At 38.9% G+C, this 230686-nt stretch carries 224 protein-coding genes, 2 tRNA genes, 1 pseudogene and 1 riboswitch (2 of these 228 only partly in view); of the genes and pseudogenes, 81 read left to right on the forward strand and 146 right to left on the reverse strand.

Annotated features, from left to right (window positions below; translation table 11 throughout):
- The 16 genes from atpD to ilvA all read left to right on the forward strand — a co-directional run.
- Positions 1-1081 carry the 3' portion of a F0F1 ATP synthase subunit beta gene (gene atpD, locus G7B20_RS06090; protein ID WP_079643312.1) on the forward strand. 422 nt of this gene lie to the left of the window's left edge, so only the last 1081 of its 1503 coding nucleotides appear in the window; its start codon lies off the left edge, out of view; the stop codon is at positions 1079-1081.
- A gap of 108 nt (positions 1082-1189) precedes the next feature.
- Positions 1190-1441, forward strand: coding sequence for an ATP synthase F1 subunit epsilon (gene atpC, locus G7B20_RS06095; protein ID WP_164109330.1), 252 nt, complete (start codon positions 1190-1192; stop codon positions 1439-1441).
- A gap of 340 nt (positions 1442-1781) precedes the next feature.
- Positions 1782-2672 (forward strand): branched-chain amino acid transaminase, encoded by an 891-nt coding sequence (locus tag G7B20_RS06100; protein ID WP_164109332.1) that lies wholly within the window; start codon positions 1782-1784, stop codon positions 2670-2672.
- Positions 2656-4356: a dihydroxy-acid dehydratase gene (gene ilvD, locus G7B20_RS06105; protein ID WP_164109334.1), complete on the forward strand. Its 1701-nt coding sequence runs from the start codon at positions 2656-2658 to the stop codon at positions 4354-4356. Before G7B20_RS06100 ends, ilvD begins: the two co-directional genes overlap by 17 nt.
- Before the next feature lie 70 nt (positions 4357-4426).
- The gene (gene ilvB / locus G7B20_RS06110) at positions 4427-6169 is read left to right on the forward strand and encodes a biosynthetic-type acetolactate synthase large subunit (RefSeq protein WP_164109336.1); all 1743 of its coding nucleotides are present in this window, start codon (positions 4427-4429) and stop codon (positions 6167-6169) included.
- Between the two features lies 1 nt (position 6170).
- Positions 6171-6761, forward strand: coding sequence for an acetolactate synthase small subunit (gene ilvN / locus G7B20_RS06115; RefSeq protein ID WP_164109338.1), 591 nt, complete (start codon positions 6171-6173; stop codon positions 6759-6761).
- A gap of 112 nt (positions 6762-6873) precedes the next feature.
- Positions 6874-7344, forward strand: a complete 471-nt coding sequence (locus G7B20_RS06120; RefSeq protein WP_164109341.1) for a DinB family protein — start codon at positions 6874-6876, stop codon at positions 7342-7344.
- Between the two features lie 39 nt (positions 7345-7383).
- Positions 7384-8865: a ketol-acid reductoisomerase gene (gene ilvC / locus G7B20_RS06125; RefSeq protein WP_164109343.1), complete on the forward strand. Its 1482-nt coding sequence runs from the start codon at positions 7384-7386 to the stop codon at positions 8863-8865.
- A gap of 110 nt (positions 8866-8975) precedes the next feature.
- Positions 8976-10373 (forward strand): 3-isopropylmalate dehydratase large subunit, encoded by a 1398-nt coding sequence (gene leuC / locus G7B20_RS06130; protein ID WP_164109345.1) that lies wholly within the window; start codon positions 8976-8978, stop codon positions 10371-10373.
- Between the two features lie 22 nt (positions 10374-10395).
- On the forward strand, positions 10396-11226 hold the full coding sequence (locus G7B20_RS06135) for a class I SAM-dependent methyltransferase (protein ID WP_164109347.1): 831 nt from the start codon (positions 10396-10398) through the stop codon (positions 11224-11226).
- On the forward strand, positions 11223-11822 hold the full coding sequence (leuD, locus tag G7B20_RS06140) for a 3-isopropylmalate dehydratase small subunit (protein WP_164109349.1): 600 nt from the start codon (positions 11223-11225) through the stop codon (positions 11820-11822). Before G7B20_RS06135 ends, leuD begins: the two co-directional genes overlap by 4 nt.
- A 7-nt stretch (positions 11823-11829) precedes the next feature.
- Positions 11830-13275: an ATP-binding cassette domain-containing protein gene (locus G7B20_RS06145; protein WP_164109352.1), complete on the forward strand. Its 1446-nt coding sequence runs from the start codon at positions 11830-11832 to the stop codon at positions 13273-13275.
- 21 nt (positions 13276-13296) lie between these two features.
- Positions 13297-14370, forward strand: coding sequence for a 3-isopropylmalate dehydrogenase (gene leuB, locus G7B20_RS06150; RefSeq protein ID WP_164109354.1), 1074 nt, complete (start codon positions 13297-13299; stop codon positions 14368-14370).
- Positions 14371-14467: 97 nt separating this feature from the next.
- Positions 14468-15622, forward strand: coding sequence for a 2-isopropylmalate synthase (locus G7B20_RS06155; RefSeq protein WP_164109356.1), 1155 nt, complete (start codon positions 14468-14470; stop codon positions 15620-15622).
- An 82-nt stretch (positions 15623-15704) separates the two neighbouring features.
- Positions 15705-16388: a hypothetical protein gene (locus G7B20_RS06160; protein ID WP_164109358.1), complete on the forward strand. Its 684-nt coding sequence runs from the start codon at positions 15705-15707 to the stop codon at positions 16386-16388.
- On the forward strand, positions 16378-17631 hold the full coding sequence (gene ilvA, locus G7B20_RS06165; RefSeq protein WP_164109361.1) for a threonine ammonia-lyase IlvA: 1254 nt from the start codon (positions 16378-16380) through the stop codon (positions 17629-17631). Before G7B20_RS06160 ends, ilvA begins: the two co-directional genes overlap by 11 nt.
- Before the next feature lie 39 nt (positions 17632-17670).
- On the opposite strand, the gene G7B20_RS06170 is transcribed toward ilvA, so the two are convergent.
- The gene (locus G7B20_RS06170) at positions 17671-20085 is read right to left on the reverse strand and encodes a prolyl oligopeptidase family serine peptidase (protein ID WP_164109363.1); all 2415 of its coding nucleotides are present in this window, start codon (positions 20083-20085) and stop codon (positions 17671-17673) included.
- Between the two features lie 414 nt (positions 20086-20499).
- Here G7B20_RS06170 and G7B20_RS06175 point away from each other — a divergent pair, with 414 nt between their 5' ends.
- From G7B20_RS06175 to G7B20_RS06195, 5 genes are all read left to right on the forward strand, one after another.
- The gene (locus G7B20_RS06175) at positions 20500-20736 is read left to right on the forward strand and encodes a glutaredoxin family protein (RefSeq protein ID WP_079643298.1); all 237 of its coding nucleotides are present in this window, start codon (positions 20500-20502) and stop codon (positions 20734-20736) included.
- Positions 20737-20763: 27 nt separating this feature from the next.
- Complete coding sequence (gene nrdI / locus G7B20_RS06180; RefSeq protein WP_205600181.1) at positions 20764-21171, forward strand: class Ib ribonucleoside-diphosphate reductase assembly flavoprotein NrdI; 408 nt, start codon at positions 20764-20766, stop codon at positions 21169-21171.
- Positions 21131-23236 (forward strand): class 1b ribonucleoside-diphosphate reductase subunit alpha, encoded by a 2106-nt coding sequence (gene nrdE, locus G7B20_RS06185; RefSeq protein WP_164109365.1) that lies wholly within the window; start codon positions 21131-21133, stop codon positions 23234-23236. Before nrdI ends, nrdE begins: the two co-directional genes overlap by 41 nt.
- A 128-nt stretch (positions 23237-23364) precedes the next feature.
- Positions 23365-24351: a class 1b ribonucleoside-diphosphate reductase subunit beta gene (nrdF, locus tag G7B20_RS06190; RefSeq protein ID WP_164109367.1), complete on the forward strand. Its 987-nt coding sequence runs from the start codon at positions 23365-23367 to the stop codon at positions 24349-24351.
- A 373-nt stretch (positions 24352-24724) separates the two neighbouring features.
- The gene (locus G7B20_RS06195) at positions 24725-26536 is read left to right on the forward strand and encodes a M60 family metallopeptidase (RefSeq protein ID WP_164109369.1); all 1812 of its coding nucleotides are present in this window, start codon (positions 24725-24727) and stop codon (positions 26534-26536) included.
- Between the two features lie 60 nt (positions 26537-26596).
- On the opposite strand, the gene G7B20_RS06200 is transcribed toward G7B20_RS06195, so the two are convergent.
- The 3 genes from G7B20_RS06200 to G7B20_RS06210 form a co-directional block, all read right to left on the reverse strand.
- Positions 26597-28312, reverse strand: a complete 1716-nt coding sequence (locus tag G7B20_RS06200; RefSeq protein ID WP_164109371.1) for a GMC oxidoreductase — start codon at positions 28310-28312, stop codon at positions 26597-26599.
- 6 nt (positions 28313-28318) lie between these two features.
- Positions 28319-28795: a gluconate 2-dehydrogenase subunit 3 family protein gene (locus tag G7B20_RS06205; RefSeq protein WP_164109373.1), complete on the reverse strand. Its 477-nt coding sequence runs from the start codon at positions 28793-28795 to the stop codon at positions 28319-28321.
- A 69-nt stretch (positions 28796-28864) separates the two neighbouring features.
- On the reverse strand, positions 28865-29533 hold the full coding sequence (locus G7B20_RS06210) for an HAD family hydrolase (RefSeq protein WP_164109376.1): 669 nt from the start codon (positions 29531-29533) through the stop codon (positions 28865-28867).
- 221 nt (positions 29534-29754) lie between these two features.
- Here G7B20_RS06210 and G7B20_RS06215 point away from each other — a divergent pair, with 221 nt between their 5' ends.
- The 4 genes from G7B20_RS06215 to G7B20_RS06230 are packed head-to-tail and all read left to right on the forward strand — an operon-like array spanning position 29755 to position 34098.
- Positions 29755-30366 (forward strand): fumarylacetoacetate hydrolase family protein, encoded by a 612-nt coding sequence (locus G7B20_RS06215; RefSeq protein WP_164109378.1) that lies wholly within the window; start codon positions 29755-29757, stop codon positions 30364-30366.
- Between the two features lie 4 nt (positions 30367-30370).
- A complete protein-coding gene (locus G7B20_RS06220; protein ID WP_164109380.1) occupies positions 30371-32098 on the forward strand; it encodes a M23 family metallopeptidase in 1728 nt (575 codons plus the stop codon).
- A 42-nt stretch (positions 32099-32140) separates the two neighbouring features.
- Positions 32141-32599, forward strand: a complete 459-nt coding sequence (gene bcp / locus G7B20_RS06225) for a thioredoxin-dependent thiol peroxidase (RefSeq protein ID WP_164109382.1) — start codon at positions 32141-32143, stop codon at positions 32597-32599.
- A gap of 29 nt (positions 32600-32628) precedes the next feature.
- Complete coding sequence (locus tag G7B20_RS06230; RefSeq protein ID WP_164109384.1) at positions 32629-34098, forward strand: glycine--tRNA ligase; 1470 nt, start codon at positions 32629-32631, stop codon at positions 34096-34098.
- A 93-nt stretch (positions 34099-34191) separates the two neighbouring features.
- Here G7B20_RS06230 and G7B20_RS06235 read toward each other — a convergent pair whose 3' ends face one another.
- The 34 genes from G7B20_RS06235 to rplC form a co-directional block, all read right to left on the reverse strand.
- On the reverse strand, positions 34192-35265 hold the full coding sequence (locus G7B20_RS06235; protein WP_164109386.1) for a M20 family metallo-hydrolase: 1074 nt from the start codon (positions 35263-35265) through the stop codon (positions 34192-34194).
- Positions 35258-36058: a pyrroline-5-carboxylate reductase gene (gene proC, locus G7B20_RS06240; RefSeq protein ID WP_164109388.1), complete on the reverse strand. Its 801-nt coding sequence runs from the start codon at positions 36056-36058 to the stop codon at positions 35258-35260. The genes G7B20_RS06235 and proC overlap by 8 nt, the downstream gene beginning before the upstream one ends.
- A 17-nt stretch (positions 36059-36075) precedes the next feature.
- Positions 36076-36873, reverse strand: coding sequence for an acetylglutamate kinase (gene argB, locus G7B20_RS06245; protein WP_164109390.1), 798 nt, complete (start codon positions 36871-36873; stop codon positions 36076-36078).
- A gap of 38 nt (positions 36874-36911) precedes the next feature.
- On the reverse strand, positions 36912-37883 hold the full coding sequence (locus tag G7B20_RS06250; protein WP_164109392.1) for an acetylornithine carbamoyltransferase: 972 nt from the start codon (positions 37881-37883) through the stop codon (positions 36912-36914).
- Between the two features lie 56 nt (positions 37884-37939).
- A complete protein-coding gene (locus tag G7B20_RS06255) occupies positions 37940-39073 on the reverse strand; it encodes an aspartate aminotransferase family protein (RefSeq protein WP_164109394.1) in 1134 nt (377 codons plus the stop codon).
- A 168-nt stretch (positions 39074-39241) separates the two neighbouring features.
- Positions 39242-39769: a 50S ribosomal protein L17 gene (gene rplQ / locus G7B20_RS06260; RefSeq protein ID WP_079643282.1), complete on the reverse strand. Its 528-nt coding sequence runs from the start codon at positions 39767-39769 to the stop codon at positions 39242-39244.
- A gap of 125 nt (positions 39770-39894) precedes the next feature.
- Entirely contained in the window at positions 39895-40887 is a 993-nt protein-coding gene (locus tag G7B20_RS06265) for a DNA-directed RNA polymerase subunit alpha (protein ID WP_079643281.1), read from the reverse strand.
- A gap of 88 nt (positions 40888-40975) precedes the next feature.
- Complete coding sequence (gene rpsD / locus G7B20_RS06270; RefSeq protein ID WP_164109396.1) at positions 40976-41584, reverse strand: 30S ribosomal protein S4; 609 nt, start codon at positions 41582-41584, stop codon at positions 40976-40978.
- A gap of 67 nt (positions 41585-41651) precedes the next feature.
- Positions 41652-42041: a 30S ribosomal protein S11 gene (gene rpsK, locus G7B20_RS06275; protein ID WP_079643279.1), complete on the reverse strand. Its 390-nt coding sequence runs from the start codon at positions 42039-42041 to the stop codon at positions 41652-41654.
- 10 nt (positions 42042-42051) lie between these two features.
- Positions 42052-42429, reverse strand: coding sequence for a 30S ribosomal protein S13 (gene rpsM, locus G7B20_RS06280; protein ID WP_021071233.1), 378 nt, complete (start codon positions 42427-42429; stop codon positions 42052-42054).
- Positions 42430-42458: 29 nt separating this feature from the next.
- On the reverse strand, positions 42459-42575 hold the full coding sequence (ykgO, locus tag G7B20_RS06285; RefSeq protein ID WP_021071232.1) for a type B 50S ribosomal protein L36: 117 nt from the start codon (positions 42573-42575) through the stop codon (positions 42459-42461).
- Positions 42576-42611: 36 nt separating this feature from the next.
- Positions 42612-42830: a translation initiation factor IF-1 gene (infA, locus tag G7B20_RS06290; RefSeq protein ID WP_079643278.1), complete on the reverse strand. Its 219-nt coding sequence runs from the start codon at positions 42828-42830 to the stop codon at positions 42612-42614.
- A 76-nt stretch (positions 42831-42906) separates the two neighbouring features.
- The gene (map, locus tag G7B20_RS06295; RefSeq protein ID WP_164109398.1) at positions 42907-43689 is read right to left on the reverse strand and encodes a type I methionyl aminopeptidase; all 783 of its coding nucleotides are present in this window, start codon (positions 43687-43689) and stop codon (positions 42907-42909) included.
- Positions 43690-43698: 9 nt separating this feature from the next.
- Positions 43699-45036, reverse strand: a complete 1338-nt coding sequence (gene secY / locus G7B20_RS06300) for a preprotein translocase subunit SecY (protein ID WP_164109400.1) — start codon at positions 45034-45036, stop codon at positions 43699-43701.
- Positions 45037-45039: 3 nt separating this feature from the next.
- Entirely contained in the window at positions 45040-45486 is a 447-nt protein-coding gene (gene rplO, locus G7B20_RS06305) for a 50S ribosomal protein L15 (RefSeq protein ID WP_133585688.1), read from the reverse strand.
- Between the two features lie 113 nt (positions 45487-45599).
- Positions 45600-45779, reverse strand: a complete 180-nt coding sequence (rpmD, locus tag G7B20_RS06310) for a 50S ribosomal protein L30 (RefSeq protein WP_021071227.1) — start codon at positions 45777-45779, stop codon at positions 45600-45602.
- Positions 45780-45784: 5 nt separating this feature from the next.
- Positions 45785-46303: a 30S ribosomal protein S5 gene (rpsE, locus tag G7B20_RS06315; RefSeq protein WP_079643273.1), complete on the reverse strand. Its 519-nt coding sequence runs from the start codon at positions 46301-46303 to the stop codon at positions 45785-45787.
- A gap of 12 nt (positions 46304-46315) precedes the next feature.
- On the reverse strand, positions 46316-46669 hold the full coding sequence (gene rplR / locus G7B20_RS06320; RefSeq protein ID WP_164109403.1) for a 50S ribosomal protein L18: 354 nt from the start codon (positions 46667-46669) through the stop codon (positions 46316-46318).
- A 5-nt stretch (positions 46670-46674) separates the two neighbouring features.
- Positions 46675-47229: a 50S ribosomal protein L6 gene (rplF, locus tag G7B20_RS06325; protein WP_164109404.1), complete on the reverse strand. Its 555-nt coding sequence runs from the start codon at positions 47227-47229 to the stop codon at positions 46675-46677.
- 23 nt (positions 47230-47252) lie between these two features.
- A complete protein-coding gene (gene rpsH, locus G7B20_RS06330; RefSeq protein ID WP_235049518.1) occupies positions 47253-47654 on the reverse strand; it encodes a 30S ribosomal protein S8 in 402 nt (133 codons plus the stop codon).
- Between the two features lie 141 nt (positions 47655-47795).
- Positions 47796-48065, reverse strand: coding sequence for a 30S ribosomal protein S14 (gene rpsN, locus G7B20_RS06335; RefSeq protein ID WP_079643270.1), 270 nt, complete (start codon positions 48063-48065; stop codon positions 47796-47798).
- Complete coding sequence (gene rplE, locus G7B20_RS06340) at positions 48058-48627, reverse strand: 50S ribosomal protein L5 (protein WP_164109406.1); 570 nt, start codon at positions 48625-48627, stop codon at positions 48058-48060. Before rplE ends, rpsN begins: the two co-directional genes overlap by 8 nt.
- Entirely contained in the window at positions 48627-48971 is a 345-nt protein-coding gene (gene rplX, locus G7B20_RS06345) for a 50S ribosomal protein L24 (RefSeq protein WP_164109408.1), read from the reverse strand. The genes rplE and rplX overlap by 1 nt, the downstream gene beginning before the upstream one ends.
- A gap of 2 nt (positions 48972-48973) precedes the next feature.
- A complete protein-coding gene (rplN, locus tag G7B20_RS06350; RefSeq protein ID WP_037498951.1) occupies positions 48974-49342 on the reverse strand; it encodes a 50S ribosomal protein L14 in 369 nt (122 codons plus the stop codon).
- A gap of 1 nt (position 49343) precedes the next feature.
- Entirely contained in the window at positions 49344-49598 is a 255-nt protein-coding gene (rpsQ, locus tag G7B20_RS06355; RefSeq protein ID WP_021071219.1) for a 30S ribosomal protein S17, read from the reverse strand.
- A 13-nt stretch (positions 49599-49611) separates the two neighbouring features.
- On the reverse strand, positions 49612-49830 hold the full coding sequence (rpmC, locus tag G7B20_RS06360; protein ID WP_021071218.1) for a 50S ribosomal protein L29: 219 nt from the start codon (positions 49828-49830) through the stop codon (positions 49612-49614).
- Positions 49831-49926: 96 nt separating this feature from the next.
- A complete protein-coding gene (rplP, locus tag G7B20_RS06365; RefSeq protein ID WP_079643267.1) occupies positions 49927-50349 on the reverse strand; it encodes a 50S ribosomal protein L16 in 423 nt (140 codons plus the stop codon).
- 57 nt (positions 50350-50406) lie between these two features.
- Positions 50407-51219 carry a 30S ribosomal protein S3 gene (gene rpsC / locus G7B20_RS06370; RefSeq protein WP_079643266.1) on the reverse strand — a complete coding sequence of 271 codons (813 nt, stop codon included), beginning with the start codon at positions 51217-51219 and terminating at the stop codon, positions 50407-50409.
- A gap of 12 nt (positions 51220-51231) precedes the next feature.
- Entirely contained in the window at positions 51232-51663 is a 432-nt protein-coding gene (rplV, locus tag G7B20_RS06375) for a 50S ribosomal protein L22 (protein ID WP_164109411.1), read from the reverse strand.
- Positions 51664-51669: 6 nt separating this feature from the next.
- Positions 51670-51936, reverse strand: a complete 267-nt coding sequence (rpsS, locus tag G7B20_RS06380; protein ID WP_021071214.1) for a 30S ribosomal protein S19 — start codon at positions 51934-51936, stop codon at positions 51670-51672.
- Positions 51936-52763, reverse strand: a complete 828-nt coding sequence (rplB, locus tag G7B20_RS06385) for a 50S ribosomal protein L2 (protein ID WP_079643264.1) — start codon at positions 52761-52763, stop codon at positions 51936-51938. Before rplB ends, rpsS begins: the two co-directional genes overlap by 1 nt.
- 6 nt (positions 52764-52769) lie before the next feature.
- Complete coding sequence (gene rplW, locus G7B20_RS06390) at positions 52770-53060, reverse strand: 50S ribosomal protein L23 (protein WP_164109413.1); 291 nt, start codon at positions 53058-53060, stop codon at positions 52770-52772.
- Between the two features lies 1 nt (position 53061).
- The gene (gene rplD / locus G7B20_RS06395; protein ID WP_079643262.1) at positions 53062-53691 is read right to left on the reverse strand and encodes a 50S ribosomal protein L4; all 630 of its coding nucleotides are present in this window, start codon (positions 53689-53691) and stop codon (positions 53062-53064) included.
- A 5-nt stretch (positions 53692-53696) separates the two neighbouring features.
- Positions 53697-54314: a 50S ribosomal protein L3 gene (gene rplC / locus G7B20_RS06400; RefSeq protein WP_079643261.1), complete on the reverse strand. Its 618-nt coding sequence runs from the start codon at positions 54312-54314 to the stop codon at positions 53697-53699.
- Positions 54315-54607: 293 nt separating this feature from the next.
- Here rplC and G7B20_RS06405 point away from each other — a divergent pair, with 293 nt between their 5' ends.
- Positions 54608-55516 (forward strand): DUF3078 domain-containing protein, encoded by a 909-nt coding sequence (locus G7B20_RS06405; protein ID WP_240465987.1) that lies wholly within the window; start codon positions 54608-54610, stop codon positions 55514-55516.
- A gap of 809 nt (positions 55517-56325) precedes the next feature.
- On the opposite strand, the gene G7B20_RS06410 is transcribed toward G7B20_RS06405, so the two are convergent.
- The 6 genes from G7B20_RS06410 to G7B20_RS06435 form a co-directional block, all read right to left on the reverse strand.
- Positions 56326-58518, reverse strand: coding sequence for a polysaccharide lyase 8 family protein (locus tag G7B20_RS06410; RefSeq protein ID WP_164109415.1), 2193 nt, complete (start codon positions 58516-58518; stop codon positions 56326-56328).
- 18 nt (positions 58519-58536) lie between these two features.
- Positions 58537-59793, reverse strand: coding sequence for a glycoside hydrolase family 88 protein (locus tag G7B20_RS06415; protein ID WP_164109417.1), 1257 nt, complete (start codon positions 59791-59793; stop codon positions 58537-58539).
- Between the two features lie 73 nt (positions 59794-59866).
- Positions 59867-61135 (reverse strand): DUF2264 domain-containing protein, encoded by a 1269-nt coding sequence (locus G7B20_RS06420; RefSeq protein WP_164109418.1) that lies wholly within the window; start codon positions 61133-61135, stop codon positions 59867-59869.
- A 31-nt stretch (positions 61136-61166) separates the two neighbouring features.
- Positions 61167-61472 (reverse strand): glycoside hydrolase family 88 protein, encoded by a 306-nt coding sequence (locus G7B20_RS06425; RefSeq protein ID WP_164109420.1) that lies wholly within the window; start codon positions 61470-61472, stop codon positions 61167-61169.
- A 137-nt stretch (positions 61473-61609) separates the two neighbouring features.
- Positions 61610-63289 (reverse strand): RagB/SusD family nutrient uptake outer membrane protein, encoded by a 1680-nt coding sequence (locus tag G7B20_RS06430; RefSeq protein ID WP_164109422.1) that lies wholly within the window; start codon positions 63287-63289, stop codon positions 61610-61612.
- Between the two features lie 13 nt (positions 63290-63302).
- Entirely contained in the window at positions 63303-66416 is a 3114-nt protein-coding gene (locus G7B20_RS06435; protein WP_164109423.1) for a SusC/RagA family TonB-linked outer membrane protein, read from the reverse strand.
- A 131-nt stretch (positions 66417-66547) separates the two neighbouring features.
- Here G7B20_RS06435 and G7B20_RS06440 point away from each other — a divergent pair, with 131 nt between their 5' ends.
- Positions 66548-70414, forward strand: a complete 3867-nt coding sequence (locus G7B20_RS06440; RefSeq protein ID WP_164109426.1) for a hybrid sensor histidine kinase/response regulator transcription factor — start codon at positions 66548-66550, stop codon at positions 70412-70414.
- Between the two features lie 12 nt (positions 70415-70426).
- Here the strand turns inward: G7B20_RS06440 and G7B20_RS06445 are convergent, their stop codons facing one another.
- From G7B20_RS06445 to G7B20_RS06495, 11 genes are all read right to left on the reverse strand, one after another.
- Positions 70427-71698, reverse strand: coding sequence for a DUF2264 domain-containing protein (locus G7B20_RS06445; protein WP_240452821.1), 1272 nt, complete (start codon positions 71696-71698; stop codon positions 70427-70429).
- Between the two features lie 67 nt (positions 71699-71765).
- Positions 71766-73907, reverse strand: a complete 2142-nt coding sequence (locus G7B20_RS06450) for a glycosyl hydrolase family 95 catalytic domain-containing protein (protein ID WP_164109427.1) — start codon at positions 73905-73907, stop codon at positions 71766-71768.
- A 6-nt stretch (positions 73908-73913) separates the two neighbouring features.
- The gene (locus tag G7B20_RS06455; protein ID WP_164109429.1) at positions 73914-75152 is read right to left on the reverse strand and encodes a glycoside hydrolase family 88 protein; all 1239 of its coding nucleotides are present in this window, start codon (positions 75150-75152) and stop codon (positions 73914-73916) included.
- A 137-nt stretch (positions 75153-75289) separates the two neighbouring features.
- Positions 75290-75649 (reverse strand): CoA-binding protein, encoded by a 360-nt coding sequence (locus tag G7B20_RS06460; RefSeq protein WP_164109431.1) that lies wholly within the window; start codon positions 75647-75649, stop codon positions 75290-75292.
- A gap of 141 nt (positions 75650-75790) precedes the next feature.
- Positions 75791-76810, reverse strand: coding sequence for a serine hydrolase domain-containing protein (locus G7B20_RS06465; RefSeq protein WP_317164270.1), 1020 nt, complete (start codon positions 76808-76810; stop codon positions 75791-75793).
- 326 nt (positions 76811-77136) lie between these two features.
- On the reverse strand, positions 77137-78756 hold the full coding sequence (locus G7B20_RS06470) for a pyruvate dehydrogenase complex dihydrolipoamide acetyltransferase (RefSeq protein ID WP_164109435.1): 1620 nt from the start codon (positions 78754-78756) through the stop codon (positions 77137-77139).
- 50 nt (positions 78757-78806) lie between these two features.
- Positions 78807-79802 (reverse strand): pyruvate dehydrogenase (acetyl-transferring) E1 component subunit alpha, encoded by a 996-nt coding sequence (gene pdhA, locus G7B20_RS06475; RefSeq protein ID WP_164109437.1) that lies wholly within the window; start codon positions 79800-79802, stop codon positions 78807-78809.
- 76 nt (positions 79803-79878) lie between these two features.
- Positions 79879-81264: a histidine--tRNA ligase gene (gene hisS, locus G7B20_RS06480; protein WP_164109440.1), complete on the reverse strand. Its 1386-nt coding sequence runs from the start codon at positions 81262-81264 to the stop codon at positions 79879-79881.
- Between the two features lie 51 nt (positions 81265-81315).
- Positions 81316-82053, reverse strand: coding sequence for a ribonuclease III (gene rnc, locus G7B20_RS06485; RefSeq protein ID WP_164109442.1), 738 nt, complete (start codon positions 82051-82053; stop codon positions 81316-81318).
- A gap of 173 nt (positions 82054-82226) precedes the next feature.
- Entirely contained in the window at positions 82227-83480 is a 1254-nt protein-coding gene (gene fabF, locus G7B20_RS06490; protein ID WP_164109444.1) for a beta-ketoacyl-ACP synthase II, read from the reverse strand.
- A 26-nt stretch (positions 83481-83506) separates the two neighbouring features.
- Entirely contained in the window at positions 83507-83743 is a 237-nt protein-coding gene (locus G7B20_RS06495; protein ID WP_079643602.1) for an acyl carrier protein, read from the reverse strand.
- Between the two features lie 265 nt (positions 83744-84008).
- Here G7B20_RS06495 and G7B20_RS06500 point away from each other — a divergent pair, with 265 nt between their 5' ends.
- On the forward strand, positions 84009-84509 hold the full coding sequence (locus G7B20_RS06500) for an IPExxxVDY family protein (protein WP_164109446.1): 501 nt from the start codon (positions 84009-84011) through the stop codon (positions 84507-84509).
- Between the two features lie 123 nt (positions 84510-84632).
- Positions 84633-86063: a pyruvate kinase gene (pyk, locus tag G7B20_RS06505; RefSeq protein ID WP_164109448.1), complete on the forward strand. Its 1431-nt coding sequence runs from the start codon at positions 84633-84635 to the stop codon at positions 86061-86063.
- Positions 86064-86136: 73 nt separating this feature from the next.
- Here the strand turns inward: pyk and G7B20_RS06510 are convergent, their stop codons facing one another.
- The gene (locus G7B20_RS06510) at positions 86137-86538 is read right to left on the reverse strand and encodes a hypothetical protein (protein ID WP_164109450.1); all 402 of its coding nucleotides are present in this window, start codon (positions 86536-86538) and stop codon (positions 86137-86139) included.
- 190 nt (positions 86539-86728) lie between these two features.
- Between G7B20_RS06510 and G7B20_RS06515 the strand changes: the two genes are divergently transcribed.
- From G7B20_RS06515 to G7B20_RS06540, 7 genes and pseudogenes are all read left to right on the forward strand, one after another.
- Positions 86729-88561 carry a sensor histidine kinase gene (locus G7B20_RS06515; protein ID WP_240452822.1) on the forward strand — a complete coding sequence of 611 codons (1833 nt, stop codon included), beginning with the start codon at positions 86729-86731 and terminating at the stop codon, positions 88559-88561.
- A 15-nt stretch (positions 88562-88576) separates the two neighbouring features.
- Positions 88577-89263 (forward strand): response regulator transcription factor, encoded by a 687-nt coding sequence (locus G7B20_RS06520; protein WP_164109453.1) that lies wholly within the window; start codon positions 88577-88579, stop codon positions 89261-89263.
- 84 nt (positions 89264-89347) lie between these two features.
- A riboswitch (SAM riboswitch) is annotated at positions 89348-89451 on the forward strand.
- Positions 89452-89523: 72 nt separating this feature from the next.
- Entirely contained in the window at positions 89524-91836 is a 2313-nt protein-coding gene (gene metE, locus G7B20_RS06525; RefSeq protein ID WP_164109456.1) for a 5-methyltetrahydropteroyltriglutamate--homocysteine S-methyltransferase, read from the forward strand.
- A 186-nt stretch (positions 91837-92022) separates the two neighbouring features.
- Positions 92023-92199 carry a hypothetical protein gene (locus G7B20_RS06530; RefSeq protein ID WP_164109458.1) on the forward strand — a complete coding sequence of 59 codons (177 nt, stop codon included), beginning with the start codon at positions 92023-92025 and terminating at the stop codon, positions 92197-92199.
- A 112-nt stretch (positions 92200-92311) separates the two neighbouring features.
- The gene (locus G7B20_RS19735) at positions 92312-92506 is read left to right on the forward strand and encodes a DUF4833 domain-containing protein (RefSeq protein WP_164110130.1); all 195 of its coding nucleotides are present in this window, start codon (positions 92312-92314) and stop codon (positions 92504-92506) included.
- 53 nt (positions 92507-92559) lie between these two features.
- Positions 92560-92733: pseudogene (locus G7B20_RS19740) on the forward strand (hypothetical protein); the annotation flags it as partial.
- 78 nt (positions 92734-92811) lie between these two features.
- Positions 92812-93234, forward strand: coding sequence for a 6-pyruvoyl trahydropterin synthase family protein (locus G7B20_RS06540; RefSeq protein WP_164109460.1), 423 nt, complete (start codon positions 92812-92814; stop codon positions 93232-93234).
- A gap of 2 nt (positions 93235-93236) precedes the next feature.
- On the opposite strand, the gene G7B20_RS06545 is transcribed toward G7B20_RS06540, so the two are convergent.
- The 5 genes from G7B20_RS06545 to G7B20_RS06565 all read right to left on the reverse strand — a co-directional run bounded on the left by G7B20_RS06545 (position 93237) and on the right by G7B20_RS06565 (position 97303).
- Entirely contained in the window at positions 93237-94004 is a 768-nt protein-coding gene (locus tag G7B20_RS06545; RefSeq protein ID WP_164109461.1) for an exodeoxyribonuclease III, read from the reverse strand.
- 39 nt (positions 94005-94043) lie between these two features.
- Positions 94044-94802, reverse strand: a complete 759-nt coding sequence (locus tag G7B20_RS06550) for a peptidylprolyl isomerase (RefSeq protein ID WP_240465988.1) — start codon at positions 94800-94802, stop codon at positions 94044-94046.
- 10 nt (positions 94803-94812) lie between these two features.
- Positions 94813-95160 carry a hypothetical protein gene (locus tag G7B20_RS06555; protein WP_164109463.1) on the reverse strand — a complete coding sequence of 116 codons (348 nt, stop codon included), beginning with the start codon at positions 95158-95160 and terminating at the stop codon, positions 94813-94815.
- 56 nt (positions 95161-95216) lie between these two features.
- Entirely contained in the window at positions 95217-95651 is a 435-nt protein-coding gene (locus tag G7B20_RS06560) for a low molecular weight protein-tyrosine-phosphatase (protein ID WP_164109465.1), read from the reverse strand.
- Between the two features lie 95 nt (positions 95652-95746).
- Positions 95747-97303 carry a Do family serine endopeptidase gene (locus tag G7B20_RS06565; RefSeq protein ID WP_164109467.1) on the reverse strand — a complete coding sequence of 519 codons (1557 nt, stop codon included), beginning with the start codon at positions 97301-97303 and terminating at the stop codon, positions 95747-95749.
- A gap of 208 nt (positions 97304-97511) precedes the next feature.
- Between G7B20_RS06565 and dapF the strand changes: the two genes are divergently transcribed.
- Entirely contained in the window at positions 97512-98300 is a 789-nt protein-coding gene (dapF, locus tag G7B20_RS06570; protein ID WP_164109469.1) for a diaminopimelate epimerase, read from the forward strand.
- An 84-nt stretch (positions 98301-98384) separates the two neighbouring features.
- A complete protein-coding gene (locus G7B20_RS06575) occupies positions 98385-101267 on the forward strand; it encodes a DEAD/DEAH box helicase (protein WP_164109472.1) in 2883 nt (960 codons plus the stop codon).
- A 33-nt stretch (positions 101268-101300) separates the two neighbouring features.
- Here the strand turns inward: G7B20_RS06575 and G7B20_RS06580 are convergent, their stop codons facing one another.
- From G7B20_RS06580 to G7B20_RS06610, 7 genes are read right to left on the reverse strand one after another with little or no spacing between them, the layout of a single operon-like run.
- Positions 101301-102608, reverse strand: coding sequence for a phenylacetate--CoA ligase family protein (locus G7B20_RS06580; RefSeq protein WP_164109474.1), 1308 nt, complete (start codon positions 102606-102608; stop codon positions 101301-101303).
- Entirely contained in the window at positions 102575-104239 is a 1665-nt protein-coding gene (locus G7B20_RS06585) for a C45 family autoproteolytic acyltransferase/hydolase (RefSeq protein WP_164109476.1), read from the reverse strand. The genes G7B20_RS06580 and G7B20_RS06585 overlap by 34 nt, the downstream gene beginning before the upstream one ends.
- On the reverse strand, positions 104232-105752 hold the full coding sequence (locus G7B20_RS06590; RefSeq protein WP_164109479.1) for a phytoene desaturase family protein: 1521 nt from the start codon (positions 105750-105752) through the stop codon (positions 104232-104234). The genes G7B20_RS06585 and G7B20_RS06590 overlap by 8 nt, the downstream gene beginning before the upstream one ends.
- Positions 105739-109413, reverse strand: a complete 3675-nt coding sequence (locus G7B20_RS06595; protein ID WP_164109481.1) for a 1-acyl-sn-glycerol-3-phosphate acyltransferase — start codon at positions 109411-109413, stop codon at positions 105739-105741. The genes G7B20_RS06590 and G7B20_RS06595 overlap by 14 nt, the downstream gene beginning before the upstream one ends.
- Positions 109410-110597 carry a DUF2062 domain-containing protein gene (locus tag G7B20_RS06600; protein WP_164109483.1) on the reverse strand — a complete coding sequence of 396 codons (1188 nt, stop codon included), beginning with the start codon at positions 110595-110597 and terminating at the stop codon, positions 109410-109412. The genes G7B20_RS06595 and G7B20_RS06600 overlap by 4 nt, the downstream gene beginning before the upstream one ends.
- Positions 110598-110605: 8 nt before the next feature.
- Complete coding sequence (locus G7B20_RS06605) at positions 110606-111097, reverse strand: hypothetical protein (RefSeq protein WP_164109485.1); 492 nt, start codon at positions 111095-111097, stop codon at positions 110606-110608.
- The gene (locus G7B20_RS06610) at positions 111098-111469 is read right to left on the reverse strand and encodes a 3-hydroxyacyl-ACP dehydratase (protein ID WP_164109486.1); all 372 of its coding nucleotides are present in this window, start codon (positions 111467-111469) and stop codon (positions 111098-111100) included.
- Between the two features lie 108 nt (positions 111470-111577).
- On the opposite strand from G7B20_RS06610, the gene G7B20_RS06615 reads away from it, so the two are divergent.
- Positions 111578-111940 (forward strand): BlaI/MecI/CopY family transcriptional regulator, encoded by a 363-nt coding sequence (locus tag G7B20_RS06615; protein WP_164109488.1) that lies wholly within the window; start codon positions 111578-111580, stop codon positions 111938-111940.
- Between the two features lies 1 nt (position 111941).
- On the forward strand, positions 111942-113612 hold the full coding sequence (locus G7B20_RS06620; protein ID WP_164109490.1) for a M56 family metallopeptidase: 1671 nt from the start codon (positions 111942-111944) through the stop codon (positions 113610-113612).
- Positions 113613-113690: 78 nt separating this feature from the next.
- Here G7B20_RS06620 and G7B20_RS06625 read toward each other — a convergent pair whose 3' ends face one another.
- The 21 genes from G7B20_RS06625 to hutH form a co-directional block, all read right to left on the reverse strand.
- Positions 113691-114323 carry a LolA family protein gene (locus G7B20_RS06625; RefSeq protein WP_164109492.1) on the reverse strand — a complete coding sequence of 211 codons (633 nt, stop codon included), beginning with the start codon at positions 114321-114323 and terminating at the stop codon, positions 113691-113693.
- Positions 114313-115089: a polysaccharide deacetylase family protein gene (locus tag G7B20_RS06630; RefSeq protein ID WP_164109494.1), complete on the reverse strand. Its 777-nt coding sequence runs from the start codon at positions 115087-115089 to the stop codon at positions 114313-114315. Before G7B20_RS06630 ends, G7B20_RS06625 begins: the two co-directional genes overlap by 11 nt.
- Positions 115090-115138: 49 nt before the next feature.
- Positions 115139-116197, reverse strand: coding sequence for a beta-ketoacyl synthase N-terminal-like domain-containing protein (locus tag G7B20_RS06635; protein ID WP_164109497.1), 1059 nt, complete (start codon positions 116195-116197; stop codon positions 115139-115141).
- A gap of 173 nt (positions 116198-116370) precedes the next feature.
- A complete protein-coding gene (locus tag G7B20_RS06640) occupies positions 116371-117567 on the reverse strand; it encodes a beta-ketoacyl-[acyl-carrier-protein] synthase family protein (protein WP_164109499.1) in 1197 nt (398 codons plus the stop codon).
- A 3-nt stretch (positions 117568-117570) separates the two neighbouring features.
- Positions 117571-117828, reverse strand: a complete 258-nt coding sequence (locus G7B20_RS06645; protein WP_164109500.1) for a phosphopantetheine-binding protein — start codon at positions 117826-117828, stop codon at positions 117571-117573.
- A 1-nt stretch (position 117829) separates the two neighbouring features.
- A complete protein-coding gene (locus tag G7B20_RS06650) occupies positions 117830-118435 on the reverse strand; it encodes a 3-oxoacyl-ACP synthase (protein ID WP_164109501.1) in 606 nt (201 codons plus the stop codon).
- Positions 118435-119520 (reverse strand): beta-ketoacyl-[acyl-carrier-protein] synthase family protein, encoded by a 1086-nt coding sequence (locus tag G7B20_RS06655; protein ID WP_205600183.1) that lies wholly within the window; start codon positions 119518-119520, stop codon positions 118435-118437. The genes G7B20_RS06650 and G7B20_RS06655 overlap by 1 nt, the downstream gene beginning before the upstream one ends.
- 11 nt (positions 119521-119531) lie before the next feature.
- Positions 119532-119978: an acyl-CoA thioesterase gene (locus G7B20_RS06660; protein WP_164109503.1), complete on the reverse strand. Its 447-nt coding sequence runs from the start codon at positions 119976-119978 to the stop codon at positions 119532-119534.
- Entirely contained in the window at positions 119953-121221 is a 1269-nt protein-coding gene (locus G7B20_RS06665; RefSeq protein WP_205600184.1) for an ABC transporter permease, read from the reverse strand. Before G7B20_RS06665 ends, G7B20_RS06660 begins: the two co-directional genes overlap by 26 nt.
- Positions 121222-121228: 7 nt before the next feature.
- Positions 121229-121978, reverse strand: a complete 750-nt coding sequence (locus G7B20_RS06670) for an ABC transporter ATP-binding protein (RefSeq protein ID WP_164109506.1) — start codon at positions 121976-121978, stop codon at positions 121229-121231.
- A gap of 5 nt (positions 121979-121983) precedes the next feature.
- A complete protein-coding gene (locus tag G7B20_RS06675) occupies positions 121984-122985 on the reverse strand; it encodes a BtrH N-terminal domain-containing protein (protein ID WP_164109508.1) in 1002 nt (333 codons plus the stop codon).
- Complete coding sequence (locus G7B20_RS06680; protein WP_164109511.1) at positions 122985-123389, reverse strand: hypothetical protein; 405 nt, start codon at positions 123387-123389, stop codon at positions 122985-122987. The genes G7B20_RS06675 and G7B20_RS06680 overlap by 1 nt, the downstream gene beginning before the upstream one ends.
- A gap of 232 nt (positions 123390-123621) precedes the next feature.
- Entirely contained in the window at positions 123622-124044 is a 423-nt protein-coding gene (locus G7B20_RS06685) for an ABC transporter permease (RefSeq protein WP_164109512.1), read from the reverse strand.
- Positions 124045-124084: 40 nt separating this feature from the next.
- Positions 124085-124513, reverse strand: coding sequence for a hypothetical protein (locus tag G7B20_RS06690; RefSeq protein ID WP_164109515.1), 429 nt, complete (start codon positions 124511-124513; stop codon positions 124085-124087).
- A complete protein-coding gene (locus tag G7B20_RS06695) occupies positions 124513-125646 on the reverse strand; it encodes a beta-ketoacyl-ACP synthase III (protein ID WP_164109517.1) in 1134 nt (377 codons plus the stop codon). Before G7B20_RS06695 ends, G7B20_RS06690 begins: the two co-directional genes overlap by 1 nt.
- A gap of 3 nt (positions 125647-125649) precedes the next feature.
- Entirely contained in the window at positions 125650-126555 is a 906-nt protein-coding gene (locus tag G7B20_RS06700; RefSeq protein ID WP_164109519.1) for a flavodoxin family protein, read from the reverse strand.
- Positions 126556-126559: 4 nt separating this feature from the next.
- Positions 126560-127453: a lipid A biosynthesis acyltransferase gene (locus tag G7B20_RS06705; protein ID WP_164109521.1), complete on the reverse strand. Its 894-nt coding sequence runs from the start codon at positions 127451-127453 to the stop codon at positions 126560-126562.
- 12 nt (positions 127454-127465) lie between these two features.
- Positions 127466-127714 (reverse strand): acyl carrier protein, encoded by a 249-nt coding sequence (locus G7B20_RS06710; RefSeq protein ID WP_164109523.1) that lies wholly within the window; start codon positions 127712-127714, stop codon positions 127466-127468.
- Entirely contained in the window at positions 127707-128933 is a 1227-nt protein-coding gene (locus G7B20_RS06715) for a beta-ketoacyl-[acyl-carrier-protein] synthase family protein (protein ID WP_164109525.1), read from the reverse strand. Before G7B20_RS06715 ends, G7B20_RS06710 begins: the two co-directional genes overlap by 8 nt.
- Positions 128934-128941: 8 nt before the next feature.
- Positions 128942-129673, reverse strand: coding sequence for a 3-oxoacyl-ACP reductase FabG (fabG, locus tag G7B20_RS06720; protein WP_164109526.1), 732 nt, complete (start codon positions 129671-129673; stop codon positions 128942-128944).
- A gap of 2 nt (positions 129674-129675) precedes the next feature.
- Complete coding sequence (gene hutH, locus G7B20_RS06725) at positions 129676-131199, reverse strand: histidine ammonia-lyase (RefSeq protein WP_164109528.1); 1524 nt, start codon at positions 131197-131199, stop codon at positions 129676-129678.
- Positions 131200-131381: 182 nt separating this feature from the next.
- Between hutH and G7B20_RS06730 the strand changes: the two genes are divergently transcribed.
- Complete coding sequence (locus G7B20_RS06730; protein WP_164109531.1) at positions 131382-132650, forward strand: NAD(P)/FAD-dependent oxidoreductase; 1269 nt, start codon at positions 131382-131384, stop codon at positions 132648-132650.
- Positions 132651-132677: 27 nt separating this feature from the next.
- On the opposite strand, the gene G7B20_RS06735 is transcribed toward G7B20_RS06730, so the two are convergent.
- Positions 132678-133526: a sugar phosphate isomerase/epimerase family protein gene (locus G7B20_RS06735; RefSeq protein ID WP_164109533.1), complete on the reverse strand. Its 849-nt coding sequence runs from the start codon at positions 133524-133526 to the stop codon at positions 132678-132680.
- 30 nt (positions 133527-133556) lie between these two features.
- Complete coding sequence (gene gltX / locus G7B20_RS06740; RefSeq protein WP_164109535.1) at positions 133557-135077, reverse strand: glutamate--tRNA ligase; 1521 nt, start codon at positions 135075-135077, stop codon at positions 133557-133559.
- A 126-nt stretch (positions 135078-135203) separates the two neighbouring features.
- Between gltX and G7B20_RS06745 the strand changes: the two genes are divergently transcribed.
- The 4 genes from G7B20_RS06745 (at position 135204) to G7B20_RS06760 (ending at position 138873) form a co-directional block, all read left to right on the forward strand.
- Positions 135204-136427, forward strand: a complete 1224-nt coding sequence (locus G7B20_RS06745; RefSeq protein ID WP_164109537.1) for a sensor histidine kinase — start codon at positions 135204-135206, stop codon at positions 136425-136427.
- Entirely contained in the window at positions 136408-136926 is a 519-nt protein-coding gene (locus tag G7B20_RS06750) for a DinB family protein (RefSeq protein WP_164109539.1), read from the forward strand. Before G7B20_RS06745 ends, G7B20_RS06750 begins: the two co-directional genes overlap by 20 nt.
- A gap of 5 nt (positions 136927-136931) precedes the next feature.
- Positions 136932-137363: a hotdog fold thioesterase gene (locus G7B20_RS06755; RefSeq protein WP_164109541.1), complete on the forward strand. Its 432-nt coding sequence runs from the start codon at positions 136932-136934 to the stop codon at positions 137361-137363.
- Between the two features lie 217 nt (positions 137364-137580).
- Positions 137581-138873 (forward strand): sugar MFS transporter, encoded by a 1293-nt coding sequence (locus tag G7B20_RS06760; protein WP_164109543.1) that lies wholly within the window; start codon positions 137581-137583, stop codon positions 138871-138873.
- Positions 138874-138927: 54 nt separating this feature from the next.
- Here G7B20_RS06760 and G7B20_RS06765 read toward each other — a convergent pair whose 3' ends face one another.
- From G7B20_RS06765 to G7B20_RS06795, 7 genes are all read right to left on the reverse strand, one after another.
- Positions 138928-139497 carry a 5-formyltetrahydrofolate cyclo-ligase gene (locus G7B20_RS06765; protein ID WP_164109545.1) on the reverse strand — a complete coding sequence of 190 codons (570 nt, stop codon included), beginning with the start codon at positions 139495-139497 and terminating at the stop codon, positions 138928-138930.
- Between the two features lie 85 nt (positions 139498-139582).
- Positions 139583-140143, reverse strand: a complete 561-nt coding sequence (efp, locus tag G7B20_RS06770; RefSeq protein ID WP_164109547.1) for an elongation factor P — start codon at positions 140141-140143, stop codon at positions 139583-139585.
- A gap of 85 nt (positions 140144-140228) precedes the next feature.
- Positions 140229-140849 (reverse strand): ABC transporter ATP-binding protein, encoded by a 621-nt coding sequence (locus G7B20_RS06775; protein WP_164109549.1) that lies wholly within the window; start codon positions 140847-140849, stop codon positions 140229-140231.
- 16 nt (positions 140850-140865) lie between these two features.
- A complete protein-coding gene (gene lpxA / locus G7B20_RS06780; RefSeq protein WP_164109551.1) occupies positions 140866-141660 on the reverse strand; it encodes an acyl-ACP--UDP-N-acetylglucosamine O-acyltransferase in 795 nt (264 codons plus the stop codon).
- Positions 141661-141677: 17 nt separating this feature from the next.
- Positions 141678-143069: a bifunctional UDP-3-O-[3-hydroxymyristoyl] N-acetylglucosamine deacetylase/3-hydroxyacyl-ACP dehydratase gene (locus tag G7B20_RS06785; RefSeq protein WP_205600192.1), complete on the reverse strand. Its 1392-nt coding sequence runs from the start codon at positions 143067-143069 to the stop codon at positions 141678-141680.
- Positions 143070-143095: 26 nt separating this feature from the next.
- Complete coding sequence (gene lpxD / locus G7B20_RS06790) at positions 143096-144127, reverse strand: UDP-3-O-(3-hydroxymyristoyl)glucosamine N-acyltransferase (protein WP_164109555.1); 1032 nt, start codon at positions 144125-144127, stop codon at positions 143096-143098.
- Positions 144128-144185: 58 nt separating this feature from the next.
- Positions 144186-145421, reverse strand: coding sequence for an HD domain-containing protein (locus tag G7B20_RS06795; protein ID WP_164109558.1), 1236 nt, complete (start codon positions 145419-145421; stop codon positions 144186-144188).
- Between the two features lie 254 nt (positions 145422-145675).
- Here G7B20_RS06795 and G7B20_RS06800 point away from each other — a divergent pair, with 254 nt between their 5' ends.
- The gene (locus G7B20_RS06800) at positions 145676-147229 is read left to right on the forward strand and encodes a PglZ domain-containing protein (RefSeq protein WP_164109561.1); all 1554 of its coding nucleotides are present in this window, start codon (positions 145676-145678) and stop codon (positions 147227-147229) included.
- 77 nt (positions 147230-147306) lie between these two features.
- Here the strand turns inward: G7B20_RS06800 and G7B20_RS06805 are convergent, their stop codons facing one another.
- From G7B20_RS06805 to G7B20_RS06815, 3 genes are all read right to left on the reverse strand, one after another.
- Positions 147307-147849, reverse strand: a complete 543-nt coding sequence (locus G7B20_RS06805) for a hypothetical protein (protein WP_164109564.1) — start codon at positions 147847-147849, stop codon at positions 147307-147309.
- Between the two features lie 538 nt (positions 147850-148387).
- Entirely contained in the window at positions 148388-149281 is an 894-nt protein-coding gene (locus tag G7B20_RS06810) for a hypothetical protein (RefSeq protein WP_164109568.1), read from the reverse strand.
- A 522-nt stretch (positions 149282-149803) separates the two neighbouring features.
- Positions 149804-151060: a tyrosine-type recombinase/integrase gene (locus G7B20_RS06815; RefSeq protein ID WP_164109570.1), complete on the reverse strand. Its 1257-nt coding sequence runs from the start codon at positions 151058-151060 to the stop codon at positions 149804-149806.
- A gap of 137 nt (positions 151061-151197) precedes the next feature.
- On the opposite strand from G7B20_RS06815, the gene tsaE reads away from it, so the two are divergent.
- The 5 genes from tsaE (at position 151198) to G7B20_RS06840 (ending at position 154900) form a co-directional block, all read left to right on the forward strand.
- Positions 151198-151614: a tRNA (adenosine(37)-N6)-threonylcarbamoyltransferase complex ATPase subunit type 1 TsaE gene (gene tsaE / locus G7B20_RS06820; protein ID WP_164109579.1), complete on the forward strand. Its 417-nt coding sequence runs from the start codon at positions 151198-151200 to the stop codon at positions 151612-151614.
- A gap of 69 nt (positions 151615-151683) precedes the next feature.
- On the forward strand, positions 151684-152220 hold the full coding sequence (locus G7B20_RS06825) for an RNA polymerase sigma factor (RefSeq protein ID WP_164109581.1): 537 nt from the start codon (positions 151684-151686) through the stop codon (positions 152218-152220).
- A 6-nt stretch (positions 152221-152226) separates the two neighbouring features.
- Entirely contained in the window at positions 152227-153003 is a 777-nt protein-coding gene (locus tag G7B20_RS06830; protein WP_164109583.1) for a hypothetical protein, read from the forward strand.
- On the forward strand, positions 153000-153800 hold the full coding sequence (locus G7B20_RS06835) for an outer membrane beta-barrel protein (RefSeq protein ID WP_164109585.1): 801 nt from the start codon (positions 153000-153002) through the stop codon (positions 153798-153800). Before G7B20_RS06830 ends, G7B20_RS06835 begins: the two co-directional genes overlap by 4 nt.
- Positions 153801-153856: 56 nt before the next feature.
- Entirely contained in the window at positions 153857-154900 is a 1044-nt protein-coding gene (locus tag G7B20_RS06840) for an ABC transporter ATP-binding protein (protein ID WP_164109587.1), read from the forward strand.
- On the opposite strand, the gene G7B20_RS06845 is transcribed toward G7B20_RS06840, so the two are convergent.
- Positions 154890-155744 (reverse strand): alpha/beta hydrolase, encoded by an 855-nt coding sequence (locus G7B20_RS06845; protein ID WP_240452825.1) that lies wholly within the window; start codon positions 155742-155744, stop codon positions 154890-154892. The genes G7B20_RS06840 and G7B20_RS06845 overlap by 11 nt on opposite strands.
- Before the next feature lie 58 nt (positions 155745-155802).
- Positions 155803-157014 (reverse strand): alanine dehydrogenase, encoded by a 1212-nt coding sequence (locus tag G7B20_RS06850; protein WP_164109591.1) that lies wholly within the window; start codon positions 157012-157014, stop codon positions 155803-155805.
- A gap of 132 nt (positions 157015-157146) precedes the next feature.
- On the opposite strand from G7B20_RS06850, the gene G7B20_RS06855 reads away from it, so the two are divergent.
- The 5 genes from G7B20_RS06855 (at position 157147) to ytxJ (ending at position 161772) form a co-directional block, all read left to right on the forward strand.
- On the forward strand, positions 157147-159066 hold the full coding sequence (locus G7B20_RS06855) for a polysaccharide biosynthesis protein (protein ID WP_164109593.1): 1920 nt from the start codon (positions 157147-157149) through the stop codon (positions 159064-159066).
- A gap of 94 nt (positions 159067-159160) precedes the next feature.
- Positions 159161-159817, forward strand: a complete 657-nt coding sequence (locus G7B20_RS06860) for a tetratricopeptide repeat protein (RefSeq protein ID WP_164109595.1) — start codon at positions 159161-159163, stop codon at positions 159815-159817.
- A gap of 70 nt (positions 159818-159887) precedes the next feature.
- Positions 159888-160376, forward strand: a complete 489-nt coding sequence (gene ribH / locus G7B20_RS06865; RefSeq protein WP_164109596.1) for a 6,7-dimethyl-8-ribityllumazine synthase — start codon at positions 159888-159890, stop codon at positions 160374-160376.
- A gap of 351 nt (positions 160377-160727) precedes the next feature.
- Entirely contained in the window at positions 160728-161438 is a 711-nt protein-coding gene (locus G7B20_RS06870; RefSeq protein WP_164109598.1) for a hypothetical protein, read from the forward strand.
- Positions 161439-161442: 4 nt separating this feature from the next.
- A complete protein-coding gene (gene ytxJ / locus G7B20_RS06875) occupies positions 161443-161772 on the forward strand; it encodes a bacillithiol system redox-active protein YtxJ (protein ID WP_164109600.1) in 330 nt (109 codons plus the stop codon).
- Here ytxJ and G7B20_RS06880 read toward each other — a convergent pair.
- A complete protein-coding gene (locus G7B20_RS06880; protein ID WP_164109602.1) occupies positions 161762-164251 on the reverse strand; it encodes a family 20 glycosylhydrolase in 2490 nt (829 codons plus the stop codon). The genes ytxJ and G7B20_RS06880 overlap by 11 nt on opposite strands.
- 112 nt (positions 164252-164363) lie before the next feature.
- Here G7B20_RS06880 and G7B20_RS06885 point away from each other — a divergent pair.
- Positions 164364-164435: transfer RNA gene (locus G7B20_RS06885), tRNA-Glu, on the forward strand.
- 63 nt (positions 164436-164498) lie between these two features.
- Here the strand turns inward: G7B20_RS06885 and G7B20_RS06890 are convergent.
- The gene (locus G7B20_RS06890; RefSeq protein WP_164109603.1) at positions 164499-165287 is read right to left on the reverse strand and encodes a zinc-dependent peptidase; all 789 of its coding nucleotides are present in this window, start codon (positions 165285-165287) and stop codon (positions 164499-164501) included.
- Between the two features lie 52 nt (positions 165288-165339).
- Between G7B20_RS06890 and G7B20_RS06895 the strand changes: the two genes are divergently transcribed.
- A complete protein-coding gene (locus G7B20_RS06895; protein ID WP_164109605.1) occupies positions 165340-165852 on the forward strand; it encodes a CD225/dispanin family protein in 513 nt (170 codons plus the stop codon).
- Positions 165852-166241, forward strand: a complete 390-nt coding sequence (locus G7B20_RS19590; protein ID WP_164109607.1) for a DUF2752 domain-containing protein — start codon at positions 165852-165854, stop codon at positions 166239-166241. Before G7B20_RS06895 ends, G7B20_RS19590 begins: the two co-directional genes overlap by 1 nt.
- Positions 166242-166457: 216 nt before the next feature.
- On the opposite strand, the gene groL is transcribed toward G7B20_RS19590, so the two are convergent.
- The 16 genes from groL to mutY all read right to left on the reverse strand — a co-directional run bounded on the left by groL (position 166458) and on the right by mutY (position 180935).
- Positions 166458-168095 carry a chaperonin GroEL gene (groL, locus tag G7B20_RS06905; protein ID WP_164109609.1) on the reverse strand — a complete coding sequence of 546 codons (1638 nt, stop codon included), beginning with the start codon at positions 168093-168095 and terminating at the stop codon, positions 166458-166460.
- Positions 168096-168196: 101 nt separating this feature from the next.
- Positions 168197-168472 (reverse strand): co-chaperone GroES, encoded by a 276-nt coding sequence (gene groES / locus G7B20_RS06910; protein ID WP_164109611.1) that lies wholly within the window; start codon positions 168470-168472, stop codon positions 168197-168199.
- 216 nt (positions 168473-168688) lie between these two features.
- The gene (gene secG, locus G7B20_RS06915; RefSeq protein WP_164109612.1) at positions 168689-169042 is read right to left on the reverse strand and encodes a preprotein translocase subunit SecG; all 354 of its coding nucleotides are present in this window, start codon (positions 169040-169042) and stop codon (positions 168689-168691) included.
- Between the two features lie 17 nt (positions 169043-169059).
- On the reverse strand, positions 169060-170163 hold the full coding sequence (locus G7B20_RS06920) for a hypothetical protein (protein ID WP_164109615.1): 1104 nt from the start codon (positions 170161-170163) through the stop codon (positions 169060-169062).
- Between the two features lie 19 nt (positions 170164-170182).
- Positions 170183-170713, reverse strand: a complete 531-nt coding sequence (locus G7B20_RS06925; RefSeq protein WP_164109617.1) for an LptE family protein — start codon at positions 170711-170713, stop codon at positions 170183-170185.
- Between the two features lie 6 nt (positions 170714-170719).
- A complete protein-coding gene (locus G7B20_RS06930; RefSeq protein ID WP_164109619.1) occupies positions 170720-171988 on the reverse strand; it encodes a sigma 54-interacting transcriptional regulator in 1269 nt (422 codons plus the stop codon).
- Between the two features lie 49 nt (positions 171989-172037).
- On the reverse strand, positions 172038-173471 hold the full coding sequence (gene miaB / locus G7B20_RS06935; protein WP_164109621.1) for a tRNA (N6-isopentenyl adenosine(37)-C2)-methylthiotransferase MiaB: 1434 nt from the start codon (positions 173469-173471) through the stop codon (positions 172038-172040).
- A gap of 338 nt (positions 173472-173809) precedes the next feature.
- On the reverse strand, positions 173810-174499 hold the full coding sequence (locus G7B20_RS06940; protein ID WP_164109623.1) for an OmpA family protein: 690 nt from the start codon (positions 174497-174499) through the stop codon (positions 173810-173812).
- Between the two features lie 104 nt (positions 174500-174603).
- Positions 174604-175362: a hypothetical protein gene (locus tag G7B20_RS06945; protein WP_164109625.1), complete on the reverse strand. Its 759-nt coding sequence runs from the start codon at positions 175360-175362 to the stop codon at positions 174604-174606.
- A gap of 59 nt (positions 175363-175421) precedes the next feature.
- Positions 175422-175823 carry a hypothetical protein gene (locus G7B20_RS06950; protein ID WP_164109627.1) on the reverse strand — a complete coding sequence of 134 codons (402 nt, stop codon included), beginning with the start codon at positions 175821-175823 and terminating at the stop codon, positions 175422-175424.
- Between the two features lie 6 nt (positions 175824-175829).
- On the reverse strand, positions 175830-177236 hold the full coding sequence (rlmD, locus tag G7B20_RS06955; protein WP_164109629.1) for a 23S rRNA (uracil(1939)-C(5))-methyltransferase RlmD: 1407 nt from the start codon (positions 177234-177236) through the stop codon (positions 175830-175832).
- A gap of 96 nt (positions 177237-177332) precedes the next feature.
- Positions 177333-177908 (reverse strand): TetR/AcrR family transcriptional regulator, encoded by a 576-nt coding sequence (locus G7B20_RS06960; RefSeq protein WP_164109631.1) that lies wholly within the window; start codon positions 177906-177908, stop codon positions 177333-177335.
- Between the two features lie 3 nt (positions 177909-177911).
- Positions 177912-178319: a hypothetical protein gene (locus G7B20_RS06965; RefSeq protein WP_164109634.1), complete on the reverse strand. Its 408-nt coding sequence runs from the start codon at positions 178317-178319 to the stop codon at positions 177912-177914.
- Positions 178319-179356 carry a phenylalanine--tRNA ligase subunit alpha gene (gene pheS / locus G7B20_RS06970; protein ID WP_164109636.1) on the reverse strand — a complete coding sequence of 346 codons (1038 nt, stop codon included), beginning with the start codon at positions 179354-179356 and terminating at the stop codon, positions 178319-178321. The genes G7B20_RS06965 and pheS overlap by 1 nt, the downstream gene beginning before the upstream one ends.
- A gap of 61 nt (positions 179357-179417) precedes the next feature.
- Positions 179418-179867 carry a single-stranded DNA-binding protein gene (locus G7B20_RS06975; RefSeq protein WP_164109638.1) on the reverse strand — a complete coding sequence of 150 codons (450 nt, stop codon included), beginning with the start codon at positions 179865-179867 and terminating at the stop codon, positions 179418-179420.
- Positions 179868-179891: 24 nt separating this feature from the next.
- Entirely contained in the window at positions 179892-180935 is a 1044-nt protein-coding gene (mutY, locus tag G7B20_RS06980) for an A/G-specific adenine glycosylase (RefSeq protein WP_164109640.1), read from the reverse strand.
- A 132-nt stretch (positions 180936-181067) separates the two neighbouring features.
- Between mutY and G7B20_RS06985 the strand changes: the two genes are divergently transcribed.
- The 5 genes from G7B20_RS06985 (at position 181068) to G7B20_RS07005 (ending at position 187628) form a co-directional block, all read left to right on the forward strand.
- Entirely contained in the window at positions 181068-181916 is an 849-nt protein-coding gene (locus tag G7B20_RS06985) for a M23 family metallopeptidase (RefSeq protein WP_164109643.1), read from the forward strand.
- Positions 181917-181978: 62 nt separating this feature from the next.
- Positions 181979-182410 (forward strand): hypothetical protein, encoded by a 432-nt coding sequence (locus G7B20_RS06990; protein WP_164109645.1) that lies wholly within the window; start codon positions 181979-181981, stop codon positions 182408-182410.
- A gap of 255 nt (positions 182411-182665) precedes the next feature.
- Positions 182666-184537, forward strand: a complete 1872-nt coding sequence (locus tag G7B20_RS06995) for a M1 family metallopeptidase (protein WP_164109647.1) — start codon at positions 182666-182668, stop codon at positions 184535-184537.
- Between the two features lie 321 nt (positions 184538-184858).
- A complete protein-coding gene (hemW, locus tag G7B20_RS07000) occupies positions 184859-185989 on the forward strand; it encodes a radical SAM family heme chaperone HemW (protein WP_164109651.1) in 1131 nt (376 codons plus the stop codon).
- Positions 185990-186179: 190 nt separating this feature from the next.
- Entirely contained in the window at positions 186180-187628 is a 1449-nt protein-coding gene (locus G7B20_RS07005) for a glyceraldehyde-3-phosphate dehydrogenase (protein ID WP_164109653.1), read from the forward strand.
- A 58-nt stretch (positions 187629-187686) separates the two neighbouring features.
- Here G7B20_RS07005 and G7B20_RS07010 read toward each other — a convergent pair whose 3' ends face one another.
- Positions 187687-188934 carry a 3-deoxy-D-manno-octulosonic acid transferase gene (locus G7B20_RS07010; RefSeq protein ID WP_164109655.1) on the reverse strand — a complete coding sequence of 416 codons (1248 nt, stop codon included), beginning with the start codon at positions 188932-188934 and terminating at the stop codon, positions 187687-187689.
- A 65-nt stretch (positions 188935-188999) separates the two neighbouring features.
- Between G7B20_RS07010 and G7B20_RS07015 the strand changes: the two genes are divergently transcribed.
- Together G7B20_RS07015 and galE are read left to right on the forward strand one after the other, a co-directional pair.
- Positions 189000-189980, forward strand: a complete 981-nt coding sequence (locus G7B20_RS07015; RefSeq protein WP_240452826.1) for a UDP-glucuronic acid decarboxylase family protein — start codon at positions 189000-189002, stop codon at positions 189978-189980.
- The gene (gene galE, locus G7B20_RS07020) at positions 189965-190993 is read left to right on the forward strand and encodes a UDP-glucose 4-epimerase GalE (protein ID WP_164109659.1); all 1029 of its coding nucleotides are present in this window, start codon (positions 189965-189967) and stop codon (positions 190991-190993) included. Before G7B20_RS07015 ends, galE begins: the two co-directional genes overlap by 16 nt.
- A gap of 175 nt (positions 190994-191168) precedes the next feature.
- On the opposite strand, the gene G7B20_RS07025 is transcribed toward galE, so the two are convergent.
- From G7B20_RS07025 to G7B20_RS07035, 3 genes are all read right to left on the reverse strand, one after another.
- Positions 191169-191600 (reverse strand): DUF983 domain-containing protein, encoded by a 432-nt coding sequence (locus G7B20_RS07025; RefSeq protein WP_164109660.1) that lies wholly within the window; start codon positions 191598-191600, stop codon positions 191169-191171.
- On the reverse strand, positions 191590-192456 hold the full coding sequence (locus tag G7B20_RS07030; protein WP_164109662.1) for a helix-turn-helix domain-containing protein: 867 nt from the start codon (positions 192454-192456) through the stop codon (positions 191590-191592). Before G7B20_RS07030 ends, G7B20_RS07025 begins: the two co-directional genes overlap by 11 nt.
- Positions 192457-192546: 90 nt before the next feature.
- The gene (locus G7B20_RS07035; protein WP_164109664.1) at positions 192547-194295 is read right to left on the reverse strand and encodes a tetratricopeptide repeat protein; all 1749 of its coding nucleotides are present in this window, start codon (positions 194293-194295) and stop codon (positions 192547-192549) included.
- Between the two features lie 179 nt (positions 194296-194474).
- On the opposite strand from G7B20_RS07035, the gene G7B20_RS07040 reads away from it, so the two are divergent.
- Entirely contained in the window at positions 194475-195035 is a 561-nt protein-coding gene (locus G7B20_RS07040; protein ID WP_164109667.1) for a hypothetical protein, read from the forward strand.
- A gap of 32 nt (positions 195036-195067) precedes the next feature.
- A complete protein-coding gene (mfd, locus tag G7B20_RS07045; RefSeq protein WP_164109669.1) occupies positions 195068-198403 on the forward strand; it encodes a transcription-repair coupling factor in 3336 nt (1111 codons plus the stop codon).
- Between the two features lie 40 nt (positions 198404-198443).
- Here mfd and G7B20_RS07050 read toward each other — a convergent pair whose 3' ends face one another.
- The 4 genes from G7B20_RS07050 to G7B20_RS07065 form a co-directional block, all read right to left on the reverse strand.
- Complete coding sequence (locus tag G7B20_RS07050) at positions 198444-199574, reverse strand: TlpA disulfide reductase family protein (RefSeq protein ID WP_240452827.1); 1131 nt, start codon at positions 199572-199574, stop codon at positions 198444-198446.
- Between the two features lie 43 nt (positions 199575-199617).
- Entirely contained in the window at positions 199618-200430 is an 813-nt protein-coding gene (locus G7B20_RS07055; protein ID WP_164109672.1) for a TPM domain-containing protein, read from the reverse strand.
- A gap of 25 nt (positions 200431-200455) precedes the next feature.
- A complete protein-coding gene (locus G7B20_RS07060; RefSeq protein WP_164109674.1) occupies positions 200456-200890 on the reverse strand; it encodes a TPM domain-containing protein in 435 nt (144 codons plus the stop codon).
- A gap of 92 nt (positions 200891-200982) precedes the next feature.
- On the reverse strand, positions 200983-201561 hold the full coding sequence (locus G7B20_RS07065) for a LemA family protein (RefSeq protein WP_164109676.1): 579 nt from the start codon (positions 201559-201561) through the stop codon (positions 200983-200985).
- A 347-nt stretch (positions 201562-201908) separates the two neighbouring features.
- On the opposite strand from G7B20_RS07065, the gene G7B20_RS07070 reads away from it, so the two are divergent.
- Together G7B20_RS07070 and G7B20_RS07075 are read left to right on the forward strand one after the other, a co-directional pair.
- Positions 201909-203456, forward strand: a complete 1548-nt coding sequence (locus G7B20_RS07070) for an NAD(P)/FAD-dependent oxidoreductase (RefSeq protein WP_164109678.1) — start codon at positions 201909-201911, stop codon at positions 203454-203456.
- Between the two features lie 61 nt (positions 203457-203517).
- A tRNA-Gly gene (locus tag G7B20_RS07075) sits at positions 203518-203590 on the forward strand.
- A gap of 97 nt (positions 203591-203687) precedes the next feature.
- Here the strand turns inward: G7B20_RS07075 and G7B20_RS07080 are convergent.
- Positions 203688-204953 (reverse strand): MFS transporter, encoded by a 1266-nt coding sequence (locus G7B20_RS07080; RefSeq protein ID WP_164109680.1) that lies wholly within the window; start codon positions 204951-204953, stop codon positions 203688-203690.
- 464 nt (positions 204954-205417) lie between these two features.
- On the opposite strand from G7B20_RS07080, the gene G7B20_RS07085 reads away from it, so the two are divergent.
- Complete coding sequence (locus tag G7B20_RS07085; protein WP_164110138.1) at positions 205418-205648, forward strand: energy transducer TonB; 231 nt, start codon at positions 205418-205420, stop codon at positions 205646-205648.
- 74 nt (positions 205649-205722) lie between these two features.
- Here G7B20_RS07085 and sufD read toward each other — a convergent pair whose 3' ends face one another.
- The 3 genes from sufD to sufB form a co-directional block, all read right to left on the reverse strand.
- Positions 205723-207030, reverse strand: a complete 1308-nt coding sequence (gene sufD, locus G7B20_RS07090) for a Fe-S cluster assembly protein SufD (protein WP_164109682.1) — start codon at positions 207028-207030, stop codon at positions 205723-205725.
- Positions 207031-207130: 100 nt separating this feature from the next.
- Complete coding sequence (gene sufC, locus G7B20_RS07095) at positions 207131-207889, reverse strand: Fe-S cluster assembly ATPase SufC (RefSeq protein ID WP_164109684.1); 759 nt, start codon at positions 207887-207889, stop codon at positions 207131-207133.
- 75 nt (positions 207890-207964) lie between these two features.
- On the reverse strand, positions 207965-209416 hold the full coding sequence (gene sufB / locus G7B20_RS07100) for a Fe-S cluster assembly protein SufB (protein ID WP_164109687.1): 1452 nt from the start codon (positions 209414-209416) through the stop codon (positions 207965-207967).
- A gap of 413 nt (positions 209417-209829) precedes the next feature.
- On the opposite strand from sufB, the gene G7B20_RS07105 reads away from it, so the two are divergent.
- Both G7B20_RS07105 and G7B20_RS07110 read left to right on the forward strand, forming a co-directional pair.
- Entirely contained in the window at positions 209830-210300 is a 471-nt protein-coding gene (locus tag G7B20_RS07105; RefSeq protein WP_021071083.1) for an Lrp/AsnC family transcriptional regulator, read from the forward strand.
- A gap of 5 nt (positions 210301-210305) precedes the next feature.
- Positions 210306-211385 (forward strand): DUF6695 family protein, encoded by a 1080-nt coding sequence (locus G7B20_RS07110; protein WP_164109689.1) that lies wholly within the window; start codon positions 210306-210308, stop codon positions 211383-211385.
- Here G7B20_RS07110 and ung read toward each other — a convergent pair.
- Both ung and G7B20_RS07120 read right to left on the reverse strand, forming a co-directional pair.
- Positions 211382-212056, reverse strand: a complete 675-nt coding sequence (gene ung / locus G7B20_RS07115; protein ID WP_164109690.1) for a uracil-DNA glycosylase — start codon at positions 212054-212056, stop codon at positions 211382-211384. The two genes, G7B20_RS07110 and ung, sit on opposite strands and share 4 nt — an antisense overlap.
- Before the next feature lie 64 nt (positions 212057-212120).
- Entirely contained in the window at positions 212121-212636 is a 516-nt protein-coding gene (locus G7B20_RS07120; protein ID WP_164109691.1) for a DUF421 domain-containing protein, read from the reverse strand.
- 175 nt (positions 212637-212811) lie between these two features.
- On the opposite strand from G7B20_RS07120, the gene G7B20_RS07125 reads away from it, so the two are divergent.
- The gene (locus G7B20_RS07125; RefSeq protein ID WP_164109692.1) at positions 212812-213351 is read left to right on the forward strand and encodes a DUF2892 domain-containing protein; all 540 of its coding nucleotides are present in this window, start codon (positions 212812-212814) and stop codon (positions 213349-213351) included.
- Between the two features lie 37 nt (positions 213352-213388).
- Here the strand turns inward: G7B20_RS07125 and G7B20_RS07130 are convergent, their stop codons facing one another.
- Both G7B20_RS07130 and G7B20_RS07135 read right to left on the reverse strand, forming a co-directional pair.
- Entirely contained in the window at positions 213389-213847 is a 459-nt protein-coding gene (locus G7B20_RS07130; protein ID WP_164109693.1) for a hypothetical protein, read from the reverse strand.
- Complete coding sequence (locus tag G7B20_RS07135) at positions 213847-214320, reverse strand: DUF4293 domain-containing protein (RefSeq protein ID WP_164109694.1); 474 nt, start codon at positions 214318-214320, stop codon at positions 213847-213849. The genes G7B20_RS07130 and G7B20_RS07135 overlap by 1 nt, the downstream gene beginning before the upstream one ends.
- A 217-nt stretch (positions 214321-214537) precedes the next feature.
- On the opposite strand from G7B20_RS07135, the gene truA reads away from it, so the two are divergent.
- Positions 214538-215296 carry a tRNA pseudouridine(38-40) synthase TruA gene (truA, locus tag G7B20_RS07140; RefSeq protein WP_164109695.1) on the forward strand — a complete coding sequence of 253 codons (759 nt, stop codon included), beginning with the start codon at positions 214538-214540 and terminating at the stop codon, positions 215294-215296.
- Positions 215297-215384: 88 nt separating this feature from the next.
- On the forward strand, positions 215385-217148 hold the full coding sequence (locus G7B20_RS07145) for an ABC transporter ATP-binding protein (RefSeq protein WP_164109696.1): 1764 nt from the start codon (positions 215385-215387) through the stop codon (positions 217146-217148).
- A gap of 4 nt (positions 217149-217152) precedes the next feature.
- Here the strand turns inward: G7B20_RS07145 and G7B20_RS07150 are convergent, their stop codons facing one another.
- A complete protein-coding gene (locus G7B20_RS07150; RefSeq protein WP_164109698.1) occupies positions 217153-217458 on the reverse strand; it encodes a hypothetical protein in 306 nt (101 codons plus the stop codon).
- Positions 217459-217696: 238 nt separating this feature from the next.
- Between G7B20_RS07150 and G7B20_RS19745 the strand changes: the two genes are divergently transcribed.
- The 3 genes from G7B20_RS19745 (at position 217697) to G7B20_RS07165 (ending at position 218652) form a co-directional block, all read left to right on the forward strand.
- On the forward strand, positions 217697-217849 hold the full coding sequence (locus G7B20_RS19745) for a carbohydrate-binding module family 14 protein (RefSeq protein WP_164109700.1): 153 nt from the start codon (positions 217697-217699) through the stop codon (positions 217847-217849).
- A gap of 75 nt (positions 217850-217924) precedes the next feature.
- Positions 217925-218173, forward strand: coding sequence for a hypothetical protein (locus tag G7B20_RS07160; RefSeq protein ID WP_164109702.1), 249 nt, complete (start codon positions 217925-217927; stop codon positions 218171-218173).
- A gap of 11 nt (positions 218174-218184) precedes the next feature.
- Entirely contained in the window at positions 218185-218652 is a 468-nt protein-coding gene (locus G7B20_RS07165) for a hypothetical protein (RefSeq protein ID WP_164109704.1), read from the forward strand.
- Between the two features lie 347 nt (positions 218653-218999).
- Here G7B20_RS07165 and G7B20_RS07170 read toward each other — a convergent pair whose 3' ends face one another.
- From G7B20_RS07170 to G7B20_RS07200, 7 genes are all read right to left on the reverse strand, one after another.
- A complete protein-coding gene (locus tag G7B20_RS07170) occupies positions 219000-220646 on the reverse strand; it encodes a PepSY-associated TM helix domain-containing protein (protein ID WP_164109705.1) in 1647 nt (548 codons plus the stop codon).
- A gap of 2 nt (positions 220647-220648) precedes the next feature.
- Positions 220649-220927 carry a hypothetical protein gene (locus G7B20_RS07175; protein ID WP_164109707.1) on the reverse strand — a complete coding sequence of 93 codons (279 nt, stop codon included), beginning with the start codon at positions 220925-220927 and terminating at the stop codon, positions 220649-220651.
- 9 nt (positions 220928-220936) lie between these two features.
- Complete coding sequence (locus G7B20_RS07180; RefSeq protein WP_164109709.1) at positions 220937-221269, reverse strand: hypothetical protein; 333 nt, start codon at positions 221267-221269, stop codon at positions 220937-220939.
- A 104-nt stretch (positions 221270-221373) separates the two neighbouring features.
- Entirely contained in the window at positions 221374-222606 is a 1233-nt protein-coding gene (locus tag G7B20_RS07185) for a DUF4374 domain-containing protein (RefSeq protein WP_164109711.1), read from the reverse strand.
- Between the two features lie 31 nt (positions 222607-222637).
- On the reverse strand, positions 222638-224989 hold the full coding sequence (locus G7B20_RS07190; protein WP_164109713.1) for a TonB-dependent receptor: 2352 nt from the start codon (positions 224987-224989) through the stop codon (positions 222638-222640).
- A gap of 109 nt (positions 224990-225098) precedes the next feature.
- Positions 225099-225806: a DUF4198 domain-containing protein gene (locus G7B20_RS07195; RefSeq protein ID WP_164109715.1), complete on the reverse strand. Its 708-nt coding sequence runs from the start codon at positions 225804-225806 to the stop codon at positions 225099-225101.
- Positions 225807-226235: 429 nt separating this feature from the next.
- A complete protein-coding gene (locus G7B20_RS07200) occupies positions 226236-228350 on the reverse strand; it encodes a M3 family metallopeptidase (RefSeq protein WP_164109717.1) in 2115 nt (704 codons plus the stop codon).
- A 195-nt stretch (positions 228351-228545) separates the two neighbouring features.
- Between G7B20_RS07200 and G7B20_RS07205 the strand changes: the two genes are divergently transcribed.
- Positions 228546-229652, forward strand: a complete 1107-nt coding sequence (locus tag G7B20_RS07205; RefSeq protein ID WP_164109719.1) for a DUF4407 domain-containing protein — start codon at positions 228546-228548, stop codon at positions 229650-229652.
- Positions 229653-229751: 99 nt separating this feature from the next.
- On the forward strand, positions 229752-230255 hold the full coding sequence (locus G7B20_RS07210; RefSeq protein ID WP_164109721.1) for an ecotin: 504 nt from the start codon (positions 229752-229754) through the stop codon (positions 230253-230255).
- 58 nt (positions 230256-230313) lie between these two features.
- Here G7B20_RS07210 and typA read toward each other — a convergent pair whose 3' ends face one another.
- On the reverse strand, positions 230314-230686 hold the 3' portion of the coding sequence (gene typA, locus G7B20_RS07215; RefSeq protein WP_164109723.1) for a translational GTPase TypA. 1427 nt of this gene lie beyond the right edge of the window; 373 of the gene's 1800 nt are visible here — the last part of the coding sequence; its start codon lies beyond the right edge, outside the window; its stop codon occupies positions 230314-230316.

Genomic DNA, 230686 nt, shown 5'->3' on the forward strand with positions numbered 1-230686 from the left:
GCCTTATGCAAAAGGTGGTAAAATCGGATTATTCGGTGGTGCTGGTGTAGGTAAAACAGTATTAATTCAAGAATTAATCAACAATATCGCAAAAGGACACGGTGGTCTTTCCGTATTTGCCGGTGTTGGAGAGCGTACACGTGAAGGAAATGACTTACTTCGTGAAATGTTGGAATCTGGTATTATCAAATACGGAGAGCATTTCATGGAAGGCATGGAAAAAGGTGAATGGCCTTTAAATACAGTAGATTCAGAGTTAATGAAAGACTCTAAATGTACATTTGTATTCGGTCAAATGAATGAGCCTCCGGGTGCGCGTGCTCGTGTAGCATTATCAGGTCTTACTATTGCAGAGTACTTCCGCGATGGTGATGGCGAAGGTCAAGGACGTGACGTCTTATTCTTTATCGATAATATCTTCCGTTTTACACAAGCTGGTTCTGAGGTATCTGCTTTATTAGGTCGTATGCCTTCAGCTGTAGGTTACCAACCTACATTAGCGACAGAGATGGGATTGATGCAAGAGCGTATTACTTCAACTAAAAATGGATCAATCACTTCCGTACAGGCCGTATACGTACCTGCCGATGACTTAACTGACCCTGCTCCAGCGACAACTTTCGCTCACTTGGATGCGACTACAGTATTGTCTCGTAAAATTTCTGAGCTTGGTATCTACCCAGCGGTGGATCCATTGGATTCAACTTCACGTATCTTATCCCCTGCTGTCTTAGGTGATGAGCACTACAACACTGCTCAACGCGTAAAAGAAATTCTTCAACGTTATAAAGAACTTCAAGATATTATTGCGATCTTGGGTATGGATGAATTGTCAGAAGAAGATAAATTAACGGTAACCCGTGCTCGTCGTGTACAACGTTTCTTATCGCAACCATTCCACGTAGCAGAGCAATTTACAGGTTTAAAAGGTTGTCTAGTAGATATCAAAGACACCATCAAAGGATTTAACATGATCATTGACGGTGAAGTAGATGAATACCCAGAAGCAGCTTTCAACTTGGTAGGTACAATTGAAGACGCTATCGAGAAAGGTAAGAAATTATTAGCAGAAGCAGTTTAATATAGAGTAGATAGTATTTAGTATATAGTAGTTAGATATCTTGTCTTACTATCCATTAGAAAAATATATTCTAAATACTAAGTACTAACTACTTAATACTATCAAAGCATGAAATTAACAATAATAACTCCAGACAAATTAGCTTACGAAGGCGACGTGACTGCTGTCACTGTACCGGGATCGGCAGGTTCTTTTCAAATTTTGAAAGGCCATGCTGCTATTGTGTCTACGCTAGACGACGGAAAAGTCATTATTAAGGATATTAGTAATGTCAATCACGTCATTATTATTAAAGGCGGTGTGGTTGAAGTAAAGGACAACAATATCATCGTTTTAGCGGAAGGAATTGTGCAAGAATAAAGAAACAGAACGATAATAAAAAAGCCCTTAAGACTTCAAGTTTTAAGGGCTTTTTTTTTGCTTTATAAACCAGCAATTTTAAAAAAATAATGTGTCATTTTGCGATTTTAGGAAGAAATTGGCAGAATTTTATAAAAATGATAAATCCCAAAAAATGAACCGATTTTAATTATGGTTCATATTAAACAAAATAAAATTCTGCAAAAACAAGTATTCAAGATTTCAAAAAAACAAAAATAAAAACATAATAAAATAATAAACTTTTTCAAAATACTCTATTTGCCTATTGTATAGAATTTTAAATCGAGCTAACTTGAGGAAGTGAATAAATGGTAAGCGTATGCAATACTATAATCAAAGTACATTAGTCTATCTTAACGGCGAATTTGTAAAAGCAAATCAAGCTGGAGTTGACCTGTTTGGCCAATCCTTGCATTACGGTTATGGTGCCTTTGAAGGGCTGCGTGCTTACAACACACACAATGGAACCCGTATATTTAAAGCAGAAGCGCACTTCGAACGTTTAAGAAAATCCTGCGAGGCGATAAGATTGCCTTATAACTGGGACAACCGTACGCTCATAGAAAAGAGCTATGAACTGCTAGAGACAAACAACCTAAGATCGGCATACATTAGACCCTTGGTCTTTTCGGGATCAAACATGCATCTCACTCCTTCGCAACAGGCTAACATCATGATCGCAGCCTGGGAATGGGGACCTTATCTAGGACAGAATCTGCTTAGGGTTAATATCTCTACTATTGAACGTCCGAATCCAAAATCCTTTCCTATAGAAGCGAAGGCATCTGGACAATATATAAACTCGATACTGGCTACTAGCGAAGCTTTACGTCATGGTTTTGACGAAGCGCTGTTACTGGATCAAGAAGGATTTGTAGCTCAAGCGTCGAGCGAGAATATTTTTATAGAAAAAGATTTTAAGATATATACCCCTCCTTTGGAGAATGTATTTCCGGGAATCACCCGTAAGACCGTCATTAATATCTGTAAAGAATTAGGATTTGACATTATTGAAAAAAAATTAACGATCCAGGATATATATGGCGCAGACTCTGCCTTTCTAAGCGGAACTGCTGCTGAAATTATCGGGATCAAACAAGTAGACCATGTCATCTATAAAGAAGAGTGGGCACATAGCATAGGTTCATCTATCCAAAGAAAATATAAAAACTTAGTTTTAGAACAAGAAAATTATGAAGTCATCATCTGATAACGAAAAAGTATTAAACAAGTACAGTAGAATATTCACGCAGGACGAAACACAACCAGCGGCCAAAGCGATGTTGTACGGAATCGGCCTTACTGATGCTGATATGAGCAAAGCTCAAGTCGGTATTGCCAGTATGGGATACGATGGTAATACCTGCAACATGCATTTAAATGACCTTGCACAAATTGTTAAAAAAGGTATATGGGCCAATGACCTTGTGGGGTTAACATTTGGTACTATCGGTGTCAGTGATGGGATGAGCAATGGTACCGATGGTATGCGTTATTCATTGGTATCGAGAGATGTTATCGCCGACAGTATTGAGACAATCTGCGGTGGACAGTACTATGATGGCGTAGTAGCTATACCTGGCTGCGATAAAAATATGCCTGGAGCTATCATGGCAATTGGTAGACTAAACCGCCCAGCTATCATGGTATACGGTGGGACAATAGCTCCTGGCCATTATAAAGGTGAAGAATTGAATATTGTATCGGCTTTTGAAGCCTTGGGAAAGAAAGTTGCAGGTACCATATCTGATGAAGACTATGACGGCGTGATACGCCATACCTGTCCCGGTGCTGGTGCATGCGGTGGTATGTATACAGCAAACACGATGGCGTCGGCAATTGAGGCACTGGGCATGAGTTTACCATACTCGTCTTCCAATCCAGCTGTATCTGAAGAAAAGAAAAAAGAATGTCTTGAAGCTGGGAAATATATCCGTATTCTATTGGAAAGAGATATAAAGCCTTCGGATATCATGACACGTAAAGCTTTCGAAAATGCTATCCGTACGATCGTAATCTTAGGTGGTTCGACAAATGCTGTATTACACTTTATAGCCATGGGACATGCCGTAGGTGTAGAGATTACACCGGATGACTTCCAACGTATGTCAGACGAGACGCCTGTATTAGCAGACTTAAAACCGTCAGGGAAATACTTAATGCAGGATCTACACAATTATGGTGGTGTCCCTGCTGTCTTAAAATACTTGTTGAATGAGGGGCTATTGCACGGTGAGTGCTTGACCGTGACTGGAAAAACGCTTGCTGAGAATCTAGAAGGCGTCAAATCGATCATAGACTATGAACAGCCGATCATACAGCCACTAAACAAGCCGATCAAACAAACAGGGCATCTACAGATATTATATGGCAATCTGGCTGAGCAAGGATCTGTCGCTAAGATATCGGGCAAAGAAGGCGAAAAATTTGTCGGTCCTGCCCGTGTTTTTGATGGAGAACACGACCTTGTTGCCGGTGTTTCTTCGGGACGCATTAAACCAGGTGATGTGATTGTCATTAAAAACGAAGGCCCCAAAGGAGCTCCAGGTATGCCGGAAATGCTCAAACCAACGGCACTAATCATCGGCGCGGGTCTTGGTAATTCTGTAGCATTGATTACTGATGGCAGATTCTCTGGAGGGACACACGGTTTTGTTGTCGGACATATTACCCCTGAAGCATACGAAGGAGGTCTTATAGGACTCGTACAAGACGATGACACCATAGAAATCGACGCGGTGAACAACACCATAAGTCTAAAGGTCTCGGATGAAATAATAACAGAACGCCGTACGGCATGGAAACAGCCTCCTCTAAAAGTGAGTAAAGGTGTTTTGTATAAATATGCTAAAACAGTAGCGAATGCTTCGCAAGGCTGTGTAACGGATTTATAAAAAGAGATGTGCGTATTGCGATACGGACATCTTGATAGGCAATACTAAAATCTAAATACTAACTAATAAAATGAGTACACTGGAAAAAACCGAAACAAAGGAAAACCAAAACACTGCGAAAGCCTCCCAATTGACCGGCTCACAAGCCGTATTGGAGGCTTTAATCCACGAAGGTGTGGATACCGTATTTGGCTATCCAGGTGGCGCCATTATGCCGATTTATGATGCATTGTATGATTACAATGATCGATTGAAGCATATTTTGGTACGCCATGAACAAGGTGGAATTCATGCTGCACAGGGGTATGCACGTACGTCAGGACGTGTAGGTGTAGCTTTTGCAACAAGTGGTCCTGGTGCAACGAATCTGGTCACGGGATTGGCTGATGCTATGATTGATAGTAACCCTATCGTCTGCATTACAGGACAGGTATTTGCGTCACTATTAGGTACAGACGCTTTTCAGGAAACAGATGTCATCAACATTACCTCTCCGGTCACCAAATGGAGCTATCAGGTAACAGAAGCTTCCGAAATCCCTACAGCACTAGCTAAAGCTTTTTATATAGCTAACACTGGAAGACCAGGTCCCGTCTTAATTGATATTACTAAAAATGCGCAAATAGAGCTATTCGACTATTTAGGTTATGAGAAATGTACTCATATCCGCTCTTACCGTCCTGCTCCTATCGTAAGGAAAGAATATATACAACAAGCCGCCGAGGTAATCAATGCAGCAAAGAAACCTTTTGTTCTTTTTGGACAGGGAATCATACTCGGAAAGGCCGAACAGGAATTCAAGACGTTTATCGAAAAAGGAGGCTTTCCTTCCGCGACTACCGTCATGGGATTAAGCGCCTTGGAAACTGACCATCCCCTACACGTAGGGATGCTAGGCATGCATGGTAATTACGCACCCAATGTCATGACCAACGAGTGTGATGTAATCATTGCTGTTGGAATGCGCTTCGATGACCGGGTGACAGGACGTCTGGACAAGTATGCCAAGCAAGCGAAAGTCGTGCACTTGGATATAGATCCTGCTGAAATAGACAAAAATGTAAAAGCTACTGTTCCAGTATGGGGCGACTGTAAGGAAACATTACCCCTATTGACTGAACTGATCAATAAAGGCGACCATGCTGCATGGTTACAACAATTTCGCGAGCTGGAGAAAGAGGAAATTAAAGAAGTCATCCAAGATGAACTAAACCCGAAAGGTGACATACTAACCATGGGCGAAGTCGTCAATGTTTTGAACGAATTGACAGGTGGTAACGCTATCATAGCAACCGATGTCGGTCAACATCAAATGATTGCCTGCCGCTATGCGAAATTCAATCAATCTAAATCAAATGTCACCTCCGGCGGTTTGGGAACTATGGGGTTCGGACTACCTGCCGCTATCGGAGCTTGGTATGGTGCACCAGATCGTGATGTAATCGCTATTATTGGTGACGGTGGTTTTCAGATGACACTACAGGAGCTGGGAACGATCATGCAATTTGGAGCAAAAGTAAAGATATTGATCCTGAACAATCAGTTTCTGGGTATGGTACGCCAATGGCAACAATTGTTTAATGACAAACGTTACTCCTTTGTCAACATTACAAGCCCTGACTTCGTCGCGGTAGCAAAAGGATATTATATCGATGGAAATAGAATCTCTGAACGCAAAGACCTTCGTGGTGCATTGGAAACGATGTTAAACCACGATAGCTCCTACTTATTGGAAGTGATGGTAGGCAAAGAGAATAATGTTTTCCCCATGGTTGCACAAGGGACGAGTGTCTCAGAAATAAGATTAAAATAAAATGGAAAAACAAGAATTTACCATCACTATATATACAGAGAATTCGATCGGTATGATCGGTCGTATATCGAATATATTCTCTCGCCGTAAAATCAATATAGAAAGCTTAAACACCTCTCCTTCAGAGGTTGAAGGTATCCACCGCTTTACCATCTTAATATCGGAAGGCGAAGAGGTGGTACGCAAACTGTGTCGTCAGATTGAAAAACAGGTGGAAGTCCTAAAAGCGTACTTCAATACGAATGAGGAATTGATCTGGCAAGAGCAGGCTTTATACAAGGTGCCAGCAGATGTCGTGAACGAGAAGGTCTACGTAGAGCGCTTATTGCGTCAATATGGCGCGAATGTGGTGGTTATACGTCCGGATTATATCGTCTTTGAGACTGCTGGTCACCGAGAAGAAATCGATCGACTAACACGAGAGCTAACAAAATACGGCTTAATCGAATTTGTCAGAGGAGCGCGAATCGCAATTATCAAAGATAGTGCGGGATTCCATACGAAACTAAAACAGTTTGAACGTGAAGAGCCTGCTCCAGAGATTGTAGAGAACGAATTCTTAGACCAACAGGATCAAGTATTTACGATGTAAGACTACAAGGTTACAGGGCTTATGAGGTTATAAGGTTACAACCTTATAACTCGATAACTACATAGCTTCGTAACTACATAACTTCTTAACGACGTAACTTGATAACAACAACATGGAAAATACATTTAAATTCATAATACAGACACGTAGGGCTTTCATTCAATTGATAGACAGTTTGACCATAGAACAACTTAATGAGATACCAACGGGTTTCAACAACAATATCATCTGGAATTTTGGCCATATCGTCGTAGTCACGCCGGCTTTATGTTATTTAAGAAGCGGAGTAAGTACGGACACCGCTATGGTAAAATACCTCAAGTCCTATGTTAAGGGCTCAAAGCCGACTTATACAGTTACGCAAGAAGAAGTAGACGACTTAAAAAGGTTAGCAATAACGACTATTGAGCAAATAAGAAAAGATTACAACGCGGGGGTATTTAAGGAAATCATACCATTCGCTACTGACACCTACAAAGAAACGTTGTCCGCTATCGAGGAAATAATCCAACTGTCTGCGGGGCATGATAATCTACATTATGGATACGCGATAGCGCAAAACCGAATAATCAACAATAAATAACTAAATCTAAACAGAGAAAAACTTTAAATAGTAAAAACAATGGCAAATTATTTCAACACCTTACCTCTTAGAGAGCAATTGAACCAATTGGGTATTGCAGAATTCATGAATTCGTCCGAGTTTGCGGACGGTGTGGAAGCTTTAAAAGGTAAAAAAATCGTTATCGTAGGTGCAGGTGCACAAGGTTTAAACCAAGGATTAAATCTTAGAGATAGTGGACTTGATGTATCTTACGCTTTACGCAAAGAAGCTATTGAACAAAAAAGAGACTCTTGGAAAAATGCAACAGATAATAATTTTACTGTAGGTACTTATGAAGAGTTGATTCCGACAGCAGACCTTGTCATCAATCTAACTCCCGATAAACAACATACTTCCGTAGTGAATACAGTAATGCCATTGATGAAACAAGGCGCTACACTTTCTTACTCACATGGATTTAATATTGTGGAAGAAGGTATGCAGATCCGTAAAGATATCACTGTCATCATGGTGGCGCCTAAGTGTCCAGGTTCGGAAGTGCGCGCGGAATACCTGAGAGGTTTTGGGGTGCCAACACTCATCGCTGTACACCCTGAAAATGATCCACAAGGCAAGGGATGGGCTGAAGCTAAAGCTTACTGTGTAGGTACAGGTGGACACCGTGCAGGTGTATTAAAATCTTCTTTCGTAGCTGAGGTAAAATCTGATCTTATGGGCGAACAGACAATCCTTTGTGGCTTATTACAGACAGGCTCTATCCTATCTTTCGATAAAATGATCGAAAAAGGTATCGATGCTGGTTATGCTTCTAAACTGGTACAATATGGTGTAGAGGTAATCACTGAGGCTTTAAAGCATGGTGGAGTAAGCGGTATGTTGGACCGTTTGAGTAATCCTGCAAAAGTGAAAGCGTTTGAGCTTTCTGAGGAATTGAAAGACATAATGCGTCCTCTATTCCAAAAGCACCAAGATGACATCATGTCTGGCGAATTCAGTAAGACCATGATGGAAGACTGGGCTAATGGCGATGCGAATCTATTGAAATGGAGAGCTGAAACGGGAGAAACTGCCTTTGAAAAAACCCCTGCCGGTGATGTAAAAATTGCAGAGCAAGAGTACTTTGACAACTACCTATTGATGGTTGCTTTTGTAAGGGCCGGTGTGGAGTTGGCTTTTGAAACGATGGTTGAAGCGGGTATCAAACCAGAGTCGGCATACTACGAATCCCTGCACGAAACACCATTGATAGCGAATACAATCGCTCGTAAAAAATTATTTGAAATGAATCGTGTCATCTCGGATACAGCAGAATATGGCTGTTACCTATTTGACCAAGCTTGTAAGCCATTACTGAATGACTTCATGGCAAAAATCGATACAGATGTAGTCGGAAAAGATTTTAACAGTGGAAAAGATGCGGCTGTAGATAATGTGAGATTGGTTCAAATCAATGAAGTATTACGTAACCATCCTGTTGAGATAGTAGGACGTGAATTGCGCAAAGCAATGACTGCAATGAAAGCTATTAAAACAATATAGATTAGGGTAGTTAGGAAGGTTACAAAAGTTATAGAGGTTATGGGATTAAGAAAGTATCATCACTTTCATAACTCCCATAACCTTCGTAACTTTAACAAAAAAGAGAGAAAATGGGAAAAACATTAGTAGAAAAAATTTGGGATGCACATGTCGTCAAGCAGCAAGAAGGGTTCCCTGATATATTGTATATAGACACCCATCTTATCCATGAGGTGACGTCACCTCAGGCATTTGACGGGTTACGCAAGAGAGGCCTTCCAGTGTTTCGTCCGAAACAAACCGTGGCTACGGCTGATCACAATGTCCCAACTTTAAATCAACACCTGCCAATTAAAGAAGAATTATCACGCTATCAGGTGGATATGCTGACCAAAAACTGTAAGGAATTTGGGATAGAATTATATGGATTAGGACATCCTTATCAAGGTATTGTACATGTTATCGGGCCTGAACTAGGCATCACACTACCCGGAAAAACCATGGTATGTGGTGATAGTCATACCTCTACACATGGTGCTTTTGGTGCTATTGCGTTTGGTATAGGTACGTCTCAGGTAGAGCAGGTTTTTGCTACACAATGCCTGCTGTTGCAAAAACCTAAGACCATGAAAATCGAAATTAATGGACAACTGGGTAAAGGTGTAAGTGCCAAGGATATTATATTATATGTCATTTCAAAAACTACTGCTGCCGGTGGTACGGGTTACTTTGTAGAATTTACAGGTTCTGCGATCCGCTCATTAAGCATGGAAGGTCGTATGACAGTGTGTAATATGAGTATTGAGATGGGTGCACGAGGTGGTCTGATCGCTCCCGATCAAACTACTTTTGATTATATAAGGGGGCGTGAATTTGCTCCAAAAGGTGAGGATTGGGATAAAGCGGTATCTTACTGGTCGACCCTATATTCGGATGAAGACGCGAACTTTGATGCGGTATTAACTTTTGATGCGGCTGATATCCAACCTATGATTACCTATGGTACAAACCCTGGAATGGGAATAGGTGTTACTGAAACAATTCCAACTACGGTATCTCAACCGGATAATGAACGTCCTTCGTACCAAAAAGCACTTGATTATATGGGCTTTCATGATGGCGAGCAGGTTTTGAATAAACCGGTGGACTACGTGTTTATAGGTAGCTGTACAAACTCTCGCATCGAAGACTTACGTCAGGTAGCGGAATTTATAAAAGGCAAACAGAAAGCGGATAGCGTGGAGGTATGGATCGTACCGGGATCGAAACAAGTCGAAGCACAAGCGAAAGCAGAAGGTATTGATAAAATATTTGAAGCGGCTGGTTTTCAATTGCGTGAACCGGGATGTTCGGCATGTCTGGGTATGAATGAGGATAAAATCCCTGCAGGGAAATACTGTGTATCAACATCAAACCGCAACTTTGAAGGGCGTCAAGGGCCTAATGCACGTACGATGTTGGTGAGCCCATTGACAGCAGCAGCGGCAGCTATTGCAGGAAAAGTTGTGGATGTAAGAGAATTAATATAGATCGAGGAGGACGGAAGAAGAAATGTGTCATATTTGCCAAACAGTAGAAGTATCTCAAAATAAGGTGATCCATCGGGAATCCCAGTCTGCCAATAGTATTTTTAACCAAAGATCCTTGGGGCAAGATTATCGTACGTTGATGTCTGCCCTAAAGCCAGGTCTCCGCGTTCTAGATATCGGATGCGGAACAGGAGCTATCACCAGAGATATTGCTAATAGTGTTGGTCCGACTGGCTATGTTGTTGGTATCGACAATACCGCATCCTTTATAACGGAAGGTCAGAACTTATATGCCGAGGTTCAAAACTTAGAATTGCTCCATTGCGATGTGCTTGATTTTGATTCGGAGGAAAAATTTGATTTAATTGTATCAGCGCGAACTTTTCAATGGATTTCGACAATAGGACAAGCCATTGATAAGATCAAGACGCTGCTAAAGCCTAATGGCGTAGTTTCGATTCTTGATTATAATCATGAAATGATCGATTGGACACCAAAAATCCCCAAAAGCATGCAAAATTTCTATAATATGTTCTTGATGTGGCGTAAAGATGCGGGGATGAACAATAGGATCGGATTTGATATGGCAGATATCCTTGAAGAGCATGGCTTTGATCAGATAGAGGTTTTCAATGCGGATGAACATTACGAGAGCAGCATTCCGTCGCACAAATCAAAAATCAAAATCTGGTCCAATTTAGCCAGCTCAAGACAGATGGTCGATGAAGGGTACCTCAGCAACGAGAATCGTTTAGAAGCAATTGAGGACTACAATAACTGGGCGGACAACGAAGCCCAAAGTATGACATTAAAACTTAGAGAAGTAAGAGCCGTATTAAATATATACAGATGAAAAAATTTGAAAAACTAACTTCAAAGGTAGTTCCATTACCTATTGAAAATATTGATACCGATCAAATCATTCCTGCTCGTTTCTTGAAAGCAACGACACGTGAAGGTTTCGGAAATAACTTATTCCGGGATTGGCGATTTGATGGGAATGATCAGCCTAAGGCAGATTTCGTATTAAATGACCCCACTTTTACCGGCAAAGTACTGGTTGCTGGAAAGAACTTTGGTTGCGGATCCTCGCGCGAACACGCCGCATGGGCTATAGAAGATTATGGCTTCAATGTCGTAATCAGCTCATTTTTTGCAGATATCTTCAAAGGTAATGCCCTCAACAATGGTGTATTGCCAATCACTGTACCCGAAGAGTTTTTAGAAAAAGTATTCGCTACAGTATTCGCTGATCCTGCGACTGAAATCGAGGTGGATCTGGAAAAACAAACCGTGACGCTATTGGCTACAGGTGATACCTTTGAGTTTGAAATAAACCCTTACAAAAAATCCTGCTTAATAAATGGCTATGATGATATCGATTTCATTTTAAGTCACTCAAAAGAAGTAGAAGTATTTGAACAAACAAGACCCTTTTCCTTTTATTAAGAGATAGATGACAGAGCCTTTTGTGTACATTCAAGATTTAACTATTCAATACCAAGATAAAAAAGTATTGAATGATCTGACTTGGGTATTAAACAAAGGTGAACATTATCTTTTAGGAGGCGAAAGTGGCTCTGGTAAGACGACGCTAGCGAAGGCTTTTGCAGCGGCTAATCCTGCAAAAGCATTATACATTTCCAATTGGTACCAGTTTACCAATTTAGAGGGAGACCGCAATTTCTATTATCAGCAACGCTATAATAGACATCAGGGACATGATACCTTAACAGTATTAGCTGAACTGGAACATCATGCCCAAAAAGAAAATCTCAACCTCTCTGATATACAGGAGCGAATTGTGGATTTCGGGTTTAAGGACACGTTGCAATCACAGCTTATTGAGCTATCTAGCGGAGAACACAAGAAACTTCAGCTTATCAAAGGGCTATGGTCTAAGCCGGAATTATTGATTATCGATGAGCCTTATACCGGACTGGATGCGCAATCCCGAATCACGCTGAACAATTGGCTGGACGATCTTGCTAAAGTAGGTGTACAGCTTATGTTAATCAGTAATGATAGGCAGTTACCACGCGCTATAAATCGCTTTGTTCATATCGTAGAGGGTAAAATAGAACAGGTTGATACTCCCGAGCTATTGTCCAAAAATCCAGAAAGAGAAGTGATGAATTTCCCTGGATTCTTAGCTTCATCACCTCAACATGATTATCGTTATATAGCCCAGCTCCATAACGTCTCTATCCGATATGGAGAAAAAGAAATTTTGAAGAATATATCCTGGGAGGTAAAGACAGGTGAGAAATGGCTCTTGCAGGGGCCTAATGGGTCGGGCAAATCCACCCTATTGAGCCTGATCAACGGGGATCATCCACAGTCTTACGGGCTAGACATTCATCTTTTTGGCCAAAGGCGGGGTACAGGTGAAAGTATCTGGGATATCAAAAAGAAAATCGGTATCATCTCGCCGGAGATGCACTGGTACTTTGACCAAAACGCCACCGTATGGCATACACTTGCCTCAGGCTTTTATGATAGCATCGGTTGGTTTATCGATGTTAAATTTCAGGAGAGACAACAGATCGAAGAACTCTTAGAATTCTTTGGATTGACAGCTTTCAAAAATCTAAAACTACAACACCTCCCTCTCGGTCAACAGCGCCTAGCATTATTGGCCCGTACGATCATTAAGAATCCGCCACTGCTGGTATTGGATGAGCCCTGTCAGGGGTTAGATGCTGCGCAGACAAGTTACTTTAATGCTGTCGTCGATGAGCTCGCTCAACACGGCACAACCCTTATTTATGTAGGGCATTACGAAAGTCAGTTACCGAGCTGTATTGATCATAAATTGGTATTGGAAAGAGGAGAAGTGAAGACCACAACATATAATATAAAACAAAAAAGCGCTTTAGAAAAAGAAAGCGCAATATTGTAAAACGAGCGTAAAGAAAATATAATGAAGAAAAATATTCTAATTATTCCAGGTGATGGAATTGGACAAGAAGTCACTACATGGGGAAAGCAAGTCTTAGAAACTATTGCTCAAAAAAATAATCATGAATTTGTTTTTGACGAAGCTATCATGGGACATACCGCCATCGAAGCTACAGGCAATCCGCTTCCTGACGAAACGCTGGAAAAAGCAAAGTCTTCTGATGCGATTCTTTTTGGCGCCATAGGACATGCTAAATATGACAATGATCCTTCAGCGAAGGTACGCCCAGAGCAAGGACTCCTTAAAATACGTAAGGAACTGGGTTTGTATGCCAACTTACGCCCCATCTTACTATTTGATGAGCTATTGGATGCTTCAAGTTTAAAGCCTGAAGTGTTACGTGGAACGGACATTTTATTCTTCCGTGAACTGACTGGAGATGTCTATTTCGGCGAAAAAAAGCGTAATGAAGATAATACCTTCGCGTCCGACTTAATGAATTATCACCGTTATGAGGTGGAACGTATTGCACGAAAAGCTTACGAAGCGGCTCGTACACGCAGTAAAAAATTATGCTCGGTGGACAAAGCGAATGTTCTAGAGACGTCTCGTCTTTGGAGAGAAGTCGTTCAAGAAATCTCCGCTGAGTATCCAGATGTTGAGACAGAACACATGTTTATTGACAATGCGGCGATGCAACTAGTTAAAAATCCGAAAAAATTTGACGTAGTTCTTACGGCAAACCTCTTCGGCGATATCCTGACGGATGAGGCGTCACAGATTGCTGGTTCTATGGGTATGTTAGCTTCTGCATCTATTGGGGACGGAACAGGTTTTTTTGAACCTATACACGGCTCTGCTCACGATATCGCCGGTCAGAATAAAGCTAATCCATTGGCCTCTATTCTTTCGGCTGCTCTAATGTTGGATATCGCATTTGGCTTACAAGAAGAAGCGAAATCAGTAACATCAGCAGTTGCAGATACCTTGAAAGCGGGATGGAGAACAGGTGACATTGCCAACAACAATACGCCTAAAGATATGATCTTAGGAACAAACGAAATGGGACAAAAAGTACTTGAATTTTTAAAGTAGAAATAACCAAAGTATAAACATAGTCGATTAAAAAAGCTCAAGGACCGCTTATGGAAGCGATTTTAGCTTTTGATTTTAACTTTTAAATTAAAAAATTATGTTACACGATCCTAATCACTTATACATCTTCGACACGACATTACGTGATGGCGAGCAGGTTCCAGGATGTCAATTGACCACTACGGAAAAAATCGAAATAGCGAAAGATCTAGAAAATCTAGGCGTCGATATTATTGAGGCTGGATTTCCGGTGTCTAGCCCAGGAGATTTTCAATCGGTGGTAGAGCTTTCCAAAGCTGTAAATGATGTCATCATCTGTGCTTTGACCCGCGCCAATAAAAATGATATAGATGTCGCCGCTGAAGCCTTAAAATTTGCTAAGCGTCCACGTATCCATACGGGGATAGGCTCTTCGGATATGCATATCAAGTATAAATTCAATAGTACGCGAGAAGAAATCCTGGAAAGAGCTGTTACAGCTGTAAAACATGCTAAATCTTATGTAGAAGATGTAGAATTTTATGCGGAAGATGCCGGACGTGCTGATTTGGAATTTTTGGCGAAAATGGTGGAGGCTGTCATCAGAGCAGGTGCTACCGTAGTAAATATACCCGATACAAATGGTTATTGCTTACCAGACCAATATGGGGCCAAGATTAAATACCTAACAGAACATGTGAGCAACATTGATCAAGCTATTATCTCGGCACATTGTCATAATGACCTTGGGCTAGCAACGGCAAATTCTATTGCTGCTATCCAAAATGGCGCTCGTCAGGTTGAATGTACCATTAACGGCATAGGCGAACGTGCAGGGAATACTTCACTGGAGGAAGTTGCAATGATCTTAAAAGTCCATAACCAAACATTCGGAGGGTTGACATCGAATATTAACAGTAAGATGTTTACCTCCCTTTCTAGAAAAGTTTCGGAGATGATGAATATGCCTGTCCAACCGAATAAGGCTATTGTGGGCCGAAATGCATTTGCACACAGCTCGGGTATCCATCAGGATGGCTTCTTAAAGCATCGTGAAAACTATGAAATCATCCGTCCGGAAGATGTCGGTCTAGAAGAAGCTGATATCATCTTAACAGCACGCTCGGGACGTCATGCCTTAAAGCATCACCTAGAGCGTCTAGGTCATCACCTAGACAAAGAAAGTCTTGCGAGTACATATGAACGCTTTTTAACGCTGGCAGATGCCAAAAAAGACATCAACGACGAAGACTTGCTTTCATTGATTAAATAATTACAAAAACTGTCTAAAAAAGTTGATCTATCGTTACCCAACAACGATAAGTTTGATTTTTTAGACAGTACCTTCATTTAAAATGAATTTAAAACTTACCATAGCTCTTTCTTACCTACTTATAATTATAAGGACGCAAGCTTATGGACAAGAAAGAAAAAAGTTGACTGATTTTGAAGAAGAATATCTTGAACGGGTTTATATTAAATATGAAGATAGATTAACGAAACCTCCTTTTGTAAACAGCAGCTTTACAAAGCTCTACAGTTGCATTACACTTAAAAATTTACCAAAAGAGGTCCCCTTTCCTTTCTCATATGATACGTTAGTCAATACTTGGATTAAAACGGCTTCAGATTCTATTACATTAAATGAAAATAACATAATAGAGCTATCGGATATTTTATTAAATAGTGCTAATGCAGAGAATGCCTATAAATTTGCAGAAATACATTATAAAGACTATCTCGGATTTATACAAACGAATAAAAACAACAACGAATTTTCAGCAGGATACGCCACAGGTTGGACAAGAGATTTCCCTCCTAGCCTTTTTCTAATACAACCTACCTATTTATTCGTCTTCTATGATCAAAATAAGAAATTATCAAATTATATCGGCATTAATTCCAATATCAAAAGTATACCTCTATTTTCAAAAAGAGATCATGATCCCATAACCTTTACGGTTCGAAATCAAATTAAATACTATATCGAAAACAAACTTCACCCCAAACAAACTAGACAACAAAACAATGAGCTTTGATTTAGCTACCTTACCTATAAATTGCCTGCAGGCGAAAGCCCGCTTAAAGGATGTGGTAATACGCACACCCTTGCAATATAATTTGCATCTATCTGAAAAATATGGTGCAGATATTTACTTAAAACGAGAAGACCTTCAAGTCGTTCGATCCTACAAATTGCGTGGCGCATTCAATAAAATCAGCAGTCTTACCGATGAAGAACGTGCGCGCGGAGTTGTGTGTGCCAGTGCAGGCAATCATGCTCAAGGGGTTGCTTTCTCCTGTAAACGACTAGATATTAAAGGTGTCATATTCATGCCGGGACCTACCCCACGCCAAAAAATCACACAAACGGAAATGTGGGGAAATGGGAATATCGAAATCATTCTCGTCGGCGATACATTTGACGATTGTCAAAAGGGAGCTCTGGAATATACCAAAGTGCATAACATGACTTTTATACCTCCTTTTGATGATCTTAAAATCATTGAAGGGCAGGGAACTGTAGCGGTGGAAATCCTGGAAGATCTACCTGATCTCGATGCGATCATCTTACCTATTGGTGGTGGTGGGCTCTCTTCCGGAGTCGGATATCACATCAAAAAGAATACCCCTCATACCAAAGTATATGGTGTAGAACCAGAAGGAGCTCCCTCGATGCAGGCTGCGATTCAAAATGGAGGTCCCATTGAACTGGAACATATCAACAAGTTTGTAGATGGTGCTGCTGTAAAAAAGGTAGGTACTCTGAATTATGAAATCAGCAGTCAGGTTCTTGATAGTATCAAATCTATTCCCGAAGGTAAAGTATGCACTACCATCCTGGAACTCTATAATAAAGATGCCATTGTCGTCGAACCAGCAGGTGCACTGTCTATCGCTGCGCTGGAATTTCACAAAGAAGAAATTAAAGGTAAAAAAGTGGTCTGTGTCGTCTCTGGCGGCAACAACGACATTGACCGGATGAGTGAGATCAAGGAAATGTCTTTATTATATGAAGGATTCAAACATTACTTTATCGTTCGCTTCCCACAACGCCCTGGAGCTTTACGCCTACTCGTGACTGAAGTGTTAGGTCCTAAAGATGATATCACGCGTTTTGAATACATCAAAAAAACAGAACGTGAACGCGGCCCAGCATTAATTGGAATCGAGCTTAATGATCCGAATGATTACAAGACATTCATTGAAAGATTAAAAGCCTATAAATTCGACTTTATAGAAATAAATAAAGATCAGACTCTTTTCGAGTATCTGGTTTAATAACAAAGGCTGCCCTCGGGCAGCCTTTGTTATCAAATATTACTTTGCTTTCAGGTATTTCTCCAGAAATTGATCCTGTTCCCATAGGAGATGAAAGATATTTTCTTTGGCAACATAACCATGGGACTCTCTTGGCAAAATAACCATCCTTACCGGTGCTCCTAAATTTTTCAGTGCCTGAAAGTAACGCTCAGTCTGTAAGGTAAATGTCCCTGGGTTGTTGTCGGCAGCGCCGTGTACCAATAGCATTGGTGTTTTCATACGATCAGCACTCATAAACGGTGACATTGTCATATAAAGCTGCGGATTATCCCAAAAATTTCTTTGCTCGCTCTGAAACCCAAAAGGTGTAAGTGTCCTGTTGTATGCTCCAGAACGGGCAATACCAGCTGCAAAAAGATTAGAATTAGATAAAAGGTGAGCTGTCATAAACGCTCCGTACGAATGTCCACCTACTGCTACCTTCTTACGGTCAATATAACCAAGTTTATCTACGGCATTTATAGCCGCCTCGGCATTGGCCACAAGCTGTGCTATAAAAGTATCATTCGGCTCTTGATTACCCTCCCCTACTATCGGAAAAGCAGCGTTATCTAGGACCGCATAACCTTTCGAGACCCAATAGATAAACGATCCATACCCGGGAAAGGTAAACTCTTTAGGATTGGCAGTACTTTGTCCTGCTGTGTTCTTGTCTTTATACTCACGAGGATAAGCCCAAATCAATAATGGAAGCTTTTCTTTCTTATCATAATCAGCGGGGAGATACAGCGTTCCCGACAAGGCAACTCCGTCATTCCGGGTATAATTTAAAACTTCCTTATGTACCTTTTCCAAAGATTTGAATGGATTTTCAATATTCGTAACCGCGATCTGTTTACCGGTCTTGATATTCTTACGGTAAAAATTAGGATATTGCGTAGCCGACTGTAACGAGATTAAAATCTCTCCTTTTGTAATATCGATAACTTGTGCTATGCGCTCCTGTAGATCGGACTCCTTTGCCACATACATCCGGTTCTTCTTAAACGACTTTAGATTCAACTCATCTATAAACGGAAACTCACCTGCCTTTGTAAAACCGTCGCCTATAAAATAAACCTTGTCTTTATTGATATACATGGTATAGACACCAAACTCATTTTTATCCCGAAAGACGTTGCCAGGATTTGAATAGACATCCTGACTGTTTCGATCGGTAATCACTTGGTTATATCCTGAAACCGGATTTAACAAAAATGTTTTGACATTGCGAGTGTCGTACCATTGAGAAGAAACTAAAGCGTAATTAGCATTACCCCAAATCACCCCGGCAAAACGATCCTGTAGCTTCATTAATGATTTTGGTTCTTGATCGAAAGGCAGATCCCAAACAAAAAGTTCGTCTCTAAACTCGGCTTGCTTATTTGCATCACCTCCATCTAATGCCTCGACAAAAAACAAAGTAGCGGCCTTGTCAAGTCGCCATGCCATTGACCGCTTACCTACGCGCGTCGAAGAAAAACCTTTGGGTACTATTTCCAACAATGGAGTCTCATTTACCTTTTTGATTATTGTACCATCAATATGATATACGGAGGATTCCTGAGGAAATGAACTATACCCTACTATGTAAGAAAAGGGCTTTTTGAGCGAAGATACAAGGACATACTTACCATCAGGAGATAAAGAGCTTTGCGTGTACATGCCTGCTGGTAAAAACTTTTCCTGTGCACCTGTCAGGTCCAACCAAAATAGCTCAGAGGTAGCAAGGGTCTCAAAATCCTGCTCATCCTGTGGATTTTTTAATAAATCCTGATAAGTACGCAACTGAGAAACCTTGCCATCGCTCGTAGATACCACAGGACCCGTAGGCAGATCTTTACTATGATCAATAAGATCTTTGGCCACAACAGGTCGTTTACTGATTAACAAACGGTCGCTATTACGCATCCATTTGTAGGGTGCATCAAGCACTGCGTTCAGATCATACGCTGTCAATTGCTTAGCTGTCTGTGTAGTTAAATCAATAATCCATAAAGATAATCCGCTATCATTTGTATTGGTAAAAGTAACATACTTACTATCTGGGGAATACTCAATATTGGCGATTAATGCATTTTCTGGCAATCCCTTTATCGCATATTCCTGACCAACATCTATAGATTTTAATCGGAGATTGTTAAAGTAAGTCTCTGTACTTGCTATTCTGGCTTTAGCATTGATCCTTAATCCAGCCAACCGTAACTCCTCTTGTCCCAATTCTTCCAGCGTCTTATAAGTGGGTCGATATAGAAATAGAACCCACATCTTGTCTGGACTCAATTTAATACCGGGTGGGCGCTCGTAATCGGCAAGTGCCATAATTTCTGAGGAGGGGTGTTGAAATGTAATATTTTCTTGTGCGCTCGCCCTCAGACTTAATCCCAAGAATAGTACGATCAAATTAAACAAAAACAAGTTAATTATCTTCATTGCGTATTGGTTTATAAATTTATTATGTTTTATTTTACAGGCACAAATTCGACATATAATATACATATTCTTCTTCATATTCAAGCAAAGAATATCTTTTTTTTGACACTAAAAATACTTAAAAAATAGTTGTTTTCAAGTTATAGAAATAAGTTGACAAAAGCTTTTTTAAAGTTATCAACATAGATTAAGTCTTGTTTTTCAAGTATTTACCCAAAACCCACCGCTACCACGCGCATTTTGGACGACTTCGCTAGAAGAGTGTGGAAAAGTATGACTAACGCTCCGAATGAAAATATTAGATATTTGTTCTTGTTGAGACTGTCACTGTCTCTGCAATCAGCGTTTTTTTATACACTTTAGTAAACTATTCACCCTATGAAGAGGACAGTTTACAATCAAACTTAACACAACATGGCAAGAATCATCAAATTCGAGAAAAACGATTGCGTACCATGCGATCAAGTGTCGACTTACTTAGACAACAAGGGTATTTCGTACGAGAGAGTTAATCCGTTTGATTCCCCTGAATTAGCTGTAAGGTTTAAAGTGCGTACGGTTCCTACTGTAATTGTTTTGGATGGTGAAGAAATAAAACACCGAATTATAGGTTTTAAGCCACAAGAACTAGAAGAAGCTATTGCTCAATAAGGAAGGTATTCATAAAAAGCCAAGATTATGATACATTTATATTTTGATAGCAAGACTGGAAACGTACAACGCTTTATCGATAAAGTGGTACAGATAACAGGATGGCAGGCAAGCAAGATACAAAAGGACATGATTGTCGAAGAATCTGGACATTTAGTTACGTTTACGACAAATTTTGGAAAGATTCCGCCTTTAACGGAAGAGTTTTTGACGAACAACAGCAGCAAGTTATTTTCTGTGACGTCAAGTGGGAATCGCAATTGGGGCAGAAACTTCGCCGTAGCGGCTGACAAGGCTTCGGAAATGCATGATATCCCGCTAGCATTTAAATTTGAGCTATCGGGCACAATGGAAGATATAAATCAATTTATAGAAATAATTAAGAATCAATACTATGATAGCAAACGAGGTAGCAAAAAACTGGATATTGCTTAATAACGAAATCATGATCAAACATGATGACGAGTATAGCCTTCACAAAGATAAAGAGGCTGTGCGCGCTTATTTCCTAGAATATGTAAATAAGAATACTGTTTTCTTTTATAACCTAAAAGAGAAAATAGATTATTTAGTGGAGCATAACTACTACATCAATTTCTATCAGTGGTTTACATTCGAAGAAATGGAGCAGGTATTCAACTATGTATATGCTAAGAAATTCCGCTTTGAATCCTTTATGGCTGCCTTCAAATTCTTTCAGAGCTATGCTTTGAGAGATGATTCCGGTGAGAAGTTCTTAGAGCGCTATGAAGATCGTGTTGTGGCTGTTTCTTTATTTCTAGCTCGTGAAGAGGGCTTTCAGAAAGCTATTGAATACGCCGAAATCATGATCAGTCAAGAATATCAGCCTGCTACCCCGACGTTCTTGAATGCTGGAAAAAAACGTTCTGGAGAATTGGTCTCTTGTTTCTTGGATGAAATCGGGGACAATTTAAACGGTATCGGTTATGCTGTTGATTCGGCAATGAAATTGTCTTCTATAGGTGGAGGTGTATCATTTAATATATCCAAAATCCGCGGTCGTAGTGAAGCTATCAAAGGTGTAGATGGTCGTGCAGGAGGTGTATTGCCAATTATGAAGATCATGGAAGATACATTCTCTTATGCGAATCAATTGGGACAACGTCCAGGCGCAGGTGCTGTATATCTTAATATATTCCACTCGGATATCGAAGAGTTCTTAGATTGTAAGAAAATCAATGTGGACGAAAAAGTCCGTATCAAATCATTATCGATCGGTATTATTGTGCCAGACAAATTCATGGAACTGGCAGAAAAAGATGAGCCTGCCTATCTAATCTATCCGCATACAGTCATGCAGGAATATGGCCAATACCTGGATGAAATGGATATGGACGCGATGTACGATGAATTGATTACCAATCCGAACGTCAAGAAAAAGAAAATAAATGCTCGCCACTTGTTGGTGAAAATCGCACAGACGCAAAAAGAATCTGGTTATCCATACATATTCTTCAAAGAGAACACCAACAAAGAGCATGCGCTGAATGGTCTGGGTAAAGTAAAATTCTCCAATCTGTGTACAGAAATTATGCAAATATCAGAAGTGTCTGATATCAATATCTACGGTAAAGAAGATACTATCCGCTACGGTATATCGTGTAACTTAGGTTCTTTAAACATCGCTACCGTAATGGATAACAAACGTATTAAGGAAACCGTAAAAACGGCAATGCGGGCTTTGACTGTAGTTACTGATGTAACAGATATTGAGATGGTGCCGTCTATTGCAAAAGCAAACCGCGAATTACATTCTGTAGGTTTAGGTGCCATGAATTTACATGGGTTCTTAGCAAAGAGCTTCATTATGTATGAGTCACATGAGGCTTTGGATTTTGCGAATACATTCTTCATGACAATGAATTATTACTCCTTAGAGGCTTCTATGGAGATCGCGAAAGAACGTGGTAGAACATTTGTAGGTTTTGAAAAGTCCGCTTATGCCGACGGAACATACTTTGACAAATATCTGAATAGAGATTACCTTCCAAAAACAGATAAGGTTAAAGAACTATTTGATGGTATCCACATTCCTACAATTGAAGATTGGGAAAATCTTAAAGCGCAGGTGGCTGAACATGGTATCTACCATGCTTACCGTTTGGCAATAGCTCCAAATCAGTCAACGTCTTATATCATGAATGCGACTGCCTCTGTGATGCCTATTGTAGACATTATCGAAGTACGTGAATACGGAGACAGTACGACATACTATCCAATGCCTTACTTGACAAATGATAATTACTTCTATTTCAAATCGGCATATGACATGGATCAGATGAAGGTTTTGAAGTTGATCTCGGTAATTCAACGTCACATAGACCAAGGTGTATCTACGATCCTGCACACGAACTCAAAAGATAGTACGCGTGATCTGGCAAAATATTATATCTATGCACATAAGTTGGGCTTGAAATCCCTGTACTACACACGTACACGGAAATCAACGATCGAAGAGTGTATCTCCTGTTCAGCTTAATAGACATCAGATTTGAAATAATACAGACTAAATCAGGAGAATTTTTGAACAAGACTTCTCCTGATTTTCACTTTTTAAACGAGCTTCAGCGAGCTCATCGTTGATAATTTTTATTTTTTAATTAGGACATGAACAAACAATTTACAGCCGTCAACTGGAATACTCCCGATAACGATTATGCCCTGATGTTTTGGGAGCAAAATATCAAACAATTCTGGATTGACACCGAATATATTCCATCTAAAGACATCGATAGCTGGAAGGGCCTAAGCTGGGACATGAAAGAATGTTACAAAAAGGCATTAGGTGGATTGACTTTGTTAGATACATTACAGAGTCATACGGGTATGCCTAAAATTATAGACCATATCGACTCGCTCCAAAATAAGGCTGTACTATCCTATATGTGTATGATGGAAGCTATTCATGCTAAATCATACTCTACTATATTTACTACGGTATCCACAACCAATGAGATTAACGATGTATTTGGTTGGGTTTCGCAAAACAAGTTTTTGCAGTTTAAGGCTAATACAATTGACAAATATTACCGCGGTATAGATAAGCAAAACCCCACTGATGAGGAATTGTTTATGGCATTAGCCTCTTCCGTGCTTCTAGAATCTTTCTTATTCTACTCTGGATTTTTCTTGCCTTTATGGTTATGTGGTCAAGGACAGATGGTGGCATCGGCAGATATCATCAAAAAAATCGTAGCAGATGAATCCATACACGGTGTATTTGTAGGATTGATCGCACAAGAAGTGTTTGCTAAACTACCTAATAAAGAAGAAGTAAAACAACGTTTCTTAAATCTTCTTAACGAGCTTTATGAAAACGAAATCAAGTACACGGAAGAACTCTACACTGTGGTAGGATTAACCTCTGAGGTAAAAGAATATGTTCGCTACAATGGCAATAAGGCATTGATGAATCTCGGATTTGATCCCATCTTTGAAGTAAAGCAGGTGAATCCAATAGTTTTGAACGGTCTAAATACAGAAACGACACAACACGACTTTTTCTCTAAAAAGTCTACGAACTACGAAAAGTCTATGGAAATTGTTCATCTAAAACATGAAGATTTTGAAATGGATGCAACAGTCGATATTTAATTAATTCCCAGACACAGTCATTCTCCCCCTTTTCGAAAACGAAAAGGGGGTTTTGTTTTGGCATTCTTTGTAAAACACGTATTACACAATCGTTTGCTATAATCTGTCCGTCCGAAGTATTCGAACTATATATGTATCTTCATTAATAAACCTGAAACATTAATTATGAAACCATCATGATTTATTCAAAACGAGTGAAACGAGTTCATGAATACAGCTAAGGAAACAAGCTATGGAAACAAGCTATGAATGAATGAATAATCACACAAGGGAATGAATAACCGAACGAGGTGAGATCACGAATGCCGCTTAAACATATTCTCGATGAATAAATCTGATAGCTTCATCACAAATGAAAAGCAAATATAAACAGATGAAAAAAATAGCATTATCACTACTACTATCGACTTGCCTTTTCCTAGGCTTCGCACAAACGGATAATGATCTCAAATTCTTTTCGAAGGAAAATTTTACCGCCATAAAGAAAGGAAATACAGCTGCCCAACTAGCTCAGATCACTTCACCCAGCTTAAGAAATACCGCATTACAGCTGCTGGATAAAACCTATCCCCTCAAAGATAGACACAAAACGTATCTCGCTTACCTTGAGCCTAAAATTCTTGCTGAACAATTAAAAACCAGCTCATACTCACAATACGAAAACCCAACTGGGATTTATTTCACAGAAGAAGAAGAAGCTGTGATCTGGGTCGGAAAAACCAAAGGACAAGTACTTAACCTGGTCGTGGTCAACTGGGATGATGAACATTTCAAACAAAGTAAATATAAACTGAAAGAAGGGATAAATACCTTTATAATTCAGAATAAAGGAAATTCCTATATCGAGTATTTCAGAAATGATAACAAATCAGGTACCCCTATTGATATTCATATTCTTTCGGGTAAGGTTAATGGTGTATTTGACCTCCGTAAAGACGATAACAAGAAATATCAGCAACTTCTCAATACTGCCCAGGGACCTATCCTAGACTTAGTTGGGCACAAAGTTCATCTTGCTTATGCCGTAAGTTCATTGAAAAAAGAAAACCCGGAAAATGGCATCGGCTTAATGCAGTTATACGACTCTATTATCAATATACAGCATGAAATCATGGGGTTAGTAAAATACCATAGAGAACCAAGAAATCATATGTTCGGCCGGGTGATATGGAAAGGCTTCATGCACGCAGATGGTATTGGTGCGGCCTTTCATGATAATACCATGTCCTCTGTAGCCAATATACCGAAGCTACGTAAAAATTCTTGGGGCGTAGCTCATGAATTTGGACATGTCAATCAGGTGCGCCCCAATATGAAATGGGTAGGTACCACAGAGGTTACCAATAATATCTATTCGGTATGGACCCAATACCTGTATAATCCAAAAGAACCCAAATTAGAACGGGAAAAACTGAAAGATTATGATGAGGCGAAAGTCGGAGGGAGAATCACATCTTATATGGAGTCGGCATTCGTACATGGTCAACAATGGTTGACACAGGCGGGTCCAGATCGTTGGCAGCGAGAAAGACCTCGCGATTGGGGTGGAGATCATTTTGTAAAACTCGTACCATTGTGGCAATTGCAACTTTACTTTGCTAAAGTCGGTGAAGGATTTGCTTGGGGTAATAAGGATTTTTATGGGGATGTCTTTGTCAAAGCGATAGATGACACTGTTCGACATGCTACACAAGATAGTTACTATCAACTGCAATTTGTAAAAAATGCTTGCGAGGTAGCCAAGTTAGATTTAACGGATTTCTTTGAGAAATCTGGAATTTTGACTCCTATTGATCTAATCGTAGACGATTACACTGTCGGTCGTATGAAAATAACAACGGAAGATATCACTAAAATAAAGTCCCATGCGGCGCAATACCCTAAACCAAGTACACCTGTATTGCACTACTTGACGGCAAACAGTATAGATATATACAGACTACAGCAACCTGTAGCAGGTAGTAAGCATGTGGGATACGAAAAGGAACAGGGAAAAATAATAATTGACAATACGAAATGGTCTAATGCAGTAGCTTTCGAAACGTATAAAGACGAAACCTTAATTAAAGTAGCATTCCGTGGTGCAGGGTCGGAAGATGCAAGTAAGACCACTGTACATATACCGGATGGATTTACATCGGTCAAAGCTGTGGGATGGAATGGTCAACGTATAGATGTTTTATAAAAAATAAGGGGCTGCACTATGTGCAGCCCCTTATTTTTTATAAAAGCTGATTACGATGGGCTAAAAATTACCCTTCTTCATCTCGGTAACGGCATAATCAACCGATCGTGCCGAAAATGCCATATAAGTCAATGAAGGATTTTGCGTAGAGGTCGATGTCATACAGGCACCGTCTGTCACAAACACATTGGGTACTGCATGCATCTGATTCCATTTGTTGAGCATCGAAGTCTTGGCATCATGCCCCATACGTACACCACCCATCTCGTGAATATCTAGACCAGGAGCTTGTGGGGCTTCATCTCGACGAATGTTCGTAAAACCGGCTATCTTAAACATTTCCTCCATCGTGTCGAGATAATCTTTTTTCATCTTATGATCATTCTCATCGTAATCAATCGAAATTTTTAATAACGGGATTCCCCAATTGTCCTTTTTATCGGTATCGAGTGCTACATAGTTAGCAGCCTTTGGAATAGTCTCTCCCATCATGTGAGATCCTACTCCCCAATTGCCAAGCTCCGGATTCAACAAGGATGCCTTCAGATCCTTTCCCAGTCCAGATTGATCTGCTGACGTAGAACGCCATGCTCCAAATCCAGCAGCATATCCCCGTAAATAATCAGTCTCCTGCTTGTGTAGATTGCGGAAGCGTGGCATATAACCTCCCCCAGCAGGATTACGTCCCTCAGTTTTGAAGTCTAATAATCCTTCATATTCGGCATACATACGTGCACTATAATTGTGAAAGGCAACGTATTTACCTAAAGTCTCACTGTCATTTCCAAGTCCATTAGGAAAACGATTCGATATAGAATTCAGAAGTATCAAATTCGTGTTTATGGCAGCAGCATTCACAAAAATAACCTTGGCATAGAACTCGATTTCTTCTTTTGTGTTACGATCGATCACCTTTACACCGATGGCTCTACCTTTACTCTCATCGTATAAAATTGAATGAACTACGGAATCAGGTCTTAATGTCATATTTCCTGTCTTAGCCGCCCAGGGCAACGTAGACGAGTTGGAACTGAAATAACCTCCGAATGGGCAGCCCCGTTGGCAAAGTGTACGATTTTGACATTGTGTCCTTCCTTGTTGGATATGTATCGGTTGTGGTTTGGATATATGAGCACAACGGGCTGATATGACCTTTCGATCCGGATACGTGCCTTCGATCGTTTGTTTAAAATACTTTTCAACAACATTTAACGGATAGCCGGGTAAAAACTCACCATCGGGTAGCTCTGCTAACCCATCTCGATCACCAGCAATACCCGCAAAACGCTCTACATGATCATACCATTGCTTTAAATCGGCATAACGTATAGGCCAATCTACAGCAAACCCATCCCGAGCGGGTCCATCAAAATCAAAATCGGACCAGCGTTGCGTCTGTCTCGCCCATAAAAGCGATTTACCGCCTACTTGATAGCCCCTGATCCAATCAAACGGTTTGTCCTGTATATAGGGGTGTTCTTGATCTTTAACAAAAAAATGAGCTGCATCTTCGTGAAATGCATAACACTTGCTCACAATAGGATTATCTTGTTTGACTTGATAGGGCATCTCATTGCGATGCTCAAATTCCCAGGGGAACATATTGGTCGTCGGATAATCTTTGATATGTTTTACGTCTCTTCCTCGTTCTAAAACCAAAGTTTTTAATCCGCGTTCACAAAGCTCTTTGGCAGACCATCCACCGCTAATCCCTGAACCGATTACAATAGCGTCATAAGTTCTATCTTTCTCCGAATCTATATTTAGATTTGCCATACTTTTTTATGCCTTAACTTTTACGGCTCCGTTATAACGTCCCGGTACCAATTCGTAAACCAACTTATTCTTCATCACATATTCTGAATTAAGATATCCTTGTATTGTACGCTTTTTCAAAATTTCGTAAAAAGCGTCTTTTTCAAGCCCTTTCAAGTAAGCCAATCGTTCAGAATCTGTCTTCAATCCAGCTTTCTTTGCAAGTTTAAGTCCCGCTAAAAAAGCCTGTTGATCTTCTGGACTGTGACAATCATCCAACATTTTCATCACAAAAAGGTGTAAGTTTAGTTCCTTCGCTCCCGGAGTATCTGTTTTAGGAATTATAGCCTCCACCAAATCACCAATAAGTGATTCATCAGCCGCAGACAACTTGATGTTCTCTAGCACGATGGAAGCGTCTTTTCCTCCTTGTGTACACGATGAAGCTATTACCAGCCCTCCTGCGACTATGAAAAGCTGTTTTAACGCTGTTCTTCTGTTCATTACATTCATAATTCAGGAATCTAATTTAAGATTATTTTCTAAAAAAACGTTTTAGCAAAATGATTTAAATTACAAAAACGATGTATTTCTTCCATAATCAAACACATCTCCCAGATTCGTAACCAAATGATCAACGGTTTTGTCTAAACGAGAACGCTCAACAGCATGTGCACTAACACCTATACAATACAAGCCTGCGGCTTTGGCTGATGTTGCTCCCGTGATCGTATCTTCTATCGCTAAAATCGACGATACCGGCATCTCCATTCTGTCTATTCCCTGTAGATAAGGTTCGGCATTAGGCTTCGGGTTTTCAACATTCTCTCGAGTCACAAAAAAATCGAAATGGGACAACAACTTATGATGTCCTAAAACGGTCTGAACAGTAGACTCATAGCTAGAAGTAACTAGACCTATGCGAATTTTGGCTTTCTTCAAATACGCTAATATCTCTTTAGCAAAAGGCATCAATTGAATTACGGTCATATCTGACTGGGCATAACTCGCTCTTGTCTCCGTCCACATAAATGTTTCGTCCGTCTCTATACCCCAATTCTCTCTAAGAAAGGCAACATTCCTTCTCAAGGTATGTCCCGCAAAATAGGTTAGCCAATCATCAAAGGTTATTTCTAAACCAAAACTTCTGGATAGGATCGGCTGCCAATTGGAAAAATAATAATACTCCGAATTAATTAAGGTACCATCTAAATCAAAAAGTACACCTTTAAACTTTGTCATATCTTAAAGATATAAAATCGATTGGAAATTGGGATGTAAGCATGATGATCTTATTGGATATAAAAGCAATTTTGGTTAAGTTTGTTCTTGGAGGTTTTGTAAAATATCACCTATTATTTATGCACTCGTGCTGAATACATCGGAAATATAACCTTCATCCCTTGAAACACCCCTGACTCCGCCCGCGGGCGGATGATAGATAAAAAACAAGTTATATACATATGAAAATAATAGCTGTAGGCCGTAACTATGTCAATCATGCGAAAGAATTAAATAATCCAGTTCCAGATCAACCCGTCATCTTTCTAAAGCCTGACACCGCTGTTCTTAAAGACAATAAAGATTTTTATATTCCTGAGTTCTCAAAAGACATTCATTATGAGTGTGAGATCGTAGTGCGTATCTGTAATGAAGGAAAACATGTGTCCAAAAAATTTGCCCACAAATATTATGATGCTGTTGGTTTAGGTATAGACTTTACAGCTCGTGACCTACAAAGTCAACTTAAAACCAAGGGCTTACCTTGGGAACTAGCCAAAGCCTTTGACCATTCGGCAGTAGTAAGCCCACTTATACCTAAAGAGAATTTTACGGACATCAACGCAATTCCCTTTTCGCTAACAAAAAATGGACAGACTGTCCAATCCGGAAATACGTCGGACATGATATTTGATATCGATAGTTTGATCAGTTTTATCTCTGCATATATTACGCTACGTAAAGGCGACTTAATTTATACGGGCACGCCCGTAGGTGTAGGTCCTGTTGCTATAGGCGATAAATTAGAAGGCTTTATAGCGGATAAATTAATGTTTACCACACATATCAAGTAATAGGATGCGCAAAAAAACAGGCTATTTAGTACTACTACTTCTGTTGCTGTCGTCATTGTCAATTGGTCAAAAGAAGGAGATTATTACTTCTCGCAACTATCCGCAGGGATATTTCCGAAATCCTTTAACAATCGCCATGGATGCTTCTGGCACATTTGGTGAGCTGCGTTCGACGCACTTTCACGCCGGTGACGATTATAGAACACAGCAGCGTGTAGGATTACCACTACATGCCGCCGCAGAGGGCTATGTATCACGGGTACGGGTTCAGATCGGAGGCGGTGGTAACTCGGTATACATCGATCATCCTAATGGTTATTCTACCGTTTACTTGCATATGGATGATTTCAATGAGGTACTTACTAACATTATTCGCGCAGAACAATATAAGCAGCAACGCTTCGATGTTGATTTAATATTAAATCGGAACCAAGTCGTCGTCAGCAGAGGAATGCTAATCGGCCACGCAGGCAATTCTGGTGGCTCTGGGGGGCCACATCTCCACTTTGAGATACGTGATACCAAAAGTCAGCACCCTCTAAATCCTCAACTCTTTGGATTAAAGTTTAAAGATAATTTCAAGCCTATAATCAACGGAATAATGCTGTATGACCTGAACGTACCATTATTCAACGAGCACACCCCTAGAAAATCATTAAGTGTAAAGGCTTCGCAGACGGGCATTTATACATTAGCGCAGGCTAGCCCAATCGCTGTCAATGGCCGCTTTGGACTAGGCATCAATACGGTAGACAGACATCGCAGTGGAGGGTTTCAAAATGGCGTATATTCGATTGAACTTTTGATTGATGAAAAACCCGTATCAACAGTCGTTTTTGAAGAGTTGGATTTTAATACCTCGCGAGGAATTCATTCTTATATTGATTACTCACACTGGAAAAAAACAAAAGTAAAAATTCAAAAGAGCTTTAAAGATCCGGGAAACCCGATAGAAATATTCAAAACATTGCCCAATACAAGGGGAATAGAACTGCAAGAACAAAAAGTATATGATGTAAAATATATTGTCAAAGATGTGGCAGGAAATACGAGTGAGTTGAATTTCAAAATTGATAATAAAATCAATAACAGAACTACTGACCATAAATTCCGAGGCTTGCAACTGTTAAAATTTGACAAGACAAATTCCTTTGAAAGGTCAGATGTTAAAGTTAATATCCCACAAAAGGTACTTTATGATGATTTGGATTTTGAATATTCTGCGGCTTCTGCTCCGGCAAATTCCTATTCACAGCTACATAAAATTCATAATAATTTGACGCCTATTTTTCAAGCGTACAACCTCGCCATAAAACCGACGTCGCTCCCTCTTCACCTCGAAGGGAAGGCATTGTTAGCCTCTGTCGAAAATGGTGCTGAAGGTGGGACTTTTGAGAACGGTTGGGTTAGTGTAAATACAAGAAATTTCGGTAGCTTTTACATTGTTGTTGACACAATAGCTCCTGTAATTACACCACGTAACCTTAGCTCAGGAAAGAATGTCTCTGCACAACGGAAAATAGACTTTACCATAGCCGATAACCTATCGGGCATTCAATCCTTTGATGGTTATATTGATGATAAATGGGTACTTATGGAGTACGACTCGAAGAACAGGCATCTTTGGCATACCTTCGATCCTTCATTAACTAAGGGGACACATACTTTTAAGCTTATTGTAAAGGATTGGAAAGACAATCAAAAGGTCTACCAAGCTAGCTTTATTAAATAAGATTTCATAAATTAGGAGATTGCCCTATAAATTCAACCGAATATGTCAAATTTGAAAATTGGAGATCAAGCTCCGCCGATTCAAGCGAAAAACCAAAACGGAGATCTAGTAAATCTTTCGGACTTCGCTGGGAAAAAAGTAATCTTATATTTTTATCCAAAAGATAATACACCGGGCTGTACAACGGAAGCGTGCAACTTTAGGGACAATTATCAATCATTGTTGGAAAAAGGATTCGAAGTATTGGGAATCAGTATTGATAGTGAACAATCTCATCAAAAGTTTATCACTAAATTTGAACTCCCCTTCAATCTTCTCGCTGATGAAAATCAAAAAATAGTCAATGACTATGGTGTTTGGGTAGAGAAAAACATGTATGGCAAGAAGTATATGGGTACTGCAAGAACTACTTTTGTAATCGATGAAAACGGGAATATAGAACATATCATCAAGAAGGTAGATAATAAGAATGCTTCCCAGCAGATTCTTGATTTGTATTAGTTTTAATCTTTTATATATATTTGCGCCTTATGAGCAAGCAAACAGACGATTTATTTAAAAATATAGTATCGCATGCCAAAGAATACGGTTTTGTATTCCAGTCGAGTGAAATATATGATGGCTTAAGCGCCGTTTACGATTATGGTCAATTAGGTTCAGAACTAAAGAACAACCTAAAGACTTACTGGTGGAAATCCATGGTTCAACTGAATGAAAACATAGTCGGTATAGACTCTGCTATATTCATGCACCCTACAATCTGGAAAGCATCGGGACACGTAGATGGGTTTAATGACCCAATGATTGACAATAAGGATTCGAAGAAACGCTATCGCGCGGATCAACTGATTGAAGATAAAATCGATCGTTATGAAAAAGATGGTAAGTCGGATAAGGCAGCACAGCTTCAAAAAGATCTGGATGATGCTTTAAACGCAGACGATTTAGTTCGTTTGAAGACGATCATCGAAGAACATAACATCGTATGCCCTATTTCAGGCACTAAGAATTGGACAGACGTCAGACAATTCAACTTGATGTTTGCTACCCAAATGGGAGCTATGGCTGATGGTGCTGAACAAGTATATTTACGTCCTGAGACTGCTCAAGGTATTTTTGTAAACTTTCTAAACGTCCAAAAGACAGGAAGAATGAAAGTCCCATTTGGTATAGCTCAGATTGGCAAAGCTTTCCGTAATGAAGTAATTGCACGTCAATTTATCATGCGTATGCGTGAATTTGAACAGATGGAACTTCAGTTTTTCGTGCGTCCAGGCACAGAATTAGAATGGTATGAAAAGTGGAAAGAGACGCGCCTAAAATGGCACTTAGCTCTCGGTTCAGATCCGACTAAATACCGCTATCATGACCACGTTAAGTTGGCTCACTATGCAAATGCCGCCGTAGATATCGAGTACGATTTTCCTTTTGGCTTTAAAGAAGTAGAGGGTATCCACTCTCGTACCGACTTCGATCTAAAGCAACACCAAGAGTTCTCCAAGAAAAAGATGCAATATTTTGATCCGGAAATAAATCAGAACTATATCCCTTACGTCGTCGAAACATCGGTAGGACTAGATCGCCTATTTTTGACTGTATTTGCAAACTCGCTGGTACACGAAGATTTGTCCACAGAGGAAAAACAAGATTCTAGGGTGGTATTAAAATTCCATCCGGCAATTGCTCCTGTTAAAGCCGCAATCTTCCCGTTAACAAAAAAAGACGGCTTACCAGAAAAGGCTAGGGAGATCATGAACAGATTGAAATTGGACTTCAATATGCAATATGACGAGAAAGATGCTATCGGTAAACGTTACCGTCGTCAAGATGCTATCGGAACGCCTTACTGTATTACGGTAGATCACCAAACGCTAGAAGATAATACGGTAACAATACGTCACCGTGATACTATGGAGCAAGAGCGTGTGGCTATTGACCAATTAAGAAGTATTATTGGTGATTTAGTAAGTTGGAACCACTTATTGGCTCAACTTCTATAATCGGATACGTAATAATTCTATAAAAAAAGAACCGCGCTATATCTATTTGATATAGCGCGGTTCTTTTTTCTCTCAGCTTGAGGTTTCCCTCAATTAACGTATAATCTCGTCCAACAATTGAATATAAAATGCTATACCTTCCACAACCTCATGCTCATAAATGTACTCATCTGCAGCATGTGAACGCGCGGAATCCCCTGGTCCCACTTTTAGTGAAGATATTGGCAAAAGTGCCTGGTCGCTCATCGTGGGACTGCCATACAACTTCTTTCCAAATTTCAATCCAGCCTGAACGATAGGGTGAGTTATCGCTATTGTAGACGGATTTAGTCTAGTCGATCTGGCCGTTACTTCAGACTGAACGTGTTCACGGATAAGTTTGAGTACTTCTTCATTAGTATATACATCAGTCGTACGCACGTCGACCACAAATTTACAGGATGAAGGGACAACATTATGCTGAGTACCAGCCTCGATCATAGTTACAGACATCTTTACTGGCCCAAGGTACTCTGACTGCTTGGGAAATTGATAGGAATTAAACCAACGGATGTCTTCGACGGCTTTATAAATAGCGTTAACCCCTTCTTCACGTGCGGCATGGCCGGACTGTCCTTGTGCCACACAATCCAACACCATTAATCCCTTTTCCGCAATTGCCAAATCTAGCAAGGTAGGCTCTCCTACAATTGCAAACTCACAGGGAACAATATGCTGATAAACCTGTTCTATGCCATTGCTACCAGAAATTTCTTCCTCAGCAGAAGCAACTAAGCACAGATTATATTTTAATTCCCTTACCTCATAAAAATGGAGAAAAGTAGCAATCAAGGAAACCAAACATCCACCGGCGTCGTTACTTCCTAATCCATACAACTTACCACCCGATCTTACAGGTAGAAATGGGTCGTTTGTATAGCCCGAGTTTGGTTTTACAGTATCATGATGTGAGTTTAGCAAAATAGTAGGTCGCTCTACTTGGAAAAACTTATTATAAGCTATCACGTTATTTCCAATGCGTTCCACATTACAGACCCCGTGTTCTTCTAAGAACTTTACCAATAAATCTGCTGTAGCATCTTCCTCTCTACTAAAAGATGGTGTAGCAACGAGATTTGATAGTAACTGAAGACTATCTTCTATCAACGAAGTAACACTACTATTCATTATAGAGACCACCTGCTTTTAAAGCTGAAAGCTTAATCCCCTTTATGAAAGCAGAACTAAGCCCATTATGCTCCATCTCGTTTAATCCCGCAATAGTGCAGCCTTTTGGAGATGTTACTTTATCAATCTCACTTTCAGGGTGACTATTCGTCTGCAATAACAAATCCGCAGCGCCCTTAGCTGTCTGTATAGCCATCTTCAGAGCATCATGGGCATGGAAACCTATCTCTACCCCTCCTTGTGAAGCAGCGCGGATAGCGCGCAGAAAAAAAGCAATACCACAAGCACATAATGCCGTTGCCGAGGTCATCAAGTCCTCGTTAATCACCACGACAGAGCCTACAGCATTAAAGATACGCTCAACTTTAGAAACAGCATCATCGGGAGCATTATCGGTGGCTATGCAAGTCATCGATTGCCCAATTGCAATTGCTGTATTTGGCATGGCCCTCACCACTAATCGGTCTTCTCCTAAGATATCTTTAATATCCTGACACGACACTCCCGAGGCAACGGAAACTATAAGTTGATCAAATTTCAAACTACTAGCAATTTCTTCCATCACTTTACGGATCTGTTGCGGAAGGACACACAATATGACAATTTCGGAGTTTTGAATAGCGACTTTATTATCTATATTGATTTCAAAACCAAGATCTTTCTCCTCTTCTAAGGCTGCGAGCGAACGTCTTGTCAAGACAATCTCATTCGGTTGATAATACTCCGATTTGACCAATCCTTTTGCTAAAGAAAGACCTATATTACCGGATCCAATTATAGTTAGCTTACTCATATTGTGTATTAGGTTGATTACTTGTTTACTAGACAGGTACCGAACTTCTGCTGTTGAAATAAATGTAAGTTGGCTGCATTCCCAATATAAACAGATTTCACACCTTTATTTATTGCATCAAAAGCATTCTGTAACTTAGGAATCATTCCATCGCTAATAATTCCTTTTTGCTTATAATCTTCAAATTTCTTAGCCGTTATGGTTTCTATAACCGAATTATCATCAGAGATATCGGCTAAAACGCCATTTTTTTCAAAACAATAAATCAAAGATGTCTCATACAATCTTGATAAACAAGTTGATAGCGCTGAAGCAATAGTGTCTGCATTTGTATTTAACAACTGCCCAACACCGTTGTGTGTGATTGCTGAAAAAACAGGGGTGAAACCCGCATCCAAAAATTTCTTAATGGCCAAGGTATTCACTGAATCGGCTAAAATATCACCTACAAAACCATAATCAATTTCGCGCGCAGGGCGTTTTACTGATTTAATAACATTTCCATCAGCACCGCTCAACCCAATAGCATCACATTGATACTTCTGCAATTTTGCGACAATCTTCTTATTGGTCAATCCAGCATACACCATCGTGACCACATCAAGCATCGATTCATCGGTAACTCTTCTTCCGTCAACCATCTTCGCTTCGATATTCAGCTTAGCAGCGATACGGGTTGCAATTTTCCCTCCTCCATGTACCAAGATCTTCTTACCGGGGATGGCTGCAAATTTTTCCAAAAATGCTTCTAATTGAATATCATCATCAATTACGTTGCCTCCTACCTTAATAATATTCAATGTACTATTCGACATAGTTTAACTTTTAACTGACCTCTAAAATGAGATTTCTTTTATATATTCTTATTGAGTCTTTCTAGCATACGCTTCAAAACAACCTGCGCAGCCCATACCCTATTACTAGCTTCTTTAATAACTAATGAATTTGGGCCATCTAGAATCTCCGCCGATAACTCCAAATCCCTACGGACAGGTAGACAATGCATAACTTTGGCGTCGTTAGTTTGCTTAAGCTTCTCATTATCCATCATCCAATTCTCCGAGACTGGATAGACCTCGCCATACTCTTTGTATGAGGACCAATTCTTCACATATACAAAGTCTGCGTCAGATAAAGCATCTTTCAGGTCATGTGTTATAATCACTCCAGCTGTAAACTCCTCTGCCAGTTCATAACCAGGAGGGTGTGCGATAGTAAAATCGAGTAGGTTTTGTTCCTGTGCTTTGCCCATCCATTCGGCAAAGGAATTAGGAACAGCTTGAGGAAGGGCTTTTACATGAGGAGCCCATGCCAAAACCACTTTAGGTCTATCGACCTTCTTATACTCTGTAATTGTTATAAGATCAGTTAGACTTTGTAAAGGGTGCCTAGTTGCACTTTCCAAAGAAACAACAGGTACGCCACAGAACTTAATAAACTTATTAAACAAGTCTTCACTGTAATCTGCTTCCCTATCTTTTAAGGAAGGGAAACTACGCAAACCGAGAATATCACAGTACTCGCCCATCACAGCGGCAGCTTCGCGAATATGTTCTACTGTCGTACCATTCATCACGACTCCGTCTTGTGTTTCTAATGCCCAACCGTCCTTGTCCATATTCATGACCATCACATTCATTCCTAAATTCATGGCGGCCTTTTGCGTACTAAGTCTAGTACGTAAACTCGGATTTAAAAACACTAGACCTAAAACTTTATGTTTACCTAAAGATTCCTCGGTATTTGGGTTAGCCTTTATAGCCAGAGCCTCCTCTACAAGATCACTCAGATTATCGATATCTGCAACGGAGAAAAAATTCTTCATCTTATTATAAGTTATCTGTGACAAATAGTCTATATATCGTCTGAAATAATAGTATCTTAAGCTTTTAAACGTTCGTCTAAAGCTGTCAAGAATCTATCAGCTATAGCTTTATCAATGTTTAATGCCGGAAGAATACGGATAACATTCGGTTTAGCCTCTCCAGTAAATATACCATTTATTGTTAGTAAATCCCTCTTCACATGTGCCAACTCTTCAGGAAGATCTATACCTATCATCAGTCCCCGTCCTCTTACTTCTTGAACCCTATCAAGCTTTTTCAATTCGGCAATCAAATAATCGCCGATACTTCCTGCATTTTGAATCAAACTTTCCGATTCCATCACATCCAACACAGCCACGGCCGCTGCGCACGCCAAATGATTGCCTCCAAATGTTGTTCCCAATAAACCATAGGAAGCCTTAAACTGAGGCGCGATACTGATTGCTCCTATAGGAAATCCATTTCCCATTCCCTTCGCCATCGTATAAATATCTGCCTGAACTCCAGCGTAATCATGGGCATAAAATAATCCCGTACGTCCATAACCACACTGTACGGAATCTGCGATAAAAGTGGTTTCATATTGATCACAAAGACTGCGAATCAATCGAAGGAACGTAATAGATGCCTCTCGTATCCCACCTACCCCTTGTATTCCTTCAATAATTACCGCTGCAACATCGCTTCCGTAGGCTTCAAAAGCCTCTGACAATGCCTGCTCATCATTGAATGGTAAAAAAACTACATTATCTGTCTGATTCACCGGCGCTACTATAGCCGGATTATCTGTTGCTGCCACTGCTAGTGAGGTACGACCGTGAAATGCTTTAGAAAACGCTATAACTTTCTTTCTTCTGGTATGAAAAGACGCTAATTTTAACGCATTTTCATTTGCCTCCGCTCCGGAATTACACAAAAAAAGTGAATATTCCTCTTTCCCGGATATTACTCCAAGTTGTGTAGCCAACCGCTTCTGGATAGGGATCTCAATTGAATTAGAATAGAAACCAATGTTATTTAACTGGTCGGTAATGGATTTAACGTAGTGGGGATGTGTATGCCCTATAGATATCACTGCATGGCCACCATACAAATCTAAATACTCATTACCTGCAGCATCCCAAAGTTTGGATCCTGCGGCCCGTACGATGTTAATAGGATTAACGGGGTAAACATCAAACAAATTCATCAATTAAATAATAATTAGTGTAAACAAAACTATGCACAAATATAACTAAGACGCACTTAATACGCTATGAATAAACGAAAAAACCTGTGATAACTAGCTTTATAAAAGATTACAAAAAAAGCCTATCATCGCTGATGATAGGCCTAATATTTCTAAAGAAAGAAAAAATTAGTCTTTTTTCTCTTCTGTAGCAGGAGCTTCTTCGGTTGCAACAGCTTCTTCAGCTTTTACTTCTTCAACAACTTCTACTGTTTCTGTACCTTCAGCAGCTTTTTTCTTAGCACCACCGCGGCGACGAGTAGTTTTCTTCTCAGCTTTAGCGTCTTTGCCGTAAACTTCGTTATAATCTACCAACTCAACAAATGCCATCTCAGCATTATCACCTAAACGGTTTTCTAACTTAATAATACGAGTATAACCACCTGGGCGTGTTGCCACTTTTTCAGATATTTCGCGGAACAAAATAGTTACTGCGTCCTTATCTTTCAAGTAAGCAAATACCGTACGACGAGAGTGTGTCGTATCATTTTTAGATTTCGTGATTAATGGCTCAACATAAGTACGTAAAGCTTTAGCTTTTGCTAAAGTAGTAGTAATACGCTTGTGCTTGATTAATGAAGTCGCCATATTAGCTAACATCGCCTTACGGTGACTGTCAGTGCGGCCTAAGTGATTTACTTTTTTTCCGTGTCTCATTTTCTTAGTGTTTTTTCGTGCGTACCGTTCTTAAAGAAATGAAGTCAATAAGAGAAGGTTCTAATCTCTTACTTAATCCACTTCGTTCGAGGAATTACGCAACAGGTCGCTTTTATTTTTATTTATTATTCTTCGTCCAATTTAAACTTAGACAAGTTCATTCCGAATGATAAACCTTTTGATTTTACCAATTCTTGAATTTCACTTAAAGATTTCTTTCCGAAATTACGGAATTTCAACATATCAGCTACGTCGTAAGTAACTAACTCAGCTAATGTGCGAATATCCGCCGCTTTTAAACAGTTCAATGCACGCACAGAAAGATCTAAGTCTACTAGTTCTGTTTTCAAAATCTTACGCATATGTAAGATCTCCTCGTCAACGACTTTGGTTTCCTCTTTCGTTTGCGACTCCAACAGCATATTCTCATCAGAGAACAACATAAAGTGCTGAATAAGAATACGAGCAGCTTCTTTCAAAGCATCCTCTGGGTGAATTGATCCGTCTGTAGATATATCTAACAACAATTTCTCGTAGTCAGTTTTCTGTTCTACACGGTAATTTTCAATGGTATATTTCACATTCTTAATCGGAGTGTAAATAGAATCGATAGCGATTAAACCTACAGGTCCATCAGTTACCTTATTCTCTTCCGCATTTACGTAACCACGTCCCTTTGAAACAGACAACTCTACTTCAATAGTTACAGAGCTTTCCATGTTACAAATTACGAAGTCTGGATTCAATACCGTAAAGTTGTTAGAAAACTTAGTGATATCGCCTGCTTTAAACTGTTCTTGACCATTGATAACTACAAAAATCTTCTCGCTGTCGCCTTGTTCACCACTCTTTTGAAAACGAACTTGTTTCAAATTCAAGATGATCTCAGTTACGTCTTCTGCTACACCTTTGATCGTAGAGAATTCGTGTGACACGCCTGAAAATCTTACCGACGTAATCGCATATCCTTCTAGAGAGGACAATAAAATACGGCGTAAAGCATTACCAATAGTAACACCAAAACCTGGCTCTAATGGACGAAATTCGAAAGTACCATCAAAATCTGTAGATTTTTGCATGATAACTTTATCCGGTCTTTGAAATGCTAAAATTGCCATTTATAATATTTTAATATTTTTCAACAATGTATATCTTAATAACAGATGCATAATCCCGAGAATCGGAATTATGCATAGTTATTAATTATTATTTAGAGTATAACTCTACGATTAAGTTCTCTTTGATATTCTCAGGAATGTCAGCACGATCTGGATAAGTCAAAAACTTACCTGTTAATGCTTTTGCGTCCCACTCTAACCAACCGTATTTGTTGATTGTTCTTCCTGCTACAGAATTAGAGATAGCCTCTAAAGCTTGTGAGCGCTCACGAACAGCGATGACGTCGCCTGGACGAATGCTATATGATGGAATGTTAACGACATTACCGTTAACAGTAATATGCTTGTGCGAAACTAACTGACGAGCAGCAGCGCGAGTCGATGCGATACCTAAACGGTATACTACGTTATCTAAACGTGCTTCTAATAATTTCAAGAAGTTTTCACCTGTAATACCTTGCTTTGCAGCAGCTTTTACAAATAAGTTAGCAAACTGACGTTCTAAAACTCCGTAAGTATATTTAGCTTTTTGCTTCTCTAACAACTGAATAGCATATTCAGATTGTTTTCCTCTTCTTTTTGATGGTCCATGTTGACCAGGAGGATAATTCTTTTTTTCTAATGCCTTATCAGGGCCGAAAATTGGCTCTCTGAATTTACGCGCAATTTTGGACTTTGGTCCTGTATATCTTGCCATTTTTTTCTCTGTTTGAAGTATCTACCAGCCTAAAGCTGATGAATCTTAATCTTAAACAATACTGTTATTAAACTCTTCTGCGTTTTGGAGGACGACAACCATTGTGAGGAAGTGGAGTAATATCCTTGATAGTTGTTACATCGATTCCTACGGTTTGTAACGTACGGATAGCAGACTCACGTCCAGCACCAGGTCCTTTAACGAAAACCTCTACTTTGCGTAATCCTAAATCATGTGCAACTTTACCACAATCGTTTGCTGCTTGACCTGCTGCATACGGAGTATTCTTTTTAGAACCTCTGAAGCCCATTTTACCAGCTGAAGACCATGAAATAGTTTGACCAGAATTATTAGTCAAAGTAATAATAATGTTGTTAAAAGTAGCATTGATATGAGCTTGACCTACAGGCTCGATAACAACGATACGTTTTTTTGTGACTTTTTTACTTTTAGCCATTTCTTACTTGTTATTTAGTAGCTTTTTTCTTGTTTGCAACTGTCTTACGTTTTCCTTTACGAGTACGTGAGTTGTTTTTTGTACGCTGACCACGAACTGGTAAATGCTTACGGTGACGTAAACCTCGGTAACAACCAATATCCATTAAACGTTTGATATTCAATTGAACCTCTGAACGTAAAGCACCTTCTACTTTAATTTCATCATTGATAATCGTACGAATAGCAGCCAATTGATCATCATTCCATTCCGAAACTTTTACATCTTGACTAATTCCTGCTTTATCTAAGATATATGCAGCAGTCGCACTACCAATACCAAAAATGTAGGTAAGGCCAATAACGCCTCTTTTGTTTTTAGGTAAATCTATACCTGATATCCTTGCCATATAATATTTTAAGCGATTTTGTTAATTAATTATCCCTGACGTTGTTTGAATTTAGGGTTCTTTTTGTTGATCACAAAAATCTTTCCTTTACGACGGATGATCTTACAATCCGCACTACGTTTTTTTACTGATGCTCTTACTTTCATTTTACTAAATTGTTAAGCTCTTCACAGAGCAATACCTTATTTATAACGATATGTTATCCTTCCTTTAGTTAAATCATAAGGAGACATTTCCAATTTAACTTTGTCTCCAGGTAGAATTTTAATGTAATGCATACGCATTTTACCAGAAATGTGTGCAATAATTTCATGCCCATTTTCTAACTCTACCCTGAACATCGCATTAGATAATGCTTCTTTGATAACACCGTCTTGTTCTATCGAGGCTTGTTTAGCCATATATCAATTACTAATTAACGTTTGTATAGCCTGCACCAACAGGAGTGCAAAGATAAATAAAAATATTGAAAGCTAACTACTTTTTATTCAAAACTTTCTCTACTTCATCAAAATTCAATAGCACATCGGGTTCTCCCTTTCTTATAGCTACCATTTGTTCAAAATGAGCAGAAAGTTTGCCATCGATGGTACTGACAGTCCATCCATCGTCCCAAAATTTAACACCAGCTTTACCGGCATTTATCATTGGTTCGATACAGATCACTAATCCAGGCTCCAACTTTGGTCCAGAACCGCGCTTACCGTAATTTGGAACTTCTGGTTTTTCATGTAAATGTAATCCTACGCCATGACCTACCAACTCTCTTACAATTCCAAAATTATAAGGTTGAACATATTCTTGAATCGCTGATGAAATATCTCCTACTCTTTTACCCGCAACTGCCTGCTCTACCCCTTTATAAAGGGATGCTTTAGTAACGTCCAACAATTGCTGAGCTTCCTGCGAAATTTCGCCCACTCCAAATGTATATGCAGAATCAGAAATGAAACCGTTTAAGTTAACACCTCCGTCTACGGAAACTAGGTCCCCGTCTTTAATCTCATAGTCACTTGGAAAACCGTGTACTATCTGATCATTAACTGAAATACATAAAGAAAAAGGAAAACCATGATAATTCAAGAAAGCTGGAGTACCTCCATTATCGTGAATAAAATCATAAGCTAATTTATCAAGGGATAATGTAGTAATCCCCGGAGTGATAACTTTGGCTATTTCAGCAAGTAAGCGCGAGAGTACATTTGCAGACTCTCGCACTTGCTCAATTTGTTCTTCTGTTTTATAAATTACTTTAGACATCTAAAGATATTAAATAGCAGATTGATCATATCCTTCAACACCTACAGCCGAACGTCCTTTAACACGTCCTGTTTTCATCAAACCATCATAATGACGCATCAATAGATGAGACTCGATCTGCTGAAGGGTATCCAATACTACACCCACCAAAATCAAAAGTGACGTACCTCCATAAAAATGTGCGAATTGATTATTCACACCAGCGGCACTAGCTATAGCTGGCATAATAGCAATGATTGCTAAAAAAACCGCACCTGGAAAAGTGATACGAGAGATTACATTGTCTATAAACAAATTCGTATCATATCCCGGTTTAATCCCTGGTACAAAACCTCCATTTTTCTTCATATCCTCAGACATCTGTTGAGGATTTACCATGATAGCTGTATAAAAGAACGTAAAGGCAATAATTAATACTGCAAACGTCACATTATAAGCCACTGATGTAAAATTCGTCAACGATGTTAAGAAATCGGATTGAAGATTTGGGAAGAACTGTGCTAAGGACATTGGTAAAAACATAATCGCCTGAGCGAAAATAATTGGCATAACACCAGCCGCATTTACCTTTAAAGGTATATACTGGCGCACACCTCCCACTTGCTTATTCCCAACTATCTTTTTAGCGTACTGCACTGGTATTTTACGTACTCCTTGAACAATCAATATAGTAAAGATCACTATAAAGAATAGCGCAATAGCTTCGATCAAAATAGGGATGATACCACCACCGCTAGGACTCATTCTCGAAGCCCACTCAGCCACGGCACCGCCTGGCAACTGCGCGATAATACCAGCCATAATGATTAAAGAAATACCATTTCCAATACCCTTATCGGTGATTTTCTCACCCAACCACATCACAAACAATGTACCTGCAGTCAAAACAATAGCAGCAAGAATAGTGAACATAGGGTCTGCAATAGTTTTTGCAGCCGGTTCGATTTGTGTCTTAACGTAAGCGATAGCTTGCACCAATGTGATAGCTAATGTCAAATAACGAGTTATCTGAGTCATCTTTTTACGTCCAGACTCACCTTCTTTTTGCATTTTCTGAAACGCAGGAACAGCAATCCCCAATAATTGTACAACGATTGATGCAGAAATATAAGGCATTACGCCTAAAGCAAAGATAGCTGATCTAGAGAATGAACCTCCAGCAAACATATCTAAAAGTCCAAGAAGACCTTCTTTTTGCCCTGTAGCTAATGCATCTGGATTAACACCTGGCAATACCACGTGACATCCAATACGATAAATGAGAAGAAATAACAACGTATTTACGATACGATTGCGTAAATCTTCAATTTTCCATATATTGGTTAAGGTTGTGATTAGTTTCTTCATGTATTAAAGTTTTACGATGGAACCACCTGCAGCTTCGATAGCTTTCTGAGCTGAAGCTGAAAATGCATGTGCTTTAACCTCGACTTTAGCACTAAATTCTCCACGACCTAAAACTTTTACTAAGTCATTTTTAGAAACTAAACCATGCTCTTTCAATGTATCGAAATCAACTACAGTAAGGTTGTATTTTTCTACTAAACTTTGTAGAACATCTAAGTTTACACCATTGTATTCAACACGGTTTGCATTTTTGAATCCAAACTTAGGCACACGGCGTTGTAAAGGCATCTGACCACCTTCAAAACCGATTTTTGTAGAGTGACCAGAACGAGATCCAGCACCTTTGTGACCGCGCGTAGATGTGCCGCCACGACCAGAACCTTGACCACGGCCTATACGTTTTCTGCTTTTTGTTGAACCAACTGCTGGTCTTAAATTACTTAAGTTCATTTTAAACTAAGATTATGTTGTGCCTTCGCTTTCACTAAACAGGTCACAACGATTAACAATTAAATTATAAACAACTGATGGAAAGAACCGAAATTCTTTCCATAGTACTGTTTTTAGATAGTCTCAATAGCTACTAAGTGGTTCACTTTACGAACCATACCGATAATAGCCGGTGTAGCCTCTACTTCTACCGAGTGGTTGATTTTCTTCAACCCTAAAGCCTCAATAGTTTTCTTCTGGCGCTCGCTTCTGTCGATAACGCTCTTTATCTGGGTGATTTTAATTTTTGCCATGATAATTAACCGTTAAATACTTTATTTAAATCGACACCGCGGTGTTGAGCCACTGTATATGCATCACGCATATTAGCTAAAGCATCAATTGTTGCTTTTACCACGTTGTGCGGGTTTGATGATCCTAAAGATTTTGCTAATACGTCTTTGATACCAGCAGATTCTAATACAGCACGCATTGCGCCACCTGCTAATACTCCTGTACCACCTACAGCTGGTTTAATCAATACTGAACCACCTGAAAATTTACCGTATTGCTCATGAGGAACAGTTCCTTTAATAATTGGAACTTTCACCAAGTTTTTCTTTGCATCATCGATACCTTTAGTGATAGCCTCAGTTACCTCTTTAGCTTTTCCTAAACCGAAACCAACGATACCGTTTTCGTCACCAACGACTACAATAGCAGAAAAACTGAAAGTACGACCACCTTTAGTTACTTTCGCTACACGCTGGATGCTTACTAAGCGATCTTTCAATTCAATCTCGCTTGATTTTACTCTTTTAATATTGCTTAATGCCATTTTTTCTATCAATTAAAAGTCTAAACCGCCTTCGCGAGCACCCTCTGCCAATGATTTCACACGGCCGTGATATAAGTACCCATTACGGTCAAAAACTACTTTACTAATACCTGCTGCCACAGCTTTCTCAGCTACCAATTTACCAACAGCTTTAGATTGCTCTACTTTATTTCCAGAAGCTACAAAGTCTTTTGCTAAGCTTGAAGCTGACACCAAAGTTTTACCTGTAGTATCATCGATAACTTGTGCATAAATACCTTTATTCGATCTGAAAACAGACAAACGAGGACGTTCAGTAGATCCAGTCAGGTGTTTTCTTATTCCTTTTTTAATTCGCTCTCTGCGAGATGTTTTAATTCCTGCCATGGTTATTATTTTTTAGCTGATTTACCTGCTTTTCTTCTTAATACTTCACCTACAAACTTAACACCTTTACCTTTGTACGGTTCTGGTTTACGGAAGCCACGGATTTTTGCAGCAATTTGTCCGATTAATTGTTTGTCTGTCGATTCCAAAGTGATAGTAGGGTTTTTACCCTTTTCAGCAGTTGTTGTAACTTTAACTTCCTGTGGCAATACGAAAACAATCGGGTGAGAGAAACCTAAAGTCAACTCCAATGTGTTACCATTGCTTGAAGCACGGTAACCAACACCGACTAATTCTTGTGTAGTTTTATAACCTTCTGTTACACCCACAACCATATTCTGGATTAATGCGCGGTATAACCCGTGTAATGCTTTGTGTTTTTTCTGCTCAGTAGGGCGAGATACGACGATGTTTCCATCTTCTTCCTTAACAGAGATGTCGCTATCTACTTTCTGAGTTAATTCACCTTTAGGACCTTTTACTGTTACCAGATTCTTATCTGATACAGAAATCGATACTCCCGAAGGAATAGCGATAGGTGCTTTTCCAATTCTTGACATGTCTTTGTGTGTTTTTTCCTAGATTAATAAACGTAACATAAAACTTCACCACCAACATTCTGTAAGCGGGCTTCTTTATCTGTCATTACTCCTTTAGAAGTTGACAAGACAGCAATACCCAAACCGTTCAAAACGCGAGGCATGTTTTCAACACTTGCATACTTTCTTAAACCAGGTTTACTCACACGTGTCAATGTGCGAATAGCCGGTACTTTGCTAATTGGGTTATACTTCAACGCAATTTTGATAGAACCCTGAGGTCCTTCTTCTACGAATTTGTAATTAGCAATGTAACCTTTGTCAAAAAGAACTTTAGTAATTTCTTTTTTAAGGTTCGATGCAGGAATTTCAACAACCCTATGGTTGGCCTTAATGGCATTCCTTACTCGTGTAAGGTAATCCGCTATTGGATCTGTATTCATTATGTAATATAAATTGTGATAATGGTTTCAAATCCCGACTTTCGGGAGACGACCTACTATCTGTAAATAAAATTTGCAATACAAAAAACCCGATAAATCCTTAAAAAGGATTTATCCGGGCAAAAGTAAGTATTTTTTTAAACCTTACCAAGAAGCTTTTGTAACTCCCGGGATTTTTCCGTCTAAAGCCATCTCGCGAAATGTAACACGAGAGATGCCGAACTGACGCATATATCCTTTAGGACGTCCTGTTAATTTACAACGATTGTGTAATCTAACTGGTGAAGCATTCTTTGGTAATTTATCTAATCCAGCATAATCACCAGCTTCTTTCAAAGCCGCACGTTTTGCTGCATACTTAGCTACCAATTTTTGACGCTTTACTTCGCGTGCTTTTAATCCTTCCTTAGCCATTGTTGTTCGAGTTTTGATTTTTGAATGGTAAACCGAATTGTTTTAATAACTCCAATGCTTCAATATCATTTTGAGCTGAAGTCACAAAAGTGATATCCATACCTGTAATCTTGTTGATTTTATCAATGTTGATCTCAGGGAAGATGATCTGCTCTGTTACTCCTAAATTGTAGTTACCTCTACCGTCAAATCCTTTATCATTGATTCCACGGAAGTCACGGATACGTGGCAAAGAAACAGCGATCAAACGATCTAAGAATTCGTACATGTTGTTGTCACGTAATGTAACGCGAGCACCAACAGGCATTCCTTTACGAAGTTTGAAGTTTGATATATCTTTTTTCGATTTCGTAGGAACAGCTTGCTGTCCAGTTATCATTGATAACTCAGCAATAGCGCTATCGATTAATTTCTTGTCTGCTGTAGCAGCTCCTACACCTTGTGATACTACTATCTTCTCTAGCTTCGGAACTTGCATAACGCTCTTATACTGGAATTTTTCTTTAAGCGTAGTGCGGATCTCTTCCGCATATTTTGCTTTTAATCTTGGTACGTAAGTCATTATTTAATTTCCTCCCCTGATTTTTTAGCGTAACGAACTATTTTACCATCTTCATTCACTCTACGTCCTACGCGAGTAGTCTTACCAGTTTTTGGGTCGATCAACGCTAAGTTTGAGATAGTGATAGCAGCTTCTTTCTCAATGATACCACCTTGAGGATTAGCTGCACTTGGTTTAGTGTGTTTTTTAACGATGTTAGCGCCTTCAACGACAGCTCTATTAGCGTCCACTAAAATAGACAATACTTTTCCTTGAACACCTTTAGAGTTACCAGCGATAACTTTCACTAAATCACCTTTTTTGATTTTGATTTTGTGAGTTGTTTTTGTTTTTTTAATAGCCATAATTATAAAACCTCCGGTGCTAGTGATACAATTTTCATAAACTGCTTCTCACGTAATTCACGAGCTACTGGGCCGAAAATACGTGTTCCACGTGGTTCATCGTTATTATTCAACAATACTGCCGCATTATCATCGAAACGAATGTAAGAACCATCTTTACGACGGATTTCTTTTTTTGTACGTACGACAACAGCTTTAGATACTGATCCTTTTTTAACGTTTCCTGAAGGGATAGCGCTTTTTACGGTAACAACAATTTTATCACCGATTGATGCATAACGCTTACGCGTACCGCCCAACACACGGATTACTAAAACTTCTTTAGCACCGCTATTGTCAGCTACATTTAGTCTTGATTCCTGTTGTACCATGTTATTTAGCTCTTTCTAAAATTTCAACTAATCTCCAGTTCTTTGTTTTACTCAGCGGACGAGTTTCCATAATTAATACCGTGTCGCCGATACCGCAGGTATTTGTTTCGTCATGAGCTTTGAATTTAGTAGTTTTCTTAACGAACTTACCGTAGATAGGGTGTTTTACTTTACGTTCTACAGCTACTACGATAGACTTGTCCATCTTATCGCTAACTACTAAGCCGATTCTTGTTTTTCTTAAATTTCTTTCCATTTCGACTTAAATTTTACGCCTCAGAGGCTGTTTCAGATTTTGCTGCATTTTTACGTTTCGAAATCTCAGTGGAGATACGAGCGATATTTTTGCGAGCTGCAGTAAGAACGTTAGGGTTCTCAATAGCAGAAACAGCGTGTGCAAATTTTAACTTGTTTAAAGCAGCTTTCTCTTCTACGAGTTTAGCTGTTAAAGCTTCTGTTGTTAATTCTACGATTTCTGAATTCTTCATTTTCTTTCAGTGTTGTGTTGGGTTTTCAACGATGTTTATATTGAGCCTTGTGGGTAACGGCCACAAGGCTTAAACGGTTGACATTACCAACGATTTTTATGCTTCAACGTAATCTCTACGTATAACAAACTTAGTTTGTACCGGCAATTTTTGAGCTGCTAAACGCAATGCTTCTTTTGCCACCTCTAGAGGCACACCTTCAGCTTCGAATAACATACGTCCTGGGCGTACTACGGCTACCCAATACTCGGGAGCACCTTTACCTTTACCCATACGTACCTCTGCAGGCTTTTTAGTAACCGGTTTATCAGGGAAGATACGGATCCATACTTGACCTTCACGTTTCATGAAACGTGTTACGGCGATACGAGCTGCCTCAATCTGACGGCTGGTGATCCATGCTTCTTCCATTGATTTGATACCGAAAGAACCAAAAGATAACTCCGCACCACGCGTAGCGTTACCTTTCATACGGCCCTTCTGCATCTTTCTGAACTTCGTTCTTTTTGGCTGTAACATGTTCGTATTTTATTTAAGTCCCGTCAGCGACGGGACACTTTTAAATCTTGTTATTAATTAATCTCTTTTAGCTGCTGCTCCACCGCGGTTATTTCCGCCACGGTTTCCGCCACGATTGTTGTTATTATCACGACGAGGACCACGGTTATTACCACCACGGTTGTCACGACGATCTGCAGCACCTTCATTTCCACCACGAGTTTTTACGTTCGAAGTTTGACCAATGTTAGGAGATAAGTCACGTTTACCGTAAACTTCACCTTTACAGATCCATACTTTGATACCGATTTTTCCGTAAGTTGTTAATGCTTCAGCTAATGCGTAATCGATGTCTGCACGTAAAGTATGAAGAGGAGTTCTTCCTTCTTTATACTGTTCCGTACGTGCCATCTCAGCACCACCTAAACGGCCTGAACACATGATCTTGATCCCCTCAGCTCCCATACGCATAGTAGAAGCGATAGAAGTTTTCATTGCACGACGGAATGAAATACGTGCTTCTAACTGCTTAGCTACACCTTCCGCTACTAGTTTAGCATCAAGCTCAGGGCGTTTGATCTCGAAAATATTGATTTGAACATCCTTTTTAGTCAGTTTTTTCAACTCTTCTTTGATCTTGTCAACTTCTTGACCACCTTTACCAATAACGATTCCTGGACGTGCTGTGTGGATAGTAACCGTAACACGCTTTAGAGTTCTTTCGATAACTACTTTTGCTACGCCGCCTTTAGCGATACGTACAGAAAGGTACTTTCTGATTTTTTCGTCCTCAACTAATTTATCGGAATAGTTTTTTCCGCCGAACCAGTTAGAGTCCCATCCTTTGATGATACCTAATCTGCTACCTATTGGATTTGCTTTTTGTCCCATTCTTATAATAAATTAGTTGTTAACTTTATTTAAACTATCTACTACCAAAGTTACATGGTTAGAACGCTTACGGATTCTATATCCACGACCTTGTGGAGCTGGACGCAATCTTTTCAATTGACGGCCACCGCCTACAGATACTTCTTTCACAAACAAAGCGCTGTCTGCTACTGAAGAGCCTTCATTTGCAGCTTCCCAGTTTTTAATTGCTGATAATAACAATTTTTCAACACGAGCAGCAGCTTCTTTACCTGTATGCTTAAGAATATAAAGAGCGTTCTCCACTTTTTCGCCACGGATAAGATCCACTACTAAACGCATCTTACGAGGTGAAGTAGGGCAATTCAATAACTTGGCAGTAGAAGCTCCTCCTACTTGAGCTTTTCCCTGCTCTTTGCGCTGTCTAATTAAGACAGATTTTTTGAGTTTTTTTGTTGCTTCCATTACCTATTATTTTTTCTTTTCTGCGTGGCCTTTGAATGTACGCGTAGGCGCAAATTCACCAAGCTTATGACCGACCATATTTTCTGTTACATAAACAGGGATAAATTTATTCCCGTTGTGCACTGCGAAGGTATGGCCAACAAAATCAGGAGAAATCATTGATCTACGAGACCAGGTTTTGATTACTGACTTTTTGTTTGATTCATTCTGAGAAAGAACTTTTCTTTCTAAGTTGTGATCGATATAAGGACCTTTTTTAATTGAACGAGCCATTATTTTTTCCTTCTTTCAATGATGTAACGATTCGATGTTTTCTTCTTGTAGCGTGTTTTGTAACCTTTAGCCAACACACCTGTACGTGAGCGTGGGTGACCTCCGGAAGTACGGCCTTCACCACCACCCATTGGGTGATCGACAGGGTTCATAGCAACACCACGAACGCGAGGACGACGACCTAAGTGACGCTTACGTCCTGCTTTACCTAATACTTGATTTGCACGCTCTGCGTTAGAAACAGAACCAATAGTAGCAACACAAGTCAACAAGATCATACGAGTCTCACCTGAAGGCAATTTGATAATAGCGTACTTACCATCACGAGCAGACAATTGCGCATACGTACCAGCCGAACGAGCGATCGAACCACCTTGACCAGGATTCAATTCGATGTTGTGGATGATAGAACCCAATGGAATGTTTGCTAATGGTAATGTATTACCAACTTCTGGGGCTACTTTTTCGCCTGCTACTATAACTTGACCAACTTGTAATCCTGTTGGAGCAATAATGTAACGCTTTTCACCATCTGCGTAGTGCAATAAAGCAATACGTGCTGTACGATTTGGGTCGTACTCGATAGTAGCTACTGTTGCAGGGATATCTTTTTTATCGCGTTTGAAATCTATAATCCGGTATACTTTTTTATGTCCCCCACCGAGATAACGCATAGTCATTTTACCGGACTTATTACGACCACCTGATTTCTTGTTGATACCTACGACTAATGATTTCTCAGGAACGTTAGTTGTAACGTCTGAATAGTCAGCACCTACTCTGAAACGAGTACCAGGGGTAACCGGTTTGAATCTTTTAACTGCCATCTTTACTTATATAACACTGTAAAAATCAATAGTTTCACCATCCTTAATTGTAATGACGGCCTTTTTATATTTAGGAGCTCTTCCAGATACAAAGCCAGCTTTAGTATAACGGCTTTTTGCTTTTCCAGCTACAACAGAAGTATTTACTGCAACTACAGTCACACCAAACATCTCTTCGATAGCAGATTTAATCTGGATTTTGTTTGCTCTATGATCTACTTTGAAAGCATAACGGTTTAATTTTTCCGTTAACAATGAAGCTTTCTCAGTTAAGATAGGTTTTTTAATAATCTCCATATTACTTAGCTAATGCTTCCTCCAAAGTTTTAACAGAATCTGCTGTCAACAATAATTTAGTAGCATTTAATACATCATATGTATTTAAATCAGAAGCTACTACAACTTTTGCTTTTTTCAAGTTTCTGCTTGATAAATAAACATTGTTATCGTAAGCTGGCAACACTAAAAGTGTTTTTTCGTCAGCTACATTTAATGCGTTTACTAAAGACACATAGTTTTTAGTTTTGATTGTATCGAAACTAACTGCATCTAAAACAACAACATTGTTTTCTTGCGCTTTGTACGACAACGCTGATTTACGTGCTAGTTGCTTCAATTTTTTATTCAATTTAAAGCTATAGTCACGAGGTTGAGGACCGAATACACGACCACCACCATTAAACAATGGAGATTTGATAGAACCCGCACGGGCACCACCAGTACCTTTTTGTTTGTGTAATTTACGCGTAGAACCCGCGATTTCATTACGTTGTTTTGACTTGTGCGTTCCTTGACGTTGATTCGCTAGGTATTGCTTAACATCTAAGTAGATCGCATGGTCGTTTGGCGTTACACCAAATACCGATTCAGGAAGTTGCACCTTGGCACCTGTTTCTTTACCTGATAAATTTAATACGTTAACTTCCATCTCTACTATTTGTCTACGATTACATATGAACCTTTAGCTCCTGGAATGGAACCACTAACAACGATTAGGTTTTGCTCAGCGTAAACTTTCAAAACCTGTAAGTTTTGAACTTTCACTCTGTCACCACCTGTACGACCTGCCATGCGCATTCCTTTGAATACACGTGAAGGCCATGAAGCCGCACCAATTGAACCTGGGGCACGCAATCTGTTGTGCTGACCGTGAGTCGCACCACCTACACCACCAAATCCATGACGCTTCATTACACCTTGAAAACCTTTACCTTTAGAAGTACCGACTACATCTACGTACTCTCCTTCTTCAAATAAAGTTACATCAACGATGTCTCCTAGTCCCTTCTCATCCTCGAAAGTTTTGAATTCAACTAGTTTACGCTTAGGAGCCACTCCTGCTTTTGCAAAGTGTCCTTTTAAAGGGGCCGTCGTGTTCTTTTCCTTAGCATCATCATAGCCAAGCTGAACTGCCGAATAACCGTCCTTCTCTACCGTACGTATCTGCGTTACCACGCACGGCCCAGCCTCGATTACTGTACATGGGATATTCTTCCCATCAGCGTTGAACAGGCTGGTCATTCCTACTTTTTTACCAATAATTCCTGACATTTTTTATATTAAATTAATTAAAGTCCATCGAAGCAGTAGGGCTTCGCTCAAGACATACTTTCCCCAATAAGGGATTGCAAAGGTAAAAAGTTTTTTATAACTATCAAATAGTTAATGTATTATTTTTTTTATTTTGAAGATCAGACCCCTATTATTTCTTTCGTTTTAAAAAAAGGGAATGCCTGCCGTCACAGACCGAACAAAACTCAACTATTTTTGTTATTAACAAAAAATAGACTTTATGAAAGACAAACCGATTCGCCAGCTGGCGGATCATGAAATAATTTAAACAGATGAAAATCAAATTATACACATATGAAAAAACTTTTTTACTTTCAACAACACTAATGATTTTAAGCCTCAGTTGTGCAATGGCCCAAACTGACTCTACAAAAAACTGGACAATCAAAGGCGAAAACACTTTTCTAATTAATCAAAGTACATTTTCGAACTGGGCTGCCGGAGGAGTAAACTCGTTTGCAGGAAATATTGTACTTAATTACGACCTCAACTACAAAAAAGACAAATGGAGCTGGGATAATAAAGTATTGGCAGCTTACGGTCAAACTTTCCAAAAGGAAACCGATTGGAGGAAGAATGACGATCGCTTTGTTTACAGTTCTTTAGTTGGCCGTCAAATCAGCAAAAAATTACTGTATACCTTCTTCACAAACTTTAATACACAGTTTGCCAAAGGATACAAGTACAACACCGATGGTACAGATAAACTTTTGTCTGCAGGATTTGCTCCAGCCTTCTTGAGTTTTGGTCCGGGTATTGCATTTAAAGAATCGAACAACTTTAAAATAAACGTTTCTCCTGCTGCTGCACGTTTGGTTTTTGTGACCAACAAAGATATAGACGAAACCTCATATGGTCTTGAGGAGGGCAAAAAATCGAGATTCGAATTCGGTGCGTCCTTAGATGCATACTATAAAGTAGATCTGATGGAAAATATATCGTTTGAAAACATATTTAAACTTTACTCGAACTATAAGGAAAAACCACAAAATGTTGATGTCGACTATACGGCTAATCTTTTTATGAAGGTTAACAAATTCATCACTGTCAATGCGGGTGTCCAATTAGTCTATGATGATAATACGAAAATCCCAATTTTTGAAAACAATGTAGAAGTTGGGACTGGAGCTAGACTTCAAGTAAAACAGATCTTAGGCGCTGGTATTACTTATAAGTTTTAATATAATAAGTACGAACAAAGAAATATCTTATGTTTTTATAAAATCAGAACAGCGCCCAATTTCTCAGGCGCTGTTCTGATTTTGTAGCTATCGCTTATACTTAATTAGCTGCAATAGCTTAAGGAATAACGTTTTGCTTTACTACTTCCCTTTTGATTGCAACCTCTATTTGGATCAACATAGCAAACCCATGCTACGTAACATGAATGTGTTCTTGTCCTAGTGTGAGATAAAGTCATTCATGAATGTGAGAAACTGACTACAATAAAAATCAATCTGCTACAATTTTGTCGCAATCTAGCATAGCTATTTACCGTACTCGGACCAGAATATACACTCGCTACGTGGCAAATTGACAACAAACCACACTTCCTTGATAAAAAGATCTAAATAGACCAAAAACTACTCCTCCTTTGTCCCGTACGCATATAAATACGGAGGGAACTGTATACAGTTTGCGACACACACAATTAACTATAAAGCGCACTAGTTATCGTTTGTGGTTGATTTGTGTTTCTCTAAACGCATGTTACGTAGCGAAAGCACAAGCTATATAGACTTAAACCTTTACTTGTATGAGTTTGTGAAAAACCGGTAACACATTAAGAATCAATCGTACAGAGCTAAGGGTTACTTGGTACATAAAACGTCAAAATGCTATTCCTACAGCAAGACGCTATGGAACAGGAGTAGATACTTGTACAACAAAGGTACAATGGTGTACAACTTTAAGATTTACTACAGGCATGAAGCGACGTAGCATGTACGCCGCAGCCTTTTTTACTATGGCCCCTAGTCTTATACAGCTCCTAATTTAGGAAAGAAACAATCGATTTCCCTGCGGACTCTGCTGTAGTAGGCAGAGGCAGAGTTATCTCTTTGTCACCTGCTAAACCTGGCCAAAGCACTTTTACAGTAAGTTGTGAAAGCGCCTTAGTCGGATCTGCAATATTCAATTTCAGTTTTCCATTAGCTAGCGGTTGAACCATTATTAAACAAGGATCGCTTACCGCAACACGAATCGTGTCATTCGTAAAATGCGTAGCTGCATCGTGAAAAACAAATCCATAAACACCCGACTCTTTATGCCTCACTGCCTGTATCGTGGCTTCATTTTTCAGTATCTCGATATTCCCTTTGCCCACGTAGCTTTTCATCTGAGCCTCCCCCTTAATCCCGGGCACAACGATATACGCATAACAGGCATTACTTGGCGATACACCGTGGTTCAACCAAAGTGTAAAAACGTCGTTGGTCACACTATCCACCGATCCCCCTTTATTAATGGAAGACCAAGTCCCCGTCTGGGGCTTGGCAGTAAGTCCGACCTTGCCACCATCGGGCAATACATAACCTATATCGCCGTGCAGCACCCAATCCAGATTATCAACATTAGTCAACTCAATATTGTTACCGCCGTACTTGCAGATAAGCCCCTTCTCCGAAGTAATTACATCGCTCTGCAATAAACTTTGATTGAGCGTAGTCACGACTTCTTCTGCTCCCGCAGTCGTATGAATCTCAGCACCTAGACAAACGATTTCCTTCCCAAAAAAGAACCAGGCCTTCTTTGCTCTCGTATCATTACTATCCTGATCATATACACTTATACCATGTAGTGTATCCGAGACTCCGCCTACAAATGTAGTCGTACCTGGTGTCCCCCACTGCTGTGGCGTTATCATTGTCCCCCTTCGTGTGCTGGTACCGGGTATCATAGACCAATCCCAGGTCGGAAAAATAGTATGATATTCCGTTCCCTTCACCGCTATGGATGTCGCTCCATCTGCGAGAAAGTATCCTTTTATATTTTCACCATTACCATTTTCATTGCGCAAAGTGCGGGTCGATACCATACGCAACTCAAATGTATATCTGGGTTTACTGTGCAACGTATAATCTGCGCGGTAAAAATGAGTGTGGGCAGACGGCACACCGTAGCTGGCCGGCTGGCTGTTGTTCAAGCGAGCTATAGCCTCGTCGTAGATAATGTAATTGGCTTTATCGATTACTTTCATCCTTTTGAGCAATGTAACAAAGCCCGACTGATTGTCGCCATTAGGTCGAGAAATACCGCGACCAAACGCATTGAACATAAAGTATTGCCCACGTATAACCCGCAAATAAGTCTGTCGTAAAAATAGACTCAGATTATTAAAATTATCCTCACCTTGACCATAAGGTGTATCTGCTATATACAAGGCAACCCTTGTCGCTACGTTGACAATATCCCAACCATACCCGCCGATATATACTTGTTGGCCATGTTGCAAATAAGAGTAATCCCGTTGCAGGCCTTCGCCTACCGTTAAAGCTAAAGGATAAAAAGCCTGCTGCACCCCTTTATCCAACACAGCTTTATCTCTGGTCAGACAAGCTCTATAAATCCAATGCATCGCTATATTCATCTTATTAGCCCCTGTGCCTGGAGAGCCGCGCTGATCGGGCGCTCCACCCACCTGTTCCATCCGCGAAATAGTTTTAAACTCCAAGACCGCAGGTACCTTTTCCTTACCGTTACGCAACAATATCAAAATCTCCCCTATGCGTTGCGGATAAGCAATCTGATCATAAAACCAATTGCTGTGATCCGGTTCCTGAATATACCAGTAAGCTAACGCATCAACAATAGCAACATGCAATGCGCCACCCCCATACATTGAACTTTTGTTATGGGTATAAGCCAAGACCATAGTCTTTAATCGATCCAAATGCGTGGTAGCTACATCCCCGGTATAGATTAAATCGCTCCAAGAGCCATCTTTACGGATCTGATCTAAATAATGCCGAGCATTACTGCTTATCGTTTCCAAGTTGTCGGCTTCGGCATAGAGCATCTCCTGGACATTATACATGATTTTGTCATAAACCGCAGTCTCGCGATTTTCAGACGACTTCATCATAATAAGCTGTCCTTGACTCAATACAGACACAGCACCTAAAACAGACAACGAACTTACCAATAGCCCGATCAAAAGCAATAGAAGGGGAATTCTTTTCATGCAAGCTGAAATCTGAATTTACTGTTTGATGACGTCTTCCCCATCGAGCATGCGCATATAGCGAATCAAGGCCTCTACGTAATAATAATCCGCGTAAGTAAGGGGAACATCGACCTCTGTCTTATGGGGGATAGAACCCACACTATGTTTTAAGATATAACCTCCTGCTTCTTTATAATCGGCCTTGTAAGGTTTTGAAGACAGACTTTGTAACATCTTTTCTGCTTTAGCAATATAAAAATGACTTTCTTTTTTATTTACATATAATGATAACTCCAAGAATGCAGACGCCATTATTGAAGCCGTAGATACATCCCTCAAATCTCTCTGGCTATAATATTTACTATCTTGTGTCAGTTTATTTTGATCCATATCCCAATAAGGTATCAAGTCGCCAGGAAGATTAGGATGATTAATATAAAACTGGGCTATATTACGCGCCAACTCTAAATATTTTTTATCATTCGTATCACGATACATTGTCAAGTATCCGTATAAAGCCCAAGATTGTCCTCTTGACCAAGCTGATTCATCAAAGGCTCCTTGTGCCGTCTTTTTACCAATGATGCCTCCCGTCTTGTCGTTATAATCGACTACGTGATAAGAGCTATAATCTTTTCTAAAATGATTTTTTATCGTTGTGTTCGCGTGAGTCACCGCTATGTCGTAGAATTTCTTGTTCCCACTTATTTTCGACGCTTGCGTCAAAAACTCGAGATTCATCATATTATCTATAATAACAGGGTATGTCCAAGGTTGACCATCCCAATTCTTTCCTCCATCCCAGGAGCGGATGGTCTTAGTCACATCTTTGTAACGGGTAGACAATGACTCAGCACCCTTGATCAAGATATTTTTGTACGCTGTTGAATCTCCTGTAATACGAAGAGCATTCCCAAAACTACAGTACAACATAAAGCCTAGATCGTGTGTCGTTGTATTGTTTTTTTCCTTTTCCAAATATTTCAGTTTTCGTTTGGCTTCGCTCAACAACTCTGGGTCTTTGGTATATTCATACAAATAAAGCACTGTGCCTGGATAAAAACCAGAGCACCACCAACTTGTACCCCAGTTTACATGCTTACCATTAGAAAATGTGGTAGGGATATCGCTTTCTTTCACCGAGGAAGCTAAATACTTAATCTGCTTTGCAGCATCCATCAATTCGTCCTGAACAAATTGCTTCTCCAAAGTCAATTTGTTGGTAGTTTGTTTTTGAGTACCACATGATGCTAATACTCCTATACCTAGAATACAAGTAAATAATCTAAACATTTTGTTCTCCTATCCTGTACGACTATGTTACAAAAAATATAGATTCATAGCCGTACTATCTTTTTTAAGTTTATTAATAAGTTACGTAATAGTCCTTCGGAAAAACCTCTCCTGCAAATATCTTCTGTGAGGTCCATTTTTCCGATTTACAAGTCCAGAATTCGTCCGTGGCGGGAAGCCCTAATGGCAGGAAGGATAAAGAAGCCACATACATCGATCCGGCATTAGTATAATAATCAGCGAGGTTCGTCTGTTGATCACCAACGACACCCATGGTCAACCACCCTGATTTTCCAATGGTCTTATCGGTATAGATATGCTTCAAAACGGCTGTCAACGCAGCACGCACCTGCCCCTTGCTGATATCTTCCGGCAATTTATTATCCAATACCACGGCTGCAAGCGGTTGAAATGCGGCATTTCTATAGGTTGAAGAACGGCCGACAACAAGCGGATAACCTTCTGGAGAAATCATCCTTTCTAAATGGTGAGCGTAGCGCTGCATCCTTTTATAGGCTCTGTCATACATTTCTTTGTATTTCCCGCCCGCCGAAATATTGTGCCGCAACGATTCGACCTGCATACAATGGATCACATAACCATTGTAGTGATCAAAGCTAAACCGTGCTCCGTCACTGTACCAACCATCGCCCACATACCATTCTTGGTCAAATTTATTGATCGCATAATCGATCTTCTCACGTGCGCATTCTTCACCTACACTATAAAGAAATGTTTCTGTCATTGCAGCAAACAACAGCCAATTACTTTCATTTGGCTTAATCTTCCTTAATAATTTAAATTCCTCGATCACCCGTTTCTTGGTAAGATCAGAAAGAGGCTTCCACAAAGCATCTGGTGCCCTTAAAAATGCGAGAGCAAGGTGGGCTGCATCCACAAGAGTTTGTGACGAAGGTCCCCGCCAGGTAAAATAATCTGGTGAATTGGGATCGACCCCGTATTGAATCCCCAAAAGCGCCTGCTCACGAAATGTTTTACGAATAGCCCCTTCTTTGGAATTATCATCTGGCAATGCCAGCCACGGAGCCATACCTGCCAATAACCGACCGAATGCCTCCAAATAACCTACTCCAGAATCCCGCTTATCAAAAGTAGGGCTGACTTCCATCGGCATATTCTTGCGAAACTCTTGCTTACTTATATTCTCCAGAATAGGACTCGCTATTTTAGAAATTAGAGATACCCAATAGGTACGGTCATTTTCGACATTTGGAGCTTTGGGCGCCATCAATACACGTAACGGTTGCCTTCCGTACGCAACGCCCCCTATAACTCCTGCTAGGGAAGTCGTTATTAACTTAATCAGGATTCTCCTATTCATCGGTTTATTTTTAATCTAGTAGATCACCTTTCTATATCTCTTTTAACTTTAAATATTTACAGACTTCGGGGGCGACCATCAACAACCTTCCTGCAGAATAACCTCTTGTCGATTTCTTCTTGACAGCACCGAATTTCTCTGCGACCATTGGGGTCCAACCCATTTTTCCTTCCGTATCAACCGTCTCTACAAGAGCCTTCCAACCTTTTTTTGCTATTGGCAAATACGTCTCCTCTGATAAAATCCCCTGATTAACACCGTACATAATTGTATAAGTCAATAACCCCGTACCACGTGTCTCTGGCATCGGATATACATCTTTATTAAACAAATTCATACAAAACTGAGACAACCAGCTGCTCATGGCGTAAATTATGTATTAACATTACTTTTTCAAAAAATAAAGCCTAAAAATCAATCGCTCTCACAATGGATTGTATGAGCAACTGATTCCTATCATTGTTAATCTTTATTTTACTTCCACTCAGGATTTTGTTCTAGTTTAGGATTTAACCCAAGTTCTACAGTCGGCAAAGGCCAGAGATAGTCTCTCAATGGATCGAATTTACGGGTAGCGGCAGTTTGCGCGACAACGTAACCATCAGCGTCGAGCATTACACTCGGCTTCTGTGCATATTCATTCTCAAAATATTGAATACCCAAAGTTGGTAATGGCAAAACATGCTCAGCAATCTTCCATCTTATGATATCCCAGTACCTGTAACTTCCCTCTAGAGCGAACTCCACTCTTCTTTCTCTTCGGATCTCTTCAAGAACATTCAGATTGTGATTCATAGCAAAAACATTTGTTAATTTAGGCATTCCAGCCCTTGCTCTAATCAAATTAATTGATTTATCTAAATCTGCATCTGTTATACTTCCTTCCAGCTCATAACTAGCCTCGGCATAAGAAAGCAATATCTCGGCATACCGAATTACCTTATGTTCGGTAAAACTTGCTAGATTCGTCCAATCTACATCATTGAAATACTTAAATGTCTTGTAGCCTGTCTGCGTAAATCCAAATGCGGGTTTGTATACTGATCCATTATTATAACTGTCTCCTTTTTTCAAAACGGTCATTGCACTACGAGGGTCTCTATCCTCAAATTCAGTAAGAGTACTCACACTGGGTTTGTAAAGAGGAGACCTATTTGATCCATATCTAGGCAAACCATCTTTATAAAGATAGGCATCTAAAAGATATCGCGTTGGTGTAATTGCACCTTGTTCTAGATTTCTACTATAATTGTGAGTCGATATCTTATCAACCATATCTTTTCCATACAAACGCGGGAGTATATTCTCTTTATTCGAAAAACCATCGCCTTCCTTCTGGAACAAATAGTAGTAACTCTTTTCTGGATTTTCCCAATAGACAAACAGTTTGTAATATCCCAAACTCATAATATCATTTGCCGTATTTTTGGCTATCAACAAATGCTTGTTCGCATCACCGATCTTATGATACTTAGAAAATGTTCCTTCAAATAGTGCAACTCTTACCTTTAAAGCCTGGGCAACACTTTTATTAACACGACCATAGTCAGTCACTTTGGTTGCAGCTGCATCTTGCAAATGCTGTATTGCATAATCTAAATCTTCATAAATTAAATTTATAACCTCCTCTCGTGTTGACCTCGGAGCAGTCAATATCGGATCACCCGGCTCCATAGTCTTAAGCACTAATGGGACCCCACCAAAACGTTTCAAAAGCTCTCCATAAGCATAAGCTCTAAAGAACCTCGCCTCTGCTGTGTATTTGTCTTTCAACGCCTGATCGAGATTCATTTCAGCAGATTTTTCTAAAATGGTGTTCACTGCGCGAATCAGTTTATAGCCATCCGTATAATCATCACTTGTACTAGGGACTAGCCTACTTCCATCACTAATACTGTTACTTCCAGTAGAACGACTATCATCAGACCAGTTTGCGCTGTTGTTTTCTGTGATACCCGGTAAATAGGTATATAGGTACACAACACCCATTTTAAGATGAGCTTCTGTTTTCCAAAAAGAGGCATCGGTCACCTGTGTTTCATCAGATTTATTATCCAGTTCTTTCATACAAGATAGGGACATAGCACTTACGAAAAGCAGTATAGCTCCAGTTCTGATTTTAGTTATCATTGGCTTTATTAATATTGTCTTCATAATCTTCTCGTATTTAAAATATCAAATTAGCTCCAAACGTAAACGACCTAAAGAAAGGATACCCAAAAGCCTGATTATTAGGTGTCTCAGGATCGTAATAAGGATGCCAAGACTTTTTAGTTTCAAACAAGTCTTCTCCAGAGAAAAACACCCGAACTTTCTGCATAGCAGCCTTCTTGGTCATATCAGTAGGAAGTGTATAGCCGATCTGAATGTTTTTAAGTCTAGCGTATGCACCATTTACAATCCATTTATCTGAAACTCGGGTATTTGTTCCTCCACCCATCAACAAACGAGGGAATTTAGCATCAGGATTTTCCGGTGTCCAGTAATCTCTATGTATAGCCCAGGCTTGTCGCCAACTTTCCGTATAAGGTAGTGTCAAAATTGAAGGCAACAAATACTGCCTTTTACCTACACCTTGAATAAATGCACTAAAATCAATTCCTTTGAAATTAAAACCAAGGTTAAAACCATAAGAATATCTTGGATTTTGTGTCCCCATAAATACGAGGTCACCCATATCTTCTAGCGTACCCCTTCCAGCAGAGATCACCTTATCACCATTTACATCAACATATCGTATATCACCAGGCCCGAGATTTGAGTTACCATGGTTTACTGTATTGTTTTTGATCTCATCTGCGCTTTGGAAATATCCATCCGTCTGGTAACCAAAAATAGAATTCTTTGCGTATCCTTCAATAAGTGGATTAAGTCCCGCACCTACTGTATTCCTATTTAGATATTTAATAATTTTGTTATTATTATCTGCAATATTTGCCGAGACAAAATACTCAAATCCTTCACCTATCTTATCCTTCCAATTAACACTCAATTCCCATCCCCAAGATTTAAAATCTCCGACATTAGCACTTGGACTACCGATACCAAATACACCTGGTTGAGGCATCACACCGTAAGTTCCATTAGTTTCTCTCCAGAAATAAGAGAATGAACCTTCTAGCCTACGTCCCAATGTTGCAAAATCCAGCCCCACATCGGTATTTGTTACTTCCTCCCATTTACGCAATGGAGAAGCCGCTGTTCCTATCCAGTAATAAGTATTCCGAACATCATTAAATGGATACGCATCTCCTTTAGACAACCTGCTTACATAGTCGTAATTTGAGGCTCTAGGATCACCGCTATTGGGATCATTCGCTTGTTTACCCCAAGAAGCCCTTAGCTTCAAATCGCTAAAAATAGTAGAGGTCTCGCCAAACCAAGACTCATTGTTGATCCTCCATCCTGCTGAGACACCAGGTAGCGTAATCCATCTATTTTTTGGAGACAACCTAGAGCTTCCCTCCCTATTTAACGTCGCTTGTATGATGTATCTGCTATCGTAGACATACTGAGCAGTACCGAAAAAAGAAATCAAGGCATTGGTCTGAATATTATCCGAAACACTGGTATTATTTTTTTCACTAAATTGACGCAAAGCCAAAATATCATCGGTAGGTAAATTTTGGGCTGATGCTACTATATAGTCATAACGATAATCATCATAACGATACCCCGCTCTTGCTAAGACCTCGTGCTTTTGAGAAAAAGTTCGATTGTACTCACTTACAAACTGCCAGTTATTACTAATCGTAAGGCCTCTTTCTTTCGAAATTGAATTTAAGTTTATCCCGCCAGCCCAACCAGTACGACCGGAAATATCATACATTGGAACAGGCACTCTGGTATTATTGTCGCTATCGATCAAAAATCTAGGACTATACAACAATCTAAAGTTTAAACCCTCTGTTAACAGATCATTTGTACTAATTTGAAAAGTAGATCCTATCTCCTGTATTACGTTATTGTTTCTTCCGCCATCCTTCAATAGGCCAACGGTCTCCCCAGCAGCACTTCCAGCAGCATATAACTTATCGTTACTCTCTGGCAAATAAATTGGATAGGTACTTCGAGACGATACAATCCTGTATATCAGACCATAGTCGTTGCTCGCTCCAAGCACACTTGAATTTCTCTCCGAACGACTATACAGCACCTTGGATTCCAAACTGATTTTATTGAACAATTGCCTACTGTAATTAAATCGAGCATTCAATCTGTTATAATCATCTGGACCAAACTTAAAAACACCTTTATCCTTAACATACCCTAAGGAAAACAAATAATTATCTTTATCTGTACTACCTGATATAGAAATATTTTGGTTTAATCGAGTAGAACGGTCTCTTAATAAAAGATCTGGATAGTTAAAGTTTCCAAAATATTGGTATTGATTAGCATTACTAGGGTTAATGCGGTAGTAGCTCGTCGGATCTTTCATTAGCGCTATAAGCTCTGGTGACCAATCCGGTGATTGCCCAGCATTAATTCGAGCCATATTTTGCATTTCAGCCTCTTCCCAACTGCTTATCCTCTCCGGAAACAGTCCTAGCTTCTTTGAAGTCCACATTCCTTGATAATTCACTTTAGCTTTTCCGTTTCCTGTTTTTGTGGTTACTAAAATCACACCCGACGCTCCCCTAGAACCATAAATCGCAGTTGCCGAAGCATCCTTAAGAATAGATATACTTGCGATATCATCAGGATTAGTGTAAGTCAGAGAACCCGGTACTCCATCAATCAGAACCAAGGGACTACTTCCTCCAGTAGATAACTCTCCACGGATATTTGCTAAAAACCCCTCTGCTCCAGGCTGTCCACCAGATCTTGTAATTACTAATCCAGGCGCAGCTCCCTGCATAGCAGACATTACATTTGAAACAGGTCGAGATTCAAAGGCTTTTTGATCAATCGTAGATACCGAACTTGTTAGGTTCGATTTCTTTTGTGTACCGTAGCCCACGACCACAACTTCCTCAATATCCGCATCATCAGATTCCAAGGAAACACGAACTTGCGATTTCGCTACCACCTCATTTGCAGTGTAACCTACGCTACTGACAACAAGTATTGCGCCTTCAGATACTTCAATACTGAAATTTCCCTTATTATTTGTTGAGGTGGAGGCTTTCCCCCCTTTTTCACGCACAGAGGCACCGAGAATAGGTTCTCCGCCACTATTTGTTACAATCCCCCTCACAGGGATTCGTTGCTGGGCCATGGTGACATCCACCATAAGTAGTAAGAGTACATACAACCCTGCTTTGTAGAGCTTCATCATATATTTTTGGTTTTTACAATGGTTATTTAACTAATCAAAATTGAACAAAGCCATAAATAAAAAAGGGGCAATATTTTAAATATTTAGGGGTAAAATCATAAATTTGAACCGCTAGACAACCAAAAACCGACATGAGCAGCCCCAAATTTCAAATACTCCTTTTTATATTTAGCTTCTTTGCATATCTAGAATGCAATTGTCAGGAAATAAATTTTGAATCTCTTACGGAAGAAAATGTGTTTGACAAGCAACCCGTATTGTCTATAAGCCAAGATTCAGAAGGCAGACTTTGGTTTGCCGGCCAAAACAATATTTTCAACTACAATTCCAGACAAATTCAAAACCTCGTGGATAGCGATTCAACTTTCGGTGGTTTAGGCTATATCACCAAAATAGCTATTAATGATAATGATAATCTATTTATAGCCTCATCTACTCATTTATTCATCTTCGATATACACAATAGAAAGTGGGTTCTTGATAAAGATCGTCCTTTCAAAAAAGGTCTCGTTGTTTATAATTTTCTAAAGGCAGATAGTAGGTTTTTCATATGCGCCGAAGACGGACTCTACGAAGCGAACCCTAACAGTGGGTCCTTTACGTTAGACAAAATCCTTTCCAGAAACAAAGTACAAGCCATAGTAAAAATAAACAATGAGCAATATGTTATTTCCAGTGACTACGGGGTTGAATTAGTGGCATTAAAAGGAAAAACTGTAGTATTTACCAAAAATCTAGAAATTCCGATTAAATCAAGCTTGGACAACGTTATTCCTTCACTTTTCTTCGAACACTCCTCTTTATGGGTGGCAACCAAGTTCAATGGACTATTCCACTACAATTTCGCTAATAATGAATGGAAAGATTATAATGATAAAAACAGTAATATTCTAAGTAACAATGTTCGAGTTATTACCCGGGACCCAACGGGTAGATTACTCGTGGGCACGCTAAAAGGATTATCCATTTTATCTGACAATCAACGGCTCTTTTATAATTATAAACACAATGCCCTGACCAAACAATCATTAAGTCAAAATTCTATTTATGATATCTTTGTAGATAATCAGCAAATTGTATGGTTAGGCACCTATTTTGGTGGGCTTAATGCCATCTACCCCAACTTTATTAATTTTCGTACCACCTCCACGAAATCACCTGCACCTTTCCGACTGAACAGTGATATTATCAGTGACATGGTCGAAACACACGAAAACTATTGGATAGCTTCAGAGGAAGAAGGTATTAATTTAGTAGATAAAACCACAGGTGAAGCTGCTTCGCTGCCAAAACTCACCCAATCAAACTTAGTTAAGGATCTCTACATCAGAAATAACAAAGTATACATAGCCCAATATGCCGGCGGGTATTCTATTTTCGATCTCACCCATAAAAAAAGTACTCATTTTAACCTTGGAGGAAATGAAAAACAGCTAAAGAATAATGTATTTAGCATCTACGTCGACAGTGCGGAAAACATTTTCTTAGGAACTAATGCGGGCCTTTATTATAAAGGTAGGAAAAACGAATTAGTTCTTATCAAAGGATTACCTCAGGTCGTAATTCATAGTCTTAAAGAAGACAGAAAGCATAATCTGTATGCATTATCCGAGGAAAAATTGTTCAAAAAATCTGTAGGCACCATGTTATTTAAAGAAGTAGCCATACCTGCCGATTTACCCGTAAACGGATTCTTTATAGATAATAATAATGAGCTATGGTTTACCTCTCGTCAAACCATTTACAAAATAAACGATCGGGGTCAGCTGATGCTTATAGCAGAGTTCAAAAACAATACGTTAGGATGGCCTATAATAGTGGATAATATCCTGTGGGTGACCAGTAAAAGCGGATTGATTTACTACGATCTAAACACGAAATACAGTAACTTATATAATCAATACGATGGCCTGCCTGGTAAAAACCTACAAAATGCCAAACTTTTCCTAAGCGAAAGCGGTTCTATATTTCTAATCACCTTAAACGGTCTAACCTCTTTTAATCCCAGAAAAATATCTTTAAATAAACAGATACCCTCTATTATTCTTGGAAATATAAAAATCAACGATAAACTTTTATCCTTTGACCGTCTAGTCAGCCAACAAAACGAAAACTCTTATACCTTATCCCTAAACCACGATGAAAACTTCTTAGCAGTAGATTTTGCCAGTTCTAATTTTATTAAGTCGAAAAAAAACAGGTACAGATATAAACTGGAGGGATTTGATAAGGAATGGATAGAAGTTGAACAACCATCAATCCGATACACCAATATACCGGAAGGCGAGTATAAATTATTATTACAGGTTAGCAATAACGATCTCGTATGGAGTACAACTCCCCTACAGATTAAGCTCGTCGTATTACCACCTATTTGGAAGACTTGGTGGGCGTATTTGTTATACGCTATTATAATAGCCGGTATCTTACATTTCAGCATCACTATAATAGTTGAAAGACAGTTATTATTAAGTGCAGAAAAAGAGCAGAGTAAAAAAATTAAATTCTTTACACAAATCTCCCATGAGATCAGAACACCATTAACTTTAATTACCATTCCTATTGAAGAAATCATAAAATCAACAGAAGAAATCCCTACTGTCCAATTCAAAGCAATAAGACTCAAGAAAAATGCGGATAAGCTTTTACACATCGTCAATGAGCTTTTAGACTTTAAAAAATTTGACGATGGAAAGGAAACTATCCACTTAAAGTCAGTTTCGCTTAAACCTTATCTAGAAGACGTTTTTTATTTATTTTCGGACTTGGCTCTATCCAAAAAGCTTAACTATTATATCAAATCCATTGAGGGAGATCATTTAATATTTGTTGATACCAGTCAATTTGATAAAGCTATATTTAATCTTCTATCCAATGCGATTAAATACTGTAATGTCGGAGGCTCCGTTTTCATGGAAATACATTCGTCTTTTTCCGAAACCACCATACGTATCGCAGACAATGGGATAGGAGTTTCTGAAAACAATCAGTTTCAGATTTTTGAAGAATACTACCGTGCACCCAATGCCAATGATAATATAGGTACTGGTATTGGCCTCGCATTAACAAAAAAAATCGTTGAAGAGCATAAGGGAACAATAAAATGTAAAACCGAAACAATCGATAATCAACAGTTTACTGTTTTCACGTTAACTCTCCCAAGTATACCGAACGTGGAAAGTGAAAACATCCTAAACCAAGAGGCTAAAGACACCGTACAGATCTCAACAGCTTTTACAAAACATACAAAAAATGAGACTCTTCTTCTTATTGAAGACAATGTAGAGTTGGCAGATACGATACAAAAAATATTCATTGAGCACTATAAGGTCTTCGTTGCCTATAACGGAGAGGAAGGTTTGGAACAAGCTCTTCAAATTATTCCCGACATTATCATATCCGATGTAATGATGCCTCGTATGAATGGATTAGAAATGTGTAAAAAAATCAAATCCAATATACTGACATCTCATATCCCTTTAATACTACTTACTGCAGATACAAGTGAGTTGTCTCAAGTCAGCGGGTTACAGTACGGAGCAAATGTCTATCTATCCAAACCATTCAATCCCCAGCTACTACTATTAACCGTAAGAAATTTATTAGAAATAGCCTCGAAAAAGCGGGAGGAGTTTAAAATAGAAAACCCACATGAGCTATCAGCATTAGATCATGATTTTATCTCAACACTTGAAAGTATTATAAATACGAATTTAATAAATGGAAATTTTGGTGTGGATTTGCTTGCTAGGGAGTTAGGTATGAGTCAACCTGTATTGTACAAAAAACTGAAATCCATCACTAACCTTTCTGTAAACAATTTCATAAAACAATATCGCTTTATGAAAGCTATTGAACTACTCCGGTTTGAAAAAAACATTAGTCAGGTAGCTTATGCTGTAGGCTTTTCGGACAGAAAATATTTTAGTAAAGAATTTAAAAAGCACTTTGGTAAAAACCCTTCCGAATTTCTGAAAGATGAAAATCTGGAAGGGTAAAGTTATACTATATTAATAATTCACATAGTGATCCTTAGGAAAAGGATCTCCGTTCCAAATTTTTTGTGTCGTCCACCTTTCGGGATTAGTCGTCCAGAATTCATCATCGGAAGAAAGTCCCAATGGCATAAAAGCCAAAGAAGCAATATACAAAGATCCCGAGTTATTATAATAGTCCGCCATACTTGTTTGCTTATCCCCCACGACCCCCATCGTCATCCAACCAGACTCACTAATGGTATTATCTACAAAAGTATTTCTAAATACTGCAGTGAGCGCTGCCCTAGCCTGACCTTTAGTAATACCCTGCGGTAACTTATTATCTAATATCGTTGCAGCTAATGGCTGAAATACCGCAGTTCTGTAGGTTGATGAACGGCCGACAACCAAGGGGTAACCTTCCGGAGAAATCATACGTTCTAAATGTTGAACATAACGCTGCATGCGCTTATAGGCACGATTATACATCTCTATATATTTCGTATTGCCCTTCATCCCGTGAAACAATGATTCCACCTGCATATTATGAATGACATAGCCATTATAATGGTCAAAATGAAATTTTGGTCCATCACTATACCAACCATCGCCAACGTACCATTCTTTATCAAATTTTTCCACCGCATAGTCGATTCGCTCGCGGAGACATTCCTCACCGATACTGTGTAGAAAAGTCTCCGTTACCGCCGAAAATAACAACCAGTTATTTTCATTTGGCTTAAATCTTCGCTGCAGTTTAAACTCTTCCACAACTTGCTTTTTTGTCAATTCGGGTAATGGTTCCCATAAAGCAGCAGGAGCACGCAAAAACGCCATTGCCAAAAATGCGGTATCTACTACCGTCTGATTGGCAGCCCCTCGCCAAACAAAATAATCAGGAGATTCGGGATCTACACCATGTTGCACCCCCAACAAAGCTTGTTCCCTAAATTTTTTACGTAATTTACCTTCTTCTGTATGATCATCGGGCAATGCTAACCAGGGAGCCATCCCAGACAACAACCTTGCAAAAGCCTCCAGATAGCCTAAATTTGGATCCCGATTACCATAAGAAGGGCTCACTTGCATAGGCATATTCTTACAAAACTCTTGCTTACTTATATTCTCCAATATTGGAGTTGCTATTTTTGTTAGTACAGACACCCAGTACGCTCTATCATCCACCTTAGATTTAACTAAGACGTTCTCTTCTTCTAAATCCTTATTATCCTTTGCAAAAACACCTCCTATCATTCCAAAAAAGGATCCTAAAGCCACCCCTTTTAATAAAGATCTTCTTTTCATATTTCTAATTATTTTTTATAATCGATATTGATGTAATCTCAGAGTCCATCGATTTAGTATACAATATTTAATTTGAGATGTGAACGATAGCTCCTTGAGATAGCCATAAATTAATATGACCGCTGCTCTTACTAACGATTCTCCCCTCACCCTGAATCTTTATTTTCACATCTTTTATATCATGCTTCAAACTAATACTTCCGGAATGTTGGCTTTTCACCCTGATACCAACAGTCTCACTATCTTTCCGTTGTGCAGAAATAAGGAAAGCACCGTCTGTGAGAAAATTCGTAAATGACACATTCTTCCACGAATCCGGTACAGCAGGAAAAACACGAACAGAACCATTCCAATACTGAAGCACCATTTCATTAATACTAGCCATTGCTGCCAAGGGGGTCTCTATTACCGGACCTGTTTCTGCATACAAAGTATTAGGCTTAATATATTTTCCGAGTAGTACTTGCAATGCTTCAAGAGAACGATTTCCTTTTCCCATCATAGCATACATTGATGCTACACCAGAAAAAGAATACCCTTGTAAGAAATCCTTTTTACTTTGCCAATGCGCAATGGATTTCAAGATAATATCTCGATTTTCAATCTGATCCCAATTAACATCGTAAAACGGATAAATCATCATCAAATGTGAATAATGTCGATGTGATTCCGCATAAGGCAAATCTTTTGCAATCATAAAGCCATTTGAATCTTTCGGATAATCCCGTAAATTATTCAAAATATCTACCCATTCCAAATACTGGCTATCCTCACCAACTTGCTCATTATCCAGAGCAATTAGTGTTTTTAGTCCCCATCTTAAAATAGACAAATCATAATTCGTGTCGTAAGCATAACCTTTAGAATATTCCGGAGAATACGTACGTACTGCTATATGATACTTACCTCTTTCATCCTTATCTAAAAGATGAATATAATAATTGACCGCACGCTTTAACAGGGAAAACAATCGGTCATAAGCTGTCGTGTCCATAGAATATCTGTAATATTGATAATAACTATGTAGCATCCATGTCAGATTTCCTAATTCCTTCTCACCATCACTCCAATTTTTTCCGTTAGCACCCTTTTGCAAATAAATTGGACTAATCATATCAGGCGCTGAAGTCCTTCCAATACCTGCACTATTGTACCTATACTGTTCGGGGACATTATTAATCAAATTATCGACGTTCTGATCGATCATATTTATTAATGATGATGTGATCTCTAGGTGATTGGCCGTAAAAGTTGGTGAGTAAGTAAGCTGTATGTTCAAGTTATGCCAATAAGCGGGCCAAGGTGTATTAGCAGGCCAAGGCCCTTGGAGATCGATAGCCGGCTTATCCGAACGAGTAGCGCAGCCTAGTTTGTACAGCTGCATATTATAAAACTGTTGCAACTGTTCGTCCGGTAGTATTAGATTCGACCGCTCATAATATTTTTCCCACCATTTTCTATGTGAATCGATACTCTTTTCTAACGAACTCCTATCGAACAGACTCACTTTCTGGATAGCTTCCTTGATATAGCTATCCGAAGATTGCGAATATGATACTGTCACTAGATACACATCCTTATCTGTTAATTCGATCTTTTTATAAGCTGTAGCATATCCACCTCCTGCTAGCAGAGGCTGTACTGATACCTTGATCACACCATCTTCAACGGTATAAGGTAGAGGATTTTCGGGATAATAATCCGGCTTTTGCGCATGTCCAAAATTCATACGTGTACTTCGCGCCTTCTCGGATATCCACTTCATTTGAGGCGAATCGTCTTTCCCCTTAGAAATCTCAATATAGATAATATTTTGCTCGGCAAAGCTAATCGTACGAATTCGTGCCACTCCTTTATTGGTGGAATAATAGCCATAGGACTCACCACGATGATAATCCATCTCTCCCCACGACTTCTGTATTCCATCGGGAAAGATCAACTCAAAATGCCCTATTAATAACCGTGCCTTATCAAATAAAGCAGATGCCGAATTGGCCCTATGATCATACACATCAGTACGTCCGATATCGATTCTGGCCGAACTATCTCCTTTCATGTAAGTCATTGTCCCTAACAAACCGTTGCCCGTAAACGTCCCTTGGTACACACTACGACCCAACGCCTCTAGCTTGAATACAGGGTATTTATCGGCCTTAGATTCAACAGAGAAGAATAGAAACCAAATAGAAATTAAAATGTAGAACCTCATTCCCCCCTACAATTCTTTAATCATAGGTTGTCCTTCTAACAATCTCTTGTAGCGTATCAATGCCTCAACATAATAGTAATCGGCGTAAGTCAACGGAACATCTACTTCCGAGTTAAACAACAATGCGCCGACACTATGTTTAAGTATATACCCTCCATTTTCTCCGTAACTTGCCTTATAAGGATTCTGAGACAGATTTTGAAGAATCTTTTCAGCTTTTGAAAAATAAAAGGTCTTTCTTTTACCCGAAACATATTGAGATAGCTCCAACAATGCGGAAGCGTACAATGCTGCTGCCGAAACATCCTTCAAATTTCGCTGTGTGTACATTTTACTATTTGTAGGTACTTGATCTTTATCAAAATCCCAATAAGGGATCAAATCATCGGGTAGGTTAGGGTGCTTTAAAATATAGTCCGCGATATTTTCAGCCTGCTTCAGGTAAGCTTTTTTCTTAGTCTCTCTATACATCATGGTATAACCATACAATCCCCAAGCTTGACCTCTTGCCCATGAAGAGGCGTCATTGGCGCCTTGGTGTGTCTTCTTTGCGACTACTTTGCCTGTATTTTTGTCATAATCCACTACGTGGTAAGAGCTGTAGTCCTTTCGAAAATGATTTTTGAGGGTCGTATTAGCATGTTGTATAGCGATATCTTTATACTTCGTATCACCGGTAATTTTTGAAAGTTGCGTTAAAAACTCCAAATTCATCATATTATCAATGATAACGGCATAGTTCCAGTCTCCCCAACTCCAAGATTTGATTGCCTTCGTCGTATCGCTATAACGAGAAGCTAAAGACTCGACTCCAGTCACTAATACCTCTTTATACGCCGAGTCACCAGTTAGGCGAAGCGCGTTCCCAAAGCTACAGAAAAGCATAAATCCAAGATCATGCGTACTCCTATTGTATTTTTCTTTCTCTAAATAGATTAATTTGTCTTTCGCTTCTCCCAATAGCTCAGTATCTCCTGTTCCTTCATATAGATACAATAGCGTACCAGGATAAAAGCCAGAACACCACCACCCCGAGTTTGAAAATTTCTGCGCCCCCTTCTCAAAAGTCTGCGGGAACTTTTCTTTGGGCGTTTCCTCAGCTAGAAGTTTGATTTGTTTAGTTGCGTCAAAAAGCTCTTTATTTATATATTTTAAATCCAAGGAAGTTTTTTGAGCAAAAACTCCTCCAACTGAAAGCACACCTTGTAAAAGCAAAAGAGAGCCTAAACGTTTAAAAATTTTCATATAATAACTAAAAGGTTTATATACAAGAATACCACTTATAAACTGACAAATGGACAATTAACTACGCTAACGTTTGCGCTAAACACAAAAAAGCACGTTATCAAAAGAAAACATGCTTTTTCACTAGATCAAGGGTATTAATATTGCCCCGTATTCAACATAACTAAAGTACAAGCCTCGACCACTTCTATTCCACGTTCTTTTAGCTTTTCAGCCAATTCTGAATTTTCAGCACCTGGATTAAAAATCACCCGATGTGGATTTGTGTTTAATATATAGTCATAATAAGGCTCCTGATTCTTAGGGCCAACATACATTGTTATAGTATCAATATCGGTATGTACTATCTCCGCAGGTTCGATTGCTACTCCTGCCACGTTTCCATTTTTTCGGCCAACATTCACAATTGGATATCCCTTTCTGACTAACTTATTTGCAACCAGATAAGAATAACGAGCAGAGTTGGTACTAGCACCTAAAATCAGGGTCTTTTTCATATGTCTATAATTTACTTAGTGATTCGCCAGTTGACGGATCGATTTATCTTTTACGGATAATTAAATTGTCCTCACTCTTCGGGATGGAACACTCATGCTTCTTTCTGTATAACTAAACATGATTATTTCATGTAGGTGTTTTTAATGTTCTACGAAACCTCCGTTTGCATCATAAGCATTTTGTCTCAAAATAGGCATTTCCAAGATTTTATACAACCCATCCAAATTATTTAAACTCCCATTAACCAAATTTGACAATAATACGATAGTTATATCATTGGTAAGATCACGGACATAGAGGTTTTTAAATCCATGCCACCAACCCGTATGATACGCTATTTTAGCACCATTCGACGAAAAGGTTCGCCAACCATACCCATAACTGAACACCCCTCTTTTGGCATCTGAGCGGGATACATAAGCCGAATCTAGCAATGCCTTACCCAACAAGCGTCCTTCCTTAAGCGCAAGGTCTAACAAATACATATCCTGTACTGTGCTGTAAATACCCTTGTCGCCTAAAGGTCCATCAAGATAGTCCTGCACAACAGATCTCCTCCATACTCTATCATGTCCTATCACATCTGTTGGAATTTTGTCATACTTAACGCGTGATAAAGCCGCTGTATTCTTCATTCCCGCAGGCTTAAACACATGTTCATCCATATAAATCGCAAAATCCTGTCCAGACACCTTTTCAACGATAGCCCCCAAAACCATATAATTAGAATTATTATAATGAAAGCGACCATCAGGCATTCCGTAACGTGTTGGCTTATGTTCTATCATAAGGTTTATCGCGTCCATATTTGACATTCCTTTTTTTCGATCAGGCCAAATCTTATCTACAAAGTATACATAATTAGGCAGTCCCGAACGATGGGTCAACAATTGTCTCACAGTAACTCCCTCATAAGGGAATCCTGGGAAAAAGTCACCAACTAGTTGATCCAGTTTCAATTTACCAGCTTCAACCAATTGCAATATTGCTAACCCTGTCATTGGTTTTGAGACAGAGGCCAATTCAAATTTTGAGGTAATTTTTAAACTATCTTTATGTAAATAATCAGCCCAACCAAATGAATTTTGATATAAAATCTTACCTTTCTTCGCAACAAGCACATTACCATTGAAACCTGAATTACGATGAAGTTTCTTCATAAAAGCATCGATATTTAAATCAGCTTTACTAGGATCATATAAAAGAGCTATGCTATCAAGCTCATATTGTTTTCGTTGGACTTCTTGCTGCTTTTGCTCTGCACTGGAACAAGAAAAAAGGGTAATTAAGAATACGATATTTAGTAACTGGAACAAGACAAATCTCACGGGTAATTCATTTATTAACACGAAAATAAATATAGGTAAATAAGCAGTAAAAGCCAATATACTAGCAAAAAAAAGGCGTAAAAACGGGATAAAAAAAAGAAGGTATCTAAAAAGATACCTTCTTCATATAAACCGAATAGTTTATTAATGTATTTTAATTATGCCAATAAACGAATTGGAGCTTCTAGCAAACCTTTTAAAGTTTGTAAAAACTGAGCACCAGTTGCTCCATCAACAACGCGGTGATCGCAACCTAACGTTAATTTCATGATATTACCTGGCACGACAGCTCCATTTTTGACTACAGGAACCTGTTGGATAGCTCCTACAGACAAAATAGCTCCATCAGGGGAGTTGATGATAGATGTAAACTCATCTATGCCAAACATACCTAAATTAGATACCGTGAATGTTGATCCCTCCCAATCTGCAGGTTGAAGTTTTTTTGATTTTGCTTTTCCTGCAAAATCTTTAACCTCAGCAGATATATGCGATAGTGTCTTTCCATCGGCAAATCGAACAACCGGCACCAATAAACCATCTTCGACAGCCATTGCAACACCTATATTCGTATGCTCGTTAAATCTGATTTTATCACCTTGCCATGATGAATTCACAGCGGGATGTTGCTTTAAGGCAGCCGCCACAGCTTTGATAACCATATCATTAAAAGAAACCTTCACAGGAGCCACTTCATTTATCTGTGCACGTGCAGTCATAGCATTATCCATATCTATACTTACAGTCAAATAAAAATGAGGGGCGGTAAACAATGATTCTCCTAAACGACGAGCAATCGTCTTACGCATTTGGGATACATTCACCTCTGTATACCTTTCTTCGCCAATAAATTGAGGCAATGAAACGTTTTTAGTCTCTGTTGCAGGTATAGCAGTTGTAGATCTAGCAGCTGGAACAAAGCTCTCAACGTCTTTCTTTACAATACGACCACCGTCAGCAGAACCTTTAATATCATTCAAGTTAATTCCTTTTTCTTTAGCAATCTTACGGGCCAAAGGAGAAGCTTTCACTCTAGAGTCATCGTTGGCTGAAGTTGCAGCACGCGTTGAAGCTGGAGTTACGGCCTCTACTGTTGTAGAAGCTGTCTCTGCTTTGGTTTCAGATTTTGATACCGTTGGTTTTTGATTCAGAAGAGGAGTCACATCCGTACCAGCAGGACCAACAATAGCAATAATATCATTTACTTTAGCCGCTTGGCCTGCCTCCAATCCTACATACAATAATGTACCTTCAGCATAAGCGGTAACTTCCATTGTCGCTTTATCTGTCTCTACATCGGCTATAGCATCATCCGATTTGATCGTATCTCCAACTTTAAAGTTCCATTGAGCGATTACACCTTCAGTCATTGTATCACTCAAAAGAGGCATTGTTATTACAGTACAACCTAAATCTTCAGCAGTAACTGTCTCTTCAGGAGACACTTGATTAGAAGTCGCTTCAACTTTCACCTCTGTTTCTTCTTTTTTCGTTTCAGGAGCCGAAGCAGCACCGTCTAATAGTGCTTTATAGTCCTCACCTTCTTCGCCCAAGATTGCAATCACAGCATCGATAGCTACAGCATCACCTTCTTTAGGACCTATGTATAGTAAAGTTCCTTCTTGATAGGACTCAAAGTCCATTGTCGCTTTATCTGTCTCAATCTCTGCAACAAGATCTCCAGCATTTACTTTGTCACCAACTTTTTTGTGCCATTTGGCGATCACCCCTTCTGTCATGGTGTCACTCATTTTCGGCATTTTTACTACTTCAGCCATGTATTATAGTAAATTATATCTTATAACAATTCAAACAAAACTGTGATTTATTAATCCATCACAAATGGATAGTCCTCTTGCACATAAACATCCTTGTACAACTCATCTACAGTAGGGTACGGAGATTCTTCTGCAAACTTAACAGAATCTTCTACAATTTTTTTGATTTCCGCATCTACTGTCGCAAACCAAGCTTCGTCCGCGTAACCATTCTCTAGGATAGCATGTTTGGTACTAAATAGGGGATCCTTTCCTTTATATTCTTCTAATTCCTCTTTGGTACGGTACTTAGCAGGATCTGACATAGAATGCCCCTTATAACGATAAGTACGAATCTCTAAAAACGTTGGTCCTTCACCAGCACGCGCACGTTGTACAGCCTCGTCCATAGCATTATGAACAGCTACAGGATCCATACCATCTACAGGCATACTAGGCATATCAAAACCTAAACCAATCTTATATATATCTTCCATGTTAGTCGTGCGCTTTACCGAAGTACCCATCGCGTAACCGTTATTTTCACACACAAAGATCACAGGTAATTGCCATAACATAGCCATGTTGAAAGTTTCATTTAAGGCTCCTTGGCGAACTGCCCCATCCCCCATAAAACAAACATTTACGTTATCCGTACCTAAGTATTTTTCAGCGAAAGCTATTCCAGCACCTAGTGGTATTTGTCCACCGACGATACCATGTCCTCCCAACATACCATGTTCTTTCGAGAAAAAGTGCATAGAGCCCCCCTTCCCTTTCGAGCAACCTGTACTCTTTCCGTACATTTCAGCCATACAAGCGTCTGCAGAAACTCCCTTTGCCAAAGCATGAGCATGATCACGATAAGACGTGATCACAGTATCCTCTTGTCTAGTTGCTGATATCGTACCCGCTACCACTGCCTCTTGACCAATGTACAAATGACAAAAACCACGGATTTTTTGCTGCCCGTACAATTGTCCTGCTTTCTCTTCAAATTTACGCATGAGTAGCATAGATCTGTACCACTCGAGATATGTTTCTTTTGTTATAGGTGTTGAACTCATTTTATAAAGTCTTTTTCTTACTTAACCGATTACAAATCTAATAATTTATATCGACAAAAAGTATATTTTTTGCCGCTCACCCCCTCATGATTTCGATAAGTGCTGGCAATTGTATTTTTATTTGCTCGCCTGATTCCATGTTTTTCAATGTTAAAACATTTGATTCGACTTCCTCCTCTCCCACAAGGAGAACAAATGGAATCTTCTTCGCATCCGCGTAGCTCATTTGCTTTTTCAGCTTGGCCACAATTGGGTATAATTCTACGGCTATACCTTCTTGACGGAGACGAGCCAACAATGGGATGGTATAACATTCTAGACTTTTATCGAAATTGACAATAAGAACCTTGGAACTAGAAATAACTGTACCTGGAAAAAGATCGAGCTCTTCAAGAACATCATAAATACGGTCTGCTCCGAAAGACACCCCTACGCCAGTAAGATTCTTCAGTCCAAACATCCCTGTAAGGTCATCATATCTCCCTCCACCACCGATACTTCCCATAGCAACCTCATTCGTCTTAACTTCAAAAATACATCCTGTATAATAATTCAAACCCCTTGCCAACGTGACATCGACAGCAACATCATTACTCAAAATACTTTCGTCAACGTTAAAAGCAGCAACATATGCAAATACAGATTCGATTTCTTCTATTCCTTCCAACCCTTTCTGCGACGAAGCTAATACCTTTTTAAGACTTTCCAACTTTTCTTGGTTACTACCTTCCAATAAGATAATAGGCTTCAATACTTCAAGATCAGTATCTGAAAAACCTCGATCTAAAAGTTCCTTGTTTACACCGTCAAGGCCGATTTTATCCAGCTTATCTATGGCAACAGTCATATCCACGATAAGTTCAGGCTTTCCTAGAATCTCAGCAATACCAGTCAATATTTTACGATTATTAATTTTAATCGTAAAATCCTTTAGCCCCAGTTGCCTCAAAGCTTCCCAATAAATCAATATAAACTCCGCTTCATTCAACAAGCTTTCCGATCCGACTACGTCGACATCGCATTGATAAAACTCCCGGTAACGCCCACGCTGCGGTCTATCGGCACGCCATACCGGTTGAATTTGGAAACGTTTGAAAGGAAGCGTAATATCGTTTTGATGCATCACTACATATCTGGCAAACGGCACCGTGAGATCATAACGAAGTGCCTTTTCAGATATTTGAGGAATTAGTTTAATCGAATTTTTCTGTACTAAGACATCATCCGATACTTTAGATAAATAATCACCAGAGTTAAGTATTTTAAAGATTAGCTGATCTCCTTCGTCACCGTATTTACCCGTTAACGTGGATAGATTTTCAAATGAGGGTGTTTGAATTTCGCTATAACCGTATTTTTTAAAAATACCCTTCAGCGTATTAAATATAAAATTTCTCCTTTCCATTTCTAGAGGAGAAAAATCTCTAGTCCCTTTTGCTAGAGAGGGTTTAACTATTGCCATAAGGCAAAGGTAATATAACAGAATGAATATGGAAAGTACGCCTATATGTTTCTAAGCGATTTCGATGATTTTCAGATACTCACAAGCTCGCTCTGCAGCAAGTTTCTCCGCACTCTTTTTATTAAAATCGCGACCTAAGCCACAAACCTCTCCATTAACAAGCACCTCGATACTAAACATTTTAGACGACTCACCCTCCGGGTTATCAATAGGCAAGAATACAACTTCTTTTCCTTCGTGCTGACACCATTCGATAAGTCTACTCTTGAAATTCGTCTCCGTATTTTCCAACGTGTGAATATCAACATGCGGCTTAATAATACGTGTTAATAAGAACTCTCGGGTAAATTGATACCCCTTATCAAGATAAACGGCTCCAATCAGCGCTTCGAATGCATCTCCTAATAGTGATCCTTGTTTATTGGGATAGGATATCATGCGGGAATCATATTGAATTAGGCGATCGAAACCTAACTTTCTAGAAAGTTGGTTGAGATTTGCCCTAGACACTATTTTTGAACGCATCTCTGTTAGAAATCCTTCATCTTTGTAAGGGTACAGTTTAAACAAAAGCTCTGCCACTACCGACCCAAGAACAGCGTCGCCGAGGAATTCTAAACGCTCGTTGCTATTTTTCACCCCCTCTTTGATTTGCTTTGCAACAGATTTATGTCTAAAAGCCATCTGATACAACTTGACATTACCTGGCACAAACCCAAGAATATTTTTGAGTTTTTTAAAATAAGCTCGATTGGGAGATAAGTATAGTTTATAAATTCTTAAAGACATATTCACCTACTACAAAGAAAAACTCTCGGACGAAAAACCAAAAAATTATTCTCAGGCTATTAAAAATAGTCGATTCAAAAAAAGATTATTCCAGTCAGGATAACAAAGACGTATAGAAAAATAGGTAGCTTGAAGAAACTACCTATTTATCTTTTATGCTTAATACCTCAACATTACGCTTGGTATTTTTTAAAAATAACCGAAGCATTATGGCCACCAAAGCCAAATGTATTACTCAAAGCAGCTTTCACTACACGTTTCTGAGCTGTATTAAATGTAAAATTCAAACGATTATCTATCTGAGGATCATCGGTAAAATGATTTATTGTAGGCGGTACAATATCATTTTTTACAGCCAGTATAGAGGCAATTCCCTCAACAGCCCCAGCCGCACCCAATAAGTGACCAGTCATAGACTTTGTCGAACTGATATTTAATTTATATGCACTTTCTCCGAAAAGATCTACTATTGCTTTTGTCTCACTGATATCACCAACTGGAGTTGATGTGCCATGTACATTAATATAATCTATATCCGAAAAATGCAATTCAGCATCATTTATCGCCATAGTCATAGCAAGCTTCGCGCCAAGACCTTCAGGATGCGAGGCTGTAATATGATGTGCATCTGCACTCATACCGCCACCGACAATCTCTGCATAAATCTTAGCTCCACGCGCTAGCGCATGTTCTAAACTTTCTAAAATTATTGCGCCAGATCCTTCTCCAGAAACAAATCCATCTCTATCTTTATCAAAAGGCCTAGAAGCGGTCTTTGGATCGTCATTACGAGTTGACAAAGCGTGCATTGCGTTGAAACCACCAATACCAGCCTCATTAATAGTTGCCTCTGAACCTCCCGTGATGATTATATCAGCCCTTCCCATACGAATGTAGGTAAAGGCATCGATCATCGCATTGGTTGCAGATGCACAAGCTGAAACGGCTGAAAAATTGGGACCACGCAAACCGTGTCGCATAGAAATATGGCCAGGAGCAATATCTACCAACATCTTTGGAATGAAGAAAGGATTGAAACGAGGTGTTCCATCTCCTTTAGAAAAGTTAGCAACTTCCTCCGTAAAGGTAGTTAACCCCCCTATTCCTGACCCCCATATTACACCAATACGGTTTCTGTCTAATTTATCAAATTCCAATCCAGAATCCTTAACCGCCTCATCTGTTGACGCAATAGCATACTGAACGAATGGATCCACCTTACGAGCCTCCTTGCGATCCATAAAATCATGTGGATCGAACCCTTTCACTTCGCAGGCAAATTGGGTTTTAAATTTCGACGCATCAAAATGCGTAATAGGAGCAGCGCCACTTACACCGTTAATTAAGCCCTCCCAATATGCTTGAACGGTATTACCTAGTGGTGTAAGTGCGCCTAATCCTGTTACAACTACTCTCTTAAGCTCCATTTATATTTTTAGCCTAATACAATTAGTTAGTTAACGTTTTTTTCTAAATAAGCGATTGCTTGACCTACAGTACTGATGTTCTCAGCTTGGTCATCTGGAATTGCAACGTTAAATTCTTTTTCGAATTCCATGATCAACTCAACTGTATCAAGTGAGTCTGCACCTAAATCATTCGTGAAAGAAGCTTCTGGTGTCACTTCGTTTTCATCTACACCTAACTTTTCAACGATAATTGCTTTTACTCTTGATGCGATATCTGACATGATTTTATAGTTTAATTGTTTAATAAATCTGTGCAAAGAAAAATAAATTTCACCAAAAATCAAACCTTTTTAATTTTTAGGTGACAAATAAAGAACCATAAAGCTCATTTAGTGCATTATAGCCCATAAAAGAAACACTACCCAATGATACTAAAAGTAATATATAATCACAAAAAAACTTTCATTTAATACAAATTTTACATCGGACATCTAAAAAACACAAGCATAAATCGTACTTTCGTAAATATATCAATACACTGTAAAGTTGAATAAAATCACCTTCAAATTAGATATTGACTTTGACCTTGAACTGGATTTCATTTTAGTAGGTATTAGTTCTTCCTTTAGGGACTATAGATTGTGCCACTTTATAAATAAGCACACCGGTCTTAATTTCGTTTATGGAAAGGAATCCCCGATTGATCATAACGGAAACTTAAAAACTAAACCTCAAGAAGAACTGGACTTCCATATTATTCAAGAAAAAGCGAAAGGAAAAAAAGAGACGCTGCACCACTACCAAATGTATAGATATTGCTGTGAATCTTTCGATTTCGAGTATTACCTCATTAATAATCGAAGTTTAGAAAATGGCATTCTACTCCCTGAAGCGCCAAATTTTGATTACTTTATGATTATAAAACATTATATTGACGCTGAAGACTTAGATACCTTAATTGATAATTTAAAATCAATTAAGGAAATCATGTTGGTGAAAGAAATTGACCCAACCATATTGAAATCTAAAGAAAATCTAATATTTTAGCGAATTATTTTCAATGTGTAAATATTACACTCTGTATAAAAACAAGATAAACAAGTCATAGTCACCCGCTTATTCTGAAATATTCTCAACCCAATAGGGTTAAAAAAATAGAACAAAAACAATATGAAAAAGATACAAAAGAGAACTAAAATAGTAGCTACATTAGGACCTGCATCATCTAACATTGACGTATTAACAGCGATGATTGCCAAAGGTGTCGATGTTTGCCGACTGAACTTTTCTCATGGAAGTCAAGACGATCACCTTCAAGTAATTAACACGATCAATGAGATCAATGCGAAACATTCTTTTAATGTGAGTATCTTAGCCGATCTTCAAGGGCCAAAAATACGTATCGGTAAAATGAAAGAGGGAGGAGCTATCCTCACCAACGGTTCTACGGTTGAAATGACAACAAAGGAACTTATCGGAGATGAAAAGCAGATCTATATCACTTACGAAAACTTCCCTAATGATGTCAAGGAAAACGAGATCATATTACTTGATGACGGCAAATTACAGTTACGTGTTTTATCAACTGATCATAAAGATACCGTCATTTGCGAAGTAGTACATGGAGGCATCTTAACATCTCGAAAAGGAGTTAACTTACCGAACACTAAAGTATCAATCCCTTCATTAACTGAAGAAGATTTAGACAATCTGAATTTCGCATTAGACCATGGTGCAGATTGGATCGCCATGTCCTTCGTTCGTTCGGCAGAAGACATTCATCAATGTAAAAAAATAATTGCTGCCAAAGGTAGCCACGCAAAGATTATCGCCAAAATCGAAAAACCAGAGGCCATCGAGAATATTGATGCTATCATTGCTGCTACAGATGCTGTCATGGTAGCTCGTGGAGACTTAGGTGTCGAGATGCCTATGGAAGAAGTACCAGGCCTTCAGAAGATCATTGTTCAGAAGTGTCGTAACCTTTCAAAACCAGTAATCATTGCAACTCAAATGTTAGAAAGCATGATTACAACACCTCGCCCCACTCGTGCCGAGGTAAACGATGTAGCCAACTCTGTTTTAGATGGTGCCGATGCTGTGATGTTAAGTGGAGAGACTTCTGTGGGCGAATTCCCAGAAATCGTTATCGAGACTATGGCAAAAATAATAACACATGTAGAATCTACATCTTACCCATATTACAGTGAAAAAGTGGATGCATTCATTGAGGTAAACAAAATTCCCGACGCTATCTGTGGATCTTCTATTTTCTTAGCCGAAAAAACCAAAGCTTCTGCCATTGCTGTCATGACAGCATCGGGCTATACTGCTTTCGAAATATCAAGTTACAGACCGAATGCGGACATCTACGTTTTTACTGGAAACAAAAATTTATTAAGACAACTTAGTTTATTATGGGGAGTACGTTCATTCATTTATGAGAAATATGAGAGTACAGACGGAACGATCCAAGATGTAAATGACCTATTAAAATCACATGAATTAGTAGAATCTGGGCAAATTGTGATAAACACAGCTTCGACACCGTTGCATGAGAAGGGCAAAACCAACACCATTCGGGTTTCAGTAGTAAATTAATTTAAGTAAAAAATTAAGGCGAGGGTAAGAAATATATTTCTTGCTCTCGCCTTTTTATTAGTAATGGCATATTCTATTTTATAAGTAATGGTGGTACTTTCAAGAATGGAACTGATTTTTCATTATCTTCGTTTTCATCCAGCTTTTCAGTGCCTGGCATTGGCGCACAGCTCCTCCCGGAGAGACCAGCAATAGGCATCCGATAGGCCGAAGAATATACTACTTTTTTACGATAAACATTCGGTATTTCAATAGGCTTTACTCCATAGAACCCTCTACGCAAAGAATCTGCAAATATTTGCGGCAATGAATCCGATTTGGGGATTTTAAACCCTAGCAATACATTACCCCATGAACGTTTCTCCATCTTATTTTGTTCACCCCCACCCTGAGCACGTACAGTGCTGAAAAGCGTGGTAAGAAAAATGACACTAAAAATCATTCTTTTCACTATATTAGAACCTATATTCATCATGATTGAAGAATTTAACTTATACAATTTACAAACGTAACTTTCACATTAAAACTACAGACATTTTAGAAGTATTGCCCTATCCTTTTCTGTAAATCGCTGTTAAATAGTGTTAAAGAGGATTTTAAGGCATAATACATTATTATTTTTGTAACAAATGAAGAAAAAAAGCATCTCATTAATAATAGGTTTAATGTCCATAGCATTACTAGGCGTAGTCGCTATGCAGTACTATTTTATTCGTGAGACCTATAAACAGAAATCTAATCTCTTTGATGAAGCTATAAACACGTCTTTGGCCAAGGTCGCATCAGAAATCGAGAAAAGTGAGATGACCAACAATATAGAGATCATAGCACGGGCCAACCAACAAAAACATGAAGCCGAGCATAAAAAACAAAGAATACTTGCCAAGCAGTTGGACATACAACGAAAAATAGAGCGTCTCCGCGTACAACAAATCGAGACAGAAAATATTTTTCGGGAAGAAGATGAAAAACTAAAATCGATCTATCCTAATGTAATAGGCATTGATAATTGGTTTTACGAGACCTATTTTCGGGAACAAAAAAACCAAAAATACATCAACGTAGCCATAAGCCAAGAACATATTCCCGGCACCTCTCGCGTAGAGAATTTTGTCCTTGTAACGGCCAGTAAAGAACTACCTCGCATTAATGCAAAGGATGACTCGGTGCGATATGTTGTTGTTGTAGACATCGACCTTTACGGAATTGTGCGTAGCTTTAGAATTGCTTCATTACCTCCAAAAGCGAATGCAAAAGTTGCTTTTGAGCTTATGGAGTTAAGAACGCAACTTGAAATACTAAATCGCGAATCCGAAATAGCTCAAAAAAACGCTTTGGCTGGTGCAACAAATGCATTTGATACCTTAGCTGTTTTAGGAGGCAAAAAAGCAGGTGTCGTTGAAGACTTTGCGCTAGGAATCCAACTTGCAAATAGGCCGTTAGAACAACGGGTAAATCAAAGTCAAGTTCAAAAACTACTGCAAGAAGAATTAGTGTCACGTGGTATATATTCCCCTTTCAATATCGAAATTCGAGATCGATCAAGGATTATATACCACAGTCCTGATGCCGAAACGCTTGCAGCATCCAATAAATCACCTCGTTATACTACAGCATTATTTAAGGGAGATTTTGGAGAATCCACTGGCCGTTTGAGTATATACTTCCCTAACAAAAAAAGGGTAATTGTAGATAACATGAGCTATTTAATTCTTCCTACGCTTGCTCTTTTTGCTGTTCTGATCGGTTGCTTTGCTTACACGCTGTCTATTATCTTCAAGCAAAAGAAAATCTCAGAAATGAAGACCGATTTCATCAACAATATGACACATGAATTTAAAACTCCGGTAGCCACAATCATGATTGCTAGCGAGTCCCTAAGAGATCCAGAGATTGCATCAAACGAACAGCGCGTCAACAAACTAGCAAATATAATATATGATGAAAATGTAAGGTTAGGTAGCCACATAGAACGAGTGCTAAACATTGCTAAACTCGAAAAAGAAAATTTACGAATGGAGCGAACAGATGTCCGCGTTAACGCACTGATCGAAGGAGTGCTAGACAGTATGCATCTACAACTCAATAAAGCTAATGGAGTGCTTCAAACCGAACTATTGGCGACTCAAGACCTAATCATTGGTGACGAATTGCACCTTTCCAATGTATTCTTTAACTTAGTTGACAATGCTATAAAATATAGCCTAAACGCTCCAGATATACACGTAAAAACATCTAATTCTAAAGGAAACATTGTGATATCAATCTCTGACAAAGGAATGGGTATGAACAAAGAACAACAGGAGAAAATATTTGACCAGTTCTATCGTATACCCACAGGCAATCTACACAACGTAAAAGGGTTTGGTCTAGGGTTGAGCTACGTACATGACATAGTCAAAAGACTTGATGGTAAGATACAAGTAAAGAGCGAAAAGGATAAAGGCACGACCTTTGAGATAACATTACCTCTTAAGACAGGGGAATCCAACAATTGATAAATACAGACTACTATGCAAAAAATATTATTAGCAGAGGACGATCCTAATTTAGGCGAACTCTTAAAAGACTATCTTGAACTTAAAGGCAAATATGAAGTAGTCCTTTCTCAAGACGGAGAGCAGGCATTAGAACAGTTTAAAAAAGATAATTTTGATTTATGTATATTTGATGTGATGATGCCCAAAAAAGATGGCTTCACACTAGGAAAAGAAATCCGAAAAATAAATCAGACAGTTCCTATCATTTTTGCTACTGCAAAAGGAATGATGGAGGACAAAACGCAAGCCTTCGAACTAGGCGGAGATGATTACATCACTAAACCTTTTCGCGTCGAAGAGTTACTATTACGTATAAATGCGCTACTAAAACGCGTCTCCAAAGACAAAGATGAGGATTTAGCTGATAAATTCGAAATTGGTGGGTATTTCTTTGACTATACCAGCCAAGTTATATCCTATAAGGGACAACAACAAAAACTTTCTACCAAAGAGGCTGAATTACTACGTCTCTTGTGTCTAAAGAAAAATGACGTTTTGACAAGAGAAGAAGCTCTTATTAAAATATGGCATGATGATAACTACTTTACAGGACGTAGTATGGATGTTTTCTTAAGTAAATTGAGAAAATACCTAAAAGAAGACCCAAATGTCGAGATAGTCAACGTACATGGTAAAGGTTATAAACTACTCGTAAGCTAATACCAAATACAGAAAGAAAAAAGGAGATTTGTAAGTTCTCCTTTTTTTTCTTTGTAATTTCAATTCTTCTCCATACCTTAGCATCGCTTATAGAGAAAGGCAGAGGGACTAGACCCGATGAAGCCTTAGCAACCTGTCTCTTGACAAGGTGCTAAATTCTATCCGCCAGCTGGCGGAAAAGATAAGCCGAAGTTTCTGATCCAAGAACTCTCTCTTTACAGCATTATTTTTTTATTAAAACAATTTAAAAGGAAAATAGTATGTTAATTACCAACAACTTAGGTTACCCAAGAGTGGGACCTTTCCGCGAATTAAAAAAAGCTAACGAAGCATATTGGGCTAAGAAAATTTCCGCGGAAGAACTATTACAAACAGCTAAGGAAATCCGTGAAGCGAACTGGAAAACACAAAAAGATGCTGGCATCGACCTCATTCCATCCAATGATTTTTCTTTTTACGATCAAGTACTAGACCTTTCTTTAACAGTGGGTGCAATACCGGCCCGTTACACTTCTTTGCTAAGCAAAATCGATAATAACTATAGTTTAGATCTTTACTTTGCTATGGCTCGTGGATTCCAACAGGATGGAATCGATGTAACCGCTTCTGAAATGACAAAATGGTTTGATACAAACTACCACTATATGGTACCTGAGTTCACCAAAAACCAAACATTTAAGCTGAATTCAGAAAAATTCTTAAACGAATACAACGAAGCGAAAGCTGCTGGAATAGAGACTAAGCCTGTTATTATTGGCCCTATCACCTATCTATTGATCGGTAAAGAGAAAGAGGCTGGATTCGAACGTATTGATTTAATTGAGAACCTACTTCCTGTTTACGAGCAAATTTTATCAAAATTAGCCGAAGCTGGAGCTAAGTATATCCAAATTGACGAGCCTTACCTGGCTTTGGACATCGACGCAAAAACAAAAGCATTATACACTTCAGTATTCGCAAGATTAAATGCTGCAGCAGGAAGTGCTAAATTAATCGCAACAACCTACTTTGAAGCGTTAAAAGACAATGAAGATTTAGCCTTAAGTCTTCCGGTACATGCATTACATTTAGACTTAGTACGTGGAGAAAACCAATTAGACACAGTGCTACCTAAAGTTCCTTCCTCTTTGACGTTGTCATTAGGAATTGTCGAGGGACGTAACATCTGGAAAAACGACTACGAAAAATCTTTGACCAAAATCCATCAAGCAGTAAATACGCTTGGTTCAGACAGAGTATGGATAGGCACTTCTTCGTCATTACTACATGTACCATTTGACTTGGACAGCGAGAAAAACGAAGAAACACTTCCGGCAGCAGTTAAAAACTGGCTTGCATTTGCTAAACAAAAATTGGCAGAAGTTAAAGACCTAGCAATATTAGCGAACGGCGAAATTGACGCCACTACAGCACAGCGTTATGAAGCAAATAAAGCTGCGGCCGAAAGCCGTCGTACATCTCCATTAATTCATAAACCTGAAGTAAAAGAACGTGTTAATAACATTACGGATGATGACGCTCGTCGCACATCTTCTTTTGCAGCACGTAAGATAGCTCAACAAGCGAAATTCAACCTACCAGCGTTTGCTACTACCACTATTGGATCATTCCCTCAGACCAAAGATGTTCGTAAATGGCGAGCTGATTTGAAAAAAGGTCTTATAACACAAGCAGAATATGACAAAGCTATTGCCGAAGAAACAGAAAGCACCATCCGTCTTCAAGAGCAATTAGACATTGATGTATTAGTACACGGAGAATTCGAGCGTAATGATATGGTTGAATATTTCGGAGAACAGTTAGCGGGATATGCATTTACACAATACGGATGGGTTCAATCTTATGGTTCTCGTTGTGTTAAGCCACCTGTAATTTACGGAGACGTATATCGTCCAGCTGATATGACAGTACGTTGGTCCTCTTATGCACAATCATTGACAGACCGTCCAGTAAAGGGTATGTTGACAGGACCTGTAACGATCCTTCAATGGTCTTTCGTTCGTAATGACCAACCTCGTGAAACGACGACCTATCAGATTGCTCTCGCGATCTTAGATGAAGTACAGGCATTGGAAAAAGCAGGAATAAAAATTATTCAGATCGATGAACCAGCAATCCGTGAAGGACTTCCTTTACGTAAAGCTGATCAACAAAACTACCTAAACTGGGCTGTTCGATCGTTCCGCGTCTCCTCTTCTAATGTTGAAGATGATACACAGATTCATACGCACATGTGTTATTCAGAATTTAACAATGTAATTAAAGACATAGCCGCAATGGATGCTGATGTTATTACAATTGAAACTTCCCGTTCACAGATGAAACTATTAAATGCTTTCGCAGGTGACTTCAAGTACCCTAACGATATAGGCCCTGGAGTATATGACATCCACTCTCCTCGTGTACCTAGTACAGACGAAATGGTGGACCTATTGCGCAAAGCTAAGGATGTAGTCCCAGCTTCTCAACTTTGGGTAAATCCAGACTGTGGGCTTAAAACTCGCGCTTGGCCAGAGACTAAGGCTGCCTTAGAAGCTATGGTTGAAGCTGCAAAAATCTTAAGAGCAGAATAATTCTGAAATTTAGTAATATTTAAATATCTTGAAAGCCTAAAGTACCTTACTTTAGGCTTTCTCCTTTTTTTCAGACGTTACCAAACTTTTTTTCTCATCACTTGTTCATTCATATAGAAATTGGTTCGGTATACGACGATAAAATAAAATCGATCCGTAAACTTATGCGTCATAAAGTAATTAGATATGAAGAGATTTACTATATTACCATTCATGCTTTTAACAACAATGTTGTTGACAAGCTGCGAAGTCATTGGGGGCATTTTTAAAGCAGGGGTATGGTCAGGTATTATTATTGTTGTAGTTGTAGTTGCGTTAGTATTATGGATACTTGCAAAAATATTTGGCAGGAAACAAAATTAAGGCAATATATGTATCAATGTATGCTATTGCTTATACTCATAGGTTATGGCGTCTTTCCTTCATTTGCACAAGAAGAATATCCAAAACCACAAGCTAAAACCTATTATTTTATATACAGCATAACATAGGAAAGAACACCTATATCTATCAGACAAAAATCAATCAAAACGGCAAATTAGATCGAAATGAACCTGTGCAAATCAGCAGACACCTATTTGACAATAAAAGCGAAATAAAATCCCTAACCACTATACAACGAAAATTTGCTTATGGTGTGGACTGGGATGCCAAAAGCGACAATTCTTAGGATCTCACTTTGGTATCTTACCCTATCAGCGCCTTTAATTACGTAGTACAGATGATCAAAAATACATTTTGGAGACCACGTTAAATGGCATAAAGATGAAAGTCCACAGGCTATTTATTTTTCAAAAAGAAGGAACCTCAGGCTTGAATACAAAAGTCGATTGCATTCTTTTTTTCGGGACAAATCAGGACGGTAAGCAAGTACAATCAAAACTGATAGTCGATTAGGACATCCTATCTTTTCTTTATTTAGATTTTACTTTTGAATGTTCGAGAATACCCCGCTTTTTATCTAAGTTTGTAACTATGATTACAGCAGAAAGATACCACGACATTTCATGCGGACACCGGGTTGTAGGCCATGAAGGCAAATGCAGGTACTTGCATGGCCACAACTATCGTATCCATTTCATCGTTCAAGCCGAGGAATTAGATACGGTAGGTCGAGTCGTAGATTTTTCTGTAATAAAAGAGAAGCTATGTATGTGGCTCGAGGATAATTTTGATCATAAATTTCTTATCTGGAATGAAGATCCACTAGTAACAGCACTACTGGATATTTCGGAAGAAAGTCTCATTCTGGTCCCCTTCAATCCAACAGCGGAAAACATAGCCAAATATTTAGTAGAAGAAATAGGCCCTCAACAACTCGCTGAATACAACTGCCGCCTTATTCAATGCAAAGTGGAGGAAACACAAAAATGTGCCGCCTCCTATACATTGGTTTAGCCTTAATCGATCAAGTCCAACAACACTGGGCAGTGATCTGAATGAATGGCATCACTTAAAATACTTGCGCCCCTAATTCTATCTTTCAGAGCGACAGAAGCCATATTGTAATCAATCCGCCAACCGAGGTTCTTACCTCTAGAGCCAGCTCTATAACTCCACCACGTATAATTGTTCGGATCTGCATTCAAGTGTCGAAAAGTATCGATAAAACCAGAATTGATGAAGTTCTCCATCCACTCTCTCTCCTCCGGTAAAAAACCAGAGGTATTGGCATTCGATTTTGGATTATGGATATCAATGGCGCGGTGGCAAATATTAAAATCGCCACAAACCACAAGATTGCCCTTTTCTTGGGTCAACTTGTTTGCATAATCCTGAAAATCGTCTAAAAAACGGTACTTAAAAGTCTGTCTTATATCCCCCGTTGTACCTGAAGGGAAATAAGTACTCATCACGGACACATTATCAAAGTCAGCCCGGATTATCCGGCCTTCAAAATCATAATCTTCATGACCGCAACCATACTCTACATGATTAGGAGATACCTTAGTTAATATAGCCGTACCACTATATCCCTTCTTTTGAGCAGGATACCAATAATGCTCATATCCCATCTGTTCGAGATACTCTATTTCAGGTACCTGATCCGGTGTAGCTTTAATTTCCTGTAGACAGACCACATCTGGATTAACCGTCTTAAGCCACCCGATCCAATCTTTTTTCAAGGCCGCCCTTAGCCCATTTACATTATATGTTATAATTTTCATTCTTAACAAATTATTAGGTAGACGAACAATGCTATCCTTCTACAGATTGTATTTTTTTGACTTAAACGCATCAAAAAGTGTGGTAAAAAAACCTGTTTTTGGCTTAAGACCCTGCAATTCACGATCTTGATTAATAGCTTCCCTTCTAGTTAATAGACGCACAAACATACGTTCATTTACTATAGGACGGTCGTGATCATCTGTTTTAACCGCCGCGATATTGTCTACCGACTCAAGCCCTTTTATAACCTGCCCAAATACAGTATAATTTCCATCCAAATGCGGCGTCCCTCCTATACTCGTATATGCTTCTCTTTGCGTAGCAGAAAGCTTACCGCCATTCAATTTAAATCGCTCTAATGAATCTAACCCCTCATTTGTAAAACGTCGCCCCTGCACGATATAAAATTGCGAAGCAGAGGATTGCTTTGCTGGATTACTATCTCTCGCAGCTCCTAAAGCACCTTTTTTATGAATAAGATTCGACTGTATCTCAGCCGGGATTTTATATTCAGGCCCCCCATTACCCAGTAAGACTTTGTCTGCTGCCTTCTTTGAGTCTGGGTCCCCACCTTGAATCATAAAATTTTTAATGACCCGATGAAAAAGTAAGGAGTCATAATACCCATCATTCACAAGCTTTTTAAAATTGTCCCGGTGTCTAGGAGTTTCATTGTAGAGCTGGATTAAGATATTTCCCTTATCCGTCTTAAAATCTACATAATAGTATTGGGGTTTTTGCGCCTTCACGGCGACAAAGCATATCCCTATAAAAATAGAAAGTAAAAATCTCTTCATAATAAATAAGTTATATCACTTCCAGTTCCTGAAAGTAATCTATAATCAATGACTTCATAATCAACTCTTGCTCCAACAAGGTGTAGTTAGGGATGGCTTTCACTAACTTCCAATGTGGCCAGCCTTGCTCATCCAAGCCTTCCAACTCATAGAAACCCATAGCACTGAAGAGTCTACACGTAGCGATATGCATCAACTCTTCTTTTTCCCTTTTTGAAAATCTCTTGGGTCCCTGTCCCAATTCCTGGACGCCGATCAAAAAAAGAACCACCTTTATATCGGGTAATTCCATATCAAAACTTTGAGCAAGAGCCTCTCTCAAGGTATTCCACTTTTTATTTACTTCTGCTGCTTTCATGTTAATTTAAAAGTCAAAAGTAACGAATTCACAGGTAAGAATTGTCATGAGATTCTTTAAGATAATGCTAACACAAGTTCCTCGCATCTCTTTGCTACCAATTTATACACCGCATCAAACAGTGTATCGTCATAATAAGGATCTGGCACAATGTTATCCTCCAAAAATAACCGAACCCTATCCTTCTGTATACTATTTTGTGCCAAACGAATTACATCTTCATAATTCTGCCTGTCCATCACGAAAATCAAATGATACTCGTCCAACATATCTGCTGTAAAATGCTGCGCTCGCTGCATCGAAATATCCACACCATACTTTTTCGCGACAGCTACAGACCGTCTATCCGGAGCCTGTCCGACATGCCAATCCCCTGTACCGGCAGAATCAATCTTCCAGTCCAATCCATTTCTCACAGCCAGATCCTGTAACACACCATGTGCCAATGGCGATCGACAAATATTTCCTAAACAAACCATTAAAATTTTCATATTCCAAAAATCCAGATTATTGCATATAAAAGCAAAAAAATATGGCTCTCTTGCGAAAGCCATATTCCTACGTTATATATTAACTAGTCTACAGTTTAATACTCAATAGGCACATTCAATTCAACTGTACTTCCGCGCTGAGGAACTCCTTTTATACGCACAATATTACGTTTCGTCGATGCAAGTGCTGATTCAACATCATCAACATTGTTTACTGTTTTTCCGTTTACTTCAGTGATCACTAATCCTCGTTCAACTCCAAAATATTCAAATACGCCACCACGGTGCACCTGAGTCACGACAACACCTGAACTAATACCTAATTCCTTCTTACGTGCATCTGTGGCTGGAATAAAACTCGCTCCCAATTTATTGAAGATTTGCGTAGCGCTAGCGTCTGAACCTTCGTCATTTGCCGCCGCCTTATTCGCTTCTTCCCCTTTAAGCGTCACCATAACATCCTGCTCTTTTCCATTTCGCTTGTACGTAAGCTTCACCTTATCTCCAGGGCGTAATCTTGCCACACGTTCCTGTAAATCAGGAGAACTATAGATAATTTTTCCGTCAACTTTGGTAATAATATCTCCTTTTTTAATGCCTGCTCCTTCGGCTCCACCACCTCTCACCACATCGGACACGTACAGACCGTTAATATCTGTGATTCCAAACTCCTTTCTTACGTTATCATTAAGTTCAGTAAAGCTTACACCAACGAATCCACGTTTCACACTACCAAACTCTTTAAAATCATCTAAAACCTTCTTAGCAAGACTAATTGGGATAGCAAAACCATATCCTGCATAGGTACCGGTTGGTGATGCGATAGCTGAATTAATACCAATTAACTCTCCACGCGCATTGACCAACGCACCGCCACTATTTCCTTTATTGATTACTGCATCCGTTTGGATAAAAGATTCAATAGCAGTGCTCACCATTTGCTCGGGTTGTCCTCCCTGTCCAAATCCACGCTGCTGCGAGGGTTCATCCAAGATTCCAATACGACGCCCCTTGGCACTTACAATACCTGCTGTCACTGTCGATTGCAATCCTAAAGGATACCCAACAGCCAACACCCATTCCCCTACTTGAACATCATCCGAATTACCCAGCTTGACCATAGGAAGATTCGTCGCATTGACCTTTATCAACGCTAAATCAAAATTAGGGTCGCGACCTATAACTTTAGCCTCAAAAGACCGGTTGTCCGTAAGCTGTACTTCAATTTTATCAGCATCCTCAACAACGTGATTGTTCGTTACAATATAACCATCAGGTGATATGATTACGCCAGATCCAGATGCCTGAGCCTGTCTAGGTTGTACCTGCCCACGACGTTGCTGCGGCATACCAAAAAATTCTTCAAACATGTCAAATGGCGACCCCGATCCTCCTCCACGTTGGCTCCCGCGTGTTGTAACAGTAACTTTAATATGCACTACTCCAGGTGAAACCGCTGCTGCTGCTTGTGTAAAATCTGGATTACCAGTAGATGAAATAGCTGTACCTGTAGGGTTGCTGGCGTAATAAACTTTTTGTTTTTCTTCAAAAGTCATATTATCCAACTGCTTGTTCTCAAAAAATTTGTACCCTCCGACAGCAATTGCCCCTCCTAGGACAGCTGCTAATAAACTAACTCCTATTTTTTTCATATTACTTTGCTGTTTAAATTTTCTAACTTTGTTCCTCAATAAATACAAATTGTGTTAGTCAAATGTAGTACCATCACATTGCCTAGCCCAACTTTTGTCAGTTAAATTTTGTTAATAATCGGTAATTTTTCAGGTTTTTAACATGTTTTAACATGTTGAAGAACAATTGTAACAAGAATATTAAATTTGACGCATATTTTCAAATATTATGGACCAAAAAATAAAATTTTATAAGTATCAAGGAGCCGGTAATGATTTCATACTTATTGATAATAGAAACGGTCTTTTTGATAGCGTCAATGAAACATTGATAAAACATCTATGTGATCGAAGATTCGGGATTGGCGCGGATGGCTTAATGCTCCTTCAAGATAGTAAAAATTTTGATTTCCAAATGGTTTATTTTAATGCAGATGGTCGTGAAGGGAGCATGTGTGGCAATGGAGGCCGTTGTATCGTTGCTTTCGCGCGCGATCTTGGCATTATAAAACACAAAACTGTCTTTTTGGCAGTTGACGGAGAACACCACGCTGCTATAGATAACAATCAGGTTGACCTAGGAATGATAGATGTTCATCAGATTGAAAAAGATGGTGAAGCCTTTGTTTTATATACCGGCTCACCACATTATGTCTTGACAGTAGACAACCTAGTCGAGCTCGACGTCTATCAAAAGGGGCATATGATACGTAACAACGACACCTACCGGCACGAAGGAATAAATGTCAATTTCATTGAAAAAGAAGGCGACGGTTATTTTCTCCGTACATTCGAACGTGGAGTAGAAGACGAAACCTACGCCTGCGGTACAGGAGCGACAGCTGCAGCTATGGCAGTAGCTTTTAAAGAAGGTTTAGAAGGGAACCTTAAAATACCAATACGTGTTTTGGGGGGACAGCTCTATATCTCTTTTCACAAAGAGGGAGAAAATTTCACTGACGTAATGCTTAAAGGCCCAGCGACTTTTGTTTACGAGGGCTTCATCCCACAACGTTAATAGTCAATACTTTTTAGCTTTTTATTTTTACTTTATCGTTATTCAGGTTATCTTAGATGCCTTCTTAAGGAAGTATTAATCGAAATGCAGCAAGTAGACAGATCCATTCGTTACCAATTAGTTTATTCACTAGGTGAACATCCCTATTTGGGCTACCTACTGGAACCGCATATTGTACAACTCAATACTAATGGTAGCCTATCCTTATCCTCTAAGAGAGTATTTTCCAATACGGTAGAAGAGTATGCTCCTTTTTTAGATGAACAGGACTACAAAATAATCAAACTGTTGGACGAGGTTGAACAGACACATGTCATCAAAAAGTACCATAAAAAGGCTATTCGTCCTGCAGACTACTTCCTAAATGCATTTGATCAAAAGATATACGATTACATACGCCCCAAACTAGAACTAAAACTCCTCAAAGCCCTAGAGCTAATCGGCCAGAAACCCTTATTCATGATGAGTAAGAAAGACGGTTATCCTGCCCACCAAAAAATACAGATAGCCGAGCACGCGGCGTCGATTCTCTTCCATTTTAGACGGAACGAAGAAGAAACACGTTATTTTCCTACACTAAAGTATGATGGACACCGTATGGAGTTCATGTATAAAAATGCGGAAGTTATTATTAATACACAGGCATGGTTACTTCTAGACAATATACTTTATCATTTTGATCAGCAACTGGAAGGGAGGAAACTAAGTCCCTTTTTAAATAAACGTTTCATAACAGTAACACGAGCTACGGAAAAGAAATACTTTGAAACGTTTGTCTCCACTCTTATTGAAAAAAACCATGTGTATGCAGAAGGCTTTGATATCAAAACGATTAAAGAAGACGCTGTTCCCGTATTAACATTAAATTACATTTTAGAAGGCCAGTCTCATGTACAATTATCTTTCAATTACGGCACCTACAACTTCTCTTCTGGAGGCGAACATAAAGTATCCGTACGTTTACATTACGATAATGAAAAAGATTGGTACACCTTCACCCGTATCCGAAGATCATCTATTTGGGAAGAAAAGCAACACCAATATCTAGAAAGCTTAGGATTAAAGCGACAAGACGCGTTATTTGGAAGCTATATACCCAATACAGAAAGTATGTTCAGTATTTTCGACTGGCTCAACACGCACCAAGAGGAACTTCTAAAGGCAGGCTTTCAAATAAAACAGGAGACTGGAAATAAGCAGATATTTATCGGAAAAACATCGTTAGATATAGAAGTAGTAGAGGATAATGATTGGTTTGACGTACGTGCCTTTGCAAATTTTGGTCCTTACAAAGTCCCATTCGTACAATTACGAGACCATATTCTCAATCGCATACAGGAATTCGTACTCCCAAATGGTGAGATCGCAATCATTCCAGAAGAGTGGTTTGCACAATATGAGCACCTCTTTCAATTTGCGGTAAAAAAAGACAGTCTACAACTTAACAAAACCCACATAGGCATACTCCATGAAATCTCAGAGCATACTGCGTTAAGTATGAATCGCAAGTTGCAAAATTTAAGCAACTTCGAAGAAATACAGCACACTTCACAACCAGAAGGTTTCAATGGACAACTACGTCCCTACCAGCAGGCAGGTTATAACTGGTTCCACTTTTTACAGCAGTATAAATTTGGTGGAGTCCTAGCCGATGACATGGGATTAGGAAAGACGGTACAAACACTAGCGCTGTTGCAAAAACAAAAAGAGGAGCTCAAAGATACGGATCACGCAAAAACCACACTGTTGATCTTACCAACCTCCTTGGTGTACAATTGGCAGAAAGAAGCTGAGAATTTTGCTCCTAGATTAAGAATACTCCTACATACAGGGACAAACAGATTTAAAGATCCTTTCGCTTTTACACATTTCGATTTAGTCATCACCACCTACGGAATCGTACGTAGCGATGAAGCAATACTCAGCAAGTGCTTTTTCAACTACATTATTCTAGATGAAAGTCAAAATATAAAGAATCCAACCTCCAAATCTTTCAAAGCGATCAAGTTGCTGAAAAGTAGACATAAGTTAGCACTAAGCGGTACCCCCATAGAGAATTCGGTATCCGACATTTGGTCTCAAATGCACTTTACAAATCCAGGCTTACTAGGAAACTATGCCTTTTTTCAAAAAGAATTTGTAACACCTATCGAAAAGAAAAAAGATGAAGCAGCAGCGAAAAGGCTACAGGCTATCATAAAACCCTTTATCTTAAGACGGACCAAGAATCAGGTGGCTACAGAACTACCTCCAAAAATGGAACAAATCATCTATTGTGAGATGTCGGAAGGGCAATCAGAGCGCTACGAAACTACAAAATCCGAATATCGAAACGCCATACTGGACAGCACTGTACAGCAACAGCGAAAAGGTTCACAGATTGCACTACTTCAAGGCTTAACAAAGCTAAGACAATTGGCCAACCACCCAAAGATGGTAGAAGATGATTATACGCATGGTTCTGGCAAATTTGATGCCGTTCTGGAAATGTTGGAAGCCCTATCTTCAGAAGGAAACAAAGTGTTGATTTTTTCTCAATTTGTTAAGCACCTGGAACTCTTTAAGACACATTTCCAAAATCAAAACATTCCTTTTGCCTATTTGGATGGTACAACAAAAAACCGTGCTCAAGCCGTCCAGGAATTTAAGAATGATAGCAGTATAAAGATATTCCTTATATCCATAAAAGCAGGAGGAGTAGGTCTCAATCTTACGGAAGCTGATTATGTTTTTATCCTCGATCCTTGGTGGAACCCCGCAGTCGAACAACAAGCAATCGATAGGAGCCACCGCATCGGACAGACCCGCAACGTATTTATCTATAAATTTATTAGCAAGGATACTGTCGAAGAAAAAATAGTGGCTATGCAGAACCGTAAAAAATCCATAGCGACATCGCTCGTTACAACCGAAGAAAGCTTCGTAAAATCTCTATCGCAAGATGATCTAAAAGAGTTATTGAGGTAATAGGCGGCAAACCTATAGGATATCGCTTATTCCTTAAGACCTATTATCAATAAAAGTAATAGGTTTACGACTTAACGGGTTGAAAACAGATTGCTGCAGATCCTCAAGGCCACACAATTCAATCTTTGGAGCTACGCGGAGTTTTGCCCGAAAATGATCCTTAATCTCATTGATAAACTCTTCCGAATCATTCGCAGATACTAAACGAATAATAATTTCATCTGTACCTATTTCATTATGGAACAATTCAATCTGATGTAACAGTACCTCCGGAAAACCAGCCAACAAATCATGCATCGCAGGAGGGTATAAAGTTGTACCCTTATACTTAACCATATGCTGTTTTCTTCCCTCGACTGGGCCAATTCTATAGGTCTTTCGCCCACAGGCGCAGGGTTCAACGTGTTTTCTTACGATATCCCCCGTTTTGAAACGCAATAAAGGCAATCCCTCCACTCCCAAAGTAGTAACTACCAACTCTCCACTTTCCCCATCCGCAACCGCTTCTCCTTGATCGTCCACAATCTCAGTAATAATCAGATCAGGTTGCACATGCCCCCCCGCAAAATGACCACACTCTGTAAATGCAGCCCCCATTTCCGTCGATGCATAAGTCGAATGCAACTTAATATTCCACTTACTAATAATACGATCCGTAAGAATGGTATTATTTAAGTCCTTGTCACGTAATGCTTCACCAATACAAATCACTGCCTTCACACTACAAGAATTATAATCAATATCATGTTGCTCGGCAAACTCTATCAATTTCAACAAAAAAGAAGGAACAGCTATTAGGTAAGTTGGCTTATATTTCAGTATAGAGTCCCATTGCATTTGAGGTATTCCAGATCCTACTCTGATTACGCCTGCCCCCAACTTTCTCAACCCAAGAAAATATGCAAGTCCAGCCATAAATCGGCGATCGATAGTCGTCATCAATTGTACCCTATCTCCGGATTTTACACCTACAGTCTCAAACGATTGCATCTCATTTGCAGCCAACCGATCTAAATCTCTATCCGTAAGTCCAAAAGTAACAGGTGTCCCCAATGTACCTGAAGTGGTACAATAATCTATAACCTCCTCTTGTGGTACACATAGAAAATCGTCGTTATACAGTTGTAAATCATCCTTACAGGTTGTAGGTAATTTCTGCAAATCTGATAATCCCTTAATCTGGGAAAGATCAATTCCGTGTTTAACAAAAAGGCGCTGATAAAAAGGAGATCTACGCGCCAGATAACTCAACTGCTCCTGCAACAAACTTTCTTGGAAAACTTCAATTGTTTCTATCGAAGAATATGCTATTTCCTTTGCTTTCTGTTCGACTTCTCCCATAATTTTCGTATTTCTTTTTCTGCTTGCACCGTAGGAATTTCCAGCGCTAACGCCGTCGACAACTCAACTACGGCTTTATCATAATCTCCGCTTTTGTACCAGTATTTACCAGCAAGATAATAAACTAACCAAAGATTCGGATTAAGCGATTTAAATTTTTTTATCCTTTCTTCTGGAATTTCTACACCTGAACGTATCGCCAACATAATACTGTCGGATTCACACTTATAATTCTCATAATCCCTATAAGCCGACGATCGCAAAAAAGCATCTTCGCCTATGGTCAACGAATCTATTTGGCGCGATCGTCCTATAGCAGACTTTTCCGCAAAGATTTCATCTAGATTATATGCCGTGAATACCCCCAGCTGATAAGGAGCATTGGACACCCAGACTAATTTATCCTCAGGCTTAAATATCACCGCATGATGAGCCAACAGGTGATTAAGTGACTTATCGTTACCATAACCAATACTCTCGTCCAAGATACCGGAGCGGTTTCGTAATATCATTGCCATTTTTGTAGGGTTTAGCCTATCTTCCCGATTCAGCAATTCCAAAAGTCGATCATACCTATATTTTGAATGACTATTTTGAATATGTGCAAGGTTGCGGTCATCATTAACATAACTATCCGATTGAAAATGATTGGTACAGACAAGCTGATCTCCATTTTCGACTTCAAAAATACCAAATCTCTTAGGCGATATCTCCAGCAATACAGCCTTTTTATCCTTTGCACTGCCAATCATCAAAGATTCCGACACAAAAGACTTTGCCTCTTTAGCAATAGCTGTAGCTTCTTCAATAGTACTTGCCCTTTCCAAAATCTCTCGCGCTACAATAGAAATAGGCTTCTTCGCCGAGAGCGGAACAGAAGATTTCCCCGCATTCATAGTCACCGTAAGTCCTTCCTTATTCATTCCAGAAACAACACCTATCATTCCTGGCCATGAAACTGACATAAACGGGATTCCTCCCTCCGGACGCACAAAGTTTACCACTTTATTCTCCGCAAACGCATCATCCACATAAAAGTCAAAATTTCGACCAATTAAAAGTTTCCCATCTTCTGTCTTATCACCCCACGAGGCCACCGATGAACACCCAACAATAGCCAGATCACGCAAGGCATGCCCTAAATCATGTGCTGCGTGCATAAACAACGTCAAACTAAAATTATCCCCCGCATAAGGATAAGCATCATTTAGATGCGAAGACAGACCATATATTTCATCCAGATAAACCGTAGGTATATAGTCATCCAATCGACGTCCATACCAATGTATAAACTTAGAGACCAAACGCTGTTTAAATCTAGAAGGGACCATATCTTCCAATTTACCCATAAAGACACTCTGTTGATACCTAAATAGATCTTCTGTCAATAATCCCATTCTATTGCCCAGATCATACGCCCCTCCAGATACATAAAGTTCCCAATTACCAGATTTATTCTTCACCAAATAGTCCTGATTACTTAGTATCCGAACAGAATCGCCTTCTTTCAAAAGTCTTACCGTATCCGACTGTTCATGGAACCGATGCGCGTAGCGCTTGGACACCTTATTTGACACACAGGAGCCACAAATTACAGCGATAAATACAAGTTGAAGGATCACCCTATCCATCTGTTGCTTTTTTAATCTTATTCAACAAATAACTTCCTCCTAATATTTCCATACAAGTAGCAACAGCACCAATGGTAACTCCCAATACACCGTGCATTCCTACACTTTGTCCCACAAAATATAGGTTAGGAATTTTGGTTTTAGGTGACACTTGGCTCTGCATCTCATGATTAATGTCTTTCTGCGGGCCGTATAAATTGCCATCGCTTGTACCGATATAATCCCGATAAGATAATGGTGTAGAGGCATAGGTATCCAATACCGCACAAGGCAGCTCTGGCCAATCCAGAGCCAGCTTATCCAATATCTTACTGACTTTCTTCGCCTTAAATTTAGCATAATCTCCACCCCTATCGGATTTCTGAACAACTGTATTCTTAGATAGCTCCCATCTTTTTACTTCTTCAAAACGCATAACGCTTAAACAAGTCAACGTATCTGCAAATCCTGGCGTGTCTTTTCCTTCTGTCATAGACAGCATATACATAGTCGGCCATTGATCCTCATCATAGGCTGCGAGATTCCACAATAGCTCTTTATCCGTATGATAATACATATTTGAGGGAAGGTATGGGATGACACCTTCCTTTAGCACAAAATGTACACTAAAGGAAGATACTGTAAGTGGAAGGTTTTGAATTCTGTCAAAATAAACCGGGCGGAAAAATTCCCGACCGACTTGTTTCAGTGTGGTTTGAGGTTCCACATTTGAAATAAACACATTGGCCTGATATTGCTTTCCTTCCTTTGTCTCCACCATATCGATACGTCCATTCTTATAATAGTAATGTACGACCTCTTGATGCCGTAATGCTACTCCTCCCAAATCTCGAAGTTGCCGTACCAACTGCTTACTAATCTGGCTACCGCCATTTATGCAGCGATACGAACTTTGGATATATGAATTGATTGTCAGTGCGTGAACATAAAACGGAGTCTTATCTGTATCTCCAGCATATAAAAAATTTGCCCCTGCTAACACAGCCCTCAACGTGTTATTCGAGGTCAACTGTTCAAAATAAGTGTATACACTAATTTCGGAAAGGGGATTTTTCTGCTTTGTTCCTTTTTCTAAATTATACAATGGAAAACATTCACAAAAAAGCTGTAAATCTGAAACATAACGCTCCAAAGCGATACGTTCCTCTGGAAAAAACGGGATTAAGTGATTGACAAAATTAGTATATCCTTGCGCCAAAGGATAGGCTACAGATTGATCTCCAAAACGAACCCAATCAAACACCTCTGGCATTGGTGCCAGATTAAGTTTATCCATGATGCCCAAATAGGAAAAATATCGGTACAGGTTCTGCCCTTTTGCCAATCCACCGATATAATGCACACCAGTATCAAAGACCTTCTTCTGTCGGGAGAATGTTTGCAGATTACCTCCAAACTGATTATTCTTCTCTAGCACACAGACCTTCTTACCCTCTTTTGCTAAAAGTACGGCAGCTGTCAATCCCCCTAGACCGCTACCTACTATTACAACATCATATTCACACTCCTGCATACATCTTCCTATAAATATGAATACCATTTTTTACAGACGCCAAAACAAATCCGAACTGCAAGAGAAAATCTAGATTATTCCCACTATTGATATTGACAATACAAGGATAAGCGCTCCAACCATTCCAAGAATAATCTTCAGCAAACAGCAATCTTGAAATTAACAGCAGATCACTGTCCTGATGTACAGCTGTGAATCGCACAGAACGGGAAGACGACCAATAGATGCTTTCAGCAACCCGTCTACATTCCTCTTCACCAATCAATCCGAGGACCTTACGCTTCCCCTGTTGCAAAGAAAGCAAATAGTCAAGTTCTCCGAAAGATGAACTCCAATGCAACCAATCCCCTCCCTGCGGTAGTTGCATATTAAGCTCCCAGAACAATTGCTTCCACTGTTTTAAGGAATCTTTTACAGAGCCAACAATTTCATCCTCTTTATAGAGATACGCCAACTTAATCTTGGCTACAAAATAATCTGCATTTTCAAGAGCAAGCCGTTGGTCTTCAAAACTCGCTTTAAAAGAGGCCGAAATCGACTTCGTCCTTTCCGAATAAGTTTTTCCATAAGTTTCATCAGCTATTGGGATACGCTCACCCACTATCGGACGAAGCTGTCCAGGAAAGATCAACACATCTCCTTTAGGCAACACATCTCCATTACCATGAATATAAACAGGCAGAATATCCAGTTGTAATTGTTCTGCCAAATAAAATGCACCTTTATGAAATCGCTTTATCTGATTGTCGTATGAACGGGTTCCTTCCGGAAACACGACAATAGAATACCCCTGTGCCACTTTCTCTCTCAAAAAGTCCAAGCTTTCCTCGACTCCATTACTTGTCGGATAAAAGCCAAGTACCCGAACAGCCTTTCCGAAAATCGGAGATTTCCAAACCCAATCGTTCACTAAAAAGATCATTTTAGGCACAAGCATGCCCATCGTAAGCGTATCTAAAAAAGAGCTGTGATTACCAATCACCACAGCGGGTCTCTCAAAACCTTCACCATAAAGATTAGTTGTCTTGTTGGTCACCAAAGGATAACCGTACAATACCGATTTCATAAATTTAGAGACAGTATAACGCAAAAATTTATCTTTACGTACCTGATGGACAGGTATTATAGGGAGTATGAGCCTCGCGAAAAACGAAAGTACGATACAGCCCAGCCCATAATAGAGAAAGAATAGTAAAGACCATAGTAAAATAAATAGAGTAAACGGAGATTTTCCACGTCTTGCTCGATCCGTTATAAAGAAACGGAAGATTATAGGGTAAAAAACAAAAGTAATAACGACCGCTGCAAAAACACCGATTAATGATACCGAAGATATCGAAATTAATGCCGGATGTTTAGCAAAGATCAATGCTCCAATCGCCAAAACAGTGGTAAGCACTGCCAATAAAATAGATGTACGAAACACCCGTAGCTCATCCTCGCCCGTACTGTATTGCTTTTGCAACGCCGCAGTCATAAAGATGCTGAAGTCCACACCATGCCCAAATACCAAAGTACATACAATTGCAGAAAAAATATTAAACTCCAGCCCGAATAAACCCATCAACCCTGCTGTCACCAATCCAGTAAGACCGATCGGGATAGAAGCAAGCAACACCAACTCCACTCGTCTAAAAAACAACCAAAGGATTAGAAGTATTGCTAGTGAAGAATACCCAACCAGAGCATTAAAATCATCTCTCAATTTCCCTAAAAAAGTCTCGTTTAGTTGTTTCCGGTCTACCACCACTACTCCAGGTATCTCTTCCAGCTTTTTGATGAGCTGATTTCTATATTTCTCATCTAGCTTAACCAATGATGATACAGTAAAAAAGCCGTTCTTACCAACGACAAAATCCCGTATCCCTGTACTAGGCAATTGTCCAAAATCCGAAAGTTGCATCGGAAAAAATGGCTCCCGTAAAAGTCCAAAAAACTGTTCATAAGCATCTGCAGTAAATCCATATTGCTCGCCTATTGTGCGAAGATTCTCTATGACTAGTTCTTTGTTATGATAATGCCAGAACGAGTTCCACGCCGCTATTTTTGCTTGTTGTACCTGAATAGGATTTAACAATTCACTGACATTCGAAAAGTCCAGTATAAGATCCTTTTCTTTCGCCAGATTAAGGTAAGCCGCAATTTCTTCATTACGCTGCAAGGCCATATCCAAGGTATTCCCAGTTGCCACCACATATAATGATTTTGCGGAAGTGTTCGTCAACTTGTCTAGACGAGTTTCGGTCTCCGCTAGATCAGTCGGCATATAATTTAATCCTGCCAAATCATTATTAAACTGTACTTTGCTACTCGTAAACAAACTAACACCAATAAGTATGACACAAGAAAAAAGCAAGACTTTACTCCGTTCAAAAGGGAATCCGGCTATTTTATCCAGCAGGCTATTATGCTTCAATTCTTCTTTTGGCTTGTAAAGGTGCGGGATAATAAGCAACGTAAATACCGCAGAAGCAACCAAAGTAATCGAAGCAAAAACTCCCAAATCAATCAATGCCGTAGAGTGCACAAAAAGAAGACATAGAAATGCTACAGCATTAGTCGTCCCAGACATCAGCAATGGCTTAGTCAATTCCTTAAACAATACTTTCACATCGGGATTTTTCTTGAAGTGGGTCAAGATATGCAAGGTAAAATCGATTGTAATACCGATTAAAACTGCCCCGATACTGAGTGATATCGCCGAAATAACCGGCTTATATAAATAAAGACAGCCCAATGCGAATACAGCCGCAAAGATAGTTGGAATGAAGACCAATACAGGTATATATAGCATCCTGTAAAACAAAACTAAAAGCACCATCAATACGGACATCGATATCAATATTGTTTTTAAGATATCCTCTTTTATCTGATCCGCATTCGCCACAGCCACCAACGCCGATCCAAAATAAGAAACGGTAACCCGTCCTTCGTAATTCGAATTCCAAGCTCTTTGTAAGCTATAAAGTTCCTCAGCAAAGGCTTTATTCCTTTCCGTCTCAGCTCCTTCATACATAGGACTTAAAAACAGAAGTATCTGGGTGCTGTCTTTGCTCATTATGAAGCCATCATACAGCAAAAAGCTATCTCCTATGCCGATACGTTGTAATTTTTCAAGTCCCATCACGGCCAATCCCAAGGGATCTTTCTGAATAAAATCACCTAAGACAAAACCCGACGGCGACGACAGAGTCTGGTAATTTGAAGACATTCTTTCAGACATCCCCTTCATCGATATACGTACTGCCAGACTATCATAATCCGCATTATCCAGAAAGAAAGGGATATGTTCGTAAACAAAATCATAGGTCTGACCAACAGCAGTATCGTCTAGGCGTCCATTGATCTCCTTGATGTACACACTATCCTGTGCTAAAGTATCAGCTAGATGTTGAGCTGCCATTGCAAGATCTTCGACAGGTGTAGATGGCGTCCGCTCCAACAGCACCGTAATCTTATCCGAGAAATTAATCTGTCGAATCGCTTTGGTTGTTAAGTCTGATTTCTCACTTTTAGGAACGATTTGTGTAATATCTTCTTCAAAGCGCAACTTAGACGCCAGAAATCCGAAAAACAATAAAAACAAAAAGGCTATCACACCGGCTATCGTTTTATTCCGCTGTACCCAACAATAGATATGGTAAAAAATCAAATGCATCATTCTGCTGACACCGATTTATCCTGTCTCATTCGAATCAAAATATAACTTCCAAACCCAACGAGCAGTCCCATTACGGTGGACAGGATCAAAGAACCTACAAGATACTGTATCAAGTGTTGCTGTATTGTCCCAAAGTTGATGGTCTCCAACTCGAACAATTCCTTGGAGTTTGAGGAATGAAGTATTACCCCGCCAACGACCAGCGAGGCGTATATAATCAAAGGAATAAATGGAGGTAAACTTATATTTGAAAAAGCAAAAGCCAAAACTTTGTTAAGTCTAAAGAATACAGATAACGTAATCACTAATGCCGTCTGAAATCCCCAAACTGGAGCTATTCCCATAAACACGCCAAAACCGATTGAAACCGCCATCTTCTCAGGAGAGTCTTCTGAACCAAAAATATTCTCTTTAAGAAACTTATTTAGACTTTTTTTTTTAAATGAATGAAGAAAATTCTTGGGAATAATGTAGAAAAATGTGAGAAAGACAAGCACTGTATTCAAGATACTAATACGCGTAAAATCCTTAAAAGGTCGAAAGTGAGAAACCCGCTCCACCGGATCGTACAATACCTGCACCGGGACATTCTTTACCTCAACACCGTTCCACGCAGATCGCACAATAATCTCAATTTCAAACTCAAACTTACGGCTATAGTATTTCTTCGGAATAGCCTGTAGTGGATACGCTCGATATCCCGACTGCGTATCATCCAACTTAATGCCCGTCTCAAACCAAAACCAAAAATTAGAAAACTTGTTTCCAAAAGATGATTTTTTCGGTACCGAATCCTGTGTCATATTCCGTGATCCAATCAACAGGACTGGATTCTTTGACTTTTCAATCTCGTTAACAAAAATTGCTAGATCACTGGGATAATGCTGTCCATCCGAATCAATAGAAATGGCATACTGATAACCAAGTGCCCTCGCTTTAGACAATCCTGCTCTTAAAGCACACCCCTTTCCTTTATTCCGGTCAAAATCTATCCGTTCAATCTGCGGATAGTCTCTTAATATATCGATGGTCCTATCGGTAGATCCATCATTTACAACGAGTACCTGTTTTGTATAGTGTAAAACGCCCTCCAACACACGACGTAGAGTTTTGTCATTATTATAAGTCGGTATAATAACAATGATGCCCAAACTTTCGAATCGGTGCTGTAAGGTCTCTTCCATGACAAATTTTACGGAGTTAATATACGCAGATCAGTAGCAGTAAAGATTTTTGAACGTGTACTTGCATAACGCCTTACAGCTTCTTTTACTACTTTAGGCTGCGTATCAAAATTAGTCAAAATCATTTGCTTATCCGTATTAATATTTCCTTTATACTTTAGGATTTTAGGCGTATTCTCTTGAATGATCAACCGTACCAAACGGATTTCAATATTATTAGGAGCAGCAGCGACAGCACTTTCGATATCCTTGGCACCATCGATAAACAATTCTTTCTTCATTTTTCTATCCGATACATAGCGCGCCTGCAAAGTGTAAGAGGCTCCCTTATAAGCCAACAATACCGGATCAGTCTTGCTATAGTTCTTAAGCTGGTTATACAATGTCGCCGTAAATTCTTTAGAAGTATCCGACTTTTCAAAATTTGAACGGACCGAAGATAAATCGACCTCAAACCATAACGAGGTTGTCAACAAAAAAGAGATAAAAATATTAACCATCTATTTCACCTTAAATGTACATACCAATTTTAACGCGACCGTATCTTCAAAATAGGTCACATTTTTCACCTTATAATCAGACTCGTCTGAACCCGAAATGTCAATTTCTAATCTTAAATCAGCATTCACCTCGGGATTTATCAAGGCCATAAACTTCACATTGGAAGATTTATACATAAAAAGCTTCTTCTGTAAAATCTGTTCGCTCAATTCCTTTACAATCTGCATCATACACACTCCGGGTGTCACCGGTTGATCTGGAAAATGTCCCTTAAAAATAGTATGATGTTTATTTAAAGCAATTGCAGCGACATATTTATCTCCGCCAAGGTTCTGTAAACTATCTACCGTATAAAAATTCTGTAAAAGCATATATCCTTTTTAGTCTTCAAAGATAAAAGAATTTAAATTTTATTTTGCATTTACGAATTATTTCGTAGATTTGATTACGAAATAATTCGTAGATAAACTTAAGAAGAGATGAAACCCACTGAGAGTGAAATGGAAATCCTACAAGTTCTTTGGAACAAAGGACAATGTAGTGTACGCGAAGTCTTCGAGACCCTAGATAAGAAAGATGTTGGTTATACCACCATCCTCAAACTTATGCAGATTATGCACGAGAAAGAAATGGTGACTCGAGATACTACTTCAAAAACACATATATATACCGCCAATATCAATAAAGAAAAAACACAATATCAATTCTTGAATAAAATGATTGATACCGTATACAATGGTTCGATGTCAAGATTGGTCATGCAGGCCTTAGGTAACCACAAGGCCAGTAAAGAAGAAATAGACTTGATCAAAGATTATTTAAATCAACTAGAAAACAAGTAACATGGAAGCATTGATATCATCTATAAGTACAGCTTTGGGTTGGAGTCTCCTACATTCCTTATGGCAAGGAGCCGCTATATACCTTATTCTGTTTGGGCTGTTCCTCACTATTCCGGAATTAAAAGCAGCCACAAAGCATAACCTTGCTCTAACGGCTCAAATTGCCGTTTTTACAAGTTTTGCTTATACATTTTTTAATCTGTTGGACTATGCGTCTCTATCAAATAGTTACAGTACCATGCCCTTGGACAACAAAACGCTATTCTATATGGACTACTTCCAGGAAGCAGGTCCTACCGTACAGCAATACTTTATTTACATTGTTCCGTTATATCTTCTCGGCATTCTTGCGCAATCTATACTATGCGTCAACAGCTATCTCCGTATTAAAAATTTAAAGCGGCTCTCAACCTTCGCCGTTCCTCTCACATGGCAACAGCGCTTTTATGATGGTATCGTGAGCCTTGGTATAACTAAAAACGTAAAATTATTCTTATCGGAATCTATATATGAACCTTTGGCAATGGGTTTTTTCAAACCGGTCATTATCTTTCCAGTCGCTTATGTAAACAAGATGTCTCTGTCCGAGGTAGAAGCAATCCTACTGCACGAGTTAACACATATCAAACGGAACGACTATCTATTGAATATGATAAACATCGTACTCGAGACCATCTTATTTTTCAATCCTTTTATATGGCTTATGTCAAGACACACGCGTACAGAGCGTGAGCAAGCCTGCGATGACAGTGTCATAAAACTTCTTCCTGAACGTACACTTTACGCGAAAGCTCTCCTTAATGTCGAGTTATTAAAACAGGATGCGAATTCCGTTAGAATGACTCTTGCTGCCACTGGAACGAAACATAAATTATTACATCGAATAAAAAGAATAACTCAAGTAAAAATGGAAACACCATACACCAACATCAAACATCAACTGTTAGCCTCGCTAATGGTGATTTTTACGCTGGTATCCGTCGCATGGGTACAGCCCGAAACAAATGATGTAGCTGAAAGAAAGGCTACATCATTAACAGAGATAACGAATATCACCAATGAACTAGATACAATAGCACATGTTAAACAAGAAATCAATCTCGAACATGTTACTAACCTCTCAGCTCCATGTACAACAAATACCACTACAGGTAAAACAATTGTATCACAACAGGATACAAATAAAATCAATCAGTCATTTCGCGAAAAATTTGAATCCCCACAATGGCAGGCTCACATCCTCAAAATCGAGGAAAATGCCCAAAAAATAGAAGAAAAGTTTAACTCGCCGGAGTGGAAAGCACACGTCGCTAAGATCGAGGAAAATGCCCGAAAAATAGAAGAAAAATTTAACTCGCCGGAGTGGAAGGCACACGTCGCTAAGATCGAGGAAAATGCCCGAAAAATAGAAGAAAAATTTAACTCGCCGGAGTGGAAGGCACACGTCGCTAAGATCGAGGAAAATGCCCGAAAAATAGAAGAAAAATTTAACTCACCGGAGTGGAAGGCACACGTCGCTAAGATCGAGGAAAATGCCAAAAAAATAGAAGAAAAATTTAACTCGCCGGAGTGGAAAGCACACATCGCTAAGATCGAGGAAAATGCCCGAAAAATAGAAGAAAAATTTAACTCGCCGGAGTGGAAAGAAAAATTCAAACAAAACGATCAATAGTAAACATCATTTTGTTTCAGACAACGGTCTTGTAATTAATTCCTATTTACAAGACTGTTCTTTGGTATAACGGGAAGATTACAGATCAAAGACAGAATCAGCCAATGTACTGTTGACTTTATGATTGGTAAACACAAAACGAGTTGAACCATTTGAATTATCCATCAACCTAACCTCTGAGACCTGATTTGTTGATTTATCAAAATGTAAGACCAATTGTTTTATGGACTTCTTAAGCTCCTTGGGCAAAGGGTCTAATTTCAGAATATACTGTTTAGTGGTACGAAAATAAGAAGCCGAAAACTCAGCGTCCTCGTAGATAGCCCCACTCATACTGCCTTGAATCGCTTGACTAATTTTTTCAAACTGCCTATTACGACTTAAATCCATTGCTTTTTTCTTTCCCTTCTCCTCGATGGTCATTTTTTTATTATTGAATACCATTGTGTACGCGGTAGGACTCGTATAGAACCAAGCTAACTTATCTGGGTTTTTGACATAAAACTTACCCGAAGATACCAGCTCCTTTTTTACATACCCCACTTTTTTATATTGTACAAAATCCGCTATTAAGGTTTTTATTTGTACTGTTTTACGCATTACATCCTGAAACTTAGAAACCTCATTCGCTGACATTTTTTGCTCTTGAGCAACGACAATAGTTAAAAAGGAAAGGGATAAAAAAATGAGAAATAAAAATCTAATCTTCATATGCATGCAAATTTAGCAATTCATCTGTAGTTACCGAATGCCAATCACGTTCTTTCATATAGGACAAAACCCGCTGCAAAACCCGTAAAGTCTTTGCAGAAGTATCATGAAATAATACGATATCTCCTGGCTGCAATCTCCCAACAACACGTTCATAGATCTTATCTTCATTAGAGAGGATCGTGTCCAAAGAGCGGATACTCCATCCGATAACCTGATGTTTCGTCTCTTGGACTGCTTTAGCCACGGAAGGATTAGTCACGCCAAAGGGAGGTCGGAAAAGCCGGGTCTTAAGAGGAACTAAGTTATTGATGACGGCATCACAACTATCGATCTCCAAAACCACTTGATCTGCAGTAAGGAACCCGAACGCTTTTGAATGAATCATCGTATGATTACCAATCGTATGCCCCTCCTCCAGGATCCGTTTGAAGATTCGAGGATGTTTATCTATTTGTTTGCCTATACAGAAAAAAGTTGCTTTTGCACCGTAACTCTTTAACAGATCCAAGAACTCCTCCGTAATCGGTGTCGGTCCATCATCAAAGGTTAGTGCCAAGCTATGGCCGTCATGCCTTGCTTTTTTATAAAAAACATCTGTAAAATAACTCTGACGAATATCAAAAGAACCCCAGGTCGTCAATCCGATCCAAATCAAAACCAAAAGAAAACACCAAGACCAAGATATTACAGAAAAGACAGCCAATATCGCGGCTAATATCCCCAAGGATAGCAAAAATGGAACGATATTTTTATGTTTGAACATATTTAGCAATTATCTTATTATGCTATGATCTAGTTGTCCTGTTAACTCCCTAACTTCTTTTCAATAACACTAAGCTATGATCTCCCCCCATATACTGGTTATATAATAAAACGTAATTAAGCGGTATTTGTTTTCCAGCCTTCCAAACAATATTCTCTGGAATACGCTGTTCTTTTAATACATAAGCAGCGGTAGCCATACCGAAGGCTGAAGCGATATCAGAATGTCCATAAAGATGCTTATAGTACAGCTGTACCCGATCTTCGAACAATTGGCCTAACTGCTCAAAATAATAATCATACGCTACATCGCCACTATTACCAAGGACCAAAGCCGAAATAGCGGATCGATCCACTTTATTTATTTCGAGAAAACTATCAATAAAAGTCGCTAGCTCATCCTTGTCCACTCGATTTTTTATGCATACATCTACCACTTCCGCATAGCTGTCTAAGGAGGAGACATTGCTAAGGGCAAAGAAAGTAGCACCTTCACCGTAGTTGACTCCCTTACTCTTCGATGTACGTATTGTTTCCCGCACCTCGTCAGCTTTCACTTCTCCGATCAGCTGTTTAAGGGTAAAGGTATGCCCCGATATTTCATCGATGCCACCAACGAGTATAGTGTGTGCATTTCCTTCCTCACACTGCTCTAAGCTATCTAACAATGCCGACTCAAAGGATACCGCTCCATTTACGTAAGTAAAGTTATAAGCTTTACAGCCCAATCGTAACGCGATCTGTGCACCAACAGTATTATGCGTAGATTGAATGAATGAAGTAGGTGTTAAAAACTCCTCATCATTATCCAACACATTTTTTAGAAACTTTTCTGAATCCTCCAAACACCCTAAGCCCGTACCTGTAATCACGGCATCCAACTCGTTCATACCGGCCTCATCTAAGGCCTGTTGCGCAGCATATATCCCCATCTTAATCCCCTTGGACATACGTCTGATCATGTTGGGCGCAATAAGCTCTTTGTAGGAAGGCTGTTGAGCATAGGCTTTACTCTCGATAATCTCCACAGCCTCATGAAAAAAATCAGACCGCCAGATCCCTTGAGCAGAGACCCCACCGATACCTTGAATAAAGCACTTTTCTTTCATAGGTGTATTACTTATTTTTTAATGGCAACTAACTTGTCCCGATACTTCGGGATGGAATACTCATGGGTGTTTGTACTTCGCTAAACATGAGTATTTCATTTCTCTTTTTATATGATCGAGTTAACCAGTTATCTTGTTGTCGAGTTATCTTGTTATCCAGACAACTTAATTAACTATCTCCCAAAAATTAATGTCGAACAATTACCTCCAAATCCGAAAGAGTTGGACAAGACATACTCAATTTTCTTATGCAATACATCCACTTGCGGGATTAGATCAAACTCTTCCATTGCTGTCTCAAAATTAAGATTTGGGAATACAATTCCTTCTCGAATAGCCAAAACACTATACACCGCTTCTATTGCCGCCGCCGCCGCCAAGGTATGTCCCGTAAATGATTTGGTAGAACTGAATATAGGCACCTCCAAACCAAAAGCCCGCAAAAGTGCCCTGCCCTCGGACAAGTCATTATTGGGTGTAGCCGTTCCATGCACATTGACATAATCGATCTGACTATGGTCTATTCCGCTGATCGTAAAAGCCTTCTGCATAGCTAAAAATGCACCTTCACCATTCTCAGACGAAGCCGTCTGATGGAAAGCATCATTCGCATTACCATAGCCAACAACATGCGCTAATACCGTCTTTTCTTCTTTAGCAATCAACTCTTCCGATTCCAAAACCAGATAAGCTGCTGCTTCTCCCAGATTCAGTCCTTTACGATGCTGATCAAAAGGTTTACAATAGGTATCTGACAAAATCATGAGCGTATTAAAGCCATTCAACGTGAATTTGCTCAAGGCATCAGTACCTCCCACAATAACGCGGTCCAACCGACCACTTTTTATAAGTCTGGCGCCAAGCATAATCGCATTAGCAGCCGAAGAACAAGCCGTGCTGATGGTCGTAACAGTACCTCTAAGCCCCAGATCATCAGCAATATGCTGCGTAGACACACCAGCATCGTGACTACGTATATAATGCTGTAATTCTACGTCCTTCATATAGGCATAGAAATATTTTTCGGTAACATCCATTCCACCAACACTGGTAGAAGATATCAATCCAGTCCGGATAGACGTGTCATACAGATCCAGCCCCGCCTGTTGCACTGCTTGACGGGCAGCCAGAATCCCTAACATCCCCGTTCGGGTCACACTATGTCCTTTTATAAGACCGATACGTTCTTCTAAATCGCTATTGGAAAGCTTAATTTCACCGACCAAGACATTATCCCGATGCCTCGTATCGAAATTATCAATGCGGCTAATTCCACACCGTGATTGAGACAATGCCATTAGGTTCTCTTCCACAGAAAGACCTATGGCCGAAACAACCCCCATTCCGGTAATACCTACACCGCTGGACATCAGCTATTTAGTTCTATTTTTCGAAATAAAATCAGCCATTGTATTGATCGACTCAAATATAGCCTTACCCTGCTTAGGATCACTCAACTTGATTCCGTAACCTTTATCCAACAGAACGATAAGCTCTAAAGCATCGATAGAATCTAATCCCAGACCATCTCCAAACAAGGAGTCATTATCATTGATATCAGATACGGCAATATCTTCTAAATTTAAAACCTCAATGATCTTACCTTTTAGCTCTTCTTTTAATTCTTCCATTTTATATTAAAAATAATTGATCAATTTGTTCTATCGTATGCGGTATTATCCCAGTGCGTTCGACTGTATACATGACCGCCTTATACTCTTCTTCAAATAACTCCACCCAACCACATAACACACGTGATGCCTTTCCGGACAGCAATAGATACGCTGCATAAGCATGCAAACTCTTCACATCATAGCAATCAGATACAAAAAAAGCATTCTCTGCCAGCAAATGATGTCGGATACACAGCTCTCCTACACAAATATTTGCCAATGTATATACAAATATCGCAGGGCTAGGATAATAATTCGATTCCTCCTGAATCGTTGCCCAATGTCGCATATCCGTGTCCAGACTACCGGATCGATTTGCCAAGATAACCGCAGTATCCTGTACACTAGCCCTACCACGCAACAAGTACTCACCCGCTGTGATTGCCAACTTACTCAGATTGTCCATCTTATAAAACTTAGGATAATCGACCTGAATATTTTTCACAGCATCTTTTACAAACGTAGCAAATGAACTAGCTTCACTCGAATACACAACCTCTCCATTGACCGCCACCTGTCGATCAAACACGGTTGTATACGCTGATATGTAAAATGTTTCTGCCACTACACCTTTTTTATAATCATAGCCGTGTTACTACCCCCAAAACCAGATGCCGTCTTCAGGCAACAATTTAAAGCCGTTGAAGAAGAATCTTGAATAATATTCAGGTATTTAGAAGTCCCCAACCGCGTAAAACCCTTTGTCGCAACTAACCTGTTTTCGTACAGGGACTTGGTAGATATTGCCAACTCCAACAAACCAGAAGCCCCCAAAGTGTGACCATAGTAGCCTTTTAAACTATGCGTAGGCACACCTGATAAACCCAAACGATTAAATGCCAAAGCTTCCATCTCATCGTTGTACAGTGTTGCTGTACCGTGTGCCGAGATAAAATCAATACTATCATTTGTAATACCGGCCTCCTTAAAAGCAGCTTCTACACTCCTTACCAGCCCCTCCCCTGTACGTGATGGTCCAGATATATGATTAGCATCATTGATAGCTCCTTCGCCCAGGATCTGTACCAGACTTCCTGCCTGATGACTAGTTACCCAAGCCGCAGCAACAGCTTCTCCCAAAGTCACACCATCACGTTCCGCATCAAACGGATGGCATGGTCCACTACTCATTGCCTGAAAAGACTGAAATCCAGACAGTACAAACTCACTGACCTGATCAGCAGCTAATACCAATATCTCATCGTATTGCCCCATCTGTATCAATCGTTTGGCAACTGATACCGCCAACAATCCCGAAACACAGGCATGAGAAACAACTATAGGTTTGGCGATAAAACCAAATCTATGGGCCAATATCTCACCCATTCGCCCCAATTCAACCTCCTGAATAGATGTAGACCCTAGTTTATCAATATTCCCTTTCGTTGTCGAAAGCACAAAACCAGTCCGTGCTGTAATTATTTTATCCCTTAGCAACGGTGATATAGCCTGTAGGGACAGATTTTCCAGAAAAGATAAAGACAGATCTTCCATTAATGACAGTGGATCAACAAAGCAAGCTACAGGCACACTTTTAAGCATTCCTATATCTACCGTGCGGATGGCACTTTCTCCCTCCATTAAGGCAGACCAATTGCTTTCCAGATCCATTCCTAATGGACTTACACAATTTACTGTCGATATGTACACCGGTTTAAACACTATACTAATCCTACTTTCTTCTTCCAATTCAGAATAAAATCAGGCGTATTCAACGTCAATATACCTTCATTATCCAAAAAGACCTGTGTAGTTTCACCTAGACAAACCAAAGCCCCCTGTGGGTTAAAAATCCGATACTTAAATATCATTTTTGCTGCCGGCGTATCAATAAAGGAAGTTTCTATCCTAAACTTATCCCCGTATCGTAATGGAAGCTTGTGTTCACAAATAGTTTTAACGATAGGCGTTGTATACTCAGCAGCCTGTACCGCAAGGTAATCTATGCCATATTCTCTCCCGAAAGCTTCGCGCCCGTCCTCAAAAAAAGTAATATAATGTCCATGCCATACAATCCCCAACGAATCCACTTCGTTAAATCGAACTTCAGCCCATTTGGATATTGTCAAATGACTCGCCTCGTTATATAGTTCTTTTCTTCTTATCATATAGGACAGCAATCAGCAAGGTAAGTATAAAAAACAAAAGTAATAAAATTAGTTGAGGCAGAATAGCCGTCCAACTCCCCTGTCGGAGCAGAATATCATAAAAACCGTTCAGCGCCCAGTTCATAGGAGAAAGCCTCGAAATAGTCTGCATAATAGCAGGCATGACAAAGACAGGCACCCATACACCACCTATCGCGGCCAAAATAACAACAAATGTAGCTCCAAACGGAGCAGACTGCTCCTGTGTAGTAGCTATTGTCCCCAATAAGATACCGAAACCTATGGCTGCAAGCCCTGCAAAAAGTGCCATGGTAGACAACTGTATAAAATTAGAGCCCACCTCAAAGGAAGGTAAATCTAACAGAGGAAATACATATACCCCAACAACAAGCATCAGGTAAAATTGAATCAGACTAACCAATAAATACGTAAAAGTCTTACCCAAAAGAAACAACGTATAAGGTACCGGGTTCGTTATAAGACGAACCATAGTACCCTGTGACTTTTCTTTCACTATATTGATAGAGAGAGGCACTACAATAAAGAAAATAGCAAATAAAGACCAAGCCGGTACATTATGCTGTACAGCACTAGGTTTTATAGAAATCCCTCCTTCCGTAGGACCAATTTCACGGTATTGAAGAATCTGATCCTCATCAAATACAGCTTCTTCACTGACACCCAGTTCTTCCTGAAATACTTTATAAACCTTGTCTTTTTCAATCGTAGCAATCAATTTATCGATAGAACTTTTTATCGCTGTTTTAAAAGATTCCTGTGTAGCAGGATCAAAATACAAATTAACATCCTTCTTTTGGATCACCACTGCAGCAGCATGCACCGTATCCGAATCGGAATACGAGAACTCTGCCATTACCATGTCCACATTCTGTTTAATATGTAGATTCAAATCTTCACTCAGCTTTGGCGGAAGCACAATAGCCAATTGATAATCTCCTCTAAAGACAGCTTCCTTTGCGGATGCCTCGGACATTGTCTGATCGCCGATTTCCTCTACAATAATAAAATTTCCTGTACTACCTAGTTCTTTTCTAACCGTTTCGGCAATCTCTCCTCCATCATTGTCTACCAGTAGCACCGGGATCCTAGTTCCGGTAATAGAATCGAAGGACCCTTTTTGTACCATAGTAATGGTGATCAACAGAACCATAGGCATCACAAAAAGAATAATAAGTCCACCAATATCTCTAAACTGGAGGATTAATTCCTTGCGAATAGCCATCGACAACTTATATAACATCCCTAAGCCCCCTTCCTGTCAATGCAATAAAAACATCCTCCAAATTTCGTGCTCCCTGAGTCTTATGGATGAGTTCCTGAGGAGCCCCTTGAGCGATGATCTTTCCTCCTTCAATAATGGCAATACGATCACACAGTTCCTGTGCTTCAATAAGATGGTGCGAGGTATAGACCAAGGTCATACCAGATTGATTTCGTTCTTTTAAAAACTCAAGGATTGCATTTTTCGACTGCACGTCCACCCCTACAGTAGGTTCATCCAGAAAAAGCAACTTAGGATCATGTAGAATTCCCGCCAATAGATTGACCCGACGCTTCATACCTCCCGAGAAAGCGCCTATTTTTTTATGTGCAAACTTTGAGAGTCCCATTTCAGCTAAACCCACCTCAACCAATTGGTTTAGATTCTTTCCTTTCAGGCCATACATTGCTCCAAAATAAACCAGGTTTTCCGTAGCCGTCAGTGTAGGGTACAAAGCATACTCTTGCGGCACTACACCAATTAATCGACGGATAGCCATTGCCGACTCTCTATAAGAAAGGCCAGCAATCGTAAAGTTACCTGATGTAGGCTTGAGCAATCCACATAGCATAGAGATTAATGTCGTCTTACCAGCTCCATTGGGGCCCAACAGACCAAATACCTCCCCTTTGGAAATCTGAAGACTAAGATTCTCCACCGAGTAATAATCGGCGTCTTTATATTTCTTAGTAAGGCTATCTATTCGAATGATCTCCATATTATCTAAACAGCTTTTTTCAGCTTCTTAAAAAACGCTTCTTCAAGATCCGCTAAGTGGAGCAACTCCGCAGACAATGTATTATACACATCCCCTTGATTACTTCTCTTTTTATACACACGAGACGCATTAACAGCAAAATCACGCCACAAATCACCAATCGCTGTCATTTCTGTAGATAAATCGAGTAAGGCAGTATTATTGATCTTATGTCCCGCTTCCTGCAAGAAAGCAGAATAAATATAACGGAAACCGCCACCGCCAGTCCCTATCTCCTCCTGCATACGTACCATCTGAGCCAAGTAATAATTAGCTTTGGGCACACCTACCTTTTGGGGCCACTTGGCAATAGCTTTCGCTACTGTACGCATTCCCCTTACCCCGACTATAGGAACAGGAGCCAACATATCATTACAGGCCTTCCGTATCGATTTACGAATAGCCTTGCCCCAATCAATCTTATGCTCAGCAGGCACATAGGTTGGATAATATAAATGTCCTTTCGGAGCCAGCACACCTTTTGCAAAACGCACCCGTTCCAACTCCTTTTCCGTCAATCGATGTACGCCTTCCATAGTAGGATCGCTCACGAGATACTCATCACCTTCCTTACCATAGATAACCAGATTATGCGCATTGAAATGGAACCGATAATCATCCGGAAAATAGGGTAAATGATAGACCCCCACCTGCAATCCCGAAGGGATATTCTGTTTCAGATTCGCATCCAGCTGCTGCTGGGCCTTCACCGGACTTGCAAATTTCTTGCGCTCAATTTTAATCCCCAGACGCTTAGCCATACGGCTAAAGATCCATCCTGGCATAGGACGGTAGCTCAATCCCGGAGCATTACTGACTTTCAAAAAGGGCAGATAAACATAAAATATACCCGCACCTAAACCAAAAACCATAGGCTCAGAGAGATTAAGTCCCTTATCCTTCAATAAGTTTGAAGCCACCCCACTTTCACAATGTGCAGATTGGTGATGTGTAAAATCTAACTGCATTAATCTCCTTTAAAATTCTTTAACTCTACTATTGTGATATCGAATGCATCAGCATACTTCTGTAACCGATCATCACTCAATTTATTAAATACCGTTGGTCGGAAATGACGCTTAATACGCCATTGCCAAAAGCCTGTATATCCCGACAGGACACCTACATCCATTCTCGTCAATAACATATAATAATAGACAGGGCTCCGCTTTCCGGCCTTTACATCCGCTTTAGCCTGATCGATTTCAGCCTGTAGAACTTTCATCGTATGATCTTGTACGATATTCTTCGCTTCCCATCCTGTACTCAAAGCGGTGGTATATTCACCATCCTCATCTACTGCATAATACATTTCTCGAGAGCCTTTTTGCACAATCCGGCCACTATCCTGAGGTACTTCTGACTTTTTCATATGTATATAATTTGATTTTCAGTTGCCATATGGAATATCCAAACTATATTCATTCGTGTTTATGCGGCCGGTACTACATGGATATTTCATATGTATATAATTATTTCATGAGTTCGAAAGCTCGGTTTGATTTTCAGTTGCCATTAACTTGTCCCGAGCTGTCGAGATGGAATATCCCAACTATGGTCATTCGTATTTGTGTTGCCATTATTATCTGGATATTTCATGGATATTAAGATTTACGTTCTTGTAAAAACAAATTGATATCAGCCTCTGCAACCTTCATATCGAGAACCTCCGCAATGACCGACATCGTACAAATAGTGTATCCTGCACCTTCAAACTGCGAGACCAGACTTGCCTTTGTACGAATACATGCCCCTTGTCGAGGCAGCTGCTCGATACAAACACTTTTAATAGCAGAAATAAACCCAATCACACGCTCATCGACTTCAGGATTATAGTCTTCCGAATAGTAGTTCTGCCCAACAATAGAGGAGCAGGTTTGAGCCATATGTTCAATCAAACCGACTTCCTGTAACACATTCTCTTCCAGAAACACACAGTCAGACTCAATCGTATATTCACAAATGACATGACCTTGACTGATCTCCACAATATAATCAACCATCAACATAGGGTCCCTATGTGGCAAAAACTCATGAATTGGTATTCTGATAGATTCTGTTGCCATATTAAGACGTTGAAGCAATGACCGTTTTCATCTGTGCAGAGCTTATGCATTCCTCTGCTACGTATGTTTCTATATGGACCAAGGTGACTCCCATAAACTCCTGTACAATCTCCACCCGACTAGTCAACACCTCGCCTACTGATGGTAATCTGTATACCTCGGCTTTCTGAATAGAACCGATATATCCAGTAGGTGCCTGCTCGCCACGGATATAATAACCGTATCCCGTGTGCGCTGCCACCGATTGCGCCATATGCTCCAATAGCCCACTCTCCTGCATTTGATCTCCAAGTAAAAAAATATTATCCGTCTTTATTTCAAAATCGACAACAACAGTCTCTAACTTATATGCAAGCAACCTACCGATCTGGACCATAGGAAACCGCTGTGGAATTAATTTTAAAATATCTTCTCCCTGTATCGGAACCATTAGCAAACAGTTAAATAGGCGTAAGAATAGGTAAAACGTGCGCTTTCTGGCACACACAACAAAATACGTTGTCCTTTTAGCAACTGTCCTGAATGCACTAATTCTTCTAACATCAGGTATACCGAACCCGCCCCCACATTACCGACCGAGCGTAGATTCATAAACCACTTGTCCCTCGTAATCTCTATTCCTGCTTTTGCAAAGCGATCGTATAGACCATCCACAAAATAATGTGATGACACATGTGGCAATAGATAATCGACATCTTCGGGACCAATACCGTGCTTATGCATAGCAGATTTCATGCTTTCTACCCCTTTGTCCAAAATATATTTATCCAGTAGTTTCGTATCCTGCTTGACTGCAAAAACAGACTGATTCAGCCATTCTACAGAAGGATAATCACTAAACGGCTTCAATGTTCCCTCTGGAAGCTTATCAGCTCCAGCATACATACACACGTCCAGTTCGTGGGCATACGAATAACCTTCTATCCACTCTATACGTAACGACAGTGGCCCTCTAGGTTGATTTTCCAAAAGCATAGCCCCTGCACCATCCGAAAGCATCCAGCGTAAAAAATCTTTATTAAAAGCAATAATTGGCTGCTGTTCTAGTTCCTGAAGGCTTTCAACTTCCTTATTGTAATGATCTGCCAACATCCAGGAAGACATCCGTTCGGAACCTGTACATACCGCATTCACCGTATTTCCAGCCCTTACCGATAAATAACCAAACTTTAGCGCATTCATCCCCGCACAACAATTGCCCGAAGCGGAGTTAACTTCCGATTGCCCACTCTTCAATTCTCCATGAACCATAACAGCGTGCGAAGGCATTAAATAATCGGGAGATGATGTACCACAAGAAATCAGTTGAATGTCCGAAGCTTTAAAATCCTCATCCAACAGATTACGGATAGCATTTGCAGTAAGCAATACATTTGTATGCGTAGGCACACCTTCTCTTGTAAGCGCATAATACCGGGTCTGGATACCATTATTACGTAAGACAATACGCTTAGCCTTAGATTCCCTATCGTTAATTTTACCGAGGTATATCTCCATATCCTCATTAACAATGGGCTCATTGGGTAAAAATTTACTTACACGATTTATAAAAACTTCATTCATCTGTTAAATACCTTGATAATGGGCCTTTTCCTTTTTAATTCTAGCAAAATATAAAATTGGAAGCAGCAATAATTCGATTAAAAATACAATAGGAGACAGAAAATATATAGCAAAAACTACATAATATTTAAAACAGTTGACCAGCACTTTACGTTTTTTTGGATTTTTAAGAATCAGTGTTGACCAAATTTGAAACATTCGATTGGCTTTCTTATCCATCGAAACTAAGAAAAATCGATAATCCACTGCCCCTTGGGCCAATAATGACTCCTGCATCCCTGTGAAGTTACCCTCCTTTACTCGGGAAAGAATGGTCTCCCCATATTTGAATGCACCCCTGATTTCCTGATCAGCGACACCGGGCAACGGAAATATACCATACGCTCGGCGTTTTATACCGGAAAATAACCAATCAACTATAGTGACTACCGAAATCATATTATGATGTCTATCCGTCAGAGCAATATTACCAACCAATCGAGCTCCATTCTGAACCAATAATGCTTTTACCTTATCCTGCGCTTTGGCCCACATATTACGAGATCCACTGACCGTCACAACAGGCGTACCGGACAAAATAGTCGCAGCATAGGGACTTTTCAAAAAAGAATTAATAGGAATCGAGGGCGTCAAATACCAAACCTGGTAATGGAACAATATTAGATCATACTTCTTTTCTAAAATATGCTGTGGCGGAGGGTGGATTTCTTCAGGAATTTGTTGAAAAGTCTCTGGAAAAATATCAAAAAACACATCCCCTCGCCAAGGAAAAGGGAAAGAATGAACTGTACGGATCTCGTAAAAATCAAGCTTAACATCCTCATCATCCGAAAATGGCTGCGCTATTGATTTCGCGATATCTTCCAATTGCCCAGATTGGCTATAGTATACTACTAAAACTTGTTTCATAAATCTAGGAAGAAGCTTTTTCCTTTCTATTCCAAAAATCAAAAAAATTAAACCATTGCAATGGGTAGCGAGATAGTATCCCTTCTACGCTCTTCACATACGCTTCCAATGCCCCCTGTGCATCTCTCCGTCTCACTCCTTCTGCCCGACGAGCATAAAGATGATAGTGACTATTGGTCTCTTTCATCACATACACAAATATAATAGGCACACCCAATCTTGATGCCAAATGGAACGGCCCTGCTGGAAAAAGAGCCCTCTTACCCAATAGCTCAGCCTCCAGCACTTTAGATCCGTCAAAATAACGATCCCCAGTAAAACAAATCAACTCATTATTAGAAAGCGCATCATTGATATCAAATACATGCGACATATCATCCTTGATGTAAATATGTTTTATTGTAGACTTCTCCGCTATCGTTTGTAAATATTCTTTAATCACGGACACTTCCTGATCTACAGTCACCTGATTGATTTGAAAACTAAGATCAAGATCTGAAAAAAACTGCTCCGAAATTTCAAAATTCCCAACATGTGCCGAAATTAAAATCCCTCCCTTACGCTCTTCCAAAGCTTCTTTTAACGATTCAATTCCATCAAATTCATAGGTAAACTGATCCCGCATACCTGCTGAAATAACTACTTTATCGATAATAGTCTTTCCAAACACAAAATAGACACTATAAACTTTCCAAAATGACGTCCACTTTGAAAGCCCTTGCCGATCATGAAGATAATAGAAAATATTCTTAAAACTACTGGGGTAGAACAGAAAGTAATAAAGGGCTACAAAAACAAGAAGTCCGTAAGCTGTACGGACACCAAATTTCTTGATAAAGAAAACAAATATTTTATAGCCAAGGAGTGTTCCTTTCGACTTTCCGTCCCATTGGCTCATGGTTATCAAAAATTACTTTGCTGATATTTTATGTTCAATCACGTTGTAGAAATCCTGGAAAGTTGTCATGCCTGCAAAATCTGCCTCTCCCAATTTGACACCAAAGTTGGATTCGATCAACACGACTAAATCCACATAATCCAAACTATCTAGATCAAGGGACTCCCTAAGGGGTGCTTCGGGCTGTATTACCTCCGCATCCACCTCAAATTCCTCGACTAAAATCTCATTTATCTTCTGCTTAATATCCGCGTTACTCATTATTAAATCTCTTAACTACTACCGCTGAATTTGTTCCACCAAATCCAAAAGAATTTGACAAATATATGTCAAATTCTTGTTTTATTGTTGATGAAACTAAATTTAATTCTTCCAACCCCTCATCTACTTGCTTTAAATTAATATTAGGAGCTATAAAGCCATGTTTTAACATCAAGGTGGAATATACGATCTCACTCGCTCCCGCCATCCAACACTCATGTCCCGTCATCGACTTTGTCGAACTTACAAAGGGTTTTCCACCAAAAACCTCCAATATAGCTTTCGCTTCATTGGCATCCCCAATAGGAGTAGACGTAGCGTGGGCGTTAATGTAATCAACATCTCCAGCAACTATACCTGCCTGTTCCAAAGCACGCCGCATGGCCATTGCTGGCCCGTCAATATTGGGTGTAGAGATATGTCCTCCATTAGAAGAAAATCCATATCCCAGAACTTCCGCAATGATAGGTGCCCCACGCTTTACGGCCGATTCATAACTCTCTAGAATAACCGTAGCTGCCCCGCCGCTCGGAACTAATCCCGTACGGCCAATATCAAAAGGCCGTGAAGCTAATTCGGGATGCTCAATATCCTCAGCAAAAACGCCTAAACCATCAAAACTAGCCATAGCATAGGGATTGATTTCCTGAGCACCTCCACAGATAATCATATCCTGCAGTCCCTGCTTAATAAACATATAACCTAAACCAATGGCATGTGAGCCGCTGGCGCAAGCAGCACTGATGGTCATATTTACGCCTTTTAACCCTAAAATCGTCGCCAGATTCATCGTCACCGTCGAATTCATAGACTTAAAAATAGCGCCCGAGCCAATCAATTGTGTATCCTTCTTCTCCCGGACAATATCTGTAGCTTCTATCACAGCCTTTGACACGCTATCATTACCATATAAAATTCCTATCTCGTTGGCGTCAAGGTAAACCGAATCGATTGCGGCATGTTGTAAAGCCTCACGTGTAGCTATATAAGCATACTCAGATTCTTCTCCCATGCTAATCCGCTGTCTCCGGGTCAACTCATTCTTTAGATTTGGCACAGGAACCATCCCCGTAAGTGGTGATTTAAATCCAAAATCAATCCTAGATTTATCAACCATTATACCAGACTTCCCTTCGAATAGAGATTGCTTAACCTCTTCCAAGTTCGTCCCTATGCAAGAATAAATTCCCATTCCTGTGATCACTACCCTTTTATCCATACGTGTATCTAGGAATAAATACCCCCATTTATATTTATGATTTCACCTGTAATATAACTAGATTTTTTGGATGCCAAAAATGAAACCAAATCAGCCACCTCTTCTGCTTTACCAAAACGATTTGCTGGAATTAGCTTTACCAACTCCTGTTCATCCATTTCGGCAGTCATATCGGTTTGAATAAAACCGGGAGCTACAGCATTTACTGTAACATTGCGCTTAGCAACTTCTTGTGCCAATGCCTTTGTCGCTCCGATGACTCCCGCCTTTGCTGCAGAATAATTGGTTTGTCCTGCCGTACCTTTTACCCCAGAAACTGACACCACATTAATAATACGTCCATATCGATTCCGTAACATTTTTTGAATAAAAAAGTTAGTTACATGAAAGAATCCATTCAACGATACATCCAAAACACTTTGCCAATCCTCTTTCTTCATCCACATAAACAATCCATCTTTGGCAATGCCTGCATTATTAACAACCACCTCTACAACGGCATCTGGATGCTCTTGCGTCCAATCCATCAACACTGTGGCTACAGCCTCTTCGTTTGCTACATCAAACTTTAACAGGGCTCCCTTTCCACCTACCTCTTCAATCAATCGCAGCGTTTCTAGCGCCGCAGCTTCATTCCCTTGATAATTGATCAAAACAAAATAGCCTAAATCATTAGCTAATTTTTGACAAATAGAACGTCCTATACCTCGAGATCCTCCGGTTACTAATGCACACTTCATAGTTACCCCTGTTTCATTAAATAATTCTTGACGGATTGAATAGCTATATACAACGGCTTATCTTCCGAAAACGCTGGAATTATACTTCTTATATCCCTATATATTGCTTTTGTACGACTAGACACCATATCTTGACAGGATAGTATATCAATAGCCTGCACCACCGATATCAATTGTATAGCCAGTACTTCATATGCATTCACAATAACCTTATGTGTAATCACAGCAGCATTTGTACCCATACTTACGATGTCTTGGTTATCATTATTATTAGGTATGCTATGCACGTACATTGAATTGGAAAGCGTTTGGTTTTCAGCTGTCGTCGAAGTCGCTGTAAACTGAGCCCCCTGCATTCCAAAATTGAAACCAAGCTTACCCATGTTGACAAAGGGAGGCAATATTTCGTTAATCTTAGAATTCATCAAGTAATTCAATTGACGTTCCGACAACATCGTCAATCGGGTAACAGCCAACTTCAATTTATCCATTTCCAATGAGATATAGTCACCGTGAAAATTACCTCCATGATATACATTCTGATCCTCGACAGATATAATCGGGTTATCACTGACTGAATTCACCTCACTTTCTAAAATATGTCCAACTTGCTCGATAGTCTCTAACACAGGTCCTAAGATTTGTGGCACACAACGCAAAGAATAATACTCTTGCACCTTATCCTTGAAAATCTCTTCTAGATTATTCCCTGAATACAGGTCTTCTTCACGTTTACGGATCAATTTTGAATCAGCCAGGTGATCACGCATCATCGCTGCAATATCCTGTTGTCCTTGATGCTTTTTCACTTCGTTTAGCGTGACCGAATAATGATCATCATGCGCTTTTACAAGTTCATTCATAATAGAAGACAACTCCACAGACCAACAGAGCAACTGTTTTGCATGAAAATAATTAACCATTCCGGCTCCCGTCATCACCGAAGTACCATTAATCAAAGATATACCCTCACGAACCTCTACCGCGATTGGCTTTAAGCCCAACTCAGAGAACACTTCATGCGTTAATCTCCTTTGATTCTGATATATTACCTCTCCCTCACCGATTAAAGTAAGTGCCAAATGTGCCAACTGCACGAGATCTCCACTAGCTCCCACACCTCCATGGGCAAAAATCACGGGAGTGATATCACGATTGATAAATTCCTGCAGTAACTCCAAAACGGATATATGTACGCCTGATTTTCCTTTCGAGAGATTACAGAGACGAGTAAGCATCGCCGCCTTAACAATGTCATTTGGCAGAAGGTCGCCAGTTCCTGAAGCATGACTACGAATCAAATTGTATTGTAGCTGAATACGATCGGCATCTTGAATACGATACTGCGCCATCGGGCCAAAACCCGTATTAACACCATAAATAATCTTATTCTCAATAAATGACTTTAAGAATTTAAAACTCTCTTTGACTACTTCGATCGTCTCACTGCCCAATCCTACCTGTTTCCGATTTAATAATATGTCTGCAAATTGATCTAATGAAAGATCTTTATGAATAGAAATCATTTATATATGTGGTCTTTTTACTTTCCAATTTTTAGATTATCTTCTTTCTTCAGCAAGATAATTAAGTACCTTTGCTAGTAGCCGAGTGCAAAAATAACACATTTCCTCTATAAAAAAGCCCTAGATGGCAGAGGTGTGCTAAATAATTGAATTATTTAGGTTTAAATTGAATTCTTTATTGAATGAAAACAAGTCAAGTTGACATTTTGATTATAGGAGCAGGCCCTTCTGGCTGTGTAGCTGCTGGATACCTGCAAAAACAAGGTGCAAATATCAAAGTTGTAGAAAAAAGTAGATTTCCTAGGCTCGTAGTAGGAGAAAGTCTCATCCCTCGTGTCATGGATCACTTCGAAGAGGCTGGTCTCTTGGACGACTTAGACAAGCAGAATTTTCAAAAAAAACCAGGAGCACGCTTCATCCGAGGACAAGTCATTAGTATTTTTGATTTTAGTCAAAAATTTGGTGAAGGTTGGGATTGGACCTGGCAAATTCCAAGAGCTGATTTTGATAAGATCATGACCGATACACTGATAGAGAAGGGCGTCGATATCAGCTTTGAAACTACGGTTACGGCCATTTCCTTCGACGGATCAGACTCCATAACTACCGTTGTAGATAAAGAGGGAAACGAGTCACAGATCAAATCTAAGTTTGTAATCGATTCTAGTGGTTATGGCCGGGTATTACCACGGTTACTAAATTTGGACAAACCGTCGAAACTAAACCCGCATTCTGCTATCTTTTCTCATGTTAAGGACATTAACAGACCCGTAGGTATCGAAGGAACACAGATTTCTTTTGATGTGCTGGATACCGAAGTGTGGCTATGGGTTATTCCATTTTCCAATGGCAATACGAGCCTTGGGATAGTAGCCGACACCGCATTTATTGAACGATTAGCCGAAAACGGCGATACAGCGACAGCACTACAAAAGGCAATCCAACTCTCTGATTTCTACGTTAAAAGATTCGCTGGAACTGAGTTTATTTTCAAACCGATTCACTTGAAAAATTACTCAGCTGCGGTCACCAACATGTATGGTGATGGATTTGCACTCACCGGAAATAGTTCGGAGTTTTTAGATCCTGTATTTTCATCAGGTGTATGCTTTGCCACCGAATCCGGAATCCTAGCCGCAAAACTTGCCTGGAGACAAATCAATGGTGAAAAAATAGATTGGGAAAAAGATTTCACACAATATATGCAACGCGGCATTGATGTATTCACCACCTATGTAAAGGAATGGTATACAGGCAATTTACAGACATTATTTTTTCACAGACCTGAAAACCTGGACGTCAAGGAGAAAGTCTGTGCTGTATTAGCTGGATATGTCTGGAATGAAGAAAATCCATTTGTTAAAAAGCACAACCGTGTTATCAAGAGCATAGCTTATATGTTGGAAAATAACAAAGAGTTATCCGATAACATTGAAAAGACATATAAATAATAAAAGGAGGTTTTTAACCTCCTTTTATTATTTTATTAGTTTTCTAAAGTTAATTACACTTTGTCGCACATCATCTTTACTATTTGCCCAATTATATTCATATTCCGCAGAGATCATTCCTTCAAATTTTTGACGTTTTAACTCATCAATAACTCCCTGTAACGGTAATTTTCCAGTGCCCCAATGAACATCGTGGGCTTTTTTATTTCCGAATTCGTTGAGGTCTTTAAAGTGCAAATGAAAGATATGTCCTTCCAACTGCTTCAAGCAAGCTACTGGATCCAATCCCGAACGCATCCAGTGCCCAACATCAGCCGCAGCTCCCATATACTTGCTCCGTCCCTTTAACGCATCCAACACTACCTCTGGTTTCCAGTATTTAGAAGGATCAGGGTGGTTGTGCAAAGCTGCCTTTATTTTATACTTATCACACAGGCTAGATACGATGTCCAAATGAGCATCAGAAGGCTCGACATTTAACACTTTAACCCCCATGTCCTTTGCAAACAAAAATACCTTCTCCCACTCTTCAGCATCCTTCGCCCCAACAACTCCAAAAGCATGTAGCGTAATCCCTTTATCTTTCAACAAACGCCTAACCAATGTTCGACCTTCTATCGAAAGCTCGTAACCCATCTTTTCAGTGCTACCTGCGCCAATAGTTTGTCCGGGGAAAGCTTCCACATAACGTAAATCACAACTATCTAGTTTATCCAAAGCCTGCGCAAAGGAAAACAAGCGAAAAGTATACGCCTGCGCACCTAACTTCCAACCTAGACGTTCCTCCGGATTGCCCTGTAGTGATTTGTTGGTCACACAGGAAAGCGTCAAAATACTTATAGCGACAAAAAATGCTAATAAATTAATTTTTCTCATAAAGTTTGGTTTAGATTCAAAGAACCTAAATTAACTATTAAATACATCTAGTGCAACATTAACTCGATTTATCACTTGATCCTTACCTAGAATCTCCGCAATCAAAAAGACATCAGGTCCAAACTTCCCTCCAACCAGCATGATTCTAAAAGGCATCATCAATTCTCCAATTTTCATCCCTGAGGACTGCACACGTTCTTTAAAAAAAGGCTCCAATACAGATGCTTGCCAATCTTGGCCTTCAAATTCTACGAGAATATCCTCAAAGAATTTTGTTTTATCGGCATTCCATTTTGGCTTTACCGCATCAACGTCATAATGCTGTGGCATTTGAAAAAAGAATGATGCCTGTGCCCAAAAGTCAGATAGATAAGTCATACGTTCCTTAACGACCGACAAAATAGTAGCAATAGAAGAGTCTTCAATAGCTGAAACGCCATGTTGAACTAAACTTTCACGCACCAAAGGCAATAACGCGGTATTGTCCATCTTTTTTATCCATTCATGGTTGAACCATTTGGCTTTTTCAAAATCGAATTTAGCACCAGATTTGTTGATTCTCTCTACAGAAAATTTCTCTACCAACTCAGGAAGGGTAAAAATCTCCTGCTCTGTCCCATCGTTCCAACCAAGTACGCCCAACATATTCACAAAAGCTTCTGGCAAGAAGCCGAGTTCTCTAAAACCTTTGGTCAGATCTCCCGTTTTGGCATCGGTCCAGTTCATTGCATAAACTGGAAAACCCAAACGATCTCCATCGCGTTTACTTAATTTACCGTTACCGTCCGGTTTCAATATCAATGGTAGGTGTGCCCACTGCGGCATGTCGTCAGACCAACCTAAATACTCCCACAACAGCAAATGGACAGGAGCCGAAGGCAACCACTCTTCACCTCTAAATACATGAGATATTTCCATAGCCTTGTCATCTACCACGACAGCCAAATGATAAGTAGGCATACCATCTGCCTTTAAGAGAACCTTATCATCGACTAATTTCGTCTCGAACGAGACTCTACCTCTAATCATATCGTCAAAAGACACGATGTGATCTTCAGGCATCTTAATCCGGATAGTATATGGTACGTTTGTATCAAGTAATCTTTGTGTTTCCTCTGGTGATAAAGTCAACGAATTACGCAGACTCATCCTATTTTCCTGAGCATAACGAAAATTAGGTTGAGACTGTCTCAGCGCATCAAGCTCTTCTGACGTATCAAAAGCATAATAGGCATAACCTGCTGCAATTAACTGTTCGGCATACTGTCTGTAAGAAGGCTTACGTTCGCTTTGGCGATAAGGTCCAAAAGTGCCAGGATTTGAGGGACTCTCATCCGGCAAAATGCCACACCAAGCCAAACACTCATTTATATACTCTTCTGCTCCAGGGACAAATCGAGTCTGATCAGTATCTTCAATTCTTAAAATAAACTCACCGTCGTGCTGCTTTGCAAATAAATAATTGAACAAAGCTGTTCTTACTCCTCCTAAATGTAATCCTCCGGTTGGACTTGGCGCGAAGCGCACTCTAACTTTTTTCTGCAAACTCATAACACAAAATTACTGATTTCTGAATGATTAAAATAACACTGAATTAGTAAAAACTACAGGTAGACCCTATATTTAAAGGGAAATCTTCAATAAAATAACTATTTTGCATATTGATCATCCTAAAAAATGAACACATATAAATACAATAAACAGGTTTGGAAAATCCTCCTACTGCTATTTGCGGCTCTAATTGGTCTTGCATCCCTTTTATACACTAACTATTTGGTGAAAAATTTATCAAAATCCGAAAGAACCAAAGCAGAGGTATGGGCGATGAGCACACGGAGTATTATGACCATGCCAGACGTTGATGATGACTTCATAAGCTTTATTTACGCAGTACGTGACAGTCTATCACTGCCTGCTATAATCACCGATGAAAAGGATAATATCATTTTTTGGAGAGATCTCGATAGCACTAAGACAAACATAAAAGTAGAGGAAAATCATAAGGACGGGGGCCATTACGATCCAGATTACTTTCAAAAGCAGTTGTACGAGATGAAAAGAATGCATCCTCCTATAACACTAAGCTTGGACTCCGGAAAGTCCTGGTCTGTTTATTATAAAGAATCCGATGCCCTGCAACAACTACGTATATTCCCTTATATACAGCTTTCACTAATTGCAATTTTCTTAATTATTGCATACTCCGTCTTCAACTCTATAAAAAAATCTGAACAAAACTTAGTGTGGGTAGGTATGGCAAAAGAAGCAGCTCACCAATTAGGCACTCCTATCTCCTCCTTGATGGGTTGGGTGGAGCTCATCCGACTTAAGTTTGATGCCGAAAATGACGACGTAGTAAATGAAATGGAACGTGATGTGAAAAGACTAGAAATCGTGGCAGACCGTTTTTCAAAAATAGGATCAACTCCATCACTCTCTAACCATAATGTCTATCTCGTCGTAAGTGATTTTATCAATTATTTCAAAGTCCGAACTAGTGATAAAATAACTTTTATACTGGAAGGCGACAAACATGTAGAGGCAATGCTTAATGTACCCTTATTTGACTGGATCATTGAAAATCTATTAAAAAATGCCGTAAATGCAATCGATACAGAGGGCATAATAAAAGTAGTAATTACGGAAAACATTGCAAAAGAGGAAATTTTTATAGACATTAGTGATACAGGAAAAGGCATTCCAAGATCTAATTTCGAGACAATTTTTCAACCCGGATTTACGACAAGGAAAAGAGGATGGGGGTTGGGACTGAGTTTGACTATGCGCATGGTCAGTTACCATAAAGGGCAGATTTTTGTTAAAGAATCAGAAATAGGAAAAGGAACAACTTTCAGGATAATATTAAAAAGCAACTTAAAATATGAACCTACTCAAGTCTGACGAATACCCAGCTATATATGAAGACTATATCGAGACGATCGTTGAAGATGTAATGAAAGAACTCACAAATCAGCTAGACACCTTCCCTACCTTTATAAAAGCCATCCCCGAAGAGCGTGGTTCTTATACCTATGCTGAAGGAAAATGGACCATAAAGGAAATTTTGTGTCATATCCTGGATACTGAACGTGTCATGGCCTATAGAGCATTACGCTTTGCTAGAAATGATATGACTGCTTTAGCTTCTTTTGAGCAAGATGAATTTGTGGCTAATGGAAGACATAATGAGCGGACATTTGAAAGCATTATTGAAGAATTTACCGCGATTCGAAAATCAAATTTATTATTGTTTGAGACATTCAACGAACATGAGTTAGCACGCAAAGGGATGGCATCAGACCGATTAATTAGTGTAAGGGCTTTTATTTATGTCATAGCTGGACACCTTAACCACCATCGAATAATTTTGCAGGAGCGATATCTTAAAAATCAAGAATAAAACTTATGATTTGGTTTAAAAAATATACCCTGACAGAAGTTAATACTATATTCGACAAGTATATGACCAAACTATTGGACGTAAAAGCCTTGGAAATCAATCATGACAACATTATCGCGACCATGCCAATTACAGACAATGTCCGTCAACCGTTTGGAATATTACATGGAGGAGCTTCGGTCGTGCTAGCAGAATCTATTGGCAGCGTGGCTTCCAACTTGATAATTGACGCCGAAAAATATGTCGGAGTGGGATTAGAAATCAACGCTAATCATGTTCGTTCAGCCTCAAAAGGCATGCTTACTGCTACCTGCAGAGCTTTACATATAGGTAAAACAACACACGTCTGGGACATAAAAATGCATGATGACAAAAATAGACTTATTTGTATTTCCAGACTAACTGTAGCAATTATTGAAAAATCAAGAGTAATTTAAAAACATTTCCGACATTAAATTGTATTTACAATATATAACATCATTTATTGGTTATATGATACGGTTTAGGTTTTTAGAGAGACGTCGCCCATCGAAGTCTCTCTATTTTTTACACCATATGCAATCGTTTGCCTGAGATATTTCTCTTCTTTAAATGAATAAATTTTATTAGTCTTGTAGTTAGAAAAATCATAATTTAAAAAAATATAATCAATCAATGGATTCTAAAAACCTAAACGCTCAAAACGGCCAGTCTACACTTGGCCCAATGATAATTATTGGAGCACTTTTTTTTATCTTTGGGTTCGTCACCTGGCTAAACTCTCTATTAATACCTTATCTTCGGATTGCATGTGAACTAACAGAAGTTCAATCTTATTTTGTCACATTTGCATTCTACATTGCTTATCTAGTGATGGCCCCCGTATCGACATGGGTACTCAATAAATTCGGATTCAAAAAAGGAATGTCTATTTCTCTTGGTATCATGGCTTTAGGAGCACTACTCTTTATACCTGCTGCTTTTTCAAGAACATATATACTCTTCTTGTTAGGACTATTTATAATGGGAGGCGGATTAGCGATATTACAAACAGCGTCCAATCCCTACATTACCATTATTGGTCCTGTTGAGACTGCTGCAAAGCGGATAAGTATCATGGGGATCTGTAATAAGTTTGCTGGTGCCGCAGCTCCTGTTATTTTAGGACTCTTCTTAAATTTGGGAGAAGCAGACAAAATCACAAAACAAGTAGATAACATGTCAACCGAAGAATATGCTAAAGCTCTTGATCAGGTTGCTCTACAGGTTGTCAACCCTTACATCGGTATCGTAGTTGTTTTACTAATCTTATCCTTCTGGATCTCCAGAGCAAATCTACCTGAAGTCAAAGGTGACGAAGAAGAAACTTCTGATCACCACAATATCTCAGAAGACAAGAAAAGTATATGGGCCTTCCCTCACGTCATCCTGGGCTTCGTAACCTTATTTCTTTATGTAGGGGTAGAAGTATTAGCAGGCGATACAATTATTGCTTATGGCGTCTCTCAGGGCGTCAGTCTAGAGGATGCTAAATTCTTCACAGGATTCACAATGGGAGCTATGGTTGTAGGATACATTATTGGTATTATATGTATCCCGAAATACCTAAATCAAGAGACAGCATTAAAACTTTGTGGTATACTAGGTATTGCCTTTACAGTAGGTATCGTTACAACTTCCGGCATGACTTCGTTATTATTTGTGGCCCTACTAGGACTTGCAAATTCGTTAATTTGGCCAGCAATATGGCCGCTCGCATTAAAAGGAGTCGGTAAATTTACAAGTGCAGCATCCGGACTTTTAGTAATGGGTATCGCAGGAGGAGCAGTTATTCCATTGATTTACGGACAAATAGCACACTCTATTGGTTCTCATCAAGCATATTGGATAGCGTTGCCTTGCTATTTATTCATATTATACTATGCTATATCCGGTCACAAAGCTGGAAAGAAAAATGTAACACATTAATTCTGTTAAGATAAAAATAAACGGCATTGGAAAATTTTCCAATGCCGTTTATTTTTAAAACCGATACACCCCTTGTGGATTGACACAATATCTCAGCTTAACATCCCATTTGCCGACATCACTAATCTCCATCACGGGCTCAAAATAACTTAAACCCACACTCAAAATCTCTGGATTGCATCTGGCCAAAAAACGATCATAAAACCCCTTGCCATAACCCACTCGATTACCTTCCTTATCAACAACAAGTAACGGGACTAATACTGCATCTAAATCTAGCTCATTAACTTCGATCCCTTCCTTAGGTTCGAGAATCCCCCATTTATTAGCTTCAAAAACCATAGATTCATCCCATAAAAAATGAATCATCTCACCACTAGCGAAATCCGACCTTGACACCACAAACTGTACATTATCTTTCTCCTCTTTAAGCCACTTCATAAAAGCTAAAGTATCAGGTTCATTCAAGCTGTCTATCGGTATATAGAGATGGAGTAAATGTACACTTGACCAGTCCATAGCCTTTAAATGTGATAAAATAACATCATCATATGTAGCCCGTGTTTCCCGATCTAACATCTTTCGCTTCTCTCTGTACAGCAGTCTTAATTCACTTTTATTCATTACTATTCCTGATAGTGATAAAAAAAACGGCCTTGCAGCTAAGAGCTTACAAGACCGAATAATCAACCTAAACCTAAAATTTTTATTATTTCACTCGCTCGACATAATCGCCGCTTTGTGTATCAATTCTTACTTTATCACCTTGATTAATAAAAAGGGGAACATTGATTTCCACACCTGTTTCTACTGTTGCTTTCTTTAAAGCGTTTGTTGAGGTATCTCCTTTTACCGCTGGCTCAGTATATGTAATCTCAAGCTCAACACTTTTAGGCGTCTGTGCCATAATAGGCTCATCGCTCTCAAAAGCCACAATTACATTCATACCTTCCTTCAAAAATCGTGCCGAGTCACCGAAGAGAAACTTTGGAATATTGAACTGTTCATAGCTCTCGTTGTCCATAACAACAAAAAAGTCTTCATCTTCGTATAAATACTGATAATCATTAGTTTCTACACGAGCGATCTCTACAGCCTCATCAACCCGAAAACGATATTCTACCAACTTACCTGTCTTTACATTGCGCATTCTAGCTTGGTAAAATGCCCGTAAATTGCCTGGTGTACGATGTATATATTCCTCTACAGCAACTAGTTCGCCGTTAAAACGCAAAATATTTCCTGATTTTACTTCTGAAGCTTTAGCCATTTGAATTGTAATTTTTTTTATTCCTTTTACAAACTTAGATAAAATGCCTTGCATGTACAAGAGCAAGGTATTCGATAATCCCAGTTTATTTGTAATCTAATATTGAAATCCTAGCATCACAGAACTGATACTCTCTTTCTTGATTAGAACCTATGACAAGCGTTCGACCTTCAAAAAAAGTCTTATCCACTAGATCTAAATACCAGGACTCTCCCTCCAAATCCATATTACTGGTCGGCTCATCTAAAAAGAGTAACTTCGAATCACTGCAACAGGCAAGCACTAATTTAACACGCTGCTTCATACCGGAAGAAAAATACTTTAGCCCTTTGTTCTGAGACTTTTCCATTCCCAAGACAGAAATAATCTCCCTGTTATCAAAACCATTCAGGTATTTCTTGAATTTAAAATGAAAATCCAGCAGCTCTTTCAACGTAAATTCTTCAACAAGCTCGATATAGGGAGCCGCTATGGCAACGTGCTGATAAATATCCTCAACAGGAATAGAACACGAATCTAATGAAAAATCTAAAGTACCCTCACTGGGAGTGAGCTGTCCTGTCAGCGACTTTATAAGCGTTGATTTACCAGACCCGTTAGGCCCTAAAATGGCATATTTTTTATTGGAAGAGAAGGTATAATCAATATGTCTAAAAATCCACTCCTGATTAAACCTTCTTCCTAAATTATGTAAAGTTATATTCAATAATTACCTGTTTTAGTTAAACACTAGTTTTCCCCTGATTAAACCCTCGAACCACACCTCGATTTGAATTACGTACAAAAGTTAGAATCTCATCTCTAAGTTCAGTAGCTTCAAACTCTGCCTCTACGAGATCTAAAGCCTTTGACAAGTTCCTATTTTGTACAAAAAGTACCCGATAGATATTCTGTATTTCAGCAATTTGTTCCGAGGTATAACCTCTTCTTCTCAAACCTACAGAATTCACCCCTGCATAGGCAATCGGTTCACGAGCTGCTTTAATGAAAGGCGGCACATCCTTGCGTACCAAGGTACCACCGGTTACAAAAGCATGCGAACCGATTTGACAAAACTGATGAACAGCAACCAAACCTGCTAAAACGACATAATCACCTACGGTAATATGTCCAGCTAAAGTACTCGAATTGGAGAAGATGCAATTATCTCCAATGATACAATCATGGGCAATATGACTATACGCTTGGATTAAGCAATTTTTTCCAATTACAGTTTTATATCTATCACGTGTTCCTCTATTTATAGTTACACATTCACGGATTGTCGTATTGTCTCCAATCTCTGCTGTAGTGATCTCCCCCTCAAACTTCAAATCTTGAGGTTCACCAGAAATAACCGCTCCAGGAAATATTTTACAATTCTTACCGATTCGGGCACCATCCATAATAGTGACATTCGAACCAATCCAAGTACCCTCACCGATTACCACATCTTTGTGAATGGTACTAAAAGGTTCTATGACTACATTTGATGCTATTTTAGCATCAGGATGTATATATGACAACGGTTGTATCATTTATTTAATTTATTGTCTTACTTAACTTTAATGATTTGAGCCATTAGTTCTGCCTCACAAACGATCTTTTCTCCGACCATACCCACCCCTTTCATACGGGCAATACCTCTACGGATTGGCTCCAACAATTCGCAACTATAGATGATCGTATCACCTGGCACAACCTGATTTTTAAAACGGGCACTTTCTATTTTCAGGAACAATGTTAACCAATTCTCAGGATCTGGCACTGTATTAAGGACCAATATCCCTCCGGTTTGTGCCATCCCCTCGATACGTAATACCCCTGGAAAAATAGGCATTCCTGGAAAATGTCCCATAAACAAATCTTCATTCATGGTTACATTTTTTAATCCCACAACGTGTGTATCCGAAAGTTCCAAAATCTTATCAATCATCAAAAATGGTTGACGATGCGGCAAAATATTCATAATTTGTACCGTATCGTAAACTGGAGTAGCGTGTATATCGTACGTATTTATCTTCTTTTTCGCCTTGTCACGTTTAATCTGATTTTTTATCCGTTTGGCAAATGCAACATTCGCAGCATGCCCTGGCCTTGCAGCCATAATATGACCTTTCAACGGGCGTCCCACCAATGCCAAGTCGCCAATCATATCCAATAATTTGTGCCGTGCGGGTTCATTTTGATAACGCAGCTGAATGTTGTCTAATATACCTTCATCAGCTACCGTGACACGCTTATTGAATAAATTTTGAAGTTTATCCAATTCTTCTGTACTCACCTCTTTGTCGACTATAACGATCGCATTTGACAAATCGCCACCTTTGATTAAATTATTATTAACAAGAGCCTCTAATTCATGTAGAAAACAAAAGGTTCGGGATGAAGATATCTCTTTCTCAAACTCATCTATTTGACTGATAGAAGCGTGTTGGCTTCCCAATACCGGTGAATTGAAATCGATCATACATGTCAGCCTATACCCATCTAAAGGCATCCCCACAATTTCGACTTTACGATCCGCATCTACATAATGTATATTTTCCTTTATCTCGTAAAAATCACGATCTGCATCTTGATCTACAAAACCAATCTCTTTTAATTTTTGAAGAAAAATAGTCGAGCTACCATCCAAAATAGGAACCTCAGGCCCATCCAAATCAATTAATACATTATCAATCTGAAGACCGATAAATGCAGCCATCAAATGCTCAATTGTACTTACAGAAGCTCCATTCTCAGCAATAGTCGTTCCGCGAGAGGTATCCGTTACATTATCTGCATCAACAGATACGATAGGCTGTCCATCTAAATCGACACGTCTAAACTTGAACCAATGATTTTCCGCTGCGGGCTTTATCGTTAGTGTAACAGATTTTCCTGTATGTAACCCAACTCCGGATATAGTAAATTCAGATTTAATAGTCCTTTGCTTTGCATTCATTTCCTCCATACTTATGGCAATTGATTTTATTGTATTTCTTTAAGTTTTTGTTCCAATTCAAAAATTCGCTTCTCAAGGCTAGGCAATTTTGAATACACAACCTGTGAGCGTAAATGAGCTGTATATGGAGCAAAAGGTGTCCCCCCCCACTTCATATTCTCTTGCTTAATACTTCTGTTAATCCCCGATTGCGCTTGCACCTGTGTTCCATCTGCGATACTAATGTGTCCCACTAAACCTACTTGCCCTCCAAGAATCACTTGGCGTCCCACTTTCGTACTTCCGGAGACTCCTGTTTGCGCCGCAATAACTGTATTTTCACCGATTTCAACATTATGTGCTATCTGAATCAAATTATCTAGCTTTACACCTTTTCGAATTATAGTCGATCCCATTGTAGCTCGGTCTATAACCGTGTTAGCCCCTATCTCGACGTTATCTTCAATAATAACATTGCCGATTTGAGGTATTTTATCGTATGTTCCGTTTGCCTGAGGAGCGAAGCCAAAACCGTCACTCCCCACAACAGTACCAGAGTGAATTATAACATTTGCTCCTATTGTGCAGTCAAAATATATTGTTACCCCCGGAAACAAGGTGCAATTATCGCCAATACGTACGTTGTCCCCAATGTAAACTCTAGGATATATTTTAACATTGTTACCGATTTTAACTTCACGCCCCAAATAAGCAAATGCTCCTATATAACCTCCTTCACCTATCTGAGCTGTATCGTGAATATACACCTGTTCATCCCTACCCGAACGTTCATTCCGAAACGAATGATAAATTTTCAATAACTCTGAAAAGGCAGAATAGGCATCTTTAACTCGAATTAGCGTACAAGACACTGCCTTTTGTAAAACAAGATCCTCGTTGACAATCACAATCGCTGACTCAGTTGTGTACAAGAAGTGTTCATACTTTGGATTAGACAGAAACGATAACGTTTCGTTAGACCCTTCCTCAATTTTTGCCAATTGAGAAACAGAAACATTAGGATTTCCCTCTATTGTCCCGTTTAATAACGTTGCTATTTGTTCGGCTGTAAACTGCATTTAACTACAAATGTATCTTTTTTTCCCAATTAGTTTTCAACTTTTTTATTCCCAAGACTTACTCCACATACCTTAATTCTTTCGGGTAGGTCAATGCATACTTAACCACTCGCCTAGACAAAGCTTCTAAATTCGAGAGATCCGATGCTTCTGCTATCTCCAAAAGCTCGCCGCGATTATTTAATATCTTTATAGGCTCTTTCTCTGCACTGTACGCTGAATTTTGTACTTGCTGATAATAAACTACGTAATCGACATCTGCATCGTTCAACTGAAAGTACTGCTTTGCTTTACGTCTTATCGTCTCTATTTCCGATAAATCGAAACTAGATGACCTCATTTCCGTGCCAAATAGATCCCGACGCAGGAGGCGTCGACATAACATACTCAAAATTGGATCATCGTGTAGCTCCCATGCCTTAATCGCGGACAAGATATCGGTATCATCCAATTTTGTAAACAGATCCAAATGAATAGCATCTCTCACAAAAATGACCGCATCAATCTTTGCATACAAAAAATGGGCGAAAGCAGGTGAAGCGGTAAGTTTTTCTCCATTTTCACAAAGCACCCTGGCTCTTGTTAAGATTTTAATCAGCATTTGCTCTGCTGCAATCACTGTCTTATGGAGATAAACCTGCCAGTACATAAGACGACGGGCAATCAAAAACTTTTCTACGGAATAAATCCCTTTAGCTTCAACAACTAGTTCATCGTCTTTTACCGTCAACATTTTAATAATTCGATCAAAAGATATAACCCCTTCAGAAACTCCCGTAAAGAAACTATCTCTGTTGAGGTAATCCATTCGATCTGTATCTAATTGTCCAGAAACTAATTGATGAAGAAATTTACGAGGGTACCTATCGTTAAAAATTACAATTGCCAAAGACAACTTTCCATTGAACTCTCTATTCAGATTGTCCATCAAAAGTGCAGATATCATTTCATGTGAAACACCCTCAATTAAAGAGTGCTCCAAAGAATGGCTAAACGGACCATGTCCTATATCATGGAGCAAGATGGCTATCAAAACTGCCTCCTCTTCTTCAGCACTGATCGCGACATCTTTACTTCTCAACGTATCGATGGCCAACTGCATCAAATGCATGGCACCAATAACATGCTGAAAACGAGTGTGCAATGCACCTGGGTACACCATATGTGTCATACTGACCTGCTTAATGTACCGTAGTCGCTGAATGTAAGGGTGCTCGATCAAGTCAAAAATCAATCCCGACGGAATTGTAACAAAACCGTACACAGGATCATTAATGATTTTTTTCTTATTCAATCTGATTTAGTATTAAGAGTTTTCGTATTTTTATACTTGTCGAATAAAAACGACAAACACACCACCTAAGATAAGCGCAAAGATACACACAATGCAGTTAATTTATGTTAAAAAATAGCGTTTTATCTAGATTCTAATTAGGTTAGTTTTAAATATAAGCTTATATTATACATATTGGCTTTTCTACTCAAAAATCTACTACGCTTAATTAATTACATAAAAAATAGTAGTAACACATAAGACCACACAAGAGCATGACAAAAACACATATACTTTGGGCGGATGATGAAATTGAATTTTTAAAACCACACATCCTTCTTCTAGAAGAAAGAGGATATAAAGTTAGAACCGTAAACAACGGAAATGACGCTGTAGACGCTTTCAAACAAGAACCCTTTGATCTTGTTTTTTTAGACGAAAACATGCCTGGATTGACCGGCCTAGAAACTCTAAGTATACTCAAAACGATCAACCCTACTACCCCGACAATTTTAATAACCAAAAATGAAGAGGAACATTTAATGGAAGATGCTATCGGTGCAAAGATTGATGATTACCTAATAAAGCCTGTTAACCCAAGACAAATTCTCTTAACCATCAAAAAGTTCACCGAAAATAAAAGGATTATCAGTGAGAAAACTTCCATGGCTTACCAGCAGGAGTTTAGAAATCTCGGCACAATCATCAACAATGATCTCAACTATGAAGAATGGACTGACGCTTATAAAAAACTTATTTATTGGGAACTTTCTCTAGAAAAACTAGAAGATGATAGCATGCACGAAATTTTAACGATGCAAAAAGCCGATGCGAACGCAACCTTTTCTAAATTTATAGAGAAAAACTACCTAAAATGGATCAACAACCCAGAAGGAAGTCCCACACTATCACATCAGTTATTCAGAAAAAAAGTTTTTCCAAATCTTCAACCAGAAAAGCCAACTTTCTTTTTTTTAATAGACAACCTCAGATATGACCAATGGAAATTAATTAATGATGTCATTACAGATTATTTCCGACTAGAGGAAGAAGACAGCTATTACAGTATACTACCTACAGCCACTCAATACGCTAGAAATGCCGTATTCAGCGGTCTTACACCCTTAGAAATGGAAAAGAGATTTCCTGATTTATGGCAAAATGATGAAGACGAAGGAGGAAAAAACATGCACGAAGACAAATTTCTAGCAGATCAGATCAAGCGACTTTACAGAAGAGAAATAAAACACAGCTATACAAAGGTACTCACCCTCGAACAAGGAAAGGAAGTCTTAGACAATGTAAGCAACTACATGCAAAATGACCTCAACGTTCTCGTATATAACTTTGTAGACATGCTATCCCATGCACGTACCGACATGGCTATGATACGTGAACTGGCCAACGACGAAGCAGCGTATAGATCACTTACAGTATCCTGGTTCGAGCATTCTCCACTATTAGAAGTATTAAAGTGGCTGTCCCAAAAAAATGTCAGAGTCATCATCACAACAGATCATGGGACGATCCAGGTAAAAAAACCAAGCAAAGTTGTAGGATACAGAAACACCAACACCAACTTAAGATACAAACAAGGAAAAAACCTCAATTACGTAGATAAGGACGTGTTTACAATCCGAAACCCCCACGAAGCACAATTACCAAAGCTTCACGTTAGCTCAACTTTTATTTTTGCCAAAGAAGAGGTGTATTTTGTCTATCCGAACAATTACAATCAATTTGTAAATTACTACAATGGCACGTTCCAACATGGAGGCATATCTCTCGAAGAAATGATAATCCCATATGCCACATATATACCAAAATAGGTACTTTTGTAATCTACACTGATAATCAGTGAATTAAAATTTTAGAGCTCCAAATAGAGCCCCTAAGGGTTGGTAAGTTATCTCTTTTTAATACTGTTTTTTAGTATATCTTTTTCAATTATTTGTTTAGGCGTTAGACGTGTTTGTTTAGGCGTAATTCTTTTAACATCTAATAGATTGTTATATATCTCCTGTGCTACTTCTTTAGCATCTAAGAGATTATTATTTGCCTGCTGATGCAAATTAATGTAATCAATTACATCATATAACTTTGTATGTGGTGTTATCTTTTTGTTATAACTTTTATAGAGGTTAACGGAGTACGTAATCCGTTCAATCTGATTAGTAATGTAATTATACAATTCATTGAGTTGGTTGTAATCTACAGTACTTTTATACTCCTGAAAGTAGGCATCAAAAAAATCTTTATTCTCATTTGTACTACTTACTATTTCTTCATATTCAAATGTAAAATCTTTACCCTTATCTAAATCAACTAACATCAATTCTTTTATCTTTTGATATTGATTGAGGATATATAATACATTGCTTTTATCAATTGATATGTTGTATATCAATTTAATTAAATAAAAAGTAGTGTTTGAATGTGATAAACTCATAAGCAAATATAAGCGTTTTAAGCTACTTTGTATTGATTTGAAGCATTGATACTATAATTGAAAAACAATTGATTGTAGGCTATACCGTGCCGATATTCCGTATGTTTCAAATGAAGTATTGAGAATGTGAAAAAGAGACAGAAACGTTTACTATCTGTTATTTATTTTTTCAGTAGAATATGCTTTAAACCGTGTTTTTGTAATTAATTGATGATTGAAAATAATTAAAAATGAGTAGTAAAAACAATTAAAATATGCAATATAGTTGCATTATATTTATTCAATTTGCCATTATTTGCCATTAAATAAATGGGATGCAATTAAATTATGCCCTACTTTGCCCTATTGTAAGGCAAATAATAATAGTAATTGCCTGTTTATCCCTGTTATTTTCAGGGATATAATAAAGGGGCTGTTTCATGGCTTCGCCATTCCACCAATGCCCCCATAAAAAAAGCCCCCTATTAATTTAGAGGGCTGAAAATAAAGGCTAACTGACTGCCATATTTTGCTATATATAATTTACTGATAAATTGCTTTAGCGTATGCCGTATTGGCGTAGTGTTTTGTGTGTTTCAGGATGTGTAAATGTTTCTAAAGCATAATCTAAACTATCTGTTAAATCATTTTGAGAAGGTAATCTTTTACTATACTTATCAATATTGCAATCCCACCTTATTATTTCAGATTCTAGATTATTTAAGTCTTTACCGATATAGGATAACACCTTATTTTTATTCTCTAAATGATTTCTACTTTTAATTTTCAACGCCTTAGCAATACCGTATTTCCAACTTCTATTTAACCAGTTATGCCAATATTCATTTTTATCTGAATAAGGTAATGGTATGTAAAATGATATATGAGCGTGCCAATTTTGTGAAGGGTTTTTCTCATAAGATATAAAGTAATAATCATAAATTAGTTTACCATCTCTTTTGAGATTTTTTAGATAAGATTGAACTAAATTTTGAAATTGATTGAGGGTTAAATCCTTTTGTTTACTGACATAATTTTGTTTAACATAGTCTTTGTAATCATCTACAGTATAAGCCCTTTCTTTGTTTTTCAGCTTATATTCTCTGTCTAATGTTAATGTTTCAAAGTAATTGAAATCATAGTGTTGTGCATAGAACTCTGTTAGTATTTCTCCAGCCTTTTTATCTAATTTTATAAAAGATATAGACTTATCAATGTCTTTATTGTAGTCTGAATTCTTATTATGATAATGGGTTAATGATTGCTTATTGTGTGCTTGTTTTCTCTCTTCATCATTTTTATACTTTGGTTTAGCACCTACATTGTTTCTCCTACATTTCCGTCTCCGTACATTCTTTAGTAAGTATCTTTTTTTACCCTTTATTTTATCAGTTGTGTTAACTACATTGTATATTGATATAGTATTAATGTTGTTTAAAATATTTAATGTCATATTTATTATCAAGTGCTTTTTTCTTATCTTCTCTTATCTAGTAAAGACTAGTTAGCTTTATTTTATTTATAAAAAGGATAGACCAATTGCCTATCCCTGCTTCAATCCCTCTGCACATCATCAACCTGTTTTTAACTAGTATATATCAATAAGTATCTTTTAACAATGTTGTTTACATAGTAAGTGTTGCATTAATTAACCTTATTTGTCATATCAATGTCATATACATAGTATTTGATGTGGAATTCAGTAATTACAATATTGTCATAAAAATGTCATCATTTTAGCCTCAAAAAAAATCCTAAAAAATTTTTGACCGTGATTGAAACGTGTACCCACTACAAGCGTATGCCGTTATATCCCGTTATTATATTAAATAAGCGGATACAGTGTAATTAATGAGAATTGAATTAATAAAAAAAGCCCCTAGAGTGGGGCTATATGGTGGGGTTATTTGTTGCGGTTGTAGGGTTATTACTAGGTTATTTTAGGGAGGGGCGCATATACATGCGTGCCCCTTTATTATGGTAACGAATTAAATAAATTCTCATCAATTATTGCTTCATATTGACGTGAATATGTAGCAAGTATACTAACATTTGAATGTCCTGTTATTTTTATTATTTGATGCTCTGTAAGTCCTGCATCTTTGTAGTAACCTATACCGCTATGTTTAAATCCGTAGAGCGTATGTGATTCCGTGAATAGGGTTTTATCTGTTGTTTTTTTATTTTTAAAATATTGGAATGATGACTTAAAAAATGCAACCTTAGTTTTGTTTTGTCCAAACATCTGTACATTAGCTTTATCCAAGTTTATTGCATTTTTAATCATTCCTGTGTTGCCAAAAAAATAGTCATTTGGTTGCGGTTGGTATGAATTTACATAGTTTTTAATCTCTTCAATAAGATGCTTAGATATTCTTATTTGCAACTTTTTACCTGTCTTTATTTTCTTTGATGGAATATTAATAACACCATTGGCAAGGTCAAAGTCTTTAAATTGAAGTTGTAAAAGAGTATCAGGGCGGTGCAATGTGTAATAGACACATTTAGCCATTAGACCTAAATAGTAACTATAATCTGTTAAGTCTGTAAATGCCTTATCTACACTATTGTAGGGCGTATGTTTTTCCGTATCTTCTTCTTTTACTTTTGGTATAGCAGTTGTTATATTATCAACATCTAACCTTATTGTATTGTTAAGCCACTTATATATATTTTTAAAAACAGTTAGATAGTAATTGTAACTCTTATTGTGCAGTGTGTTTTTTTTAGCTCCTTTACCGTTTTGAATATAAATTAAAAAATTATTTAGTGTTCTAATGTCAAATCTCTTTAAACTTATATCACTTAGATTATTATCATATAGCCAATCATTAAACACATTTATTTTTTCCTTATAGCGGTCAAGGGATGTATTTTTGATTTGATTCTTTTTCCATAATAACCAATCACTGATATAGTCCTTTAACGGTAAATCCAATTTATCCACCACAAAATCACCTGCGTTTACATCAAACTCTGTAGTATCTAACTTAGCAATTAATGCATTGATGTAAGCTTGTGCTCTTTTTTCCCTTGCCTTTACTACATTTGTATTTGTAATTACCACACCTTTTACAACGTAGGGGCGTTGGTTTAAATCATAGGTTCTTTTATATTCTTTTGGCTCATTAAGTTGGTTTTTGTATTTAATACAAATAATCCATTTTTTCTCTAAAGGGTTATTACTCTTTAAAAATGGCTTACCGATACTTTTATCTGCATTTATTGACATATTTTGACTTAAAAAGTAGAGCCCCAATTAGAGCCCCTAGGGTTTAAAAAACAAAATTAAAAACTGCGTTTAAAGCGTTTAAACGTAGTGTAAATGTAATAAATTAGTATTAAACAAAATAGGTACTTTTGTCAATTATGGAAATCAATGTAAAAGGCTTAGAAGACCTAAAAGAAGCAGCTTCTCGGATTATTAATAGTTATCCCAATGACCGTATATTCCTTTTTTATGGGACAATGGGGGCAGGAAAGACTACATTGATAAACGAACTATGTCAATGTCTACATGTACAGGACCATACCTCCAGTCCTACGTTTTCAATAGTAAACGAATATGCTTCTAGCAACGGACCTATTTTTCATTTCGATTTTTATCGGTTGAAGTCGGAGTCCGAAGCTTTCGACTTCGGATATGAAGAATATTTTTATTCTGGGAATTATTGCTTTGTCGAGTGGCCAGAAAAAATCCCCAATTTGCTCCCAACAAATGCGATAAAAATAACAATCGATATCATTGACTTTCAAACAAGAACGATAGCTATTGAAAAAAAATAATTTTTTTTCAATAGCAAATGCAACCTTTCTTTCTTTCACAGCGTCTTCCTATTAACTAATATCAATTAATTGGAAAAGAATAATCTAAATACAATTTGGCTTGGATGCAAAAAAGAGGATAGAAAAGCCCAAGTTGCGTTATATGACTACTTTTCCAAAAAGATGTTAGCTGTATGCATGCGATATGCCAATACAACGCTTGAAGCTGAAGACATCCTACAAAATGGATTTGTTAAGATCTTTACCAAACACCATCTATTTGATGGTTCAGGTTCTTTAGAAGGTTGGGTCAAAAGGATTATGATTAACGTAGCCATTGAAACCCACCGAAAGAACAATGGAAAACTGGCAGAGTCTATTGATAACAAGGAATCACTTCAGCTAACGAGTCAAATAGGAACTGATCAAACGGCTTACAAGGATCTGCTGGACCTCGTTCAGGAATTACCAACCGGCTATAGAACAATATTCAATCTCTATGCAATAGAGGGGTATTCACACAAAGAGATTGCGGAGCTATTGGAAATATCCGAGGGGAATTCCAAATCACAGCTTTCCAGAGCAAGACAATGGTTACAAAATAGATTAGTAAAATTAACATACTAAATCATCATGAAAGAAGAAGATATCGATAGATTGTTCCGTGAAGCTTTTCATGAAGCAGAAGAGACTCCGAACCAAAATGTTTGGCAACGTATAGAGAGAGAATTGGATGAATCAAAAAAGAAGACAGTACGTCTGCCTTGGAGAAAACAAATCTGGGTAAGATATGTCGCAGCTGCGATTTTACTTTTAGCCGCAACCTTCGGTTTACTAAAACTAAGCTACAAAAGCGATACACAATCACCTGATGGAAGCGAAACGATAGTCGCGAAAAAACAAGAGAACAATCAAAAATATACAACGATCCAACATTCAGAAAATACAGAACAAGTACAGATCGCAACCGATAAAAACAAAGAAGAAAAGATTCATCGCACAGATATTGTACTTGCCATACAACCTCAAAGAGTAGAAAAACAAAAAAGCTATGACCGGGTCAATGTAGACCTTAAAATCGGTGATCTAGAAGAGTCAAAACCCAAATTACTGAATTTAAAGGAAGTACAAGAAGTTTATACGTCAAACATCCCAGTTCATCAAGTCATCGAAATAGAAGAGATAAAGCCTTTGATCGATCTGGATGAAGAAACAGAGAGCATGTATGCACAGGCTCCACATGAAACAGCAAATAAAAATGTAGTAACCTCAATATTAAACACTATCTCAGAAAAAATAGAAGTAAGTACCACAAAAGACATTCGTTTTCGCGCGGACGAAGAAGGCTCCTTACGTATTGATATTCTGAACTCATTTGTTAAAAACCGTAACAAAAAAAATAAAAGATGAAAACATATAACCTTAAATTTGGATTCTTAGGAATAGTATTAACCACACTGACAGTCTCACTAGCAAAAGGACAAGATGTTCGTGAAAAAGAAAAACAAGACACAATCCGTAAGGACAAAGATCTAAATATAACCATCGGAATTAAAGATAAACCGAACACATCAAAGTATCCTAGAATTTTTGGTGGCGTAACGCTAACTCGTATCGATTGGGGGTTTTCCAGAATAATGGATGATGGAAAATTCACACTATCCGAAGAAAACGATTTCTTGGCCTACAAGAAGGCCTCAAATTTTGGTTTCGATGTCTTACAATTTGGTGTACGTGTAAGTGATAATTTCAAAACATATCTATCTGCAGGATTCGAATGGAACTATCTACGTTTAAAAGAGAATATTCTCTTAGAGGAAAATACCCAATCACTCTCTTATAAAGTCATAGACCCCAATGAAGTAAATTACACAAAGAATGTACTCACTTCTACATACCTAAGAATGCCTGTCTCATTTGAATGGCGCAGTGACAAAAACAGACACGGAGACCGTATGAAAGTAGCTTTTGGCGCAATGACCGGAGTCCTATTAAAAGGTACACAAAGATTAAAGAGTCGAGAAAATGGTAAGCAAAAATTTAGGGATAACTACAACCTGGCGACCTTCCAATATGGACCTTTTCTCCGAGTGGGATATGACGACTTTGGCATATTTGCAAAATATTATGTAAACGATGTATTTGAAAACAGCCCTGCACAAAAAGGACTCAACAATTTCACTTTCGGACTTACACTAGGTTTTTAGGCCATAATAGAAAAAATCATTACTTTTATGCCGAAATCATATTTCGGCTTTTTTTTATGGCTCAATCTACATCCTCCTGTCAATATATACCTTCTGATACACAACAAATTGGACTAGCTCTTATTCATGGAAGAGATGTAAGTGGTATATTCCAAGGCAAAGAAACTGTGACAGCTGTAGATCGTGTAGATTTTGATATTCATATTGGGAGAATAACAGCCATTATCGGCGAATCTGGAAGTGGAAAAAGCACCTTATTAAAGTTAATTTATGGTTTGCTAGAGCCCCAATCCGGTGAAATACGGTATAAAGGCTGGTTGGTGCCCACCCGCAAAGACAAACTTATACCTGGGCACGACGCCATGAAGCTCGTCTCACAAGGATTTGATGATCTAAATTTATACGCCAAAGTTTGGGACAATATAGCCTCTCAACTACCCAACACAAACTTGGATTACAAAAAATCAAGAACCGAAGAAATGTTGGCACGGTTGAAAATAGATCATCTAGCACAACAACGTGTTGCCGACCTAAGCGGAGGGGAACGCCAAAGGGTAGCTATAGCACGTGCATTAATAAATGATCCAGAAGTGTTATTGATGGATGAGCCCTTCAATCAGGTAGACGCTGCCTTCAGGGATGATTTACAGCAAGATATACGTCAGATTGTCGACGACCTTGGACTTACGGTCATACTTGTATCACACGATCCAGCAGAAGTATTAGCAATGTCTGATATGCTTATTGTTATGAAACAAGGGAAAATCGTAGACCTAGGATCACCAGAAACATTATATTACAACCCCAGAAATCCCTATACGGCACTCTTACTCGCCAAAAGCAATATTCTTAATATGCAGCAGGCCTCTCTTTTGAATATACAAACATCGCAACAGATCGCTATCCATCAAGAATGGATTGACACAATACCGGATGCTCAGGGTAATTTATGGATCAAGAACATTCGGTTTAGAGGTTTTTACAAAGAGTATAGTATAGGTAACGATTCATTATCCCTAAACGCGATTGTGAATACCACAGTCCCACTACCAAAAGGAACCCAAGTAAGGCTTGGCATTAAAAGACATATTACTTTTTAACCCCCTGGTTTTCAGTTTCCAATGATTGGCTTTCCAACCAGATCAACATAGCTGTAAACCAATCACCTGATTCCTTTTTATTGGTCAAACCAAATCCATGCCCCCCTTCCTCGTACCTATATAACGCATTGGAAATGCCAAATGCATCTAATGCCTCTTGGTACAATAAACTATTTGCGATAGGGACCACTTTATCATCGGCGGCATGTACCAGATAAGTAGCCGGAGTTACTGAACCGACTTGTTGTTCATTAGAAAATCTTAATATGTCATGTTCGTCAAAAACGGGTCCTATCAAATTCTTTTTAGAACCTGCATGTGTCATACCTTCAGACATTGTAATCACAGGATACACTAAAATTGAAAAATCAGGTCTTAGACTGCGATGTATACCTTCTCCAATGTAAGATATATTAAAATGAGTCGATAAGGTCGAAGCTAAATGTCCCCCGGCAGAGAATCCCAATACCCCAACTTTGCTCCCTACTATCCCCTGACGTTCGACATGTTCACGGATATACACCAAGGCAGTTTGGGCATCTTGTATCGGCGCAATCCTTTTGTCCAACATCTGACTATCTACCGGCAACCGATAACGCAACACATAAGATGCATAACCTAAATCCCGCAACCTTTTTGCCACGTCATGTCCTTCATGCCCCATCGCTACCCGAGCATAACCGCCACCGGGAATAATTAAAAAAACCTTATCTTTATCTTTGTGAATTGGCTTATAGAAAAACAATTCCGGGACGTTATCGCCTACATCTACCGATTGTTTAGTATTCAAAACTCCATTCGGATAAAAGTCTAGCCTTTCTTGTCCAATCGCAAGCTCAATCATTAGCACAGAAAAAAATATAGCAACAAACTTACAAACACGATAGCACATGACAAAATATCTATTGATTTACGACGATCATTAAACTCAAATCTTTATAGGAAAGATTAAACTTATCTGCCATATCCTTATTGGTCAAACTGCCTTGGTACAAGTACACAGCGTTCCTAATTCCGGCATGTCCCCAGATTAAATTACTGATCCCACCATAATCGGAGATTTGCAATAAAATCGGCGTAAAAATATTCGTCATCGCATAAGTAGCAGTACGGGCTACCCTAGATGCAATATTGGGTACACAATAATGGATAACATCGTATTTCTTAAAGACAGGCTTATCGTGCGAGGTGATTTCAGAGGTCTCGAAACACCCTCCCTGATCAATTGAGACATCAATCAATACGGAGTTTGGTTTCATTTTTGACACCGTTTCTTCCGAAATAATACACGGAGATCGTCCATTTTTAGCTCGTAATGCACCTATCACCACATCACAGGAAATAATAGCCTTATTTAAAATTATAGGTTGAACGACAGAAGTAAATACCCGTGTACCTAGGTTATTCTGTAATCGACGCAGCCTAAATACGGAACTATCAAAAACCTTTACTTGTGCCCCTAAAGCTATTGCCGTCCTTGCAGCAAACTCACCAACTGTCCCGGCCCCAATAATTACAATTTCGGTAGGAGGCACACCAGTTACCCCTCCCAACATCAACCCTTTTCCTTCAAAAACGTTGGACAGGTACTCTGCAGCAATTAAAATAGACGTCGCTCCCACAATCTCACTCATAGCCCGAACGACAGTAAGATGCCCTCCTTCGTCCTGCAGATACTCGTAAGACAACGCGGTAACTTGCTTTTTCATCATCGCCTTCAAAACATGAATATCCATCAAGGAAGGCTGTTGAGAGGAAAACAAGATCTGCTTGTTCTTCATAAATCCAACCTCTTCAATCGTAGGGCTAGCTATTTTTACAATTATGTCTGCCTTAAAAATACGCTCTTTCTCATAAACAATCTGCGCTCCTTGTTCACTGTAATGGTGGTCCATAAAATTCGACGCCGTACCTGCACCAGATTCTATGAGGACTTCGTGCCCATGCTCGACCAAGAGAGCAACAGACAAGGGTGTCAAAGCGATTCTATTCTCCTGAAACACAATCTCCTTAGGAATACCAATGATAAGCTTACATTTTGACCTTTTGATCGGTTTAAAAGCTTCTTGAGTTTGCCCAATTATCTCTTGTGCAATCTTAGTCATATTACCCATCTAAATCTATTTAATAGAAGTAAATATAAATATATTAGAGTAACATTCAATCATTTAACCTCACAAAAACAATAAAGTTAAAACTATTACATTTTTCTCCTACATTTGTAATAATCACCACAAAAATTATAAATGAAATTATTCAGAGTCATTAATCATGTCAAGATTGTCCCAAGATGGATAATTTTTTCTTTGGACCTGTTTGTTGCATCAGTGACATTTTTAACTGCATTTGCTCTTTTTCATAATTTCCAAATCAGTACCATTTCTCCCAATGATTTTGCAACTCAATTTTTACTCTGTATTGGGGCCACTGCAATATCATTCTCAATCTTTAGACTCTACTCTGGAATAGTACGGTATACCAGTGCCGCCGATTCTATACGAATTCTTTCCACCATACTATTTACCATAATAATACTCTTTGCGCTTAAATTATTTGGACTAGCCTTACGTACGCCCAAATTTATAGACAGCAGACTTATTATCATCTATTCCTTATTCTTATTTGCGGGCTTGATTACTTACAGGACTTCAATCAAAATCTTCTTTCAATATTCAAAAACTGCTCGAAAGATAAAGAAGAACACATTGGTGTTTGGAGCCGGTGAATTGGGTATCGCTGTAAAACGAACATTTGACCATGATCTCACATCAAATAAAATAATAGTAGGGTATCTCGATGACAATGCGTCTAAAATAGGAAAATCTATAGACGGTGTTAAAATTTTCGGTTCTGAGGAGTTAACAAAAGTAATTTATAAATGTGCCGTTGATGAGCTTATCATAGCCACGCCCTCAATTCCTCCTGATAAAAAAGCTGAAGTAATCGAAATTTGTCTCGAACATAATGTTTCGGTGTTGACTCTACCTCCTATTAAAAAAATTATGAATGGGGATCTTACGGTCAATCAAATCAAAAATGTAAGAATAGAAGACCTCCTAGAACGCTCTACCATCAAACTAGAGAATGAAATCATACTCGACCAACTAAAAGGAAAGCGCATTCTAGTAACAGGAGCAGCAGGATCTATTGGAAGCGAAATCGCAAAACAACTGGGGCAATACAGCCCACAAATGATTATACTATGTGATCAAGCCGAGTCGCCCCTGCACAACCTCCAACTCGACCTCCAAGAGAACTTCAAAGACCAACTGTTCCACACGTTTATCGCTGATGTAAGAAGCAGGGAACGTATGCAAATACTTTTTGAAACCTTTCGTCCTCACATTGTATACCACGCAGCTGCATATAAACATGTACCGATGATGGAAAACCATCCTATCGAAGGCGTACGTACCAATATATTTGGTACCATGAATCTGGCAAATCTTTCTGTGGAATTCAATGTCCAAAAATTTGTCTTCGTATCAACAGATAAAGCAGTAAATCCCACGAATGTCATGGGCGCAACAAAGCGGATAGCAGAGATTTATGTCCAATCCTTAAACAGTAAGATTTTAAAAGAAAGTAAAACAGGAACCAAATTTATCACCACTAGATTTGGCAATGTCCTCGGCTCCAATGGATCTGTTATCCCTCGTTTTAGAGAACAGATTGAAAAAGGCGGGCCCGTGACTGTCACTCATCCGGAGATAACACGCTATTTCATGACTATCCCAGAGGCTTGTCAGCTCGTTATAGAGGCGGGAAGTATGGGACAAGGTGGCGAAATTTTTGTCTTTGACATGGGAAAATCTGTTAAAATTGTAGATCTAGCCCAGAAGATGATCAAGCTTTCAGGGTATATACCAAATCAAGATATCGAAATACGATTTACAGGCTTACGACCAGGCGAAAAACTATACGAAGAACTTTTAAATGATCTAGAGAATACACTTCCCACGCATCATCAAAAAATAATGATTGCCAAAGTGCGCGATAATAATTTCGAGATAGTATCTTCCCAACTTCAGAAACTACTCGAGATAACCAATGCGCAGCACAATACCAATATAGTAAGACAAATGAAAGTCATTGTTCCTGAGTTCAAGAGTCAAAATTCAGAATATGAGCTGCTAGACAAAGAACAGGAAATACAGACCTCTTAAGAGGCAATAAATTAGTATTTTATAACAAGAAAGTATTGCAAATATTTAATAAAAGTGTATTTTTGCGTTCCGTGTAATTATTTAAAATAAACTAATGTCAACGAATATCAATTCAACCGAGAAAAAAGGTTCATTTTTTCAAGATAATCAGAAGAGTGTGATTTTTATCCTAGGAGGAATCATCGTATTAATCTTATTATATATTGGATATCAAAAATTTTATCTCGCACCACGTGCCGAGAAGGCAGCCGATGCAATGTATAAAGCAGAGGAATTCGCATTAATTGATTCGCTACAAAAACAGGCTATCGATGGGGATGGAGCATTCTTGGGATTCAAAGAGATTGCTGATGAATACTCAAATACACCTTCAGCAAATATTGCAAATGCTTATCTAGGAAGTTTATACCTACGTCAACAAAATTTTCAAGAGGCTATTAAATACCTGAAAAAATATTCAGAGACAGGAAGTGAAATATTAGATCCTTTAGTAATTGGATTAATTGGAGATTCATACTCTGAAAGCCACGACTACAAGAATGCAGCTGACTATTACAAAAAAGCGGCTGACAAGTCGAAAAACTCTTATACTACGCCATTATTCCTTAAAAAACTTGGATTGGTATATGAACAATTAAATGAAAACAAACAAGCAGAAGAGGCCTACTCCAGAATCAAGTCAGAGTATCCAGAAAGTACAGAGGCATCCACAATCGAAGGTCCTTTAGCTCGAGTTCAAGCAAAACAATAATCATTAATTAATGAACAACATACAAAAGGCTGCTCTATAGGCGGCCTTTTTGATTAAAAAAAAATTTACCATGTCAAGTAGTCTAAAAAACCTATCCGATTTCTCACACCTGCAAGTCAAGAACGCAAAAGGGCTCAAATTTGCAATTGTTGTAGCACAATGGAATGCAGAGATAACAGGAGCACTATTATCAGGAGCAGTAGATGGTTTGTTAAATCATGGAGCACTTGAAGAAGACATTCAGGTGATGGAGGTCCCAGGAAGCTATGAGTTAATTTCAGGAGCAGACATCGCATTACGCAACAAACAATTTGACGCCATTATCTGTTTAGGTTGTGTAATACAAGGCGAGACCCGCCATTTCGATTTTATTTGCGATGCAGTAGCCAATGGTATCGCAAATGTAGGTCTCAAATACAATAAACCGGTTGTATTTGGCGTATTAACAACAGACAATATGCAACAAGCTCTAGATAGAGCCGGTGGCAAGCATGGAAATAAAGGTGAGGAAGCTGCGATTACGGCAATTCAGATGAGCCATATATCTAAGTCTTTCTAGTTGGCGATTATTAAAAATAATCGCCAGATCATGAAAATACGATGTTTATTCAAATCGGATAAGAGATGAATAACCGAACGAAGTGAGCTCATGAATACCGCTTAAACATATTCTCGATGAATAAACTTGATAGCTCCATTACAATTTAAAAAAGAAACCGATCCATCAGTTGACGGATCACAAAGTAATTATATACAGATGAAAAAGACATTAATCTTTTTGAGTTTTTTAATAATTGGTACGGCTATTTTATCTTCCTGTGGGACACATTCTACATGCGCAGCTTATAATACCTATCCCAAGAAAAAACACAGAACAAGATAATACCGAAGTGATATAAAACATATTAACATGAAATATCTTACATTAACGGTAATTTTCATTGGATTATTTCTGTCTATAAGTTCTGTCCAACTATATGCCCAAGAACAAGAAAATGGGAAAAAACTACTTCAACTTGCAATCGGTGATGTTAATAAATGGGGGAATACGCGTTATTTATTATATACGGTGACCGGTCCGTCCATAATATCTGGATTCAGTGAAGAAAGAACCTTTTTAATCGATAAGACATCTGGAGATTGTCGCTTCGAAGGGCTTAACAAAAGTAAAGAAAACGTTGTTGTCCTCTTTAATTACAAATCCAAAAAGCTGAGAAAATATTTTATAGATACACGAGAAGGCAAAGAGAATATCGAAAGTATACTCCAACAGTTCTTTACAGATGCGAAGATACTGTTTTTACCAGCACTCCTATCCGACAACCCTTCAAATATCAGGGAGCTATCGCAAAAGATAATAAATACGGACAAGATTACTGTAATCGACTTTACCCACCTACCGACATTGGGAAGTGATACAGTTGACGGAAAGATATCATTAACAAGTAAGGGAGAAATCAAATCTATCGTAATAGATAACGTTGAGTACATGACTTCAGGCAGTAAAGATATTGGGGGTGGGATAATTCTTCCTACGATATTTGAAAGCCAGTTCAGTTATAGATTTCAAACAGTGGCCGCATTTACAGATATAGAAACAGGGAAATTCAACAATCTTTAACAAAATGACTTGGAAACCACTTAATACTATAGATCAACTTCACGACATATACAAGTCTGAAGAGGTCTCTATACTATTCAAACACAGCACACGCTGTCCTGTTAGTGCAATGGCGAAACGAAGTCTAGAATACGACAAGGATCTTCTTCCAAAAGGTACAATTATATATTATCTGGATTTGATCGCCTATAGAGATATATCCAATACCATTGCAGAAATGTGGGAAGTAAAACATGAATCGCCTCAATTGCTGATTATTCAAGGAGACAGGTGCTTATATAATGCCTCGCACTCCGACATCGAAATGCGAGACGTTATTCCATTTATTTCTTAAAATAGGATACCTGTCCTGCACGTCCATCAGCATCCAGCACCGAAAAAGCTAGAACCTGCCCGGTTTGATATACCAAAGGCCTAGACACATCGTATTTTGTGCTTTGCAATGTAGGCACACTTCCATCCAACGTATAGTAGACCGAAAAACCCGGGTACTCCGTGTTTACAACAATTTTTCCATCACTTTCCTTTACACCGACAGCAGGCAGTCTGAACTTAACACGATCTGTTAACTTAGGTAACTCATGTAATCCAATCTTGTTGATAAATCCGGTATAATCATTTTCTAAAAGCTGGAGTTTAAATTTAGATTCACTCTCATAATCCCTTTTGGACGACCACGCTCTCTCCGCTAAAGCAAAAAATCTCGGAAAGACCAAATAATCCATTTGTTCCTCTTTTAAGACTGTCTCGGCCCATAAGCCCCCTTTGATACCCAAAAAATTTGACTTACCTTTTTCGGAAAGCCGAATCCTTTTGCTAAACCCTTGCTTTCCTAACTTCTGACCACTATAGTAATTATCTATATTGGCAAAAAAGTCCTCCGGAAGTAAAGAATAGGAATGAAACAAATCGGCGTATGTAGCCCATTTAAGCCCCGGCTCCATAAAATTGGTATTCCACATCATATCAAAGTACATATTAGACGCACTGATTAATACAGTCTGGTACCCCGCATTGGCCAGTCTATAAGCTAGATCTTCCTGCCCTCCTCCGATTACATTGTTCCACACGTCCACCTGTATATTTGATTTATTTCGAAGGTCCGGATTGACCATCATACCCTGCCCTTTATTGACCATACCGATTTCTTCCCAACCAGCCATATTTAAGCCCTTGGCCGCACAGATCTCATTAACACGTTGTATATAATAAGGCCAAACCTCATGTGAAGATTGCATCCCTTCTTTCTTCATGAGCGAATCGATCTTAGGCGATTTCGTCCAAACACCATTCGGAACTTCATCTCCACCGATAGAAATCTTCTTGAAAGGTATATTCGCCTCTTTATACATTGCGACAAATTCATCTATTACCTGCTCTAAAAAAACATACGTAGAGGGCAGAGCCGGATTAATAACATTATCACCGAAATGTTGTACCGAATTATACACAGAGCGATCATCAAGATCGTAAAGCAAATATTTCTCAGCTTCCGTCTTTTTGCCTGCTGCCATCAATCGTTCATATCGGGCATGCATAGCCTTAATAGCTGCCCTAGCATGTCCAGGTGTCTCTATTTCCGGAACCACAGTAATATTTCGGTCGTGCGCGTACTTTAAAATTTCTATAAAATCAGCCCTTGTCAAAAATTGCTTTGAAGATTGAATACCCCCTGATCCATAAGCAGGCTGCAATGATCTTCCATCCTTAAACAAAGGAGATCTAGTAGCCCCGACATCCGTCAGCTCTGGAAGAGAAGCTATCTCCAATCGCCATCCTTCATCATCAATAAAATGAAAATGAAACACGTTCAACTTATAACTCGCCATCAGGTCCAGATACTTTAAAATTGTAGATTTATCTTTAAAATTTCTGGCAATATCCATCATGAAGCCTCTGTAGCTATACCTTGGTTCATCCACCACCTGAACAAACGGAATCTCCAGATTGGCTTTAGCAAAATACATCTCAGGCTTCAGCATAGATATCAGCGACTGTAACGCATAAACCACTCCCCCTGCTGAACTTGACTCGATACGCACCCCCGTCTTCGTCACAGCAAGTCTGTAAGCTTCATTCTTTAAACCTTCAACTTTCTTTATCACAAACTGTGCGGACTGCTCTTCTGATAAAACCAGGTCAAGCTCCTTAATAAATGGGATTTTCTCCATAAAACCCAAACTAGAACGGAAATCATCAGAAACGAAACAATTCAATGTCGACGGCACCTTAAAGTTTCCTTTTCCTACTTTTACGGATAGAGGTGTTGGAAAAATCAAGGGAACAGAAGTTTCCTTATTCAGTTTCGCATTTCTTTCAAACAAGGATGCATTAAAGGCATTTTGTTTATCCGCAGACAGCACAATGGGACTATAAAATACATTCTCTACAGCATGATAGGTTTTATAATTATGCCTATCCTGAAAATAAAAACCATTCGGCACGGTGGATATATTAGAAATTGCATACTTCGTCGTATAAACTGTCACCAGTGAATCATTGGGGTTTAGAGATTGTTCGGCAAACTGTAGTCGAAACAGGTTACCTCGCTCATTTGAAAAAGAATAGCGATCTGTCGTTTTATCCACCACCGGATACATTGCATTAAACCAAAGATCCCATTTCCCCAAATCCAGGCTGCTGTTGGAAATATTTTTAATAACCAATGTCAACTCAAGATTATCTGTCCCATTATATGTTACACTGGGTTTCCAATGAAGCTGTACTTGATCTGCCACGCTCTTTTGCTGGGCAAATAGATCCTGCACTCCAGAAAAAGTGATCAAAGCTCCGACTAAAAGTAAATTTCTCATATTTAAGTTCTGATTGAAGTTTAAAAATACCAATAGAATCAGAGAAAAAAAAATAATTTTATTTTTGCATTAACAAATATAAATTCTATATTTGCACACCGAAACACATAAAGGCCCGTTCGTCTAGGGGTTAGGACGCCAGATTTTCATTCTGGAAACAGGGGTTCGATTCCCCTACGGGCTACAAAGCAACTCAAATGAGTTGCTTTTTTTATTTCAAGGGATTTCAGTACGAGATCACACCTATTTATCCCATTCTGTTATAAATCCGATCCAGCAAATTAAAAAGTTCAGGATGTTCTTCTTTTAACAACCTGGGTTTCTTAAAAAAATATTCCGATAACACCGCCAAAAACTCTGCATCATTCGTAGCAGCATATTCTCTTATATCAGATTCACCTCTTCGTATCGCACGAATCGTTCTATCCATCTCTTTCATCCAGGGATCAATCAAGTCCTTTGGTATAAGGTACTCAGGTATACCATCCACCTCTCCATCAGCTTTATCAATAAGGTGAACAAACTCGTGTACTGCAGTATTCCCAAGACTATATTTCTCGAATCCGGATCGCAACGCCGGTAGCGAGAGCACCATCTTATGATTCATCGCTCCAGAACCCACCATCCCTGCAATGTTCTTGCTTTCTGACAACGTATCAAATCGTTCATCAAAATAATCAGGATATACGATTACTTCGTCCAAATTCTCATACGCCCAAGTCTCAAAATGAATTAATGGAATTGTAGCGCTCGCTGCAATCAATACACGATCTTCATTTGTCATATCAGCACCCTTTTCAACAGAAATTTTGATCCGCCTCAAAAAATAAACAACCCTATTTCTAAAAATAGTCTGTTCTTCAACCGTCAGTTTAGCATAAAACTTTACCTTATCCTGCAAAATATCCGCTATAAAAGAAGGAGACAATTCCAGATAAACTTGGGTAGATTTAGCCCTAAACTTTCTGAAAACATAAAAAATCAAGAGAAAACCAACACAAAAGATTAGACCTGTGATTAAATAAGGGTTATACATATACTTTTTAGCATTTATTTATATATTAGTAATATACTAAGAAATCAATAAAATGAAAAGCTACCACTACTCGGATGGGCAAAATTCCTTTGGGCCTGTAACACTTGAGGAGCTGCGTATGAAGCGCATCAACGCCAACACCCTCATCTGGACCGAGGATTTAGTCACTTGGACGAAAGCTCAAGACCTTCCCGAGCTAAGAGATCTATTCATTGATAACGCACCCCTACAAAGACCCATACTAACTGAATCTACATCCGCTCAACCCATACCACCTAACTTCAGCGGAAACACAGTTAATCCCAACTACTCAAGGCCACCCAAAACATACTTAGTAGAGAGTATTATCACGACTATACTGTGCTGCTGGCTCTTTGGGATTCCCGCTATTATATACGCTTCAAGAGTAGAAAAAAAATTCTATGCCGGCGATATTGTTGGAGCCGAAAGAGATTCCAAAAATGCAAAAAAATGGATCCTTATTAATTTAATAACCTGTGCATCAATATGGCTACTTATGATCGGAATTTTTGGTTTAGGACTTTTTGCATCTATTCTTTCTTAATGACTATCAAACGATCTCATTTTTTTATCCTTTACCCCGTAATAATTGGTGGAATCGGGTTAATTTATAAATATTTTAACCCCTTAGAAAGCGTATTTTTTCCCCGCTGTCCAACAAAAACAATTACAGGGCTAGATTGTCCAGGTTGCGGCATGCAACGGGCAGCCCACCACCTACTTAACGGAGAGATCCAATTAGCTTTCAGACAAAATCCTTTACTATTCGCCCTCACCCCTTATATTCTGCTGGGGTTTTATCTGCAACTCGTCCCACAACCGACCGAGACTGAGTTTAAATTACGTCGTGTATTATACAGTCAAAAAGCTATTATTATTCTAGGAGTAATAACACTTATATATACAATCATTAGAAATATCCATGTAGTATAGATTGCACAAACACGGATTACCGCGGAGCAGCATGCACACCAACAGTAATAAAGTCGTGCATAATGTAATTTGGATATTCCATATGACCATTAAAAGTCAAACCGAGCTTGCGAGCTCATCTAAGATAATTATACACATATGAAAATACATAGGTATAAAAAAATCCCCGATCCAAAAATAGAATCGGGGATTTTTTATATATGAAAGAATAATTTATTACATCATTCCACCCATTCCGCCGCCCATTGGAGGAGCGCCAGCACCGGCACCAGCTTCTTCTGGCTCATCAGCCAATACACACTCTGTTGTCAGCAACATCGATGCTATTGAAGCAGCATTTTCCAAAGCTACGCGAGATACTTTTGTAGGGTCAATAACACCTGCACCGATTAAGTTTTCGAACTTGTCTGTACGTGCATTATAACCAAAATCAGCTGTACCCTCTTTAACTTTCTGTACAATCACTGCGCCCTCAATTCCTGCATTGAAACAGATCTGACGCAAAGGCTCTTCAATCGCTCTTTTGATGATATCGATACCGATTTGTTCGTCCTCATTATCACCTTTAAGACCTGCTAACGCCTCGACAGCGCGAATGAATGCTACACCACCACCAGCAACAATACCTTCTTCAACAGCGGCACGAGTTGCGTGCAATGCATCATCTACACGGTCTTTCTTCTCTTTCATCTCCACCTCAGTAGTAGCACCAACATAAAGAACAGCAACACCACCAGACAATTTAGCTAAACGCTCTTGCAATTTTTCACGATCATAATCTGATGTAGTAGTCTCTATTTGAGAACGAATCTGAGCAACACGAGCTTTAATATCATCAGCATTACCTGAACCATTAATCACTGTTGTATTATCCTTATCTATAACAACTTTTTCAGCTTGACCTAAGTAAGATAATTCTGCATTTTCTAACTTGTAACCTCTTTCCTCAGAAATCACTGTACCACCAGTTAAGATAGCGATGTCTTCCAACATAGCTTTACGACGATCACCAAATCCAGGAGCCTTAACAGCAGCCACTTTCAGTGAACCACGAATTTTGTTTACAACCAAAGTAGCCAATGCCTCACCATCTAGATCTTCAGCGATAATCAATAACGGTTTACCCGTCTGAACTTGCTTTTCCAAAACAGGCAACAATTCCTTCATATTACTGATTTTCTTATCGTAAATCAAAATATAAGGATTCTCTAACTCCGCTTCCATCTTGTCAGAGTTTGTCACAAAATATGGAGACAAGTAACCACGGTCAAACTGCATACCTTCTACAGTTTTCACTTCTGTCTCTGTACCTTTTGCCTCTTCGACAGTAATAACCCCATCATTACCAACTTTCTCCATCGCTTCAGCGATTAAAGAACCGATAACTTCATCATTGTTAGCAGAGATAGACGCCACCTGTTTGATCTTGTTGTTATCCGCACCTACAGCTTGCGACTGGGATTTCAAGTTAGCAACTACAGCAGTTACTGCTTTATCAATACCTCTTTTTAAATCCATCGGATTAGCACCTGCTGCAACGGACTTAATACCAGGAGCAACAATCGCTTGCGCCAATACAGTTGCAGTAGTGGTACCATCACCAGCTTGATCAGCTGTTTTAGACGCTACTTCTTTTACCATTTGAGCGCCCATATTTTCCAACGCATCTTTAAGCTCAATTTCCTTAGCTACAGAAACGCCATCTTTAGTGATTGCAGGAGATCCAAATTTTTTCTCAATAATTACGTTACGCCCCTTAGGTCCTAATGTAACCTTTACTGCATTCGCTAATGTATCTACTCCTTTTTTTAGGGCTTCACGCGCCTCAACGTTATATTTAACTTGTTTTGCCATGTTATTTTCGTTTTGAGTATAGAACTTAGCACCTGAAGATCATTTTTATCTCAGCGCTCGCTAACTTCACTTGATTAATTACCTATAATACTGCTAATAACTTATAATACTGCGTAAATATCAGACTCACGCATGATTAAATATTCTTTTCCTTCGTACGTGATCTCAGTTCCAGCGTATTTACCATATAACACTTTGTCACCAACTTGAACTGTAAGTGGTTCTTCTGGTTTTCCAGCGCCTACAGCAACGATAGTGCCCTGAGATGGTTTTTCCTTAGCTGTATCCGGGATATAAATACCCGATGCTGTTTTCTCTTCTGCTGGAGCAGCCTCTACGACCACTCTGTCTCCGATAGGTCTAATACTTAATGCCATAATTTATACAATTATACGTTTATTATTAATTTTTACTTTTACTTCTATTCCATCACCAACTGTGCCAAACACAGATACGTCTAAAAGATTGCCATTTTTTCATTTCAAACACTATAGCATGGCAGTTATTAGCAGGACACACAATGCCATGATGACAGTTTATAAACAAAAAAAGCCCCACATCAATATGTGAGGCCTATCTTATCTTGTCATATCCTATTTAGATGAATCCTGTGCTACAGGTGCAGGATTGGCCTGCTGACCTTGTGCAGGAGCATTTAAGTTCAATGAAGGAGCCTGTACTGGAGCTTCAATTTGTTCGGAAAGACCTCCGGATTTCGTTCCTGCACCAGGACCTAAGATATTAATAGCTAAACTAAATACCATAAGCGCAATAACTAAAGTCCAAGTACCTTTCTCTAAAAAGTCTCCTGTACGTTGTACGCCCATAAGATTACTTCCACCAGCAAAACCTGATGATAAACCTCCTCCTTTTGGATTTTGAATAAGCACGAAAAATGCTAAAATCACACTTACCAAAATAATCAGGATAATGAATAATGTTGTCATTTCTTAGTTAATATTATTTATAAGTTTTTCTCTAAATCTTGAATTCGGGCCGCAAAATACGATTTTTTTTCTGGATATTTCAAAATTAATTTTTTGAACACCTCGATCGCTTTTAAATAAAGTGCTTGATCAACATAAATATTGGCCAAAGTCTCTGTAACCAATGAATAATTATCTTCTGCACTCTGTCTAGCCATATTTTCATTATTTAAATTTTCTGGCGATGGAGCTTGAATCATTGGCTCTTCTTTTATAAATCGATCAATAACGGGGTCACTCTTTTTGGGCTCTACTTGCTTTAATGGACTATTTTTGACCGCATCACTCAATTTGCTCTCAGGCTCCTGAAAATGTATTATATTTTCTTTAATCTGCTGATCAAGGATGTTTTCCTCGAGCTTTGATAAATCAAACTGTCCCTTTTCCGGTTTTGGTAAATGTGGCTTGATAAAAGGTTGATATGTATCTGCATGCTCTAACCGTGTCTTGTGCAACCACCACCGGAAGCTATAAGGCATCAGGTCATCATTGTATAGACTAACATTTTCTGGATCTTCAGATACTGTTACACGTACAACCTCCTCTTCAACATTAGTCCCATGCTCACGTTCCTTCTTTTCGAAAACAAAATAATCACCAAGCACCGCCCCACCTTGAACAAGCTTATCGAGCTCCATTCCTTCTTCGCTCGACGCTAGAGCATCCGTTTGCTCAACAATAGAGCTATCATCAAACTCGCCTTCTGCACCCTCTCTATCATCCACAGCTACGATCTTATCTTCTCCCTCATGCTCGGAATCAAGACAAAGTTCTTCAGTACTATCTTCGTATAACTCGAATGGCACATACCCATCCTGTTCCGGAATAATCTCCTCGACTTTTACTACAGGCGCATTTACAAAATTCCAAAGCCAATTTGCATTCGCAGCATATAGCAGCGCTAACTCACGATTTGGAGATTCTTCGTTAATAAGTTTCTTCCTGCGTTCGTAAGCAAAGATAAGCGGCTGAGAATAAGGGTAGCGAACTATCAGTCCCAAAAGATCGTCCTCCGTCAACCTGGAAGGATCAATAAGTGCCTGTCGATACAGTGTATGTTGTGAATTATTTAAATCTGTCATTACCTCTATCGGTTTATCACTACCAGTTCGCAAATGCTTTATTGTATATATCCTCGGTTAACGCTTTTATTATATCTTGATTTAACTGGGCTTCAAATCTAGTAACATCCGAACCAGAAAATTCTTTGAATTGAGAAAAACTCTCTTCAAAATTGCTCTCCCCGGACTGATCCAACCGGTTTGTATACTTTACTTTAACGGTGATAGTCAACCTACTATTCTCTGCACGTTCCAGCCCACCGGCAGCTACCGAAGCAGGCGTAATTGTATAATTCGTAATCACCCCCTCAAAAATAGCATCACCGTCTGCATTAACTTGACTTAAACTAGATTGTGTACGAATCCGCTCCTTCAGGCCTTCCGTAAAATTCTGACTAAGAGTCGTGTATACCAGCGGTGCAATATTCTCAAAGTACAAAACAGTATATGTCTTCATATCTTTAGGAATAGACCCCCCTGTAAAACTATACTTCACACCACAGCTTTGAATAACAAGCAGCGTAAATAAAAGAACTCCGATTACTCTAACTTGAGCTATTAACTTCCACATAAGTACTTAATCTAAATTTAAATCCTTAATTTTTCTGTATAAAGTACGTTCGGAAATACCAAGTTCCTGCGCAGCAGACTTCCGTTTACCTTTGTGCTTTTTCAGCGCCTTTTTAATCATATCCGACTCTTTGTCTACCAACGAGAGAGATTCCTCGATCTCTTCCACATCTTGTGTATCATCAATCGAAACATAGCTGTTGCCTGAAGAGCTAGTACTCGGATTGTGTATTGTCAATGTAGGCGTCGTATTAATCTCTTCATTATAAAGCTGTGCCGTACCAGGCTTTACCTCTTGATACAATTGATTAATATACTGCGAATTTTGATCATAAGATGCAGGCGTAGTTCCATTTTGCAACAACTCTACAACTAATTTCTTCAGATCCACCATATCCTTTTTCATATCGAAAAGGACTTTATAAAGAATATCTCGTTCCGAAAAATCTTCTTTACTCTGATCTTTTACAAATACAGGAAGACTATTTGCACTTTTTTCTAATGGCAAATAGTTGCTTAAAATACGAGCATCAACAATGCGTTCCTTTTCCAAAACAGCTATTTGTTCCGCAATATTTTTCAACTGCCGAACATTTCCCGGCCAATTATAATTCGACAACAATTCCTGAGCATCAGGAGTCAACTGTACCCCAGGAGAACGATATTTATCCGAAAAATCCACAACAAACTTCCGAAAAAGCAAAAAGATATCCTCCTTACGTTCACGCAAAGAAGGTATCCGCAGAGGAACGGTATTTAACCTGTAATAAAGATCTTCCCTGAATTTGCTCTTTTTCACAGCTTCATATACGTCTACATTAGTAGCAGCAACGACACGGACATTTGTCTTCTGAACTTTCGATGATCCGACGCGTATATACTCTCCGGATTCTAATACCCGAAGTAAACGAGCCTGTGTATTTAGCGGTAACTCACCGACTTCATCCAAAAATACAGTACCTCCATCCACCACCTCAAAATATCCCTTACGTGCTTCGTGGGCCCCTGTAAAAGATCCTTTTTCGTGACCAAAAAGCTCCGAATCTATAGTTCCTTCCGGAATTGCACCACAATTGACAGCAATAAAAGGACCGTGTTTTCGCGCACTTAACTGGTGGATAATATGAGAAAACACCTCCTTTCCTGATCCACTCTCACCCTGTATTAGGACAGAGATATCCGTAGGTGCGACCTGCTTTGCTACGTCTATTGCTCGATTGAGTAATGGAGAGTTACCAATGATTCCAAATCTATTTTTTATATCCTGGATATCCATTCTTAATTCGTATTAAGGATCGTTATTGAGTTTCTATCAGACAGAGACACTAATCGACTATTTTACCGATCAATGTAGCAGAAGTACAGCTTTCACCCAACACATACACATAATCCCCAACACTATACCTTGGGTCTACCGGGAATACTACCATTGTATTTTGATCGTTCCGGCCACAATAATCCTGGTCCGAACGCTTAGAAAACCCCTCAATCAGGACTTTATGTACCTTTCCTACATATTGCTGTATACGCTCCAAACTATGCTCTTGTTGTTTATTTACAACTTCCGTCAAACGTCTTTTTTTCACATCCTCAGGAATATCGTCTTCAAAACGTTTAGCAGCTAAAGTACCCGGCCGTTCAGAATAAGCAAACATATAAGCAAAGTCATACTTCACGAAATCCATCATCGATAACGTATCTTGATGCTCCTCTTCAGTCTCCGTACAAAAACCCGTAATCACATCCGTAGATATCGCACACGCTGGGATGATACGACGGATCGATTCTACCCGCTCCATATACCACGCCCTATCGTATGTACGATTCATCAGCTCCAACACCCTCGAATTGCCCGACTGTATAGGCAAATGGATGTATTTACAAATATTTTCATATTTAGCAATTGTATACAACACCTCATCGGTAATGTCTTTTGGATGTGAAGTCGAAAATCGTATTCTCAATTCTGGACTTATCAAAGCCACTTGCTCCAGCAAGTTTGCAAAATTCACCGTTGGTAAAGGCTCCTCACCTTCTTCTACTTTAGGCGTATATTTGTACGAGTCCACATTTTGACCCAACAATGTAACTTCCCGATATCCAGCAGAGAACAACTCCTGTGCCTCTTTCAAAATTGACTGTACATCTCGACTTCTTTCTCTACCACGAGTGAATGGAACAACACAGAATGAACACATGTTATCACAACCTCGCATGATGGAGATGAAGGCAGAGACTCCGTTAGAATTTAAACGCACCGGGCTGATGTCAGCATAGGTTTCTTCTCTAGAAAGAAGCACATTTACCGCTTTACTTCCATCATCAACCTTATCAATCAAATTCGGTAGATCACGGTAAGCGTCTGGACCCACAACCACATCCACCAATTTCTCTTCTTCAAGAAACTTTGCTTTTAGTCGCTCTGCCATACAGCCCAGCACACCCACGATCATTCCTGGATTCTTCGCTTTAGCCGACTCAAACTCCTTCAACCGATTCCGAACCCGCTGCTCCGCATTTTCCCGAATAGAACAGGTATTAATAAATACGACGTCCGCATCCTTATAATCTTTGGTGGTCTCAAACCCTTTATCAATCAATATAGATGCAACAATCTCACTATCCGAAAAATTCATCTGACAGCCATAGCTCTCAATATAGAGCTTCCTTCCATCCGACTTACCGGTTGGAGCGAAATCCAAAGCTTCTCCCTGACGACTTTCATCGTGTGTCTTTGTTGTATGCGTTAATTCTAACATAGCTTATTGTAAAAGACTACAAAGTTAAAAATAAAATATCATTTTTAATGACAGTTTGGCAGAGCTTACCAAATTTTAACAAATAATAAAACTTTCATGGATCCGCCAGCTAGAGGATCACCAAGAGACATGAACCAATCCCGCTGTTATCGGGAGAATTCCTGAATACTAACACAAAAGAAAACATTATGAAAAAAGTTCTTGATATCTATTGAACTGCACAATTAAACTCATTGATGCCATAAACAGTGAAAACAAATCAATAATACGGACACTTTCGAAAAAAAAGGCTTCCCTATTCGGAAAGCCTCATATCTTAATCAAAAAAATAGCTCAAATTACTGTCCTGCTTGTCTTTTTGCTTCTTCTTGCATTTTTTTTCCTGCAGTGATTACAATTTCCACGCGGCGATTTTGAGCACGTCCGGCTTCTGTATCATTAGAAGCAATTGGCTCAGAATAGTTCTTCCCTTCGGTAGAGATACGCGCAGCAGACAGCCCTTGTGAAACAGCGTATTCTTTTACAGATCTAGCGCGGTCATTAGAAACTTTATCATTTGCAGCCAAAGTACCTACATTGTCCGTATGACCAATAACTAAAATTTCTGTATTAGGTTCTTTATTTAAAGTCTCTACAAGCTTGGCAATATTTGTCTTTGCATCGCCCTTTAATGTCGATTTATTAAAATCAAACAAAATTCCGGAATCAAATTTCACTAAAATAGCTTCTCCAACCTGCTCAACTTGTGCTCCTGCTACTGTATTCTCGATCTCTTTCGCCTGTTTGTCCATCTTATTACCGATCAAAGCCCCTGCAGCACCACCAATCACCGCTCCAGCAATAGCTCCAATCGCTGTGTTACCTGCTTTACCACCGATCAATGCCCCTAAACCAGCGCCAGCTGCTGTGCCGATAGCACCGCCTTTGGTTGTATTATTAGCATTTTGAATCGTCGAACAGCTACCTAACAACATTGCAGATGTAGCCAACGAAAGACCATATACTGCTAATTTCTTATTCATTTTCATAACTTTACAAATAATGTTTCTATATATCCTTTTGACTACTAAACAAAGCAAATGCCAAAAGTCGTTTTTAATCATCAACCTGACTTGATTAAGCTGTCCTTTAGTTAATTTTGTGGAGGAATCTCTAGTTTTGGTAGTTTGACAGGAGCAGGCCTTCCTTGTTCGTCCCACGACTTAAGAGATTTGGCAATGTAATTTAACAAATCATATTGTCCCCAGTTTTTGGAAAGCTCATAAGAAGGTCTATAAATCTCCATAAAATTTTGAAGTGACTCCCCCTCTAACCCCGTATGTTCACTAACAATATCTTTGGTAAAAATCCGATCCACAGCAATTTCATTTACTTCACGATTCATATACTTTTCAAATCGCTTCATATTCTTCGCCTCCCTCCCAAAAAGATTATACAATGCTGTCGCAGGACTATTTAAATATGTTCCAACCTTATTTTTTCCTCCATTATAAATACCTTTCTTCTCATAATCTTTCAGTATATCCTCCATTTCTTGCTGTCTTGTCTTTCTCGCCACAATTACTGTTTCGATCTGCATTCCCGGCTGCATTTCCAGCACAACATCATCCAGTGTATACAATACAAGTTTCAAAGAGCCGTATCCCACTTTTGAAATAGAAAGACTATCACCAACCATCGCTTCTATATAAAATACCCCAAAGTTATTGGAAGTAACCTTCTTATTCGACTTCAAGTTAACCACGTTAACATCTGCCAACCGAAGGCCCGTGCTCTTTTCCAAGACCAAACCAGACACCTTCGGTAGGTCCGTAAGCTGCGCAGATCCCTTTTGAACAAAAAAGAACAAAACAGAAAATAAAATTGCGGTTTTGATAAAAAACTTAATCATTGACACTAATGTAAACAAATATCAGACTAGAGAATGTTAAAAAGTATTAAAGTAAAAAACTACTTAAATGGGTAAAAAACAAAATTTGCTCCCTCTGGTACCACTACAAACAGACACATAAACTCACTTGCTTTCTTAAAGTTTTTCTCAAAATAAGCCCGTCGCTCTTCCTGAATCACATTTTTATCAACAAGCTCTTCTAGCGAACTTGCATTTATTGTCCAATTTGTGTCAAGTTCAGTACGATCCAAAATTACCTCCCCAATATTAACCTCATGTTGATGTGCTACAAATATCGGATACTGCGTATAACCCTCTGCGATCATTTCGTTCGATATCTCTTTTATAGAATCGCTATAGAAATCCAAATCCACTTTTAAACTTTGCAATGGACTTGGCTGAGATGCATTTTGCGTATTTTCATGCTCAGGATGTCCTTTAAAAAGATCTTTTAAATCCATACGTTACTATTTTAACATTAATAAAACGACATTCTCTACATGTTGTGTCTGCGGGAACATATCCACCGGCTTGATACGAGTCACATCATATTTCACACTAAGCATCTCTAGGTCGCGAGCCTGCGTAGCAGCATTACAACTAACATAGACAACCTTTGGCGCTTCCATTTCTAAAATACGTTTCACGACATCGGCATGCATTCCTGCCCGAGGAGGATCAGTAATAACCACATCAGGCTTACCGTGCACAGCAATAAAATCAGTGGTCAATACATCCTTCATATCTCCCGCAAAAAACTTCGTATTATGAATATCATTAATTGCCGAGTTGACCTTCGCATCTTCAATTGCCGTAGGCACATACTCAACACCTACTACTTCCCTTGCATTTTTCGCAACAAAATTAGCAATCGTGCCTGCCCCAGTATACAAATCATAAACTAACTCTGTTCCTTTAAGATCGGCAAATTCTCTCGTAATCTTATACAGCTCATAAGCCTGACGAGAATTAGTTTGATAAAAAGATTTTGGCCCGACCTTAAACTTCAAGCCCTCCATCTCCTCATAAATAAAGTCCCTCCCACGAAACACATGAATATCCTGGTCAAAAATCGTGTCGTTCTTTTTCTGATTGATAATATAAAGCAAAGACACAATTTCAGGGAATTGAGAAGCGATATACTCCATCAACAACTCAACCTGCCCTTCCTCTGGATAGGCAAAAACAACAATAACCATAACTTCCCCCGTAGACGAAGTCCTTATAATGAGATTACGCAGCGCACCCTCATGCATACGGAGATCATAAAACGAAATCTGCTTTTCAACAGCGTAATTTCGGACAGCGTTACGCAGTTGATTCGATGGATCTTCTTGTAAAAAACAATGTTCTATATCAAGAATTTTGTCAAAACGCCCTGGTACGTGAAAACCTAAGGCATCCATATCATTCGTATCTACCTCTTCATCCTTATTGGTCAACCAACGCTTGTTTGAAAAAGTAAACTCCAGCTTATTGCGATAATACATTGTTTGTGCAGAACCCAAAATAGGCTCCATTGAAGTAGCATCCACCTTACCTATACGAGACAAGGCATTGTGTACCGATTGTTGTTTAAATTTCAGTTGAGCATCATATTCCATATGTTGCCATTTACAACCGCCGCAAACTCCAAAGTGAGGGCAAAATGGCTCTATACGATAAGGTGACGATGTTAAGATCTCTGTAACACGCCCCTCCGCAAAACTCTTTTTCTTGCGTTGCAACTCAACATTCACCACATCCCCAGGTATAGCCTTTTCTATAAACAGCACTAAATCATCGTGCCTAGCCACACCTTTTCCCTCCTCTGCAATATCGAAAATTTCGACATTACTCAAATTTCTTTTTTCTTGCGGTATTCTTCTTCCCATATACTTGCAAAAATACATTTTTAACAGCAAATTACCACTATCCTGCAATACAGGACAACAACTAATAAATACACCTGAATCCTTTGATACAAACAATTAGGCGAGGGTCGCCTGCACCAAATAAGGAAGAATCTCCTTTTGGAAAGAGATAAAATTCTTCTTAACATCGGCCTCTGTCACAGCCGTAAAAGCAAAAGAAAAGACAATATTTTTACTGGTCTTTATCAAAAATGTCAACTTTTCTTCTGCAATAGTACTTCCGATCGTTTCATTTTTAATAAACGAACTCAACAAAAGAAACTCCAAATCATCGGATAAAATCTTTAAATACTCCTGAGCATTTGTAGATTCACGTATAAATTCCCACCCCACAAACTCATTACAGACAGTATACGTCACACGGCTCACCCTTAATATTGTATTTGCTAAAAATGTAGGAAGATCTTTTTCCCGTACGCCAGAATTCAGAATATCCTCCACATTCTCGCGGATATAATCCATCAAAACCTCATGAAGAATAGATTCTTTGGAAGGAAAATACTTGTAGAAGGTTACTTTTGAAATGTTCGACTGTTTAGCCAACTCATTGACACTTGTCTTGTTATAACCATACTTACGAAAAAGCTCCCGTGCGGCTCGTTTTATGGTATACACTTGTTCTTCTTGATTCATAGGCTAATTTGTAACCAAATATGAACCACCAAAAACTCCGACTCGATACGGTTTTAACGGGCACTCAGCTATGCTCATTGGAAATCCATTGGTCAAATCCCATTTAGCTCCACTCACCGGATCACTCACAATATTGGCTCCAACCAATTCTAAGGCATTTCGTTGCTCGGGATTAACTGTACTACATCGATCATAGGCAACAAAACCATCCCCTTTATTGTAAACGATTAAGCCACAAACTCCTCCAGAGAGATATCCAGATCCAAAAGCGGCAAACAAGTTTGGATGAGATCCTTGCGAAAAACCTTCCCGTACAGTTATATTTGGCACCACATTGCACCCATTACCTCCACACCCTCCAAGTAGCGTTAAAGTCAGAATGAATGCAATATAGACACCAACTCGCTTCATTATATAATTTCCGTTTCAAACTGTGCTAAGAAACGACTATCATTCTCAGAGAAAAGACGTAAATCCTTAATTTCATACTTTAAATTAGTGACACGTTCTATGCCCATCCCGAAAGCAAACCCACTGTATTTTTTACTATCAATACCGCAGTTTTCCAATACGTTTGGATCGACCATCCCACATCCTAAAATTTCAACCCAGCCTGAGCCTTTACACAAGTTGCATCCAGCGCCTTTACATATAGTACACGAAATATCCATCTCAGCAGAAGGCTCCGTAAACGGGAAGTAAGAAGGACGGAATCGTACTTTTGTACCCTCACCATAAAGCTCCTGAACAAAATGAAAAAGTGTCTGTTTCAAATCTGCAAACGAAACATTTTCATCGACATACAATCCCTCAACCTGATGAAAAAAGCAATGTGCTCGGGCAGAAATAGCTTCATTTCTATAAACACGTCCTGGCATAATAGCACGAAAAGGGGGCTTACCCGCCTCCATCATACGAACCTGAACAGACGAGGTATGTGTACGTAGCGCAATATCGTTTCCTTCCTGTTTCTTAATAAAAAAAGTATCTTGCATATCACGGGCAGGATGCTCTGGCGGAAAATTCAAAGCTGAAAAATTATGCCAATCATCTTCGATCTCTGGTCCCTCAGAAACAACAAAACCGAGCTTTTTAAAAATCTCAACAATTTCTTTACGCACTAAAGACAATGGGTGTCTCGATCCCAGTTCCAGACCTTCGCCCGGCAGGGTCAAATCACCCTCCACTCGCTTTAAAGCATTGGTCGATTGCTGAAATTGACTTTGTGACTCCTCAAATTTTCCTTCCGCTAATTGTTTGAACTCATTCAAGACCTTCCCCAGCACACGTTTCTCTTCAGTAGAAACCGTCTTGAACTCTTCAAATAAACTCTTTACTATACCCTTAGAAACTAAAAACTTCAACCTAAATGCTTCAACATCGGCTGCCGAGCTTGGAATAAACTGCTCAATCTCTTCGGTATACTGCTTTATTTTATCTTGCAACATAAAGCCAAAGATACGGCAAAAAATAAAATTTCAAGAACCCCTTTCTCTATTATTTCATAGTTTAAAACGGTAACCCGTCTTCTTCTTCATTATTCTCCGTAAAATCGACCTGTTGTTCCTGTGTTTGGCCAGTTGTCGTCGTACCAGAAGCAGTCTGCGTATTAGTAGTTGCTTCAAAATCAGAACGTCGACCTAAAATATTAAAACTTTCTGCCACAATCTCTGTAGTATACCGACGTACACCCTCTTTATCCTCATAAGATCGGGTTCGAAGCTTTCCTTCAATGTATACCAGACGACCTTTGGTAAGGTATTTTGCCGCTACATCCGCAAGTCCCCTCCACATGACCACATTATGCCACTCCGTTTGCTCTACTTTTTTACCATCTTTATTAAAGGTTTCAGAAGTGGCAAGCGGAAAACTCGCAACACTAACATTACCTTCTAAATAACGTAATTCAGGATCTTTACCCAGATGACCTACTAAAATAACTTTGTTAACACTAGACATATAATTTAGGAATTTGATTTAGTCTTATAAATACTTATTAATAAAAGAAAAAATAAGTTTATGCTTAGCTAATTTATCCAAATTTTCTAACAAAAAGTAATCCCAGGAATCTTTTTTTTTCAAAAGTTCACCTAAACCGTCAACTCTGTAAAAACGAGCGTAGATATTTTGATGGCTCAGGACATGTTTTACCATGCCACCAATTGGCTCTGCCACTGTATTTCCGAAATATTTACGATACTCATCTCCATTGATCAGCTCTTCCAGATTTATATCTTCTTTTGATTCGATAAGTGGAAATTCATACAAATTGGCCCATACATCTTCGCCGCCACGCTTGGCCATTAACACCGTTCCCTCCTCTTCGACTATAAAATAATTAAAATATCGATTTCTAGATTTTTTCCCCTTAATCTTTACAGGCAACATCGTTATAAGATCTTCTTCAAAAGCCGCACACTCACCCTGTAAAACACATTCCTGACATAAAGGTGCTTTTGGTTTGCACACGGTAGCTCCAAAATCCATTATCGCATGATTATAGATTCCCGGATCAGTTTCACTAATCAATTCTTGGGCAAGTTGTTGAAATAGCTTTTTCCCCTCTGTGGTATTAATGGGAGTTGCTATCCCAAATACCCGGGACAACACGCGAAATACATTGCCATCCAACACGGCCTTCCGTTCACCAGCAGAAAAAGAAGAGATAGCAGCGGCAGTATACTCACCGATCCCCGGCAAGCGCAACAAATCCTCATATCGCCGAGGAAATTCACCATTGAAGTTATCAGCAATAATTTTTGCTGCCTTGTGCATATTACGGGCACGCGAATAATAACCTAAGCCCTGCCAAAGCCTCAATAGTTCGTCCTCACTCGCTTTAGCAAACTCTAAAACAGAGGGAAAATGCTCAACAAAAGTGTAAAAATACGGAAGCCCCTGCTCCACTCTGGTTTGTTGCAGAATAACCTCCGACAACCAAATAATATAAGGATCTTCGGTCTTCCTCCAGGGTAAATCCCGACCTTCAGCCCGGTACCATACAATCAGTTTATTTGCAAATGACATGCTACAAAAATGAACATTTTTAACAAACTTTAACAATAACATATTGAAAATCAACAACAACAAATTGATACTTAAGCACATAATCTGTACTTTTGCAGGCACCGTATGTAAGACACAATAAAAGTTGAAAACATGTTAAAGAAAAAATCATCTGTATTGATTTGCATAGAGGGATATAAAGACAAAAGCCTGCAAGTCCCCACACTGATCGTAAAACACTGGAAAAACATAGCCCTATCTGTACTAGTTCTTATCGTTGCTTCTTTAGGATCCGTATTATACTTATCAAACAAGCAAGAAAAAGACTTAAGCTCCAAGTACGAAGCCACCCTTGATCAAGTAAATAAAAAGAACCGTCAATTGGCATTAAAAAAAGATGAAACAGACAAAGATATAATCGAAGCTAAAAAATCATTCAACAAGATCGACTCGACACTCGAGCGTATTAATGAGAAAATGAAAAACCGAGGACTAAAAACCATCGCATTACAAAATGCAGGCGGTCCTATCGAGATTGACGAAGAAAACATAGATCTTTTGAGTGAATATTATGAAGAGGCATTAAAGGATCTTGACAAAAAGCTATCTAATATACCAATTGGCATACCCCACAACGGCAAAGTAACATCCAAATTTGGTTATAGATCCAACCCATTCACAAACAGAGGAAGAGAGATGCATTCCGGCGTAGACCTAAAAGGAAAGACGGGAGATCCGATCAAGGCTACTGCAACAGGCAAAGTTACCTTTGCTGGGTATGATGGAGATTATGGGTACGTCGTTAAAGTAAAACATAAGAATGGATACGAAACACGTTATGCGCATCTTTCCAGAACCAAAGTAAAACAAGGACAAACTATCGATGCAGGTAAAATCATAGGTCTATTAGGTAGCACTGGTCGAAGTACAGGCCCCCATCTACATTATGAAATATTGAAAAACGACAAAAAAATAAATCCAGAAAAATACTTTAAACTTTAATCTTCTTACGGGGCTGTCAAAAAAGGATCTGACAGCCCCGTTAAAGTTTTTATCTTTGTTTGATGAATCAAACATTTCGTATCAATACATTGCACAGAGGCAAATATATGTTTTGCTTTTTTGCCCTTCTATTTATTTTCGGTGGAGCAAGCTCCTATATCCCTCTTCCAGAAATATATAAGATCGTCATTGTACTATTTACAATTCCTATTATCTTGTATGTATCCGTAAAAATAAGCCAACATCCATCAACATGGACACTAAACGAAGAAAGCCTAACGGTGAGCTTCGCAGACAAAACGCTAACATACCCTATCATAGACATAGACCACATCCGAAGCCTAACCCGATCCGGAGGCAATTTATATGTCATCTATTTACGAAAGAAGAGTCCTACTAGATATTGGCGTAACAAACTATTTCAGGACGACGACGACAACCTCTTACTCCATCAGGCAATGTTAGAAAGCCAGATTGAGTATTTCAAGTTTTAGTCGTACTCCCTATTATCATTACTCAATTTTCAAAGCACAGGCATTATAATTAACATCTGTTTTTGTATGTTTGAACTATGAAATATCCATGTAGCAGAACTGCACAAACACCAATGACCGCGAAGCAGCATGCACACCAATTGCAACAAAGTGTGCATAATATAGTTTGGATATTCCATCCCGAAGAATCGGGACAAGATAATGGCAACTGAAAATCAAACCGAGCTTGTGAGCTCATGAAATAATTATATATATATGAAATTAAAACTATACCTTTTACTACTAATATCTTTCGTATGCATCCATTCGTCTTTCGCTCAACGCAAAGGCTATTGGCAGCAAAAAGTTGATTATAAAATATACGTCGATGTTGATGAAAAAAACTATCAGTACGATGGACAAATGACGCTGAAGTATACCAACAACTCTGGCCAAAGTCTTTCAAAAGTATATTTTCATCTGTATTTCAATGCCTTCCAGCCGCAAAGCATGATGGACTACAGACTATCCAATATCTCTGACCCAGATAGCAGGATGGCCACAAATCTAGGCACCAAAGAAAACCCGAAATGGGAAAGCCGTATCGCTAAACTAAAACCAGAACAAATTGGCTATCAAAAGATAAAAACCCTAACCTTTAATGGTATTAATACCCATTTCAAAAACGACGGAACAGTATTAGAAGTAACACTTCCCTCCGCTCTTACAGACGGCACTACCGCAACATTTGATTTGACATGGACAGCTCAGGTACCCGAACAGATTAGACGGAGTGGTCGCAACTCAAAAGAAGGTGTAGCGCTATCAATGGCACAATGGTACCCGAAAATGGCACACTTTGACGAATTCGGCTGGCATTTGGACGAGTACGTGGCACGCGAATTCGTGGCTCCTTTTGGCAACTTTGATGTATCCATTCAATTGAATAAAAACTACATCGTTGGCGCCTCCGGCGTATTGCAAAACCCAAACGAGGTAAAAGGCTATAAGAAAAAAGCAAAAGTAAGCGCACAAAACAATAAAGCTACCTGGCACTACAAAGCCGAAAACATACATGATTTTGTATGGGCTGCCGACCCCAAATTTATTGTTGATTCCATACAAAGCCAAGCAGGTGTCAAACTGTACACCGTTTATATTCCGACGAATGATTCTATTAAAAGCAACTGGAAACAAGCTCTTCAACTTGCCGCAGATTTCTTAGATTTGAGCGGAAAGAAATTTGGCCCTTATCCATGGCCTACTTACACCATCGTACAAGGAGGAGATGGAGGAATGGAATACGGCACAGCAACGCTGGTCACCGGAGGCAGAAATATAAAAAGCTTAGTAGGTGTTATCTTTCATGAAGCAGCCCATTCTTGGTACCAACATTTATTCGGTATCAATGAGACCGTAGACGAGTGGTTCGACGAGGGATTCACCAGTTACGTAGAAGAACTGGGTATGCAACAATTATTCTACAAAAAAGGAGCTTTGGAAACCAACCCGATGATCGATGCCTACCGGGCATATTACAAACTAGCCTTATCTGGGAAAGAAGAACCCATGAGCTTATTAGCAGACTATTACAATTCCAACTACGCCTACAGCAATCAAGCATACAATAAAGGCGCTGTATTGGCCGAACAATTAGGGTATATCATCGGAAAATCTAACTTAGAAAAAACATTTTTGAAATTCTATGAGGTATGGAAATTCAAACATCCAACACCGAATGACTTCAAGCGCGTCGCCGAAGAGATTTCAGGGATTAATTTGAAATGGTATTTTAATCTTTTTGTAAACACCACGCGCCAGATTGATTACGCTATTCAAGAGGTTACTGACAACACAATTACCTTAAAAAACAAATCCAATCTGGCTATGCCGATAGATGTATTAGTCGAGTACAAAGATGGTTCCAAAGAACTATTCTACATCCCGCTACGAGAGATGCGCGGCGAAAAACCTGCTGAAGACTACAGCATCTACCATAATGTAAAAAGAACCGTATTAACAGATTGGAACTGGACAATACCGACCTACAAAGTTCCTGTAGACAAAGTGCCGTCCAAAATTTGGATAGATCCCACGCAGCGCTTAGCGGACATTGAAGCTAGCGACAATTATTGTGACCATAACTAAAAGTAAAACTTTGTAAATAAATAAGGGGTTGTCTCAAAAAAATCAACCCCTTATTTACCTAAGCAACCTGTTATATACCGCTAAATAATAGGTATATTAGATCACAATACACGTGCAATCTACCAACAAACCTAACTTAAAAGCCACTGAGTCCGTGATGAGCACAAGTCTAAGTCGGAGCCCCCCCGCACTATCCACACACACCTCCCTCAGAACTGCCTTCATCATACTATCTATACACTATCTAGCGTGCTGTACTTTCACCTATAAAATACCCAATGAATCACATTTTAACTACCTTTGTCTATTCAAGACTCAAAAATGATCTATTTTCATATTCCATTCTGCAAGCAAGCCTGTCACTATTGTGACTTCCATTTCTCGACCTCCCTAAAATACAAAGAGGAAATGTTGCTTGCTTTGGAAAAAGAACTGGGCTTACGTTCGGACTATCTGGATAGCAAAAAGATAACCTCCATCTATTTTGGTGGGGGTACACCATCCATTCTCGATGCATCCGACATCCAACGACTAATAGATCAAGTAGCTCGACATTACGATATAGACCCGCTAGCGGAAATCACACTAGAGGCCAACCCGGATGACCTTACCGCTCAAAAAACAAAAGCATTAAAAACGTCTTCAATCAATAGATTCAGTATAGGTATACAATCCTTCTTTGAAGAAGATCTTACCTGGATGAATAGAGCACACAATGCACAGGAAGCCGACGCCTGTATCAAGAGAGTACAAGATGCTGGTTTTGAAAACATCACCTGCGACCTCATCTATGGATACCCCTTGCTATCCAACGAAAAGTGGATGTCAAACATGAACAAATTAGTCGGCTTAGCTGTTCCACACATCTCGTCGTATGCAATGACCGTCGAAAACAAAACAGCATTGGCCCATCAGATCAAAATGGGGAAGACCCCTGCTATCCTTGAAGAACAGGCAGAAGAACAAATGAACATGTTGATCGACACGCTAACAGGTAATAACTATGAGCATTACGAGATTTCTAATTTTGCTAAAAAAGACCATTACGCCAAACACAACACAAGTTACTGGAAAGGCAAACATTATTTAGGTATAGGCCCTTCAGCCCACTCTTACAATGGTAACTCCCGGAGCTGGAATATCGCAAACAATGCGAAATATATCGCCGCTATCCAAGAAGGAGAAATTAATCAAGAAGTTGAAACACTCACACTTCATGAGCAATACAATGAATATATCATGACTTCTCTACGAACAATGTGGGGTGTCGATCCCTATAAAGTACAGCAAATGTTCGGCACAGATTATCAAACACATTTACTCCATGAAGTACAACCTTTTATAGAGCAGGAGAAAATAAAATTGGATCAAGATGGTTGCTATAAGCTAAGCAATAAAGGAAAACTTTTCGCCGATTTGATCGCATCTGAACTCTTTTTAATTGACAAATAGAATAAAAACAAATATCCCCCTTACTAACGAAACACATTTTTTTAAATAATCGACAACAAAAGCGCCTAAATATTAAAAATTCAAAAAAATAACACTATACAGCATTTGAATTTTTATCAATTATTCAAAAACATTCTACTTTTACGTTATTTATCTCCTATTTTTGCGGCATAATAATTATAACAAAATTATGGTACAAAAATCAACTTTTGAATCCGAGATCAAAAGTTATAAAAGTAAACAAAACGCTGCCGTTAAACTTATAGAGATTGTCAGCAACCTATGGTATAATCATTCCATTGAATTGGTCTTTTTCCGCAACCAACTTTTTGACCGTCGGGTAAGCCGCATCCTGACATTACATCAAGAATCAAAAGCGCTTTCGGACAGTCCAATAAGCATTTTTGAGACTTTACAGATCGCTGAATCGATGCAACATTTAAAGCTAGCACCTTCACGTTTAGACATTGGAAAATTAGCTTTAGAAGTCCGTAATCAAAACATCGACGAGGAAAACATCCTTTACTTTATAAAAAAAGAATTGCTTTCTGCCCAAGAGCACAAAACGTTTGAACCAAGAGACGTTGTACTCTATGGATTTGGCAGAATTGGCCGATTACTAGCCCGCGAATTAATCAGCAAGGCTGGTGCGGGACACCAACTAAGGCTACGTGCCATTGTAACAAGAGACAACGTAGACATCCAGACCCTTCAAAAGAGAGCTACATTATTACAAAATGATTCCATACATGGCGATTTCGAAGGTGTCGTAGAAGTAGACGAAACAAAAGGAGCATTAATCATCAACGGAGCTACCGTATATATAATTTCGGCAAAAAACCCCGAGGAAATTGACTATACCAAGTACGACATCGATAATGCACTCATAATAGACAATACGGGTGCGTTTAGAGACAACAATGAACTCGCTAGACACTTGTCCTCTGTTGGAGCAGCTCAGGTATTGTTAACAGCTCCTGGAAAAGGAGTACCTAATATCGTATATGGTGTCAACAACGACATGATTGACGTTGAAAATTCTGCTATTTTCTCTGCCGCTTCATGTACAACCAATGCCATCTCTCCGATTTTAGAAATCATACAGAACAGATTCGGCATTAAACATGGCCATATAGAGACAATTCACTCCTATACCAATGACCAGAATTTGGTAGACAACATGCACCGAAAAAACCGTAGAGGTCGGGCAGCTGCTCTAAACATGGTGATAACAGAAACTGGGGCAGGATCTGCAGTAGCTAAAGTCCTACCCGAACTTACCGGGAAACTAACATCCAATGCCATACGTGTGCCTGTTCCAAATGGCTCCCTCGCCATTTTAAACCTTGAAATCAGCAAAAAAACAACGGTAGAAGAACTCAATTCTGTTTTGAAAGAAAGTGCGCTATACGGCAGCTTGGTTGAACAAGTAAAATATTCTGACAACGAAGAGCTGGTATCTTCCGATATCATAGGCACATCAGCATCTTCTGTCGTAGATGCTCCTGCAACAATCGTCGCAGCAGATGGAAAACATGTCAACCTTTACATATGGTATGACAATGAATATGGCTATACACATCAAGTGATGCGCTTAGCTCGCCATATAGCAGGTGTAAGAAGATACACCTACTATTAACAACGTCCAATTTTCAATTTTTTAATAAATCGAGGCTGTCTTTCGGGGCAGCCTCTTATTATTTTCCTAAAAGCCCTTCTGTCTCTAGATATTTCATAATAATCTGAGTCGCCCCTGCTCGCTGCTTGACATATTCTATCCCGGCATCCCCGATCGCATCTCTCCTTCCTTCATCTTGCAAAATACGGCACACCTGATACAATTCATCATAGTTTGAAACAGAAAAACCCACCATTAATGTTACTAAATCGACGGCTTCTTGAAATTTCTCATAGTTAGGACCAAAAACAACCGGCTTACCATAGGTAACAGCTTCTAGCGTATTATGAATACCTGCACCAAACCCTCCTCCAACATAAGCTATATCTGCATAATAGTATAACGAAGATAGCAGGCCAATGTTATCGACCACTAAAACTGGAGACTCATTTACCTGTTGTGTACTATATGTTTCAAACTCGGAATATCGGATACTATTAGGAAACAAACTACAGATTTCATCTATATGTGACTTATTGATTTCATGTGGTGCCAATACTATTTTCCAGCCGTTTATGTTTTGTATCAAACGCTGTAAAAGAACTTCATCTTTCGGCCAGGTACTCCCTGCCACAATAACCTTAGCCTTTCCTATAAAATCGTCCATATATTTTACGGATTGATGCTGTCTAGGCAATTCAACCACCCTATCAAAACGTGTATCTCCAGCCAGGCCCGAATTTGTAACGCCAATCCACTTTAACATATGCACAGAATCCATATTCTGTGTGAAGAAAAAAGAGACTTTTTTAAGTATAGTCCTATAAAAGCCGCCATAAGGTTTGAAAAATAACTGCTGTTCCCGAAATATTGCCGATATCATCAATAACCGGACATCCTGACGCTTTAACTCGGTAAAGTAGTGATACCAATATTCATACTTTGTAAATACCGCAAACTTAGGTTTAACGATAGACACGAAACGTCGGGCATTTCTCCGAGTGTCTTCAGGAAGATAAAACACATAATCTGCCAAATTCGTATTCTTTCGTATCTCAAATCCGGATGGAGAGAAAAAAGTTATTACAATTTTTTCCTGTGGATATCTTTTTTTTATCTGCTCCAAAACGGCTCGTCCTTGCTCGAATTCTCCTAAGGAAGCAAAGTGGAACCAAATATGTTTTCGCCCATTTTCAATCGTTTGTTCTATAACATCCAGCCCTCCTTTTCGCCCTTCGACCCATAACCTAGCCTTGGGATGAAATAGCGCTACAAGGCGCAAGATCATACCGTAAGCCCCAATTCCTAAATCGTATAACACTCGCATATTGTGAAATAATACTTATCTTCGTCAAAGATATTAAACCTTTTCTAATTCGAAACAACGTGCAGGTGAACGTCCGAAAAAGAATATTAATTACAGGTGCAGCGGGATTTTTAGGATCGCATCTATGTGACCGTTTTATACAGGAAGATTTTCATGTCATCGGGATGGATAATCTAATCACAGGTAGTCTTCAGAACATAGAACACTTATTCGGATTAGAGAATTTCGAGTTTTTTCACCATGATGTATCTAAATTTGTCCACGTACCAGGTCAATTAGATTATATCCTTCATTTCGCCTCACCAGCAAGCCCAATAGACTATCTCCGTATACCCATACAGACGCTAAAAGTAGGGTCGTTAGGCACGCATAATCTCTTGGGACTCGCTAAAGACAAAAAGGCAAAAATACTTGTCGCATCCACTTCCGAAGTATACGGTGACCCCTTAGTATCTCCTCAACCAGAAGACTACTGGGGCAACGTAAATCCTGTCGGGCCACGCGGCGTATATGACGAGGCAAAGCGATTTCAAGAAGCGATGACCATGGCTTATCATAATTTTCACGGTTTAGACACTAGAATCGTCCGCATTTTCAATACTTACGGTCCCCGCATGAGGCTTAACGACGGCCGAGCACTACCTACATTCATCAATCAGGCACTCCGAGGCGAAAACATTACCGTCTTTGGCAATGGCGAACAAACCCGTTCGTTTTGCTATATTTCGGATCAGGTAGAGGGTATCTACAGACTCTTGCTTTCTGACTACCATTATCCAGTAAATATTGGCACCCCCGAAGAACTTACCGTAATAGAACTTGCCAAAGAGATCATCACCTTAACAGAGAGCACCTCTACTATCGTATTTGAATCTCTTCCGGAAGATGACCCCAAAAGAAGGCAGCCAGATATTTCTTTAGCAAAAAGGATACTAAGTTGGACACCAGAGGTCAGCCTAAAAGAGGGACTGGTTAAATCAATTACATACTTTAAAAATATTCTTTCAGAAGAGAATAAAAATCAAAATATATGGACAAAATATTAGTGACAGGTGGTACTGGATACATAGGATCACACACCGTTGTTGAGCTTTTCAATGCTGGATACACCCCCATAATAGTAGATAATCTTTCCAATTCGAACATTAAGATATTGGATCAAATTGAACGTATCATCGGTATAAAACCTGAATTCCATCAACTAGATCTATGCGATGAAAAGGCAACACGTGATTTCATCACCAGTCAGCCGGATATCCGTGGTGTAATACATTTTGCCGCATCAAAGGCTGTTGGTGAGTCTGTTGCAGACCCATTGAAATACTATTACAACAATTTCTTCTCATTGATTAACATCTTAAATGCATACAAAGAAAAACCGATCAACTTCGTGTTTTCATCCAGCTGTACCGTGTATGGAGAGCCAGACAACTTGCCTGTTACAGAAAGTGCACCTGTTAAAAAAGCTACGTCTCCTTACGGAAACACGAAACAGATCGCTGAAGAAATATTAGTAGAAACTGCTACGGCCTATAACAATTATAATATCATTGCATTAAGATATTTTAATCCTGTAGGCGCACATAATTCAGCCTTAATTGGAGAACTACCTAACGGTGTACCTCAAAATCTATTGCCTTTTATCACACAAACAGCTATAGGAAAACGTGAAAAGTTGACGGTATTTGGCAATGATTATGATACCGCAGATGGTTCGTGCATAAGAGACTATATCCATGTAGTGGACTTGGCTAAAGCACATGTCGCAGCGATCGGTTTGTTAAAGAAAGGTAATCCAAATGGCAAATACGATGTGTTTAACGTAGGAACAGGAAATGGGTACTCTGTGTTAGAAGCTATATCAGCATTTGAAAAAGCTTCAGGACAAAAACTGAATTATGAATTCGGCCCAAGGAGAGAAGGGGATATTATTAAAGTCTGGGGCGATGTCACCAAATCTACCAAAGAACTAAATTGGACCGCTGAACTAGGCATTGACGAAATGATGTCTTCAGCTTGGGAATGGGAAAAATACCTCAAAGACAATCCTATTATTTAAAACAAGAGGATGTCTTAAAGGCCGCAAAGCAAACGTCAGCTCGACCTTGTGGAGAGGTCTATGAACTGTATAGGGTTAATATATAGCTTCTAGATATCTCCACTAGGGTCGATATGACGATAAAGTCGAAAAGACTGCAAAGTCTACACTTTGAGACGACCTCCTATCTACGTAGTTATTCTGACTTTTCGCGCAGAAAAAATTCTTCCCTAAACTTAAATTGAGGGGTCAGCCAGTACATCAATACAACTCTAGAATAACGATAATTGAATGGTGCCATAACAATAGCCGTCAGAATCGCAACAACAAGGTAAAGCCACGGCGATTCTAACTCCCTCGTAAAAATATAAGTCGCGACACAAGCTGTAACTAGTTCTGCCACCACAAAAACATAACTTACATACATAGCTACGTAAAAATAACCAGGCTCCTTCTCAAATTTTAATCCACAATGTGGACAGTGACTACGCATTTTGCGTGATTTAAAACTGAATAAAGGAGCATTAAACATATCTCCTTTTCGACACCGAGGACATTTTCCCGCAACGGCACTTTTTAATTCACTTGGAAGGTTATATTCTCTCATAATCTCTTTATTATTTTTCATAATTATAATTTTTCTTTCTAAATTCTTCAGGTGTAACCCCCTCTATCTTTTTAAAAAACTTAGTAAAATAAGAGTTGTCATTAAAATTTAAGTCATACGCTATCTCAGCGATGGAAAAATCTCTTATAACCAAAAGCCTCTTGGCCTCAAGAATAATCCGATTCCTTATGACCTCTCCTGCCGACACCCCCAACAACTCCTTACATAGCGCATTTAAATGATTGGGAGTAATATACAACAACGCAGCGTAATCCTTTGGCAACCTTAACTCTTTATAGTTTAACTCGATCAATTGTAAAAAGTTACGCAGCAGCGTGTGATTATACTTATTCGCTTCAAAAGTTGTACTACGCTCTTTACCCTGTTCCAATAAATGAAACAGATAAAGTAGTGAAGTAGAAACAAGACCTTTATCCACTTGATACCCCAACATCTTTTCTAGCACACTATTGACTAGCTCTCGTTTACTTTCTTCAATGACAAAAACCTCATCCTTAACAAGACCGGAAAAAAAAGAAAAAAGTGACAGGTAATCGGGATTGATTAACATCGTTTTAAAAAAATCCTTATCAAAATTCACTACATACCCTTGCATATCACCTTCAAATCCCCACGTATGGATCTGCCCAGGCGACATAAAGTAAATTTGCCACGCCTCAATATCAAACACTTCAAAATCGATGGTATGCTGCCCGCTTCCTTCGGTAAACAACAAAAAGTGATAAAAATTGTGCCGATGCGGAAAAATAAGATTTTCGTTCCGCACAAGGTAATCTGACAAACGTTCAACCGTAACATCGACATTGACGCCACTTGACACCGTACATTGCTCGATTATAGGAACCCGTTTTACCATACACAAAAATACACCAATAATACCACTATAAATGGTATATTTAATCTATTCAATGGTATTTTTTATGGATAAGTGCGTTTAAAAGAATAACTAGCTATACAAAGCCTGCTCAAACTCTTTGAACCGATCTCCAATCTTTTTCTTTAACCGCTGTCTACTCTTTTTGACGGACTCTGCCGATACCCCTAATAAATTAGATATTTCCGTAATAGAAAGCCCCAACTTTGATAAGATTAGGTATCTCATATTTGACTCCGTAAGTTCCGGAAAATCATGTCTCAAATTTAAATAAAAGTTGGGATAATTTGCATCAAATGACCTTCTAAAGCTTGCCCAGCTTTCCTCTGTCAAGAGATGGGAATCCAAAAGCTCTTGCAACAATCTTTTTTCCCTCTCCAAATAATGCGACTCCGAGTCTGCGATACCTCTGATTGCCTGCTGTAAATCGTCAATCTGTCGATTTTTTTCAGTTAAGTATTCTTTATAAGAAGCCAATGTTTCGTTAGCTACCAATAGATTTTTATCTGAGGTTATTTTTTTCAATTGCAATTCGACAACCTTTTTCTCATATGCCAAAACACGGGCCTTTGACTGCCGTCTCAAATGAGATAGAAAAACAAATAAACCTAATCCTACAAACAAAACAACAGCAGCAAACATAAAAAACTTAAATCGCTCCGATTGGTAGTTAGATTCCAGCTCAATAAGTGCCTTTTGATTCTTCTCCTTATCAACTTGCCATTTATTCCGTAAAAGATTGAGCTCTCCGTCTAATCCCGCCACGACCTCTTCCAACATTTCTAGCTTTCTACGAATCAACAATTCTTCCTGCTCATCACCCTTTACACAAGCTATTTCCAACTTTAACCGTTCAATTTCTAAAATGTCTTTCTTCAAATAAATCTTAGCACTTGCATATTCCTCAGCCTTGTCCAGCATAACACCCGCGCTAGATATACTATCCATCTTCATCAGAATCTTGGCTTTTAGAATACGTGCGTACATCGTGTTTTGATCGCTTTTATTTGCTATTGAATAAAAAAGATCTCGATTTATCAATGCCAACGCCTCAGGGTACATACCTCGCCCCATATGGACAAGCGCTATATTTCCCAAAACCTTCCCGTACCTAACATAGTCTTTCGCACTAGTCGCTAAAGATTCTGCCTGTAAAAAATAATTAAGCGCCGCTGTTGTATCATGACTGTACAAATGATATAGCCCTAAATTATCTAACAACATTGCACGTTGCCGCTGTGTGATTAAAGTCGCATATTGATCACCCTTCTTCAGATAAGAGATAGCGTCTTCATGATTTCCTAGTGTACCAAAAAAGAATCCTAATTTCCGAAAAGTGTCTTCCGGTAATATTACGTGATCTTCGCCCAATTTATCAATCAAAAAAGCGGCCTCCATAAATAACGGCAGTGCCTCGTCTGGCTGTCTAAAAGTATAAAAATAATACCCATAATTGACCAAGCTCCATATCTTCATTACAGGCAGATCTTCGCTTTCAGCAAGCTTTATCGCCCTTAGGTAGTACGATTCACTACGTGGATTTAACAGGTCAAATTGCTTCGCACTGATATTTCCTAAAATACTGTAATATGCAACATATGCGGAAGAATCCTTCCCAAAACGTTCCGTCAGAGCTTTCAAAAAGTCTTCCGACTCTACGGCATCCATCGCCAGATCCTCGGTCTTAGCCAGCAGCGACCGGACAATTGACTCGCTATAATCAACAAATTCTTTTCTCTTATGTTTACCATCACAAGAAAAAAGTGTTACAGCGATTATAAAAAAAAGAAATAGATAAAAAAAGTATGACTTACGTTGCATCGATCTTCGTTTTCAGCATTTTGTTATAGGGTATCTCGATGTATTAATTACTCAAACATAGATAAAAAGCTACAAATTCGCGAATAGCATACTAAAAAAATTGAAGTTAAATCTTCCTTCATAGACCTACGGCAAACTTTCAACAACTTAAATTCAATTACATTACTTAATTTTACAGGATGTCTCTACATAAAGATCCAGAACTAAAATCAGCCGTACTAAATCTTTCACAAAAAGAAAAAGACAAGCTCCTCGTACGGCTCATCGGGAAAGACAAAATGTTATTGAAACAATTGCATTATCAACTGTTAGAAAATGAGTATGATCTCGAAAACAGGATTGAACTCTTGAAGACAAAACTTGAAAACCTCTTCCTTGATACCGCCAATAAACTGTCTAACGTAGGAATATTTTCGAATTACAAAACACTCAACAATATCCTAAGACAAGCAAGCGGCCTAATCAATGAGCACGAGAAAGTAACTAAGGATAGGTTTAGCGCGACAGAATCAAGATTATACATTTTGACTGAGCCTTACCATCGATATCCTAAACTGTACGAAAAAAGTCATCTACAGGTTGCTGAAAAGCTACATAAATATATCGAAGCACGGATCAAAGTTACCCTCAACAATATTTCGGGACTACATGAGGACCTTCAATTCGACCTTCAGGAAGCGATCAATACCGTATCCCAAATAAAGTTATCACTCGAGAGAAGAGGAAACGAAACCTTTTAAAAATTACTATTTTTACCAAAATTGTCATTCAAGTGGGTATTCAAGAAATTTTATCACAATACGCAGAGACGGAGCAGGTGGCTTCACTCGTTACATCTGTCCAACAAAAAAATCCAAAAGTACATCTTAAAGGATTGATCGGATCTTCAGATGCAATGGTTGCTGCTGCTGCATACGCCTTAGAAGAAAGGCCTTATATCTTCATACTACCGACACACGAAGAAGCTTCTTACTTCTTAAGTGACTTAGAAAGTTTATTCGATAAGCAGATCCTATTTTTCCCTGCTTCCTATAGAAAACCGTTTGAATTCACCCAATTGGACAGCGCACATGTCTTACAGCGTGCCGAAACACTGAGCTCTTTAAATCGTGACACTGGACTGCCTAAAATTGTAGTCACCTATCCTGAAGCCATAGCAGAAAAAGTAATAAATCGATCTGACCTAGAAAAAAACACGCTCCCAATTACTCAAAATACAAAGTTAGGGATTGATTTTATCAATGAGTTCCTGTACGAATATGATTTTGAGCGAGTCGATTTTGTGTATGAACCTGGACAATTTGCAATTAGAGGCGGTATTGTCGACATTTTCTCTTTTTCAAACGACCTACCCTATCGTATCGAGTTCTTTGGAGACGAAATAGAGAGCATTAGGACCTTTGACATTGAAACCCAATTGTCTGTAAGCAAAATACACACCGTAACTATCGTCCCTAATGTACAAGCAAAATTCTTAGCAAACAACCATATTTCATTATTAGAATACATTGATAAAGGTGCCGTAATATGGATCAAAGATGTGCAGTTCACACTCGATATCCTATCAAATGGCTATACGAAAGCTTCTCAATTTTGGAAAGCACTTTCTGAGGTCGACATCAAAAACAACCCTGAATGGGTAGATCCAAGATTTACCTTCACCGACGACAAGAATTTTGGGGCGTTATTATTTGAGTTTCCGAATGTTGAGTTCGGAAAGCAGTTTTTCTTTAAAGCAGATCATATCATTCAATTTGACACACATCCGCAGCCCTCATTTAATAAAGACTTCAATCTACTTATCCACAACTTTAAAGAAAACGAAAGTAAAAAGATAAGCAACCTAATTTTTTCGGATTCCACGAAACAAATAGAACGTATCTATGCGATTTTAGAGGATCTAGACAAAACAGTTTCTTTTACCCCCATCTACCAAGCCCTACGAGAAGGGTTTCGCGATGACACCATTCAATTGGCCTGTTATACCGATCATCAGATATTTGATCGTTATTATAAATACAAAAGAAAAAAAGGCTATGAACGCTCCCAGGCTATTACGCTAAAGGAGTTAAGAGATCTAAAACCAGGAGACTATATCACACATATCGATCATGGTGTCGGCAAATATGCCGGTCTCGAAAAAATCGATGTTAGCGGAAAAACTCAGGAAATGATTCGTTTGATCTATGCAGACAACGACCTGTTATATGTCAATATAAATTCGCTAAATCGCATTTCTAAATATTCTGGCAAAGAAGGTACCGTACCTAAGATGAACAAGCTGGGTACCGACACCTGGGACAAACTAAAGAAAACAACCAAGAAAAAGGTTAAAGATATCGCTCGCGATCTCATCAAACTATATGCTATACGTAAAGCACAAACAGGGAATGCCTTTAGCCCGGACACCTACCTACAAAAAGAACTGGAGGCATCCTTTATTTACGAAGATACCCCTGATCAGGAAAAATCCACGGCAGATGTAAAACGAGATATGGAATCCCCACACCCGATGGATCGTTTGGTATGTGGAGATGTTGGATTTGGGAAGACAGAAGTCGCTATTAGGGCTGCATTTAAGGCTGTTGCTGATAGCAAGCAGGTCGCTGTCCTAGTACCTACGACTATACTTGCCTTACAACATTTCCGAACATTCTCTGAACGACTCAAAGGCTTACCGGCAAACATCGATTACATTAATCGATTTAAGACAACGAAACAAGTTAAAGAAACATTAAAGAAGCTCGAAGAGGGAAAAATCGATATTATTATCGGAACACACCGTTTAGTCAGTAAAGATGTAAAATTCAAAGATTTAGGATTGATGATCATCGACGAAGAACAGAAATTTGGCGTATCCGTGAAAGAAAAGTTAAAGGTGATGCGTGCAAATGTCGACTCATTGACATTAACAGCTACTCCCATACCTCGTACACTACACTTCTCCCTTATGGGTGCGAGAGATCTAAGCATTATATCCACCCCTCCGCCAAATCGCCAACCTGTACAAACAGAACTTCATGTTTTCAACGAAGCATTAATACAGGAATCTGTCTCATTTGAAATCGATCGAGGCGGTCAAGTCTTCTTTATACACAACAGGGTTGCTGACCTAAAGCAGCTCGGCGCCATGATTCAAAAGCTTGTCCCCGGAGCACGCGTTGGAGTAGCTCACGGGCAACTGGAAGGAGACGACCTAGAAGATGTCATGTTGAAATTCATTAACCATGATTTTGACGTATTAGTCGCTACCACAATTATCGAGGCCGGCTTAGACATACCCAATGCCAACACCATTATTATCAACCATGCTCATATGTTCGGATTGAGCGATCTTCATCAGATGCGCGGTCGTGTAGGTAGGTCCAACAAAAAAGCATTTTGTTATTTACTCAGCCCACCCCTCTCTACCCTAACGCCGGAAGCGTACAAGCGGCTATCGGCTATCGAGGAATTTTCCGAATTAGGCTCGGGATTTAATGTCGCGATGCGTGACCTCGATATACGTGGATCAGGAAACCTTTTAGGGGCAGAACAATCCGGCTTTATTGCTGAAATAGGTTTTGAAATGTACAACAAGATCTTAGATGAAGCTGTACAAGAATTGAAGGATGATGAGTTTAGCGACCTATTTGCAGACGAGCAAAACCGAAAATATGTAACCTTCACACAGATCGACACCGACCTTGAAGTCCTGATTCCAGATGAATATGTCACCAACATTAGCGAACGCTATAATCTATACAACGAAATCGCTCGACTAGAGAATGAACAACAGCTGACAGCCTTCGAAAAAGAACTTAAAGACCGCTTTGGCCCTATTCCTGATCAGGTGTTCGAGCTATTTAATACGCTTCGACTTCAATGGTTGGGCAAAGAAATAGGATTTGAAAAAATATCATTCAAAAAGCAGACACTCAAAGGCTATTTCGTTAATAACCCTAAGTCTACCTACTTTGAGTCCGCTCAATTTGGTAAAGTCTTAGATTTTGTGCAGTACCATCCCAACATCTGCAACCTCAAAGAAGTTAAAAGCCAATTGAGATTGGCGCTGAGTAACGTTAACAACATTGATTATGCACTGAGCCTTTTAAAGAAAATGGTATAAAAAAAGTGGGCTTTTTGACATGTCAAAAAGCCCACTTTTTTTAATCTAACAACTCGGCAAGCTTAGCCCCTAAAGCCTCACCACGCAAATTCGATGCAACTATTTTCCCTTCCTTATCCAAAAGATAATTTTGCGGGATACCTTTAATAGCATACAATTCGACAACAATAGATTTCCACCCTTGTAAATCTGAAACGTGTTGCCACTGTCCTAATTTATCCTCTTCAATCGCTTTAACCCAAGCGTCCTTTTTGCCTGGATTATCTAACGATACACCAAAGACCGTAAAGCCTTTGTCTTTAAATTTATTGTATGCAGCTACAACATAAGGATTCTCATGTCTACATGGTCCACACCAAGATGCCCAAAAGTCCACCAAAACATACTGCCCTTTAAGTGATGAAAGAGAAATATCTTTTCCGGATGTATCTGGCAATGTAAAATCAGGAGCTGGCATTCCCACAGCAAGCTTACGCATGGATTGGATTTTGTCACTTAGTGATTTCCCCTTAGCTGTTGACTTCAATGAAGCTGAAAGTGCTTTAAACTTTTCTTCCAATTCAAGAACATTTTCAGGGCTTACCTTTTCATCCAACAATGTTAACGTGACATAACTATTAGGGTTTGCATCAATGTATTGCTTATCAACTACCTCTTGCTTCTCATAGATTGCTTGCGCTTTATTCTGCAAAGAAGCAATAAAACTTTCATCGTTTTTCTGTTCGTCGCTTGCTGCATAAAACTCCTTATTCAAGGCATCCATAGCCGCAGACAATTCCTTTCCGGCCAATTGATATTTTACAAATTCGTCGTTAATTGAATTGCCCGAAACTTTTGCTTCTTTCAATGTTTTTCCGACAACAGATATAACTCCCTTAGAAAGATATACAGAACCAAAATCTGGACCTTGAAGCTGACGAAGAGTCTTACCCTCTGGTGACAGAACCAAATAAGCTTGTAGAGGCTCGTCTACTACACCAATAAATTTAAACTCGCCATTAGTAATAGAGGCCGAATCAAGCTTTTCATGGCCTTTTTCTCTATACTGCATATATACTTTAGCCGGGCTGTTAAGCGTGCCGACCTTACCTTTTATCGTGTATTCTTCCTGAGCAAAAATTAGTGTTGGCAATAGTGCCACACTACACATCAACATTTTCTTCATTATCATTATATTCTATATTTTAACTAACGTATCTTACCCTATTTTAGTACTACCATCTCCCACTGGCTCCGCCGCCACCAAATCCACCGCCACCGAAACCGCCAAAACCGCCACCGCCACCAAATCCACCACCTCTATCTGAATCATCCCGTGAGCCTCCCCCCAAGCCGCTCAACAGCATCCACCAAAACAGATCTGATGATCCTTTACCATCAATTATTCTACGTCCTTTATTACGACCGCCGCCACCTTTAGAAATCAATGCGATTACAACAAAGACAATTATGATGAGCACAACCCCACCCAAGCGACCTCCTTCTGATTTTGAAGAATCTTTCGCTTCTGCCTTATATTCGCCTTTGGTATAAGAAATAATAGAACTTGTTGCTGCATTCAACCCCCGATAATAGTCTCCGGAACGAAAAGCAGGTTTAATATCGTTCTCAATAATCCGATAAGCAATAGCATCAGGCAATGCGCCTTCGATACCATAACCTGTTTGAATCGTTACAGCCCGATCTCCTATAGCTGCCAACAACATAATACCATTGTTATACTTCTTACTTCCGACCCCCCATTTCTGTGCCAACCTAACGGCATAATCAGCTACATCATAGCCTTCCGTAGAATTAATCAACACAACGGCTATCTGTGTTGAAGTACTATCATCAAACGCGACGAGTTTACGCTCCAACTCTTGAATTTCGGAAGACCTCAATGTGTTTGTATAGTCCGTAACTAGCGTCTTGGATACCGGAGGAAAATTCTGTGCTACAGCGTCAAATCCTCCAATAAAGAAGAAAACGGATAATGTGATCGTTTTTAATATCAACGAATAAATGCATTTTCTCTGATTTCTCATTGAAATAGTTTATGTGGGTGTTTAGTTAATGTTTACCAAAATATACTTCGTTCGGTAACTCATTAATATCGTCTTCTTGTTTCGGAAAAAAATGATGCAACTGTTCGCCTGCTTCATCTACGCCCTCAATAATACCGCGCAAAAAATTACCTGCCCTAAAATGAGGTAACATACGCTCTTTAGTAAGTTCCCAAAAATTATCAGAAACCCGACTATGAATCCCGGTATCACCTATAATAGCAAACTGATGATCCACAACAGCTAAGTAGATTAATACCCCATTACGAAGAACAGTCTTATGCATATCCAACTCTTCAAAGTATTGTGTCGCTTTCTCTATTGCTGTCATATCCCCCACAATATTCTCCACTACGACACGTATCTCTCCAGAAGTTCGATTCTCAGCCTTGCTCACAGCATGAGCTATCTGCTCCTGCTCTTCCATATTTAATATTGACATAACACCACGATTTAATAACAAAAAAAGAAAGATGAATACTGGCCTGCAATACCCATCTTACTGTTAATCTTTTAAAGAGATTCGACTAAACACTAAAAAGAAACGGTTGGTGCTTTATCAGACCCCTCGGCAGCTTGGAATGTCCCTTTAGCTTTAAAGCCAAATATTCCAGCCATAATATTGTTCGGGAAGCTTCTTACTGTCGTATTATAATCTTGTACAGCTTCATTATAAGCTCTGCGTTCTACCGAAATACGGTTTTCAGTTCCTTCCAACTGTGCTTGTAATTCCTGAAAATTTGAATTCGCCTTCAAATCAGGATAAGCCTCCACACTAACCAACAACCTACCAATGGATTGCGATAACGCATCTTGGGTCTTTTGATATTCTGCAATTGCTTCTTCCGAAAGGTTTTCCGGATTTACCGTCACCGAGGTTGCTTTTGCTCTTGCTTCTACTACAGCTGTCAATGTACCCTGCTCATGCTGAGCCGCTCCTTTAACTGTAGATACGAGATTCGGGATCAGGTCTGCACGCCGTTGATAGGCATTTTCTACCTGGGCCCATTTTCCTTTGACATTTTCATCTTTAGAGACCATAGTGTTATAACCGCATGAGCTAAAGGAAAGCGCAGTGAATAAGCCAATAATTGCAATCAATAATCTTTTCATGTGTACGATTTTCATATATAAGTAATGTGTGTTTTATGTATCATAAGGAATCTTCCGATTATTTGTTGCCTAGTTTTTGTTTTAAATGGCAGACATACTGCTTAGCGGTTATTCGTGTTTGCGCTTTGCAACCATGAGCATTTCATCAGAAATCAACTTGCTCATTCATAATGAATGAGCCTTTTAAACTATTAACAACTCTAACCTAGTTTTTTTTAAAAATACAAATTACTTTTTAAATTCAAACAACACAGTCAAAGCTAATGCCAACTTTTAAATATAGGTATATGTCTTGCAAATTGTTACTTTTGCACCTATTGTGGGATAAAAACCCAACTTAAAACCTTATGCAGAAAGAGATTGAATTAGCAATAAGCCCCGATTTTATACAGGATGAAAAATATATCATTAAACAGGGCGCTCTCAAATTAAAAGTTGATCCTAACCGGATTAAAGGTATATACATTCGTAAACGTTCTATAGATGCACGAGCTCGTACCGTAGTCTACCGTATACGTGTAGTATTCTTCATTGATGAACAACCAACACCCTTGTCTTTTAAATCAGATCTTCAGCAAGTAACAGACGCTAAACCAGTAGTTATTATCGGTGCAGGGCCTGCTGGATTATTTGCGGCTTATCGTTGCTTAGAGCTTGGATTGAAGCCTATCGTATTGGAACGTGGCAAACCCGTCCGTGAACGCCGAAGAGACCTTGCCAAAATCAATCGAGAAGGATTCGTTAATCCAGAATCTAACTACTGTTTTGGCGAAGGTGGAGCAGGAACCTACTCCGACGGAAAATTGTACACCCGTTCCGATAAAAGGGGTAATGTAAACAAAGTACTCTCCATCTTTGTCGAGCACGGCGCGGATAAAGATATACTTATTGATGCCCGTCCTCATATCGGTACAAACAAGCTCCCACATATCATCGAAGATATGCGTCAACGTATTCAAGAAATGGGCGGAGAAATACACTTCGACAGTAAAGTAGACGACATATGTACCCAATTTGATGAAGTCACAGCTGTTTCAACTGCCGATGGTAAACGATTTGACACTAAACATGTAATCTTGGCAACAGGACATTCGGCTAGAGATATCTACGAATTATTCCGGAAAAAGCAATGGCACTTAGAAGCAAAACCATTTGCTTTGGGTGTAAGGATAGAACATCCACAAAGTATAATTGACCAAGCACAATACCATTGTAGCACACGTCACGAGAACCTTCCGCCGGCTTACTATAGTCTGGTAGAACAAGTAAATGGCAGGGGAGTCTTTTCATTTTGTATGTGCCCCGGAGGTATTATCGCTCCTTGTGCAACGGACCTCAACGAGATCGTGGTAAACGGTTGGTCACCGTCGAAACGAAACAATCCTACAGCAAATTCTGGAACAGTGATTCAAATTAACCTTAATGATGTCACCAACACAGTAACCGACCCATTTGCACTTTTAGATTTTCAAAAACAAGTCGAACAGAAAGCATTCGAATTAGGAGGTGGCAATCTAGTGGCACCAGCGCAACGGATGGTCGATTTTGTCGAAAATAGAATTTCCACCGATCTACCCCTAAATTCGTACAAACCAGGGACAAAATCGGTCAACCTCAACGAAGTTCTACCAGATTTTGTCCACCAAGCACTTCGAGGTGCTCTTCCTATCTTCGGAAAGAAGATGAAAGGGTATTATACTAACGATGCAATTTTGGTAGGAGTCGAATCTAGAACCTCTGCTCCCATCCGTATACCCCGCGACCCTATTAGCTTACAACATACAGAGATAAAAGGTCTTTACCCTTGTGCTGAAGGTGCAGGCTACGCGGGCGGCATAGTCTCAGCTGCTATAGACGGAATCAACTGTGTAGACGCTATACACAAATTACAATAAGTATTTTACTATTCTTCTTGACAAGAATAGTAAAATAGCTTATTTTTGTACCACAAAACAAGCGAAAGTAGCTCAGTTGGTAGAGCACAACCTTGCCAAGGTTGGGGTCGCGAGTTCGAATCTCGTCTTTCGCTCTAAAAAAAGGTTTTATCAGGACATCTGATAAAACCTTTTTTATTTTTGATAATTATCCATATAACACAAATACTACAACCTGTAAAAACACTGCCTTTACCGATCCATTTTCAAAGAATTGTGCTTTTCAACATTTTCATCCTTCTTTATTCCTCCTAAACGCATTACTGAAGGCGTCATAAACGATAAGACCCCAACAATTCCCATAGCCGCACCAGATATAATAAAAGCATTTGCTACGCCGATCTTATCAGCTATAATTCCCGTAAATAATAAACCGATTATACTAGGTAAAATAGCTAAGCTAAAATATAAGGAAAACACACGTCCTAGCATTTCAGCCTTTACTTGCTCTTGTATAATAGTCATAAACGCTGCCGAAAACACAGACATAGACATCCCTCCTATTCCGGTTATTAGAACAAATCCATAGAACCAACCAGCAGGAAATATACCCGAAAACACAAATGTTGCTCCCAAAGCAATATGCATCATATTGACTAACATTATTTTAGAAAAGGAAACCTTTGAGCTCCCCAATAATGCTCCTCCAATCAACATACCTACCCCCCAGATGACTTCTATAACACTCATCTCCCATTTGCCTCCTCCGTAGTGGTCAATAGTCAAGAGCGGAAACATTATCGCTACCGGCATCACACAAAATGTGGCCAGCATAGCATATAAAAACAACAAGCTAAGCCCTTTATTTCTATATATCGCCTGTAGACCGATATTTAAATCTGCAATAACTCCTGAAATACTAGCTTTAGAAGTCTCAGTAACAAGGTGCGGGATAGTTACAAACAACAATGAGGTGATTGCCAATACTGCTCCGATCACATCCATATACAACACTTTGCCTATCGGAAAAAAGGTAATAGCTAGCGTTCCCAAAGCAGGTCCTGCAATACTACTTACCGATTGTAGCATTTGATTAATGCCAGATACCCGCAAAAGTTGCTCTTTAGGAACAATCAATGGAGCTATAGCCTGCATCGCTGGAGAGTGAAAAGCTGACCCTACAGAACGACAAGCTAAAAGCAAATAAACGAGCGCTAGATTCGCCTCCCCTTCGACAAAAGCAAACGACATCAAAAAAGTACAGATAGCAATAAAACCATCGGCATAGATCATTACCTTCTTACGATCCCAACGATCAATAAATACTCCAGCAAAAGGCCCTATGAGTGCCTGCGGTAGCAAACCCGCAATTCCAGAAAAAGCAAGCACCTCCGCAGACTTATAATGCAGACTTAAATATATCATTACAGCGAAATTGACTGCCGAACTACTAAGCATGGACACAAATTGTCCTGCCCAAATATAAACGTAGGTTTTAAACCACTTCTGATCTTTCATCGAAAAAATTATCTCTTATTTTACCATCCCTGTAAACCGACCAATACCTGTTAGCCAGTATCCTCCCAATCAAAGCCATTTGATCCGATTTCAGCGGTAAAGATACGAGAGTAACAATAAAACGATCTATGCGTATGAAAAGAAAAATCCTTTAATTCTATTGCATAAAAAATTGAACTTACATACTGTCGATTCTTACGCTCTTCAACATATGATCCACGTTTTTTTACGTTATTAACAACAATTCAACCTGCCAAAGCACAATTCGCATTTCAGGCATTCCACAAAAAAGATGACAGTGAAACCAAGCAATAGGAGGAAGACAGACACCTTTACCAAGACGTATGCTGAAGGTAAACTCGTCTCAGGGCTGACAACAGATTCTCTACGCCAGACTTACAAATAGTAATACCTTTTTGATTGAACCTCAGTATCCCTGAGGACTTGAAAGATTAAGATAATATATTGGAACCAATTACAAATATCCCCTCGCTACTATTAAACAAGGTACTACCGGCACAGTAAGAATAGCATTTGTCGTGGAAAAAGATGGTAATATAGCCGATTTAAAAGTAGAGGAAGACATGGGCCACGACACAGGTGTAGCAGCAATTGCAGTCATAGTTAGGGAAATGGCGAGCAGGGGTAATGCGGCGGTACCCATTCGAGTACAATTCAATCTTCCATACGACTAAATCGCACCAGAGAACATACAAAAGCGTCTAAGAAAAAATCCCTAGACGCTTTATATAAACTAAACTACTATTAATTAATTTCTATCTAGTCCCTTAGCAACCAGTTTCTCGACGTAAGTTCGTATCACCTCGTTCGAGAATCTTGACGTCACATCAAAGGCAAAAGCATGAACCAATAAGGTACGAGCCGACTCTTCGCTGATACCTCTAGCTCTCAAATAAAACAATGCTTCATCATCAAACTGTCCCATGGTACAACCGTGAGAACACTTTACATCATCCGCAAAAATCTCTAATTGCGGCTTGGTATTTACCGTTGATTTATCACCGATCAACATATTATTATTCTGCTGAAATGCGTTTGTCTTTTGCGCATCCTCGCGAACAAAAATCTTTCCATTAAACACTGCCGTAGATTCGTCTTGCGGTATATTTTTATACCACTCGTAGGATTCACAATGTGGCTTCATGTGATCTACAACCGTATGATTATCCACCAATTGCTTATCTGCCAGCAAATTAATTCCGTACAGGTGAGATTCCACATTCTCATCGTCCAAACGCACATTGATATCATTACGAACGAAAGAAGCACCAGGGAAGTTGCAATTGTAATTGTTATAAAGACTATACTTTGATTGGTAGATCTCGGTATGATTAATATACGAACCAGATGCCGAAGCTAACTGCAGATAATAATGTTGCAACTTCGCATTTTCGTCCAATACAATCTCCGTTACCTTATTTTGCAAGTTCTTTGCAGACCCTACCAACGTTATAAATGATTCAATGATTTCTACTTCAGCATTTGCCTCTAGAACGTACAGGTTTCTGGTCTGTGCAAAAAAATCACTAGTCCCGGTAGCTACATGCACAATCTGAATTGGCTTAGATACGACCTTATTTTTTCCGACAGACAAATAAAGTCCCGAAGTATGCAACGCTGTATTTAATGCTACTAAAGCACTTCCAGTTTTATCCGCATGTTGCCCAAAATGCTTTTGAAAGTTCGGTTCTGATGCCGCCTCTTCGATAGGCCTAACAGTCAGCCCGATTTCATCCTCCAAAGAAGAAAAAGCAAGCACATATTGTCCATTAATCAACACAATACGATGTGCATCCAAACCAGGAATATCTGCTTGGCTCAAATCCAAATCGGAAACATCCACATCTTCATTCAATAAGTAAGTCTTATTGATCAAGCTATGGATATTTGTATATTTCCAATCCTCATTTTTCACCGTAGGAAAACCTTGTTGCTCAAACTGAGCAAAGGCACCTTTACGTATATCTTTTAACGATGAAAGTTCATTAGTCGACTCCAACTCTTGAAAAGTAGAAGCTAACTGTTCGAATAAAGAATTTGCTACTATAGTACTCATGTTATTTTTTATCAACCCACCCATCTCCAAATCCATCTGAGCGGACCTATTTTTGTAAACGGCTAGAAAGAATATTCAAAGCCTTCGTTGTAAATCCTGATTAGCCCTCTTGGGTATCCAATTCTTTAAGCCAATCGTACCCTTTCTCCTCCAACTCCAACGCCAATTCCTTTGTTCCGGTCTTTACGATGCGTCCATCGTACAATACGTGTACAAAATCAGGAACGATATAATCCAATAAACGCTGATAGTGCGTAATCACCACGAACGCATTATCCTTTGAACGCAATTGATTCACTCCGTTGGCTACGATACGCAACGCATCTATATCCAGTCCCGAATCAGTCTCATCCAGAATAGATAATTTTGGATTCAACATCGCTAACTGAAAAATTTCATTACGCTTTTTCTCTCCTCCGGAAAAACCTTCGTTCAACGAACGATTCGCCAGATTAGCAGAGAACTCAACCAATTGTTGTTTTTCTTTAACTGTTTTCAAGAACTCCTTTGCTTCCATAGGAGGCAAACCTTTATATTCACGAATATCATTAACTGCCGTTTTCAAGAAGTTTATGTTAGAAACGCCAGGAATCTCTACAGGATATTGAAATGCTAAAAACAAACCTTCGCGTGCCCTATCTTCAGGCGACAAATCCAATAAATCTACGCCGTCCAAAATAGCTTCCCCTTCTGTCACTTCATAAGAATCTCGCCCAGCCAACACATTGCCCAAGGTACTTTTCCCAGCTCCATTAGGTCCCATAATAGCATGAACCTCTCCTGGTTTAACTTCTAGATTTAATCCTTTTAATATTTGTTTGTCCTCTATAGACGCATGTAAATTTTTAATGCTTAACATTACTTTTTGTATTGAGTATTGAGTATTGAGTCGTTAAACTTTTTGCTCAATTTTTTTATCTATATAATTACTTTACTATCCTACCGATCCCTCTAAAGAAATAGCTATCAACTTTTGAGCCTCTACCGCAAATTCCATTGGCAACTGGTTTAACACCTCTTTGGCATAGCCGTTGACAATTAGACCTACTGCCTTTTCAGAATCGATACCACGTTGATTCAAATAGAATACTTGATCTTCTCCAATTTTAGAAGTCGTAGCCTCGTGCTCTAATTTAGCCGTCTTACTTTTATTTTCGATGTATGGGAATGTATGAGCTCCACAACGATCTCCGATTAAAAGCGAATCACATTGTGTAAAGTTCCGCGAATTGTCCGCATTCGGACCGATTTTCACCAACCCACGATAGCTATTATGGCTTCTTCCTGCAGAAATTCCTTTAGAGATAATTTTAGATCTGGTATTTTTGCCCAAATGAATCATTTTCGTACCTGTATCAGCTACTTGAAAGTTCTTCGTCATTGCAACAGAATAGAACTCGCCTACTGAATTGTCTCCTTTAAGGATAACACCAGGGTACTTCCACGTAATAGCAGAACCTGTTTCTACCTGCGTCCAAGAGATTTTAGAATTATCTCCTTTACAAATACCTCGCTTTGTCACAAAGTTAAAAATCCCCCCTTTTCCCTCTTTATCCCCTGGGTACCAGTTTTGTACGGTAGAGTATTTAATTTCAGCATCTTTCATCGCTATCAATTCGACAACAGCAGCATGAAGTTGATTCTCATCACGCATCGGTGCAGTACATCCTTCCAGGTAAGAAACATAGGAGCCTTCATCTGCAACAATCAACGTCCGTTCGAACTGACCTGTATTCTGCGCGTTAATACGGAAATATGTGGAAAGCTCCATAGGACAGTGTACACCTTTAGGAATATACACAAATGAACCGTCGGAAAATACCGCTGAATTTAACGCTGCATAGATATTATCCGTTTGAGGAACAACAGTTCCCAAATATTCTTTCACCAACTCAGGATATTCTTGTACAGCTTCACCGAAAGAACAGAATATAACTCCTTTTTCCTTCAGCTTTTCTCTAAAAGTCGTTTTTACAGAAACAGAGTCAAAAACCGCATCAACAGCAACAACTCCTGCTAGTACTTTTTGTTCATCCAATGGAATTCCTAATTTCGCAAAAGTAGCCAACAATTCAGGATCAACCTCATCCATACTCTCCAAAAGTTTTTTAGGCTTCGGGGCAGCATAATAAGAAAGATCTTGAAAATCAACTTCAGGATTTTCAAAATTCTGCCACGTTGGCATCTTCATCTTTAAGAAATGTTGGAAAGCTTTCAACCGCCATTCTAATAACCATTCAGGTTCATTCTTTTTTGAAGATATCAGGCGAATAGTGTCTTCATTCAATCCCTTGGGAGCAATGTCCATCTCAATATCGGTTGTAAAGCCGTATTTGTACTCCTCCTGCTCCAGCTCTTTCAGTAATTCGTCGTCTTTGGTACTCATAGTATTCTTTTTCCCTTTTATGAATAGGCAACCCCCACTCTATTATAGGACTACAAAGCTACGACTTAAATAGCAATTAAGCGGTATATTTTCGTCTATTAAGCAGCGCTATCTCGTAAATTTGTGACAAACATCACTTTTTTTTGTGCTCAGAACAGTTTCAGGTTTCTTTTTTGACAAAAAAATGATCATAATAACTAAAAACTATTGTTGCTAATCAAAAAAATAGCAAACAGTTATAACTCATCACTCAAAAAACTTAACATCAAAAACACTATTTTTTTCAACGCTCCATGCTATATATTTAAAGTATCTTAATCAAAGAGGAACGCTATTCCCGATATTTTTTGCCCCGGGCATTCGTGAATTCAAAGCATTTTATTTAAGTTTACAAATTGAACTAAAATAGCCTTATGTCTTATCAACCGGATAAATTAGATTTAAAAATACTACGGCTGCTGCAAGAGAATGGAAGAATTACCAATCTCCAACTAGCGACAAACATTGGTTTATCGCCTGCACCTACACTGGAAAGAGTGCGAAAACTAGAAAACTCGGGATTTATAAAAAGTTATCATGCTTTCGTTGACGAGGAGAAATTAGGTTTAGGAATCAAATCCTTTATTCAAATTTCTCTAGATTTTCACACCCATAATGCTATTCCTGAATTCGTAGAAGCAGTAAAGGCTATCCCAGAGGTTACAGAATGCCATCATGTCACAGGCAATTGTGACTTTATCTTAAAAGTCTATGTAAAAGATATCAAAGCTTATGAAGGTGTTATTATGGAAAAGATTGCTAAAATCCCTTTCGTAAAAACATTTCAGACAATGATGATCATGTCTACTTCTAAAAAAGAGCCTATCGTTCCATTAGAATACTAAACAAGATGCCAAAGCAAGCTATACCTTATAACGATTTCGCGATAATACTGACATGGCCTGATGCCACCATCAGGGGGGACGAAAAGTGGATGATGTTTTTCAAAAAAATAGGTATAGTAAAAAACCTTAACTTCAAAGTCGGTCACACCGGAATAGTCCTTGTAGACCGCAAAAGTGGCAAGATGTTGTTTTACGATTTTGGCAGGTATATTGCGCCTCGCGGCTATGGTCGTGCACGATCTCAGTTCTCGGATCCGCTATTAGAAATAAAGTTAAATGCCCAATTTCACGAGAACAAAATCAGCAACCTACAAGAAATAGTCGAGCATTTCGAACTTTTAAAACCAGCGATGTATGGGGAAGGCAAACTATTCTTGTCCGTTGTCGATGGAATAAACTTTTCGATGGCCCGCAAATATGGAGATCAATGTGTTATACAGGGCACCTATCCATATGGCGCTGTGGCCCGTAACAATAACAACTGTTCGCGATTTATAACGAGAATGCTTATAAAGTCCTCGCAACGGTTTCATTTTTGGCATATGATTAATTTGCCTGAAACTATAAAATGCAGCCCGATTAGTAATTTGATAAATACCGTAAGCGATAGAATGATTTATTCTTACACCCCTCAAGATGGTCTTACACGTTTTCGAATGAACCGTTTCCAATCGTTTGGATTTCTTGTACGACAGCTTGGGGACAATGTCTTTCAGACTAAGGCAGATTTACTACCTACAGACCAAATTATCGGCGCAGTACATTATCGCTCCAAACCAATCACAGTACCAAAAGAAGCGATGTACCTCGGAGGAGTAGGAGACGGTGCCTGGTATACTGTATCTCCTCAAAAAAGTAGACAAGTAATCGTTAAAAGATTTACGACGTCAGGCAAGCTAGAATATGTTGTACTAGGCGAAGCAGATGAAAATTTTAACCCAGCAACATCTTTTGAAATCACATACGATAGCCACCTACTTTTTACACATATCCTTCAAGAAGGTGTAAAAATTTATATTAAACACCTCAAGCAGTTAGCGATAAACGAATACACATATGAGCATATTCAAGAACGATATGCTTAATCAAGCCGCCAATCGATAACCTCTTTCTTTTTCTCTAAGAGATAGTCATTCGCCTTCGAAAAGTGCTTTGACCCGAAAAACCCTCGATAGACAGAAAGAGGCGATGGATGTACAGCCTTTAATATTAAATGCTTCTGTTGATCTATTAATACCGATTTCTTTTGTGCATAGGATCCCCACAGAAGGAACACCACACCATCTAACTCTTCAGATATCTTACTTATTATCTGATCTGTCAACATCTCCCACCCTTGTTTCTGATGAGATCCTGCTTGATGCGCCCGCACAGTTAGGGTAGCATTGAGCAATAAAACCCCTTGTTCAGCCCATTTTGTCAAATCACCAGATTGGGGGTAAACAAACCCCTCAACATCTGTTGTTAGTTCAGCTAGAATATTTTTAAGAGACGGAGGATGGGCCACACCTGTAGGCACCGAAAAAGAAAGTCCGTGCGCTTGTCCCACATTATGATAGGGATCTTGCCCCAAAATGACCACTTTAACATTAGGCAATGGTGTAAGTCTAAAAGCGTTAAACACCATGTCTTGTGGGGGATATACGAGATGCTCCCTACGTTCTTTTTGAACAAATACCGATAAACGACGCATATAATCCTGTTTAAACAACGGCTTTAATAGATTGTCCCAACTTTGATCAAATAACCTCTCCATACATCCAAATTTAGATAAAATGCCTCACATTCATAGTACATCGGTCAAAAAACACATTCGAATATCAGTTAGGTCCCTGCAGATTCTTATGATTGCGTTTCCGCTTATGTATCGAATGTTTTAAATCCGTAGCACCTGAGATAATCGAAATATTACCATCCTCTTCAAACATAGCTAGTTTTACATCCTTGATATGCTCGACACCATGTTCACGCATCGCCTCGTACAATTCATCGGCCGATATACCGATCTTACTCAGCATATCAAAATCGGGTTTTCCTTTATGAACCAGTATTTGCGGCTTTTGTTGTACAGCTTTCTTAATAAACTCGCTTTTTAAAACGATCCGCTTAACAAAAAAATTAATGAAGAATAGTGAGAAAGCTGCCAATAAACCTCCCTCAAGGCTAGTATCATTTCCTACCATGGCATTTTGCACGGAGTTACTTATCAATAGGATTAAAATGATATCAATAGTATTAAGTTGCGACAACTCCTTTTTACCAAAAAGACGGATAGCCACAAACATAAAAAGGTAAACCGCAATACACCGGACAACAACATTCAGATATATTTCCATCAGCTTTTTTCACCCAATATAACATAAAAAACACAAACCCTCATCCCTTAAATTCGTATGCCCCAAAAACTCTTTTATAACCAAAACTTACTAGAATACATTTTTATACCGCAAACTTGTTGGATAACATCTTAAATTAATGGATATTTGTACATTCAAATAGTTATAGAGAGAAATGTCAAATTTAGTACGTATAATTTTAAGCAGCATCCTATTGATAGGCACTGTTGCTCTTTTTTGGTTCGGTATGTGGGGATGGGGAATACTGGCTATCTTAATCACGATACTGGCCTGGGTTACGGTATTTTTTAATGAGAATATGCTAATTGCACAATGGTATTTTAGAAAACAAGATATCCCCAACGCTGAAAAATGGTTAAATAACATCAAGAATTATGAGTCTCAATTAATCAATGCACAACACGGATACTATCATCTTTTACTTGGCTTGATTGAATCTCAACGCGCACCTATGCAATCGGAAAAGTTCTTTAAAAAAGCGCTTTCCCTCGGTCTACATATGGATCACAATGTAGCCTTAGCAAAATTGAGCCTAGCAGGTGTAATGATGGCAAAACGCAATAAACGGGAAGCAGAAAAACTACTACAGGAAGCGAAAAAAGCAGACAAAAATAAATTGTTAGCTGATCAGATTAAAATGATGAAAGATCAGATGTCTATGATGGACAAACAGCAATTCCGCTATTCAAGATAATAAAAAAGGCAATCTAAATTAGATTGCCTTTTTTTATTTATAGATCGATTATTACTTCCAAAAATTTACCTTCTTCTTCACTATCCTCAAAAGCCAGTTTAAATTGCTGAGGCTTTCCCCACTGTTTTTTCCATCCTATTGTTTTAACAATAAGCCTCACCGGCTCGTCTTCCTCCAAGAGATAATGAATATAATTCTGTCTATCGGTCACCTGTACCAATACCTTGCCTATCTGCATCGAGTTGTACAAATACGTCTTACCACCAGAATCAACAATACCTGAAGCAAAACTGTTTAGCTTAAACTCACGTGTACCTTTTTTGTAGGATATCAAAAAGAGTTCAACGGTAGCTGTATCTGCATTTTTGGATAAAGCCACGCTCTTCACATCGATTTGTATATCATCAACCTCCAACGATTCACTCGTTGGTTCTTGTCCAAGAACCAACGTTCCTAAATAAAAAGACAATACAATAAGTAACCCTAACTTTTTCATTATCTTAAGCGATCTGCAGACTTAATTAACTTTTCATCTTTACGAATTCCACCTATTGCCATCGCGAGAAAGACAATTGCTATTGGTAACAGGAAGAATCCCACACCAATATTATGAGCTCCAAAAGGTTGAGAAATTAAACTTAACGTATTGTTAGCAGAGATAAACAACCAAACCGAAAAAAGACATATCAACAAAATTTCAACAAAAATTAGAATTAACTGCCTCTTTCTATTTTTATATAGAAAAATCGTTATAATGGGTATAAACCCTAACACAACAGTTGCTACCGTTTGAAAGACATAACTTTCCTGTTTCACACTTTCATTATTTACAGCAGAATAGGATCCTGTCACCAAAAGCTTTTTACCCAAACCCACCAGATCTGTATAATTCAAATAAGGAAAAATAAACAAACCCAAAATAACAATAGCGGCTAATAGTAACCAAATAGACTGAATACGTTGTATCATAACTTTCTTTTATTATTATAACGCAAACTTATATAAAATGCTTTGCATTCTCGAATACCGAACAAAAAACAGTGCTATACCATGCATTACACCTGCCCCGGGATTAAATGTGCATTATCGATGAGCCGTCAATTGTTCAAGGAGAATTGAGCTAAATTGACTTTATATGTACTTTAATCATATTGCACATGAAAATGAATTTATGTAGGTTTGTTTTGTGGACGGAAAAAAGAGATTTTTTATTGAAATAGCCTATGACGGCAGTGCCTATCATGGTTGGCAAGTCCAACCAAACGCAATATCCGTACAGGAAAAATTAAATAACGCTTTAAAAACATTCCTACGCACCAATATAGAAACTATTGGCGCAGGTAGAACTGACACGGGCGTGCACGCAAAACAGCTTTATGTACATTTCGATTCTGAAAATCCGTTATTTTTAGCCTCTCCAGAAAAAGCTAAGCAGTCCTTAAATGCCCTACTACCTTACGATATCGCTGTCAAACGTATTATTCCAGTTCATACGGATGCACACGCGCGATTTGATGCGACTTCCCGAAGCTATGAATACCACATGCATATCTACAAAAATCCGTTTTTGATAAATAAGTCTTGGCAACTTCGTGAAGTACCCAATATATACAAAATGAACGAAGCCGCAGAAAAACTCTTAGGCACCAAAGACTTTTCATGCTTTAGCAAATCGAACACACAGGTTCATACGAATATCTGTACGATTACAGAAGCTAAATGGATACAACGAGACGATCATATTCTTTTTAAAGTAACAGCAGATCGATTTTTGAGAAATATGGTTCGCGCTATAGTAGGGACTCTTCTGAAAATAGGACAAGAAGACACTCCGATTTCATTCCTTGACGAAGTACTAAATAGTAAAAACAGATCTATGGCAGGAACCTCTGTACCTGCTCATGGTTTATATTTAACGAAAGTGGTTTATCCGTACATAGATTAATGACTCGAAATACTCCTGCTTAACGACACACAGGCCCCGATGGGCCCGTTAGCTGCCGGATGATCATTAAAAATCAGGTAATAAACATATGAAGAAAGAGAAAATAACAGGCAATACCTATGATAGCAAGTTGCTTAAAAGGCTCGCAAAATATATGCGCCCCTACAGTAGCACCTTTTGGATATCAGTGGTATTAACGATTCTGTTAGCTGCCGTAGCCCCTGCTCTACCTCTTTTAATAGAACACACACTGGACAGTTACATTCTCAAGGGTAAATCGGAAGGGTTAAACACCATGCTGGCATTCATGATGTTACTATTAGTCCTACAGACTATCATCCGATACTTTCATACACTAATGACCAATACGCTCGGCCAATCGGTGATCCGGGATATTCGAATTCAAGTATTTAATCATATCACAAACTTACGATTAAAGTATTTTGACAATACACCTATAGGCCGCCTGATCACCCGGACAATTTCTGACCTGGAAACCATAGCTAATATTTTCTCCGAAGGCCTGATACAGATTATAGGTGATTTATTACAGCTGGTTGTGATCCTTGCCGTCATGTTTTATACGGACTGGAGGCTTACATTGATCGTATTAGTTCCTATGCCATTAATGATCGCTGCCACTTATGTATTCAAAGAAGCTATGAAATCAGCTTTTCAAGGCGTAAGATTATGGGTTGCCAACTTAAATACATTCTTACAAGAACATATCTCAGGAATGGCCATTATCCAGTATTTCTCCCGAGAAGATCAGGAAATGCGCAAATTTAAAGCTATTAATAAAGAACACCGGAATGCTCACATCCGTGCAAATTGGTATTTTTCAATTTTCTTTCCCGTACTCGAAATCATTGTGGCCATCGCGACCGGACTTTTAGTATGGTACGGATCCAAACAGATTATTGAAGATATTATTTCTCCGGGCGTAGTCGTTGCATTTATCATGTATATCAATATGATATTTCGACCGATCCGGGAATTGATCGACAAGTTTAACACGCTTCAAATGGGGATGGTTTCCGCTGAACGCATCTTTGATGTCTTAGATACCAATGAATTTACTCCGAATGTAGGTACCGTTACACAAGCAAAAATCCGTGGGGCTATCGAATTCAAAAATGTCTGGTTTGCATACAATGATGAAAAATGGGTATTAAAAGACGTAAGCTTCAGTGTTTCTCCCGGAGAGACATTGGCCCTTGTCGGTGCTACTGGAGCAGGTAAGTCATCTATAATCAGCATCCTAAGTAGGTTTTATGAAATACAAAGGGGAAAAATTCTACTAGATGGAATAGACATCAAAGATTATGAGCTTAGTTTTTTAAGAAACAATATCTCTATAGTACTACAAGATGTCTTTCTCTTTTCAGATACAGTAAAAAATAATATATCGTTAAATGATCCAACGATTTCCATCGAAAAGATCACGGATGCTGCAAAAAGGGTGGGTGCATATGAGTTCATCAACAGACTTCCTAACCAATTTGAATACGAAGTACAAGAACGGGGGGCTACGCTATCCGCAGGCCAAGCTCAGCTAGTCTCCTTCATAAGGGCTCTTGTACACGATCCCAAAATACTCGTTTTAGATGAAGCAACGTCTTCCATAGATACCGAGACGGAAGAAATGATACAATCAGCGATAGATAATTTAATGGAAGGCAGGACGGCTATAGTCATCGCACACCGTTTGTCGACAATACAAAAAGCAGATAAAATTATTGTTCTTGACAAAGGTGAAATTAAAGAGATCGGCTCCCATCAAGAACTCCTGAATATCGGTGGATATTATAAAAGGCTTTATGATCTGCAATTTAACTCAACAAGTATTTAACCCTTTAATAGACATCTCTTGAACCACCGACATAATCTAGAAATTCGATTTGCGGTTGGGATACTAGGTTTTTATCCCGCTCTTCTTGAAAACGTAGAAAGCTAGGTATATTTAAGAGTATCTCCTGTATTTCTTTGTTCTTGTATTGTGAAATATGAATAAAGGTTGCGCCGTCCGCTGCCAGAAAAACACTGTACTGAAACAGTGTCTTGTCCAACATTTCGAAATTCTGCAAAAAGGTCCTAATCAATTCTTTGTTTGTGTTTATATACCCTTCTTTTACGGTATATGTCACCTTAACTACAATCATTTTTTATGTATTATTTGGCCATCGTGAAATCCTAAATAAGAAAGGTTGATATAAATAAAGATATAAAGTTATCTTGCAAATTCAAGTCGTCAGGACAAGAGCTTTAAGCACCATGTTTATTCTTCAAAAAAAATTCCTATATTTGAATATAAACTTAAAGAAAGGAAAATTTTATAAAAAGACTTTTTTATTTAGCGATTCCGTTAAGCTTAATAGCTATTTTTGCTTTTAGTCAAAAATGCCCCCAACAGGTTATGGCGTAATACCGAACGAGGAGGACTGCAATAAATTCTATATTTGCGTTAATGGAGATTCATATTTGTTAGAATGTGTCACCGGCTATAATTTCGATTGTAATAACGGCAAGTGTGTTTTTACACGAATTGTCTGATCGCAAACGTGCTTTGGTGGAGAGAAAAAGAGTTTTTCTTTTGCCCTTATAAACCCTCCAAAACCATCGATAGACATGGTTTTTTCTGGTGGACAAGCAGTTAAATGCAAAACAGCTAACATCAATGTATTAGGAGCAACTCTAAATTGGAAGAGGGATTTTGCGTCAGATATAACCCTTTATAGTGGAGCTTTACTACCAGGTGACTCTGTACTTTATCAAGATGGGACATTTGCCAACGAACCTATTGGATATAAATATACTGCCACGACTGCATCAACAGCTGCACTTATTAGCTTTAATTATAAAACCCTCGTACATTAAAAACAGAAATTATGAAAAACTACATCTGCATAACACTCCTTTTTATTGGGTTAACATCGTGTCAAAATAGCACCCAGCATGAACCCAATGTTTTACCCCTTTCGACAACGGAGATCTCATCGGATAATAATTGGCAACTAAAAGAATTAGCCCTATCAGACAAAATGATAGATCTTTCGGTCGATGATCTTTTAGAAATTCAAAAAAATACAGCAAACAATAAGGAAAATAGCGCAGAGAAAATGAATGCATTTAGAGCTGCTGTTTATCGATTTTATAAAAATGTATATATAAAGGACGGGGGGCTTCATACCGATATAAAATCAGGTAAAGAAATTGGCCTCTCAGAAGATGTTTTCCAGTTTTATTATAAAGACCTTCCAAGATTTAATGCAGATATCAAAAAGTTAGAAGGATACAGTGACGAAAAGTTGCAAAAGGATATAAATCGATATCTTTCTGGTATTGAAAAGATTTAGAGAAAACTAAACTACTTTAAAAATAGCCGCGGAGTCCATGATGCGGCTATTTTTAAAGGGTTAAATCCGGGCTAATTAACAGAAAAATAAAATCCCCCAAGTCTAGCTCGGGGGATTTACAGTCTATAAAAAGAAGAGAGAGAAATAGTTATAAAACTGTAATTTGTGCCTAGACGTCTATTAATAGATAAAAACTAAACACACATCTAGGGCTTAATATCTTTGGCTAATTGCGGTATTGCCCCTTGAACCTAGCGTTATAGACTAACACACAAACAACATCTTTATTTAGATCAAAAATCTAAACAAAAGACTGGTAACACAAAACCTTTTCGCTGTCTTTATTTTCATCCCTGAATCGCCTGCAAGAATTTCCTTGATTTAAAGTACCCAACAAGGCCAATCACACCTATTACAAACCATAAAAAGTCAATCACAAATATATCTGTACGTTGTGTGATTAAGGTATTCCAGAACCAGTTTCCAGTTTGTAAACCATTTACTATCGGTACACAAAATGCCAATATACTGCCTAACAAGAGTGTTTCGCGATTTGTCCTGTTGATCTGTTTGCGAATCGTGTAATAAATGATAAGCACAAGCCAACTATAGAAATACGTACTATAGATAAATGTCTGATCCACTCTTGGACTAAATCTTATAGCTATAAAAGTAAATGCTGTAACGGGCAACATAGCAAGACATATGGCCATAAATAGATTTGCGATCCATAAATTGAACTTCCTCTTTCGCGGAATGACATTATTTTTATTGCGTGCTACAAGCCAGATCAAGATCCCGGAGAGAATCACAAGACAGCCCATTATCCCTAAGACAAAATAAATCGTCTTGACGGGATAGCCACCAAAATCTCCGAAGTGCAGACGATAAAGGAGGCTTCTCACCTTATCTACATATGTAGCCCCTTGCATAGGCGATTTTTCTTCAACAACTTTATCGTCACTAACGCGATAGTCGATAATACCGGATCCAGCAAAGCTTTTATTATAGTGAGGCTCGAACTCTACCAATATATGCATATTAGAATCTGCATAATTTTTGATATAGACACGATTCATCTGGGCATCAGGCCACTTCGTCTGTGCTAAATTGAGGTAATGAGCCACCCGTACTTCCTTTTCCATAGGTTTATAAGCATATTCGTACTTTACCGCTCTGGAGTACCCAAGATCTTGATACATCTTGTCCTGATCACCACCGTAGAGTAGCTTACCAAACGGAATAGCTAGAACGGAATTGATAATCAAAAAAACACCCGTCACAGCATATAAAAATTGAAAAGGAAACCCAAGTACACCTAATGCTGTATGCATATCCGTCCACACCGTCTTCCATTTATTGAATGGTCTATACACAAAAAAATTGCTTACAATTTTGTCCCAATGCAGCAACAATCCGGTAATTAATGCAAATAGGAACAAAAAAGAAGTTAAACCAGCTATGAAATAGCCGAACGGGGCTATACCTACTCGTATTGGTACCTCATTCAGCTGTGCCAAAAAATGCAATCGGTACAGGAACTCGGACATATCATAATTAGTACTGTAGTCTCCAGATTTTTGCTGCACAAAATCATAACTAAAATACTTCGAATCGGTATTAGCTCCACGTCCTCCTCTCTTTGCCTTCTTATTCTCGACTGCGGGCTTTATTTTGGCGAGGTTCTCTTTGTTCAGGATGGAGTCATTCGACGCAGAGACATTCACGTATGTTCCGGCTCCGCTCTGATTAATGTAAAAAGTAAGATCCCGACCTCTCAAATTCATCTCTTGTCCCAAAGAATCAATCAACTTGTCGTAGTTCTTGAAGTCCTTTTTATACCCCACGTAGGAGGTTCCTTTTTGCCAAGCTCCAATCTCGTCTCTAAAAAAAGAGAAAGACCCTGCGAAGAAAATCACATATAGAAGCGCGCAGATAATGATACCACTAATGGTATGCGTATTAAAATATATATTGTAATTTCTAATATTCATAATTAGAGTTTAAATAGGTATGGTAAGGCAAATACAGCCGTGAGGACTATATAATATATCCAGACCTTCCATCCATTTTTTGACAAGAAAGCTAGGAGTAACAATACGGCCCACAGGATATAGCCTGTAAATGCAGCCGTAATGATGATATCCTTTTTGTCGAACATCTGTGTTAATAGCAGATGAAATGATAGCATCACAGTATATCCACCGATAAAGCCAGCGGAAATCTTTAAAAATCGCTGTAATGGACTACTCAGATATTTTTTATTTGCAGGCATAAACTAATTTTAAAAAACAAAGAATTCAATGACACTGCATAGCAGAACAATACCCGTAATATACTTCCAATTGAGATAGCCATAAGGTGTTAGAAGGATTATGAGACTCCCAAAAGCCATAAAGTAAACAATGGCTGCAAAAGTTCCCGCACCTAATCCTTGTAGGTTTGCAAATACAATCCAGCTTACAAACAGCAAAATATAACCCAATGCTTTGGCGGTGGAGGGATGTTGATTTAAGTATACACTGATAGGCACATTAACTACAATTTTTACTTTTCTGGACGAAAGATAAAAACAGTAAAAAGCTGCAAACGATAGTAATAATACAAATGAAAACATAGAACAGGTTATAAGTGTAATAACGAGCTATGTTTTCTAGAACATAACTCGTTATCACATATTTCTAAATAAGAATACTATAATAATACGCTCATCCTTTCAAATTAATTTAGATGCTCAATCGCGGTAATCGTTCCGCCCTCTACTTTCAATCCTTTGGTAGCAGTGGCAGTAGTTGCATCGATTTTATAAATATAACTCACACCAGATGTCAAATTAACACCGATGTATCCTGTACGGCCATCTTTTGACGAGTAATTATTACGCATTGTAAAAGAGCTAACTTCAAGAGCAGAAGGAAGTCCAGTTACTTTTTTATACGTCTTGTCAACCACATTGATTATACCGATAGTTTTTCCTGTCGCATAAGCACCCTTTTCCGCTTTCTCGTTTGAATAAACAACGAAGTTATTATTCCCTACATATAACCATGTAGTAATATTCAATCCTCCAGACACTTCCTCAAAATTGAAGAAATACGATTTATCAATTTCACCGGTCGCGGTGTTGATCTTAACAACTGCTGAAGGTTTCGTAGAATTCATTTTTGTCCCGTCGGATGTCGCTACAGCACTTGAAAAGGCATATGCCTCGCTGCTACTCGTCAACTCAAGTCCGTCTGTAAAATATCTTCCGATGAAACTGATACGGTCATCTTTAATTACCTTTTCCAGCTTCATTTCCGGATAAGAATAAACGGCTATCCAAGCTTGGTCAGGATAGGCTGTTCCAAACGTAGCGCTACAACAGCCCTTTACTGAAAAATAGGGTGCATAGACTTTATTACCCACCTGCTTAATCCACGAAAAGAATGCTAGTTCTCCAGGGGCACCGTTATTTGCAGCTAACTCAGCTGAGTTAATCGAGCCTTGTTTGTCGATCTGTAATGTTGAGGTGTTAAAACCGTACCAGCTAATGGTCGGATTAGCGATATTTCTTGAAATCTTCGTCATTAAGATATCATCGTTTACGCCGGCAAAAGCTTGCACAGTTTCCGTTACGGAATTTGCTCGCTTAGTTAAAGCTCCGTTTTGAATATCATATATGGTAATTGCACCTGGATTTCCCTGCCCGTACAACATACTGTAAAAACGATTTTTATGCGTGACGTAGTACCTGTAGGTACCGTCCTGCTCAACACCTTGACCTGCTGTAGATATCTTACCAGTATCTAAACTACTAGCTGTCAACAAATAGTCGGCAACACCCGTAGAGGCAACGGGGGTAACAGCTACAATAAAATTTCCCGGATTGGCTGGTTCAGTATTGTTGTCCTTACACGATGTAAATGCTAGTATTGATAAGCCTAGCGCTAAAAATGTATTTTTAATCTTCATACTATTTATTTTTTTAAAATTCAGTTTCTAACTATTTATGGTTTTTATTTATAAAGTACCTGAGGTTCAAGTAAAATGCTCTACCCGGCTTTTGTAGGCTAAAATTGTCTACCAATTTTGTATCTGTAATATTTCGCATTTCTAAGCCAATATTATATCGGCCATTAGCGACGCTATAAACCAGATTGACGTCATGGCTAAACTGTGTTGGAAGCCCTCGCTTTTCATCCGTCGCAGAACGCCCCCCTCTACTAGGCCAGTACAACCAGTAATCGTGAACGTAAAGGGTATTATAAGATATGTTGAGTTTGTTATTTGCCGCGCCCATATTGTTAAACGTCATCGTTAAATCTGCATTAGAAAACAAATACGGAATATTGGGCATTTGATCTAAATAGACGGCACTTACATCGGTAAAACCATCTTCGTACTTTTGCATATTCTGCAGATATTGAAACGTCCCATTTACACCAGCAGATAACCAGTTCTTATAAGAATATCTTAACTCGGCATCGGCACCAAAGGTTCTAACCCCTTCTCTGTTATCAGCTATTGTTTTTCCTTGATTTTGATTTAACCGATTGTAGATAAAATCGTGCGCATAACGATAGATTAAACCAGCATTTAGAGAAAAATTATTATAAGAATTTACTTTAAATTGGTACATCGTTCCAACATTGAAATTATTGCTACGTTCTGGTGTTAAACCGGGATTTGCTTCCTGATTCTCTAAATCGCCAAACAATTCGTAGGCTGTTGGTAACCGGTTGGTCAATTCGTAAGATGCCTTTAATTGAAAGTTTGGATTAACATAATATGATCCGGCCAGTCCGTACCCAAGATTACTCTTACTATCTTGGTCATTTATATCCATTACATTCCTTTGGGTTAACATCTTCCCAAACACACTAAGATTCCACAGATTTTCGACAGCATATTGATAGCCAAGTCCAAGAATATTCTTACTGGATTTACTTGGACGCTCGTAGACATTGTTTGTAGGGTTTAACTCATCGGATCCCGTTCTGTTAAATGTTGTAAACACATTATTTAAAGACAGTTGCTGTCTTGGAGAGATGCGAAAAGTAAATGTTCCCGTAACAATCCCTTCATGGTTTTTGCTTTTGTACAATGTTCTGCCGCGCTCACCAGAAGTCGCAGGTAAATCTGCGTTCGTATCTCCAAACCAATCGAAGCGCTTTGCCACAGTGTCAATAGTTTGTTCTGACCCTAAATTAATATTCCCATTAACTACTACATCCAAACCTTTAATCAGATCTCTTTTACTATATTTTAGGGTAGGCATGATGATAGTACCTCTCCGGTGCAAAGCTCCAAAAACCGCCGCCATACGAGCTCCTGTCTGAATTTCTTTATAGTTTTTGCCTAAAGTGATCCCTAGCATCAATCTATCCGCATAAGGCTTATCCACTACACCAATATTCCCAATTATAGTCTCGTTATGGTATTGGTCATTGAACCGCTTTACGGTGGTGGGTTGAGAATAGCCCCCCAATCTATTATCTTCTTTATTAATATCTACTTTATAATTATTGTCCGAATAATTTTGAAAAGCATTTAACTGAAATGTTAAACCTGTCTTATTCGTAAAAGCGGTATTTATTGTTGTTCTGTGTGTGTTAAAAGAGCCATAAGAATACGAAACATCCATATAATTATGAAACCTACTTCCTGTAACAATATTAACGGCACCACCTAAAGCGTCTGACCCCAGCCAAACTGGTACAACCCCCTTATAAACTTCCACACGCTCTGCTAGATTGATTGGAATATTGTTAATTTGAAAAGAGGAACCAAAATTATCCATGGGAACGCCATCCAGAAAAAAACGAACATGACTTCCTGAAAAACCATTAATAGAAAGGTTAAAGTTGGATCCCAAACCTCCGCTTTCTCTCACTCGAACACCTGCAACTCGATCCAATGCTCCAGCAATGTCTAATGTTGTATTGTGCAGTTTAGTCGCATCGATCGCGATTACATTATAAGCCTGACGGTTGACTTCTTGTGTCTTTGTAAGCCCCAATACCTCCACCGTCTCGATATCCTGCTGTCCTACCTGTAACGTGAAATCCAATTGGTTTACAGCCTCTTTCAGATCCATAGTGTCTGTCCAGCGTTTAAATCCCAATGCGGATACAGTGACAACTACCCTTTGCTTTTTTAAGCCTTTGATATGAAAATGTCCATTGCGATCTGTAGTTCCTACCACGCCATCGACTTTTATTGTCGCATTTTGAAGAGATTCATTACCGGATGATTTTACCCTTCCCTTAAGTTCAAATTGTTGTGTCTGTGCTTCAGCATTGAGTATCCATCCAGATATCAATAATAGCAAGACGATGTATTTAAAAAATTGCATTTTTTTACAGTATCTAAAGATGGCTTTCCACCTATAATAATTTTTGCCGTGGCGTTGTGTTCAAAGCATACTGAGCTTGCCGCCCCAGCATCCTTTTTAAAATTATATATTATTGTACGAGGAAACTTGCTGTTGTCCCCTGCCAAGAGTGCTTGTAGGGTTTATTATGCCATTGTCCTGATTCATCTTTATTAAGAGAAGCCTCAAGTACATATCTCCCTTTCCAGATCGCAGGAAAACTTACTTTACCCTGATCATCTGTTCTCAACGTTTTACTCCATCCCTCTTGGCTCATGACCAGTAAATCCGTATTGGGTGACGGCTTACCGTTTTGTAGGACAAAAGCATCTATAATCTGTCCTTCTTCAAATACTTTAGGCTCTGTGTGAATATAGAACGGTAAGTCCTGTGTTTGAACTTTAGGCTGTCCTACCTTAACGAGAACTGCAGAAGAAAATTCGTATTTAGTGGTTCCTCCCAAGTCCATGGCAGGGTGTACAATAGATAATGTGTAAACACCATCTTCTTTGGGAGTAAAGGTTGATTTAAAAAAATCTGTATGAGCTTCCTTGCTTAGTTCTATCCTTTTTTGACTTGGAGTCGTCAAAATAATCTTGAAGGCTTTAACGTCTGAATACCACTTTTCCAGAGATTCAATTTCATGGGTAGCATATTCTCCGTAAAAAATTTTCACTTCGTGTGCAACTCCCTTCGTGGCGAGGGGTTCTGATTCGATCCACAATGCATGTGCAGATGCTGATAAACTAAATAATAACGAACACATCGTTAATAACAGGTAGATAGGATAGTATTTCATAATATATTGAATAGTATTAATTTCTTTTTTATTCAACCGATTACGAAAAGAGTACAAGCTTTTTTTTATATTGCACTTCCTTCCATATTTTACAGTATCGGGGGCGATCTCCCTCTTTCAGAGGACAGATCAGCTAATATCAGTTGCCGCTGATGTTAGATTTTGCGTCATGCAGAGATTGCCGTCTCTAGCATGACGCTCTTTGTTTTTAACCACTATATTTTTTTATTTAGACTCATTAAAAACAATAGCAAATATAGGAGGTTTAATCTTGTATTCGCAACAAATACTTTACTTTTTTTAAAATAATTTATCGTTATCATATCCTCCTACACCGATCCGAAAGTCTTAAGGTAGTATATTAATAGAAAAAGGAGCTGCTTGATGTCAAAGCAGCTCCTTTTTCTATTATTTAATGACGGATTAAAATTAGTTCAATCCTCTCTTTTTCATCAAATGTACTGGATCCGGATCTTTTCCTCTAAAGGCTCTATACAATTCAGCCGGATCTCCCGTTCCACCTCTTTCAAGAATATTTTTACGGAAAGATTCTGCGGTTGCTTGATCAAAAAGCCCTTTCTCTTTAAAAGCGGCATACGCATCAGAGTCTAGTACTTCCGCCCAGATGTAGGCATAATAACCAGCTGAATATCCACCAGAGAAAATATGCTGAAAATACGTACTTCTATAACGAGGGATGATAGCATCTATCAAACCTATCTTAACCATTGCCGCTTTCTCAAAAGCGTTCGCATTATCCGTTATTGGGGATGTGGTAGCATGGTAGTTCATATCCAATAAAGAAGCGGAAACATATTCTGTCGTAGCAAATCCTTGGTCGAACGTGCCGGCCTTGTCCATCTTGGCGATCAATGAATCTGGTATAGCTTCTCCTGTTTTATAATGTTTAGCATAGGTCTTTAAAACTTCTGGATCAGCAGCCCAATTTTCCATGATCTGTGAAGGCAATTCTACAAAGTCACGAGACACCGATGTACCTGCCAAGGACTTGTACTTTACATTAGAGAATAATCCATGTAAAGCATGTCCAAATTCATGGAATAAAGTAGTTGCTTCGTCAAATGTCAGCAATGCCGGTTGATCTCCGACAGGCTTCGTAAAATTACAAACGATAGAAATCACAGGTGCAACACGTTTAGAATCTTTCGTTTGCTGGCTACGATATGAAGTCATCCAAGCGCCTCCGCGTTTTGAATCACGTGGAAAAAAATCTGCATACAACAACCCTAAATGTGAACCATCTTTATCTTTCACCTCATAGACTTCAACTTCCTCATGGTAAGTAGGCACATTATTTAAGGCGACAAATGTAATTCCCCATAATTTTGTCGCTGTAGCAAATGCCCCTTCTCGAACGGCGGATAAGCTGAAATAAGGCTTGATTTCCTCTTCATTCAGAGCAAAACGTTTTACACGGATTTTCTCCGCATAATATCTCCAATCATAAGGCGCAACTTTGAAAGTATCTTTTGCAGCATCAATCTCTTTTTGAATATCAGCAGCTTCGACCTTAGCTTTCGCTAAAGCAGGTCCCCAAAGCTTGTTCAACAAGCTATATACGTTTGTTGGGTTTGCGGCCATAGATTCTTCTAAAACATAAGCCGCGTGCGAGGTATATCCTAAAAGCTTAGCTTTTTCCAAACGTAAATTGGCAATTTTTATCAAAGATTCTTTATTGTCATTATCGTTACCATTATTGCCACGCAATTGGTATGCATTCCAAATCTGCTTACGTAATTCTCTGTTATCCGCATATTGCAAAAATGGCATTACAGAAGGGTTTGAAAGCGTGAAAACCCATTTCCCCTCTTTACCTTTCGTCTTAGCTACATCCGCTGCTGCAGCTATCAGACCATCCGATAATCCTGCTAAATCTTCCTTTTTGTCAACGACCAACTCATAAGCGTTGGTTTCAGCTAATAAGTTTTGACCATACTCTGTAGTCAATACAGAAAGATCTGCGTTAATTTTTTTTAACTTCTCTTTATCTGTATCGCTTAGATTGGCTCCTGAACGAACAAAACCTTTATAAGTTTCTTCCAACAATTTTTTATCCTCTGCATCAAGACCTAAAGCATCTTTCTTTGCATACACTGACTTGACCTTAGCAAACAGCTTAGCATTGAGCTGTATCTCATCACTATGTGCCGAGATAAGTGGGGCAAGATCCTTAGCGATTGCCTGTATAGTATCATTTGTATTTGCAGAATTCAGATTATAAAATACCGTGGAAACGTTCCCTAATAAGGATCCCGCATTCTCCAAGGCAACTATCGTGTTTATAAAGTTCGGCTCTTCTGTATTATTAACAATGCTATCGATCTCTAAATTGTGCTTTTTTAGAGCCTCTTCAAAAGCAGGGCGAAAATGTACATCTTTTATCTTATCAAAAGGGGGAACATTAAATGGCGTATCGTAAGCCGCCAATAATGGGTTATCAGAATTCGTCATTTTTTCTTCGTTATTACATCCTACAAACATAGAGGCAACAACTAAAAATGGAATGAAGCTTTTTTTACTCATTTCAATCTATTTATTTTTCATCTAATTTTTTCCGTTCCAATAATTTAGGAGGGGCGTATGCAAACTTAGATAAATTTCATGACAAATTCTTCCTTCACCGCTTATTTACCAATGTTCACCGAAAATATCTAAAAAGATTCAGGTCTCCTCCTTACTTTTGCGCTTAGATGGTTCAGCCGTCTCAAATTTAACAGAATGAGTACATTAAAACATTTTTTTTGGTGGTGCGCAGGGGTTCATAAAGAAACATTATCTCGATTTCCCGAAGAACATAGCAAATACGTCAGTATCGGTGCGACCATTTTCTTTACGGGGCTTTTTGCAAGTTTAGCAGGAGGTTATGCCCTTTACTTTGTGTTCAGTGGCACCCAGTTTGCCTTACTTTATGCCTTGTTATTTGGAGCGATATGGGGATTAGCCATATTTAATCTCGATCGTTATATCGTATTGAGTCTGGATAAATCAGGAAGTACATTCAAACAACTATTACAGGCATTGCCACGTATTCTCCTTGCTATCTTGATCGGGATAGTCATTTCCCGTCCCTTAGAGCTTAAAGTCTTTGATAAAGAAATAAAAGAACATCTACGTGTCGAATTCTTAAAACAACAACACGCAAGCATAGATACGCTAAACCGAACTTTTGAAAGCAAGTATCTTGTCGAGTATGGGCAATTGCGAAGTTTAAAAGCGCAAGCAGATTCTCTAGAATCAACGCTAAAAATAGCGAGACAGCAGCTCAATCACGAGATCTTTGGCACCAAAACAACCGAAACATCAGGTGTCTTAGGTTACGGCCCTTACGCTAAAATGAAAGAAGAAAATCTAAAAAAAGAAGCGATTCTTTTAGACACGCTAAGGAATAGAATCCAAAACAAAGAGAGTCAACTATTAGCGAGAAAAGAGAAAGAAGGACTACTTGATCAATCCATACTATCGGCAAAAAGTTTAGATAGCGCTGTGAATGTAGCAGGTTTTGCCGACAGAAATGCTGCTTTAGCCAACCTCCATAAAAATCCGGACGGGACAGAAGAAAGCTCTACAAAGTATGCCGTTATCTTTATAGCAATGCTATTTATCTTCTTTGAATGCTTACCTGTTTTTGTCAAGTTAATGAGTGCTAGAGACACCTATGACACGGCAATACATGATCAGCGTACAATACATTTCTTTGAATCATCCTCTAACGTCGATGTAGAAAAAAATGCCCTAAACAAACTCGTCCCACAACGAACAGACATTGCCATTCAAAAGCGATTGGATAAGCTCACGCAAGATTATGAAAATTCAAAACAGACTTAAGTGATAAAAACAAAATAGTTGTTTATTAAACCTTTTTCCCTTTTTGGAATCATATTTGGTACAGATACAAGAGATATTAATTAAAACAAACAACAGAAAATGAACAAACAACTATCTAAAATCTTTACCCTTTTATTTGGACTCTTAAGTTTAACGACGATAACTATGGCACAATCTGTATTAAAACAAAGCACAGATATATTTCCTACTCCTGAAAAAGGATATAAGAAAATGATTATTGAAGTCCCTCATTCCAAAAGCGACGATAGTAAAAAAATAGAATTCACTGTCGGAAAATGGATGGAAGTAGATGGCTGTAATCACTTCTCTCTACAAGGAAAACTTGAGAAAAAAGACCTACAGGGTTGGGGCTATGATTATTATGTATTTACAACCAATGGTCAGGTAGCGTCGACACAAATGGCTTGTCCTGGGGCTCCTAATCGTCATCTTTTTGTTTCAGCTCAGCCCGAAATGACACGTTACAATGGTAAGTTACCTATAGTAATTTATGTCCCAGAGGAATATGAAGTGCAGTTCAAAATCTATAAAGCAGAAGAAGATGTATACGTTGCAGCAGAGGAGCGCGTAAAGCAGAAATAGAAAGAAAAACTATCTATATAAAAAAAGGCCGGTCAAATTGACCGGCCTTTTTTTGTTATTAAGATTTTTTATTCACTTTACGTTCACCTTCTGTTAAGTGGATTTTACGTAAGCGGATAGACTGTGGAGTTACCTCGATATACTCGTCACCTTGAATATACTCCATTGACTCCTCCAAAGAAAACTTGATTGCAGGTGCGATACGAGTGTTATCATCTGTACCCGAAGCACGCATGTTTGTCAATTGTTTAGCCTTAACGATATTGATTGTTAAATCATTATCACGGATATGCTCTCCTAGGATCTGTCCTTCATAAATGTCCACTCCTGGATCAACGAAGAATTTACCACGATCTTGTAACTTATCAATAGAGTAAGCCGTTGTAGTACCTTTATCCAAAGAGATCAATACACCATGTAAACGTCCAGGA

This window comes from Sphingobacterium sp. xlx-96 (genome assembly GCF_011007365.1).
Lineage (GTDB): Bacteria > Bacteroidota > Bacteroidia > Sphingobacteriales > Sphingobacteriaceae > Sphingobacterium > Sphingobacterium luzhongxinii.

Coding starts and splice junctions, on each gene's coding strand:
- ribH (WP_164109596.1), top strand. CDS start 159,888: ATGTCAAGTAGTCTAAAAAACCTATCCGATTTCTCACACCTGCAAGTC.
- G7B20_RS06455 (WP_164109429.1), bottom strand. CDS start 75,152: ATGAAAATTTTTAAACGTTTAGGCTCTCTTTTGCTTTTACAAGGTGTG.
- G7B20_RS06415 (WP_164109417.1), bottom strand. CDS start 59,793: ATGTTTAGATTATTTACTTGTATTCTAGGTATAGGAGTATTAGCATCA.
- pheS (WP_164109636.1), bottom strand. CDS start 179,356: ATGTTGCAAGATAAAATAAAGCAGTATACCGAAGAGATTGAGCAGTTT.
- rplQ (WP_079643282.1), bottom strand. CDS start 39,769: ATGAGACACGGAAAAAAAGTAAATCACTTAGGCCGCACTGACAGTCAC.
- G7B20_RS06465 (WP_317164270.1), bottom strand. CDS start 76,810: ATGAAGAAACTTCATCGTAATTCAGGTTTCAATGGTAATGTGCTTGTT.
- G7B20_RS06440 (WP_164109426.1), top strand. CDS start 66,548: ATGAGCAGCCCCAAATTTCAAATACTCCTTTTTATATTTAGCTTCTTT.
- G7B20_RS06785 (WP_205600192.1), bottom strand. CDS start 143,069: ATGAATGCAAAGCAAAGGACTATTAAATCTGAATTTACTATATCCGGA.
- G7B20_RS06585 (WP_164109476.1), bottom strand. CDS start 104,239: ATGGATAGGGTGATCCTTCAACTTGTATTTATCGCTGTAATTTGTGGC.
- G7B20_RS07170 (WP_164109705.1), bottom strand. CDS start 220,646: ATGAATATTAGAAATTACAATATATATTTTAATACGCATACCATTAGT.
- G7B20_RS07135 (WP_164109694.1), bottom strand. CDS start 214,320: ATGATACAACGTATTCAGTCTATTTGGTTACTATTAGCCGCTATTGTT.
- G7B20_RS06220 (WP_164109380.1), top strand. CDS start 30,371: ATGCGCAAAAAAACAGGCTATTTAGTACTACTACTTCTGTTGCTGTCG.
- G7B20_RS07185 (WP_164109711.1), bottom strand. CDS start 222,606: ATGAAGATTAAAAATACATTTTTAGCGCTAGGCTTATCAATACTAGCA.
- G7B20_RS07200 (WP_164109717.1), bottom strand. CDS start 228,350: ATGAGTAAAAAAAGCTTCATTCCATTTTTAGTTGTTGCCTCTATGTTT.
- G7B20_RS06750 (WP_164109539.1), top strand. CDS start 136,408: ATGAACCTACTCAAGTCTGACGAATACCCAGCTATATATGAAGACTAT.
- rpsN (WP_079643270.1), bottom strand. CDS start 48,065: ATGGCTAAGGAAGGATTAAAAGCACGCGAAGTAAAGCGTCAAAAATTG.
- fabG (WP_164109526.1), bottom strand. CDS start 129,673: ATGAAGTGTGCATTAGTAACCGGAGGATCTCGAGGTATAGGACGTTCT.
- rplE (WP_164109406.1), bottom strand. CDS start 48,627: ATGACTTACGTACCAAGATTAAAAGCAAAATATGCGGAAGAGATCCGC.
- G7B20_RS07065 (WP_164109676.1), bottom strand. CDS start 201,561: ATGAAAAGATTATTGATTGCAATTATTGGCTTATTCACTGCGCTTTCC.
- rpsD (WP_164109396.1), bottom strand. CDS start 41,584: ATGGCAAGATATACAGGACCAAAGTCCAAAATTGCGCGTAAATTCAGA.
- G7B20_RS06470 (WP_164109435.1), bottom strand. CDS start 78,756: ATGGCTGAAGTAGTAAAAATGCCGAAAATGAGTGACACCATGACAGAA.
- G7B20_RS06620 (WP_164109490.1), top strand. CDS start 111,942: ATGGAAGCATTGATATCATCTATAAGTACAGCTTTGGGTTGGAGTCTC.
- G7B20_RS06830 (WP_164109583.1), top strand. CDS start 152,227: ATGAAAGAAGAAGATATCGATAGATTGTTCCGTGAAGCTTTTCATGAA.
- groL (WP_164109609.1), bottom strand. CDS start 168,095: ATGGCAAAACAAGTTAAATATAACGTTGAGGCGCGTGAAGCCCTAAAA.
- G7B20_RS06860 (WP_164109595.1), top strand. CDS start 159,161: ATGTCAACGAATATCAATTCAACCGAGAAAAAAGGTTCATTTTTTCAA.
- nrdF (WP_164109367.1), top strand. CDS start 23,365: ATGAACAAACAATTTACAGCCGTCAACTGGAATACTCCCGATAACGAT.
- infA (WP_079643278.1), bottom strand. CDS start 42,830: ATGGCTAAACAAGCCTCGATAGAACAAGACGGTGTTATCAAAGAAGCA.
- proC (WP_164109388.1), bottom strand. CDS start 36,058: ATGAGTAAGCTAACTATAATTGGATCCGGTAATATAGGTCTTTCTTTA.
- G7B20_RS06520 (WP_164109453.1), top strand. CDS start 88,577: ATGCAAAAAATATTATTAGCAGAGGACGATCCTAATTTAGGCGAACTC.
- G7B20_RS06975 (WP_164109638.1), bottom strand. CDS start 179,867: ATGTCTAGTGTTAACAAAGTTATTTTAGTAGGTCATCTGGGTAAAGAT.
- rlmD (WP_164109629.1), bottom strand. CDS start 177,236: ATGGGAAGAAGAATACCGCAAGAAAAAAGAAATTTGAGTAATGTCGAA.
- G7B20_RS06445 (WP_240452821.1), bottom strand. CDS start 71,698: ATGAAAAGAAGATCTTTATTAAAAGGGGTGGCTTTAGGATCCTTTTTT.
- efp (WP_164109547.1), bottom strand. CDS start 140,143: ATGGCTAAAGCTTCAGAAGTAAAATCAGGAAATATTTTGCGTTTTAAC.
- G7B20_RS06230 (WP_164109384.1), top strand. CDS start 32,629: ATGAGCAAGCAAACAGACGATTTATTTAAAAATATAGTATCGCATGCC.
- ilvC (WP_164109343.1), top strand. CDS start 7,384: ATGGCAAATTATTTCAACACCTTACCTCTTAGAGAGCAATTGAACCAA.
- rplB (WP_079643264.1), bottom strand. CDS start 52,763: ATGGCAGTTAAAAGATTCAAACCGGTTACCCCTGGTACTCGTTTCAGA.
- rplO (WP_133585688.1), bottom strand. CDS start 45,486: ATGAACTTAAGTAATTTAAGACCAGCAGTTGGTTCAACAAAAAGCAGA.
- ykgO (WP_021071232.1), bottom strand. CDS start 42,575: ATGAAAGTAAGAGCATCAGTAAAAAAACGTAGTGCGGATTGTAAGATC.
- rplW (WP_164109413.1), bottom strand. CDS start 53,060: ATGGAGATTATTAAAAAACCTATCTTAACTGAGAAAGCTTCATTGTTA.
- G7B20_RS06765 (WP_164109545.1), bottom strand. CDS start 139,497: ATGAATAAAAGTGAATTAAGACTGCTGTACAGAGAGAAGCGAAAGATG.
- G7B20_RS06205 (WP_164109373.1), bottom strand. CDS start 28,795: ATGAACAGAAGAACAGCGTTAAAACAGCTTTTCATAGTCGCAGGAGGG.
- pdhA (WP_164109437.1), bottom strand. CDS start 79,802: ATGAGTTCAACACCTATAACAAAAGAAACATATCTCGAGTGGTACAGA.
- rplC (WP_079643261.1), bottom strand. CDS start 54,314: ATGTCAGGAATTATTGGTAAAAAAGTAGGAATGACCAGCCTGTTCAAC.
- G7B20_RS06560 (WP_164109465.1), bottom strand. CDS start 95,651: ATGAAAATTTTAATGGTTTGTTTAGGAAATATTTGTCGATCGCCATTG.
- G7B20_RS06665 (WP_205600184.1), bottom strand. CDS start 121,221: ATGGCTATTCGCAAGGAATTAATCCTCCAGTTTAGAGATATTGGTGGA.
- leuB (WP_164109354.1), top strand. CDS start 13,297: ATGAAGAAAAATATTCTAATTATTCCAGGTGATGGAATTGGACAAGAA.
- lpxD (WP_164109555.1), bottom strand. CDS start 144,127: ATGCAGTTTACAGCCGAACAAATAGCAACGTTATTAAACGGGACAATA.
- G7B20_RS07145 (WP_164109696.1), top strand. CDS start 215,385: ATGAAGAAAGAGAAAATAACAGGCAATACCTATGATAGCAAGTTGCTT.
- G7B20_RS07010 (WP_164109655.1), bottom strand. CDS start 188,934: ATGCGAGTGTTATACGATTTAGGAATTGGGGCTTACGGTATGATCTTG.
- ytxJ (WP_164109600.1), top strand. CDS start 161,443: ATGACTTGGAAACCACTTAATACTATAGATCAACTTCACGACATATAC.
- ilvN (WP_164109338.1), top strand. CDS start 6,171: ATGGAAAAACAAGAATTTACCATCACTATATATACAGAGAATTCGATC.
- G7B20_RS07105 (WP_021071083.1), top strand. CDS start 209,830: ATGTCTTATCAACCGGATAAATTAGATTTAAAAATACTACGGCTGCTG.
- G7B20_RS06425 (WP_164109420.1), bottom strand. CDS start 61,472: ATGAATTTGTTTAATAAAGATGTATATCCGATGCCAGAGACACGTGGT.
- G7B20_RS06895 (WP_164109605.1), top strand. CDS start 165,340: ATGAAAAGCTACCACTACTCGGATGGGCAAAATTCCTTTGGGCCTGTA.
- nrdE (WP_164109365.1), top strand. CDS start 21,131: ATGATAGCAAACGAGGTAGCAAAAAACTGGATATTGCTTAATAACGAA.
- G7B20_RS06940 (WP_164109623.1), bottom strand. CDS start 174,499: ATGAAAATGAATAAGAAATTAGCAGTATATGGTCTTTCGTTGGCTACA.
- G7B20_RS06410 (WP_164109415.1), bottom strand. CDS start 58,518: ATGAAAAGAATTCCCCTTCTATTGCTTTTGATCGGGCTATTGGTAAGT.
- G7B20_RS06675 (WP_164109508.1), bottom strand. CDS start 122,985: ATGCAGTTAGATTTTACACATCACCAATCTGCACATTGTGAAAGTGGG.
- G7B20_RS06580 (WP_164109474.1), bottom strand. CDS start 102,608: ATGGGAGAAGTCGAACAGAAAGCAAAGGAAATAGCATATTCTTCGATA.
- G7B20_RS07050 (WP_240452827.1), bottom strand. CDS start 199,574: ATGATAATGAAGAAAATGTTGATGTGTAGTGTGGCACTATTGCCAACA.
- G7B20_RS06545 (WP_164109461.1), bottom strand. CDS start 94,004: ATGAAAATTATAACATATAATGTAAATGGGCTAAGGGCGGCCTTGAAA.
- G7B20_RS07120 (WP_164109691.1), bottom strand. CDS start 212,636: ATGGAAATATATCTGAATGTTGTTGTCCGGTGTATTGCGGTTTACCTT.
- G7B20_RS06870 (WP_164109598.1), top strand. CDS start 160,728: ATGAAATATCTTACATTAACGGTAATTTTCATTGGATTATTTCTGTCT.
- dapF (WP_164109469.1), top strand. CDS start 97,512: ATGGACCAAAAAATAAAATTTTATAAGTATCAAGGAGCCGGTAATGAT.
- G7B20_RS06930 (WP_164109619.1), bottom strand. CDS start 171,988: ATGGATATCCAGGATATAAAAAATAGATTTGGAATCATTGGTAACTCT.
- gltX (WP_164109535.1), bottom strand. CDS start 135,077: ATGAGTTTGCAGAAAAAAGTTAGAGTGCGCTTCGCGCCAAGTCCAACC.
- secG (WP_164109612.1), bottom strand. CDS start 169,042: ATGACAACATTATTCATTATCCTGATTATTTTGGTAAGTGTGATTTTA.
- G7B20_RS07210 (WP_164109721.1), top strand. CDS start 229,752: ATGAACAAACAACTATCTAAAATCTTTACCCTTTTATTTGGACTCTTA.
- G7B20_RS06170 (WP_164109363.1), bottom strand. CDS start 20,085: ATGAAGATAATTAACTTGTTTTTGTTTAATTTGATCGTACTATTCTTG.
- map (WP_164109398.1), bottom strand. CDS start 43,689: ATGTCTAAAGTAATTTATAAAACAGAAGAACAAATTGAGCAAGTGCGA.
- groES (WP_164109611.1), bottom strand. CDS start 168,472: ATGGCATTAAGTATTAGACCTATCGGAGACAGAGTGGTCGTAGAGGCT.
- rnc (WP_164109442.1), bottom strand. CDS start 82,053: ATGTCTTTAAGAATTTATAAACTATACTTATCTCCCAATCGAGCTTAT.
- G7B20_RS06155 (WP_164109356.1), top strand. CDS start 14,468: ATGTTACACGATCCTAATCACTTATACATCTTCGACACGACATTACGT.
- G7B20_RS07030 (WP_164109662.1), bottom strand. CDS start 192,456: ATGGTAAAACGGGTTCCTATAATCGAGCAATGTACGGTGTCAAGTGGC.
- G7B20_RS07055 (WP_164109672.1), bottom strand. CDS start 200,430: ATGAGAAATCAGAGAAAATGCATTTATTCGTTGATATTAAAAACGATC.
- G7B20_RS07005 (WP_164109653.1), top strand. CDS start 186,180: ATGGTACAAAAATCAACTTTTGAATCCGAGATCAAAAGTTATAAAAGT.
- G7B20_RS06615 (WP_164109488.1), top strand. CDS start 111,578: ATGAAACCCACTGAGAGTGAAATGGAAATCCTACAAGTTCTTTGGAAC.
- miaB (WP_164109621.1), bottom strand. CDS start 173,471: ATGTTAGAATTAACGCATACAACAAAGACACACGATGAAAGTCGTCAG.
- G7B20_RS06420 (WP_164109418.1), bottom strand. CDS start 61,135: ATGAATAGGAGAATCCTGATTAAGTTAATAACGACTTCCCTAGCAGGA.
- G7B20_RS06810 (WP_164109568.1), bottom strand. CDS start 149,281: ATGACATTAAATATTTTAAACAACATTAATACTATATCAATATACAAT.
- G7B20_RS06550 (WP_240465988.1), bottom strand. CDS start 94,802: ATGAAGAGATTTTTACTTTCTATTTTTATAGGGATATGCTTTGTCGCC.
- rplX (WP_164109408.1), bottom strand. CDS start 48,971: ATGGCTATTAAAAAAACAAAAACAACTCACAAAATCAAAATCAAAAAA.
- G7B20_RS06405 (WP_240465987.1), top strand. CDS start 54,608: ATGAAAATCAAATTATACACATATGAAAAAACTTTTTTACTTTCAACA.
- G7B20_RS06840 (WP_164109587.1), top strand. CDS start 153,857: ATGGCTCAATCTACATCCTCCTGTCAATATATACCTTCTGATACACAA.
- G7B20_RS07025 (WP_164109660.1), bottom strand. CDS start 191,600: ATGAAAAATAATAAAGAGATTATGAGAGAATATAACCTTCCAAGTGAA.
- G7B20_RS06945 (WP_164109625.1), bottom strand. CDS start 175,362: ATGATTAAGTTTTTTATCAAAACCGCAATTTTATTTTCTGTTTTGTTC.
- lpxA (WP_164109551.1), bottom strand. CDS start 141,660: ATGATACAACCGTTGTCATATATACATCCTGATGCTAAAATAGCATCA.
- ilvA (WP_164109361.1), top strand. CDS start 16,378: ATGAGCTTTGATTTAGCTACCTTACCTATAAATTGCCTGCAGGCGAAA.
- G7B20_RS06925 (WP_164109617.1), bottom strand. CDS start 170,713: ATGTGGAAGTTAATAGCTCAAGTTAGAGTAATCGGAGTTCTTTTATTT.
- ilvB (WP_164109336.1), top strand. CDS start 4,427: ATGAGTACACTGGAAAAAACCGAAACAAAGGAAAACCAAAACACTGCG.
- G7B20_RS06730 (WP_164109531.1), top strand. CDS start 131,382: ATGAAAACAAGTCAAGTTGACATTTTGATTATAGGAGCAGGCCCTTCT.
- G7B20_RS06845 (WP_240452825.1), bottom strand. CDS start 155,744: ATGATTGAGCTTGCGATTGGACAAGAAAGGCTAGACTTTTATCCGAAT.
- G7B20_RS06850 (WP_164109591.1), bottom strand. CDS start 157,014: ATGGGTAATATGACTAAGATTGCACAAGAGATAATTGGGCAAACTCAA.
- G7B20_RS07175 (WP_164109707.1), bottom strand. CDS start 220,927: ATGCCTGCAAATAAAAAATATCTGAGTAGTCCATTACAGCGATTTTTA.
- G7B20_RS06705 (WP_164109521.1), bottom strand. CDS start 127,453: ATGAGCCAATGGGACGGAAAGTCGAAAGGAACACTCCTTGGCTATAAA.
- G7B20_RS07110 (WP_164109689.1), top strand. CDS start 210,306: ATGCCAAAGCAAGCTATACCTTATAACGATTTCGCGATAATACTGACA.
- G7B20_RS07165 (WP_164109704.1), top strand. CDS start 218,185: ATGAAAAACTACATCTGCATAACACTCCTTTTTATTGGGTTAACATCG.
- G7B20_RS06950 (WP_164109627.1), bottom strand. CDS start 175,823: ATGGATTTAAAAGATCTTTTTAAAGGACATCCTGAGCATGAAAATACG.
- G7B20_RS06965 (WP_164109634.1), bottom strand. CDS start 178,319: ATGAAGCGAGTTGGTGTCTATATTGCATTCATTCTGACTTTAACGCTA.
- rplR (WP_164109403.1), bottom strand. CDS start 46,669: ATGGCAGGAATTAAAACATCTCGCAGAGAGCGAATTAAAAAAGGAATA.
- G7B20_RS07080 (WP_164109680.1), bottom strand. CDS start 204,953: ATGAAAGATCAGAAGTGGTTTAAAACCTACGTTTATATTTGGGCAGGA.
- G7B20_RS06880 (WP_164109602.1), bottom strand. CDS start 164,251: ATGAGAAATTTACTTTTAGTCGGAGCTTTGATCACTTTTTCTGGAGTG.
- G7B20_RS06160 (WP_164109358.1), top strand. CDS start 15,705: ATGAATTTAAAACTTACCATAGCTCTTTCTTACCTACTTATAATTATA.
- rplV (WP_164109411.1), bottom strand. CDS start 51,663: ATGGAAGCAACAAAAAAACTCAAAAAATCTGTCTTAATTAGACAGCGC.
- G7B20_RS06890 (WP_164109603.1), bottom strand. CDS start 165,287: ATGTATAACCCTTATTTAATCACAGGTCTAATCTTTTGTGTTGGTTTT.
- G7B20_RS06610 (WP_164109486.1), bottom strand. CDS start 111,469: ATGCTTTTACAGAATTTTTATACGGTAGATAGTTTACAGAACCTTGGC.
- G7B20_RS06120 (WP_164109341.1), top strand. CDS start 6,874: ATGGAAAATACATTTAAATTCATAATACAGACACGTAGGGCTTTCATT.
- G7B20_RS06215 (WP_164109378.1), top strand. CDS start 29,755: ATGAAAATAATAGCTGTAGGCCGTAACTATGTCAATCATGCGAAAGAA.
- G7B20_RS06250 (WP_164109392.1), bottom strand. CDS start 37,883: ATGAAGAATTTTTTCTCCGTTGCAGATATCGATAATCTGAGTGATCTT.
- argB (WP_164109390.1), bottom strand. CDS start 36,873: ATGTCGAATAGTACATTGAATATTATTAAGGTAGGAGGCAACGTAATT.
- G7B20_RS06745 (WP_164109537.1), top strand. CDS start 135,204: ATGAACACATATAAATACAATAAACAGGTTTGGAAAATCCTCCTACTG.
- G7B20_RS06670 (WP_164109506.1), bottom strand. CDS start 121,978: ATGGAGATCATTCGAATAGATAGCCTTACTAAGAAATATAAAGACGCC.
- G7B20_RS07205 (WP_164109719.1), top strand. CDS start 228,546: ATGAGTACATTAAAACATTTTTTTTGGTGGTGCGCAGGGGTTCATAAA.
- G7B20_RS06555 (WP_164109463.1), bottom strand. CDS start 95,160: ATGAAAGCAGCAGAAGTAAATAAAAAGTGGAATACCTTGAGAGAGGCT.
- G7B20_RS07040 (WP_164109667.1), top strand. CDS start 194,475: ATGTCTCTACATAAAGATCCAGAACTAAAATCAGCCGTACTAAATCTT.
- G7B20_RS06835 (WP_164109585.1), top strand. CDS start 153,000: ATGAAAACATATAACCTTAAATTTGGATTCTTAGGAATAGTATTAACC.
- rplP (WP_079643267.1), bottom strand. CDS start 50,349: ATGTTACAGCCAAAAAGAACGAAGTTCAGAAAGATGCAGAAGGGCCGT.
- G7B20_RS06530 (WP_164109458.1), top strand. CDS start 92,023: ATGAAGAGATTTACTATATTACCATTCATGCTTTTAACAACAATGTTG.
- bcp (WP_164109382.1), top strand. CDS start 32,141: ATGTCAAATTTGAAAATTGGAGATCAAGCTCCGCCGATTCAAGCGAAA.
- fabF (WP_164109444.1), bottom strand. CDS start 83,480: ATGGAGCTTAAGAGAGTAGTTGTAACAGGATTAGGCGCACTTACACCA.
- G7B20_RS06515 (WP_240452822.1), top strand. CDS start 86,729: ATGTCCATAGCATTACTAGGCGTAGTCGCTATGCAGTACTATTTTATT.
- G7B20_RS06235 (WP_164109386.1), bottom strand. CDS start 35,265: ATGAATAGTAGTGTTACTTCGTTGATAGAAGATAGTCTTCAGTTACTA.
- G7B20_RS06540 (WP_164109460.1), top strand. CDS start 92,812: ATGATTACAGCAGAAAGATACCACGACATTTCATGCGGACACCGGGTT.
- G7B20_RS06565 (WP_164109467.1), bottom strand. CDS start 97,303: ATGAAAAAAATAGGAGTTAGTTTATTAGCAGCTGTCCTAGGAGGGGCA.
- G7B20_RS06680 (WP_164109511.1), bottom strand. CDS start 123,389: ATGAAAAAGTCAGAAGTACCTCAGGATAGTGGCCGGATTGTGCAAAAA.
- rpsE (WP_079643273.1), bottom strand. CDS start 46,303: ATGGCATTAAGCAATATTAAAAGAGTAAAATCAAGCGAGATTGAATTG.
- G7B20_RS06695 (WP_164109517.1), bottom strand. CDS start 125,646: ATGAATGAAGTTTTTATAAATCGTGTAAGTAAATTTTTACCCAATGAG.
- G7B20_RS06175 (WP_079643298.1), top strand. CDS start 20,500: ATGGCAAGAATCATCAAATTCGAGAAAAACGATTGCGTACCATGCGAT.
- G7B20_RS06815 (WP_164109570.1), bottom strand. CDS start 151,060: ATGTCAATAAATGCAGATAAAAGTATCGGTAAGCCATTTTTAAAGAGT.
- rpsM (WP_021071233.1), bottom strand. CDS start 42,429: ATGGCAAGGATATCAGGTATAGATTTACCTAAAAACAAAAGAGGCGTT.
- leuD (WP_164109349.1), top strand. CDS start 11,223: ATGAAAAAATTTGAAAAACTAACTTCAAAGGTAGTTCCATTACCTATT.
- G7B20_RS06575 (WP_164109472.1), top strand. CDS start 98,385: ATGCAGCAAGTAGACAGATCCATTCGTTACCAATTAGTTTATTCACTA.
- G7B20_RS06985 (WP_164109643.1), top strand. CDS start 181,068: ATGTTAAAGAAAAAATCATCTGTATTGATTTGCATAGAGGGATATAAA.
- rpsS (WP_021071214.1), bottom strand. CDS start 51,936: ATGGCTCGTTCAATTAAAAAAGGTCCTTATATCGATCACAACTTAGAA.
- galE (WP_164109659.1), top strand. CDS start 189,965: ATGGACAAAATATTAGTGACAGGTGGTACTGGATACATAGGATCACAC.
- secY (WP_164109400.1), bottom strand. CDS start 45,036: ATGAAGAAACTAATCACAACCTTAACCAATATATGGAAAATTGAAGAT.
- G7B20_RS07130 (WP_164109693.1), bottom strand. CDS start 213,847: ATGAAAAAGTTAGGGTTACTTATTGTATTGTCTTTTTATTTAGGAACG.
- tsaE (WP_164109579.1), top strand. CDS start 151,198: ATGGAAATCAATGTAAAAGGCTTAGAAGACCTAAAAGAAGCAGCTTCT.
- rplD (WP_079643262.1), bottom strand. CDS start 53,691: ATGGAAGTTAACGTATTAAATTTATCAGGTAAAGAAACAGGTGCCAAG.
- G7B20_RS06200 (WP_164109371.1), bottom strand. CDS start 28,312: ATGGCAAATCTAAATATAGATTCGGAGAAAGATAGAACTTATGACGCT.
- rplN (WP_037498951.1), bottom strand. CDS start 49,342: ATGGTACAACAGGAATCAAGACTAAATGTAGCTGACAATAGCGGTGCT.
- G7B20_RS06625 (WP_164109492.1), bottom strand. CDS start 114,323: ATGAAGATTAGATTTTTATTTCTCATTTTTTTATCCCTTTCCTTTTTA.
- pyk (WP_164109448.1), top strand. CDS start 84,633: ATGAAAAAGATACAAAAGAGAACTAAAATAGTAGCTACATTAGGACCT.
- G7B20_RS06660 (WP_164109503.1), bottom strand. CDS start 119,978: ATGATAAGAAGAAAAGAACTATATAACGAGGCGAGTCATTTGACAATA.
- leuC (WP_164109345.1), top strand. CDS start 8,976: ATGGGAAAAACATTAGTAGAAAAAATTTGGGATGCACATGTCGTCAAG.
- G7B20_RS06995 (WP_164109647.1), top strand. CDS start 182,666: ATGAAATTAAAACTATACCTTTTACTACTAATATCTTTCGTATGCATC.
- G7B20_RS06255 (WP_164109394.1), bottom strand. CDS start 39,073: ATGAATTTGTTTGATGTTTACCCCGTTAATCCTATTAACATCGTACGG.
- G7B20_RS06735 (WP_164109533.1), bottom strand. CDS start 133,526: ATGAGAAAAATTAATTTATTAGCATTTTTTGTCGCTATAAGTATTTTG.
- G7B20_RS07195 (WP_164109715.1), bottom strand. CDS start 225,806: ATGAAATACTATCCTATCTACCTGTTATTAACGATGTGTTCGTTATTA.
- G7B20_RS07070 (WP_164109678.1), top strand. CDS start 201,909: ATGCAGAAAGAGATTGAATTAGCAATAAGCCCCGATTTTATACAGGAT.
- G7B20_RS06640 (WP_164109499.1), bottom strand. CDS start 117,567: ATGTCCAGCGGTGTAGGTATTACCGGAATGGGGGTTGTTTCGGCCATA.
- G7B20_RS06715 (WP_164109525.1), bottom strand. CDS start 128,933: ATGGATAAAAGGGTAGTGATCACAGGAATGGGAATTTATTCTTGCATA.
- G7B20_RS07150 (WP_164109698.1), bottom strand. CDS start 217,458: ATGATTGTAGTTAAGGTGACATATACCGTAAAAGAAGGGTATATAAAC.
- ung (WP_164109690.1), bottom strand. CDS start 212,056: ATGGAGAGGTTATTTGATCAAAGTTGGGACAATCTATTAAAGCCGTTG.
- rpsK (WP_079643279.1), bottom strand. CDS start 42,041: ATGGCTAAAAGTAAAAAAGTCACAAAAAAACGTATCGTTGTTATCGAG.
- G7B20_RS06435 (WP_164109423.1), bottom strand. CDS start 66,416: ATGATGAAGCTCTACAAAGCAGGGTTGTATGTACTCTTACTACTTATG.
- G7B20_RS06755 (WP_164109541.1), top strand. CDS start 136,932: ATGATTTGGTTTAAAAAATATACCCTGACAGAAGTTAATACTATATTC.
- G7B20_RS06195 (WP_164109369.1), top strand. CDS start 24,725: ATGAAAAAAATAGCATTATCACTACTACTATCGACTTGCCTTTTCCTA.
- mutY (WP_164109640.1), bottom strand. CDS start 180,935: ATGTCATTTGCAAATAAACTGATTGTATGGTACCGGGCTGAAGGTCGG.
- G7B20_RS06590 (WP_164109479.1), bottom strand. CDS start 105,752: ATGCAGGAGTGTGAATATGATGTTGTAATAGTAGGTAGCGGTCTAGGG.
- G7B20_RS06700 (WP_164109519.1), bottom strand. CDS start 126,555: ATGAAACAAGTTTTAGTAGTATACTATAGCCAATCTGGGCAATTGGAA.
- G7B20_RS06595 (WP_164109481.1), bottom strand. CDS start 109,413: ATGATGCATTTGATTTTTTACCATATCTATTGTTGGGTACAGCGGAAT.
- G7B20_RS07190 (WP_164109713.1), bottom strand. CDS start 224,989: ATGCAATTTTTTAAATACATCGTCTTGCTATTATTGATATCTGGATGG.
- G7B20_RS06920 (WP_164109615.1), bottom strand. CDS start 170,163: ATGACAGATTTAAATAATTCACAACATACACTGTATCGACAGGCACTT.
- G7B20_RS06450 (WP_164109427.1), bottom strand. CDS start 73,907: ATGAGGTTCTACATTTTAATTTCTATTTGGTTTCTATTCTTCTCTGTT.
- ilvD (WP_164109334.1), top strand. CDS start 2,656: ATGAAGTCATCATCTGATAACGAAAAAGTATTAAACAAGTACAGTAGA.
- G7B20_RS06635 (WP_164109497.1), bottom strand. CDS start 116,197: ATGAAAGAAAAGTGCTTTATTCAAGGTATCGGTGGGGTCTCTGCTCAA.
- G7B20_RS06960 (WP_164109631.1), bottom strand. CDS start 177,908: ATGAATCAAGAAGAACAAGTGTATACCATAAAACGAGCCGCACGGGAG.
- G7B20_RS07160 (WP_164109702.1), top strand. CDS start 217,925: ATGGTTTTTTCTGGTGGACAAGCAGTTAAATGCAAAACAGCTAACATC.
- rpsC (WP_079643266.1), bottom strand. CDS start 51,219: ATGGGACAAAAAGCAAATCCAATAGGTAGCAGATTAGGTATCATCAAA.
- metE (WP_164109456.1), top strand. CDS start 89,524: ATGTTAATTACCAACAACTTAGGTTACCCAAGAGTGGGACCTTTCCGC.
- G7B20_RS06760 (WP_164109543.1), top strand. CDS start 137,581: ATGGATTCTAAAAACCTAAACGCTCAAAACGGCCAGTCTACACTTGGC.
- sufD (WP_164109682.1), bottom strand. CDS start 207,030: ATGAGTACTATAGTAGCAAATTCTTTATTCGAACAGTTAGCTTCTACT.
- atpC (WP_164109330.1), top strand. CDS start 1,190: ATGAAATTAACAATAATAACTCCAGACAAATTAGCTTACGAAGGCGAC.
- sufC (WP_164109684.1), bottom strand. CDS start 207,889: ATGTTAAGCATTAAAAATTTACATGCGTCTATAGAGGACAAACAAATA.
- rpmD (WP_021071227.1), bottom strand. CDS start 45,779: ATGGCAAAAATTAAAATCACCCAGATAAAGAGCGTTATCGACAGAAGC.
- G7B20_RS06460 (WP_164109431.1), bottom strand. CDS start 75,649: ATGAAAAAGACCCTGATTTTAGGTGCTAGTACCAACTCTGCTCGTTAT.
- G7B20_RS19590 (WP_164109607.1), top strand. CDS start 165,852: ATGACTATCAAACGATCTCATTTTTTTATCCTTTACCCCGTAATAATT.
- G7B20_RS06430 (WP_164109422.1), bottom strand. CDS start 63,289: ATGAAGACAATATTAATAAAGCCAATGATAACTAAAATCAGAACTGGA.
- hisS (WP_164109440.1), bottom strand. CDS start 81,264: ATGGCAATAGTTAAACCCTCTCTAGCAAAAGGGACTAGAGATTTTTCT.
- nrdI (WP_205600181.1), top strand. CDS start 20,764: ATGATACATTTATATTTTGATAGCAAGACTGGAAACGTACAACGCTTT.
- G7B20_RS07060 (WP_164109674.1), bottom strand. CDS start 200,890: ATGTCAATATTAAATATGGAAGAGCAGGAGCAGATAGCTCATGCTGTG.
- G7B20_RS06210 (WP_164109376.1), bottom strand. CDS start 29,533: ATGACAAAGTTTAAAGGTGTACTTTTTGATTTAGATGGTACCTTAATT.
- G7B20_RS07180 (WP_164109709.1), bottom strand. CDS start 221,269: ATGTTTTCATTTGTATTATTACTATCGTTTGCAGCTTTTTACTGTTTT.
- hutH (WP_164109528.1), bottom strand. CDS start 131,199: ATGATTTCTATTCATAAAGATCTTTCATTAGATCAATTTGCAGACATA.
- G7B20_RS06855 (WP_164109593.1), top strand. CDS start 157,147: ATGAAATTATTCAGAGTCATTAATCATGTCAAGATTGTCCCAAGATGG.
- G7B20_RS06100 (WP_164109332.1), top strand. CDS start 1,782: ATGCAATACTATAATCAAAGTACATTAGTCTATCTTAACGGCGAATTT.
- G7B20_RS06690 (WP_164109515.1), bottom strand. CDS start 124,513: ATGGTTCCGATACAGGGAGAAGATATTTTAAAATTAATTCCACAGCGG.
- G7B20_RS06990 (WP_164109645.1), top strand. CDS start 181,979: ATGAATCAAACATTTCGTATCAATACATTGCACAGAGGCAAATATATG.
- G7B20_RS06265 (WP_079643281.1), bottom strand. CDS start 40,887: ATGGCAATTTTAGCATTTCAAAGACCGGATAAAGTTATCATGCAAAAA.
- G7B20_RS06605 (WP_164109485.1), bottom strand. CDS start 111,097: ATGGTTAATATTTTTATCTCTTTTTTGTTGACAACCTCGTTATGGTTT.
- G7B20_RS06600 (WP_164109483.1), bottom strand. CDS start 110,597: ATGGAAGAGACCTTACAGCACCGATTCGAAAGTTTGGGCATCATTGTT.
- G7B20_RS19745 (WP_164109700.1), top strand. CDS start 217,697: ATGCCCCCAACAGGTTATGGCGTAATACCGAACGAGGAGGACTGCAAT.
- rpmC (WP_021071218.1), bottom strand. CDS start 49,830: ATGAAGAATTCAGAAATCGTAGAATTAACAACAGAAGCTTTAACAGCT.
- G7B20_RS06145 (WP_164109352.1), top strand. CDS start 11,830: ATGACAGAGCCTTTTGTGTACATTCAAGATTTAACTATTCAATACCAA.
- rpsQ (WP_021071219.1), bottom strand. CDS start 49,598: ATGGAAAGAAATTTAAGAAAAACAAGAATCGGCTTAGTAGTTAGCGAT.
- sufB (WP_164109687.1), bottom strand. CDS start 209,416: ATGAGTACCAAAGACGACGAATTACTGAAAGAGCTGGAGCAGGAGGAG.
- G7B20_RS06805 (WP_164109564.1), bottom strand. CDS start 147,849: ATGAGTTTATCACATTCAAACACTACTTTTTATTTAATTAAATTGATA.
- G7B20_RS06495 (WP_079643602.1), bottom strand. CDS start 83,743: ATGTCAGATATCGCATCAAGAGTAAAAGCAATTATCGTTGAAAAGTTA.
- G7B20_RS06800 (WP_164109561.1), top strand. CDS start 145,676: ATGACAAAAACACATATACTTTGGGCGGATGATGAAATTGAATTTTTA.
- rplF (WP_164109404.1), bottom strand. CDS start 47,229: ATGTCAAGAATTGGAAAAGCACCTATCGCTATTCCTTCGGGAGTATCG.
- hemW (WP_164109651.1), top strand. CDS start 184,859: ATGATCTATTTTCATATTCCATTCTGCAAGCAAGCCTGTCACTATTGT.
- G7B20_RS06510 (WP_164109450.1), bottom strand. CDS start 86,538: ATGATGAATATAGGTTCTAATATAGTGAAAAGAATGATTTTTAGTGTC.
- G7B20_RS07035 (WP_164109664.1), bottom strand. CDS start 194,295: ATGCAACGTAAGTCATACTTTTTTTATCTATTTCTTTTTTTTATAATC.
- G7B20_RS06710 (WP_164109523.1), bottom strand. CDS start 127,714: ATGAGTAACGCGGATATTAAGCAGAAGATAAATGAGATTTTAGTCGAG.
- G7B20_RS06630 (WP_164109494.1), bottom strand. CDS start 115,089: ATGTTCAAACATAAAAATATCGTTCCATTTTTGCTATCCTTGGGGATA.
- G7B20_RS06135 (WP_164109347.1), top strand. CDS start 10,396: ATGTGTCATATTTGCCAAACAGTAGAAGTATCTCAAAATAAGGTGATC.
- G7B20_RS06645 (WP_164109500.1), bottom strand. CDS start 117,828: ATGGAAGAATTAAAAGAAGAGCTAAAAGGTAAGATCATTGAGGTTTTA.
- G7B20_RS07125 (WP_164109692.1), top strand. CDS start 212,812: ATGTCAAATTTAGTACGTATAATTTTAAGCAGCATCCTATTGATAGGC.